The 230,686-nt window shown below is 43.2% G+C and carries 182 protein-coding genes, 1 tRNA gene and 3 pseudogenes (1 of these 186 only partly in view); 110 read left to right on the top strand and 76 right to left on the bottom strand.

Annotated features, from left to right (window positions below; genetic code table 11):
* Nucleotides 1-287 precede the first annotated feature (287 nt).
* Nucleotides 288-1,016 carry a glycosyltransferase gene (locus Q5H80_RS08425; RefSeq protein ID WP_304564415.1) on the top strand — a complete coding sequence of 243 codons (729 nt, stop codon included), beginning with the start codon at nucleotides 288-290 and terminating at the stop codon, nucleotides 1,014-1,016.
* A 14-nt stretch (nucleotides 1,017-1,030) separates the two neighbouring features.
* The gene (locus Q5H80_RS08420) at nucleotides 1,031-2,338 is read left to right on the top strand and encodes an LssY C-terminal domain-containing protein (protein ID WP_304564413.1); all 1,308 of its coding nucleotides are present in this window, start codon (nucleotides 1,031-1,033) and stop codon (nucleotides 2,336-2,338) included.
* A gap of 94 nt (nucleotides 2,339-2,432) precedes the next feature.
* On the opposite strand, the gene Q5H80_RS08415 is transcribed toward Q5H80_RS08420, so the two are convergent.
* The 3 genes from Q5H80_RS08415 to Q5H80_RS08405 all read right to left on the bottom strand — a co-directional run bounded on the left by Q5H80_RS08415 (nucleotide 2,433) and on the right by Q5H80_RS08405 (nucleotide 5,018).
* Nucleotides 2,433-3,779, bottom strand: coding sequence for an ATP-binding protein (locus Q5H80_RS08415; RefSeq protein WP_304564412.1), 1,347 nt, complete (start codon nucleotides 3,777-3,779; stop codon nucleotides 2,433-2,435).
* Between the two features lie 153 nt (nucleotides 3,780-3,932).
* A complete protein-coding gene (locus Q5H80_RS08410; RefSeq protein ID WP_017060377.1) occupies nucleotides 3,933-4,592 on the bottom strand; it encodes a response regulator transcription factor in 660 nt (219 codons plus the stop codon).
* A gap of 27 nt (nucleotides 4,593-4,619) precedes the next feature.
* Complete coding sequence (locus Q5H80_RS08405; RefSeq protein ID WP_304564410.1) at nucleotides 4,620-5,018, bottom strand: PepSY domain-containing protein; 399 nt, start codon at nucleotides 5,016-5,018, stop codon at nucleotides 4,620-4,622.
* Between the two features lie 275 nt (nucleotides 5,019-5,293).
* On the opposite strand from Q5H80_RS08405, the gene Q5H80_RS08400 reads away from it, so the two are divergent.
* The gene (locus Q5H80_RS08400) at nucleotides 5,294-7,675 is read left to right on the top strand and encodes an EAL domain-containing protein (protein WP_304564409.1); all 2,382 of its coding nucleotides are present in this window, start codon (nucleotides 5,294-5,296) and stop codon (nucleotides 7,673-7,675) included.
* 554 nt (nucleotides 7,676-8,229) lie between these two features.
* Entirely contained in the window at nucleotides 8,230-10,605 is a 2,376-nt protein-coding gene (locus tag Q5H80_RS08395) for an EAL domain-containing protein (protein WP_304564408.1), read from the top strand.
* A 58-nt stretch (nucleotides 10,606-10,663) separates the two neighbouring features.
* Here the strand turns inward: Q5H80_RS08395 and Q5H80_RS08390 are convergent, their stop codons facing one another.
* Nucleotides 10,664-12,403, bottom strand: coding sequence for a DEAD/DEAH box helicase (locus Q5H80_RS08390; protein ID WP_304564407.1), 1,740 nt, complete (start codon nucleotides 12,401-12,403; stop codon nucleotides 10,664-10,666).
* A 97-nt stretch (nucleotides 12,404-12,500) separates the two neighbouring features.
* Here Q5H80_RS08390 and rsuA point away from each other — a divergent pair, with 97 nt between their 5' ends.
* From rsuA to Q5H80_RS08375, 3 genes are all read left to right on the top strand, one after another.
* The gene (rsuA, locus tag Q5H80_RS08385) at nucleotides 12,501-13,196 is read left to right on the top strand and encodes a 16S rRNA pseudouridine(516) synthase RsuA (RefSeq protein ID WP_009847085.1); all 696 of its coding nucleotides are present in this window, start codon (nucleotides 12,501-12,503) and stop codon (nucleotides 13,194-13,196) included.
* Between the two features lie 219 nt (nucleotides 13,197-13,415).
* Nucleotides 13,416-14,633: a Bcr/CflA family multidrug efflux MFS transporter gene (locus Q5H80_RS08380; RefSeq protein WP_304564406.1), complete on the top strand. Its 1,218-nt coding sequence runs from the start codon at nucleotides 13,416-13,418 to the stop codon at nucleotides 14,631-14,633.
* Nucleotides 14,633-15,295: a DUF2913 family protein gene (locus Q5H80_RS08375; protein ID WP_304564405.1), complete on the top strand. Its 663-nt coding sequence runs from the start codon at nucleotides 14,633-14,635 to the stop codon at nucleotides 15,293-15,295. The genes Q5H80_RS08380 and Q5H80_RS08375 overlap by 1 nt, the downstream gene beginning before the upstream one ends.
* 218 nt (nucleotides 15,296-15,513) lie before the next feature.
* On the opposite strand, the gene Q5H80_RS08370 is transcribed toward Q5H80_RS08375, so the two are convergent.
* Nucleotides 15,514-16,080 (bottom strand): PepSY domain-containing protein, encoded by a 567-nt coding sequence (locus Q5H80_RS08370; RefSeq protein ID WP_304564404.1) that lies wholly within the window; start codon nucleotides 16,078-16,080, stop codon nucleotides 15,514-15,516.
* A 95-nt stretch (nucleotides 16,081-16,175) separates the two neighbouring features.
* Entirely contained in the window at nucleotides 16,176-17,606 is a 1,431-nt protein-coding gene (locus Q5H80_RS08365; RefSeq protein ID WP_304564403.1) for a DUF2867 domain-containing protein, read from the bottom strand.
* Nucleotides 17,607-17,702: 96 nt separating this feature from the next.
* Here Q5H80_RS08365 and Q5H80_RS08360 point away from each other — a divergent pair, with 96 nt between their 5' ends.
* The 5 genes from Q5H80_RS08360 to nhaA all read left to right on the top strand — a co-directional run bounded on the left by Q5H80_RS08360 (nucleotide 17,703) and on the right by nhaA (nucleotide 24,881).
* Nucleotides 17,703-19,076, top strand: coding sequence for an MATE family efflux transporter (locus tag Q5H80_RS08360; RefSeq protein ID WP_304564402.1), 1,374 nt, complete (start codon nucleotides 17,703-17,705; stop codon nucleotides 19,074-19,076).
* A gap of 122 nt (nucleotides 19,077-19,198) precedes the next feature.
* Complete coding sequence (locus tag Q5H80_RS08355) at nucleotides 19,199-19,870, top strand: ABC transporter ATP-binding protein (protein WP_009847080.1); 672 nt, start codon at nucleotides 19,199-19,201, stop codon at nucleotides 19,868-19,870.
* On the top strand, nucleotides 19,851-22,304 hold the full coding sequence (locus Q5H80_RS08350) for an ABC transporter permease (protein ID WP_304564401.1): 2,454 nt from the start codon (nucleotides 19,851-19,853) through the stop codon (nucleotides 22,302-22,304). Before Q5H80_RS08355 ends, Q5H80_RS08350 begins: the two co-directional genes overlap by 20 nt.
* Nucleotides 22,294-23,442 (top strand): lipocalin-like domain-containing protein, encoded by a 1,149-nt coding sequence (locus tag Q5H80_RS08345; protein WP_304564400.1) that lies wholly within the window; start codon nucleotides 22,294-22,296, stop codon nucleotides 23,440-23,442. The genes Q5H80_RS08350 and Q5H80_RS08345 overlap by 11 nt, the downstream gene beginning before the upstream one ends.
* Nucleotides 23,443-23,717: 275 nt before the next feature.
* Nucleotides 23,718-24,881: a Na+/H+ antiporter NhaA gene (gene nhaA, locus Q5H80_RS08340; RefSeq protein ID WP_304564399.1), complete on the top strand. Its 1,164-nt coding sequence runs from the start codon at nucleotides 23,718-23,720 to the stop codon at nucleotides 24,879-24,881.
* A gap of 236 nt (nucleotides 24,882-25,117) precedes the next feature.
* Here nhaA and Q5H80_RS08335 read toward each other — a convergent pair whose 3' ends face one another.
* Nucleotides 25,118-25,729 carry an OmpA family protein gene (locus Q5H80_RS08335; RefSeq protein ID WP_304564398.1) on the bottom strand — a complete coding sequence of 204 codons (612 nt, stop codon included), beginning with the start codon at nucleotides 25,727-25,729 and terminating at the stop codon, nucleotides 25,118-25,120.
* Nucleotides 25,729-27,036, bottom strand: a complete 1,308-nt coding sequence (locus tag Q5H80_RS08330; RefSeq protein ID WP_304564397.1) for a TolC family outer membrane protein — start codon at nucleotides 27,034-27,036, stop codon at nucleotides 25,729-25,731. The genes Q5H80_RS08335 and Q5H80_RS08330 overlap by 1 nt, the downstream gene beginning before the upstream one ends.
* Before the next feature lie 300 nt (nucleotides 27,037-27,336).
* On the opposite strand from Q5H80_RS08330, the gene Q5H80_RS08325 reads away from it, so the two are divergent.
* From Q5H80_RS08325 to fabV, 4 genes are all read left to right on the top strand, one after another.
* The gene (locus Q5H80_RS08325) at nucleotides 27,337-31,146 is read left to right on the top strand and encodes a VCBS domain-containing protein (protein WP_304564396.1); all 3,810 of its coding nucleotides are present in this window, start codon (nucleotides 27,337-27,339) and stop codon (nucleotides 31,144-31,146) included.
* A 437-nt stretch (nucleotides 31,147-31,583) separates the two neighbouring features.
* A complete protein-coding gene (locus Q5H80_RS08320) occupies nucleotides 31,584-32,213 on the top strand; it encodes a TetR/AcrR family transcriptional regulator (RefSeq protein ID WP_009847073.1) in 630 nt (209 codons plus the stop codon).
* Between the two features lie 55 nt (nucleotides 32,214-32,268).
* Entirely contained in the window at nucleotides 32,269-34,551 is a 2,283-nt protein-coding gene (locus Q5H80_RS08315; protein ID WP_004734682.1) for an acyl-CoA dehydrogenase, read from the top strand.
* A gap of 209 nt (nucleotides 34,552-34,760) precedes the next feature.
* Nucleotides 34,761-35,963, top strand: a complete 1,203-nt coding sequence (fabV, locus tag Q5H80_RS08310) for an enoyl-ACP reductase FabV (protein ID WP_009847071.1) — start codon at nucleotides 34,761-34,763, stop codon at nucleotides 35,961-35,963.
* A gap of 184 nt (nucleotides 35,964-36,147) precedes the next feature.
* On the opposite strand, the gene Q5H80_RS08305 is transcribed toward fabV, so the two are convergent.
* Nucleotides 36,148-37,830: an aspartate:alanine antiporter gene (locus Q5H80_RS08305; RefSeq protein ID WP_012604238.1), complete on the bottom strand. Its 1,683-nt coding sequence runs from the start codon at nucleotides 37,828-37,830 to the stop codon at nucleotides 36,148-36,150.
* A gap of 247 nt (nucleotides 37,831-38,077) precedes the next feature.
* Complete coding sequence (locus Q5H80_RS08300; RefSeq protein ID WP_009847069.1) at nucleotides 38,078-38,341, bottom strand: GrxA family glutaredoxin; 264 nt, start codon at nucleotides 38,339-38,341, stop codon at nucleotides 38,078-38,080.
* Between the two features lie 510 nt (nucleotides 38,342-38,851).
* On the opposite strand from Q5H80_RS08300, the gene Q5H80_RS08295 reads away from it, so the two are divergent.
* Nucleotides 38,852-40,144, top strand: a complete 1,293-nt coding sequence (locus Q5H80_RS08295; RefSeq protein WP_304564374.1) for an iron-containing alcohol dehydrogenase — start codon at nucleotides 38,852-38,854, stop codon at nucleotides 40,142-40,144.
* A gap of 156 nt (nucleotides 40,145-40,300) precedes the next feature.
* Here Q5H80_RS08295 and Q5H80_RS08290 read toward each other — a convergent pair whose 3' ends face one another.
* The 5 genes from Q5H80_RS08290 to Q5H80_RS08270 all read right to left on the bottom strand — a co-directional run bounded on the left by Q5H80_RS08290 (nucleotide 40,301) and on the right by Q5H80_RS08270 (nucleotide 45,858).
* Complete coding sequence (locus Q5H80_RS08290) at nucleotides 40,301-41,155, bottom strand: MurR/RpiR family transcriptional regulator (RefSeq protein WP_004734686.1); 855 nt, start codon at nucleotides 41,153-41,155, stop codon at nucleotides 40,301-40,303.
* 358 nt (nucleotides 41,156-41,513) lie between these two features.
* Nucleotides 41,514-43,157, bottom strand: coding sequence for a pyridoxal-dependent aspartate 1-decarboxylase PanP (gene panP / locus Q5H80_RS08285; RefSeq protein ID WP_304564320.1), 1,644 nt, complete (start codon nucleotides 43,155-43,157; stop codon nucleotides 41,514-41,516).
* 118 nt (nucleotides 43,158-43,275) lie between these two features.
* Nucleotides 43,276-43,803, bottom strand: coding sequence for a hypothetical protein (locus Q5H80_RS08280; RefSeq protein ID WP_017101465.1), 528 nt, complete (start codon nucleotides 43,801-43,803; stop codon nucleotides 43,276-43,278).
* A 174-nt stretch (nucleotides 43,804-43,977) separates the two neighbouring features.
* Nucleotides 43,978-44,883, bottom strand: a complete 906-nt coding sequence (locus tag Q5H80_RS08275; RefSeq protein ID WP_304564315.1) for a lysine exporter LysO family protein — start codon at nucleotides 44,881-44,883, stop codon at nucleotides 43,978-43,980.
* Between the two features lie 54 nt (nucleotides 44,884-44,937).
* Nucleotides 44,938-45,858: an HDOD domain-containing protein gene (locus Q5H80_RS08270; protein ID WP_304564313.1), complete on the bottom strand. Its 921-nt coding sequence runs from the start codon at nucleotides 45,856-45,858 to the stop codon at nucleotides 44,938-44,940.
* Nucleotides 45,859-46,213: 355 nt separating this feature from the next.
* Here Q5H80_RS08270 and Q5H80_RS08265 point away from each other — a divergent pair, with 355 nt between their 5' ends.
* Nucleotides 46,214-46,795, top strand: coding sequence for a TfoX/Sxy family DNA transformation protein (locus Q5H80_RS08265; RefSeq protein ID WP_304564312.1), 582 nt, complete (start codon nucleotides 46,214-46,216; stop codon nucleotides 46,793-46,795).
* 127 nt (nucleotides 46,796-46,922) lie between these two features.
* Here Q5H80_RS08265 and Q5H80_RS08260 read toward each other — a convergent pair whose 3' ends face one another.
* The 3 genes from Q5H80_RS08260 to Q5H80_RS08250 form a co-directional block, all read right to left on the bottom strand.
* Nucleotides 46,923-47,477 (bottom strand): hypothetical protein, encoded by a 555-nt coding sequence (locus Q5H80_RS08260; protein WP_304564309.1) that lies wholly within the window; start codon nucleotides 47,475-47,477, stop codon nucleotides 46,923-46,925.
* 359 nt (nucleotides 47,478-47,836) lie between these two features.
* A complete protein-coding gene (locus tag Q5H80_RS08255; protein ID WP_304564308.1) occupies nucleotides 47,837-48,334 on the bottom strand; it encodes a response regulator in 498 nt (165 codons plus the stop codon).
* Complete coding sequence (locus tag Q5H80_RS08250) at nucleotides 48,327-50,270, bottom strand: ATP-binding protein (protein WP_304564306.1); 1,944 nt, start codon at nucleotides 50,268-50,270, stop codon at nucleotides 48,327-48,329. The genes Q5H80_RS08255 and Q5H80_RS08250 overlap by 8 nt, the downstream gene beginning before the upstream one ends.
* A 183-nt stretch (nucleotides 50,271-50,453) precedes the next feature.
* Here Q5H80_RS08250 and Q5H80_RS08245 point away from each other — a divergent pair, with 183 nt between their 5' ends.
* Nucleotides 50,454-51,716: a DUF945 family protein gene (locus tag Q5H80_RS08245; RefSeq protein ID WP_304564305.1), complete on the top strand. Its 1,263-nt coding sequence runs from the start codon at nucleotides 50,454-50,456 to the stop codon at nucleotides 51,714-51,716.
* Between the two features lie 163 nt (nucleotides 51,717-51,879).
* The gene (gene serC, locus Q5H80_RS08240) at nucleotides 51,880-52,974 is read left to right on the top strand and encodes a 3-phosphoserine/phosphohydroxythreonine transaminase (protein WP_304564303.1); all 1,095 of its coding nucleotides are present in this window, start codon (nucleotides 51,880-51,882) and stop codon (nucleotides 52,972-52,974) included.
* Nucleotides 52,975-53,060: 86 nt separating this feature from the next.
* Here the strand turns inward: serC and Q5H80_RS08235 are convergent, their stop codons facing one another.
* Nucleotides 53,061-53,777, bottom strand: a complete 717-nt coding sequence (locus Q5H80_RS08235; protein WP_304564301.1) for a 3'-5' exonuclease — start codon at nucleotides 53,775-53,777, stop codon at nucleotides 53,061-53,063.
* A gap of 5 nt (nucleotides 53,778-53,782) precedes the next feature.
* Entirely contained in the window at nucleotides 53,783-55,672 is a 1,890-nt protein-coding gene (locus Q5H80_RS08230) for a DUF294 nucleotidyltransferase-like domain-containing protein (RefSeq protein WP_304564299.1), read from the bottom strand.
* A 150-nt stretch (nucleotides 55,673-55,822) separates the two neighbouring features.
* Between Q5H80_RS08230 and Q5H80_RS08225 the strand changes: the two genes are divergently transcribed.
* Complete coding sequence (locus Q5H80_RS08225; RefSeq protein WP_304564298.1) at nucleotides 55,823-56,464, top strand: hypothetical protein; 642 nt, start codon at nucleotides 55,823-55,825, stop codon at nucleotides 56,462-56,464.
* Nucleotides 56,465-56,576: 112 nt separating this feature from the next.
* Here Q5H80_RS08225 and Q5H80_RS08220 read toward each other — a convergent pair whose 3' ends face one another.
* Nucleotides 56,577-57,767, bottom strand: a complete 1,191-nt coding sequence (locus Q5H80_RS08220; RefSeq protein WP_304564295.1) for an amino acid aminotransferase — start codon at nucleotides 57,765-57,767, stop codon at nucleotides 56,577-56,579.
* Nucleotides 57,768-58,028: 261 nt separating this feature from the next.
* Here Q5H80_RS08220 and Q5H80_RS08215 point away from each other — a divergent pair, with 261 nt between their 5' ends.
* Nucleotides 58,029-61,175, top strand: a complete 3,147-nt coding sequence (locus Q5H80_RS08215; protein ID WP_304564293.1) for an Ig-like domain-containing protein — start codon at nucleotides 58,029-58,031, stop codon at nucleotides 61,173-61,175.
* A gap of 185 nt (nucleotides 61,176-61,360) precedes the next feature.
* The gene (locus Q5H80_RS08210) at nucleotides 61,361-64,510 is read left to right on the top strand and encodes an Ig-like domain-containing protein (protein ID WP_304564291.1); all 3,150 of its coding nucleotides are present in this window, start codon (nucleotides 61,361-61,363) and stop codon (nucleotides 64,508-64,510) included.
* 168 nt (nucleotides 64,511-64,678) lie between these two features.
* Here Q5H80_RS08210 and Q5H80_RS08205 read toward each other — a convergent pair whose 3' ends face one another.
* Together Q5H80_RS08205 and Q5H80_RS08200 are read right to left on the bottom strand one after the other, a co-directional pair.
* Complete coding sequence (locus Q5H80_RS08205; RefSeq protein WP_304564289.1) at nucleotides 64,679-66,181, bottom strand: HD-GYP domain-containing protein; 1,503 nt, start codon at nucleotides 66,179-66,181, stop codon at nucleotides 64,679-64,681.
* A gap of 334 nt (nucleotides 66,182-66,515) precedes the next feature.
* Entirely contained in the window at nucleotides 66,516-66,815 is a 300-nt protein-coding gene (locus Q5H80_RS08200; RefSeq protein WP_304564288.1) for a hypothetical protein, read from the bottom strand.
* A 218-nt stretch (nucleotides 66,816-67,033) separates the two neighbouring features.
* Between Q5H80_RS08200 and Q5H80_RS08195 the strand changes: the two genes are divergently transcribed.
* The 4 genes from Q5H80_RS08195 to Q5H80_RS08180 all read left to right on the top strand — a co-directional run bounded on the left by Q5H80_RS08195 (nucleotide 67,034) and on the right by Q5H80_RS08180 (nucleotide 71,096).
* On the top strand, nucleotides 67,034-68,437 hold the full coding sequence (locus Q5H80_RS08195; RefSeq protein ID WP_304564286.1) for a PLP-dependent aminotransferase family protein: 1,404 nt from the start codon (nucleotides 67,034-67,036) through the stop codon (nucleotides 68,435-68,437).
* Between the two features lie 190 nt (nucleotides 68,438-68,627).
* Entirely contained in the window at nucleotides 68,628-68,834 is a 207-nt protein-coding gene (locus tag Q5H80_RS08190; protein WP_304564284.1) for a hypothetical protein, read from the top strand.
* 422 nt (nucleotides 68,835-69,256) lie between these two features.
* Entirely contained in the window at nucleotides 69,257-69,934 is a 678-nt protein-coding gene (locus tag Q5H80_RS08185) for a hypothetical protein (protein ID WP_304569401.1), read from the top strand.
* 1 nt (nucleotide 69,935) lies between these two features.
* Nucleotides 69,936-71,096 (top strand): serine protease, encoded by a 1,161-nt coding sequence (locus tag Q5H80_RS08180; RefSeq protein ID WP_304564282.1) that lies wholly within the window; start codon nucleotides 69,936-69,938, stop codon nucleotides 71,094-71,096.
* A 94-nt stretch (nucleotides 71,097-71,190) separates the two neighbouring features.
* Here Q5H80_RS08180 and Q5H80_RS08175 read toward each other — a convergent pair whose 3' ends face one another.
* From Q5H80_RS08175 to Q5H80_RS08165, 3 genes are all read right to left on the bottom strand, one after another.
* On the bottom strand, nucleotides 71,191-72,567 hold the full coding sequence (locus tag Q5H80_RS08175) for a hypothetical protein (RefSeq protein ID WP_304564280.1): 1,377 nt from the start codon (nucleotides 72,565-72,567) through the stop codon (nucleotides 71,191-71,193).
* Between the two features lie 304 nt (nucleotides 72,568-72,871).
* Nucleotides 72,872-74,272, bottom strand: a complete 1,401-nt coding sequence (gene asnS, locus Q5H80_RS08170) for an asparagine--tRNA ligase (protein ID WP_050052432.1) — start codon at nucleotides 74,270-74,272, stop codon at nucleotides 72,872-72,874.
* Nucleotides 74,273-74,544: 272 nt separating this feature from the next.
* Nucleotides 74,545-76,170, bottom strand: coding sequence for a methyl-accepting chemotaxis protein (locus Q5H80_RS08165; protein ID WP_304564276.1), 1,626 nt, complete (start codon nucleotides 76,168-76,170; stop codon nucleotides 74,545-74,547).
* A gap of 326 nt (nucleotides 76,171-76,496) precedes the next feature.
* On the opposite strand from Q5H80_RS08165, the gene queD reads away from it, so the two are divergent.
* The 3 genes from queD (at nucleotide 76,497) to Q5H80_RS08150 (ending at nucleotide 78,738) form a co-directional block, all read left to right on the top strand.
* Nucleotides 76,497-76,859: a 6-carboxytetrahydropterin synthase QueD gene (queD, locus tag Q5H80_RS08160; RefSeq protein ID WP_009847038.1), complete on the top strand. Its 363-nt coding sequence runs from the start codon at nucleotides 76,497-76,499 to the stop codon at nucleotides 76,857-76,859.
* A 457-nt stretch (nucleotides 76,860-77,316) separates the two neighbouring features.
* Nucleotides 77,317-77,514: a hypothetical protein gene (locus Q5H80_RS08155; protein WP_143691566.1), complete on the top strand. Its 198-nt coding sequence runs from the start codon at nucleotides 77,317-77,319 to the stop codon at nucleotides 77,512-77,514.
* A gap of 81 nt (nucleotides 77,515-77,595) precedes the next feature.
* Nucleotides 77,596-78,738 carry an amino acid permease gene (locus tag Q5H80_RS08150; protein ID WP_304569399.1) on the top strand — a complete coding sequence of 381 codons (1,143 nt, stop codon included), beginning with the start codon at nucleotides 77,596-77,598 and terminating at the stop codon, nucleotides 78,736-78,738.
* 135 nt (nucleotides 78,739-78,873) lie between these two features.
* Here the strand turns inward: Q5H80_RS08150 and Q5H80_RS08145 are convergent, their stop codons facing one another.
* From Q5H80_RS08145 to Q5H80_RS08135, 3 genes are all read right to left on the bottom strand, one after another.
* Entirely contained in the window at nucleotides 78,874-80,235 is a 1,362-nt protein-coding gene (locus Q5H80_RS08145; RefSeq protein WP_304564267.1) for an L-serine ammonia-lyase, read from the bottom strand.
* A gap of 120 nt (nucleotides 80,236-80,355) precedes the next feature.
* Nucleotides 80,356-81,609, bottom strand: coding sequence for an aromatic amino acid transport family protein (locus Q5H80_RS08140; protein WP_304564266.1), 1,254 nt, complete (start codon nucleotides 81,607-81,609; stop codon nucleotides 80,356-80,358).
* A gap of 309 nt (nucleotides 81,610-81,918) precedes the next feature.
* Nucleotides 81,919-82,518, bottom strand: coding sequence for a CoA pyrophosphatase (locus tag Q5H80_RS08135; protein WP_304564265.1), 600 nt, complete (start codon nucleotides 82,516-82,518; stop codon nucleotides 81,919-81,921).
* A 305-nt stretch (nucleotides 82,519-82,823) separates the two neighbouring features.
* Between Q5H80_RS08135 and Q5H80_RS08130 the strand changes: the two genes are divergently transcribed.
* The 3 genes from Q5H80_RS08130 (at nucleotide 82,824) to Q5H80_RS08120 (ending at nucleotide 85,860) form a co-directional block, all read left to right on the top strand.
* Nucleotides 82,824-83,366 carry a heme NO-binding domain-containing protein gene (locus tag Q5H80_RS08130; RefSeq protein WP_304564264.1) on the top strand — a complete coding sequence of 181 codons (543 nt, stop codon included), beginning with the start codon at nucleotides 82,824-82,826 and terminating at the stop codon, nucleotides 83,364-83,366.
* 1 nt (nucleotide 83,367) lies between these two features.
* Nucleotides 83,368-85,065 (top strand): ATP-binding protein, encoded by a 1,698-nt coding sequence (locus Q5H80_RS08125; RefSeq protein WP_304564262.1) that lies wholly within the window; start codon nucleotides 83,368-83,370, stop codon nucleotides 85,063-85,065.
* A gap of 177 nt (nucleotides 85,066-85,242) precedes the next feature.
* Entirely contained in the window at nucleotides 85,243-85,860 is a 618-nt protein-coding gene (locus tag Q5H80_RS08120) for a porin family protein (RefSeq protein ID WP_304564260.1), read from the top strand.
* A gap of 123 nt (nucleotides 85,861-85,983) precedes the next feature.
* Here the strand turns inward: Q5H80_RS08120 and pabB are convergent, their stop codons facing one another.
* Nucleotides 85,984-87,390 (bottom strand): aminodeoxychorismate synthase component I, encoded by a 1,407-nt coding sequence (gene pabB, locus Q5H80_RS08115; RefSeq protein ID WP_304564258.1) that lies wholly within the window; start codon nucleotides 87,388-87,390, stop codon nucleotides 85,984-85,986.
* A gap of 254 nt (nucleotides 87,391-87,644) precedes the next feature.
* Between pabB and Q5H80_RS08110 the strand changes: the two genes are divergently transcribed.
* The 8 genes from Q5H80_RS08110 (at nucleotide 87,645) to Q5H80_RS08075 (ending at nucleotide 95,638) form a co-directional block, all read left to right on the top strand.
* Nucleotides 87,645-89,165 (top strand): fumarate hydratase, encoded by a 1,521-nt coding sequence (locus Q5H80_RS08110; protein WP_304564257.1) that lies wholly within the window; start codon nucleotides 87,645-87,647, stop codon nucleotides 89,163-89,165.
* A gap of 137 nt (nucleotides 89,166-89,302) precedes the next feature.
* On the top strand, nucleotides 89,303-89,488 hold the full coding sequence (locus Q5H80_RS08105) for a hypothetical protein (RefSeq protein ID WP_004734731.1): 186 nt from the start codon (nucleotides 89,303-89,305) through the stop codon (nucleotides 89,486-89,488).
* 211 nt (nucleotides 89,489-89,699) lie between these two features.
* Nucleotides 89,700-91,073: a YcjX family protein gene (locus Q5H80_RS08100; protein ID WP_304564208.1), complete on the top strand. Its 1,374-nt coding sequence runs from the start codon at nucleotides 89,700-89,702 to the stop codon at nucleotides 91,071-91,073.
* Between the two features lie 14 nt (nucleotides 91,074-91,087).
* Nucleotides 91,088-92,140 carry a YcjF family protein gene (locus tag Q5H80_RS08095; RefSeq protein ID WP_304564207.1) on the top strand — a complete coding sequence of 351 codons (1,053 nt, stop codon included), beginning with the start codon at nucleotides 91,088-91,090 and terminating at the stop codon, nucleotides 92,138-92,140.
* A 187-nt stretch (nucleotides 92,141-92,327) separates the two neighbouring features.
* Nucleotides 92,328-93,872: a transcriptional regulator TyrR gene (gene tyrR / locus Q5H80_RS08090; protein ID WP_304564206.1), complete on the top strand. Its 1,545-nt coding sequence runs from the start codon at nucleotides 92,328-92,330 to the stop codon at nucleotides 93,870-93,872.
* Between the two features lie 73 nt (nucleotides 93,873-93,945).
* A complete protein-coding gene (gene rimJ, locus Q5H80_RS08085; protein WP_304564205.1) occupies nucleotides 93,946-94,533 on the top strand; it encodes a ribosomal protein S5-alanine N-acetyltransferase in 588 nt (195 codons plus the stop codon).
* 155 nt (nucleotides 94,534-94,688) lie between these two features.
* On the top strand, nucleotides 94,689-95,162 hold the full coding sequence (locus Q5H80_RS08080) for a DUF2947 domain-containing protein (RefSeq protein ID WP_004734736.1): 474 nt from the start codon (nucleotides 94,689-94,691) through the stop codon (nucleotides 95,160-95,162).
* A gap of 260 nt (nucleotides 95,163-95,422) precedes the next feature.
* Nucleotides 95,423-95,638: a hypothetical protein gene (locus Q5H80_RS08075; protein ID WP_012604204.1), complete on the top strand. Its 216-nt coding sequence runs from the start codon at nucleotides 95,423-95,425 to the stop codon at nucleotides 95,636-95,638.
* 172 nt (nucleotides 95,639-95,810) lie between these two features.
* Here Q5H80_RS08075 and Q5H80_RS08070 read toward each other — a convergent pair whose 3' ends face one another.
* The 3 genes from Q5H80_RS08070 to Q5H80_RS08060 form a co-directional block, all read right to left on the bottom strand.
* Nucleotides 95,811-98,651: an Hsp70 family protein gene (locus tag Q5H80_RS08070; RefSeq protein ID WP_304564182.1), complete on the bottom strand. Its 2,841-nt coding sequence runs from the start codon at nucleotides 98,649-98,651 to the stop codon at nucleotides 95,811-95,813.
* A 138-nt stretch (nucleotides 98,652-98,789) separates the two neighbouring features.
* Entirely contained in the window at nucleotides 98,790-100,787 is a 1,998-nt protein-coding gene (locus Q5H80_RS08065; protein WP_304564181.1) for an Hsp70 family protein, read from the bottom strand.
* Entirely contained in the window at nucleotides 100,787-101,419 is a 633-nt protein-coding gene (locus Q5H80_RS08060) for a DUF2760 domain-containing protein (protein ID WP_304564180.1), read from the bottom strand. Before Q5H80_RS08060 ends, Q5H80_RS08065 begins: the two co-directional genes overlap by 1 nt.
* A 348-nt stretch (nucleotides 101,420-101,767) precedes the next feature.
* On the opposite strand from Q5H80_RS08060, the gene Q5H80_RS08055 reads away from it, so the two are divergent.
* Together Q5H80_RS08055 and Q5H80_RS08050 are read left to right on the top strand one after the other, a co-directional pair.
* Entirely contained in the window at nucleotides 101,768-103,306 is a 1,539-nt protein-coding gene (locus Q5H80_RS08055; RefSeq protein WP_304564179.1) for a sensor domain-containing diguanylate cyclase, read from the top strand.
* An 87-nt stretch (nucleotides 103,307-103,393) separates the two neighbouring features.
* Nucleotides 103,394-103,924 carry a 3'-5' exonuclease gene (locus Q5H80_RS08050; RefSeq protein ID WP_304564178.1) on the top strand — a complete coding sequence of 177 codons (531 nt, stop codon included), beginning with the start codon at nucleotides 103,394-103,396 and terminating at the stop codon, nucleotides 103,922-103,924.
* A gap of 145 nt (nucleotides 103,925-104,069) precedes the next feature.
* Here Q5H80_RS08050 and Q5H80_RS08045 read toward each other — a convergent pair whose 3' ends face one another.
* The 3 genes from Q5H80_RS08045 to Q5H80_RS08035 form a co-directional block, all read right to left on the bottom strand.
* Nucleotides 104,070-104,519, bottom strand: a complete 450-nt coding sequence (locus Q5H80_RS08045; protein ID WP_304564177.1) for a TerB family tellurite resistance protein — start codon at nucleotides 104,517-104,519, stop codon at nucleotides 104,070-104,072.
* 133 nt (nucleotides 104,520-104,652) lie between these two features.
* Complete coding sequence (locus Q5H80_RS08040) at nucleotides 104,653-106,770, bottom strand: alkaline phosphatase family protein (RefSeq protein WP_304564176.1); 2,118 nt, start codon at nucleotides 106,768-106,770, stop codon at nucleotides 104,653-104,655.
* 24 nt (nucleotides 106,771-106,794) lie between these two features.
* Nucleotides 106,795-107,406: a hypothetical protein gene (locus Q5H80_RS08035; protein WP_369809693.1), complete on the bottom strand. Its 612-nt coding sequence runs from the start codon at nucleotides 107,404-107,406 to the stop codon at nucleotides 106,795-106,797.
* Between the two features lie 135 nt (nucleotides 107,407-107,541).
* Between Q5H80_RS08035 and Q5H80_RS08030 the strand changes: the two genes are divergently transcribed.
* The 3 genes from Q5H80_RS08030 to Q5H80_RS08020 all read left to right on the top strand — a co-directional run bounded on the left by Q5H80_RS08030 (nucleotide 107,542) and on the right by Q5H80_RS08020 (nucleotide 113,778).
* On the top strand, nucleotides 107,542-108,855 hold the full coding sequence (locus Q5H80_RS08030) for a MipA/OmpV family protein (RefSeq protein WP_304564175.1): 1,314 nt from the start codon (nucleotides 107,542-107,544) through the stop codon (nucleotides 108,853-108,855).
* Between the two features lie 227 nt (nucleotides 108,856-109,082).
* A complete protein-coding gene (gene hrpA, locus Q5H80_RS08025) occupies nucleotides 109,083-113,141 on the top strand; it encodes an ATP-dependent RNA helicase HrpA (protein ID WP_304564174.1) in 4,059 nt (1,352 codons plus the stop codon).
* Between the two features lie 142 nt (nucleotides 113,142-113,283).
* Complete coding sequence (locus Q5H80_RS08020; RefSeq protein ID WP_304564173.1) at nucleotides 113,284-113,778, top strand: outer membrane beta-barrel protein; 495 nt, start codon at nucleotides 113,284-113,286, stop codon at nucleotides 113,776-113,778.
* Between the two features lie 174 nt (nucleotides 113,779-113,952).
* Here Q5H80_RS08020 and Q5H80_RS08015 read toward each other — a convergent pair whose 3' ends face one another.
* Both Q5H80_RS08015 and Q5H80_RS08010 read right to left on the bottom strand, forming a co-directional pair.
* Nucleotides 113,953-114,729 (bottom strand): hypothetical protein, encoded by a 777-nt coding sequence (locus tag Q5H80_RS08015; RefSeq protein ID WP_304564172.1) that lies wholly within the window; start codon nucleotides 114,727-114,729, stop codon nucleotides 113,953-113,955.
* Nucleotides 114,650-115,414: a hypothetical protein gene (locus tag Q5H80_RS08010; RefSeq protein WP_304564171.1), complete on the bottom strand. Its 765-nt coding sequence runs from the start codon at nucleotides 115,412-115,414 to the stop codon at nucleotides 114,650-114,652. The genes Q5H80_RS08015 and Q5H80_RS08010 overlap by 80 nt, the downstream gene beginning before the upstream one ends.
* A gap of 519 nt (nucleotides 115,415-115,933) precedes the next feature.
* On the opposite strand from Q5H80_RS08010, the gene Q5H80_RS08005 reads away from it, so the two are divergent.
* The 10 genes from Q5H80_RS08005 (at nucleotide 115,934) to Q5H80_RS07960 (ending at nucleotide 132,378) form a co-directional block, all read left to right on the top strand.
* Complete coding sequence (locus Q5H80_RS08005; RefSeq protein WP_304564170.1) at nucleotides 115,934-116,719, top strand: TetR/AcrR family transcriptional regulator; 786 nt, start codon at nucleotides 115,934-115,936, stop codon at nucleotides 116,717-116,719.
* 119 nt (nucleotides 116,720-116,838) lie between these two features.
* Nucleotides 116,839-119,355, top strand: a complete 2,517-nt coding sequence (locus Q5H80_RS08000; RefSeq protein WP_304564169.1) for an RND family transporter — start codon at nucleotides 116,839-116,841, stop codon at nucleotides 119,353-119,355.
* A 44-nt stretch (nucleotides 119,356-119,399) separates the two neighbouring features.
* A complete protein-coding gene (locus Q5H80_RS07995; protein ID WP_304564168.1) occupies nucleotides 119,400-120,236 on the top strand; it encodes an outer membrane lipoprotein-sorting protein in 837 nt (278 codons plus the stop codon).
* A gap of 9 nt (nucleotides 120,237-120,245) precedes the next feature.
* Nucleotides 120,246-121,478: a hypothetical protein gene (locus Q5H80_RS07990; RefSeq protein WP_304564167.1), complete on the top strand. Its 1,233-nt coding sequence runs from the start codon at nucleotides 120,246-120,248 to the stop codon at nucleotides 121,476-121,478.
* Between the two features lie 194 nt (nucleotides 121,479-121,672).
* A complete protein-coding gene (locus tag Q5H80_RS07985) occupies nucleotides 121,673-122,824 on the top strand; it encodes a GGDEF domain-containing protein (RefSeq protein ID WP_369809692.1) in 1,152 nt (383 codons plus the stop codon).
* 354 nt (nucleotides 122,825-123,178) lie between these two features.
* Complete coding sequence (gene pheS / locus Q5H80_RS07980) at nucleotides 123,179-124,162, top strand: phenylalanine--tRNA ligase subunit alpha (RefSeq protein ID WP_004734764.1); 984 nt, start codon at nucleotides 123,179-123,181, stop codon at nucleotides 124,160-124,162.
* A gap of 18 nt (nucleotides 124,163-124,180) precedes the next feature.
* Nucleotides 124,181-126,586 carry a phenylalanine--tRNA ligase subunit beta gene (pheT, locus tag Q5H80_RS07975; RefSeq protein ID WP_304564164.1) on the top strand — a complete coding sequence of 802 codons (2,406 nt, stop codon included), beginning with the start codon at nucleotides 124,181-124,183 and terminating at the stop codon, nucleotides 126,584-126,586.
* A 243-nt stretch (nucleotides 126,587-126,829) separates the two neighbouring features.
* Nucleotides 126,830-130,045, top strand: coding sequence for an ATP-binding protein (locus Q5H80_RS07970; RefSeq protein WP_304564162.1), 3,216 nt, complete (start codon nucleotides 126,830-126,832; stop codon nucleotides 130,043-130,045).
* 233 nt (nucleotides 130,046-130,278) lie between these two features.
* On the top strand, nucleotides 130,279-131,151 hold the full coding sequence (locus Q5H80_RS07965; protein ID WP_304564161.1) for an alpha/beta fold hydrolase: 873 nt from the start codon (nucleotides 130,279-130,281) through the stop codon (nucleotides 131,149-131,151).
* 300 nt (nucleotides 131,152-131,451) lie between these two features.
* On the top strand, nucleotides 131,452-132,378 hold the full coding sequence (locus Q5H80_RS07960; RefSeq protein ID WP_304564160.1) for a hypothetical protein: 927 nt from the start codon (nucleotides 131,452-131,454) through the stop codon (nucleotides 132,376-132,378).
* Between the two features lie 115 nt (nucleotides 132,379-132,493).
* Here the strand turns inward: Q5H80_RS07960 and Q5H80_RS07955 are convergent, their stop codons facing one another.
* The 3 genes from Q5H80_RS07955 to Q5H80_RS07945 all read right to left on the bottom strand — a co-directional run bounded on the left by Q5H80_RS07955 (nucleotide 132,494) and on the right by Q5H80_RS07945 (nucleotide 136,307).
* A complete protein-coding gene (locus tag Q5H80_RS07955) occupies nucleotides 132,494-133,126 on the bottom strand; it encodes a glutathione S-transferase family protein (protein WP_304564159.1) in 633 nt (210 codons plus the stop codon).
* A 14-nt stretch (nucleotides 133,127-133,140) separates the two neighbouring features.
* On the bottom strand, nucleotides 133,141-134,343 hold the full coding sequence (locus tag Q5H80_RS07950) for a YbfB/YjiJ family MFS transporter (protein ID WP_304569398.1): 1,203 nt from the start codon (nucleotides 134,341-134,343) through the stop codon (nucleotides 133,141-133,143).
* 455 nt (nucleotides 134,344-134,798) lie between these two features.
* Nucleotides 134,799-136,307 (bottom strand): DUF3360 domain-containing protein, encoded by a 1,509-nt coding sequence (locus Q5H80_RS07945; RefSeq protein WP_304564158.1) that lies wholly within the window; start codon nucleotides 136,305-136,307, stop codon nucleotides 134,799-134,801.
* Between the two features lie 408 nt (nucleotides 136,308-136,715).
* On the opposite strand from Q5H80_RS07945, the gene Q5H80_RS07940 reads away from it, so the two are divergent.
* Together Q5H80_RS07940 and Q5H80_RS07935 are read left to right on the top strand one after the other, a co-directional pair.
* Nucleotides 136,716-137,270: a hypothetical protein gene (locus Q5H80_RS07940; protein WP_304564157.1), complete on the top strand. Its 555-nt coding sequence runs from the start codon at nucleotides 136,716-136,718 to the stop codon at nucleotides 137,268-137,270.
* 343 nt (nucleotides 137,271-137,613) lie between these two features.
* The gene (locus tag Q5H80_RS07935) at nucleotides 137,614-138,486 is read left to right on the top strand and encodes a patatin-like phospholipase family protein (RefSeq protein ID WP_304564156.1); all 873 of its coding nucleotides are present in this window, start codon (nucleotides 137,614-137,616) and stop codon (nucleotides 138,484-138,486) included.
* A gap of 149 nt (nucleotides 138,487-138,635) precedes the next feature.
* Here the strand turns inward: Q5H80_RS07935 and Q5H80_RS07930 are convergent.
* A pseudogene (locus tag Q5H80_RS07930) lies at nucleotides 138,636-138,788 on the bottom strand (2-amino-4-hydroxy-6-hydroxymethyldihydropteridine diphosphokinase); the annotation flags it as partial.
* 168 nt (nucleotides 138,789-138,956) lie between these two features.
* On the opposite strand from Q5H80_RS07930, the gene Q5H80_RS07925 reads away from it, so the two are divergent.
* Nucleotides 138,957-139,295: a hypothetical protein gene (locus Q5H80_RS07925; protein WP_009846986.1), complete on the top strand. Its 339-nt coding sequence runs from the start codon at nucleotides 138,957-138,959 to the stop codon at nucleotides 139,293-139,295.
* Nucleotides 139,296-139,452: 157 nt separating this feature from the next.
* Here the strand turns inward: Q5H80_RS07925 and Q5H80_RS07920 are convergent, their stop codons facing one another.
* Both Q5H80_RS07920 and Q5H80_RS07915 read right to left on the bottom strand, forming a co-directional pair.
* The gene (locus Q5H80_RS07920) at nucleotides 139,453-140,460 is read right to left on the bottom strand and encodes a tetratricopeptide repeat protein (RefSeq protein ID WP_304564155.1); all 1,008 of its coding nucleotides are present in this window, start codon (nucleotides 140,458-140,460) and stop codon (nucleotides 139,453-139,455) included.
* A 138-nt stretch (nucleotides 140,461-140,598) separates the two neighbouring features.
* Nucleotides 140,599-141,054 (bottom strand): Lrp/AsnC family transcriptional regulator, encoded by a 456-nt coding sequence (locus tag Q5H80_RS07915; protein ID WP_017109732.1) that lies wholly within the window; start codon nucleotides 141,052-141,054, stop codon nucleotides 140,599-140,601.
* Nucleotides 141,055-141,196: 142 nt separating this feature from the next.
* Here Q5H80_RS07915 and Q5H80_RS07910 point away from each other — a divergent pair, with 142 nt between their 5' ends.
* The gene (locus Q5H80_RS07910) at nucleotides 141,197-143,008 is read left to right on the top strand and encodes a PLP-dependent transferase (RefSeq protein ID WP_304564153.1); all 1,812 of its coding nucleotides are present in this window, start codon (nucleotides 141,197-141,199) and stop codon (nucleotides 143,006-143,008) included.
* A 167-nt stretch (nucleotides 143,009-143,175) separates the two neighbouring features.
* Here Q5H80_RS07910 and Q5H80_RS07905 read toward each other — a convergent pair whose 3' ends face one another.
* Nucleotides 143,176-143,679 (bottom strand): YcxB family protein, encoded by a 504-nt coding sequence (locus Q5H80_RS07905; RefSeq protein ID WP_304564152.1) that lies wholly within the window; start codon nucleotides 143,677-143,679, stop codon nucleotides 143,176-143,178.
* A gap of 280 nt (nucleotides 143,680-143,959) precedes the next feature.
* Between Q5H80_RS07905 and Q5H80_RS07900 the strand changes: the two genes are divergently transcribed.
* Nucleotides 143,960-144,406: a NifB/NifX family molybdenum-iron cluster-binding protein gene (locus tag Q5H80_RS07900; RefSeq protein WP_304564151.1), complete on the top strand. Its 447-nt coding sequence runs from the start codon at nucleotides 143,960-143,962 to the stop codon at nucleotides 144,404-144,406.
* The gene (gene nqrM / locus Q5H80_RS07895) at nucleotides 144,403-144,600 is read left to right on the top strand and encodes a (Na+)-NQR maturation NqrM (RefSeq protein WP_304564150.1); all 198 of its coding nucleotides are present in this window, start codon (nucleotides 144,403-144,405) and stop codon (nucleotides 144,598-144,600) included. Before Q5H80_RS07900 ends, nqrM begins: the two co-directional genes overlap by 4 nt.
* Before the next feature lie 64 nt (nucleotides 144,601-144,664).
* Here the strand turns inward: nqrM and Q5H80_RS07890 are convergent, their stop codons facing one another.
* A complete protein-coding gene (locus Q5H80_RS07890; RefSeq protein ID WP_304564149.1) occupies nucleotides 144,665-144,943 on the bottom strand; it encodes a DUF134 domain-containing protein in 279 nt (92 codons plus the stop codon).
* Between the two features lie 44 nt (nucleotides 144,944-144,987).
* On the opposite strand from Q5H80_RS07890, the gene Q5H80_RS07885 reads away from it, so the two are divergent.
* Nucleotides 144,988-145,515, top strand: coding sequence for a PaaI family thioesterase (locus tag Q5H80_RS07885; protein WP_304564148.1), 528 nt, complete (start codon nucleotides 144,988-144,990; stop codon nucleotides 145,513-145,515).
* Here Q5H80_RS07885 and Q5H80_RS07880 read toward each other — a convergent pair.
* A complete protein-coding gene (locus Q5H80_RS07880; protein ID WP_304564147.1) occupies nucleotides 145,496-145,699 on the bottom strand; it encodes a hypothetical protein in 204 nt (67 codons plus the stop codon). The two genes, Q5H80_RS07885 and Q5H80_RS07880, sit on opposite strands and share 20 nt — an antisense overlap.
* Nucleotides 145,700-146,757: 1,058 nt before the next feature.
* Between Q5H80_RS07880 and Q5H80_RS07875 the strand changes: the two genes are divergently transcribed.
* Nucleotides 146,758-148,308 carry a PAS domain-containing methyl-accepting chemotaxis protein gene (locus Q5H80_RS07875; RefSeq protein WP_304564146.1) on the top strand — a complete coding sequence of 517 codons (1,551 nt, stop codon included), beginning with the start codon at nucleotides 146,758-146,760 and terminating at the stop codon, nucleotides 148,306-148,308.
* 159 nt (nucleotides 148,309-148,467) lie between these two features.
* On the opposite strand, the gene Q5H80_RS07870 is transcribed toward Q5H80_RS07875, so the two are convergent.
* The 4 genes from Q5H80_RS07870 to Q5H80_RS07855 all read right to left on the bottom strand — a co-directional run bounded on the left by Q5H80_RS07870 (nucleotide 148,468) and on the right by Q5H80_RS07855 (nucleotide 150,913).
* On the bottom strand, nucleotides 148,468-148,611 hold the full coding sequence (locus Q5H80_RS07870; protein WP_304564144.1) for a hypothetical protein: 144 nt from the start codon (nucleotides 148,609-148,611) through the stop codon (nucleotides 148,468-148,470).
* A 26-nt stretch (nucleotides 148,612-148,637) separates the two neighbouring features.
* Entirely contained in the window at nucleotides 148,638-148,913 is a 276-nt protein-coding gene (locus Q5H80_RS07865) for an HU family DNA-binding protein (protein WP_009846966.1), read from the bottom strand.
* Nucleotides 148,914-149,305: 392 nt separating this feature from the next.
* The gene (locus tag Q5H80_RS07860; RefSeq protein ID WP_017102710.1) at nucleotides 149,306-150,001 is read right to left on the bottom strand and encodes a VC0807 family protein; all 696 of its coding nucleotides are present in this window, start codon (nucleotides 149,999-150,001) and stop codon (nucleotides 149,306-149,308) included.
* A 288-nt stretch (nucleotides 150,002-150,289) separates the two neighbouring features.
* Complete coding sequence (locus tag Q5H80_RS07855) at nucleotides 150,290-150,913, bottom strand: cytochrome b/b6 domain-containing protein (protein WP_304564142.1); 624 nt, start codon at nucleotides 150,911-150,913, stop codon at nucleotides 150,290-150,292.
* A 134-nt stretch (nucleotides 150,914-151,047) separates the two neighbouring features.
* Between Q5H80_RS07855 and Q5H80_RS07850 the strand changes: the two genes are divergently transcribed.
* From Q5H80_RS07850 to Q5H80_RS07825, 6 genes are all read left to right on the top strand, one after another.
* Nucleotides 151,048-151,560 (top strand): cytochrome c, encoded by a 513-nt coding sequence (locus Q5H80_RS07850; RefSeq protein WP_304564141.1) that lies wholly within the window; start codon nucleotides 151,048-151,050, stop codon nucleotides 151,558-151,560.
* Nucleotides 151,561-151,636: 76 nt separating this feature from the next.
* Nucleotides 151,637-152,308: a hypothetical protein gene (locus Q5H80_RS07845; RefSeq protein ID WP_304564140.1), complete on the top strand. Its 672-nt coding sequence runs from the start codon at nucleotides 151,637-151,639 to the stop codon at nucleotides 152,306-152,308.
* Between the two features lie 473 nt (nucleotides 152,309-152,781).
* Entirely contained in the window at nucleotides 152,782-154,668 is a 1,887-nt protein-coding gene (locus Q5H80_RS07840) for a methyl-accepting chemotaxis protein (protein ID WP_304564139.1), read from the top strand.
* Nucleotides 154,669-154,909: 241 nt separating this feature from the next.
* Complete coding sequence (locus Q5H80_RS07835; protein ID WP_304564138.1) at nucleotides 154,910-155,788, top strand: LysR family transcriptional regulator; 879 nt, start codon at nucleotides 154,910-154,912, stop codon at nucleotides 155,786-155,788.
* An 86-nt stretch (nucleotides 155,789-155,874) separates the two neighbouring features.
* Nucleotides 155,875-156,723, top strand: coding sequence for a YadA-like family protein (locus Q5H80_RS07830; protein ID WP_304564137.1), 849 nt, complete (start codon nucleotides 155,875-155,877; stop codon nucleotides 156,721-156,723).
* A gap of 339 nt (nucleotides 156,724-157,062) precedes the next feature.
* Entirely contained in the window at nucleotides 157,063-159,111 is a 2,049-nt protein-coding gene (locus Q5H80_RS07825) for a response regulator (protein ID WP_304564136.1), read from the top strand.
* Between the two features lie 145 nt (nucleotides 159,112-159,256).
* On the opposite strand, the gene cqsA is transcribed toward Q5H80_RS07825, so the two are convergent.
* The 3 genes and pseudogenes from cqsA to Q5H80_RS07810 form a co-directional block, all read right to left on the bottom strand.
* Entirely contained in the window at nucleotides 159,257-160,438 is a 1,182-nt protein-coding gene (cqsA, locus tag Q5H80_RS07820) for an alpha-hydroxyketone-type quorum-sensing autoinducer synthase (RefSeq protein ID WP_304564135.1), read from the bottom strand.
* 313 nt (nucleotides 160,439-160,751) lie between these two features.
* Nucleotides 160,752-161,072, bottom strand: a pseudogene (locus tag Q5H80_RS07815) (aminotransferase class I/II-fold pyridoxal phosphate-dependent enzyme); the annotation flags it as partial.
* Nucleotides 161,073-161,205: 133 nt separating this feature from the next.
* The gene (locus tag Q5H80_RS07810; RefSeq protein ID WP_304564134.1) at nucleotides 161,206-161,964 is read right to left on the bottom strand and encodes a helix-turn-helix domain-containing protein; all 759 of its coding nucleotides are present in this window, start codon (nucleotides 161,962-161,964) and stop codon (nucleotides 161,206-161,208) included.
* A 128-nt stretch (nucleotides 161,965-162,092) separates the two neighbouring features.
* Here Q5H80_RS07810 and Q5H80_RS07805 point away from each other — a divergent pair, with 128 nt between their 5' ends.
* Both Q5H80_RS07805 and ihfA read left to right on the top strand, forming a co-directional pair.
* Nucleotides 162,093-162,824, top strand: coding sequence for an SDR family NAD(P)-dependent oxidoreductase (locus Q5H80_RS07805; RefSeq protein ID WP_304564133.1), 732 nt, complete (start codon nucleotides 162,093-162,095; stop codon nucleotides 162,822-162,824).
* A gap of 447 nt (nucleotides 162,825-163,271) precedes the next feature.
* Nucleotides 163,272-163,568: an integration host factor subunit alpha gene (gene ihfA, locus Q5H80_RS07800; RefSeq protein WP_004734853.1), complete on the top strand. Its 297-nt coding sequence runs from the start codon at nucleotides 163,272-163,274 to the stop codon at nucleotides 163,566-163,568.
* Nucleotides 163,569-163,844: 276 nt separating this feature from the next.
* Here the strand turns inward: ihfA and Q5H80_RS07795 are convergent, their stop codons facing one another.
* Nucleotides 163,845-164,621 (bottom strand): phosphoribosylglycinamide formyltransferase, encoded by a 777-nt coding sequence (locus Q5H80_RS07795; RefSeq protein ID WP_304564065.1) that lies wholly within the window; start codon nucleotides 164,619-164,621, stop codon nucleotides 163,845-163,847.
* Between the two features lie 322 nt (nucleotides 164,622-164,943).
* On the opposite strand from Q5H80_RS07795, the gene Q5H80_RS07790 reads away from it, so the two are divergent.
* A complete protein-coding gene (locus tag Q5H80_RS07790) occupies nucleotides 164,944-165,597 on the top strand; it encodes a thiopurine S-methyltransferase (protein WP_304564064.1) in 654 nt (217 codons plus the stop codon).
* A gap of 130 nt (nucleotides 165,598-165,727) precedes the next feature.
* Here the strand turns inward: Q5H80_RS07790 and purT are convergent, their stop codons facing one another.
* The 7 genes from purT to Q5H80_RS07755 all read right to left on the bottom strand — a co-directional run bounded on the left by purT (nucleotide 165,728) and on the right by Q5H80_RS07755 (nucleotide 172,905).
* Nucleotides 165,728-166,903 carry a formate-dependent phosphoribosylglycinamide formyltransferase gene (gene purT / locus Q5H80_RS07785; protein ID WP_304564063.1) on the bottom strand — a complete coding sequence of 392 codons (1,176 nt, stop codon included), beginning with the start codon at nucleotides 166,901-166,903 and terminating at the stop codon, nucleotides 165,728-165,730.
* Between the two features lie 167 nt (nucleotides 166,904-167,070).
* Nucleotides 167,071-167,958: a cytidine deaminase gene (gene cdd, locus Q5H80_RS07780; protein ID WP_304564062.1), complete on the bottom strand. Its 888-nt coding sequence runs from the start codon at nucleotides 167,956-167,958 to the stop codon at nucleotides 167,071-167,073.
* 285 nt (nucleotides 167,959-168,243) lie between these two features.
* Entirely contained in the window at nucleotides 168,244-168,921 is a 678-nt protein-coding gene (locus tag Q5H80_RS07775; protein WP_304564061.1) for an LrgB family protein, read from the bottom strand.
* 2 nt (nucleotides 168,922-168,923) lie between these two features.
* Nucleotides 168,924-169,295 carry a CidA/LrgA family protein gene (locus Q5H80_RS07770; protein WP_304564060.1) on the bottom strand — a complete coding sequence of 124 codons (372 nt, stop codon included), beginning with the start codon at nucleotides 169,293-169,295 and terminating at the stop codon, nucleotides 168,924-168,926.
* Nucleotides 169,296-169,320: 25 nt separating this feature from the next.
* Nucleotides 169,321-170,745, bottom strand: a complete 1,425-nt coding sequence (gene sbcB, locus Q5H80_RS07765) for an exodeoxyribonuclease I (protein ID WP_304564059.1) — start codon at nucleotides 170,743-170,745, stop codon at nucleotides 169,321-169,323.
* Nucleotides 170,746-170,952: 207 nt separating this feature from the next.
* A complete protein-coding gene (locus Q5H80_RS07760) occupies nucleotides 170,953-171,801 on the bottom strand; it encodes a sterol desaturase family protein (RefSeq protein ID WP_304564058.1) in 849 nt (282 codons plus the stop codon).
* A 90-nt stretch (nucleotides 171,802-171,891) separates the two neighbouring features.
* The gene (locus Q5H80_RS07755; protein WP_304564057.1) at nucleotides 171,892-172,905 is read right to left on the bottom strand and encodes a DUF2804 domain-containing protein; all 1,014 of its coding nucleotides are present in this window, start codon (nucleotides 172,903-172,905) and stop codon (nucleotides 171,892-171,894) included.
* A gap of 218 nt (nucleotides 172,906-173,123) precedes the next feature.
* Between Q5H80_RS07755 and Q5H80_RS07750 the strand changes: the two genes are divergently transcribed.
* Complete coding sequence (locus Q5H80_RS07750) at nucleotides 173,124-174,158, top strand: AraC family transcriptional regulator (RefSeq protein WP_304564056.1); 1,035 nt, start codon at nucleotides 173,124-173,126, stop codon at nucleotides 174,156-174,158.
* 4 nt (nucleotides 174,159-174,162) lie between these two features.
* On the opposite strand, the gene Q5H80_RS07745 is transcribed toward Q5H80_RS07750, so the two are convergent.
* Nucleotides 174,163-175,113, bottom strand: a complete 951-nt coding sequence (locus Q5H80_RS07745; protein ID WP_304569397.1) for a chromosome partitioning protein ParA — start codon at nucleotides 175,111-175,113, stop codon at nucleotides 174,163-174,165.
* A gap of 39 nt (nucleotides 175,114-175,152) precedes the next feature.
* Nucleotides 175,153-176,487 (bottom strand): sphingomyelin phosphodiesterase, encoded by a 1,335-nt coding sequence (locus tag Q5H80_RS07740; protein WP_304564055.1) that lies wholly within the window; start codon nucleotides 176,485-176,487, stop codon nucleotides 175,153-175,155.
* A 415-nt stretch (nucleotides 176,488-176,902) separates the two neighbouring features.
* Between Q5H80_RS07740 and Q5H80_RS07735 the strand changes: the two genes are divergently transcribed.
* Nucleotides 176,903-177,424 carry a DUF2058 domain-containing protein gene (locus Q5H80_RS07735; RefSeq protein ID WP_010441213.1) on the top strand — a complete coding sequence of 174 codons (522 nt, stop codon included), beginning with the start codon at nucleotides 176,903-176,905 and terminating at the stop codon, nucleotides 177,422-177,424.
* A gap of 180 nt (nucleotides 177,425-177,604) precedes the next feature.
* On the opposite strand, the gene Q5H80_RS07730 is transcribed toward Q5H80_RS07735, so the two are convergent.
* From Q5H80_RS07730 to Q5H80_RS07720, 3 genes are all read right to left on the bottom strand, one after another.
* A complete protein-coding gene (locus Q5H80_RS07730; protein WP_304564052.1) occupies nucleotides 177,605-178,366 on the bottom strand; it encodes a YdcF family protein in 762 nt (253 codons plus the stop codon).
* 413 nt (nucleotides 178,367-178,779) lie between these two features.
* Nucleotides 178,780-180,153, bottom strand: a complete 1,374-nt coding sequence (locus Q5H80_RS07725) for an L-cystine transporter (RefSeq protein ID WP_304564051.1) — start codon at nucleotides 180,151-180,153, stop codon at nucleotides 178,780-178,782.
* A gap of 185 nt (nucleotides 180,154-180,338) precedes the next feature.
* On the bottom strand, nucleotides 180,339-181,034 hold the full coding sequence (locus tag Q5H80_RS07720; protein ID WP_304564050.1) for an NAD-dependent epimerase/dehydratase family protein: 696 nt from the start codon (nucleotides 181,032-181,034) through the stop codon (nucleotides 180,339-180,341).
* A gap of 614 nt (nucleotides 181,035-181,648) precedes the next feature.
* Here Q5H80_RS07720 and Q5H80_RS07715 point away from each other — a divergent pair.
* The 12 genes and pseudogenes from Q5H80_RS07715 to Q5H80_RS07660 form a co-directional block, all read left to right on the top strand.
* Nucleotides 181,649-181,723, top strand: a pseudogene (locus tag Q5H80_RS07715) (flavin reductase family protein); the annotation flags it as partial.
* Between the two features lie 127 nt (nucleotides 181,724-181,850).
* Nucleotides 181,851-182,897 (top strand): nicotinate-nucleotide--dimethylbenzimidazole phosphoribosyltransferase, encoded by a 1,047-nt coding sequence (cobT, locus tag Q5H80_RS07710; protein WP_304564049.1) that lies wholly within the window; start codon nucleotides 181,851-181,853, stop codon nucleotides 182,895-182,897.
* Nucleotides 182,897-183,703 carry an adenosylcobinamide-GDP ribazoletransferase gene (locus Q5H80_RS07705; protein ID WP_304564048.1) on the top strand — a complete coding sequence of 269 codons (807 nt, stop codon included), beginning with the start codon at nucleotides 182,897-182,899 and terminating at the stop codon, nucleotides 183,701-183,703. Before cobT ends, Q5H80_RS07705 begins: the two co-directional genes overlap by 1 nt.
* Nucleotides 183,704-183,712: 9 nt before the next feature.
* A complete protein-coding gene (gene cobU, locus Q5H80_RS07700) occupies nucleotides 183,713-184,330 on the top strand; it encodes a bifunctional adenosylcobinamide kinase/adenosylcobinamide-phosphate guanylyltransferase (RefSeq protein ID WP_304564046.1) in 618 nt (205 codons plus the stop codon).
* A gap of 26 nt (nucleotides 184,331-184,356) precedes the next feature.
* Nucleotides 184,357-184,974, top strand: a complete 618-nt coding sequence (locus tag Q5H80_RS07695; protein ID WP_304564045.1) for a histidine phosphatase family protein — start codon at nucleotides 184,357-184,359, stop codon at nucleotides 184,972-184,974.
* Between the two features lie 145 nt (nucleotides 184,975-185,119).
* Complete coding sequence (locus tag Q5H80_RS07690) at nucleotides 185,120-186,916, top strand: M3 family oligoendopeptidase (protein WP_304564044.1); 1,797 nt, start codon at nucleotides 185,120-185,122, stop codon at nucleotides 186,914-186,916.
* Nucleotides 186,917-187,194: 278 nt separating this feature from the next.
* On the top strand, nucleotides 187,195-188,223 hold the full coding sequence (locus Q5H80_RS07685) for a succinylglutamate desuccinylase (protein WP_304564043.1): 1,029 nt from the start codon (nucleotides 187,195-187,197) through the stop codon (nucleotides 188,221-188,223).
* 133 nt (nucleotides 188,224-188,356) lie between these two features.
* Nucleotides 188,357-189,352: a vitamin B12 ABC transporter permease BtuC gene (btuC, locus tag Q5H80_RS07680; protein WP_304564042.1), complete on the top strand. Its 996-nt coding sequence runs from the start codon at nucleotides 188,357-188,359 to the stop codon at nucleotides 189,350-189,352.
* On the top strand, nucleotides 189,339-190,097 hold the full coding sequence (gene btuD / locus Q5H80_RS07675; protein ID WP_304564041.1) for a vitamin B12 ABC transporter ATP-binding protein BtuD: 759 nt from the start codon (nucleotides 189,339-189,341) through the stop codon (nucleotides 190,095-190,097). Before btuC ends, btuD begins: the two co-directional genes overlap by 14 nt.
* 29 nt (nucleotides 190,098-190,126) lie before the next feature.
* Nucleotides 190,127-190,486, top strand: coding sequence for a DUF6559 family protein (locus tag Q5H80_RS07670; RefSeq protein ID WP_304564040.1), 360 nt, complete (start codon nucleotides 190,127-190,129; stop codon nucleotides 190,484-190,486).
* A 497-nt stretch (nucleotides 190,487-190,983) separates the two neighbouring features.
* Nucleotides 190,984-192,438: a lytic polysaccharide monooxygenase gene (locus tag Q5H80_RS07665; protein WP_304569396.1), complete on the top strand. Its 1,455-nt coding sequence runs from the start codon at nucleotides 190,984-190,986 to the stop codon at nucleotides 192,436-192,438.
* A 237-nt stretch (nucleotides 192,439-192,675) separates the two neighbouring features.
* Nucleotides 192,676-193,164 carry a GNAT family N-acetyltransferase gene (locus tag Q5H80_RS07660; RefSeq protein ID WP_017068284.1) on the top strand — a complete coding sequence of 163 codons (489 nt, stop codon included), beginning with the start codon at nucleotides 192,676-192,678 and terminating at the stop codon, nucleotides 193,162-193,164.
* A gap of 156 nt (nucleotides 193,165-193,320) precedes the next feature.
* Here Q5H80_RS07660 and Q5H80_RS07655 read toward each other — a convergent pair whose 3' ends face one another.
* On the bottom strand, nucleotides 193,321-193,896 hold the full coding sequence (locus Q5H80_RS07655) for a nucleoside triphosphate pyrophosphohydrolase family protein (protein WP_304564037.1): 576 nt from the start codon (nucleotides 193,894-193,896) through the stop codon (nucleotides 193,321-193,323).
* A gap of 213 nt (nucleotides 193,897-194,109) precedes the next feature.
* Here Q5H80_RS07655 and Q5H80_RS07650 point away from each other — a divergent pair, with 213 nt between their 5' ends.
* Nucleotides 194,110-195,180: a diguanylate cyclase domain-containing protein gene (locus Q5H80_RS07650; RefSeq protein WP_304564036.1), complete on the top strand. Its 1,071-nt coding sequence runs from the start codon at nucleotides 194,110-194,112 to the stop codon at nucleotides 195,178-195,180.
* A 38-nt stretch (nucleotides 195,181-195,218) separates the two neighbouring features.
* On the opposite strand, the gene Q5H80_RS07645 is transcribed toward Q5H80_RS07650, so the two are convergent.
* Entirely contained in the window at nucleotides 195,219-195,785 is a 567-nt protein-coding gene (locus Q5H80_RS07645; protein ID WP_017096948.1) for a DUF1415 domain-containing protein, read from the bottom strand.
* An 85-nt stretch (nucleotides 195,786-195,870) separates the two neighbouring features.
* A complete protein-coding gene (locus Q5H80_RS07640) occupies nucleotides 195,871-197,070 on the bottom strand; it encodes an MFS transporter (protein WP_304564035.1) in 1,200 nt (399 codons plus the stop codon).
* A gap of 110 nt (nucleotides 197,071-197,180) precedes the next feature.
* Between Q5H80_RS07640 and Q5H80_RS07635 the strand changes: the two genes are divergently transcribed.
* Nucleotides 197,181-198,053 carry a LysR family transcriptional regulator gene (locus Q5H80_RS07635; RefSeq protein ID WP_304564033.1) on the top strand — a complete coding sequence of 291 codons (873 nt, stop codon included), beginning with the start codon at nucleotides 197,181-197,183 and terminating at the stop codon, nucleotides 198,051-198,053.
* A gap of 88 nt (nucleotides 198,054-198,141) precedes the next feature.
* Here the strand turns inward: Q5H80_RS07635 and Q5H80_RS07630 are convergent, their stop codons facing one another.
* The gene (locus tag Q5H80_RS07630) at nucleotides 198,142-198,378 is read right to left on the bottom strand and encodes a glutaredoxin family protein (RefSeq protein WP_304564032.1); all 237 of its coding nucleotides are present in this window, start codon (nucleotides 198,376-198,378) and stop codon (nucleotides 198,142-198,144) included.
* A gap of 153 nt (nucleotides 198,379-198,531) precedes the next feature.
* On the opposite strand from Q5H80_RS07630, the gene Q5H80_RS07625 reads away from it, so the two are divergent.
* Together Q5H80_RS07625 and rlmF are read left to right on the top strand one after the other, a co-directional pair.
* A complete protein-coding gene (locus Q5H80_RS07625) occupies nucleotides 198,532-199,029 on the top strand; it encodes a YgjP-like metallopeptidase domain-containing protein (RefSeq protein ID WP_304564031.1) in 498 nt (165 codons plus the stop codon).
* Nucleotides 199,030-199,033: 4 nt separating this feature from the next.
* Entirely contained in the window at nucleotides 199,034-200,335 is a 1,302-nt protein-coding gene (gene rlmF, locus Q5H80_RS07620; protein WP_304564030.1) for a 23S rRNA (adenine(1618)-N(6))-methyltransferase RlmF, read from the top strand.
* A gap of 89 nt (nucleotides 200,336-200,424) precedes the next feature.
* Here rlmF and pilW read toward each other — a convergent pair whose 3' ends face one another.
* Nucleotides 200,425-201,174 (bottom strand): type IV pilus biogenesis/stability protein PilW, encoded by a 750-nt coding sequence (gene pilW / locus Q5H80_RS07615; protein ID WP_304564029.1) that lies wholly within the window; start codon nucleotides 201,172-201,174, stop codon nucleotides 200,425-200,427.
* Between the two features lie 169 nt (nucleotides 201,175-201,343).
* Entirely contained in the window at nucleotides 201,344-202,285 is a 942-nt protein-coding gene (gene metA / locus Q5H80_RS07610) for a homoserine O-succinyltransferase (protein ID WP_012604106.1), read from the bottom strand.
* Between the two features lie 275 nt (nucleotides 202,286-202,560).
* Between metA and Q5H80_RS07605 the strand changes: the two genes are divergently transcribed.
* Both Q5H80_RS07605 and Q5H80_RS07600 read left to right on the top strand, forming a co-directional pair.
* A complete protein-coding gene (locus Q5H80_RS07605) occupies nucleotides 202,561-202,929 on the top strand; it encodes an ATP-binding protein (protein WP_135384404.1) in 369 nt (122 codons plus the stop codon).
* A gap of 77 nt (nucleotides 202,930-203,006) precedes the next feature.
* Entirely contained in the window at nucleotides 203,007-203,429 is a 423-nt protein-coding gene (locus Q5H80_RS07600; RefSeq protein ID WP_012604104.1) for a DUF3859 domain-containing protein, read from the top strand.
* A gap of 134 nt (nucleotides 203,430-203,563) precedes the next feature.
* On the opposite strand, the gene Q5H80_RS07595 is transcribed toward Q5H80_RS07600, so the two are convergent.
* Nucleotides 203,564-204,670, bottom strand: a complete 1,107-nt coding sequence (locus tag Q5H80_RS07595; protein WP_304564028.1) for a M20/M25/M40 family metallo-hydrolase — start codon at nucleotides 204,668-204,670, stop codon at nucleotides 203,564-203,566.
* Nucleotides 204,671-204,927: 257 nt separating this feature from the next.
* Between Q5H80_RS07595 and Q5H80_RS07590 the strand changes: the two genes are divergently transcribed.
* Nucleotides 204,928-206,886, top strand: coding sequence for a diguanylate cyclase (locus Q5H80_RS07590; protein WP_304564027.1), 1,959 nt, complete (start codon nucleotides 204,928-204,930; stop codon nucleotides 206,884-206,886).
* A gap of 156 nt (nucleotides 206,887-207,042) precedes the next feature.
* On the opposite strand, the gene Q5H80_RS07585 is transcribed toward Q5H80_RS07590, so the two are convergent.
* A complete protein-coding gene (locus Q5H80_RS07585; RefSeq protein WP_304564026.1) occupies nucleotides 207,043-207,228 on the bottom strand; it encodes a hypothetical protein in 186 nt (61 codons plus the stop codon).
* Nucleotides 207,229-207,514: 286 nt separating this feature from the next.
* Between Q5H80_RS07585 and Q5H80_RS07580 the strand changes: the two genes are divergently transcribed.
* The 10 genes from Q5H80_RS07580 to Q5H80_RS07535 all read left to right on the top strand — a co-directional run bounded on the left by Q5H80_RS07580 (nucleotide 207,515) and on the right by Q5H80_RS07535 (nucleotide 222,382).
* The gene (locus tag Q5H80_RS07580) at nucleotides 207,515-208,183 is read left to right on the top strand and encodes a DUF2726 domain-containing protein (RefSeq protein WP_135381741.1); all 669 of its coding nucleotides are present in this window, start codon (nucleotides 207,515-207,517) and stop codon (nucleotides 208,181-208,183) included.
* 264 nt (nucleotides 208,184-208,447) lie between these two features.
* Nucleotides 208,448-208,524: transfer RNA gene (locus tag Q5H80_RS07575), tRNA-Val, on the top strand.
* A 306-nt stretch (nucleotides 208,525-208,830) separates the two neighbouring features.
* The gene (locus tag Q5H80_RS07570; protein ID WP_304564025.1) at nucleotides 208,831-210,561 is read left to right on the top strand and encodes an ATP-binding protein; all 1,731 of its coding nucleotides are present in this window, start codon (nucleotides 208,831-208,833) and stop codon (nucleotides 210,559-210,561) included.
* Nucleotides 210,561-212,549, top strand: coding sequence for a UvrD-helicase domain-containing protein (locus tag Q5H80_RS07565; RefSeq protein WP_304564024.1), 1,989 nt, complete (start codon nucleotides 210,561-210,563; stop codon nucleotides 212,547-212,549). The genes Q5H80_RS07570 and Q5H80_RS07565 overlap by 1 nt, the downstream gene beginning before the upstream one ends.
* A 128-nt stretch (nucleotides 212,550-212,677) precedes the next feature.
* Nucleotides 212,678-214,324, top strand: coding sequence for a class I SAM-dependent DNA methyltransferase (locus Q5H80_RS07560; protein WP_304564023.1), 1,647 nt, complete (start codon nucleotides 212,678-212,680; stop codon nucleotides 214,322-214,324).
* Nucleotides 214,314-215,639 carry a restriction endonuclease subunit S gene (locus Q5H80_RS07555; protein ID WP_304564022.1) on the top strand — a complete coding sequence of 442 codons (1,326 nt, stop codon included), beginning with the start codon at nucleotides 214,314-214,316 and terminating at the stop codon, nucleotides 215,637-215,639. Before Q5H80_RS07560 ends, Q5H80_RS07555 begins: the two co-directional genes overlap by 11 nt.
* A 260-nt stretch (nucleotides 215,640-215,899) precedes the next feature.
* On the top strand, nucleotides 215,900-219,196 hold the full coding sequence (locus Q5H80_RS07550; RefSeq protein WP_304564021.1) for a type I restriction endonuclease subunit R: 3,297 nt from the start codon (nucleotides 215,900-215,902) through the stop codon (nucleotides 219,194-219,196).
* Between the two features lie 65 nt (nucleotides 219,197-219,261).
* Nucleotides 219,262-220,821 carry a hypothetical protein gene (locus Q5H80_RS07545; RefSeq protein WP_304564020.1) on the top strand — a complete coding sequence of 520 codons (1,560 nt, stop codon included), beginning with the start codon at nucleotides 219,262-219,264 and terminating at the stop codon, nucleotides 220,819-220,821.
* 2 nt (nucleotides 220,822-220,823) lie between these two features.
* Nucleotides 220,824-221,534: an OmpA family protein gene (locus Q5H80_RS07540; RefSeq protein WP_009846879.1), complete on the top strand. Its 711-nt coding sequence runs from the start codon at nucleotides 220,824-220,826 to the stop codon at nucleotides 221,532-221,534.
* Nucleotides 221,534-222,382 carry an HNH endonuclease gene (locus tag Q5H80_RS07535; RefSeq protein ID WP_304564019.1) on the top strand — a complete coding sequence of 283 codons (849 nt, stop codon included), beginning with the start codon at nucleotides 221,534-221,536 and terminating at the stop codon, nucleotides 222,380-222,382. The genes Q5H80_RS07540 and Q5H80_RS07535 overlap by 1 nt, the downstream gene beginning before the upstream one ends.
* A gap of 213 nt (nucleotides 222,383-222,595) precedes the next feature.
* On the opposite strand, the gene Q5H80_RS07530 is transcribed toward Q5H80_RS07535, so the two are convergent.
* Nucleotides 222,596-223,855: an adenylosuccinate synthase gene (locus Q5H80_RS07530; RefSeq protein WP_304564018.1), complete on the bottom strand. Its 1,260-nt coding sequence runs from the start codon at nucleotides 223,853-223,855 to the stop codon at nucleotides 222,596-222,598.
* A gap of 119 nt (nucleotides 223,856-223,974) precedes the next feature.
* Here Q5H80_RS07530 and Q5H80_RS07525 point away from each other — a divergent pair, with 119 nt between their 5' ends.
* The 6 genes from Q5H80_RS07525 to Q5H80_RS07500 all read left to right on the top strand — a co-directional run.
* Nucleotides 223,975-224,898 (top strand): LysR family transcriptional regulator, encoded by a 924-nt coding sequence (locus tag Q5H80_RS07525; RefSeq protein WP_304564017.1) that lies wholly within the window; start codon nucleotides 223,975-223,977, stop codon nucleotides 224,896-224,898.
* A 318-nt stretch (nucleotides 224,899-225,216) separates the two neighbouring features.
* Nucleotides 225,217-226,203, top strand: a complete 987-nt coding sequence (gene dmeF, locus Q5H80_RS07520; protein ID WP_304564016.1) for a CDF family Co(II)/Ni(II) efflux transporter DmeF — start codon at nucleotides 225,217-225,219, stop codon at nucleotides 226,201-226,203.
* Nucleotides 226,181-226,597 carry a MarR family winged helix-turn-helix transcriptional regulator gene (locus Q5H80_RS07515; protein WP_009846872.1) on the top strand — a complete coding sequence of 139 codons (417 nt, stop codon included), beginning with the start codon at nucleotides 226,181-226,183 and terminating at the stop codon, nucleotides 226,595-226,597. Before dmeF ends, Q5H80_RS07515 begins: the two co-directional genes overlap by 23 nt.
* 608 nt (nucleotides 226,598-227,205) lie before the next feature.
* A complete protein-coding gene (locus Q5H80_RS07510) occupies nucleotides 227,206-228,930 on the top strand; it encodes a methyl-accepting chemotaxis protein (protein WP_304569395.1) in 1,725 nt (574 codons plus the stop codon).
* A gap of 280 nt (nucleotides 228,931-229,210) precedes the next feature.
* A complete protein-coding gene (locus Q5H80_RS07505; RefSeq protein ID WP_304564015.1) occupies nucleotides 229,211-230,209 on the top strand; it encodes a DHH family phosphoesterase in 999 nt (332 codons plus the stop codon).
* A 217-nt stretch (nucleotides 230,210-230,426) separates the two neighbouring features.
* Nucleotides 230,427-230,686: the 5' end (the start) of a LysR family transcriptional regulator gene (locus tag Q5H80_RS07500; RefSeq protein ID WP_304564014.1), read on the top strand. The gene runs 661 nt beyond the window's last position; 260 of the gene's 921 nt are visible here — the first part of the coding sequence; its start codon is at nucleotides 230,427-230,429; its stop codon lies beyond the right edge, outside the window.

Below are 230,686 nucleotides of genomic sequence, written 5' to 3'. Positions count from 1 at the left end.
TTCATGCTTAAGCGAGCGCGGATACTAACATCACATTCAAATCTGAGCAAGTCAGAAGCCCATCTCAAAGTGAATTTCCTTCGATAAATGATTCGTTTGGAGATAAAACGTTCACTAGCGCTTACTTGCCCCATTTTATCGTCTTTTACATTGCCAATCTTATCTGTTTATTGCGCTGCTAAATCATCAAGTTAATGAACGGAAAATGAATGTTTGCCTAAGACTTGGTTAAGGCTTGGTTGGTTAATCTTAGTGTTAATTAAACAGCAGAATGAATAGGTGAAAATATGGAACCGGTAAGCATTGTCGTAATTACGCTAAACGAAGAGAAACGCATCAGCCGCTTAATGGAAGAGTTGAGTGTGCAAACTCACCAAGAATTTGAGGTGATTGTTGTCGACTCCAACAGTGAAGACAACACAAGAGAAGTGGCACAAGCTTATGAAAATGCGTTGCCAAAATTAACTGTTCATCATATGGAAAACCGTGGTGTGAGCCTTGGCCGAAACACGGGCGCGTCATTAGCGCAGTACAACAGAATCCTTTTCTTAGATGCTGACGTGAGCTTGCCTCGAAACTTCCTTGCGAAAGCGCTTTATGAACTAGAGGAGAAAAAGCTTGAAGTTGCGGGTGTGTACATGAGTTCCAAAGGTTTGCCGCTTGTACACAAGTTTGGTTACGGCTTATTTAACGCAGGCTTGTTCACTACCCAGTTCTTTTTCCCGACGGCGATTGGCGCATGTATTTTCGCGACTAAACGCGCGCATGATGAAATCGGCGGTTTCGATGAAGATATCGTACTGTGTGAAGACTGTGACTATGTAAAACGTGCGAGCAAGACATGGCGATTTAGATTCCTGAATATGACTTTTGGTTTTGACCCACGCCGTTTAGACCAAGATGGCGTTGTGAAGACCGGCTCAACTTACCTCAAAGCCAATGTAAGACGCTTCTTTAAAGGCGAAATGCGTAACAACGAGATGAACTACAAGTTTGGCCACTACAAAGAACAGTAAGTATTGAGGTTGTTATGTTTGATGGACTAGGGCTGTTTCTGGGGGCATTGGGTGATGCTCTCATTGGTCCAAACCTATTTGTACCGGGAGAGCCCTTTTTTATCGCTGCGGGCTTTCAATTGTATTCAGGTGCATGGATGGCGTTGGTTTTGGTCATGCTAGGTGGTTTGCTTGGTGACCAACTCAGTTACTTCATTGGCTATAAATACGGTGCGAAAGCGCAACGCAAGCTTATTCGGTTTCGTCCTAAAACCAAAAGATTAATTGCGCGCTGCCGTTACCTAATTGCTCGCAAAGGCACATACATCATTCTTTTTGCTCGCTTATTCGGACCTATCGCTTGGGTTGTGCCATTTATAGCTGGCTCACATCGTGTGCCGTGGCGCAATTTCAGTGTGTTGGCGTTGATCGGCTTGGCTCTTGGTGGTGGACAGTTCATTGCTTGGGGCATGTTACTGGCGCACGGTGTTGAAAACTTCCCGTGGCTTAATAGTCTTAAGATATTTATCTCTGAGCATAATAGCTTGATCGCCGGTGTGTTCACGGTATTGGTTTTCACCATAATAGGTTATCGAATGAAGTGGCGACGCTTGGTGCTTAAATCCAGTGCGTTGTTATTGGCGTGGGTATTGTTTGCGAATTACGCTCACTTTTTCTGGAAAGCCGATGATTTTCAAAATCAGCAAGAGACGGCTCAAATTGACAAAGTCGACTGGAATTCGGTTACCTATAAAGCGTTCCCCGGCAAATCTTCATTCTACTCGGCACAAGCGATCAACGTAATTTATGTTGGAGCAACCCCAAGAGACTTAATGAAGCAATTAGGTTGGATAGAGAATAAAACCTTCTCTCGAAATGAGATTGAATGGGCTGGTTATCTCGCGTTGCTTAGAGACAAAACGCCACCAGTGTCTGATTTATATTGGAGAGAAAAACCACAAGATATGGCGTTTCAATTACCGGGTAACTTGATGAAGCGCAGCCATATTCGCTGGTGGCGTGCAGGTGTTGATATTAACACTAACCAGCCTCAGTGGTTAGGTGCAATTAGCTATGATGATGGCCTAAAAGTCACCCCTTACTCAGGCATTGTGACCATACTACATAACATTGACCCTAATGTTGATCAAGAACGAGATAGGCTCGCTAATCAAATACGAACGTCATTACCAGACATTGAGCTAGACAAGTACCCATTGGCAACGGTGGAAGTGATGAATGAAGATCATGACTATTATACCGACGGTAAGATCTTGATGATCGGAGTCGCGACTCATAATGATAATTTGCAAACTCTAGATGTCGCTGTGAATGAGATATAGAGTCGTATATAAGGTCGATTGAAATAAGCCCTAGTATTACGCTAGGGCTTATTGCGTTTAGTTTTTACTTATTTAACTCGCACGTTTAGCTTAGTTAACCTTTGCTTAATTTAAGCACCAGAGAGGCTTTCAATCCACCCATAGAGCTCTTGCTGAGCGTTAGGCTGCCTCGGTAGCTGTGCGCCATTTCATTCACGATGTTAAGCCCTAAACCTGTTCCCGGTGTGGTTTCATCAAGTCGAACACCACGTTTGGTCACTTGCTCAAGCTTCTCTTCAGGAATGCCTTGGCCATCATCTTCAATCACCAACTCTATGTTGCCATCGTCGAGTTCATTAGCGTGGACACGAATAATGCTGTGCGCCCATTTGTAACTGTTCTCTAGTAGGTTTCCGACCATTTCATCGAGGTCGGTCTTTTCTACAGCTACTTCAACCTCAGAATCTAGCTCGTTAATCATGGTGACTTCGTTGGCGGCGTAGACCTTATCAAACGCCATTGAGATCGCTTCGACACGCTCACAAGGTGAAGACTTCACCGAAAGAATGTTCATTGCACCTGCCATGCGCGCACGGCCAAGGTGATAGTCTATTTGGTTTTGAATCTGATGAATGGGTTGTTGTAACAATGACTTGTCATCATCAGGAAGTCGCTCTATCTCATTTTTTAGAACCGACAGCGGCGTTTTTAACGCATGAGATAGATTTCCAGCGTGGTTACGGGCTCGCTCCAATAACTCTTGGTAGTGAAAGAGTAGGGCATTCAGATCAGATACTAATGGAGAAACTTCTTTCGGGTAGTTATCGCTTAACCCTTGTTGCTCGCCGTTTCTTAACATCACCAGTTCACGTTGCATCTTACTGAGTGGCAGTAGCGACCAGCTGACTTGAATACCAATTAGCATAAGCACGCCAACAAACAGCAGCATCAGAATCAACCATACTTGACCTGTAAGTTCGGCCAGTGTGGATTCTAGCGGGTCTTCATCAATACCAATGGTGATTGTAACGGGTTCGCTCAGTTCTGGCAGATAGATATCCTGCTCGATGTAAATCAGCTTTTCTTTCTCAGGCCCTTTGACAGAAGTATGAATCGGCGAGCGCTTGATAGCGAGGTCTTTGTCCCATAGAGAACGGGATCTAATGATCTGAGCTTGGGTAGCGGCACGCCAATAAATACCACTGTAGGGTTGGTTAAACCTAGGGTCAGACAGACGCTCTGCCATGATTAGGTTACCACTATCGTTGATTTCGATGTTGGCGGTTAGCTCGTCCATGGTTAGGCTAAGCTGCTGCTTCATATCATCGACAAGGTAGTCATTCACCAGTTTCGGGATACCGACACCTGCCGCTAATATCATCGCACCTAGCCAAAAAGCCGCGGCAAGGAGCAAGCGGCTTTTTAGACTGATATTTTTAAGTGTTCTTTTTTTTAGATTCATATATTTCCTGCCTGTCTTTGCTCATCGTGACTTATCGTATTGCGATGATCAGAACAGGCTATCCACTTAATTTATTTGTGTATATTTGGTTGATGATGGCGCTCGTTAGATGATTGCGCTTAACTGGTTATGGCGTATAACTTGACCACTGCGCTATTCAGCATTCAGTTGGTAGCCTAGGCCACGAACGGTTTTGATGATCTTTGGGGCGATTTTCTTACGAATACGACCAATAAACACCTCAACTGTGTTTGAGTCGCGGTCGAAGTCTTGTTTGTAGATGTGTTCAACCAACTCAGTGCGAGAGATAACCTTGTTCTGGTTATGCATGAAGTAAGCGACCACCTTATATTCAAGAGCCGTGAGGCTAACCGCTTGGCCTTGCCATAAGACTTTAGAGCTGCGTGTATCTAAACTTAAGTCGCCGATTTGAAGAATAGGAGCAGCACTGCCTGATGCTCTTCGAAGTTGAGCTCGAATACGAGCAATCAGCTCGACCATTTCAAACGGCTTGGTGAGATAGTCATCAGCGCCAGCGTTCAAGCCCTCGACACGTTGGGTAAGCGTGTCGCGAGCACTTAAGATAATCACTGGCGTGTTAATGTTTTCGTCTCGAATACCCTTTAATACGGTTAGGCCGTCAAGCTTAGGTAGACCTAAATCGAGAACAATTGCATCCCACTCTTCTGACGTTGCACGGTAGAGTGCGTCGATACCATCTTGAGAAAGTTCTGGAACCCAGTCTGCTCCCTCAAGTGTTTCAATAATTTGTTGGCCCAAGCGTGGTTCGTCTTCAACGACTAAAATTTTCATGTATAACTCTTTTTTTATTGTTATTTATTATTCGTGGGAACTTTTGATCGCTTCTTTAAAATTACGACCTTTTATCATCAGCATTTCTAACGTCTCAGCGTTGTATTCGACCTTGATGATATTGTTTTGGAAATTTATTTTTAGTTCATAAACCCAAATATCATCGTCTTCTTCGAGTTCTACTTTAATGATTCGTCCATGAAGATCGTTCTCCACCACAGCATACATTTCTGAGAAAGGGCGAATGTAGCCCTCTTGCACCGCTTCATAGACTTCGTCTTGATCTTCTTCAAATTCGATACGGGTTCCCGCTTTATGGACATCTTGTACAAGATCATGACCATTATGGTGAGCATCTTGAGCAAAGCTTGATGTCGAGCCTATAGCTACAGCGATACCGATGAGTATAGCTTTTGGTTTTTGCATGCAGTGGCCTTAGTAAGAGAAACAAGTATCGGCAGTTTAATACAATAAAAATGAATGGAGTATGAATACGATGTGAGTGATATCTTCATGGCGTTGGTCATGCAACGCGGTGTACTTTTTTACGAAACCATCTTTAGTGTGCTTTTGGTCGACAGTAAGATAGTGAAGTTATTACATTTGCTTACAAATTACAAATAATTAACATGGTAAGCTTGCAAGTATATGGATTATAGGGGCTTTGTTGCCACGCTACTTGACTACAAAAGGACTTTATTGTGTCATTTACAGTACTTGGTATGCTGCTTTTTTCAGTGCTTGTCACATTCACTAGTCAGGCATACGAATTAGATTTTAAGCGAATCAGTGATTTCGAATATGGCATGATAGCGAGTCATTCTAAGGTTGATGAAATCATATATACGCAAGAAGAGTGGTCTCCAGTTGTTACCTGCATCCCCAAGTCTAACCAGTCGTGTTGGCTTAAGCTTTCAATTTCTTCTGATAACCAACTCTATGAGCATCTAGTTTGGAAATCCTTATCTTCTCGCACCGGAGAACTGTTTTTTATTAACCGAGGTGACAAAGTTACCGATAATTTTTCATTTGATTATTATCGTTCATTAAAATTAAAACAAGATTTTAAGTATCGCTACTTGCTCGTAAAGTTTCCTAAAGGAAAGACTGTAAATACTAGCGCCTTACTAGTGAAAGAACAGAAACTCAAACAAGCACTCGTAATGAAAGACGGGGTGATTCTTGCCTTATTTATATTATCGAGTGCAATATCTTTGGTTTATGTTTACTTTGCTTGGCCAATTAAACGCTTTAAAACATTATTTATGACTTCCTATATATTATTGTTTTCCATCTTTTATATGTATAAGTTTGGTTTTCTATGGGATGGTTATGATAATAAAGGCACGTATGTTATCGATTTATTTAGAAGTGATTATTGGTTTTTGTCTTATTCCCTTTCCTTAGTTTGTATATATTTGACGCTTGTTTTTGCAAGTTGCGATAGAGTTAATATTAAGCATTTGTCAATTTGTTCTTTATTTGTTTTTCTTCAGATTTTGTCTATTTATGTTAACTTAAGTGTTTTAGTTAGCTTTCTAATTAGTACTATATTGTCAGCCGTTGTTATCGGTTTTTGTTTAATATCAAAGGAGGTTAAAAATAAAAAACAGATTATAATTAGCTATCTTTCGTGCTTTGTTATGTCTGTTGTTACGCTTGAATCCTCAATGAGCCTTTCACTTACTTCTGGATATTATTATATTATTCAAATGTTATTTTATTTATCGCATGCATCTTTCGTTATCGCATGTGTTTATGATTTGGGTGATTTAAGAGTTATTAACTTAGGTGATTATAAAAAACTATTGTCTAGTTCTGACAAGGATTTTATGACAGGGCTGTATAATAGAAAATCTATAGAATATAAAAAAGTAATCGAATATTCTCGATGTTATTATTATATTGATGCAAATCAATTGAAATTTCTTAATGACAGTCAAGGTCATCATGTTGGTGACCGAATGATAATTAATTTAGCTATGCGTTTCAAAAAAATAGCAGCGCAGGGTATGGGGCAGGCATATAGAGTTGGTGGCGATGAGTTTGTATTAATTTGCCAAACTTCGGTTTCCAAAGAATTATTGCAATACTTGTCAGAACAAAACCTCATACAAGAAACAGAAAATGCTCTAAGCTTTAGTTTTGGCCGTTATCGTAGTGATCCGGAGGAATCCGTTGAAGATTGTATTTACAAGGCCGAATATTGCTGTCGTAAAGCCAAATCTAACAATGAACCTTACCAAGACTGGCAACAACAAGATGGGGTTATGCTCTATAGTTTACCAAATCTCAGAGAAGAGGCAGTTGAATTGGTAAACTCAGATAAGTTGCTTTGCTTTGCTCAAAAAATTCATTCTTTAAAGGCGACGCCTTCAAGTTATGAGCTGTTGTGTCGTTTAAGGATTGAGGATGACGGCGGGCAGGAAAAAATAGTCTCTGCTGGTGAATTGCTCGATGTTGTTGCTTCCCACAGCTTAGAGAAAGAACTGGACTCTCGTATGCTCACATATGCGATTGGTTTTCTTGAGCATTATTCAACGATTCAACTATCATTAAATTTCTCAGTTAAAACTATTTTTGATCGAAGTGTTATTTACCGTTTGTGTGATTTACCTCTTTATATTCGTTCTCGCCTATCTATTGAAGTGACAGAACAGGTGTTTTATCGTGCAGATGATAAGTTTCGTAAAATAGTTGAAAAATTACAAACTCATCAAATCACAGTAGCATTAGATGATTTTGGTTCGGGCTATTCATCTTATTCAATTTTATCTGGAGGTTCTTTTGATACGATCAAACTCGATGGTTCTCTTGTTGAAAGTATTAATAGTTCAGATTTTAAGAAGAAAATGGTGCGTTCACTGGTTGAGTTGGCTGAAATGAGCAAAACTAAAGTGGTTGCTGAGCGTGTAGAAACGGAAGAAGAATTAAATACTTTAGAAATACTCGGCGTTGACTATATTCAAGGGTTTTATATCCACAAGCCCACTTTAGCTATTGAACTTTTTGATAATATGGAAAAAGAAATACGAGAGTCAGATAAAGCCAAGCGCAATCTAATTTGTGGTTTAACAAGTTAATTCATGTGTGGTCATTAGAGTGTGAATAAAAGGAGTATCGATACTCCTTTTATTAATTCTGTTGATTATTGGGAGTCTATTGCTTCAGTTCATTTTCGAATACCTTGTCCCTCACTTTCCAGAAGCACCCCACTTTACGGGCAATGACGAATTGAGGTGGGCGGAACCAAAGCTGTTCCTAACGCTTGTTTTTTGCTTTATTTCACTCTCTATATCACCTCTTCATCAAATCCAAGGATAAGAGACCCGTGATCAATCATTGTGTTGTATTTGCATTGGTTCCAACTGACGTTTTTGTAACGAGGCTTAGGAATGAAATGACGACGTAGAATGAGTACTGATTAAGTTATAGGTCCCTGATTTTGAACTATTGATATGAGTGTATGTGATATCATTTCGGTTTCTTATTGATTAAAGTTACTTACAATCTAACAAATCCGAAATATAACTTACATTCACTTACGAGCCACATTTAATCAGCATGTTAAAATTAGTCATACATTCATTGTTGGGGACTTCGTTGCCACACTACTTGATTACATAAGGACTTTATAGTGCCATTTACAGTACTTAGCATGCTGTTTTTTTCCATGCTGATAACATTCAGCAGCCATGGCAACGAATTAGATTTTAAGCGAATCAGTGATTTCGAATATGGCATGATAGCAAGTCATTCTCCGGTTGATGCCATCATATATACGGAACAAGAGTGGAATCCGACTGTTACTTGCATCCCTGAATTTAATCAGTCGTGTTGGCTTAAAATTTCAATATCTTCTGATAATTTATTTCATGATCATCTTGTTTGGAAATCGCTGTCTTCCCGTACTGGTGAGATTTTTTTTGTTAACCAACATGGCGATGTTGTTGATTATTTTTTGTTTGAACATCACCGTTCATTAAGGATAAAACAAAATTTTGAATACCAATATGTATTAGTAAAGTTTCCTGAGAATAAAACAGTAAATATTAGTTCGATATTAGCGGAAGAGCAAAAACTTAAAGAAATTCTCATAGTAAGAGATGGGGTTATTCTCGCATTATTTATACTTGTGATCGTAATATCATTAATATATGTTTACTTCGTTTGGCCTATCAAGCGCTTCAAATCTTTATTTGTAATCTGTTATATATGTTTATTTTCCATTTTTTGTCTGTATAAATTTGGTTTTGTGTGGGATGGGTTTGGAAAAGGTGGTATTTATACTGCCAATCTTCTAAGAAGTGATTACTGGTTTTTGTCTTACACATTATCTTTGATGTTTGTTTATTTTATGGTGGTTTTTACAAGCCAAAATAGAGTAAGTTACAAGCAGTTGTTGGTTTGTTTTTTATTTGTATGTCTGCAGTTTTTCTCTATCTATATCAATTTAAATAGTCTAGTTAATTTCATTGTTAGTTCTATATTTTCGATCGTTGTTTTGTTTTTTTGTTTAACTTTAGAAGAGGTTAAACATAAGAGACAAATTATATACTGTTATGTTGCATGTTTTCTAATATCTATTGTTTCGATTGAGTCCCAAGTGACTCTTTCGTTTACTTCGGACTACTATTATATAATACATATATTATTTTATATGACACATGCTTCTTTTGTTCTGGTATGTGTATATGATTTAAGTGAATTGAGAGTGATTAACTTGATTGATTATAAAAAGCTTTTGTCAAGTTCTGATAGAGATTTTATGACAGGTTTATATAATAGAAAAGCGATAGAATATAAACAAGTATTTGAGGGTTCTCGTTGCTATTACTACATTGATGCAAATAAATTAAAATTTCTTAATGACAGTCATGGTCACCATGTTGGTGACCGAATGATAATAAACTTAGCTATGCGTTTTAAAAAGATTTCCACACAAGGTCTAGGGCGGGCGTATAGGGTTGGTGGCGATGAGTTTGTATTAATTTGCCAGGCGTCAGTTTCTAAAGAGTTACTGCAATATTTGTCAGAACAAAACATCACACAAGAAACAGAAAATGCTCTAAGTTTTAGTTTCGGTCGCTATCGTAGTGAACCAAATGAATCCGTTGAAGATTGTATTTACAAGGCTGAGTACTGTTGTCGTAAAGCAAAATCGAGTAACGAACCTTATCAAGACTGGCACCAACAAGACGAAGTTATGTTGTATAGTTTGCCAAATCTTAGGGAAGAAGCGGTTGAGTTAGTCAACTCAGATAGGCTGCTTTGCTTTGCACAAAAAATTCATAATTTAAAGAAGGGACCTTCAAATTATGAGTTGTTGTGCCGTTTAAAGATGGAGGATGAAAAGGGGCATGAAAAAATAGTTTCTGCTGGTGAACTGCTCGATGTTGTAGCTTCTCATGGGCTTGAGAAGGAGCTCGATTCTCGTATGTTTACGTACGCAATTAGCTTGCTAGAGGATTATTTAACTATTCAGCTATCACTCAACTTTTCCGTAAAAACTATTTTTGATCAACGTATGATTGAGCGCTTGTGTGATTTACCTTTTTCTATTCGTTCTCGCTTATCGATTGAAGTGACAGAACAAGTATTTTATCGAGCCGATGATAAATTCCGTCAGATAGTTAAAAAGTTACAAACTCATCAAATAACAGTGGCATTAGATGATTTTGGCTCGGGGTATTCGTCTTATTCAATTTTAGCGGAAGGCTGTTTTGATACGATCAAGCTAGATGGCTCGCTTGTTGAAAATATTGACAGTTCTGATTTTAAGAAAAAAATGGTGCACTCATTAGTTGAGTTGGCAGAAATGAGCCAAACTAAAGTGGTTGCAGAACGTGTAGAAACGGCAGAAGAATTAAAAACGTTAGAAACGCTAGGCATTGATTTTATTCAAGGCTTTTATATTCATAAGCCAACTTTAGCCATTGAACTTTTTGATAATATGGAAAAAGAGGCGCGGGAATTAGAGAAATCTGAGCGCAATCTAATTTGTGGTCATTAGAATGTGAATAAAAGGAGTATCGATACTCCTTTTATTAATTCTGTTGATTATTGGGAGTCTATTGCTTGAGTTCATCTTCGAATATCTTGTCTCTCATTTTCCAAAAGCGTCCCACTTTACGCGCAATCACGAATTGAGGTGGGCGGAATCGATGTTGGTGAGCAACCACTTTCGTTGGTGAAGCTTCTTCAAATGGTCGGTGTCGGTCGGCAAGGTGAGGGCGAACAAATTGATCCTTAAAGTTCTGCTTCTGTTTCTTGGTGGTTAACGACCAGAATTCATGTACTTGTGCTTGGTTTTCACCTCGGTAGGTGACCTTAAGTTGTGATTTGCCTTTGTCGTCCTTGAGCACATTAAGGTCCATCTCTAAACACTCAAACACCAACGCATCTTTTAGGTTCAGCGCTTCCTTAAGCTTTTTATCTGGGTCAACTAAGGTGGCATCGCACTCATGACAAATACGTGCGGCAATGTCGTTATCAGCACCACATTCACCGCAGTATTTGGCTCGGAAGCGATAGTTGCAATGCTCGCGCTCCCCCGTGTCTTCATCGGTAAAGTAGCCTTGGCATTTACGACCAAAGTGTTCAAGCAAGAAACCATTGCTGTCTAATTTCCCCCAAAAATTATTATTGAAGCCGCAAGCAGGGCAGGGAATAGTGATGATTTCACTGTCTGAGTCGGGTTTTAGATCGCCCACTTCCGGTTGATAAAGGTCGTAACTATTACCCGCATAGTCGAGCACTAAACACTCTTTTTTACCCGGAGATAGGCGTAAGCCGCGGCCAACGATTTGTTGATACAAACTGATGGACTCTGTTGGGCGCAAAATCGCGATTAAATCCACATGGGGCGCATCAAAACCTGTGGTTAATACCGATACGTTAACCAAGAATTTAATTTTACGTTCTTTGAAGTCACTGATGATCTGGTCGCGTTCGAGTGTCGGTGTGTCGCCGATTACAATTGAAGCTTCACCTACGGGCAGTAAACCAAGGATCTCTTGTGCGTGTCTAACAGTGGCTGCAAATACCATGATGCCAAGCTTGTCTTTGGCCAGTTCAATGATTTGATCGACAATTTGTGGGGTAGCACGCTTCGATTGCTCAATCACCATATCGAGCTCTGATTCTTTATAGCGACCCGTACTTGCCGGCTTTAGTTGTGAAAAGTCATAACTCAAAACGGGTGCATCGATCATGCGTGCTGGCGTTAGAAAGCCTTCATCGAGCAAGTAGCGAATCGGCAATTCGAAAATACAATCTCTGAAAAACCTAGGTTCTTCAGAGCGTACTTGGCCGCGGGTGTGGTATTGGTAAAGCCAGCCCATACCAAGACGATAGGGCGTCGCGGTTAGTCCAAGTACCTTAATACCCGAATTATTCTCACGTAAGTGAGTGATCACTTTTTGATAGCTGCTGGTCTTTTCATCTGGCACGCGGTGGCATTCGTCGATAACCAACAGTGAGAACTGATTGGAGAATGAATCGAGGTTGCGAACCACAGATTGAACCGATGCAAACACCACTTGTTGGTCTGTCTCTTTACGCCCTAAGCCGGCAGAGAAAATTGAACCTTTTAGCCCATAACCTTCATACTTTTCATGGTTTTGTTCAACGAGCTCTTTTACGTGTGCAAGCACTAGAACACGACCTTTAGCAAGCCTTGCTAACTCTGCAATCACAAGGCTTTTTCCTGCGCCTGTAGGCAACACAAGAACAGCCGGGGTTTGGTGTTTTCTGAAGTAATGAATCACTGATTTTACTGAGTCAGCTTGGTACGGGCGGAGTGTATACATATCGTGTCTTGTAAGATGAAAAACAAATAGTGTGAAATAGCTCAACTAATTGAGCAAAGGTGACTATAATACCCGACTTAGATTAGTTGAGGTATTCATGCGTTTAGATAAATTTCTGTGCGATGCGTTAGGCGTCACTCGAAGAGAAGCAACACACTTATTAAAATCAAAAGCAGTGACAGTAAATGATGTCATTCAAAAAAGCGGCTCACTTAAGGTAACTGAAGAGTGCGTTGTGGAATGGCAAGGCAATGAACTGAATGTTCACGGCCCGCGTTACATCATGCTTTACAAGCCAGAAGGTTTTGTTTGTTCGCATGAAGATGGTTCAAATCGCACTGCGTTTGAATTACTCGATGAAATCAAAATGGACAAGCTGCACTTTGCAGGTCGTTTAGATGTTGATACAACGGGTCTTGTCTTAATGACAGACGACGGTAAGTGGTCTCATCGTATTACGTCGCCAAAGCATAAGTGCGAGAAGATGTACCGAGTGTGGTTGGTTGAACCTGTTGAAGACGATTATGTTGAAAAGTTCAAAGAGGGCATCCAGCTTAAGAGCGAAGACGGCCTAACACTTCCAGCACACCTTGAAGTACGTGCAGAGCGTGAAGTGTTGCTAACGATTCATGAAGGCAAATACCACCAAGTAAAACGCATGTTTGCTGCACTTGGTAACAAGGTAGAAGCACTGCACCGTGAACGTATTGGTGAAATCGAGATGGACGAGTCTTTAGAGTTGGGTGAATACCGTTACCTAACACAAGAAGAAGTCGACTCTATCTGGAAGTAATCTTTTCTACCGTAGATGTGGCCGACCAAGGATAGCGTCGGCTGATTATTTTGACTGGTACTAGGACAGTTTCAGCCATTATTACTGTGCGCATATTCGTGTATCACTGTGCGTATTCGTGTATTGCCGTGTGTTTATTTGAATATTGCTGCGTGCATGCTCGTACTCACCTAGAACCTAGAACCTAGAACCTAGAACCTAGTACTTAGTCGGAGAGTTATGCAAACGTCTACCCCGCAGACCCCAAGCTCACAACCACAAACTCCTCAGTTAGGTTGGATGCTATTTTTGGTTCTGGGCGCTATTGGTGCTTTGACACCACTCGCCATCGATATGTACCTACCTGCAATGCCAACGATCGCCAAAGATCTCGGCGTGACAGCAGGGGAAGTGCAAATCACACTTACCGCGTACACCGCAGGTTTCGCTTTAGGTCAGTTGTTACATGGTCCGTTAGCCGACAGTTATGGTCGCAAGCCAGTTCTACTGATTGGTGTGTTCTTGTTTGCGATAGCGTCTGTCGTGAGTGCAACCACTCATGGTATTGAAGCGTTAACGTTAGTTCGTGCCGCACAAGGTTTTGCAGGTGCGGCGGCGGCGGTAATAATCCAAGCCGTTGTTCGTGATATGTTCGACCGTGAAGATTTCGCAAGAACCATGTCGTTCGTTACCTTAGTGATGACGGTTGCGCCACTTATCGCACCGATGATTGGTGGTTATTTGGCATTGTGGTTCGGTTGGCGTTCAATCTTTTGGGTGTTAGCTATTTTTGCAGTGATTGTGATTCTCGCGGTAATAATCAAAATCCCAGAGACTCTGCCTGTTGAAAATCGTCAACCATTGCGCTTTAAAAACACGATTCGTAATTACGCTCGTTTATGTAAAAACTCGACCGCTATGGGCCTAATTTTCTCGGGTGCGTTCTCGTTCTCTGGGATGTTTGCATTCTTAACCGCAGGCTCTTTTGTCTACATTGATGTTTATGGTGTGCGTCCTGACCTGTTTGGTTACCTGTTTGGTCTGAATATCATTGCGATGATTCTGATGACGACAATTAATGGTCGAATTGTTAAGAAGGTCGGCTCTCATACCATGTTGAGAGCCGCGCTGGTCATTCAATTATTGGCTGGCGTGGGTTTATTGGTCGGTTGGTTATTGGATCTCGGGCTTTGGGGTATTGTGCCGTTTGTGATGCTATTTATTGGCACCATTTCTACTATCGGCAGTAACTCTATGGGTCTATTGCTAAGTGGTTATCCAAACATGGCAGGCACGGCTTCATCGCTTGCGGGAACATTAAGATTTGGTACTGGTTCTGTCGTTGGAGCTATCGTTGCGATGCTGCCAAGTGACAGTGCTGGGTCTATGGCTATGGTAATGGCTGCGTGTGCAGTAATGTCAGCATTACTATATTGGACATTAGGAAAGAAGGCATAATGTCAAAATACTATATTGAAATTCAGAAGTTAGTGAATGATGCATTAGGCGAGCTTTACGCTCTGCACAAAGCAGGCAAAGCGATTGATGCGCCTATTGCGAACAACCTTTATTTAGTTCGTTGGGTAACGAAGGCGATTAAGGCTCAGTCTTATGATCGTGTGATTGTTCCTGATTTGGTGCGTTGGCAGAAACAGGGTCGCTCAAAAGGCAACAACTCTGATCTAACTTTTACCTTTAAACGTATTTCTGCGTTCTACGGACGTTTTTTCCCTGAAGGCGAAGGACCTAAAGCGCTAAAAGACAGTGACGTTGAAGCGTTCATGGACAAAATGTACGAGATGGGTTGGAGCGTATCGAGTGAAGACGAGCTAACGACTGGTGGTAAGATTCAATTCTTCACCGATGGAGAGCACTCTTTTGCCTTGTGCGGCAAACAGTGTGATGACTCTTTTGAAGGAGAGTTGATGGTTAAGCCGATGAACTGGTTTGTGCGAGGTAACCACGCAGAGTTCATTCAAGCAGCGATGGAAGCCGGTTTTATGCTTCACAAAGTAACGGACTACAAGTCAGCAGTGAAGTATCACGGTGAATACATCGTGTATCCAAGTAACCAAGGTAAACAGTTAGCTGAAATTCCATTGAGTTTTATTGGCGAGTAAAATTCAATGGTTAACATAACTGCGAGTGTGGGTATGTCACGATAAAAATACTTATGAGAGCTCAGCCGTGCTAAATCATTAAATCACTCAAGCCGGAAAGGCGAGTACGACTATCAAGTTACCGTAACACCTTAGATTTACAGTGGGTTTTTAAATCTAAGGTGTTTACATTAACGATAATACTAACTAGGCGTGCTCGCAATTCGGAAAGAGATTATCTACGAATTAATCGGTCGAGTTAAAGAGTTATGTTCATCTATTAATGTGGTTCTTTTACGATTCTGACGTCTTAATATATAAGGCGTTAAGAACATGTAAATGCCTGATATCCATAAGATAATTAAAATTATTGCAGCCGGTAGAAATAACCATAATTTAGCATGTTCATGAAAGAACGAGCCATCATGTAATGATTCAATGAGATCCGAACGACGATAGGCGACTTGTAAAATTTTACCGCTGGCATTATCAATTTGCACCTCGACTTTGTTCTTAGCTCTAACTTTCACAATACCTTTCGAAGGTCTAACATCCATTCGGCTGACATTTTTCCAACTTTGAATTTCAGCTTCTGGTACGGTACTCGCAATATCGAGAATTTGCTGAAATGATAGCTGCGGGATTTTAGCTTCACCCTTCATACTTGCAGGTTGCACCCAAGTTACTTCTTTTTTTACTTGCAGTAATAACCCGCTAACAAGTACTACGATGATCGGCAGGGCTATGAGCGCAGCTCCCCAATAATGTGTTTTACGATTGATTCGCTTCCAATTTAGTTTTTTCATATCACTACTTTTTGTCTGGGTTATATTGCAAAGCGTAAGTGTAGTGATAGTTATTATCAATATCAATTGCATTTATGTCTCAATATTGAGGGGGATTAATTTTTATCGGTTGCTGTCGTTGCTATTGCCTTAACCATGCCTTTGAAGATAAACAAGTGAGCAGGCATCATCGCAAACCAATACAGTAATCCTAGAAACCCCTTTGGATGCCACCAAGCTGAAATATTCAGTTCACGCGAATCACCGTGGTCAGATACGGTAATCTCTAATCGCCCTAATCCGGGACCTTTCATGCCGAAAAGCAGAGATAAAAACTGATTCTCTTCACAGCGAATCACCTTCCAAGAGTCAATTTTGTCACCGACTTTTAGGTTAGGGCCTTCTGGCATTTGTCGAACAGGTACACCACCGCCGAAAAGAACATCTAACCATTCGCGTGTGCGCCACAAAGCATTAGCAAAGAAGTAACCTTGTTTCGGGCTTCCTATTTGCTGAGCTATATGCCAAAGCGACTCTAATGATGCGCTGGAGGTGATACTTGCGCCTGTTTTCTTTGGGTAATAGCCGTACCCAGCTTGCCAGCGTTTGAAGGCGGTTTTGTCAAAGCCCCACACATTACTTTTCACGAAGTTTCCTTCAGCATGAATGGCTTGTTCAACCATGTTTTCGAACGAGATAAGCTTCTGAGGGTACTTTTCTCTAATGGTGGTCGAACTGGCAATAAAGTCATGCTTTAAGCCTGCGAGAAGCGCTCTGCCTATGTTGGACGGTACAGAAGTCACCACGCCTAGCCAATATGACGCGATTGAAGGCGTAAGGAGTGATGTCGCCCAAAGCCTGAGTGGACGATTGGCTGTTTTGGCAATATGAGCAAATTGATTTCGATAAGAGACAATATCGGGGCCGCCAACTTCGAAGGTTTGGCTTTCGCTAGGTGTGTCATGTGCGAGTTTTAGTAGATAGTGGTTCAGGTTCTGTAATGCGATAGGGTTAGCTTTAGAGTCGACCCACTTTGGCGCGATCATGATAGGCAAGTTGTACACGAAGTCTCGCATGATTTCGAATGCTGCAGACCCTGGCCCAATGATCACGCCAGCTTGCAATTCGGTTACTGGCACTGAGCCTTTCCGTAATAAGTCACCGGTTTGCTTTCGGGCTTGTAAATGTTCCGAATCTGCCGTTTGTGGTTGAAGCGAACTTAGATAGATCACGTGCTTGTTATTTGGAGTTAGCGCTGAGATGAAATTGCGCGCTAGATTCAATTCATAGTCAATGAAATCATGGCCTTCAGCCATGCCATGAACTAGGAAGAAAATAAGATCAAAATCGGGTACCAATACCTGTGTTGCCGCTTGATCTGCGAGATCAAGGTATTCAAGTGACAAGTTGTCGTGAGGCTCTGTTCGTGCCTTTAAATAGTCGATATGCCTTGCAGCAGCAGTGACTTGATAACCTTGCTTAAGTAGGAGAGGGAGGAGCTGTGAACCAACATAACCAGAAGCGCCTAATACCAGTACTTTCTTCATTGTTATTCCATTTATATCTGTGGTTAAAAACCGAACATTGATATAATAGCGTGATATTTATCTTTATTCATCAATACGTTCCGTTTAGGTGTCTCTATGTTGCTCTCTTCAATTATTCATCACACTCGAGGTGATTTTGTTCGTAGGCTTATTGCGATTGCTTTGCCTATTACTCTGCAGAGCATTATGTTTTCAAGCAGAGGCTTAGTGGATGTGTTGATGTTAGGTCAGCTTGGAGAAGCAGACATTGCGGCTGTGGGGGTTGCTAGCCGTGCTATGTTTGTAACGACCATTATGCTGGTGGGTGTCACCACGGGGGGCGCTCTGCTAACGGCTCAATATTGGGGAGCAGGTAACAAACAAGGTGTCAGAGAAAGTACCGCATTGACATGGTTAGTATCGACACTATTTGCGTTGCTGACCATTGTTTTCTTCGTTTCATTTCCCGCGCAAATCATGGGTGTGACGACTGACTCCCAAGAAGTGATCAACCTTGGTGTTGAATACATTGTTATCACCTCGTTCAGCATGTTAGCGGTGTCGTGTGTCAGCAGTATGGCAGTAGGCCTAAGAGCGATGCACAAGCCGGGTTTAAGCACTTTCTTTAGTGGTATTGGCATTTTATCGAATGTGTTTTTAAACTGGGTTTTGATTTTTGGTAATTTGGGCTTTCCCGCCTTAGGAATAAAAGGCGCAGCGATTGCGACAGTGTTGAGTGGTGCAATCGAAGTGGCGACCTTGTTTGGTTATCTTTATTGTTCAAAGCATCTCTTGGCTTTCAAGTTATGCGATATAAAAGCAGCCGCTTCGATTGAAAAAGTGGTTCGCTTCTTAAAGTTATCGCTTCCTACGACGTTTAATTTCTTGGCGTGGGCCGGTGGCTTGTTTACTTACCACGCGATCATGGGGCAATCGGGCGTTCAGGGACTGGCAGCACTTTCAGTGATGACGCCGGTTGAATCTATTTCATTGAGTTTATTGATTGGGATGTCGAATGCGGCAGCGGTTCTGGTGGGTAACCAACTTGGCGCGAAGAACAATGAAGCGGTTTATTATCAAGCGTTAGGCTTAACGATTTTGTGTTTCTTGACCAGTATTGTTGTGGCCGTTTTTCTTTACTTTGTACAAACGCCAATACTGAATGCTTTTAGTGCACTGACGGAAGAAACCAGAGCTCTTTCTGAGAAGTTCATTCTGATTTTAAGCGTGGGTATTGTAATCCGCTCGGCACCGATGACTGTGATCGTTGGTGTGTTGAGAGCGGGCGGTGATGTGAAGTTCTGCCTTTATCAAGATCTGATTGCCCAGTGGGTGATTGGTATTCCGTTAGCTGCAATCGCCGCTATCTATCTTAAGTTTCCACCTGAGTGGATATATCTACTTTTCCTCACTGAAGAGGTGCTTAAGTGGGGTGGGTCGCTCTATCGTATGAAAACAAGAAAATGGATTAAAAACTTGATAGGAAATTGAAGTAGAGCGCATCAACCCCATCACTTTATCGTTGGTGTGTGATCTATCTTTCAAAATACTTCCTCCTAACAGGGAATTAGTGTAGATTCTCATTCCAAATTCTAACTAATGTGAGCTGTTTAATGTTAAAGCTGTCAGACCTATGTAAAGGCTATGTCGATGGGGGGGAGTTTCACCCTGTTTTGCAAGGTGCTGAATTAACATTAAACCAAGGTGATCAGCTGGCATTAATGGGAGAAAGTGGCTCTGGTAAGAGTACTTTACTGAATCTTATCGCGGGTTTAGACCTCGCCGATTCAGGTGAAATCGCTTTCCCTCACTTCGATATGCACGACTCGACCGAGCGTGACCGCACCGCTTATCGTAGAAACAACATCGGTCATATCTTTCAGCAATTTAATTTGTTGCCGACGCTTAACATTGCCGACAACATCCGTTTTTGCCGCCAGTTAAAAGGTTTACCTGAAGATAAGGGGCTCTGGAGACAGATTCTTTCTGCTTTAGACCTTATGCCTTTACTTGGTCGTTACCCTGAAGAAGCGTCTGGTGGCCAGCAACAACGTGCTGCGATTGCTCGTGCCTTGTATATGGAACCGAAAATCTTGTTGGCTGATGAACCAACGGGAAGCCTTGATGAGCGCAATGCGGAAGCCGTAATGCGTTTGCTGACCTCTTTGGCCCGCCAATTAGAATGTACCTTATTGCTGGTGACACACAGTGAGAAAGTTGCATTGCATATGGATGGCAGAATTCGCCTACAAGGAGGGCAACTGCATGTTATGGCCCGTAGTTAAAGCACTACTTGGTCACTATCGACGTTACCCACTTCAGATTATCTTGGTATGGCTTGGTTTAACCCTTGGCGTATCACTTTTGGTTGGTGTTACCGCTATCAACCAACACGCCAAGCAAAGTTATACGCATGGCGAAAAACTCTTTTCGAATCCTCTTCCTTACCGTATTCGACCAAAACATAACGCGAATAAAATCCCGCAAGGTTTTTACATTCAGCTTCGCCGTGAAGGCTTTCAGCAGTGTTCTCCTTTTGACCACCATAGTATCACTGATGAAAACGGCGCAAATTTTATGTTGATCGGCATAGATCCTGTTTCTATGCTTCAGCTTCAGCCTGGTGCTGCTCTAAAAGAACTCACCACGTTGGATCTCATGAAACCACCATATCCGATCTTGGTGAGTGATGATCTTGCTGAACATATGGAATGGAAGGATGGGGACTACATTCCACTTATGGATGGCTCTGAGCTTGGTCCTGTGGTGGTTGACCAAAATAACCTGATTAATGGTACAAGGTTGATTGCGGATATCTCCTTGCTCCGAATGCTTAAACGCAGCGCAGGGCTTTCCGTGATTGCGTGTTCAGACATGCCTCCCGAGAAGTTTGAACGTCTTAAAAACATGTTGCCCAATGGTTTGACAATCTCTCGCAGCTCTAAAGCTGAGCTTGAGTCATTGACTAGTGCTTTCCACTTAAATCTAAAAGCGATGGGCATGCTGTCGTTTGTCGTTGGCTTGTTTATTTTCTATCAAGCGATGTCGCTGTCTTTCATTCAGCGCCAACCACTCGTCGGAATCTTGAGACAAACAGGTGTGTCTGGTTGGCAACTGACTAAAGCGCTTTGCTTAGAGTTATTACTATTAGTTTTACTTAGCTGGATCTGCGGCAATGTATTCGGTGTCATGTTGGCAAACCAACTGTTACCTGCCGTTTCTTCGAGTTTAGGTGATCTTTACGATGCGAATGTGGGCTTAACCCTTAGCTGGAGTTGGCGTTGGAGTGGTTATAGCTTATTAATGGCGTTGCTTGGTGCATTCCTAGCGTGTGCATGGCCATTGGTTCGTTTGCTGAGGTCGCAACCGATTCGTTTGTCATCTCGTTTATCTTTGATGCGTTTTGCTGGCACTGAGTTTACTTGGCAAGCATTGATTGGTTGTGGTTTCTTGGTTGCAGCTGTCGCTGTGTATCAAGCCCCACAAACACAAGAATCTGGTTTTGCGATTATTGCCCTGATGCTCGTCAGTGTGGCTTTGTTTACGCCTTTCTTGATGTGGAAGCTGTTCAACAGTTTGTCTTATTCACTGCGTTGGGTTCGTGCTCGCTGGTTCTTTGCGGATGCCGCTTCAAGCATGAGTTATCGTGGTGTGGCGACAATGGCGTTCATGCTAGCGTTAACAGCGAATATTGGTGTAGAAACCATGGTGGGTAGCTTTAGGGATACCACCGATAAATGGTTAACACAGCGTTTGGCTGCAGACCTTTATATCTACCCAACCAACAACGCCGCTGCACGTATGAGTAATTGGCTGTCAGAACAGCCTGAAGTCGATTCAGTTTGGTGGCGTTGGGAGAAAGATGTCGCTTCCCCTGTCGGAAGTACCCAGGTGGTCAGTACTGGTCCTTCTGAAGGAGAATTAGAAGCGCTGACGATCAAGTTAGGCATTCCGAATTACTGGTACCACCTGCATCATTCGAAAGGTGTGTTGATCAGTGAATCGATGTCTCTCAAGTTAGGGATTCGCCCAGGCGACTATATAGACCTTTATGACAATCTTGGCTCTGGTTGGCAGGTTGTCGGTGTTTATTACGATTATGGAAACCCTTACCATCAAGTCATGATGTCACATCGAAACTGGCTATCTGGGTTTGCTGGACGCGGAAATGTTGGCCTAGGCGTCATACTAAAAGATGATGTCAATTCGGTAGGACTTCGAAGTCGACTGGAAAGTGTTTTCAGGCTTGGATCCGAACGTATTTTTGATAATAACAATATTCACAGTCAGGCGATGAGAGTGTTTGATAGGACCTTCGCGATAGCGGATACATTGGGTAACATCACTTTGGTCATCGCGGTCTTCGGTATTTTCTTTGCGACGGTTGCGGGTGAAGTATCTCGACAAAGGCATATTTCATTGCAACGTTGCTTAGGGGTGTCGGCAAAAGAGCTGATTTTTACAGGCAGCTTGCAGTTGTTTGTATTCGGACTTATTTCTTCCTTGATTGCTATCCCGCTTGGATTGGCGTTAGCCAGCTTGATCGTCGATATCGTCATTAAGCAGTCTTTTGGGTGGTCACTCGAATTACAAGTGATTCCTTGGGACTATTTGCAGACATTTGCGTGGGCCATGGCAGCATTGATGTTAGCTGGTGCATTGCCAGTGATGAGAATGATTCGGAACACACCGATGAAATCACTGAGGGATGCGCTTTAATATGCTTCAACGAAATGGCTCAAAAAAACTCAGACACCGATTTGTTTCCGCTCTATTACTGATTGGTTTCTTTGGCATTATTTTAGGTGTATGGGCGTACTATTCCTATTTTGTCGATGTTGGCGATAAGGGCGAGAATGAGGTTAACTCAGTACTCGTAAGCGAATACTTCAATGTGTTTGAACCTGTATTACCAGACCGCGGCGTTTCGTTGCCTCGTGATTTCCAGTTCCATCCAGAATTCCAGCATGAGTGGTGGCATTATTTTGCTTCTCTAAAAGGGGATGATGGTAAAAAGTACTCGGTACAGTGGAGCTTCTTCCGTATAGCAACCGATGAGAGAGAAACTCGGGGGTGGCAAAGCCCGCAGGTTTATATTTCAAATGTGGTAATTTCGTCTGAATCTAAAGTTTGGAAAGAGCAGCGTTTGGCGCGTGGTGGCATTGGACAGGCGGGTATGACCAGTCATCCGTTTAGAATTTGGATTGACAACTGGAACTGGCGTGCTCTGGGTAACACACCGTTTCCAGGTCGCCTTCAAGTACAAACCGATACGTTTGGCCTTGAACTCGACACTATTGCGAAAGGGCCATACGTGCTCAACGGCGATAACGGCTATCAGAAAAAGCACGATTTATTGCCTGTCGCGTCTTATAACTTCAGTGCTCCATTTTTATCTTTGAGTGGGGTTTTGAATCTCGATGGTGTAGCCAAAGAAGTTGAAGGTACCGCGTGGGTACATAAAGAATGGGGTAGTGGTTTACTTGGAGTGGGTCAGCAAGGCTGGGATTGGTTCGTGTTTAATCTCGATGACGGTACTGCGCTGAGCATTAACCGCTATCGCCATAATCAACAATTGCCGTATGTGTTTGGAACATTGGCAACGCGTTCGGGCAAAGTATATCAGCTAACGGACTCCGATATTTCTATCAAGCCTTTACAGAATACGACGCTACTGAATGGTAGAAGAATGCCGCTCCAATGGATTATTAACGTGCCACAACACGATATCAATCTTACTACGCGTATCAAACGTAGAGATATGTGGCTGCCTTTTGTCATACCCTATTGGGAAGGGCCAATTATGGCGAGCGGAAGCCATGAAGCAACAGGCTTTATGCAGTTAACCGGCTACTAAAAAACACCTAAGGCTATCATTTGATAGCCTTTTTTTATGTTTGATATTCCGACAACCCTCGAATTATTTGTGCATACAGCCTTGGTGAACTCATCTATACTTAATTCATGGTGCATAACAACATTATGGAATATACGACGTATTGTTTAGTATTTGTAGGAAAAACCGAAGTTAAACATCCGAAGAAGTGATTATCTATCGATAGAGCTTGGATATAAACTCGTGGTTATTCTTTGTTATTCGTTTATTTAAATAATAAATATAAGGGCGAAATCATGACCGACGTCATCCGTGACTTCTTTAAATTGGAATCTGCTGGCGGCATCATACTAGTCATCGCTGCGGCGATCGCAATGTTTGTAGCAAACTCACCATTGAACGAAATGTACCAAGGGGTACTGCACAGCTATGTTCTTGGTATGTCTGTATCACACTGGATTAACGATGGCTTAATGGCTGTCTTCTTCCTTCTAATTGGCTTAGAAGTTAAGCGCGAACTGTTAGAAGGTGCATTAAAGTCTAAAGAGACAGCAATCTTCCCAGCTATCGCAGCGGTGGGTGGTATGCTAGCTCCTGCACTTATTTACGTGCTATTCAATTCAAGTAACCCTGAAGCGCTTCAAGGTTGGGCTATCCCAGCTGCAACTGATATCGCTTTCGCATTGGGTATCATGGCTCTTCTTGGTAACCGTGTACCGGTAAGTTTGAAGGTATTCCTACTAGCGTTGGCAATTATCGATGATCTAGGTGTTGTTGTTATCATTGCACTGTTCTACTCAGGCGATCTATCGACGCTTGCACTAACGGTTGGCTTCATTGCGACTGGTGTGTTGTTCATGCTAAACAACAAGCATGTAACTAAGCTGAGTGTTTACCTTATTGTTGGTGCAATTCTGTGGTTCGCAGTATTGAAGTCAGGTGTTCACGCAACATTGGCAGGTGTAGTCATTGGTTTTGCTATCCCACTGAAAGGCAATAAAGGAGAGCGTTCTCCGCTGAAGCACCTAGAACATGCTCTGCACCCATACGTCGCTTTTGCAATTTTGCCAATCTTCGCATTTGCAAACGCAGGTATATCACTAGAAGGCATCTCAATTTCAAATCTTACAGGTATGCTACCGCTTGGTATTGCTATGGGTCTATTGGTGGGTAAGCCACTGGGTATCTTCCTATTCAGCTGGGGTGCTGTGAAAACGGGCGTAGCTAAGCTTCCTGAAGGTGTGAACTTCATGAATATCTTCGCGGTATCTGTGTTGTGTGGTATTGGCTTTACGATGTCTATCTTTATTTCATCGCTAGCATTTGGACCAACGAACGCAGACTTTGATACGCTTGCTCGATTAGGTATCCTGATGGGGTCAACGACTGCAGCTATCTTAGGTTATTTCCTGCTAAGTATTTCTTTACCGAAAACGAAGCAACATGAAGTAAAGCTATAATTGGTAGGTAAAACTATACTCGGTAGTAGGTTCGCTTGATAGCGAGCCTACTCACTGAGTAACAAACCAATTCCTGAGTAGCAAGAAGAGTCACGGAATCACCTTTACGATTCATGTGACGACAAAGAACAAAAAGCCGTGATGGGTAACCCTATCACGGCTTTATTGATCTTGAAGCTAAGCTGTATTTGTAAGATAACTTATTTTATACCTTACATTTCAGTGACAATGACATACTATTTTTCTAGTGTGGTAAAAATGGTCCACTCTTCAACGATCTGCTCACTTAACCCAACTACGGTCGCGGTTACCTTACGGTTCAGTGCGTGTGAGGTAGGGTCGTCACCATCGTTTTCTAAGCGTTCTTCACCATAGCCAACAATTCTCACGCGCTCCGGTTCTATACCATTCGAAAGTAACTCGTCTTGTACATTGTTTGCTCGTTTCTTTGACAAGTCTAAGTTGTATTCGTTGGACCCCACTTTACTGGCGTAACCTTGGATTTCAATTGAAGCGCTTTTGTAGTTTTCAAGAAATTCTGCCATGGTGCTAATTTGGCTAGAAAATATTGGGTTTACTTCAAATGAGTCATGAGCAAAGAGTATTTTTAGCTGTCGTACTTCTTCTGCTCTAATTGTTTCACCACAGCCATCATTGTCGACTTGTGATGTTTCTGGTGTACCAGGGCAGGTATCTCGCGCGTTTACTACACCATCTTTATCATCGTCTTGCAGATCGGCAATTTGTTCAGCTTCGGGCGTCTCGATGTAGGCTTCTCGCGACTGATTGGAGCAGGCAAATAAAGTCATCGTTAATACGGGAAGTAATAAGTAAGTTATTTTCATCATTAATACTCCACGGCCGTTGTCCACTCTTCTGGTATATCAACCAACAGAGCATTCAATAAAGAACCTGTTGCGTTCATCACTCGGTATTTAGCGTACTGCTCCGAATAATGGGCATCCAGATAATCTTTACGGGCTTCAAATAGTTCGTTCTCAGTGTTGAGCAGGTCAAGCAGAGTACGCTTTCCTATACGGTATTGTTTTTCATAGGCGATAACGGTTTCTGAAGCTGAATCAACATGATCGGACAAAAAGTTTTTCTGTTGCAGTGTGAGATCTAAGGCGCTCCATGAGAGGCGAAGTCCTTCTTCGACTTGGCGATAAGCACGATCTCTAAGATCTTTCGCCTTATTTAGTTGGTAAGCAGAAGCTTCTGAATTCGCGCTGTCTGCACCACCGTTATACAAGTTATACCGCATTCTCAGCATTGCGAGCGTTTCTTGACTTGAACCTTCATCGCCTCCTGCATCATCACGCCATGACTGAGACGCTTCTATAGAGAATGTAGGGTAGTTTACGCCTTTGGACTGTTTGTATTGAAAATGTGCTGCGTCGACATCTGCCGCCGCTATTTTAATTACAGGGTGTTTATCTAAAGCATCAACTAGGGCATCTGACAATGACAGTGGAATCCAAGATATATCGGCCCTCGGGTAAATCAGACCTAGTGGTTCTTGTCCTACAACCCTTCTAAATTGGGTATGTGTGTCGATCAAATTATTCTGGGCGGCCAATAAGTTACCATGAGCTTTGGCAATCCTAGCTTCTACCTGCGAAACGTCTGCGGTAGAACCTATGCCTGAACTCGCTCGTTTTTTTATGTCTTTATAGATTTTCTTGTGTATCGCAAGGTTACTTTCTGACAGCGCCAGTACCTCAGTCGCTTTTACTGCGTCGAGATATATTTGTGTTACCTCCAGTGCTTTGTCTTCGGCATCTGCTATCAATTGCAAACGAACTGACTCGGCTTCTGCAGCGGTACGGTCAATATCGTTCAGAGTAGAGGAACCGTCCCACAGCAATTGAGTGAGGGAAATCGTTGCTTCCTTTCTTGTTAGATCTGTGTCTGGACCGTTATTTGGTGCAGGGTTTATACCTTCATAACCAATACCGGCATCAAGGTCGATACTGGGCCTGTATGCCCCACCAGAGGCGTCATTACGCTTTCTAACGCTCACATATTCGTTAAAGATGCTTTTTATCTCTGGATTGGTTGCCAAGGTAATAGCCACTGACTGTTCCAGAGTTTGAGCGGCGAGTGGTGTTGCAGCAACTAAGCAACTCATTATGGATAACTTAAACAATTTCAAAGTAGCACTCCTTCTACTTTTAACGGCTCATTCATTTCTCATCCAACGTTTATCGATGACTTGAGCTTATGGTATTAAACGAAGCTTAGGACATTTGCAAAAAAATGCGAAGTTTGTTGGTTTTTTTTTGAATGTAAGTCGCTATTGCTATTGACTAATTTAAAAATACCCATAACCACCTCTTTTAGTGAGTTGATTATCAATAGTGGCGCTACTAAATTTATTGTAGGAAATAGCCACAGCGTAGAGTGGGATTGGATCCGCGTTTGGTGTGTTCTGGGCAGAAGTGGGAATATGGATATGGGAAATATCAACCTAAATATACTAGGTCTTGCGAACGGCGTTATAGTGCTGGACGCTCAAGGCCAAGTTAGACGTTTGCCTCCGGGCGAGCAACCAGCTGCTAGCGACGTCATTGTCACTGTCGAAACAAGTGAAGAGAGCGTGCCAAACGTTTCTGCACGGTTTGTCGATGACCAAGGCCAGCTAAACTTGCTAGACACTGCTGATGCGATCGATCAAGTTCAGCGTGCTATTGAAGAAGGATTTGATCCAACAGAATTGGGTGATGAGTTTGATACCGCCGCTGGTGAGCAAGGCTCAAGTCTAACCAACAGTGGTAGAATTGAACGTACAGGGGCTGAAACTCTAGCTGCCACGAACTTTGAAACTGACGGGCTTGAATCTCAAGGATTATCCGAAACTCAAAGTATTGCTCTTTTCGATATCATTGCTCTTGCGCTTGTTTCAGGTGAAACCAACGTTATTGAGTTTGAGCAGGATGAGCCTATTGAAACCGGGGGCGCTTTAACCATTGACGATCCGGACGTTACCTTTATCGCCAAAGATGCGGAAGGTGACAATGACCTCGGTACCTTTGTCGTCAATGAGGATGGAACGTGGACATTCGTGGCCAACAGTCCATTTGATGAACTTGCTGATGGCGAGCAAATTCAAGATACGACGACAGTGCAAACCTCCGACGGTGGCGAACAAGTCATCACAGTCACCATCATTGGTACTGATGATGCGGCAGTCGCTACGGATGACTCGGGCAGTGTGACTGAGGACATTGATGTAGATGACACCACCAACCAATTAGTGACGTCTGGTCAGATCGTAATTACAGATGTAGACAGCGACACTCCTACCTTTTCAGATGACGGTGAGTTTAACCTCGTAGGTTCAACAAACGAATCACAGCTAGGCGTATTGAGCATCGACCCTGATGGTGCTTGGACTTACGTAGTTAACAACGACGATGTTCAGTACTTGGATGACGATGAATTCGTTACTGAGGTTTATACCGTGACAGCCAGTGACGGTACCACTAGCGAAGTTACCATCACTATTAACGGTGCCGATGATCCATCTGACATAACTGTTGGTGAAGGTGATTCAGACACCGGTGAAGTGACTGAGGATATGGATGTTGATCAAGAGAGCAACAACTTGGCGACGTCAGGGACGCTAACCATCACCGATGTCGACGATAACGATGTCGCTGCTTTCGAACCAAACGGTTTGTTTAACCCAGAAGGTTCGACCAATGATACCGCTCTGGGTTTTTTGACCATTACCGATGGTGGCGAATGGACTTACGTCGTCAACAACGATGATGTGCAATACCTTGACGACGATGAGTTTGTCACCGAGGTTTACACTGTTACTGCGATTGATGGAACCACAAGTGAAGTAATCATCACCATCAATGGTGCTGATGATCCATCTGAGATTACGGTTGGGGAAGGTGACTCTGACATGGGTGAGGTGACAGAAGACGTCGAGGTTGACGAAGTCAGCAATAACTTGATGGCGACGGGTACACTAACGATTACTGATGTGGATGCTAACGATGTCGCAGCTTTTCAACCTAACGGAACGTTTAATCCTGAAGGTTCGACCAATGATACCGCGTTGGGTATGTTGACCATTACCGACGATGGTGAATGGACTTATGTCGTAGACAACGACGATGTGCAGTATCTCGATGATGATGAGTTTGTCACCGAGGTTTACACGGTTACCGCGATTGATGGAACCATGAGTGAAGTGACTATCACTATTAATGGTGCCGATGACCCATCCGAGATCACTGTTGGGGAAGGTGACTCTGATATGGGTGAGGTGACGGAGGATGTCGACGTTGACCCGGAGAGTAACGACTTGATGGCGACGGGAACACTGACGATTACCGACGTTGATGCTAACGATGTCGCGGCTTTTCAACCTAACGGAATGTTTAAACCTGAAGGTTCGACCAATGATACTGCGTTGGGTATGTTGACCATTACCGACGATGGTGAATGGACTTACGTCGTCGACAACGATGATGTGCAATATCTCGATGACGATGAATTTGTCACCGAGGTTTACACGGTTACTGCGATTGACGGAACTACAAGTGAAGTGACAATCACTATTAATGGTGCTGATGATCCATCTGAGATTACGGTTGGGGAAGGTGACTCTGACGTGGGAGAAGTGACAGAGGACGTCGATGTCAATGAAGATACCAACGAACTCTCGGTGTCTGGTACTTTAACGATTACTGACGTCGACACCAGTGACATGCCTGCATTTAAACCTAATGGCGTGTTTACCCCTGTTGGATCTACTTATGCACTTGCACTAGGTATGTTAACGATTACTCCTGAAGGGGCATGGAGTTATGTCGTTGATAACGATGTGGTTCAATACTTGAACGATGACGACACGGTTATTGAAAGATATGTGGTAACCGCTATTGATGGTGTAGAGCATGTTATCGAGATAACAATCAATGGCGTCAATGACGCACCTGAAGCGACCAGCTTTACGGTAGTTAATGATGAGGACGCGATTATACCTATCCTCTTCGATTCTGAAGATGGCGGCATGCCAGATTACATCTCGGATTTAGAAGATGATCATGATGAAGTTCCTTTGAATATTCGGATTGAGAGCTTGCCAACCAATGGCAGCCTTTTGTATACCGATGAAAATGGCGTAACGAGAGAAATTGTGCAGTCTGATGTCGATAACGGTGTGTTGTTTGTCCCAAACAATATCAGCTTTGTTGCCGGGCCTGGAGAAATGTTTGAAATGGGCTTCAGTGGTGACTCTGACGATATGCCCGATCTTGTTGATGGTTTCTATAATTGGGGTGTAGAAGTTTCACCAACCGAGAGACTTATTACCCTAGATAACGGTAATACGATTACGGTAACGATCGAAGATAACAACGGTAAACCTTTGAAACAGTACCAAGGCGAACAGAATCATGTTGGCTATGGTATTGGCGATATCGATGGTAGAGGTATGAATAAGCAAGAGACCTTAGTCCTCGATTTTACGAATAATCCATTAGGGGTCGTTGATTTTGGGCTAGATGGTTTGGGTGGTTCATTTAACACCAATAGTAATGTTTATGTTGAAGTACTCTATACCTTTGCTGATGGTACAACGCATACAGAGCAGTATCAGAAAGATCCTGGAGATACGGGAAGTAGCCAAATTCTTTATGATTTCAGTTATTCCTCACCAGATAATCCGATCGTTGGAATGGAGCTTTCATCAACAGGAGGCAATTGGGAGTTGCGTTACGTACAAGGTAACGAGGAGGTAACTGAAGACCCGCAGTTTGATTATGTCGCAGTCGATTCAAACGGGGCTGAAAGCACGGTAGAGACGGTCACCATAGATATCGAAGAACCGCAGCAATATAACGTTATTAGTGCAGCGAGTAATGAGCCTTTGTATGCCGAGTCAGGCAACGATCTGCTGATTGGAGATAGCGGAGACAACATCTTCAATTGGCTAGACTCTACGCTCGATAACGGGACCGATATCATTAAAGACTTTGAGCTTTATACGGAAGGCGCCGGTGATCTGATTGACCTCAATGATCTACTTGAAGACCCACAAGATGAAACTCAAATGGCCGAGCTGCTTGGTATGATTGAAGTGTCTGTTAATGGAGACGATATCACACTATCGATTCCAATCAATGGCGGCAGTGATACTCAAACCATAGTGGTTGAAGGTATTGCAACGGAAATGGGAGCTTCGGTTGACCTCGGCAATGATATTTCGGTGCTAGCCGAGTTAATCAAAAATGATGCTGCCTAGTAGGATCGTGAAATGCTTTGAACTTTAATGTAATGAAAGCCTTCGGTTTCGAGGGCTTTTTTGTGCCTACTATTAACCTAAAAAACACCGTGGTTTTTGACAAAAAAAAGCCCAAACCAATGCGGTTTGGGCGGATACAAGTATAGGAGTTAATAAGGAAAATGCAGTAATTAAGAAAACAGTGAGAAACAAGTTTGACGGCCTGTTAAACATCTAAATACTCTGTTTTCTACTTAATTTATGACCCTCGATTACCATTTCAGTTCCCCAAAAATTCATTAATTTTCTCTTTTTAATTAAACGCGTCTCTATTCAATCGCTTAGAACGTAATGCTCGTAACTGGTACGACCAATTTGTGAAAGTGTGATGTTGCCTGCTTGTTAAATAAATGTTCTAAGCGTATATTTCAAACAGTTGTTTAATACGAGTGATTGAAATGGCACCAAGAAGTACAACCAAAGACAAAATCTTAGATGTGGCTGAAGGCTTATTTGCTGAGCACGGTTTTAATGACACCTCTTTACGCACGATTACGAGTAAAGCCAATGTCAATCTTGCTTCAGTGAACTACCACTTTGGCGATAAGAAGACTCTGGTTCGTGCGGTACTCAATCGTTACTTAGAAGCATTTATGCCAGCATTGCAAGATGCACTTGTGAACTTAAATTTGAACGAAACGTACTCTATGAGTGACGTGTTTGAGTCTTTAAGACAGCCATTAAGGGCACTCAATGATGTAAGGCCAAATGGTACGAGCCGATTTATGTTACTCATCGGTCGAGGTTATACGGATGTGCAAGGTCACTTGCGTTGGTTCATTACAACTCGCTACAGCGAAGTACTGACTCTGTTTACCAACTCAGTAATGAAAGCCAACCCAAACCTCACTCAAGAACAGTTATTTTGGCGATTGCACTTCACCCTAGGGACTTGTGTATTCACCATGGCATCTAGCCAGGCTCTAATAGAAATTGCAGAGAATGACTATGACAGAAAGATAGATGCTAAGGCAGTGGTCGATATTCTTATTCCATATTTGGCCGCAGGCATGTCAGCAAAAGAATAAAACAATAAAAAGCAAAATATTCACAAACAATATAGTGAACAAAAGGATCTGAACTATGAGCTCTCTAAGACAAAAATGGGTAAGTGACCCAGCTTTTAAACTCTTTAAAAAAGTACTACCACCCCTATCTAGCACCGAGAAAGAAGCGATGGAAGCGGGTAGCGTTTGGTGGGACGGAGAGCTGTTTTCTGGTAAACCAGATTTCACTAAGCTACACCAATACCCAAAACCTCAGCTGACAGCAGAAGAGCAATCGTTCATGGATAATGAACTTGAAACTCTGCTCGCTATGCTTGATGACCACAAAATTGTGAAAGAAGACCGAGACCTTCCTGAAGAAGTATGGAATTTCTTACGCAAAGAGCGTTTCTTCTCGCTAATTATCGCGAAAGGGTACGGCGGTCGTGAATTTTCTGCGCACGCAAACTCTACCATAGTAACCAAGATTGCTACGCGTAGTATCAGTACTGCGGTTTCGGTAATGGTTCCAAACTCTCTAGGCCCTGGTGAGCTACTGTCTCACTACGGTACTCAAGATCAAAAAGATTACTGGCTACCTCGTCTTGCTGACGGTACAGATATCCCTTGTTTCGCACTAACAGGCCCTGAAGCAGGTTCTGATGCGGGTGGTATCCCTGATGTCGGTACAGTGTGTATGGGCATGCACGAAGGTAAAGAGACACTAGGCATCAAGCTTAACTGGAACAAGCGTTACATTACGCTAGCACCAGTGGCAACGGTACTTGGTCTGGCTTTCAAACTGCACGATCCAGAAAAGCTACTGGGTGACAAAGAAGACATTGGTATCACTTGTGCGCTTATCCCGGCAGACCACGAAGGTGTTGTGATTGGTGAGCGTCATGATCCACTTGGTCTTGCGTTTATGAATGGTCCAACACGCGGTCACGATGTATTTATTCCTATGGAATGGCTAATCGGTGGCGCAGATTACGCAGGTAAAGGCTGGCGTATGCTGGTGGAATGTCTGTCTGCAGGTCGTGGTATCTCATTACCCGCACTGGGCACGGCGATGGGTCACCTAACAGCGAAAACGACCGGCGCATACGCTTATGTTCGTAAGCAGTTCGGTATGTCGATTGGTAAATTTGAAGGTGTTGCAGAGAGCTTAGGCCGTATTGGTGGTTTAACGTATCTATTAGAAGCGACTCGTACACTGACAACCACTTCACTTGATATGAAAGAGAAGCCGGGTATCGTAACGGCTATCGCCAAATATCACATGACAGAAATGGCACGTACTATTCTGAATGACTCAATGGATATCCATTCAGGTCGTGCAATTCAAGATGGCCCAATGAACTACTTGGCTGCGCCTTACCTAGGTATTCCAGTTGCTATCACAGTAGAAGGTGCGAACATCCTAACTCGTAACCTGATGATCTTCGGTCAAGGTGCGACACGTTGTCACCCATACGTATTGAGCGAAATGGAAGCAGCAGCGAACCCGGATGAGAAGCAAGGTGCAAAAGACTTTGATAGCTTGTTGTTCAAGCACATCTCACACGCAACTAAAAACACGTTCGGTGCTTTTGGTGCAGCACTGACTGGCTCGAAGTTCATTAAAGCGGACATGAGCGGCCCAACTAAGCCTTACTATCAAGATTTGACTCGCTTGAGCCGCGCGCTTGCAGTAAGTGCGGATTTCGCAATGCTGACGCTAGGTGGTGAGCTGAAGCGTAAAGAGCTTATCTCTGCACGTTTGGGGGATGGTCTAAGTTACCTATACATGGCTTCTGCTGCGCTTAAGAAGTATGAAGACGAAGGTCGTCAACAAGCGGACCTAGACTACGTACACTACGCGGTTCAACACTGTTTCCATAATGCGGCTAAGTCGCTGCAGGAAGCGTACAGAAACTTCCCGAACAAGATGGTTGGTAAAGTACTTAAAGGTCTAGTTTTCCCTGTAGGTAACCACTTCGAAAAACCAAGTGATAACCTAACAGTTCAACTAGCAGAGAGCTTGATGACTCCAGGTGCACACCGTGAACGGCTGACTCACCTTTGTTACATTGGCAAAGAGGAAGATGATAGTGTTGGCCTTATGGAGAATGCTTTCAATGCGATGTACAGCATCAAGCCTCTGGAGCGTAAGATCTTCAAAGCAGTGAAAGAGGGCAAAGTGGCTCGTAAAGGCTTGCTGGCGGATAAACTGGCTCAAGCACTTGCTGCTGATGTTTTGACACAAGAAGAAGTCGACCAAATTGTTGCTGCTGATAAACTACGCTACACAGCGATTCAAGTTGACCACTTCAGTCACGACTTCAGTGAAACTTTGACGCGAAAAGAGTTAAAACCTAAGCTAAATAGCGTTGCTTAGATAAAGAAATGATTAAAGGCACCTATTAAGGTGCCTTTTTTGTTTTTGTTGAAGAAGTCGCGTTAGATGCGTTAACAAATGGTGACTTAGTCGGCAAATATCAGCTGAGTGCTCCAACCACTTGCATTTTCACCACATTTTTACAGAAATTAGATGCCATTTGCGCACGAAACTCTTATCCTTAACCTGATTTTTTAAGGAAATTGAATATGATCATCAAACCTCGAATTCGCGGATTCATCTGTACTACAACACATCCAGTCGGTTGTGAAGCTAATGTAAAAGAACAAATTGCTTACACAAAAGCTCAAGGCCCAATCGCAAATGCACCTAAACGTGTACTCGTTGTTGGCTCTTCAAGTGGCTACGGCTTGTCTTCACGTATTGCGGCTGCATTTGGTGGCGGCGCTTCAACTATCGGTGTTTTCTTCGAGAAAGCCGGTACTGAGAAAAAGCCGGGCACAGCTGGTTTTTACAACTCAGCAGCGTTCGATAAGCTAGCTAAAGAAGAAGGCCTGTATTCAAAAAGCCTTAACGGCGATGCTTTCTCTAACGAAGCGAAACAGAAAACAATTGACCTGATCAAAGAAGATCTAGGTCAAATCGATATGGTTGTGTACTCACTGGCATCTCCAGTGCGTAAAATGCCAGAGACTGGCGAAGTGATTCGTTCATCTCTTAAACCTATCGGTGAGACTTACACATCTACAGCGGTAGATACAAACAAAGATGCGATCATCGAAGCAAGCGTTGAGCCTGCTACTGAAGAAGAGATCAAAGACACTGTTACTGTAATGGGCGGTGAAGATTGGGAACTTTGGATCAACGCACTTTCTGAAGCGGGTGTTCTAGCTGACGGTTGTAAGACTGTTGCTTACAGCTACATCGGTACAGAGCTAACGTGGCCAATCTACTGGGATGGCGCGCTAGGTAAAGCTAAGATGGATCTAGACCGTGCAGCGTCAGCGCTTAACGAGAAATTAGGCCAAACTGGCGGTACTGCAAACGTTGCTGTTCTTAAGTCTGTTGTGACTCAAGCAAGCTCTGCGATTCCTGTTATGCCTCTTTACATCGCGATGGTGTTCAAGAAGATGCGTGAAGAAGGTATTCACGAAGGTTGTATGGAACAGATCTTCCGCATGTTCAGCCAACGTCTATACAAAGCAGACGGCAGCGCAGCAGAAGTTGATGAAGTGAACCGTCTACGTCTAGATGACCTAGAACTGCGTGACGACATTCAAGAGCATTGTCGTAACCTATGGCCTCAAATCACAACTGAAAACTTAAAAGAACTGACTGACTACGTTGAGTACAAAGAAGAGTTCTTGAAGTTGTTTGGTTTCGGTGTTGATGGTGTTGATTACGAAGCTGATGTAGAGACAGCTGTTGAATTTGATGTAGCTGACATCTAATTCACAAATCAAAATAAAACTAAATAGGCGCTCATTGAGCGCCTATTTTTTTGTCTGTAGTTTGAGGAAAGTAGTATAGAGATGTGGGATGAGAAAAGAGATTAAGTAATAAAAAATGCACTAACTCAAAGATGAATTAGTGCATTTAAAATATCTAATCTAAAGCGCTATAACGCTGAATAAACTAGCTGATGATAATGATAAAGGTACCCGCTAAGGTCATCAATATATTGGCTATCGCGTACGTACCTGCGTACCCCAGTGCTGGGATAGTTGAACGAGCGTGGTCGTTTACTATGTCCATTGCCGGAGCACAGGTTCGTGCGCCAATTATGGCTCCAAAAAGAAGAGCTCGGTTCATCTTCAGTGCGTAAGCGCCGACTAGGTAAGCGAAGAATACCGGCAGTACACTCACGATAAGTGCTATCCCGATAACTTGCGGACCCACTTGGGTCAAATGCTCAAATATCTTACCACCGGCGCTCAAGCCGATACCGACCATAAAGAACATCAAACCGAGATCTTTGACCATATTCAACGCCCCTTGAGGAACGTAACCGAAGGTAGGGTGGTTCGCTCGTAAGAATCCAAGCATGATGCCCGATAGAAGAAGACCAACTGCATTACCTAAACCAAATGAGACTTGGCCGAATGTCATGGTGATCAAACCAAACAAAATGCCCAGAATGAAGAAGCTACAGAAAGCCGTCAAATCGGCCATTTGGCTGTGAATCGAGATGAAACCAATTTTTTCTGCAAGGCCGTGAACACGGCTCTTTTCACCACTGACTTGTAGTACATCACCTTTAGAAAGTACGATGTTTAAATCCATCGGCATTTCAATTTGAGCTCTTACTACGCGGTTAAGGAAACAGCCGTATTCGGATAAGTTTAAGTCAGATAAACGCTTACCTGCGATGTTGTCACTTTTAACGACAATCTCTTCTTCAACGATTCGTAGATCGAGAAGGTTACGGTCAAAAACTTCTTTGCCGTTTCGGAAACTTGGATCAAGACGAGCGTGGCTGTCAGGGAAACCAACCAATGCGATTTCATCGCCTTCTTGCAGAATGGCATCGCCATCAGGGTGGGCAAGAATACCATTACGTCGAATACGCTCGATGTAGCAACCAGTTTGGCGATAGATGCCAAGTTCACGAAGGTTCTTGCCATCAGTCCAGGTAATTAGCTCTGGTCCCACACGATAAGCTCGGATAATGGGTAAATAAACCTTACGCTGGCCAGAGGTGCCTAGGCCGCGCTCTTGAGCTATTTGTTCTGCAGAGTCGTGTAGGTTTACTTTCTGAAGCTTTGGAATAAGGCGGGCAAACATAATCATACTGATTAAGCCGACTAAATAAGCCATCGCGTAGCCTACTGATAGGTTCTCTATGACTAGACCCAAGTCCATGTTTCTTGGTACTTCAGCTAAACCTGAATTGAGTGCATCTTGCGCACCAACCAATATCGGTGTTGCTGTTAGTGCTCCCGCCATCATGCCTGCGGAAAGTCCGAAACCAAGACCTAAATATTCGCTGCAAAAATAAGTAAGGGCTATGGCCGTGGAAAGTACAACGAGGCTAAGAATTAGGTAATGCTTACCGTCTCTGAAGAATATACCGAAGAAGTTGGGCCCGGCTTCAATACCTACACAGTAAATGAAGAGCATGAAACCAATCGTGAGAGCGTCGGCGTTAAAGGAAAAGCCAAGATGTCCCATGATAAGAGAAGTAATCAGAACACCGATTGAATTTCCTAGTTGGAGACTACCGAAACGAATTTTACCAATGGCGAGGCCAATAGATAACACAACAAAGATGAGAAGGATGGGGTTTTGTTTTAACAGCAAGACAACGTCGATATTCACAGTGATTGCTCAATAATTAGCGTGAAACACAGGATCAGTTTGAGGAATGAATTGTATCTAAATATAAATAAATTATAAGTGCTATTTTCAATTTTATTCGATATTGACCTTAATCTTACTCCGGTTGAAAAATTGTCATAAAAAAGCCCGCTACAATGAGCGGGCTCTATATCAATCATACAGTCTAACTATTTATTTATCAGCCGTTTAAGGCTTTAGCTTCGATTCTCGTATGAGAAATTCTAGATTAATCGAAAAGACCTAGATTTTCTTTTGCGTATGCTTCAAATTCTGTGCAGCCGCCAATGTGATCTTGGTCGATGAAGATTTGTGGCACTGTGTCTACAGGTTTACCAACGGTCTTCTCTAGGTCAGCTTTGCTGATGCCTTCAGCGTGGATATCAACATAACGGTAGTTGAAGTCATCGCGTTTAGCTTTAAGAGTTTCAGCATGCTCTTTTGCGCGAACACAGAATGGACAAGCAGGGCGACCAAAAATAACTACAAACATTTAATTTCTCCTAAATACGGGATGAGGCTCGTTAACTCATTTATGTTAACTATTCTTTTATGAATGCCACTCAAAATTTCTTAAAACCAACTATGCCTCAATGGCATGGGGAAATAAAGATGGAATTGCCTCTTAATACGATAGGTTTTGCCTATCAGCGCAAATATTAATCATAAAAGGGTAGAGTCTTGTTTACTGGCCACTGTCACCGTGAATTTCCCTCAGTATTAGTGTGTGAATTCCCCCTAAGATTGCGATTTTAGTCCATATTTAGTGCGACAACTTGCATCTTGTCAAAAAAATCAAACGCAGAACGAGGCATCCTTTATCTAGGTATGGAACCATATTCTGTAAGCAGTCTGATGTAACGATGTTTTAGTGTATTCGTATTTGGGATGCCGAGATTGTGTTGTAAATACGAAAATCAAATTTCAAATGTAAAATCCAAACATCAATTTTCTAAAAACCAAGAGTTCGCAGTTTTGTTCGGTCATAGGCGCAGGAGGCACCATGTTTCAATTTATGACATCTACAAAGATCATCTTTGGTGATGGAGCACTCTCCGCTTCATTGTCTCTCTTTAATCAATACGGTTACAGCGTACTATTGGTGACTGGCAATACATTAGAGCGCACCTCAATCGTCACTGACTATCTCGATGCACAGAGTATGCGCTATCAACACATAGCCGTTTCCGGTGAACCTAATATCAAAATGGTTGAGGAGGCTGCTATTTCTGCACGTCGATTTAAGCCAGACATGGTTGTCGCTATGGGGGGCGGTAGCGCCATCGATATGGGCAAAGCGTTAGCCGCGGTTTTACCTAATCAAGGTAATTTGTATGACTATGTTGAAGTCGTTGGGCGTAATGTCCCTCTTAAAACCAAACCGCTTCCGTTTATCGCGATTCCAACCACAGCGAGTACAGGTGCAGAAGTCACTAAAAATGCGGTGCTGAAATCAGGGCAAGACAAAGTGAAAATCAGCCTTAGAAGCCCAGATATGCTGGCTGACGTTGCGATTGTCGATCCAACCCTAACGCATGGAACTAATCTGTATTTATCTGGACGAGGTGCGATGGATGCCTTTACTCATCTGATGGAAGCCTACGTGTGTGGCGAACCGAACCCGTTAACCGATATGATCTGTGAAGAGGGGTTGCGTAAGTTGAGTGGTTCTATAGTGCAAGCCTGTATCTACGATGAGCCTCAAGCGCGTTCTGATCTCGCGTTTTCCTCTATGTTAGGGGGAATAGCGATAACTAACGCCAAACTTGGCGCTGCGCATGGTTTGGCTTCTGCGCTAGGGGGCAAAATCTCGGCTCCGCATAGTGTGATAGCTGCACGCTTGGCGCCATTTGTGATGTTAGAGAATATATCTGCCGCGAAGGAGCAGCAGAGATGTGACATCCTAGCGCGTTATCAGCGAATTTCTCAGATAGTGACAGGTAACGTAGAAGTAACAGAAGAAGATGCGATTTCTTGGTTGTCTGAAGTGTTGGATACGCTCAAGCTTCCAAGCTTACTGGAATTTGGTGTCTGTGAAGCCCAATTTGATGAGGTGTCTGCCGACGCGCTCAAGTCAGTGGCGATTAAAGGGAACCCTTTACCGCTGAACCAAGAACGGCTTATACATATTCTGAAGAAGGTTTGCGAGAAGTGCGGCTGTGTAGAAGGGCATCATGAGGGAGCTTCAATGAATCAAATTGATCAAGAACCTGCCGCCGAGTCGAGCTTTACCATTATTAATTCTTATGCGTCCGAGAACAGCGTGGTTGAGAAGGGCAACAGCTGGACTATCTGACGGTCTTCAATCTGCTCACGACATCACCAGACACAGTATAACCAATCACAGCATAAACCCATCACGGCCTAAACCCATTTCAATAGACAAATAAAAACGGAGCTCTAGGCTCCGTTTTTCAATTGAATTCGATTCTTAAGTTCATGTCTTAACAGATTAGAACTGAGAGTACTTTTCGTAACGTGAATCACGAAGTGATTCTTTTACTCGTTTCAGATTCTCTCGGAAGCCAGAACCACGACGAAGCGTAAAGCCTGTCGCTAACACATCGATAACTGTCATCTGAACAACACGACTTGCCATTGGCATGTAAACGTCAGTGTCTTCCGGTACATCCAATGAGATAGACAGAGAGCTCGCTTTATCTAGCGGAGAGTCTTTTGCTGTGATAGCGATAACTGTCGCGCCGTTTTCACGAGCTAAGTTCGCAATCTCTACTTGGCTTTTAGTGCGGCCAGTGTGAGAGATCAGAACAATAACATCGTTATCACTGCAGTTAATGCAACTCATGCGTTGCATTACGATGTCTTCGAAACAAGTGATTGGGATATTGAAACGAATGAATTTGTTTTGAGCATCTTTGGCTACAGCAGAAGAGGCACCCAGTCCGAAGAACGAAATGCGTTTTGCTTGAGTCAGTAAGTCAACCGCTCGGTTTACTTGCATCGCGTCTAAACTGTTTTTAGCAACATCTAGACAAGCCATAGTCGATTCAAAAATCTTATGCGTGTAAGCATCTGGACCGTCATCTTCTTCAACATTACGGTTCACGTAAGGTGTACCGTTCGCCAAGCTTTGAGCTAGGTGAAGTTTAAAGTCAGGGAAGCCCTTTGTGTCTAAACGACGACAGAAGCGGTTAACTGTAGGCTCACTCACGTCAGCCATTTTAGCTAAGGTAGCAATGCTAGAATGAATTGCAGTTTGAGGGGAAGCCATGATTACTTCGGCTACCTTACGCTCAGACTTGCTGAAATTTTCCAGGTTTTTTTGTATTTTTTCTAATGTATTCATAGTGTTCACAAGGGTATAGAGAACAACTTGCTAGTTAATATCTTTTACCAGGGGGATGGCTGAAGCAAATATCAGTAAACACAAAGCCAAATGTAGATTTGGTATCGTAAATACTGCTGCGTCAAATAGATATCAAGCTAACTAGCACCATAGAGTCAGTATAAACCCAACATACTATTTACTAATACAAAAACAGGGCATGAATGCTTAAGAATATGACAAACCTCAACAAAATTTTAGAAAACTACAGGATTGGATGAGGATTTGAGCAAAAAGAATGCAAATTGAGTATGAACTGACAGCTAAGTTACATCAAAAAGAAAGAAATTTTCAATTTGATGCAACTAAAATTGAATGGCTATGCGTTAATTTGCGTAACCAGTTTGGTGATTTTACTCATCAAGTTAGGTGCTAGTTTAGAGATTTCACGCTGTTCTTCAAGCACTGAAGAGAGAATATCATTGCCCGTCAGTGGATTTGCTAATACTACACGGAAAACGATGATTGGCTGATGCGCCCATATTTCGGGGTTTAAGCGCGTTCGCGATACGAAAGACTTACCCGTTTCACGCTGCTTCTTCTGAATAAACTTGGTCAGTTCATTCAGTAGTTCATTCAGTTCAACACGTTCAGATGATTTAGCCTTGAGTAGCGCCGCTTTGACTGATTCAGGCACATAGCGATAGGTCAGTAGGCAAAGCTCAGGCTCTGAAACCAGTTCGAAGTCGTTTTGATCTTTAATCAAGTCGGCAAAGTAGCGCGCTTTATTGATGCTCTGGTCGATCAGCAGTTCATACCCAGGGCGACTGATGATGTGCATTGAGGCATAGACTAACATTGCCATACCTGAACGAGAGCCTTCTAACGTATGGCTGCCTAAGTCTTTTGAGCCTCTACGAAGGATGTATTGAGCATGATGTTCGATTGCGGTCATCGCATCTGGCTTCTTAAACAAAACCATGCCAGCACCCATAGGGATATAGAGCTGTTTATGCGCATCAATCGTGACTGAATCAGCCAATTCAATACCATCAAGTAGGTGACGATGGTTGTTCGACATTAGAGTCGCACCTCCCCAAGCGGCATCAACATGGAAATGACAATCGGATTCAGCACACACCTCTGCAATGTCTCTTAGAGGGTCGATATTACCGGTTTCGGTTGTACCCGCCACACCAATGACAGCGAAAGGCTTTATCTTGTTCTGCTTGAGCTGTTCAATCTTGAGTCTTAGATCGTCCGTACAAATGCGGTTGTCGTTATCCGTTTTAACAGATACTAGACCTTCTTGACCAATACCAAGGACATCCGCGGCTTTTTTCAGTGAGTAGTGACCACGTTCAGATACTAAGATGGCTAGCCCTTCGTAGTCGTAGTGCTTCATGGCTTTAAACAAGCCTTCTTTTTCCACACCTTTGAATGAACCTTGTGCTTTTAGTGCGTTGTTACGTGCAACCCAAAGCGCTGTTATGTTCGCGATGGTACCGCCAGAACAAAACGCACCTAAAGAGTGGTTGGCACTGTGCATCCAGCGAGAATAAAACTGGTCGCTATCCTGATAAATCAGGCGATGTAACATACCCAGAACTTGGCGTTCTAGAGGAGTGAAAGCTTTTGATGTTTCGATTTTTACTAGATTCTGATTTAGCGCAATCATGATTTTAGAAAGCGGCATCAGGAAATAGGGTAGCGCAGACGTCATGTGACCAATAAAACTTGGCGACGACGTATGTACAGAATGAGACACAAGAGAATCGAGGAGATGCTCGGTATGTTCTGAAACAAACTCAGGTTGCTCTGGGATGTGAGCATTTGAAAAATCTTTCTCAATTTCACGCAACGGCTTTTCTTCAGCCACAATGTGTTCACGTAAGAATTGATTCAGGTTTCTTGAAAGTTTGTCTTCAATTTGAGTGAGTGTTGAATCTGGGCCTTCGGGTACTGTAAAGATACGTAGAAGACTGTCGAAGCTAACATCTGCTGTTTTTTGTTCCGTAACCATAGCAAGCGAGTTATTTTTCTTATATTGACGCGAGCGGGATAATCTAAACGAAAACGGGAACAATGTCCCGTCTTAATTATGAAATCCAACTTCCCATAAAAGCATAGTAAGTTAAGGGTTATTTACACTTAATCGCTTCTAGTTTGGCAATTGACTGGTTGTAGCGTTGCAGCGCCGTATCGATTTGCTTAGGGTGGCTAAGCAGTTCTGCAAACGCTGAACGTAGCTCGTAGTTTTGAGCATGAGGTGTTGATTGGCGGTCGTCGAACGTAGTTTTTGCGATTTTACCAAGCTCATCATCACGTGTTGATAACGTCTTAATGTCGTGTTGTTCTAATTGCAGCCAGCCTTCTACCGGTTGCTCTGTTGCCACTTTGCTTGAATCGTTCACAAGGTAGTAGTTTACGGCAGCGCGATTAAGCTCGAAGTGGTGCTTACGACCTTCTAGGAACCACTCACTTACTTCTGTCAATTCTGGGTATTGCTCAGAAGTTAATGTAGCGAGGTCAGCATACCAACCTAAAGAGGCGTCGATGTACGCATCATATTTTTTTGCTTGGCACTGGTTTGTCTCAGACATTGAATCTGCTGCAAAAGAGAAAGTAGAAGTTGAAGCTAGCAGTAATGCGACGCAAAGGCGTTTCATAGCGGTTCCTTTTGTAAGTTCGTTCTTTTTATAACGTTGTCGTTACAGATTACCGTGATCATTATTTGTTGAGCAATGACACTTAGTGTCTTTTTATTTCGGTAACTGTATCGGAGTCTTGGGCATCGGTATTCGAGTTGCATTCTAATCTAAAACAAACGCTATTCCTGCGATCTAGTTAGCAAGAGATACAAAGAACAACATCAAAATCGGGACAAGCAAGCTGAGGATAAAGCCACTGACTATGGCGACAGGCACACACCGAACGCCACCTGTGGTTTGAATGACAGGTAATGTGAAATCCATAGCTGTTGCGCCTGCATAACCAATCGATGTGCATGGGTAGCTCCGGATCAGGACAGGAATAAGTACCAAAGCAACTAACTCTCTTAACAGCTCAAGCATGAAAGAAGCGCCGCCATAAACAGGACCAAAGGCGTCGCCCATCAAGATACCGGCTAAAGAGTACCAGCCAAACCCTGAAGACATTGCCAAGGCTTTGAACAAAGGGATATCAAGGACATAAGCCGCAATAATACCACCAAGCATTGAGGTGGTGATGATTGCGATTGCGATTACCATACCGTGCTTGTTGAGTAAGATTTGACGAAGTGTTAGTCCGCTATTGCGTAACTGAATGCCAATAAAGAACAGTAGAACAAACAGAATCCATTCACTCGCGGTATCAACCCAATCAAGTCCAATAGGCAGAACTAAACCCGCAATAAGGCCGGAACCGACCACTAAGATGAGTTTAGCAGACTCCATCGCCATAGAAGACAGGGGGAGTTTCTTATTACAGCTGTCTGTCTGGAGTGGCAGTAACTTATCAATCGCGGGCAGCGCCATTAGGTTACAAACGCTTAAGCAGACAAAGAAAGTGGCGGTGTATAGAAGAATTGTCTGCAGGTTACTGCCTAGGTTATCGAGGGCGGCTAAGCTTAGTCCCATTAACGCGAGAATCACGTAGATCAACCGCGAAGTAGAGCGGTTGATAAATTCTAGTGTCTGAGCGTTCGAAATTGAAAAAAGATACCCCACGACGAGTGGCGCAAATATAAAGATCATCCCTGTAAACATGCTTTCCCCATTGCATCGACTTCATATTGCATTTACTAGCAATTTAACAGTAACTTAGAAGCCGCTAGTATTGATCACGTCACTTAGCTTTGCATTAAAATCCTGTTTGCTCAAGTTGCTTAATTTATAAAGCACTTCTGCTCCTGTCACGTTAAGCTCTACTTCGTGCTCATCAATGTTGTCATTCTTGTTTCTAAACATCAGTAGGTGGTTAGCTATTCGCGCAATATCAAGGTAAGACACCTCGCGCTCTTCGTGATTATTAATGGTGTTACTGCACACATCGATAAAATCGCTGTCGAAACCCCAGCGTCTGAGAACTAACTTACTTGTTGCCGAACATTGGCCTTGGAATATTTGCAGTGCGATGTCGTGATCTAAGTAGTTCCCGTTGTCTAGATAGAGGTGGTATTCGCTGACCAAACAGAACAAGCCAATGTCTGCAAGCAACCCAACAAGTAGTGACTTTTCATGCTCTAGATAACGGTATTCGGTAGGGGATAGCTCTTTAAATAGGTTCGTGACCAGTACCATCGTTGCGGCGAGTTCTTTTGATACAGAAGCGCTCTGAACCAATAGCTCGTTACACTCTTTACTCAAATTGACGGAATGTTTAAGTTGCTCAATAGCCTGGGCCGTGACAATGTCACGCACTCTCAATATACCAAGACGCGATACGGCCGTCATAACATCGACACAAGTGATATTGCGTCTGTTGAAGACAACTGAGTTAGCAACTCGGATCACGATTGCTGTCAGCCCTGGGTCTTCAAGTAAGCACTCGGCAACTTCGGCGACGCCTGTTGGTTCAAGAGTACAAAGCTTTTGAATTTTAAGTACAACCTCAGGAATCGGAGGAAGAGTTATTTTTCCCGCTGAGATGGAATGTCCAACAAGTTGGGCAAACTCGGATTCTAGGCCCTTAAGGAGAAGAGCTTTATTTTGTGGTAGCCAGAAAAATGATAAATGATTCATATTAAGAGTAAGAACATGTATGTCGTACCATTTTACAAGCCGCGATGCTGCGAGGCAATACTCATCGAACTACATAAGCTTTGATAACTTGAACGGGAGTATCACTAAGAATTAAATTCTTGGCGTGATTTGATAGTTTAATGTGATATAAATCATTAAAAGCAAGGATATTCAACTGATTGATGTGAACTGCGCCCTGACTTATTTTTCTTTTCGAAGTATCATTTATTTCGAAGGTGACAAACGAAACCATAATATTCACCTAAACATTAAATAGATTTAAAATTTTTCGCATAAAAAGCTGCTTGTCTGGCGATCAACCTAATCGGGGTAATTTGATTAAGGATCAACGGATATGACCGAGACAGCATTTATTAATTACGTGAATCAATTTGGTGAACATCAAAAGCGCTCTATGTTTGGAGGTATTGGCCTCTTTCAAAATGACGCTATGTTCGCTTTGTTGAGTGAAGATTGTGTATTCATTCGAGGTGGGAAGTTATTAGATAAAAAGCTGACGGGACTTGATTGTGAAAAGTATCGTCATGTAAAAAAGCAGACTACAGCAACCGTGAATTACTACGATATCACGGATCTGTTTACATCAGAACATCCTGAATTGGATAGTATTATTCGTACTTCAATCGATAATTCAGTTCAGCAACGTAGCTTCAAAAAATCATCAGCGAGCCGTAGATTAAGGGATCTGCCTAACATGCAACTTACATTAGAACGCATGGTTAAAAAGGCGGGAGTGGATGATGTTTCAATGTTTATGCAGTTGGGGGCATCTGAAGTGTTTAATAAGGTTCGTAAAGCGTACGGAAACGACGTTGATCTGAAGCTACTTTGGAAGTTTGCAGGTGCAATTGATGGTATTCACTGGAAACTATTACAAGAGCCACGCAAGCAGCAATTATTAAAGAGCTGCCACTAAAGATATTTCCCTTATATGCATAAGATTACTGTTTATATATAAAAAACCGAGGGATTTCCTCGGTTTTTTTGTTTCTATCTAGCCCGTCTTAAAGGCTAAGCCCTTATTAAGAGCTTTCTCGTTTTACTTAAAGCTTGAAACGAGTCGTGAACATTAACTGATCACCGTAGAAATCATTGATACGAACTTCTGCACCTAGAGAGAATAGTTCTGTAGAGTGGAAACGAACGTAAGCAGAACCGATCCAATCATCTTTATCATCGATAGAAACGTAACCGCCTTTGCCTCCAACTTCTAGTTGTGGGCCAAGCCATTGACGGACACCAACGTTGAATTCCATACCAATATCAGGAGAGCTTTTCGCTGCTGGTTGAACTATACGAGCTAGCATTTCACCCGTTAGATCTGCCCAGTTGTTAATTGGAGCGTGGAAACCAAGACCGACAGCAGAGTCGTAATCGCCTTCAAATTCTGAATCGATACGCGCTACTGCGTGAGCATTTGGGTGGATTGACTTACTGAACGCACCACCAAATGTAATTGGGCTCGCACCGATACGAGCGTCAAAGTAATCGTAGCTAAAGTTGCTCATTACTTGTGCTTGTTCATTTGATTGTCCATCGACAGCTAGTGCTTGGCTAGAAGCCAATAGCATAGCGGTAGTAAGTAGAATTTTGCGCATAACGACCGTAAACCTTTATTAGTGTTGATCCCTTTGGTTTGATAAAAAACAGCCAAACCATAAACATTGAGACAGTTTAATCTAACTCACGGAAAAATAACCCATAAAAATGCTAATCATTTGTCATTTAGCTAAAAAATAAGCAAGTAAAGTACTGCTCTGTTACAGAGATCTCATGTTTTAGGGTTATTTTACAAAATTTAGTATCCATTCACTCGTTATTGATAACTATTAGATACACTCAATTTACTCGCTGTTATGCAAAATACACTTCGTGCAAAGATGCAATCGCGACTATCTGATCGCTATTCGTCATCTAATAGCTAATCATCATCTAATCACTATTTACTAACCTATCGCTATTCACCGAAACTAGTTCGCTTGTCCGACATTGATGTCAGTATGCGCTGAGTATCTAAAATGGAAGTCCAGTTTAACAACTGCTTGTCGTTTGCAATGACATAGTCTGTCAGTTGTTGAGTTATTGTGTCTCTAAGTTGATCGCCTTGCCAAGGTTTTGAAATATAAAAATCAAGCGCCGCGTTGTTAATTGCTGTGACTGTATCTTCAAGCCCGGCTTGCCCGGTGAGCAGCAGCTTGCGTGTTGGCTTTGTAGAATCGTGCTGGTTAAGTTCGATAAGAAAATCGATACCCGTTTTGTCAGGCATGATGTGGTCACACAATATTAAGGCGAGCTTAATACCTTCTTGTCCCATTTCTTTAATGACTTGCTTAGCTTCATCGACCGATTCGGCTCCTTCAACAATAAAGTTGTCTTCAAATGGTGCTAAATCTTGAAGGACACTGTTGAGAACCTCTGGCTCGTCATCGACACATAAAATTAGGTACTTATTCATGAGGTGCTCCTTCTTGTTTGAATGGAAGCCACACTTGCATGTGTGTATGGCTGCCTACCTCAGACTCCACCAAAATAAAACCTTGATGAGCCGAAACGATTTGTTGAGAAATGGATAACCCAATCCCTAAACCGAAGTTGCCTTCTTTTTTGGTCGTGAAGTTTGGGTTGAAAATAGTGTTGATGTCTTCTTTGGCGATACCGTGTCCAGTGTCCGATACTTGCACCACAAGAAACGTGTCGTCGCCTTTTGTTTGTTGAGAAGTGGTGATGGACACCTTCCCTCGTTCAGAAAGGGCATCGAGCGCATTGGAAATAAGATTGGTCCACACCTGTTGCAGCGAGAGTGACTGGCACAATAAAGGCGGCAAGTCGGTGTCGTAATGCTTTTCGAGTTGGTGATGTTTGAGCCTGTTTTCAAAGATCACTAAGGTATCTTCAAGCCCTTCGTGGATATCTGTGTAGTGGCGAACTTCTTCATCTTCTCTAGCATAGCTTTTTAGGCTTTTTACCATATCGGCAATACGCTTGCTGCACACTTGAATTGAGCGAATAGAGTTTCCAACATAGTGGTAATGTTCTAAGTCATTGAGTAGCTCTTTGCCTGCGACAGGGGACTCTTTTAATGTGTCTAGAACCGTAGAGTCTTGACTTAGGTTAAGTCTCACGGCTTTTTTTGCTAAAGCACGGTCATCAATAGTTGAGGTGAGATGCTTTACGAGCTGTCTTTCTTGAGCCGTCGACAGTGGCTTAGCTAACTTTGAATGTGCAAGTACCTCAGTCCCTTTATTGGACTCTGGAGCGGATAGGTTTGCAAATATCTGGTCGAGATGTTCTGACAGAGTTTCGATGCTTCTTAATATGGCTGCAATCGGGTTATTTAGCTCATGTGCGACTCCCGCGACAAGCTGCCCGAGCATCGCCATTTTCTCTTTCTCGATCAGTTGTTGATGTGCAGACTCTAATGATTCTAGTGTTTGTTGAAGCTTAATCTTATTGGTGATGCTTCTTTGTAAGCGTCGGTTAAAGTGACGGAGCAATAGATTGGTAAATAGAGGCAACAGTGTATTGTTTGAATGCATTACCTGAGCAAAGCTATCTTTATCCAGTTTGATGACTCGTGTTTGCGTTAGGGTTATCGCGGTTGAGAACGAAGGTTCACCTGTCACAAACGACATCCCTCCGACAATGTTGCCCTTAGAGTGTCGCACCACTTCCCGCTGTTGCCCCAACTCATCTTTTTTATAGAGAGCGGCTTCACCCTCAATAATCAGCCATAAAAAGCGATTGTCTTCACCTTCTACAGTGAGCAGATGTTCGGGTGAGTAGTCTCGAATGGCCTTGGTTTTGTCATCTTTTGAAAACACATCTTGTAATGCACTGACGACACGCTCTGCAAGGGCATTGTCAGAAAGCTGGTGGTAGTCGTGAATGAAACCCGATTGAAAAGATTGAATCTTTTGCTCGATGTGTGCTCTGAATAAGCGCTGTTGATCCAACGCGTCGCTGTAAGATAACAGGTTTTCCGAGTCGTATTGAATAACAAAAGAGGTCAGCTCTTTTTGCGCCGATTTGAATAGAACTTGATCTTGAACCGGTTTGGTTAGGCAGTGATTGAGCCGGCCTTCATTCACCGCGGTCAGAATGGATTGAATGTCTGACGAAGCGCTGACTAATATCGTTCTTGCGGTATTACTATGGGGCAGCTGTTCAAGTTCAATAAGAAATTGCACACCATTAAATTCAGAGTGATGATGCGTGATCACCAAAGCAACGGTTTGGTGGTGATCATGGATATCCTCTAATGCGTGATGCGCGTCTTCTATGTTCTCGGCAGTATAAATATCGAATACAGAAGCTAGCGGAGCGAGCTCCGTGCGTAGTCTTTCAATGCTAACCGGATTATTGTCCAAACAGATAACAGCGTATTGATTCACAGCTCAACCTTAGTAGTAGCGACGCTTCTAGCCTAGCAAGAACCGCTGAATAAGGATGAGAGCTAGCCGTTAATTTATTGAGGCAATCGAAGTATCGAGCAATAGGCTGATTTAACTCAATGTTTCTTGTTTGCTACTGATGGGTTAGACTAAAAAAAACAGACTAGTGTAGAAAGAGAACTCATGGAACAGTTAAGAAAAATTGGTGCAATTGGTGGAGCAATCTCATTGGCACTTTGTTGGCCGCTAGCGGTTGGACAAATTGGACAAAATGCCATTACCGATGGCGTTGCAAAGCTTAACAATTCAAGCATTCAAGCTGAGATCGTGGAGTACGATAGAGGCTACCTGTCTTCTAATGTAACCACTCGCCTAACTGTGACCGATGAAAACCTGAAAGAACAACTCGCGATTGATGGGCTACCGAGTGAGTTTGTCATCAATAGTGCGGTTAGCCATGGTTTGGTGAGCCTAAATGCATTGTCGAGATTTGAGAACACTGATATTTTACCTCTAACTCTAACGACTAGCACCGAGTTAAACGGCAACACTGATTTCAATTTCGAGTTAAGCCAGTTCAATCATCAAGGTTCTGATGAGAATGGTACTTCGGTATCGATCACTAAATCGAACCTTTCTGGCCATGCGACTGTTTTAGGGCAAGTTGATTACGAGCTTTCAGTCCCTTCAGTTCAAATTGATTTTGAAACTGGTGAAGAGGTGACGCTGTCTAATCTGAAAGGTGTGGGCTCAGGCCAACAAGCGAAAGGCTACTGGTTAGGTACTCAGAATTTTACTATCGATAGCTTCTTGGTTTCAGACTCTGCAATGCAGCCTTTCATGACCATTGAAAACTCTAAGTACGATTTTGAATCACATCTAGATGAAGCAACTAAGCGTCTGCGCAGCAACCTTAAGCTGGATATCGCAAACATTGAGACCAGTGAAGGTCAGTTGAACAACTTAAACGTCGATTTTGAAATGTCGAAATTGGATAGTGAATCGTTTGAGAAAATCTTCGAGATTTACCAATCTAATCCAGTAATGACGCAAGAAGACGTTGCAGAGATCATTCCATTTATCGATATCCTGTTTGCTAAAGGTTTCGACCTTTCAATGAAAAATATGTCGTTAGAACTAGGTAAGGGGCAGTTCGAATCTAAGTGGTTGGTGAGCGTACCGGAAGGGACAGAAAACATCAGCAGCAACCCTTCGATGATTATGCCTGCATTAACGGGCAACGTTCACTCTAGCTTCTCAAATGAGCTTGTTGAAGAGTACCCATTCATCCGTGAAGGTATTGATGAATTGCTTGTGATGGAAATGATCAAGGAAACAGAAAGTGGTTATGAAATCAGCGCTGATTTAGAAAATGGAAACCTAGTGTTCGAAAATGGACAAGAAATTCCATTAATCGCTCTACTTATGCCGGTTTTTGTTCAATAAACAGAACAGGCTTGAATACTGATAGGGTGATTTAGCAGGTTAAGCTTAAACATTTTATACGGTACAAAACAAAAGAGGTCTTAAGACCTCTTTTGTTGTTTTTATGTTGGGTAAAACATGGTATTACTTGCATAGTTATTATTTAGCAGGAGCAATCATCCCCATGGAACTTACATTAGATAACGTATTCAACTTCAGTGCTGGTCCAGCGGCACTGCCTAAACCGGTAATGAAACAAGCGCAAGCGGACTTTATTGATTGGAATGGTTTAGGGACTTCCGTGATGGAAATCAGCCATCGCAGCAAGGAATTTATTCAAGTTGCTGACGAGTCCGAACAGGACTTACGTGATCTTCTGAACATCCCAGAAAACTACAAAGTTCTTTTCTGTCAGGGGGGCGCTCGTGCTCAATTCGCTGCTGTTCCTTTAAATCTTTTAGGTGACGCGACGAAAGCGACTTACATCGATGCGGGCTACTGGGCAGAAAGTGCAGTGACTGAAGCGAGCAAATATTGCGAAATCGATGTATTCAACGCGAAGACGTCAATTGATGGCAAAGCGGCGGTTGTTCCGGCTAAAGATTGGAAAATCGACCCAGAAGCTGCGTATGTACACTTTTGTCCAAACGAAACCATCGACGGCATCGAAATTAATGAGCTTCCTCAAACGGATAAGCCAATCGTAGCGGATATGTCATCTAACATTCTGTCTCGTAAGATCGATGTGTCTCAGTACGGTGTTATCTACGCTGGCGCTCAAAAGAATATCGGCCCGGCTGGTATCTGCATTGCTATCGTGCGTGATGACCTGCTCGAACTTGCTAACGATGTTCTGCCAAGTATTCTTAACTACAAAGTACTTGCTGAAAAAGACTCAATGTTCAACACACCACCAACGTACGCTTGGTACCTATCAGGCCTTGTATTCAAGTGGCTGAAAGCTCAAGGTGGCGTTGAAGCTATGGAATTAGTGAACAAAGAGAAAGCTGAGCTGCTTTATAATGCGATTGATAGCTCTGCTTTCTACAAAAACGATGTCCACACTGAAAACCGTTCAAGAATGAACGTGCCATTCCAATTAGCGAAACCAGAGCTAGACGCTAAGTTTTTAGAGTTGGCTGATGCTGCTGGTTTGAAATCACTAAAAGGCCACAGAGCGGTAGGTGGGATGCGAGCTTCACTTTACAACGCAATGTCTTTGGAAGGTGTGCAAGTATTAGTCAACTTCATGAAAGACTTTGAAGAGAAATACGCTTAATCAGTGAGCTCGACGTTCACTAATAAAAAGAGGAGTTTTCGGCTCCTCTTTTTTATGAATACCCCATTAAATAGTGTCCAATCTAGCTATAACCAGAAATCTTTAACAGGCATATCAGGGCTGAAATGGTGCGCAATCTGTGCTTGCAGAAGCTCCGCTGTCGCAATCGCATCAGTTAACGCATGATGCGGCGTGTAGTCGGGCAAGTGGTATCTACGACGGCTCTGACCAAGCCTCACTGAAGCTGGTTTTTTACCTTTTAGCTTATTCCATAGGCCGCCGGCCAGTTTGTTTTGGATTTGAGATTCAATCTCGAGCGTGTCGAGTACTGGAAACTCAATCCCTTCACCTAACCTGACCTTCAACGCGTTATCCAAGAAATCACGTTCGATACGACGATAGTGAACCACTGGGATATGTCCTGCCATTGACTCTAAGATCTCGCCCAGCACTTCGCTAAGATCTGGCGCATCAATGATGTCATTGTGAGTGATGCCATGAATCACGACAGACTCTTCTTCCAACTTCTGTTTTGGTCTTAGCGTCCAGTGTTTGGCTTGTCGCAAGTAGATGCGATTGAGCGTGAATGGCACTAGACCAATAGTAATGATGCCGTCTTTGTTTGGGTTTAACCCCGTGGTTTCAAAGTCGACAGCCAAGAAAGTCACTTCTGAAAGCGGCGTGTCAGGGGCAGGAAGAGGCTGGCTATAAAAGTGTTTTAAGCGGTCGTCACGAGCGCGCTCGAGCTTCTGAGCAAACTTAAACGGCCAATCGACCGCAGGTGATCTGAATAGTTTGTTCATAGGCCCTACTTAAACTTATTGCTGGCTTGATAACGAAACTTAAGGAAGTTCTGCGCATTACTTAATATTTGGAATGCATCCTTTAGATTACGTCGCTCGAAGTCAGAAAGGTTCTCTGGTTCGATGTTGTTATCCGGTTCGATGTTGTTGTCGACATCGTGTGCTTGGTGGCGAATACGAACTAAGGAGATAAACTCCATGGCGTCTTTCAAATCCTGCGCTCTGCCTTTGGGCAAAATACCTGCATCGATAATATCGTCCAAACGCTCAAATGAATTCTTCGAACGAGAAGCTACAGCTAACGAGTGAACACGAATCAAGTCTGCGAGTGGTGCGGTGCCGCGACGTTTGAGGTTGATCGAGTTGTTGTGGCGGCCATCTTTCTCCATTACGAAATCTTTGAAGAAGCCCAGGGGCGGTGTTCGGTTGAGTGCATTACGAGCAAGACACGCCAAGAAACGGTTGTTCTTACGTGCACGTCTTACAATAAAACTATTTAACTGTTCTGCCCATTTTAAGCGGCCATAAACGCCATCTAAATCAAAGAAGATGGAGGCGTTCAGTAGTGCTTTCGGGTTTGGATCATCAATCCAATCAGCGAAGCATTCTTCCCATTCTCGACGTGTCATACGCCAAGTTGGGTTAGTGGCCATGATGTCACCGGTACAGTACACATAGCCACATTGGTCTAAGCCATCACAAATGAAGGTCGACAGCTCTTCAAAGTACTTACCGTGCTTTTTCTCATCGTAGGTATCGTCAAGAATAATTGCGTTATCTTGGTCAGTAACGAGCAGCTGCTCATCACGCCCCATCGAGCCGAGAGCGAGGAAACAATAAGGGATGGGTGCTTTACCTAGCCTATCTTCGGCTAGTTCAATAATTCGTTGTTTAAAGCTACGGCCAATTACCGACATTGCGGTACCCACCATGTGTGCGTTGGCGTCTTCGTTAACCAAGCGCACAAAGCTGTCTTTGACTTGTTCAGAAAGTACTTTTAGGTCTTCGATACTTTGTTGCTGGAAGATGCTGCTTACCAATAACAGCGAGTTTTGAGATTCGTAACGTACGATATCAGTCGCTTCGATAATACCAATAGGCTTTTTATCTTTTAGTACTGGTAGGTGGTGCACGTTGTAGCGAAGCATGGTCATCATGGCTTCGTAGACATAGGCATTATGATCGAGTGAGATAACCTCTGCTGTCATTACACTTGATACTTCATCCGACGGATCGAGTCCTTCTGCTAAAACTCGGGTACACAGATCACGGTCGGTAATGATGCCAATAACGGGCGTCGAATCGTCTTCATCATCTTCGACAATGTCCGGGTCGATGATCAGCAAAGATGAAACATTATCTTGTGCCATCATGGTAGCAGCTTGTTGGATGGTTCGTGTTTTTTCGATCATTGGCGCTTCGCTAGTCAGCAGCGTCTTTACCTTTGACGTGGTTAGATCGTTAGCGTCGTTGCTGTCTGAGTTAGCCTGACGCAGTCGCGCATTATCTTCTACTTCGACAAAGTCAGCGAATGAATCATAGTTGTCGTAGAGTTCTTGGAAAATAGGTTCAGGGATACAGTAGAGTAGGGTGTCTTCTGTTGCTTTTACCGGGAAGCGAACTTTATTGTTGGTGAGTAGCCCCATTTGGCCAAATAAGTGTCCCTCATCCAGCCGGTTATAGAGCTCACCTTTACGACGATAGACTTCTACTTCACCGCTTCGAACAATGTAAAGGTCGTTAATCTGATCACCAAAGTGAATGATAGGGGTATCTTGGCGGTAATAAGAAATTTCGACGCTACTGGTCACTTTCGCCAACATCTCCTCTGGGAGTTCTGTGAAAGGGGGGTATTGTGCCAGAAAGTTTTGAATCTCTAATAACTCAGCATCCATAATGATCATCCATTGGTTTGTATGATTTCATGGTACAACATTTGATAATATTTTGCCGTCACAAATCAATCTGTGAGCTAAAACCTTTTTAAAGTCTTAGGGATAGACTAATCTTTCAATTAATAGAGTGGCAGTTAAAGGATGATAGGAATGCTGAAGTGGAAACTTGGTTTAGTGTCTGCAGTTTTTATGTTTTCTCCAAGTTCGTGGGCCGAGACCCACAGTGTGGATATTCTGGATTATGACCATATATACGCCACTGTTCATTCGGGAAGTTTGAATGAAGATGCTGGCAGCAATAATAATGCATCCTCGTATGGATTAGGTGTCAGTTATGCAATGACGGATGATTGGCTGTTGTTGGGCGACTACAGTGCACGTTTTATTCATCCAGATGACTCAACAACTCGAATGGATACCCTTATGCCGGGCATTGGATACCGTTACAGTATTAAGCGAGATCTAGACATCGTGGCTTACTACCTGCTTGGTATCACTAAGGGGGAAGTCGAAGATAATGGAACGAATATTACTCGCTCGTCAGATACGGAGTTGATCCAAGGGATAAAAGCGGAGCTCAACTATGGCTTTGCGAAACGTTGGATTGCTAATGGCAGTGTACAAGTGAATCGCAGTGACTTGTTTGACGAGGAAGTCTACCACCTAGGTTTACACTATTTAGTGACCAACAAATTTGCGATTGGTGCTTCTTATCAACACCGAGATGGCAAAGGTAAGATTCGTAGCGAACGTACAAATGAACTGGGTGTGGAGTTTGTCCTAGAGTATTAGCTAACGATATAGAGGCTCAGTGCGTTAACGATTCATACATCAATATCAGAAAAAAAGCCAGCTTAATCGCTGGCTTTCATGTATTTATCGGTCTACAAATTGGGCTTTGCGATTAAAGAACCGCAGCAATACCTTTACATAGAGGACCCATGTTTGACTTAGTCATGCCTGCTACGCTGATACGGCCAGAGCCAACAATGTAGATAGCAAATTCGTCTTTCAGGCGAGTTACTTGCTCTTTGCTTAGGCCAGAGAAAGAGAACATACCATTTTGGCGTTCGATGAATGTGAAGTCTGCATCAACGCCTTCAGATTTCAGTGTTGCTACGAATAGCTCACGCATCTCTTGGATACGGTCACGCATTTCTGCCACTTCCGCTTCCCATTCAGCACGTAGGTCAGCATCGCCAAGGATGTGAGTGACTACAGCACTGCCGTGCGCTGGTGGGTTCGAGTAGATAGAGCGAATGATGCTCTTAACTTGAGAAAACGCTGTTGTTGCTACGTCTGCTGATTCAGCAACCAGAGTGAACGCACCTACACGCTCGTTGTACAAACCGAAGTTCTTAGAGAATGAGCTTGCCACTAGGATCTCTTTGTTGTATTTAGCAAAAACACGCAGGCCAGCCGCATCTTCTTCAACGCCTTTTGCAAAACCTTGATAAGCAAAATCGAATAGAGGAAGTAGTTTCTTCTCAGCAACCAGTTTAGCCAGTACTTCCCACTCGTCAGCGGTTGGGTCGATACCTGTTGGGTTATGGCAGCAGCCGTGAAGAAGAACGATATCGCCTTCAGAAGCTTTCTCTAGGTCAGCAACCATGCCAGCGAAGTCTTTGTCTTTTGTTTCAGCGTTGTAGTAGCTGTATTGAGCAGTCTCGATACCTGCAGCAGCGAAAACACCGTTGTGGTTAGCCCAAGTTGGGTTACTTATCCAGATTTTAACGTCACCCAATTGGCGCTTGATGAATTCACCCGCTACGCGAAGTGCACCCGTACCACCTGGAGCTTGTGCTGTTTTAGCGCGTTGAGATGTTACGATCTCTGCGTCTGCACCAAAAAGAAGTTTCTGAACGGCTAGCCCGTATTCAGCGGTACCTTCAATCGTTAGGTAAGATTTGGTTTTTTCGTTTTCAAGAAGTGCAGCTTCTGCTTTCTTTACTGTTTTAAGTACCGGTGTTTGACCATCTTCATTTTTGTAGATGCCAACACCAAGGTTAATTTTCTCTTCACGAGAGTCTTTTTTAAATTCTTCAGTAAGGCCGAGAATAGGATCGGCGGGAGCTGCTAACACTTTTTCAAACATAATCTTCATCCATGTCAATTGAGAGGGAGGTAATAATAACTCCGGTATTTATACCTTTCATATAAGGTTGTTACAACTCAAAACCTAGAATTTATTAAAACGATTTATAACTAACAGCTTCGAAAATTTGATTTAAGGAATTTTTCGGCATTTCCATTTGGAACGACTGTGCGTCGATGCGGTTTTGTTTAACGTAATTCATTGCTAACAATGTTGTTTTTGTTCATGTTTAGGGCGGTAAACATGAAGGAACTCTTTAGAATGAAGAAAACACTGAGTCTGTTTTTCGTGGCTTTAGCAGTGGTCACTGCTGGGGGCTGTAAAGATAGCAAAAATGAAGGCCATAAACCTATGGTCTATAAGCCAACGAAAGCATCACCGTCAGAGCTTTCTGTTGAAATTATTGTTAATGGAAAAAAGCGTACGTTAGAGCTAAATCGTTACTCTATTCGAGAACCCGATATGAAAGTATATCTATGGGATCATCGTATTAACGGGAACGCACCTTCGAGCACTATTAAGACTCCAGACATTCGTGTTTACCGAGGTGTAGATACCAGTGATGACAATACACAAGTTATTGCGGCTCTTACCACTAAAAATAAATTATATGTAACCGCTTTTCGTGGCAGTCATCGAGTGTGGGCTATTAAGGATGCGGCGGTTATTGGGGGGAAAACGGCAGGATCTATCCAACCGTTAAAGGCTAGTTTTTCGTCAGTTTCTTCCCAAAGTAGCTTGTTAGATGGAGTCCAGAAGTCGATTAAGGCAATAGACGAAACGCCGGATAACCCCGTTTCGGGCTTAGATAACTTGTTACCTGCGAATATGGCAGATATTAAATTGAACAAGATCAACACTTCGGTTCAAGTTAGCTATCAAACCTTTATGGACCAAGCCGGTGGTAATTTAGATGATGCGATGGTTCTGGTCGATTACTACATAAACTTGGTTGATTATGTATTTAGTCGTGATGCGTTAATTCGATTCTCTGTCAATGATGTGCTTATAGAGACATGGGGATATTTAGATGACCATTATCAACAGTGTATAAAAAGTAGTACTCATGCTCGCTGTGAAGCTTGGGGCTACCAAAGTGAGAATATCCCAATTAAAGATGCAACACGACGTTGGTGGGATGATAGAAGAAAAGCACGATCTTGGGATTTGCGTCACCGGATGATCGATCTTAAAGGCAATGGGGTATTAGGTGTAAATTGGGGCTCTTATGTTCGCTCTATGGCACAAATGGTGCGAGCTGATGGCGTTGCTTTACATGAAACGTCACATTATTTAGGTACAGGTCATCACACGGGAGGCGAGGAGGAAACCTCACAAGGTGGTGAAGCTCATGTTGGGGATATTGGTTTCGTTGGTTACAAAAACCGAGTGGCTAGGCGAACACTTGTAGGTCCTGCTGATTACCCGCTACCACCGTCGGCTAAAATTGATCACTTTGGTGTGTTACGTGATACACCAAAAACATTAGATGTATTGAAAAATGACTTTGATGCTAATGGGGATTCTATATCAATAGCTCAAGTAGATTCACTTACTGTTCAAGGCGGTAAAGTCAGTATCGCTGGAGATAAGTTGAGCTACACACCACCGAAAGGGTTTGTGGGTGAAGACTCATTCTTTTATCAAATCACCGACTCAACTAAGCATCATGGAAAACAGTTATACGATCGTGAAGAAGTTCACTTAAAAGTAACAAGCTCTGGCTTGTACGCAAGATTTGGATTTGAAAGCTCAATTGATGATTTTTGGATTCCTAACGAGCAAACTGGTTTGCCAAGCCAACTTCATGTTAGCCGTGATTGGCGATCAGGGAAGGACGTTTGGGCTGATTACTCAAAATCGGTAACTAATGATTCCTATGGGAAGACATTAACGTTAGGCGCTCATGAAGCGGTTGCGTCAATTAAGAGCAAATACGATGTGCCGGAGTCGTTTAAATACCATACTCACTACGGTCATGCATTTGATCTCGGTGATGATAGTTTCACCGTTTCATTGAAAGTGAAAGTTGGAACTCTGCTTCCTCATGATATTAACTTGTTTAACCGAGGTATGGAAAGGGAAGGATATCATTTACGACTGCTTAAGGATGGAAAGCTTAAGTGGTACATGAAATCTCGTCAGTTTTCTACGTATAAAGGTGGCACAGACTACCGTGTTATTTCGATGATAACGGAATCACTGCTATCAGCAGATAGTGCTTGGCATACCGTAGCAGTACGTGTTGACCGAGCAACAAATAAAGCAAGTTTGTGGATTGATGGGGTTAAACAGCAGCTAGTCGATGAAGCACAAAATGAGGTTAACCTTCCTAAAGGTTATGCTGGACTATGGGGGGGGGGTAGCCGAAGAGCGTCAAGTATTAGCCAAGGTCTAACTATTGGACAAGCATGGTGGGATACCGATGAGTTACATAAGCAAGAGCTGCAGAAAAGCCAGAGTCGTTACTTACGTATAGATGATGTGGAGTTAAGGTCATTTGCATTAACTGACGATCAGATTAAACAACTGACTAGCAATAGTTACGTGTACCCTTATGCGCCACGCCCATACAACGGCGAAGATGTGGCGTTTTCTGGAAATAAAACATTAACTTGGAAATTGTCTAAGTCATCAGCATACAAATTGATGATCAGTCGTGATGGTAAATCTTGGTCTACTGGAAAAACTGGTAATGGTATTTCAGGTACGCATACAGTAGCGTTAAATGCGAACGATAAAGCACTTTATTGGCGTGTCGACGCCAATGGTTCGGTTGGTGAAGTGTGGTCAGTTCGAAACAATCTAGTTAATGGCCGTCAAGAAGTTGCATTCAGTCACTCTGAAATTAGTAACGGTGCCGCTATACCTGACTGTGAAGTCAAATCAGGTGTAACCTGCTTATTTGGTTGGCCAGCAACGCAAAATAGTTATAACGACCTATATGGTAATACTTGGACAATTGACAACGGTGGGACTACTAACTGGGAAGGTCATATATACTTAGGTGGCAAACAAAAAACGTTGAGCTTACAAGTGGATAGTCCTGCTGGTAAGTGGTCTGGTGTACGTTTCAGAGCAGCTGCGGCAGGCAAAGGTTGGACCGGTGCGGACGATTACCCATCAGGTACATTGAAACTATATGCTAACGGAAAGGAAGTTTGGAAAGCCTATAATATAGGCGACGAAGTATGGACTAAAGCTGGTACAGAGTGGACATCACTGCCTTCTATTGGTACTTATTCTGTCAGTGTGCCTCGTAAAATAAAATCCCGTTTGTATGGTGTTCACTTTGTTGAGCTACCTACGAATGTTACACAGCTCAAATGGGAGTATGAAAGCTCACGTTTGGATAGCAAAGGCATGACCCCCGGAGCCGTTATCGGCGGCGTACAACTAATAAGGTAACACTGTCATTTATTAAATTTGAATAGCCCAGCGTATTAGTACGCTGGGCTTTTTTATCTGCTTAGTTTAATCAGTGTCTCTTTGGAAAGGCTGTACGTTGGCGTTGTTTTGTTCAACGTAATTCATTGCTATTACTATGGTTTTTATTCATGTTTAGGCTGGTCGATATAAAGGAACCACATAGAATGAAGAAAATACTGAGTCTATGTTTTGTGGTACTAGCGGTAGTTATGGCTGGTGGGTGCAAAGATAGCAAAAACGAAGGCCATAAACCTATGGTCTATAAGCCTACGAAAGCATCACCACCAGATCTTTCTGTAGCAATTACTGTTAATGGTAAAAAGCGTACTTTAGAGCTCCATCGTTACTCGATCCGAGAGCCCGATATGAAAGTATATCTTTGGGATCACCGTATTAATGGGCATGCTCCAGCAAGTACAATTAATACCCCTGATATCCGTGTTTATCGTGGTGTTGATACCAGTGATGAAAATACGCAAGTTATTGCAGCACTGACGACTAAGAATAAACTCTATGTGACGGCTTACCGTGGTAGTCAAACAGTATGGACGATCGAAAAGGCAGACATCATAAGTGGCTTATCTGCGAATAAGTTGACAGCAAAAGCTCAAAGCTTAGCGTCGGTTACGCCACAGTCTGCAATTTTAGATAATATGTATAAAGCAATCAAAACCATAGATGAAAGGCCGAGTGCACCAACGTCTGGCTTAGATAACTTAATTGCTAAAGACAAAACGCAAGTTCAATTGCACAAAGTAAAAGTGGCAGTTCATGTCTCTTACCAAGCGTTTGTTCAAGAAGCGGATGGTAACTTGGATGATGCGATGGTTCTTGTAGATTACTACATTAACTTAGTTGACTATGTGTTGAGCCGAGATGCTTTGTTGCGTTTTTCTGTCAATGACGTATTGATCGAAACATGGGGCTACTTAGATGACCATTACCAAACTTGTAAAAAAAGCGCTTCTCATGATGCTTGTAAGGCGTGGGGTTACCAACATGAGAATGAACCAATTCGAGTTGCCGCTATAAAATGGTGGGATGAACAAAGAAAAACACGAGGCTGGGATCTCAAACATAGAATGCTGTGGCTGAAAGGCAACTGGATTCTAGGCGTAAACTTCGGAAGTATTGTTCGCTCTCCTGGTGACATCATCGGTGCAGACGGCGTTGTATTACATGAAACCGCACACTACTTAGGCACAGGCCATAGTACCTCTGCTGAAGGTGAAGGAATTCAAGGTGGCGGAGCACACGTTGATGATATCAACTTTACTCGCTATAAAAACAACCGTTTAAGAAGAAACCTAGTAGGCCTTGCCGATTACCCTTTACCTCCTTCGGCTAAAATTGACCATTTCAGTGTAAAACGAGACAGCACGACTGGCTTAGATGTGCTCAAAAATGATTTTGACGCGAATGGTGACACGATTTCTATCCATAAGGTTGATAAATATTCAGCACAGGGTGCAGAACTTAAAATCGCCAATGGAAAGGTAACTTATAAAGCCCCAAAAGGTTTTATTGGTGAAGATGAGTTCCACTACATCATTACTGATGGCAAGAAACTTTTCGACCGAGATGTCGTACATGTAAAAGTTACATCGCCTGACTTATATGCTCGTTTCGATTTTGAAGATGCCCCCGTTGATGATTTATGGACGGTGAATGCTCAAACGGGTTTACCAGCCCAAATGGCAGCAGTAAAAACATCAAATAAACAGTCGATTTCTGAGGTTTGGGTCAACCAAGGTTATGCTAATTCAAAGACGCTTAAACTAGGCGCTTATGAATCAGTAAAATCTAACTTGTTAGAGAATGATGTTCAGGAGTCTTTAAAGTATAAATTCCATTATGGGCATGATTTTGACTTTGCTGAAGACGATTTCACACTATCACTGAAAGTGAAGCCTAATGTAAAACTAGAACATCCAATTGATTTGGTTAGCAAAGGTATTTGGAGTGATGGTTTCCACCTAAAGTTAACCAAAGAGGGAACAATTGAGTGGTTTATGATTTCACGCCAACTAGCAACTTATGCGGGTGGAGATGATTTAAGAAAGGTTTCAGTAACAACCAAAGAATCGATCAACCTAAGTCAGTGGAATACTGTTGCTGTACGTGTTGACCGTAATACCCAAAAAGTATCTATTTGGTTAAATGGTAAGCAAGCAACTGTAGTTGACCATTACAACAGTAAAGCTGAAGTTGACGATATTAAACTTACTGACGGCTATGCCGGTGTTTGGGGAGCTGGTAGCCGTTTAGATGCCGGAACAAGTCAAGGGTTAATTATTGCTAAGCCTTGGATGGACGCAGGTAAAGACGCAACGACCAACCTTGAATCTGAGCAAATGGCCGGTAACATTTTAGTGGATAATATTGAGATGCGCTCTTTTGCTTTGTCTGACAGTGAGATGACAGATCTTGCGAATGACAACTTGAAGTATGCACATACGCCACGCCCATATAATGGACAGTCACTTCCATTTAATGGCAATCAGACGTTTACATGGAAATTATCTAAATCGAGTACCTATACTGTTTATACCAGTACCGATAATAGCAATTGGACACAAGTGAAATCAGGGACCTCAGATTCAGGGTCGCACGTTGTAAACTTAAACCCGACCAGTGATGTTCTATATTGGCGTGTTGATGTTGATGGTAAAACTGGGAAAGTATGGTCTGTACGTAACTCGGTTAAAATGGGTATTCAGGATGTTTCCTTTAGTTACGCTGAAGCAAATTCTGGCGCTAAATACCCTGCATGTACAGCAAGTAAGAGTGAACTTTGCTTGTTTGGTTGGGATGACGCTAATAGAACTGACCAATTTAATAATACTTGGACGCAAAACCCAGCAGATATCATTAACTGGGAGGGGCATATTTACTTAGGTGGTGATGAGAAAAAGTCAGAGGTTTCTGTTACGGCTCAAAGTGGCCAAGATTGGAAAACAGTCCGCTTTAGAACAGCTGTTATTGGAAAGGGGTGGACCGGTGCTCAGGACCTTCCAAAAGGTACGCTTAAGTTATTAGCAAATGGTACGGAAATCTGGAAGGCTTATAGTATCGGAGACAATATCTCTGATGGAACATTAGGCAAGTCTGGTAATCATTGGTCTAGCCTACCATCTATTGGTACGAACCGAGTGAGTGTACCGAGAAAAACAAAAGTGGGTGGCTACAGTATTCACCGCGTTGATTTACCAGCCGATACAACAACGCTCAAGTGGGTCTATGAAGTAGAAAAACTTGACAGCAAAGGGAAAAACCCGGGCGTGGCTCTTGGTGGCGTACAACTACTAAGATAGTGTTTCTTCTAAACTGAAAAACCCAGCATATTTATATGTTGGGTTTTTTTATAGAAACAGACTCAATCTTCCTACTTCGTTGAGCTTTACGTTCGATTAAAGGTTACTCGAGAAAGCACTCTGCGTACTAACCTCTATAACCTATGTACATAGTGGTTTTCGAAAAGACTAAGCAGATTGAGCAATCAAACTTTCACGCTCAAGTTCATTTTGTACATTTTTGCCATCTTTGTAGGTCGCGGCAATTGAAACAAACTCTTGTTCAACGGCAAGGAAAGCTTGAATAACTTGCGGGTCAAAGTGTGTCCCATTACCTTCCAATATAATCTGCTTGGCTTGCTCATGGGTAAAGGCTGGCTTGTAGACTCGTTTCGATATTAAGGCGTCATAAACATCAGCCAATGCCATCAATCGACCAGATAGTGGGATATCTTCACCAGATAGCTGATTTGGATAACCGCTGCCATTCCATTTCTCATGGTGAGTCAGAGATATCTCTTTAGCGACCCTTAAGAAAGAACTGCTTCCCAATTGCTTTTCTGCAATAGATAACGCTTCTGCGCCAATAGCAGGGTGACCTTTCATTATCTCAAACTCTTCGTCAGTCAATTTACCCGGCTTCAATAAAACACTATCAGGAACGCCCACTTTGCCTACGTCATGCAGTGGAGCCGACTTATAAAGTAGCTCGATGTAGTTGGGGGTCAGCAAGCTTGCATGAGCTTCTGATTTGCTAAGCTCGAGTGCGAGTACCTTTACGTATTCTTGGGTTCGTAAAATATGGGCGCCAGTTTCATTGTCTCGAGATTCTGCAAGCGCAGACAAGCTAACAATCGCCACGTCACGTGTGGTTTTTACTTCGTTTTGAGCGTTTTCGAGACTATCAAGCATGGTATTGGTCATAGACGCCATTGAACCAAGCTCGTTGTAGCTGAAAATAGGTAAGCGAACGCCTTGTTCACCATTCGTGACTTTGCTTAATGCGTGCTCTTGGCTTAAGAGAATACGTTTGATCAGCTTGCTCCATAAAGTCATGATGGTTATCGCGTACCCACCCAGTACCACTGCCAAATAAATGAACTCTTTGATCACACTGATCTTACCCGTGCCATCCAACAAGCGTTCAGGGTTGTGCTCTAGCCAAAAGATGTCTTTGACGGCAACCATAGTCAGTATTGTGGTCAATGTAACCAAAAGCACGATGACCAAACCAATCATTTGTTTAACGAGAGAACTTCTTTCGCCAATCAGCTTGAAGTCAAATTTCCCAGTTGCCTCCATGTTATCTATTTGGCTGAGTTTGGCGTTCAATTGAAGAATTGTTCCGGTAAAGAAACCGAATAGACTCATACCAAACAGAACTTTCAAGTTACTGTCTATCGTGAACTCGTAGCTTAGGTTGTAATACAGAGCGAGCGGAACACTTGCTGTAAAAAATAATAGAGTATCGACTTGTGCGAATCGACCTTGTTTGACGAAGGCGTGTTGCGATAGCAAATAATGGCGTGCTAACCATAATAAAATAAAGATACTACTGACTTGGGTAAAAATCTCTAACGTCGTTAAGCTTTCGAGCATCGGGCATACCCGGCTACCGTAAGTGCCAAACAGTACGCCAGCGATAACGTATAATTTAATCGTTAGCGATTGATTGTAGTTTGAAGTATCCATCTTGAAGCCTTAGTTTTTATTCTTTTTAGATTTACTTGATCATTGATTCACGTCTTTGGAACTGCGAATGATTAACATCATCACCGTGAATAAGACCGCGAATATTATCGACAGCTTTCGTGGATTGAAACAAGAAATTGGTTTGTGTTGGATATTTGTTAACTAGGTGAGGGTTATTGCAGCATTTTTATGAGGATACTTGAATAGCCTCGGTCGAGATTTGAGGCTATTCAGTCGGTATACCTGAGTGGAATCGAGAGCGGTTAATCTAGCGAATTTCAGTATATCAAATCGCAATTCGACGATTTACTTTTAAACAAGTTACTTTGAGCAACTATTTTTTCAGGTTAATTTCCGCTTCAACAGAGTTTGTTTCAATATCGGGATGAGACGCTAATTTGTCAGCAGCCCATTGGTTGAGGTGTTTCAGAATAGCAGACACCGCGTGTTTTTCAGTTGGTGCTTGGTCTTGATCTATGTCGATCTTCTGCTTTGGATGTGAGCCTGTCGCATCTTCAGCAATATGGAGCCAATCTGGGTGCCAGTAATATGGTTGGCCGCTCGGTGTTGTCCAACTATGAACACCGTTTGACTCTCCTTTATAGCTTAATTGGTCTGCTTCTATTTTTTTCATTGTTATCTCGCATGTTTTTGGGTTACATCAAATTATTGGGGCTAAAAGCCAACTTAGCTCCTACCTTTGGTACAAACTTATCAAAGCATACAAAGTTATCTGTGAGATGATTCACACAATTGTGGAAATTAGGTGTCATCATATGGATAGCAGCAATTGTTGTTGATGTTAGTGATAAAATCGCTAGCTCACAGAATTTCTCTAGGTAGTACAATTAGATGGCGCGTTATGAAGAGCTAGCAAAGGATATTCGAACTCAAATTGCGAACAATACGTGGCGTTCAGGAGAGAAGATCCCTTCGGTACGCATGAGTTGTCGTAATTACAACGTCAGCAATAGTACTGTCTTACAAGCTTACCAGTTGCTAGAAAGTGAAGGGTGGATCATCGCAAAGCCTCAGTCGGGCTACTTTGTTGCGCCACGTTTGGATGGGGTTGATTATGAACAGCCGTTAGTACGTGAAAAGAAAGCCATTAATGACCGCTTATTCGATTTCTTGAAGTCGAGTTCTGCAGAGGGTGTGACTCCTTTTGGTTCAGCGTTCCCAGATCCTGATCTTTTCCCTTTACCTACCTTAACCCGAAACCTTGCCAGCGCTGGCCGGAAGATGACCGGTGCCAGTGTCATTAATAACCTGCCACCGGGTAGTGAGTCTTTAAGAAGACAAATTGCTCAGCGGTATTTACAGCAAGGTATTACGGTTAACCATCAAGACATCGTGATTACCTCTGGTGCAATGGAAGCGCTTAACTTAAGCCTGCAAACCGTCACCAAGGCGGGCGATAACGTCGTGATTGAATCTCCAGCTTTCTATGGTGCTTTACAGGCCGTAGAGAGATTAGGACTCAATCCTATCGAAGTGGACGTTTGCCCTGTCAACGGATTGAATATTGAACAGTTTGAAAGCGCATTAAAAAACCAACAGGTAAAAGCGTGCTGGCTGATGACGACTTTTCAGAACCCTACAGGGACAAGTTTGTCTGAAGAAGCGAAGCGCCGAGTGGTTGAGGTTGCTGAACAATACAAGACTTATATTATCGAAGATGATGTTTACGGCGACCTATATTTCGAAGGACATAAACCTAAACCGCTAAAAGCATTTGATAAGACAGATTCAGTGTTGCTATGCGGCTCTTACTCAAAGAGTTTATGCCCTGGCTATCGTGTTGGTTGGGTGGTGAGTTCGCGTTTTAATGATGCCATTCAAAAGCTTCAGCTTCTTTCTACTTTATCGAGCAGTGCTCCGGTTCAACTTGGGGTTGCACACTTCCTCACTCATGAAAGCTATGATAATCACCTTCGCAAACTGCGTAAAAATCTCTTGATCAGAAAAGAGCGGTTTATTAGCGCTATCAAGCAACACTTCCCCCAATCTATCGAAATTGAAGAGCCGAGTGGTGGATATTTTGTTTGGATCCGTTTCTCTGCCAAATTCGACAGCCAACAATTTCACCAACTAGCAATTGCTCAAGGGATCAGCGTCGCTTCAGGTGATTTGTTTAGCGAGCAGGGTAGAGTAGACAGTGCGATCAGGTTGAACTTCTCTTATGAACTAACAGAAGAGAAAGAACAGGCGTTAATCTTACTTGGTAAGCTTGCGCATCAACTGATGCACTCTTAAAACTGATTCTCTCGTGGTCATTTCGTTTAACTGCGAGCAAGGAGAAGGCAAAGTCGTTTGTAAAATCATAGGTCACTCATGAAATAGACGATGATTGCAACTGTACGGGTTGTTTCTGATGTAACTGTACGCATTGTATAACAAAGAGTTGTGATTCAATAACGGTAGACCAAATATTGGAGATACCGTTATGTTGAAAATGACTATGGGAAATGAAGTCAAGCTGATTATTGTCGCGATTGTGTGTGCGCTTCTGCTTATTCTCGGCCACGTACTACTGGCAAAAGCGTTCGCTGATATGGCTTGGGCCGAATACACCACAGCCGCGATCCCATTCGTTATGATGATAATCTGCGGTATCGCAATAAAGTATGCTAGCGACCAAGATGTCGATTAAGTTGCTGAGTACACGAAAATGAGCTTTCGGAGCCCTACCAGAATTTGGTGGGGCTTTTTCGTTTATACATCAAACGGATTTGCTTAGATATCGATTTTATCGTGGTGAATTAAAAGACAGTTACGGAATACAGCAGTGCCTATTCATACTAATTGTAAGGGTATGTAAGTGGCATCTAGGTGTTACTTGGAAGGTATATCACTTTTAGTCAAAAGCTTGGCAAACGCAATTTATATCCATTAGTTGTTGTAATGCTTAGGTTGCTACATGTTTTCGCCAATTATTGGTCGGCGGTGCTTGAGTTGTGATAAATAAAGTTCTTACAGTACCTTACGTCTTTAATTTATCTATAGCCTACAATTGTTTAGAACTAAAACAGAGGCTGAAATATGAGATTTAAATATCCAAAAGCGAAGTTATGCATGTTGGCCTTGCTAACAACTAATGCAGTGGCTAGTGAGATCAATGTTGATTTGAGTAGGTTAAGTAACGTTTCAGAGGTTGGATCGAATACCTTATCGATTACTAGTGAGTTTCTCGGCTATGAGCTTGATGAAGGGAAGTATCGTTATGCAAGAGATGTTGACTTAAACGGCTTAGATTGGGTTTTTCTGTATGGGGAACATCAAAGACAAGATAAACCAGATACAGCACTAATTGGTAATGTAATGGTTGTTGGTGAGCTAAAGCAACCTAACAACTCAAATGCGAAAAACGCAATTGGTAACCGTTATTATTGGCAGGGTGGTGATTCTACAGATTACAGTCAAGAGCTGGCTTTTTCAGGCTTGCTTGTCGGCTCTAGTGGTTTTTCTTTTGACGCTCAGCCAGGTAAAGAAGGGCGCTTTTCTATAGAGCTCTATACACACAATTGGTTGTCTTCTGCTGACGTTACAGCGTGTATTAAAAAGCAATGCGTTACGATCAAAAATGATATTTCCTTTCATATGACTAGTGTTAAAAATACCATTGTTTTTGAGTCTCAATCCCCAAACGATATCGTTGAAATCTCTTATAAACGTCAGTATAGGCAGTTTGATTATGAGTCAGAGCAGGGTTACCACTCTATTGAAGCTATCCAGTTGAAAGAGGTTAAGTAATATGAAAAAAATGATTTTAGCATCAGCGATCGTTGCTACTTTTTCAGCGCAGGCGGGTATCGGCAAGATGGACCGTTCGGTTACTCAACATAAAGCATTCGCTTTACAGACCCAATTTGATTTCGCGTGCCACATGAATGCAGGGTCTGCGACTCTAATTGACCCTTATTGGGTCATTACGGCAAATCATGTATCAGGTTCTAAAAGTGAAGGGTATAAAAATGCAGTAACTTGCTTTTCTTATGAAAAAGATGAGAACGGTAAGTACAGTGTTATTCACACATCACGAGCGACTACTGACCCTGATGGTGAGTGGGGCGAATATGAATTTACTGATGGTATTTATGATTTCGCTCTAGTGCGCTTAGATACGCCAATTACCGGTATTAAGCCTGCGAAGTTGCCCGAGAAAGGGATGTTCGATCATTCAGAGATCTATGAAGTAAACAGTGTTGGTTTTGGTAACTATAACGGCCGTAATGGCGGGCAAAAGTACGTTAAGTACAACGACACGGATAAAAAATGGCTAGCTGAATATAAATATGACCCCGTGATTATGCCTCAAAGCAATCTTCAGTGGCTAATAATCCATGGAGATTCTGGGTCGGGTATTACGATTGAGAGGGAGGGTGAGTTCTATATTATTGGGGAAATTGGCCTTCAATATTATGGCGAGCTTGGTTGGCAAGATACCTTTGATGATGTCTTAGGAAGATTAGATTCCTTAAACAAGAACATGCGAGAACATGGTTTTAGTTACACGGAGCCAGTAAACCTCGCAGGCGTAAAATGGACACCAACATCTCAGAATGATATTGAAAACCTACATGCTTTTTACAGCTACTGGGAAGCGGATAATATGGATTTCAATGGCACATACTGGACGAAGGATGGGGGCATTTATAACACCGCTTATGCGATAGAAGGGGAAAAGTACACTTTTGAAACCGTGATACCTGCAAACCCTAAAGCTCCTGCCTTTGATGTGTTTATTAATGGTCGACAAGTCGCTCACAACATCAAAGCTGACAAGGAAAGCCTGTTTTTGAAAGTGAATACATTTGAACAGAAAGGTGATCAAATGGTGATTGAATTCAAACCTCTTCAAAGCTCAGGTGAGAAAATTATGCTCGATCACTTTTTGGTACGTGACGCTGACTAATTTATTTTGGGCAGCTTGATGACATTTAAGCATAATGAATAAAACAGAAGCCCTACTTGTGCTAAGTAGGGCTTTATTTTTAACTTATGTCAAACTACTTAGCGATTAGCGTACTTTGCTTAGCATTGAATTCAAAGTTAGAGGTTTTGGTAATAGCGTCGGTTATTGAACTTGCGCCACCAACCAGTGGGGCCTTTGACGTACGTTTATAATTTACAAATTGAACTACATCACCTTGAAGGCGGCTTTCTACGCAGTCAGAAACTGTTACAAGATTTCCTGATTGTTGGAACATGTCGGCCAGAGCACAGCGGGCAGTTTTATTTATTGAAGGATCTTTGAATAAAGAAAAATCTTCGGAACCCAAATCCACTTTAATAGAATTTTTATTCAGCGTGACGATAACGCTTGTACGTGGATTTTCGATACCGTAATTGTCTAACCCTAAACCCGTTTCTATCAGAGGTTTCGCTGGGATACTGTACTTACTACTAGAGCTGTATGAAGCCTGTACTTTATCTGTATTTGAGTAGTAAACAGTTGTAGGTTTATTCGACGTAGCCGCAAATGCGTATGTTTTAGCAGCAGCGTCTAATGTTCCATTGAGCTTTATGTAAGTAATTAACTCGTCTCTATTTGATACATTAAATTGTTTGAACAACAGAGAAGATACATGGTCGAGTACGTAGACGTTTCGTCTGACATTATTTTCAACCGACACAGCTTTCAAAGAGTCACTAATAACGTCTAATAGGTCATTGTTCAGTAAACTGTTTTGAGGAATGTAATTTGCTCTAAGATCTTTTACATAGCTCGTTGTTACCGTTGCTAAACCATATTTAGATACTTCAGCTTGGGTCATATAATGCATACCGTTAGCGGGTGCTGCTTTTAGTGTAAACCAATAGAAACCGCTTGGATCTGGTAATCCCATCTTTTTATAATAATCAATGTAGGGTTTATGCTGGCTATGGCCGACAGGCAGTGAAGCCCCTTGTAAAGCCCCTTGTGCCCATGAGTGAACGCCTAATCGGGCACCAGGTTCAATGGTTCTTTTCACACCCGCAGCGAAAAGGTCAGTACCACCCGAAGCGACATGTCCAATTGAGCTAATGTACGTGTCTAACTTTTTTGCTCTGACCTTGTACGCGAGTTGGATGTTGGCGTCATCATTCATAGAGCCACTCATATCGATGAAGTTCAGCATTTTTGTCTTTGGGTGAGCTTTCATCATGTCGTCAAATGCTTTCGGGCTCCCACTACACGCCGTACCATTTAAGCTTGCTGTTGTCCCTTTAACCTTGAATGTTAATGCTGTATCTCCATTCAAGGCTTGTGAACATTTGGATGTAAAGACCACTGGCTTTTGTGTGGGCTTAATTGTTGGTTTCTTAGCGGAAGTCGACGAGCCTCCTCCGCCACAGCCGGCTAATGTGATGAGTAGAGCCGCAGATAAGATGGTCTTTTTCATAGGTGTTCCCTAAAAATGTATATTCAAAAATCAGTGGAACAAAGTTTAAGGTATACAGTAGGTGAATACTGTATACCTTTGTCAGACGTCCATTACATTAAATTACAGAGATTAAAATTTGATTTGTAACGCTATTTTAGGGTGGTGAGTGGCAGTTAGTTAAGCAAAATGGGCAGGTGAGTTTGTGGGAAAGAAGGGGGGGGGGGAAGTCGAGAATGAGAATAATGTAAGAGAATAAAAAAAACCTCCGCAAGTGCGGAGGTTTTTATTTGTTCTTAACTTTTAAATTCGATTTAGGCTCGAATTAGAAGTTTGCAGAGCGTGGTGTACGTGGGAATGGAATCACGTCACGAACGTTGCCCATACCTGTTACGTAAGATACTAGACGCTCGAAACCAAGACCGAAACCAGCGTGTGGCACTGTGCCGTATTTACGTAGGTCGCGGTACCAGCTCATGTGCTCAGGGTCGATACCCATAGCAATCATACGCTCGTCTAGGATATCTAGACGCTCTTCACGTTGTGCGCCACCGATGATTTCACCGATGCCTGGTGCAAGTACGTCCATTGCCGCAACTGTCTTGCCGTCGTCGTTTAAGCGCATGTAGAAAGCTTTGATGTCTTTCGGGTAGTTCTTAACGATAACAGGTGCTTTGAAGTGCTCTTCAGCTAGGTAACGTTCATGCTCTGAAGACATGTCGATGCCCCACTCAACGTCGAATTCAAATTTCTTACCAGAATCTAGTAGGATTTGGATTGCGTCAGTGTAGTCAACTTGTGCGAAGTCAGCATCAACGAATTGCTCTAGACGAGTAATTGCTTGCTTGTCGATGCGAGAAGCGAAGAACTCAAGGTCATCGCGGCGTTCTTCAAGAACAGCAGCGAAAACGTACTTAAGCATGTCTTCAGCCAGTTTTGCTACATCGTTAAGGTCTGCAAACGCAACTTCAGGCTCAACCATCCAGAATTCAGCTAGGTGGCGGCTTGTGTTTGAGTTTTCAGCACGGAATGTAGGACCGAACGTGTAAACCTTGCTTAGTGCACAAGCGTAAGCTTCAGCATTAAGTTGGCCAGATACTGTTAGGAACGTCTCTTTACCGAAGAAATCTTCGTTGAAGTCTACGTCGCCTTTTTCAGTGCGTGGTAGGTTTTCCATGTCTAGCGTAGAAACGCGGAACATTTCACCTGCGCCTTCTGCATCAGATGCAGTAATAAGCGGAGCAGAAGTCCAGAAGAAGCCTTGCTCGTGGTAGAAACGGTGAATCGCTTGAGATAGACAGTTACGTACACGTGCTACTGCGCCAATCACGTTTGTACGTGGACGTAGGTGAGCAACTTCACGAAGGTATTCGATAGAGTGACGTGTTTTAGCCATTGGATAAGTGTCCGCGTCTTCAACCCAGCCTACAACTTTAACGTCAGTTGCTGCTAGTTCGAAGTCTTGACCTTTCGCAGGAGACTCAACAATCTTACCTGTTACTTCAACAGAGCAGCCAGTTGTTAGCTTTAATACTTCGTCTTCGTAATTATTAAGATTATTAGGAACCACGGCCTGAATCGGGTCGAAACAAGAGCCGTCATAAATGGCAAGGAAAGAGATTCCAGCTTTGGAATCACGACGTGAACGGATCCAGCCGCGAACAGTTACTTCACTGTCTACCGCTAGCTTGCCGCCAAGTACGTCTGTTACAGGCGCGTAAGTCATGTTGATTTCATTCTCCATTGAGGGACAAATTCAACTCAAAGCCTCTGGCATTGCTGCAAATAAACATACATTTGCACAATAATTAGCCGAAACATTAAGTTGTATAAACTTTTTAAATCGATTGAACATATTACCTGTCATACCGACAGCTTCAACCTTTATTCTTACTTGGTGAAAGAAATATTTTGTCTATCGAGGAGAAAAACCAATAAGGGCTGATTTTTTACTCTATTTTCTACATATCAAGCTGAGATTGGTCTTTCAATTGAATACTAATTATTAGGGTTTTCAGAGTTGGGGAGAGTGAATTGATTAATCAGCGATTCAAGGTGAACAGATAGTTCTTCTAAATCATGACTGATTCCACGAGTCTCAGCCGCTGATTGCGATGTGTTATTGGCGTGAGACGTGATGGTTTCGACCTTCTGTTGAACATCTTGGGTGGCATGTGTAGTGGATTGCGTTTGTTGCTGAATATTTTGTGCATGAGCCAACACTTGTTTCATTTCTTCAACGACACCGTTCATTTCAACGGACAGTGCGTCGATATCTGTTGAGCTTTGATGTGCTTGTTCGCAAACTCGGTCAGCAGAATTCAGCGATTCTTCACTGCCTTGTTGGAACTGATGAATGATTGACTCAATACTGCCAGTTGCCTCTGCCGTTCGTGATGCAAGATTACGAACTTCATCTGCAACTACGGCAAAGCCGCGACCTTGTTCTCCCGCTCGAGCCGCTTCAATCGCTGCATTCAAGGCTAGAAGGTTGGTTTGGTCGGCAATGCCACGAATCACACTCAATATTGAAGAGACTTCCCCAGTTTGCTCATTAAGTGTTTGTATCTTGTGTTTCACTTCTTCGATACTGCTCACCAGATTCTTTATCTCACTACTTGCATCATGTGCTTGGTTAGCACTTTTACAAGCTACATCTGAGGTGTGATTGATGAGTTCTGAAGCGGTTAAAGTGGCTTGTTCTACATTGACCTGTTGTGCCTGAATTCCCTCGACATTGTTTTGCACTTCTGCGGTTTCGTTTTGTTGATCGCTGGCGGCTTGCTCGGTAATTTGTGCAACGCTAGTCAGTTGGTTGGCTGACGCATTCAGTTTGTGCGAAGTATCTTGTACCTTTTCTAGGCTGTTAGAAACGGTTCCCATGAATGAGTTGATGGAGTTAGCCAGCGTGCCAATCTCATCCTTGCTTTGTTCGGGCAGTCGAGTGGATAGGTTTTTATCGCTGCTGACTTGGGTCATAAAGCGAGAAGTCTGTTGAAGCGGGCGTACGATAATCTTACGAATTAATCCCATTGTCAGAACGAATCCGGCAAAGGAGATTACCGCCATAATACCAATAGCGGCCATGGTTTGAGAGTTGATCAGTGAATTGACATGGCTCAGGTTATATTCAAGGCGAATCGCGCCTAATACTTCACCTTCTGGCGCCATATGACAGGCCACACAATTGGTACCTCGGTAATCTTCACTCGACTTCATTGGCAAAGCAATAACCAAGCCTTTACCCCAATCGGCAGAAAAGGGTTCGATGACTGTTTCACCCGCTAGCGCTCGTTTATCAATATCATCAACAGGCGTTTGGTTGTCATTACCGGGGCCGTATAACTTGCTCACAGCGTCGGCGCGCAGAACACGAACGTCTTCAATGCCTTCTTGAGCAAGTGCTTTCTGACGCAGGGTTTCTTTTTGCGCCATGGTGCCAGTCAGCATCATCATATTGAGGCTATCGAAGTAGTTACTTGCTTTGTCGTGCAGTTGTTCGCTTAGTACGGAGTTAACAAGTTGTTTTTGCTGTGAATATTGAAAGTAGGTCGATATTGCAAGTAAGAAAGTGAAAACAATAGCGAGGGCGACTAGGATTTTAAATGTGATTGTTGAGCGCATAAGATGTTTGTTTTTATTGATTATAATGACATGCATACTTTACTTGTAAGAGATACTACCACCTATGGGGTATAACAAATTGTGTGACCACACTCCGGTTGTGGTTATGTTTCTGTGATGTAGCGGGTTTGTTTCACATGAGGCGAGAAGGTTAAGCGTATGATGAGTTTTAAGCCGTCTTGATATGTGTTTTATTGTGACTCAAGTGAGTGGCTAGCAACAAGCTTCCCCTTGCAGCTAATAAGGCCGTACAGTGGTGATAGAACTTGTAGTGTGAACTGGTTTTACGTAATATTGCGTGTCATTTTTTTAGCCTGAGAAACACAATGAGAACTGAGTTATACAAAGAGTTTATGTTTGAAGCAGCCCACCATCTTCCACACGTGCCAGAAGGGCATAAGTGTGGTCGTTTGCATGGCCACTCTTTTCTTGTTCGTTTGTACGTAGAAGGCGAAGTTGATCCGCATACTGGTTGGGTAATCGACTTTTCTGAAATTAAAGCTGTATTCAAACCAATTTACGACCGTTTAGACCACTACTACTTAAACGACATTGAAGGTTTAGAAAACCCGACAAGTGAAGTATTGGCTAAATGGATCTGGAATGAACTAAAACCAAGCTTGCCACTTTTGAGCAAGGTTGAGATTAAAGAAACATGCACAGCGGGTTGTATCTACCGCGGTGAATAAGGTTCAATGCTGTAGTTTGTGATGCTAAAGTCTTCGATGCTGTAGATTTCAAGGATACAGTTATCAAAGTTACAGCTATCAAGGCAACAGTCTTCAATACTATAGCTTTCAAGGTTATAGCCTTAAAGGCAATAATTGAACGAAAGGCGCTTACAAGAGCGCCTTTTTTGTGGCTGTCATATATGTTTGGGTGTTCTTTATACAAGCTTTTTTGTTAATGGGGTGGGGTGTTTATAGTGTCGATTTTTATTAATAATGATTATTACTTTACGCGGTTTGGTGGTTGATTTGTATCCAAATGGCTATTTTGTTCAATTTAATAGCAAAAATTGTGGTTATAGCGTTGTGTTTCGAGGCTCATTCGATAAGATAAAAAGACCTCTATGATAGAGGTAGGGCAGCAACGGATACGCTGCTTCAAATACTATGGAATGTGACTCAATTATTGGACACATACATGAAATTCAAGATTACATCGCCGATTATTGAACCTACGGAAGGTTCACCACATCAGTTAACGCTGACTCACGCTTCTCGTTTTACCTCTTTTAAGACAAGCTCTCCTTTGAACGCCCTGTTCGACAACGTCTCTGCACGCTTCTTTACTGCTTATCGCTCCTATTGTTATTCGTTTTATAACTTTATTTCTATCTGAACTCCTTTGTCATCCGCTTGATGTACGAAGACTCACACCTATAAAAACTAAACAAATAAGTTAAAAATAATGAATATTAAAATGATGGGTAGCTCCCTAATTATCGCTGGTACCGCTCTCGGTGCTGGTATGCTTGCGATCCCAATGGTATTAGCTCAATTTGGATTGCTTTACGGCACACTGCTGATGGTTCTGATCTGTTTCGGTACCACTTACGCAGCACTATTACTTCTAGAAGCGACCATCAAAGCCGGTGGCGGTCTAGGGTTGAACTCTATTGCTCGAAAAACTCTGGGTAAACAAGGCCAGCTGCTTACCAATGGTTTGCTGTATGCGTTATTGATTTGCCTATTGATGGCTTACATTCTGGGCGCGGGTGATTTACTGAGTAAGTTGCTGTCTAACTTTGGCGTTGAAATCACTGCTACTACGAGCCAAATTGTGTTTACCTTGCTTGCTGGCGCTGTAGTCGCAAGTGGCACTGGTGTGATTGATAAGCTCAACCGAGCGCTGTTCTTCGTGATGCTAGCCAGCTTGTTTGTCACCATGGCCTTCTTAGCGCCAAATATGACTCAAGATAACCTGTTGCAGGTGACCAGCCATGATCACGTTGATCTAATCAAAACCAGTGCAATCCTGTTTACCAGTTTTGGCTTTATGGTTGTGATTCCAACCTTGGTTTCTTACAACCACGAAGCAACAGACAAGCAACTGCGTAACATGGTGATCGTCGGTTCTCTGATCCCATTAGTGTGTTACTTGTGTTGGTTGTTTGCGGTAGTGGGTAACTTGAGTGAAGAGCAATTCAGAAGCTTTAAGAATGTCTCTGATTTGATGGCGGCGTTTGAGGCACAGTCTCCTTGGGTAGGTAATATTCTTTCTACCTTCACTGGCTTGGCGTTGTTGACCTCTTTCTTTGGTGTGGCGATGGCGCTGTTCAACCAGAATAGAGACATGTTCAACCAAAACACAGCGGTAACGTACTGTATTAGCTTCATCTTACCGTTAGCGGGTTCATTGCTCGCAGCAGACAAGTTCCTGCAAGTGCTGAACTACGCAGGTATCATTTTAGTGTTCTTGGCTGTGTTTGTTCCTCTAGTGATGGTTCATAAACAGCGCTTTATGAAAGTAGCGGAAGACAGATACAGTGCTGAAGGTGGCCGACCAATGATGTTGTTCTCGCTGCTGTTTGGTTGTTTTCTGCTTATCTCACAAGTGATTTAACATGGCTACTTGGTGGGCTGAGTAAATAGCTAGCCAAATTCCAGATACAAAAAAGGAACGCATTGGCGTTCCTTTTTATTATCTGCTCGTTATCAAGCAGACTGAGTTAAGTGTTGGCTTGTTAACGAATACAGACTAGCAAACAACCTTAACAGCCAAACCACCTTGAGACGTCTCACGGTATTTAGCGTTCATGTCTTTACCTGTTTCTAGCATTGTTTCGATAACTTTATCTAGAGAAACAGTCGGAGCCGAAGAGCGACGAAGTGCCATACGAGTCGAGTTGATTGCTTTAACTGCAGCAATGCCGTTACGCTCGATACATGGTACTTGTACTTGGCCAGCAACTGGGTCACACGTTAGACCTAGGTTGTGCTCCATGCCGATTTCTGCAGCCATACATACTTGCTCAGGGCTACCACCCATAAGCTCAGCAAGGCCAGCAGCAGCCATAGAACACGCCACACCAACTTCACCTTGACAGCCAACTTCAGCGCCAGAGATAGAAGCGTTACGCTTGTAAAGACCACCGATCGCGCCAGAAGCTGCGAAGTAACGGATGTAGTCTTTCTCTGTTACCGTTTGGATGAACTTATCGTAGTAAGCCAATACAGCAGGGATGATGCCACATGCGCCGTTTGTTGGTGCCGTTACTACACGACCGCCAGCTGCGTTTTCTTCGTTTACTGCGAAAGCAAACATGTTCACCCAGTCAACAACCGTCATTGGATCATTAGTTGTTTTTTCTGAAGTGATCAGTTGTTGGCGAAGTGCTGCTGCACGACGAGGTACACGCAGTGGACCAGGCAGGATACCTTCAGTATTCATACCGCGATCCATGCACTCACGCATCGTTTTCCAGATGTTAGCGAAGTAAGTACGAGACTCTTCGTCTGAATGGAAAGCCGCTTGGTTTTGCATAACCAGCGTACTGATAGAAAGACCACTTTCTTTACACTGATTAACTAGCTCTTCAGCTGTTGTGAATTCGTAAGGTGCTTTAATTGGGTTTTCTTCTTCTTTGCCGAAGTTCTCTTCGTCAACAATAAAACCGCCACCAATTGAGTAGTACGTTTTTGAGTATGCTACTTCGTCATCAATCCAAGCATGAATGCTCATGCCATTTTCATGTAATGAAAGGTTCGAAGTATGGAAGTTCATACCGCCATCGCGTGGGAACGATACTGTATGACAGTGCATGCCAACAGGAAGGCGCTCAGTTTCTTCTACGCGAGCAATGAAGCCGGCAATAGAATCGATATCAACACGCTCAGGAGTATTGCCAGCAAGACCCATGATGATTGCGATATCTGTGTGGTGACCTTTCCCTGTCAGTGATAATGATCCATATACGTCCACGGTGATTTTAGTGATGTCGCGCAATTTTCCCATTGAACGTAGGTCATCAATAAACTCTTTACCCGCTTTCATTGGTCCAACCGTATGTGAGCTCGATGGACCAACACCGATTTTATAGATATCAAATACACTAATCATTGCGATTACCTCAAAAAGAGAGCCTCCCAAGGGGAGTAGGGAGGCTCATTTATTATCGTTATATTTTTTGTTTAATCTCGCGATATAAGATGAATGTCATCTTATAAAAAACGCTTGAGATTAAAGAGCGCCGTAGATTACAGAACTAATCGCCGCTAGACCACATAAAGCTGTAAAGATCTGCACAGGTGCTGAAGTTTTGTACTTAGCCATCGCTGGTACTTTCTGCATCGCGAATACAGGCATTAGGAATAGGATAGCTGCAATCATTGGAGCACCCATTGTTTCAATCATACCTAGGATGCTTGGGTTAACTACCGCAACAATCCAAGTTGTAACAACGATGAACGCTAGTGATGCTTTCTCAATCGTGCTGATTGAAGAACCAGAGCGAGACTTGATTAGACCAACAAGACCTTCATGAGCACCTAGGAAGTGACCGAAGTAGCTAGAAGTGATTGCTGCGAACGCTACAAGAGGACCCATGTAAGAGATAAGTGGAGACTCATGAACGTTAGCTAGGTAAGAAAGAACCGAAATGTTCTGTGCTTGTGCTGTTGCTAGTTGCTCTGGAGAAAGAGAAAGTACTACAGAGAATACGAAGAACATTACAAAACCCATCAGCATCATTGCTGCGCCGCCAGTGATCGCGTCAGTTTTCTTAACTGCGTCTTCACCGTATACACGACGTTGCTCTTTAGAGAACTGTGAAATGATTGGGCTGTGGTTGAAAGAGAACACGATGATTGGAATCGCAAGCCAGATAATAGAAGGCATTGCTGACCATTCTGGGCTTGTTTCCATCATTGAAGTGTTCCAATCAGGAACTAGGTAGAAAGATAGTGCTAGTAGGATGAACACTAGTGGGTAAACCATTGCTGAAGTTGCTTTAAGCATCAGCTCTTTACCGAATACAACACCTGCTGTCATAGCAAGGATAAGTGCACCAGAAAGAAGAGGACGAGGAATAGATTCCATGCCCATTTGGTTTACTAGGAAAGAATCAACTGTGTTTGTGATACCAACACCGTAGATAAGAACGATTGGGTAGATAGCGAAAAAGTAAGCAAAAGTAATAAGGTTTGCGCCAGTCTTACCGAAGTGTTCTTCAACTGTGTCTGTAATATCTGCTTCAGGGTTCTTAGAAGATAGTACGAAACGAGCTAGAGATTTGTGTGCGAACCAAGTCATTGGTGCCGCGATTAAAGCTAGGATAACTAGTGGCCAAAAACCACCTGCACCAGCTTTGATTGGAAGGAATAGTACACCAGCACCAACTGCTGTACCGAATAGTGATAAACACCAGGTAAAATCTTTATAGTTAAACTTGCTTGTATCTGTAACGGCATTTGCCGAAGAAGTTGTTGTGTTCATGTTAAATTACTCATTTTTTGGGAACAGGAAATAAGTCGGGGCTAATTCTGCAGAATTTTCTTCTACAAAAAATAGATCTAAATCATGTAATGAAACGGCGTGTCACATGATATGCGAAAAACGGATTTTTGATCACGAAAATAGCGTGCCACAGGTGATTTATGTTCATGCGTGAAATTAGTTTAACTAATGCGAAAGGAGGGGTTGTATAGAATTATACCAGGGAAACGTTTGCGTAAAATTGGATTAATAAATCTGTTCCATGGAAAAGGCTGTATTTGTTAACAAGGATTAAACAAAACGTAGTTGCTATGTATTTGGTTGCACTATGTGTTGCTGCAGAGATTGTATGATTTGAGCCGTAACGCCCCAAATTAGGTGCTCTTGGAAGGGCATCGCAAAAACACGATGCTTGATTTGTTTCAAGTTGACAGTGTGACTGTGTAACTTGGCTTGGTCTAAAACATAGGTGGCGGGAACCTCAAAAATTGAGGCAACTTCGTTCTCATCGAGGATAGCTTCATAGTTAGGATCGACCATTGCAACAATTGGTGTAACCAAAAATTTACTAATGGTACTCAAAGAGGGTAATTGCCCAACAATTTTAACTTGATTCGATCGAATTCCGACCTCTTCGTAGAGCTCTCTAAGTGCGGTAAATTGCATAGAGGGGTCGGAGAGTTCGTGTTTACCTCCGGGAAAACTGACTTGACCTGGGTGATGCTTTAAATGAGCGGCTCTTTTAGTAAAAATGACATGTAAACCATCTTCTCGTTCTACTAAACCAACCACGACTGCCGCTTTACGCAATTGATCGCGACTAATGTGCGAAACGCGCTCTACTGATTCTGGGTGATAGCCAACGGTAGGGTTAAGTTGGAACTGTTGAAGGAAGCTTTCTTTATTCATATCAAGCCAATATATTGATTATTATGATTTTAAGTATAGACATAACCGTGTGTTGATTACCAATTTTGCATTCGTCTTTATTTCCTCACCTTTAAGTTTATTCAATCACTGCACATAAGTAGGGACTGGGAAGTTAGCAACCTCTTCAAAGCCGCGGATTTTGCTACATCTAATAGACGATCTTCTACATGTAAGCGTTATCCATGTCATAAAATTAGGTGATGACATGGATATTTTGTGTTTAAGAATTTGATAACAATAACTTAGTGGACCATTCTAAAAAGAAACAGTAGAAAAGGTATGAGATGAAAGGAATCATATTCACCGAATTTTTAGAGCTTGTTGAAGACAAGTTTGGGTTAGAGCTTTTGGAAGAAGTTCTAGAGATGTCAGAAGATGAAGGGATCTACACATCAGTCGGAAGTTACGACCACAAAGACCTTGTTCGGTTGATTATCAACTTGAGCAAGAAAACCGACATTGATGCCGCAAGCTTACAACGTGTTTTTGGGCAGTCGGTGTTTAAGAACTTACTGGCCTCATTGCCTAATAAAGCGAGCCTTACGCATAGTAATAGCACCTTTCAATTTATCCAGCATGTGGAGCGTTATATCCATGTCGAAGTGAAAAAGCTCTATCCGGATGCAGAGCCACCGGTATTTAGCTTTATTACGTCAAGTGAGGTACAACTCGTATTCGACTACAAAAGTGCAAGATGCATGTCCCATGTTTGCTTAGGACTCATTGAGGGGTGTGCTGACTACCATGGTGAAACCATCGCCGTAGAAATGACGCCACAAAATGATGACCAAAGTGTGGTTAGGTTTAATCTCAAAGTAGAAAAGTAATATGGATCTGGCATTAGCCCTAGAGAAAAAGCTCAAACGACAAATTGCTGCGCGAAAAGTGGCAGAAGCCTTGTTGGAACAAAAAAGTCTCGAACTGTTTGAGTCTAACCAACAACTTGAACTTGCGCTCCGTCAGTTAGAAAAGCGTTCAAATGCGAATATACGTCGTATTGAATTCCAAGAACAAATTGACAACCTACTCATTGATTTCGGTCGCACAGTTCTTATGAATGATTTAGATGATGTCATGCTGTCACAATTGACGACGAGTGTGAGTAATAGCTATCTGATTGAAGCCAGTCGTTTGATTTTGCCTCCGAAGTTACTTCCTCAGTTAAAAACCTGCGACTATGGCGATGAAATCGTAGAGGTGCGAGATCAAGATATTCAAGAACCTCATTGGCAAGACAATCTGCTTACAGTGCCTATTGAGGTCGAGAAGGTGATCGTTGGTGCGTTAATCGTCCAAGTTAGATTGTTGGATCTAGATCATGAGTTTATCCAGAGTCAACTGTTGTTAGTCACCGACCTTATCTGTAGCGCACTAACTCACCAGCTTGCTATCAACCGGAATATTGAGTCACGTAAACGAGCTGAAGAGTCCGAAAGGGCGACGCGTGATTTTGTTGCAATGATAAACCATGAGTTAAGAACTCCGCTCAATGGCTTACTCGGTAGTGCTGAATTAATCAGTAATACAGAACTGAACAGTTCTCAACGAGAGATAGTGAATAACCTAAGCCAATCCGGTGAGTTTTTAAGAACCATCATCAATGACCTTCTCGATTACAGTAAAATCAATGCGGGTATGCTGGAGTTAATTCCCAAAACATTTGCACTCCAAGATTTGAGAAATACCATTGATAGTATCTTTACCAATCGAGCGATTGAAAAGCAGATCCAGTTTGATGTCAATGTAACCGATGGGGTACCCAGTCACTTCTATGGTGACTTAGAGCGTATTACTCAATTGTTCGTGAACTTAATCGGCAATGCAATTAAATTCACCGATCAAGGTCACGTGAGCGTAGAGATAAAATGGCTTAACGACCAATTTATTTTTTCTGTTGAGGATAGTGGTGTTGGTATTGCTCAATCTGCTATTAAGACATTGTTTGAGCCTTTTACACAGGCGGATAACTCAAGTAGCCGAAATTACGAAGGGACAGGGCTTGGTTTAGCGATTTGTCGCAAGCTAGCTGCGTTAATGAATGGAGACATTGAGGTGAGCAGTATTGTTGGTTCGGGTACGACATTTACCATTTCACTCCCTCTTCAAGTTGTCGATACACTGGCTGAGCGCGATAGTGTCGCCAAAGGTTTTGAGTCTGAGGTTGAATTGACATTGCTTAAAGTACTGGTGGTTGATGATATTAAGATGAACCAGATCATCATCCAACAAATGCTACGTAAATACGAAATAGAGCCAGCGATTGCCGGTAATGGTATAGAAGGGTTGGAATTAGCGTCGAATAATGAGTATGACATTGTGTTTATGGATTGCCGGATGCCAGTCATGGATGGTTTTGAAGCGACGAAGAAACTGCGAAGTTCAGGGTATAGCCAACCAATTATTGCATTAACCGCTGGTACGACAAAAGAAGAGCGAGAGTTGTGTATTGAATCTGGTATGGACGATATATTGAGTAAACCCTATACCGCTAACGACTTAGTGATAATGCTGAATAAGTGGGGCTAATAAATATCATTGCATTTGCAGTGAGTGAATATGCGACGTGATTGGTTCATCTCTAATGTTTTGAGTATATTATCAATGTAACAAGTGAACTTACAATGCTATACGTTCACTTACTTTATTGGTCGCTTTTATTAATTATATTAAGGAGGTTTGAAAAAACTATAAAAAGGATTCGATATGAATAAATTGATTGTGGTGCTTGCTATAGTGACCTCTTTTCCTGCGTTAGCTGCACAAAAAGATACAAATGGTTTCTATATCGGAGTAGGAGCTGGTTCAACTGAACTTGATGATGGTGGTTTTGGTAAGGCTATAACTCGCAAAACCACGACAACTGAGACGGAATCACCTTCTTATAAACTCATTGCCGGTTATCAGATCAACCGTATTATTGGTATCGAAGGGCAATATACTAAATATGGAACGTCTACAACAAAAGTAGGAAGTTCAAAAGCATTCACAACAGATTTTAGTTCAATTAGCGTTGCTGCGAATGTTGGTTATACGTTCGATATTGGTCTTCGACCTTATGCACTTCTAGGTTATAGCTTTTTAAATTCAGAAATTGAAAACAGTGGTAAGAATAAATACTTTGCGACTAAGTCATCAACCGTATCTGGTATAAAAATGGGGGTGGGCGTAGAGTACGCAATTCCTGCTGTACCAGTTCTAGCATTACGTGCAGGTATTGATTGGGAAGCGGCTGATATAAAAGTGAAAGATGAAAAGAACAAAGAGTTATCTAACGTTCACACACTAGGCTCATTCTATTTGGCGACGACATACACATTCTAAGCTAGTGTAAAGGAAGAAGCTAAGTGGGTCATAGCTCACTTAGCTTCTTTAATATGCAATAACTTTCCACATTGGCTTTTTAGCTGTTTTTAATAGCCCGTTTTAATAAATCTAAGATTATAGTTATCTATCAGCCAGCACTGGTAATATTTGGCTTAGCTTATCAAGAGTCTCTTGATATTCAGAAGCACAATCACTATCGAATACCACACCACCGCCAGCCCATGCATAAAGCGTATTGTTCTCTGCCACTAACGTACGAATAGTAATGCTAGTGTCCATTCTGCCATTTCGGCTGATGTAGCCAATACTGCCGCAGTACGCTGAACGTCGATGTGGTTCTAACTCTTCAATGATCTGCATCGCGCGAATTTTTGGTGCACCGGTAATCGATCCTCCAGGGAAACAAGCTCTCAGAAGGTCAGTTGCAGAATATTGGTCATCAAGGTCCGCTCGTATCGTGCTTACTAAGTGGTGCACGGCAGGGAAGCTTTCAATATCGAAGAGCTTTGGTACATGAACCGATCCCGGTTTTGCGACTCGGCCAATATCATTACGAAGCAGGTCGACGATCATCAAGTTTTCTGCCTGATCTTTTTCTGCTGCTGTTAAGTCTTGAGCATTGGCATCATCAATCATAGGGTCTTCAGAACGAGGGCGTGTACCTTTGATCGGTTTTGTTTCAATGGTGCCACTATTGAGTTCTAAGAATCGTTCAGGCGAAACACTGATGATTGCGCAGTCGGCCAAACGGATGAAGCCAGAAAACGGTGCCGAGTTGTATTGCTCTAACTTTTCATAAGCGAGCCATTCGCTGCCTTGGTAATCGGCACGAAAGCGCTGGGCAAGGTTTATCTGATAACAGTCACCCGACAATAAGTACTCTTGAACGCTATCGAACTTATTGGCATAACTTTGCTCAGTCATATTAGATTGCCATGGGGTAGTTAATCCAAACTTTTGATGAGCTCGTTCTGTTTGTTCCGCTCTTTCTGCTTGTTGGCTTGGCGATTGTTGTTGAGTTAACCAATCCCAATGGGTATCAATGTTTTGCCCAACAAGGAACGCAGTTTTAAGCTTATGATCAACAATCACAGACCATTCATACAATCCAACCGCCATGTCTGGCGCAGAAATATCACGCTTAGCAAGAGAGGGAAGAGCTTCCACTCGTCGGCCCAAATCGTAGCTAAAATAGCCTAAAGCACCACCAATGAAAGGCAGTTCAGGATGCTCACTGGTTGCGGGTAGTAATTGCTGCTGATATTGGTCGAGTAGTTCGAAAGGGTCTGACTCTGAAACTTCGCACGTCTCGTTAACATTAATGGTTGTTTTTACACCGATTGTCTCGAAGGTGGCGATGGGTTGAGCAACTAAAATGTCGTATCGACTATCAACGTGGCTTTCTGAGGCCGACCGTAATAGCATTGCCCACGGCACGCTTTCAATATGAGAAAACAGCTGTTTAGCTAAAGTTGATTGATATTCAAGCGGCTTGATTTGGATAGAGCGAAATTCGTTGTTATTCATTTGTTTAATTTGTGACAAAGAGTTCGATCACTGCATGGCGTGTGAGAGGAAGCAAGAGTATCATAAATTGAAAATAAAATGGGTTCTTGATTAGAACGGAGTAATCCAAGTGGTTTAGTTTACAGCTATGCAAGCGATTGCTAAAGCAACTAAATACAGCTCAACATAATAAAAAGCTAAGCCAACTAATCCGGTTAGACAAAAACAGTCAAACCAAGACCCCACATGGAACCAGAACAATAAAGAGGCATGCAATGACGGTTATTCGTAAGCAAGATGTGATCAGCAGTGTCGCTGACGCACTTCAGTACATTTCTTATTATCACCCTTTAGACTTTGTCCAAGCCCTAGAAAAAGCGTACGAGAAAGAAGAGAGCCAAGCAGCTAAAGACGCGATCGCTCAGATTCTTATCAACTCGCGTATGTCTGCGGAAGGCCACCGTCCAATTTGTCAGGATACGGGTATTGTTACTTGTTTCGTGAACATCGGTATGGATGTTAGGTGGGAAACAGATCAAACAGTACAAGAGATGGTTGATGAAGGTGTTCGTCAAGCTTACAACAACCCAGATAACCCATTGCGTGCATCTGTCCTAATGGACCCTGCAGGTAAGCGTATTAATACCAAAGACAACACACCAGCGGTTGTTCACATTAATATGGTTCCAGGCAACCAAGTTGAAATTCAAATCGCGGCAAAAGGCGGCGGTTCTGAGAATAAAACCAAGATGGTAATGCTTAACCCTTCCGATGATATTGCTGAGTGGGTAGAGAAGACGCTACCAACAATGGGCGCGGGCTGGTGTCCACCGGGCATGCTCGGCATAGGTATTGGTGGTACGGCGGAGAAAGCCGCGGTACTCGCTAAAGAATCTCTGATGGAGCATATCGATATTCAAGAGCTTATCGACAAAGGCCCAGAGAACGCAGAAGAAGAGCTTCGTTTAGATATCTTCAACCGTGTAAACAAACTGGGTATTGGCGCACAAGGTCTTGGCGGTCTAACGACTGTGGTTGACGTGAAAATCAAAACAGCACCAACGCACGCAGCATCTAAACCTGTTTGCTTGATCCCGAACTGTGCGGCAACGCGTCACGTACACTTCACTCTAGATGGCAGCGGCCCGGCAGAGCTAACACCACCTAAACTAGAAGAGTGGCCAGATATTACTTGGGAAGCAGGCGCAAATACACGCCGTGTTAACCTAGATGAAATTACTAAAGAAGACGTTCAAGAGTGGAAGACCGGCGAAACAGTTCTTCTATCAGGCAAGATCTTAACCGGTCGTGATGCTGCTCATAAGCGTATTCAAGGCATGCTTGAAAGTGGTGAAGGTTTACCAGAAGGTGTCGACCTGAAAGGTAAGTTCATTTACTACGTTGGCCCTGTTGATGCAGTGGGTGATGAAGCGGTAGGTCCTGCTGGCCCGACAACGTCTACTCGTATGGATAAGTTCACCGACATGATGCTAGAAGAAACCGGCATTATGGGCATGATTGGTAAAGCAGAGCGTGGCCCTGCAACCGTTGAATCAATCAAACAACATAAGTCAGTTTACCTAATGGCCGTTGGCGGCGCCGCTTATCTTGTTGCAAAAGCAATTAAGAAAGCACGTGTTGTTGCGTTTGAAGATCTCGGTATGGAAGCGATTTACGAATTTGAAGTTGAAGACATGCCAGTAACGGTTGCGGTTGACTCTAACGGCGTGAACGCGCACCAGATCGGCCCTGACACGTGGAAAGTAAAAATTGCTGAAGCTGAAAAAGCCAAATAAGAATTGGCATCAGCGTTTGAATCACGACTTTTCATAGAAAGTTAAATACGAAAGTGCAGCATTATTTGCACTTTTGTCTTATTATCAATGATATAGTGATAAACACATAGTTTGATATAAGAACATAGGAGAGAGGAATGCCTCGTTTTATTCAGATCCTACAGATTATCTTGGCAGTGGTGATTGGTGCTTTTGTTGGTTACGACCTGATCTTGAAAGGGATCAGCATTTTTGATAATAAATACGTGACGATTACTTGTGCGCTTTGGCTAATTGCAGAGATTGCACTGTTTGTTATCTACAAGTTGATTGAAGACGATTAAGAGTCGGATATCGCAGAAAAATTCTAAAGCCCCTGATTATGAACGTAGTCAGGGGCTTTTATTCATCTAGCATTAAGAATGTGTATTGCATACTCACTACTGTTAGCAAAAGAAAAGCAAAAGCATACAAACAATCCCAACAGGGAAAGAACATAGGCTAGCCTATCTATTAATCATAACCGACTAGCCTAATTATCACGGAGTCGTTCAAATGAAACACCTAACTCAAGAAATGAGTGACTTTATAAGCAGAGGAACGGATTCTCATATTCGAGTAGCGGTCACGGGGCTTTCTCGTGCGGGTAAGACAGCATTCATTACTTCGCTGGTTAATCAGCTTCTTCATACGTCTACCCATAAAAATCTACCACTGCTCGCATCGGCGAGAGATGGCCGAATTATTGGCGCAAAGCGCATTCCACAACACAACATGATGATTCCACGTTTTTCTTATGATGAAGCGATGGAGTCGTTGAATGCACAGCCCCCAGAATGGCCGGTGCCAACGCGTGATGTCAGTGAGATTCGTCTAGCAATCAAATATAAGCCTGCCAAAGGTGCAAAAAAGCTGCTGAGTAAAAACAGCACCCTTTATCTCGATATTGTCGATTACCCGGGTGAGTGGTTACTGGACTTACCTTTGCTAGATATGGACTTCGATACCTGGAGTCAATCTCAGTTTGCCGCATTGAAAGGCGACAGAGAAACCTACTCGCGACAGTGGAACACAATGCGTGGCGACATTGACTTGCTAGCCGAAGCCGAAGAAAAGAAACTGGTCGCGATTGCCGATAGCTATACTCAGTACCTCCATACTTGTAAGGATAACGGATTGCACTGGGTTCAACCGGGTCGATTCGTTCTGCCGGGTGAGCTTGAAGGCGCACCTGTGCTGCAATTTTTCCCGTGCATCGCGCCCGAGGGTAAGTTTTCAAAAACAAGTAACTATGCGGTTTTAAAAGCGCGTTATGAAGAGTATCAACAGAAGGTCGTGAAAGCGTTCTACAAGAACCACTTTGCGACGTTCGATAGACAAATCGTGCTGGTGGACTGCTTACAGCCGCTCAATGCGGGCTATGACTCTTTCATGGACATGCGTGGTGCGTTAGAGCAGTTATTGAAGAGTTTTAAGTACGGGCGAAGCAATATACTAAGACGCTTGTTTGCTCCGAAGATTGACAAGATCTTGTTCGCAGCAACTAAGGCTGACCACGTGACACCGGATCAACATCCGAACTTGGTATCGCTGTTACAACAGATGGTGCATCCGGCTTGGCAACAGGCGGCGTTTGAACACATCGACATGAGTTGCATGAGCATCGCGTCTATTCAAGCGACGAGCGCAGGCTACATTTCGTCGGGTTCAGACAATGTCCCCGCACTGCAAGGTGTGACTTTAGATAATGTTCCTCAAACCATGTATCCGGGAGAGGTACCGCGTAAACTGCCAAACAAACAGTATTGGGAAACCAACCAGTTTGATTTCACAAGCTTTAGGCCGATTGAACAGCACTCTGACGAGCCTTGTCAGCATCTGAGAGTCGACAAGGTCTTAGAGTATCTCATTGGCGATAAGTTGAAGTAATTGAGGCAATCAGTATGAGTGAGTTAAAAACGAAACAAGTCTTTGATGAACCGATGAAGACCTCTTTCGATGAGCCGGATAAGAATGAAGTTACCCCAGATTTGGGTGCCCAACAGCTATTCACGGAACAAGAGAAATTTGTCCCCGTCGCGCCACAAGTGGAAACTGACCTTGATGGTGAAGCTGAGCAGCAACTGGAACAAGTGATTCGACCGAGCAAAAAGAAGAAGTGGTTTGGAACGGGTTTACTTGTCGCTTTCTCCGGTTTAGTCGGTTGGCAAGCGATTGACTCTGTCATTACCGCGATTCAAACCTCAGACTGGCTCGCGTTAGGTTGGGCTGGCTTTATTGCTGCAATCGCTTCATTAGGCTTGGGTGCAATAGGCAAAGAGCTGTGGAAGCTGCGTTCGCTGAAAGACCATTTCAACGTTCAAGAGCAGAGTGAAGAGCTACTTCAGAGCCAAAGTGTCGGTAAAGGCAAAGCGTTCTGTGAACACATTGCGAAGCAGGGCGGTATTGTCGCCGAATCACCCGCTTATGATAAGTGGCGAAACAGCATTAACCCTGCGCACAGCGATGCTGAAGTCTTGGATATGTATGATGCGCTCGTTGTTGCCCAACAAGATAAAGTGGCAACTCAAATTGTCACTAAGTTCTCGACCGAATCGGCCGCTTTGGTTGCCGTGAGCCCATTGGCGGCTGCGGATATGTTGCTGGTAGCGTGGCGTAATTTCACCATGATAGACAAGCTTGCTGATGTGTATGGCATTGAGCTTGGCTACTGGTCTCGTATTAAGCTATTTAAACTGGTGTTAATCAACATGGCAGCAGCGGGAGCCAGTGAACTCGCGATTGATGCAAGTATGGACCTTGTCTCGATGGATCTTGCAGGTAAAGTCTCTGCAAGAGCAGGGCAGGGGCTCGGTGTCGGCATCCTCACAGCGAGGCTGGGCTTAAAAGCCATGACATTGCTGCGTCCTATGCCTTGGCATAATGAGCGAAAAGTAAAACTATCCGACCTTCGCAAAGCCGTCCTTTCTGAAATAAAGCGCATTACCCTAAAGTAAAGCGAAGTGCTTAAAATTGAAATATAGAAAATAAAGCGAATTACCTTCCTATAAAATCTATCTACACAAGGAAGTTGAGTAATTTGCGAGCGAAGAGTAAACATATGTTTACTCTTCTTCTTGACTGAACTTAGAGCTTAATCCACACTACTGTCAACTTATCCTGACACCTATAATAGGACTATTTGTGCGTCTTGAAGTATTGTGTGAAGACAGACTCGGCTTAACGCGTGAGTTGCTCGATATCTTGGCCTCAAAAAGCATTGATTTACGAGGAATCGAAATTGATGTTAAAGGTATTATTTACCTAAATTGCCCGGATATTAATTTTGATGCTTTTAGTGAACTTATGGCTGAAATTCGCCGAATTTCAGGTGTGAAGGATGTACGCAAAATCCAGTTTATGCCAAGCGAAAGGCATAACACAGAGCTGATTGCTCTGCTGGCAAACCTACCTGACCCCGTGATTGCGATTGACCTTAAAGGCTCAGTCGACATGGCGAACCACGCTGCATTGAACCTCTTCAACAAGCAAGAAGACGAAGTGATCGGTGAACCACTAGCGACGTTCGTTCCTAGCTTTAACTTCGCTCGTTGGATTGAAGGCGATGTAACGCGTCACCGGGAAGTCGTGGTGCTAGATGGCCTAGATTTCTCTATTGAAATTCTGCCAATTTATCTAGGTGGTGATGTGAACGAGGCGGTACTGGCGAGTGCAGTAATGACGATTCGTTCTTGTAACCAAGAGATGAACGCACCAGACGCCATCCCTGAACAGAACAACCTAGGTTTTGAACACTTTGTTGGTGTCTCTAATCGCCATAAAGCCTTGATCAGCCAAGCTAAGAAACTGGCTATGCTAGATCAACCTCTGCTTATTGAAGGGGATACAGGCACGGGTAAAGAGATGCTGGCGAAATCGTGTCATAACCGTTCAAATCGATCGTCTTTTCCATTCTTGATTCTAAGCTGTGCATCGATGCCTGATGACGTAGCAGAAACGGAATTGTTTGGACATGCACCGGGCTCATTCAACCATGAGCAAGGTCATAAAGGCATCTTCGAACAAGCGAATGGCGGTACGGTATTTTTAGATGAAATCGGCGAAATGAGCCCGCATCTACAAATCAAACTGCTACGTTTCTTGCAAGATGGTTCATTCCGTCGTGTTGGTGAAGAAGAAGAGATGCACGCGGATGTCCGTATTATCGCATCAACGCGCCATCGCCTTTCTGAATTAGCCGACTCGGGCTCGTTTCGTGAAGATCTGTTCTACCGCTTGAATGTACTGACTTTATCGATTCCTGCTTTGCGTGAACGTTCAAACGATGTTGCGCCATTACTGGAGCTATTCGTTGCAAAGTACGCACAGCAGTTAGGTATGTTGAAACCAAAGCTGACTCAAGAACTAATCGACCAATTAGGTAACTACCAATGGCCGGGCAATATTCGTCAGTTAGACAACATGGTTCTACGTGCACTAACAGAGTTGGATTCAGATACGCTAACGGTTGAGCAATTCCACCTGCCACAGCTTGACACTATGACTGCTGGAATGGCGAACTTAAGCTTAGACGGCTCGCTTGACGAGATCATGAAAGACTATGAATCTCAGATTTTAGAGAAGCTTTACCAGTCATTCCCATCAAGCCGTAAGCTTGCTAAACGTCTGAATGTTTCTCACACGTCAATAGCGAATAAACTTCGCGATTACGGCATCAGAAAGAGCTGATGATATTAGACTGCTAAATTCGGTAAGAGTGAGGCGGTAACGTAAAAAGAGACAAAAGAATAAGAACAAGACTATGGAAGATTCGAGTACGCAGCAACGTATTGATAAACGTGATGGTAACCTAATTTTACGAACGGCTGAGATCTATGATGCGAACATGATCAGTGAGTACTTTCAGGTGAACAGAGAGTACCTTAAGCCTTGGGAACCGACCCGAGAAGATGCGTTCTTTGACAGAGCGGATTGGGCTCAACGGCTGATTAAGTTAAACGAACTCCATAAATTGGGGCTAGGCTATTATTGCTTGTTGATTAATGCCGATTCAAATGAAATGTTAGGGACTATCTCATTTAGTAATTTGTCACGTTTCCCGTTCTACGCGTGCAACGTAGGTTATTCACTTGCAGAGCATGCTCAAGGGCACGGGTACATGCGCAGAGGCCTGAGCATGGCGAAAGACTACATGTTTGATGTGCAGAACATGCACCGCTTAATGGCGGGCTATATGCCTCACAATGAACGCAGTGCGGGTGTACTAGAACATCTTGGTTTTGTTCGAGAAGGTTTTGCTAAAGACTACCTACAGATCAACGGTAAATGGGAAGACCATGTACTGACCGCGTTAGTTAACCCAAACTGGGAAGACAGACGCAATGCTTAGGCGCAGTTGTATTTAGCAACAAGCGCATTTAAGTAAGCAAGCTAACAACGAATTTAAAGGCAGCGAATATCAAGCGAACTCTAATCGCCGCTGCATCAAAAAGAACATATAGGCATGGTAATCCATAAGCCTGAGAAGAAATTTGAGGAATTTTGATGTCATACACAACTTTGGACGAATACCAAAGAAAATGGATTTTTACTCACCAGTCAATGCCACTACCCGCTGAAGATTTGGAAAAGATAAAACCAATGACACAGGCGAGAGCATCTCAGTTTTGGAAAGAGAACGTGAGCCCTCAAAGCCCGGATGCAGAAAGACTAAGTTCGCAAGACTGGCCAAGTAAAGCGTCTAACTGGAATGAAGAGATCAGCTGGATGGCAAATTGGGAAGCCGATGAGCCTGAAATGCCAGAAGAAATCCTTAACTTCATTGATTGGCAAGATGACGTAACTGTTTATTTTTGCTATGAAAAATACAATGTACTTGAAACCAAATGGTCGGTTTTCAAGAAGCATTGGAAAAACTTTTTGTTCTACGATGATGGCCCTATTTTACTAGGTCGCCGTCGTTCAGAAGCACTTTGGTTTGCTACAAATGGTACGGTTAAAATTGGCAACCGTGCTTAAGTTGATTTAATCGTGCGAGTGTTGGCGATCCGATCAACAGATAGACAGACAAGAAGCGAGCATTAAGCTCGCTTTTTTATACTTGATGATCTTTGAAAATTATGGGGAATACCCACTGTCTGAGCCCAATTAAACATGACCGGTTTCACTCCTTTAAAGTGGGCAAATTACGAAATTGAGATCGCTATCTCATTGGGTTAGTTGAAGTTTTGTGTGTTTGAGCTATCTTAATATTACTGCCTTAGTGGAGGTGAAGTATTATGATTTGGGATACTCTCGAACGTGTAAATAAACTTCGCAAGGAAGCAATGGAAGATCCAGAGTTTTTGGATTCAGCAAAAATGCATGAGGAATGGCTTTTAAGCGAAACTCATAATCAATCGAACAAAGGAGCCAAAGAGAAAAAACCGAAAAAGTTATCTGATATTTATGAAAATACGGATTTTCCTATCAATCCAACTGGAACGAAACATTAACAATGATGAACTGCAACACGGCTGAGGCTCTTAAGCAAAAAGTGATAAGTCGACTAAACATACCAGCCTTAAGCCACCAGTAAAAAAGCCACTTTCAACGAACCGAAAGTGGCTTTTTCTTTTCCCGTTAGCTTCTTTATTCATTAACAACTAAAGCTAATCGTTTTTAAAGCTAGCTATTAATTAGGCTCAAGCCGCTTGGTAATGCATCACCAAACACACGCTTAGACTCGCTCTCAGAAAGCTCAGTCACTTCACTTACTAGTGTTAGCCAAGACTCTGGCACCTTGCTTTGCTTTAATTTTTCAAGAACCTGAGCACGGTAGTCATCAGAGATATCGAACTGTCGGTCACCCGTCTTACGACAAATCATCACAGCCGCGAAGGCAATCATCTGCTCTTTCTGCCAATTCTGGTCAAGCAGTTTTGGTAACCACTGTTCTGCTTGCTCTCTTGGAATGACGCTGTGTTGGCTTCCGTATAATGGTGTACGAGACGCTAAGCGACCCAGAGCCCACCAGTGAGCCTGTTCGAACTGATTATGGTTAATCGCTTTGCTTAAGAACCAAGTCGCTAATAGAACCTTGTCTTCCACCTCAAGTTGCTCAAGTGATGCTGCCAATCTCACCATGGCTTCATAACCGTTGTTTTGTGCATCCTTCGCTGTTTTTGGGTTTTTCATTGCACCCGGGTGAAGGTATTTAGCGATGTCAGCCAAGATTGTCTCTTGTTGCTCTTGGTTTAATCCGCCAGCGACACGACGCCAGAATACCCACCAGTCTGTCCAACCTTGATGGTTCTGGAATTGAATGTTTTGTTGATAAAGTCCCCAAATTTGCTCAATACGCCATGAGTCAGTCGGATCGCCAAAGCCCGGGCGTAGCGAGTAACCCGCTAAACGTAGCCAGTTCTTCTCGTGTGCTTCTGAACGGCGACGACGTTTGCGGCCTAATGAGAAGCTATCAAACAGGTGACGAAGGGTCGTGAAATCCCATTCATCTCGTTTACCCAATCGTTTTTCAAGATCTTTAGATAGCGTTTTGATCTCTTTCGATTCCGCACTTTTCTTATTGCCGCTGTACAGGCGAGAAATCAGCTCCTTACACTCCTCCAATCTAGGATGAAGTTTAGCGGTATCAGACTCATCGCCTTGCTTGTTTCTTACTTCAAACTCGAGCAACCAACGCTTAGAGTCATCTTCGGTACTTACACACTCCATTTTTAGTGTGCCGACTTCAGTTAACTGGCAAGCGAGCAACACTTCGACGCGCTCTTTTTGGTTGGCTTGAAGCTCTGCCGTGCCTGACCCTTCCAGTGTAGAAATATACGGTGGAAGAGGGGAGAACAGATCAGCGTCGACATTGACCATCACACCATTTTGAATAGCGGTGTCATGAGCAATTTGATCGTGTGTTGAAGTCAGTAGATTGAAACGTACCGGCTCACCCAAAGTCAGTGAAAAACGACGGCTGTTCAAACGTATTTCTTGGCCTTCTTCAGTCCCTTTGGCAAGCAGACAAAGCGCTTTACCCATCTTGTTCTTTTCTTGTAGATGTAAGAAGTAAGAACGAGCGGCACCGCCACCGATTTTCAGTTGCGCACCACGGCGAGCTTTGCCAAAGGCCACCGCGCCCAGTGCCACAGACCAATCCGGATGAGGGTTATCTAGGACGGTGATTGGCGCACCATTCCAGTTGCCAAGTAACTGAGTAATACGTTCAGTGACAAGCTCACTGTTGAACACACCACCGTTGAGTAGTACGCCAACAGGAATCGCTGGTCTTGTTTCATCAAATTTTATTGCGCCAGATTTCTCTAGTGCCGCTTTTGATACTTGCTGGTGGGTCGCTAGGAATTCGGCAACGTGCTTACTTACAGCAGGGTCTGCAGCGTAGGGTAGGCCGAACTCAACCACCGCGCTACGGCGCTTGTCTGGCACTTCAGCAAACTCAGAAAGCGGGAAGAAACCTTCCAGTGCAATCTGATGCACTTCTTGCTTGGTTAAACCAATACTCTTGGTTCCGCCAAGCAGTTTTGAACCGCTGCCCAGCATGGTGATCTTCACATCGTCTGGCGCATTAACAGAAAGCAGGCTCTCTTTTGCGGCGCGAGTCTGCTGAATCAGTTTGGTCAGGCTAGACGCATTCAACTTTTTGTTTTGATTGAAGCGTTGCTCTGCAAGGTGAGCAAGGGCCAAATCGAGGTTATCACCACCGAGCATTAAGTGTTCACCAACGCCGATACGGTCGAGTGCGAGTTCTTGGTCATCGCCATTATTCGAGTTGAAGCTTGCTTCGATCAAACTTAAATCGGTGGTACCACCGCCGACATCACACACTAGAATCAGCGGGATCTGTTGAAGTTCATCGGCTGCGGTTTGTTGGTGACGTGCATACCAGTCATAACAAACGGCTTGTGGCTCTTCGAGTAACAGAATCTTACCTAAGCCCGCCAGTTCTGCCGCTTCGAGTGTCAGCTTACGTGCTGTCTCATCGAATGAAGCGGGAACCGTTACTACAACGTCTTGGTCTTCAAGCTTATTGCTTGGGTTACGGTAGTTCCATGCTTGGCGGATATGGTTCAGGTAGCTTGCGCTCGCAACTACAGGAGACACCTTATCGACGTCAGTTGCGCCTGCCCAAGGAAGAATATCGGAGTTACGATCAACGGCTTGGTGAGATAGCCAGCTCTTAGCACTGGATACTTGGCGGCCTTCGACTTTTGCACCCAGTTCGCGCGCCCATTCACCTACGATGACGTTTTGAATATCGCCTTCAACTAAACTCGGTTCCCAAGGCATAGTGAGATCGGAAGGAGAGATCTGACCTTGAGCCGGATGGTAACGAAATGAAGGAAGTAGCGGTTTACGAACCACTTCACCGGGGCCGATGAGTTGGTCAATATCGAAAAGTGAAACGGGAGCATGTTGTAGATCGTCGTTGATTTCACAGTAGGCAACCACAGTGTTGGTTGTGCCTAAGTCAATGCCGACTAAAAAACGAGGAGATGCCATACAAAACCTTATTCTGCCAAAGTGATGACCAGTTAATGGATAGTCTTGGTCTTATTATTGTCTTTGGAATGCTTTTAATACAGGGCTAGGGAATCGCATTGATAAAGTAACGGCACCCGTTAAGGTGCCGTTGATTCATTATGCTTCTTCGTTTGAGTCGCTATTCGTATCTTCACGAACGTCGAACTCAACGTGCCATTTCTGACCATTGTCAGTGGCAATCGCTTCTAGGTATAACGTGCCTAATTCAGTAACACGAGACGCCAAAGTAACCGGAACCACTTCACCTTCGCGACGACCTTCAGAAACAGGCAGTGTCACTTGGATTTCAGGAAGTTCATCAAGATCTTCTGGAGTCCAGTGATCAAGATGCGTACCCGCTTCATCATCACGGCGTGTAGTTGAACCGAAGAATTGGAAGTGAACAGGCTGGCCAATCACTAGACCGAACTCTTGGCTAGGCACTTGTACGCTTGAACCTTCTTCCATACCAAATGGTGCAACACACAGTGCTTCCATAGGAGGAGCCATACCTGGGATTGCTGGCATCGCGCTCTCGATTCCTACGTAGTAAGAAGAGGCGATACCACCGCGGATACGAACGCCTTGGCCACGACGTACTGCGCCGTAGTAAGAAGCGCCACTTGCAACTGCTAGATCTAGATCTAGGCCTGAAAGCTGTTTAGCGAATTCAGCGTCTGCATTAATTAGCCATTCATTGATCGTGTCTGAAAGACGATCAGCAAGTAGGTTAGATTTTAGAACACCACCATTGAACAGTACCGCTGTTGGTTTGATGAAGTCTGCCGCTGGCGCTTCTGACCCTTGCGCTTCTGTACCGGGCATACCTGGCATGTTTGCAAACGGGTTGAAATCTTGCTGAGCCGTTTCACTATTTCCAGAAAGCGCATTGGCTTGCTTAGAAAGGAATGCAGCGATATGACGAGTGATACCCGCATCTTGAGCGTAAGGCAGACCCATTTGAGTCAGTGCACCACGTGTTTTTTGTACCGGATGATCCGTTACCGCCACTTGTGGGAAGAAGCCATCAACCAATGTTTGTTGCACTTCTTGCTGAGTCAGTTCTGTTTTCAGTGTCGCGCCAAGCAGCTTAGAGCCACGGCTTGGAACAACGATAGGCACAGATTGAAGATCAGCATCGTTTAGCAGAGCTTCTTTCGCATCACGACATGCGTGAGTCATTGCTTGAACCTGCCAAGGCGCCAATTCTTTGCCTTCTTGAGCCAGTTTCATTTTCAGGCGGTAAGCTAATGCTAAGTCCATGTTGTCGCCGCCAAGTAGGATGTGTTCACCTACAGCGATACGATTCAGGCTTAGGTTGCCGTCGTCTTGAGTGACTTCAACTAACGAAAGGTCGGTAGTACCGCCACCGATATCGACAACAAGAACGATGTCGCCAACGTCTACTTCGTCACGCCATGTGTCGTTGCTGTTATCAATCCAGCTGTAAAGAGCTGCTTGAGGCTCTTCTAACAGCGTTAGATGAGTGAAACCAACATTACGAGCAGCTTCAGCTGTTAGGTCACGAGCCGCAGGATCAAACGAAGCCGGAACGGTGATCGTTACATCTTGGTCTGCCAGTTTGTGTTCTGGGTTAGCATGGTTCCAAGCGTCTTTAAGGTGCTCAAGGTACAACTCAGTTGTCTTAAGCGGAGATACTTTTTCAACTTCTTCAGGGCTGCCTGCAGGAAGGAACGCATCACGACGGTTCACACCACCGTGGCATAGCCAAGATTTAGCACTTGCGACCAAGCGGATAGGGGTTTTAGAACCAAGGTTACGAGCAATAGCACCAACCAGTGCTTTAGGCTCAGAAGACCAAGGCAGAACGCGTGAACCCGCATTCATTTCATGTTCGTGCGGTTGGTATAGGAACGAGCCAAGTTGGCTGCGAGTTTCTACTGTACCAGGTGCCGTCAGTTGAGGAATTGGCATTACCTCAACGCGAGCGTCTTCATTAGTTGTATCGATGAAAGACAAAACGCAGTGCGTAGTACCTAAATCAATACCAACACTGAACTTAGGCGCTTGCTGTTCTTGTGAATGCTCTCGGTCTTGAGAAGATTGCCCTTGAGAAAACGGTTCGTGTGATGAAGGCTGAGTTTGGTGTTCCATTATAGCTCTACCTCTGCCGGTGCAATTACAGATGCATCGTAGTTTTCAGCAAGCTTAGGCAGGTTCATGTCAGTTGCTTTCCAACCTTTGTGAACCAGTGTGCCATTGAATGGTGCGTTACCGGTTACGTTGCCTGTTAGGCGGACTTCTTGTGGGTTGAAACCTTCAGCTACCGTGATGCGCGTTTCTTCATCTTCAGTGCGGATGTGTGAAAGCGTGACGTAATCAGCTAGTACCTTTTGGCCGCCAGTGTGAATAACACGAGCTGCTGCACCCACTTCTTCATCAGAGAACGACGTTAGGTCTTCTTTTAGGAAGTCGATTAAACGTGCTTCTTGCTGCATGATAGACAGTAGTTGCATTGCAGAATCTGTCGGTGCTGTTGCTAGCTTAGATTCAACTTCAACCACTTTTTCGATGACCTTTTCAACTTCAACAACTTTCTCAACTTCAACAATCTTCTCAACTGGTTTTTCAACTTCAACGATCTTTTCTACTGGTTTCTCTACAACTTTCTCAACCACTTGGGTTTTACGAGAAACGGCGATTAGCAGTAGTAAAACGCTTGATGCAGTCAGGCCTGCGTGAAGCATATCAAACGTCTGTGGGATTAGGTTCAAATCAACGATCATAGTGATTTCTCTTTAAAATTGATTTAACGGTGTATTCGTCGGTTTAAAGGAATATACCGATTGGAAAGAAACTCGGTAGCACTAGGCTGAAACGGCCGCTTTCAAGCTATAAATATGGGTGGATACTAGCATATTCAAGGGTTGAGGGTTGTATTTAATGTTTTCAAACAAGTGGTTTTTTAGTGTGTTAGCTTGAAATTTAGTCGAGATTTGTCTGGTTATTGCCCTTGGGTGCCAGTAAAATTTGAAAAAAGCCCGTTTAATGTGATTTTTAGGACTAAACATAAATGGAGCATTATTCCCGTCCGTTATATACTTTTCATTCAATAGAGCCTATTTGGAACCCGCATGCCTCAAACTACTGACCCACTACCAGGGTTGAAGAGACAAACTCTCCCGTTGGTCGTATTTTCGGTCAGTTTTTTGATTACTGTTTTGTGCTTTGTATTAGTCATGCTTAATCAAAAGCGCGCGCTGAATATGAATTTGGATAGTTTTGCTACTCACCAGACATTGAGCTTGGAAGCCTTTATCGATAATGATGTGGCATATATTGGGTCTGGTGCTAATTTTTTCTACGCAAATGACCCTGAAAACTGGGATAAGTTTGATCGCTTTGCTAAGCAAACCATAGATGATTCAAAGAGTTTAATTGCCTTGCAGTGGATGCAAAAAGTGCCCGCAGACGAGATAGCTGAGCATACTGCGAAAATGAAAGAAAAGTACCCATTCTTTAAGTTGTATACCATTCCGAAGAACCAAGCAAAAACCTATGGCTACATTTTGGATGGTCAGCCAGCTTTCGTTGCTAGCGATATTTTCCCAAATACAGAACCAAACAACAAAGTTCTTGGCTTTTACTCCTCTAGAGAGCGATTTGATCTCGTTCTAGATAATATCAAACAGACACGTAAGGCGAATATTTCAGACAAAGTTCGCTTGATACAAGATGGGCTAGATAAAGACACGAAAAAGAGTGGCATGTTGGTGTATCACCCTGTTTTTGAAGGAGACAGTGACAACTTACTCGGCGTTGTGATTGGTGTGGTTCGCACCACATACTATTTTGAGAATTTGCTGGCTTCGACGGTTGGGGATATGAATGTTTATGTCCGTGTTAGTGATGTCGGTTTTGAAGCCGAAGATGCCCCTATTTTATTCGAAACGAAAGGTTATGAGGGTGTAACTGGACAACATATCACCAAGAAAATAACACTCACTAATCGTGAATGGGTTGTCGACTTCAAGATAGACTCATGCATTTCGTTTAATGGTTACCTTGTGTTAGCCGGGATTGCCCTAGTGGGCACGACTATTTCACTGTTGCTTTCTTATATCGTTAAACTGCAAGTCCAAGAAAAAGTACGCCTGTATAAAATGATTGATGAAAGAACGGAAGAACTCCGTTTTCTTGCCAATCATGACAGTCTCACAGAAATTTATAATCGACGAGCCTTTAATAAGGTGCTCGATAAAGCGATACAAGGTGATAAGCCGTTTAGCTTGATTGGATTTGATGTCGATAAATTTAAAGGGATTAATGATCAATTTGGTCACCCGGCTGGTGATGCCTTACTGGTTCATGTGATTCAGTTGATTTCAGGCAGTTTAAAAGAGGGCGATCATATCTTCCGTATGGGAGGAGATGAGTTTGGTATCATTTCGAGCGTCATCGATCACGACGCACTGGCACGTTATTTAGAATGTATTTTAGATACGGTGAGCGAGTCTCACTGTGAACATAAAGGTCAACTATTGAGTTGTACTCTCAGCATAGGTGCAGCTATCCGCGATAATGAGGACATTGAAGAACTCCTTCAAAAAACCGATAGTATGCTGTACCTAAGTAAGTCAAATGGCCGGAATCGCGTGACAATTGCAGGCTAAATGAGCACTTGATGCAACTAGGGTCGAGTTCTGTATTGGGCTCATGTACAATTTGACAAAATTTTTGACGAGAGAATTAGGCGACGTATGAATCACAATCGAGTGGTATGTTTCGATTTGGAAATGTGCTGTTGGAGCGAAGACGGTGTGGGAACAACAGGCGAGATCATTGAAGTTGGTCTTGCTGAAATTGACCTAGCATCTGGCACTATCGTGAAGCGAGCACAATACTACGTTAAGCCAGAGAAAGACGAAGTTTCTCTGTTCTGCGCCGAGCTAACGGGCATTACACCTCGTAAAATCGAGAAGCAGGGGCGCCCATTAGAATCTGTCATCAAGTCGATGATTAAAAATTTTGGTGGTCCCAAAAAGATCTATGCAGCGTGGGGTCGTGATGATCTTATCTTACATAAAGAGTGTATAGAGAAAGGCATTGAGCCACCATTTAGCGAGTTTTTAAACATCGCAACGCTTTATCGTATTCAAAATCGATTGAAAGAAAAACGCATCGGCCACCGTGCGGCTCAAGAAGCGAAAGACATCGAGTGGGAAGGCCGTCAGCACTCCGGCTATGTTGATGCTTATAATCTTGCGAAACTGACATTAACAATGTTGTAGCCGAATTTTTAAATCTTCTCAGTTTTACCCATCCAACTTTAAGTTTACCCATCCAAACTTTAAGTTCTATCCAATCAAAAAAAGCGACGGGTTTATTAGCCCGTCGCTTTCATTTATTTTAGTATCCAATTCGTCATTTATGGCTCTAATCTTCGCCTAGGACGTTCAGTTTGGTCTTGATAAAGTCACTGTGGTCGACGTAAAGCAGTTCGGCTGTTTTACGAATCACTGAGTCTTCGATAGGGTCAATTTCCCCATCGGCGTGCGCCACTTCCCACATCGCTTTGATCAAGTCGATTCGCACCGGCTGAGACAAGTCTCTAAGTTGCGATGTAAAGTCATACAGCGATACGGACTGCTCTACTTTTGGTTCTGCTTGCTCTAGCAGCACCTTTGATTGCTCTTCATCTAAATCCAGCAAACGTTGAAGAAGCTGTAGCTTAGCGACTCTTTCTGATTCATTTATCTGATGATCGGCTCCCGCGACTTCGCACAACAAACTCGCGATAGCAATATTAGGTGATGTGCCTTGGTTTTTGCTTAGGTCCTGGCCTTCAATCAATTGTTTGAACATTGATGTGAGAGAATTGAACATAACGAGCTCCAGTTGAAATTTGTTTCGAGTTCCATAACGCTGATAACTATAACTATTGGGCCTACGGAGTGTGATCGCAAGCGTCTTTACTTAAAATTGACATTACGGATAGCCAAGCGATAAGGCATACATCTTAGTCCGGTTCCGGAAAACGCGTGATCTTGCCATCACCACTTAACGTCGTAATCGCTTGTGGCTTACCGTCGCTATCTAGCCTTAATTCCCCAATCGCACTGCGGTTTGAAAGGCGATAGAAGGTTTGATTGTCAGGACTTCGCTTTTCTATCTTCAAGCGTTTACGCTTAGTGAAGTAGTTTAAAACTGAGCGAGGACTGTATAACAGGCGGTCCCACACATCGCAGAATTTAAGCAGCGAAGCAGGGAACTGATTTTTAATGCCACTGCAGGTGATCTGGTATATGTTTGGACTGTTGCGACGATACCTAAGCTTGATATCGTAAGCAAAGGAGTAGTGAACGTCACCAGAAAGCACCACGAAATTGGTCGGTGTTTTTGTATGGGTAAAGATACTGATCAGCGTATTGGCACTGCCCGGATGTGCCATCCAGTTTTCAGCGTCAATCACCAATGGCTTACCAATTGTAGTCGCCATCTTTTGCAATGTTTCAATAAACTTCACGCCAAACATAGGCGCAGCAGAAACGATCACGACTTTCTCTTGATGCATCAATTGATGTTGAAACTCAATCAAGGCCTCCCAGTCCATCAAACCTGAAGGTTTATTCATACGAGATTCCGAACGCCAACGACGGGTTCGAGTATCCAACACAATGACTTTGGGTGAAGTATCGATTGTGTAATGCCACTCCTCAAAGCGACTCAGCATCTCAATGAAGGCTCGATGCTTGTTTGGCTCGATGTCGCTAACAGAGTGAGTAGTCGCTGCATCGCCGGTTTCACTGTTCGTTTGTTTAAGATTGTCCGTTTGTTCAACGTTATGCGTTTGTTTAAGAATGCGCGGTTGATCAACGAAAAGCTGCTTTGCTTGCTCGATGAACGTCTCGTCGAAGCTCTCCGGTTTATTACCCCAGCCCTGACACATCCAGTAGGCAGCGAGGCCGTTACCAATGACTTGAGTTGCGAACTGGTTTTGGTCTACGGCATGTTCCCAACCCACGGTAAGATTCCAATCATCAGTAACATCGTGATCGTCAAAGATCATGTACGTAGGGATATGTGCGAACAGACGTTGCACTTGCGGTAAGCCAGCAATGAAATCATCCATGATGACGCTTTCATCACGCCACTGTTGCTGCTCAGTCGGTGTTAATTGGCGCCCACCTTGAGTGAAGTTATTCTCAATTAAACGCTCTCGATTGACACATTGCCACAGTGTTGGCGACCAAACTAACAGGTACATCGCAATAAACTCAGACAGCGTGACCAAGTGGTTTTCACAATCGGTAGAGCTAAAAATCGGTACGCCACGATTCGGGAAGAACTTATCGATCATGGATTCTGAAGTGGTGTGGTGTGGCAAGTACTTGTCACGTTGATATAAGTGATATTCGCTCTCAAACAAGGCGTCACTGCTGTTGATTCGGTTAACTTGCGAGTCAGACGGTAAGCTCTCTCCCACTAGGCCAAGCAATTGAATCACTTGCTGAATAGCATCAAGTGTTGGGCCTGCCACATGGTCAGCGTAGATCTGATCGCCGCTCATCATTAGCATATCGGGTCTTTCAGCGACGGTTTGCTCGGCTACCTTGTTATCCGCTGCGACTAGGCTGTCTTTGCTTGGATGATGTGGATTACGGCAAGAGCCATGAAGAATGTAATCAGCCGAGGTCGATATCTTAAACTCAACGCGAGATTTACCGTTGTAAACAAGGTGAGGGGCGAGCTCTTTTAATGAGCCTGACTCTGTGTGAACGTCATACTCTAGAGGTGTATTCGTCGGGAACTCACCTTGTAAGCGGATGAGCGTTACCCACGCATGTGTACCGATTTGAATCGAATCATGGTCTTCAAGCGATGAGGTATAAAACGGTTGGTCTAGCTCTACGTCAGAATGTTCTTTTTCGTTTGGAAAGCCTGTTTCTCGAACAAGGCCTGTTTCACAAGTGAGAACGGCTTCGCGAGTAAGCTTTGATTCACCCGTATAAAGCTCAGCCCTACCTGTGAGGGGCGAGCTGGTGGCTAACCAAAGTACGACTTCAGTTGCAGTCGTTTTTCTTAAAATGGGTCCGGCGAGTAACAGGGGAAGAGATGATGTCGTAGAGGGTTTCAATACGGTACCTAAAATCGTTGGTGGCTAGTCGTCGTGGCGTTGTTTTGTTTCGAGCTTTTCCGTTTCAGACTCAGCAGCCTCAAGCTTGTCCGTTTGATGCATCGTGGTTTCAAGCTTTGGTGCTTCAAGCTTTGGTGCTTCAAGCTTTAGCTCTTCAAGTTCAGCTATGTCAGATTCTGTTGTTTTATGCTCTGCAATCTCAGGCTCTGTGGTTTCATGCTGGGTTGCTTCAGGGTTTGTCATTTCAGATTCTGCTGATTCAAGCTCTGTTGATTCAGATTCTGTTGATTCAAGCTCTGTCGATTCAAGTATTTCGATAACTTCCGAGCTAGAAAGTTCATGGCCCATTAAAAATATTGCCAATAGGGCATCGGCTTTGGTCTTAGTATCGGATGTGTCGTCTAACACTTGCTCTAGTTTTTCACGAATCATAGCAATTTCGTGTTCAACAAAGCCACGGCCTTCTTCATCCCCTTGATTGTCTTCAGGGGCATTATCGAACTCAAGAAATAGCATGTCGCCGTCTAGGTTGGTATTCACCAAACGCTCTGGCAACCACGCCTCACCAATAACAATATCCGGATCGGAATCTTGGGGTAAGTGATCTATAATGTTTTGTAATTCGGAGACTTTCACAATGCTTTCATTTAACCGAGAATATTCCACATTGTAACGGCCAATGCCGCTCAAACCTAAATTTAGTTAGCCGTTATCGCTAATAAATGTCTATTCAGTAACACAAAATTTATTACAAAGAGTAATTACATAAGAATGAAGCTTAAATATTTACCGACTTTCACTCCGTCGGGCGCGGTTTTCCTAAGTAGCATTTTTCTAAGTGCTAATGTGTGGGCTGCTGAAGAGCAAGAGTGGGGGATTGCCGCGATGTTTCGTACGGCAAGTATTCCTTACGACACGTCAGGTGGTGACCAAACAGTTAGCTCTTTTGTTCCCATGCTATTTTTCAAGAACGATTATGTGTTCATTGATGGGACTGAGATGGGGGCTTACCTTTACCAACCCGACGACGAGAAATGGTCTCTGAATGCTATATCTCGCCTGCGCTTTATTGACATTCCAGCTTCTGAACAGAACGCGATTGAAGGCGATACAGCGGACTTCGGTGCCCAGTTAACGTATCAACTGGATGAACAATGGACTCTTGAGACAGAGTTTATGAGTGACAGTGAATACAACTTCCACGGTAACTTACGAGCGAAAGCCAAGTATGAAACCGGAGACTGGGAGCTCACTCCGCGTGCGACACTGCGTTATAAAAGTGCTGACTTCAACAGCGAGTATTACTCAGCAGCGAGTGAAACCATCGGCGCAGGTGTAGACCTGAATGTCGGTGTAGAAGCGCGTTACCATGTGTTTTCGAACTTGTATTTATTGGGTTCAACCAGTGTGACTCGACTGGATGATAACGCCTATGACTCGTCAATTGTCGAAGACCGTTATCAAGGCGAACTTTACCTTGGTTTTGGCTTTTTCAACGATAAAACCAAAGCGCCAAAACCTAAGCTGAGCAATGCGCCGTATTTACGTGTCGCACACGGCTGGGCTACGCCATCGAATATTGGCGACATCATGAAGTTCAACAGGGAGAAAGACGAATACAATAACCAGTTGACCTCATTCTTCTATGGCCACCCGTTAACCGATGAGATCTTCGGTTTCCCATTGGACATCTACTTAACGCCAGGTATCGCGCATCACTGGAGTTCAGATGTTCAGTCAAGCAGCACCGAATACATTGTCGCAATTAAAGCGTATTACACTTTCGACTGGCCAACTCAATGGCGTGTTGGTGTGGCAGAAGGTATGTCTTACATCGATTCGCTGACTTACATCGAAGCGAAAGAGATGAAAGAAAAGGGTTATAACGGGAGCCACTTGCTTAATTATCTCGACTTTTCGTTCGACGTAAACGTAGGTGATTTAATGAGTAAGAATGACCTGAACAACTTATGGTTCGGCTATTCGTTGCATCACCGCTCTGCTATTTTTGAAAACGCCTCTCAGTTTGGTCGAATCAAAGGCGGCAGTAACTACAACACGGTTTATCTACAGTACGAGTTTTAAGCACGGTTTTTAGCAGGCAGTTTATAACAGGTGTTTTTAGCGTTTAGTTTTTAACTGTGATTTTTGAAACATTCGGTTTGCGTTCGTCACGCTTTCATCGCTTTGACTAACGTTAGAGTGACTAATCAGCCTGATAGCAAAAGGTTTTCCCTTTGTTGTCAGGCTTTTTTGTTTGAGACTTGTGATATAATCGCGCGAGTTTAATAAGTACAAGAATAGGACACGCTTTGACTTCGTCTCCGGAAAAAGCAGATAACAACAAGAATACAGCACAGCCAAGTTCTTCACAGAGCAAAGCGAAACCAAACCAAGCTGCATCGAAAAAGCCTGCTGAACAATCAAATGCCAAGAAAGCTGAACAGTCAGCGACAAAGACTCAGAATAGCCCAGTATCTCTTCGTAAAGCGCTCCACGAATGTATGATGCGCGATCGCTTCCGTTTGAGTAAGCGAATTACTGGCGCGAGTAAAATCAAGAACGAACAATCTAAGCACGCTGTCTTCGATGAGATTGCGTTAGATATTGCTAAGTCAATGATGACGGCAACTCAGCGTGCTGCGCAGAAACCAACCATCGAATACCCAGAGATTCTCCCAGTAAGCCAAAAACGCGATGATATTGCGAAAGCCATTGCTGAAAACCAAGTGGTTATCGTGGCGGGTGAAACGGGTTCGGGTAAAACCACTCAGTTACCGAAGATCTGTTCTGAGCTTGGCCGAGGTCGTTTTGGCCTAATTGGTCACACTCAGCCGCGTCGTCTTGCGGCGCGTTCGGTTGCGAACCGTATTGCTGAAGAGATGGAAACACAGCTGGGTGAGTTTGTTGGTTATAAGGTTCGATTCAACGACCAAATTTCTGAAAACACCCAAATCAAATTGATGACCGACGGTATCCTACTGGCGGAAATCCAACACGACCGTTTCTTAAGCCAGTATGACACCATCATTATCGATGAAGCGCACGAACGTAGCCTGAACATCGATTTCATCATGGGTTACTTGAGAGAGCTTCTACCAAAGCGTCCTGACTTGAAAGTGATTATCACGTCGGCGACTATCGATCCTGAGCGTTTCTCGAAGCACTTTAACAACGCGCCAATCATTGAAGTGTCAGGCCGTACTTACCCAGTTGATACGCGTTACCGCCCACTAGGTGGTGATGACAGTGATTCAGACCGCGATCAAATTGAAGGCATTTTTGAAGCCGTTGATGAGCTGTGTGATGAAGGCCAAGGCGATATCTTGATCTTCATGAATGGTGAGCGTGAGATTCGTGATACTGCCGACTCTTTAAGCAAACGTAACTTGCGTGATACCGAAATTGTTCCGCTTTACGCACGTCTATCGGCGGGTGAACAGAACCGTATCTTCCAGCCTCATACTGGTCGACGCATTGTTCTGGCGACCAACGTGGCAGAAACCTCGTTAACCGTTCCGGGTATTAAGTATGTCATCGACCCGGGTACGGCGCGTATCAGCCGTTACAGCTACCGTACTAAAGTACAACGCCTACCGATTGAGCCAGTGTCTCAAGCAAGCGCAAACCAGCGTAAAGGTCGTTGTGGTCGTGTTGCGGAAGGTATCTGTATTCGCTTGTACTCTGAGGAAGATTTTGAATCACGCCCAGAATTTACTGACCCTGAGATTCTTCGTACTAACCTAGCATCGGTTATCCTTCAGATGACAGCGTTAGGCCTAGGCGACATTCAAGCATTCCCATTTGTTGAAGCGCCCGATAAGCGCAACATTCAAGATGGTGTAAGGCTACTCGAAGAGTTGGGAGCGATCGCGACAGTCGAACCGTCTGCGAACAAAAACAAGAATCATGGCGACGACAAGAAGAAGCTAACCGCTATTGGTCGTAAGCTCGCTAAGCTGCCGATCGATCCACGTTTAGCGCGTATGGTAATTGAAGCGCCAAGTAACCGATGCTTGCACGAAGTGATGGTAATTGCCTCTGCATTGTCGATTCAGGATCCGCGTGAGCGCCCATCGGACAAGCAACAATCATCTGATGATAAGCATAAGCGCTTCTTCGATAAAGAATCTGATTTCATCACGTTTGTGAACCTTTGGGATTACGTTAAGCAGCAACAAAAAGCGCTGTCGAGTAACCAGTTCCGCAAGCAGTGTAAGCAAGATTACCTGAACTATTTACGTATCCGTGAATGGCAAGATGTGTACTTCCAAATTCACCAAGCAATGCGTGAATTAGATACCAAGCTGAATACAGAGCCGGGCAGCTACGACGGCATTCACATGTCACTGCTCGCAGGTCTGCTTTCGCACATCGGTATGAAAGACCAAGAGAAGAATGAATATCAAGGTGCTCGTAACGCACGATTCCATATCTTCCCTGCGTCAGGCCTATTTAAGAAACAGCCTAAGTGGATCATGTCTGCTGAGCTGGTGGAAACCTCAAAACTTTGGGGCCGTGTTATCGCCAAAATTCAACCTGAATGGATTGAACCATTAGCGAAACACTTGATTAAACGCAGCTACAGCGAACCACATTGGTCGAAGAAACAAGCAGCGGTAATGGCACATGAAAAAGTGATGCTTTACGGAATCCCAATCATTCCAAAACGCTTAGTAAACTACGGTGCGATTGACGCAACCGTCAGCCGTGAGTTGTTTGTACGCAGTGCATTAGTGGAAGGTGAGTGGGAAACTAAACATGCCTTCTTCAAGCAGAACCGTAAGCTACTGCAAGAAGTGGAAGAGTTAGAACATAAATCGCGTCGTCGTGACATCTTGATCGACGATGATGAACTGTTTGATTTCTATGACCAGCGTGTTGGTGAAGAGGCGGTATCTGGCCGTCACTTTGATACATGGTGGAAGAAGGTCAGCCAGAAAACACCTGAACTGCTTAACTTTGAAAAGTCGATGCTGTTCCGAGGCGATGCTAGCCACGTTACCGATTTGGATTACCCGAACTTCTGGCACCAAAACGGTATCAAACTGAAGCTGAGCTACCAATTTGAGCCGGGTGATGACAACGATGGTGTAACGGTACATATCCCGCTGCCTATCTTGAACCAAATCGACCAGAACGGTTTTGATTGGCAGATCCCAGGCCTACGTCAGGAACTGGTGATTAGCCTGATTAAGTCGTTACCAAAAACGCTACGCCGTAACTTTGTGCCTGCGCCAAACTATGCCGATGCGTTCTTGGCTCGAGTAACGCCACTTGAAGCTCCGTTGTTGGATTCTCTTGAGAAAGAGCTGCGCCGCATGACTGGTGTGGAAGTGGTACGTGATGACTGGAAGTTAGACCAGATTCCAGAGCACTTAAAGGTAACATTCCGTGCTGTGGATCATCGCAAGCGTAAACTGAAAGAGCAGAAAGACCTGCATGAGTTGAAAGAGAGTCTGAAAGACAAGGTTCAAGAAACACTTTCTAAAGTGGCAGACGATGACATTGAGCAGCAAAACCTGCATACGTGGAGCTTTGGTGAGTTACCAAAAGTCTACCAGCAGAAACGTGGTGGCTATGATGTTAAAGCCTTCCCAGCACTGGTGGACACCAAAGACAGCGTAGAGATCAAATTGTTCGAAACAGAGCAAGAGCAGATCACTGCAATGAAATCGGGTCAGCGTCGTTTAATTCTGTTGAACGTGCCATCGCCGATCAAATACTTGCACTCGAATTTACCGAACAAATCTAAGCTCGGTTTGTACTTCAACCCATACGGACAGGTGCTCGATCTTATCGATGACTGTATCGCTTGTGGTATTGATAAGCTGATTGAGCAGAAGGGCGGCATAGTTTGGGAGCCAGAGCAGTTTGAAGCTCTAAAAGAACACGTACGTGCAGAGTTGGATGACACAGTTGTTGAGATTGCTCAACAGGTTGAAACCATCTTAACCACGGCATTCGCCATCAGTAAGAAGCTGAAAGGGCGTGTCGATCTTTCAATGGCATTTGCGCTTTCAGACATTAAAGCTCAAATAGAAGGTTTGATTTTTAAGGGGTTTGCCACAGAATGCGGCTGGAAACGCTTGCCGGATATTCTACGCTATATGAAAGCGATAGAGCGCCGAATGGAAAAACTGCCGATTGACCCGAATAAAGATCGCCTTCATATGATCAAAGTGGACTCAGTAATGAATGATTACAAAGAGCTGCTGAATAAAATTCCAAAAGGGATCGCGGTTCCAGAAAATGTAAAAGAGGTGCGTTGGATGATAGAAGAGCTTCGTGTAAGCTTCTTCGCACAGCAACTCGGTACACCTTACCCAGTATCAGATAAGCGTGTTAAAAACGCGATTGATGCTTGCTAAACGAATAAAGCTAGACGCAATGGCAAGGTTTGGGTATAAACCTTGCTTATTGCATTACTAATTGAACAGTTATTACATACAGGGCGACTTGGTGGCAATTTATTACCACACAAGGCCTGCCAACAGGACGAAAAGGTCGAATATGAAAAAAACGTTATTGGCACTAGCACTGCTAGGTGCATCTTCAACAGCAATGGCTGATTCTTGGGTGTACGGCGGTGTAATGGGTGGTCAAAACTCATTAGGCAATAAAGAAGAGACAGCGATGGGTATCCATGTGGGTACGGGCATCCTGCCTCTTATTGGTGTTGAAGTTGGTTACTGGGACCTAGGTTCTTTCGACAATGTTAAGTACGGTAACCAAACACTGACTAAGCTAGATGCAAGCACGACTTATCTTGCACTTAAACCAAGTATCGATTTTGGTCCTCTTCACGTATACGCGAAGGGTGGTCTTCACTCTTACGAGCTTAAATCTAACGGTTTCAAGCAAGACGAAGTTGATATCATGTACGGTGTAGGCGCAGAATACTTCATCTTTGGCCCACTATCTGTAGGCGCTAGCTACCAAAACTTCAACATGAAAGATGACGACTCAGGCGTTTTCTCTCTAAACGCAACTATCCACCTACTGTAATCAATCAGTAAGGCGATCGTAAATAACGGTCGGATAGTCGTTAAAGAGTTCGTAAGAATTCATAAAAAATGCCAGCTTAATTGCTGGCATTTTTGTATCTGTTAACCGAGTAATCTTGACTGTATTTTCTGACAGTAGACAGTAGACAGTAGACAGTAGCAGCAGAGCGGACAGTTACTTTTTACTGTTTAGAATTTTCTGAATTCTTGGGTTAATCGCTTTGCCGTGTTGGCTTTCGTACTCTTCACGTTTTAAATCGTTTAGGTTCTTTACGGAGTTAGCGGCAAGAAGGAATTGCGGTAATTCAGTTTCTAGCATGCCTTTCTCATCTAAACGTTTTGCTTCCAAATAATACTTCTTAAACAGGCCATCAAGCTTGTTTTCAGCAGTGCGCTTCAAGTCGTACAGCTTGTTTTGGATAAGCCATTTTTCAATGTTGTTAACAGCTGTGCGTGACAACACGCGAATGCGGCTATCAAGCAGCTCTTCTTCTGTTAGTGAATCCTTTAGAATCCAAAGCTCGCCCATTTGTGGCGGCCAACTGTTACCTAGTTGAATACGCTCATGACAATGCATTAGCACGCGATTAAGGCCGTCTGAGTCTACAGAGTGCGCAAACTCAAGAAACTTTCCGCTTGGCTCACTACCGTATTGGTATTCCCACTGAGTTTCATACACGCTCAAGAAAGAACCGAACACATGGATACACCAATCGGTCAGCTCTAACTCAGCGGGATCTTGGTCAACAACAGGCACTTGTTGAGACGAGCCCGTGCTAGCAGCATTGGGTGTCGCTACTTCAGTGCTCTGTGCTTCAATAACTTCAGGTATTACTGAGCCTGTAGAGTCAGGAACAACAGGTGAAGCTGGCTCAGAAGGTTGGCTTTTTGCCTTTTTGAATGAGCTGCTGCCTGAAGCGTTCAGATGGGCTAAGCTTTTGTCTATACCCATTTCCTTGAGCTTGTCCTGCATTTCCTGAATATTGAGAGGTCTTCTGCTGTTGTTGTCTTTCATTTTGCTTCTCGTTAACTAGCCAGTACTGCAGCTTGGATTCAATCCGAGATAGTGGCATTAATTCATTGGCTTTGGCTTTATACCAGAGGACAAATTTCTTCCATACTAAACTATGGTCACCGGTCAAACCGGAGAATTTAAACGCACGTTCTGCCCATGATGGTATCTCTTCTTCGTTGAGATCATGAGTAGAGACGGTGTTGCTGTTCATTGAGCCTCGGCCTTGTGGGCGAGGGGCGTGCTGCATCGGTGCCGGAGCAGGCTGAAACTTGGGTGCAGGTGCAGGTGCAGGTGCAGTAGAGTAGACAGGAATACTGTTGGTCGGCTGAACCTCAACGTGCGCCGTAGCTTGCTCTTGCTCAATGAGCATTTTAAAAACGTGAATCTCTTTTTGATCTCGATAGTCTACTTTCACCTTATCGAGAAAACCTTGGTCGACTAAACACTTAAGGCAGTCGGCTAAACCAAACGTAGAGAGAGCACAAAGTTGACCTGCTGTTTGTAAGCACACATTGGTGTAGCCGAATTCGTCAGCACCGTCTGCAAGCATCAATAAAACGAGCTTTTCTGCTGGGCTAGAAGTATTCACTTGCCAAGCTAAATAAGAATATTTGGCGCTCAATATCGTGTTCTCAAAAAAGGTAAGTCGTTGTCACTATTGTAAGTCACCCCTTACCTAATTTATAGCAACTTAGTAGAAAACGGCATTAGTAAGCCAAATATTAACCATAAGGAGAGGTCTGACCCAAAAAGTGAGCCTGCACTCACTCATTCTCGTGGTCTACGTTGCCGTTTATTCGGCTCGAATAGCTTCCTGTCCTAAACCATATGCTCTGTTTAGATGAAGAAAGCATAATTGGTTTTGTTTCGCCAAACTAAGGTTCTTCTTTTTATACTGCTTGTTGTGATGCGGTGTTAACTATTGATGGTTTTCTTATCTATTCATAAAGTGAATTTAAATTATGAAACACCTTGATATGTTCAATATTTGCGCTATTATGACGATAAGTCAGAAATGACGAAGCGTCACAAAATGGTTAACTACATGGATTTACGATTCGTGTTAATATATTGGATAGGAGCGTTTTTAATACTGGTTAAGCTTAGGTAATGGCTAAGCTCATATACGGACTGATAAATTATGTTTGGCTTTGGTTGTAAAGGCGATAAACAAAGTATCTTTGGTTGCAAAGGCGTGTTGTCTAAAAAGCAGCAGTCTATCGCAGACCGAGAAGTAGAATTGATGTTGTTGGCGAAAGATCTGGTTCGAGAACAAGGCTTCGGAAACCTAACGATGGATAGGCTAACGGCGGCGAGCTCTTATTCTAAAGGTACGATATATAATCACTTTTGCAGCAAAGAAGACGTGGTTTTAGCGTTATGTATTCATTCTTTAAAGACCGAGGCGTTGATGTTTGCTCGTTCTGGAGAGTTTGAAGGCAACACACGTGAAAAGATCGTCGCACTGCACGTTGCTTACCGAATCTATGCTCGCATGGAGCCGGTACTATCAACCTGCGCGATCATGGCGAAAAGCCCGTGGGTACTAGAGAAAGCGTCTAGTGCACGTGTAACCGAGATGAACGAACTGGAAGAGTTGGTGATCGAACAAGCCGATTCAATGGTAAACCGAGCAGTAGAAGCGGGTGACCTAAAGTTCTCTTCTGGTGTGGGTTCAGATGCCATCGTGTTTGCCAACTGGTCAATCGCATTTGGTTCAAATGCTTTGTCACAGAATGCATCAAATAGTCATTGTATTAAGCGGTTACAAGACCCGTATTCAGTATTACACAACGCGAACATGATTCTAGACGGCCTCAACTGGCAGCCCCTTTCTAGCGATTGGGATTACCGTAAAACTTGGCGTCGTGTTGAACAAGAACTGTTCAGTGAAGAGATCGCTTACTTAGAATCTGTAGGTCGATAGCTTCCATTAAGCTCACTCATGTGGGTTTATTAATAACCATTAGTGACGATTCGTCATAAACTTAAGTTTGCCTAGTGTGGTTTTGGTTTTCTTGAGTATATGACTAAGAATTGTGTCTTTTGTCAGCTCCGGCTGGCTTTTTAAGACACAACTATGACGAATCGTCACAAATGGAGACTGTGATGAAACATGACAGCCAGAAGCCCGCTTTCGATCAGCAAAATCGAGATAACCGTAATGTCGATAACGCAAACGATGATCTAAATAACAGTTGGCACTCAATACCGACCAAGCGTTCGTTTATCGTTCTGCTGGTGGTTTTTTCAATCATCATTCTCTCTGCATTAGGGGCAAAGAACCTCTACTTTAGAGGGGACTACAACATCTTCTTCGAAGGCACCAACAAACAGTTGATGGCGTTTGAAGAAATTCAAACCACCTTTGCAAAAACCGACAACCTCGCGATTGTTGTTGCACCTGAAGATGGCAATGTCTTCAGCCCAGAAACCCTTACCCTAATTCAAAACCTCACGGTCGATGCCTGGCAGATCCCGTACTCAAGCCGTGTCGATTCGCTTGCCAATTATCAGCACACCGAAGCGGTTGAAGACGACTTACTGGTCGAAGACCTTCTTTACGAAGAATATGAACACACACCAGAGCGAATCGCCAAAGTAAAACAGATCGCCCTCAACGAACCACTGCTTAAAAATGCATTAGTGTCAGCCTCTGGCGATGTGACCATTGTGAACGTCACCGTGCAACTGCCAGAAGTGGATAAAACCGCGGAAGTGCAAGAAGTGATCGCGGCTATCAATACGATGATCGCCAAGTACCAAGCCGATTACCCGAATGTCGAATTCCATAAAGCGGGCATCATTGCCATGAACAACGCGTTTATGATGTCGGCTCAAGAAGACAGCTCAACGCTCGTGCCGTTAATGCTGTTAGTGGTGTTGGTGTTCCTCACCTTTATGTTGCGCTCGTTCTTTAGTGTGGTGGCCACGCTTATTGTGATCATTTCTTCAATTGTCGCCACTATGGGGTTGTCTGGCTGGGCAGGGATGTTCCTCAGCACCGCAACGGTCAACGTTCCGACCTTAGTGCTAACCCTTGCCGTTGCCGATTGTGTTCACGTGATTGTGACCATGAGACAAGCCATGCAGCGCGGCATGGAGAAAGCACAAGCTATTCAATACAGCATCAAGCTCAATGCGATGCCGATTCTGATTACTTCTGTCACCACCGCGATTGGTTTCTTGATGATGAACATGTCGGATTCTCCAGTATTGCGAGACTTCGGTAACTTGTCGGCACTAGGCGTGCTCATCGCGTGTTTCCTTTCTGTGACCATGCTTCCTGCGCTGTTAAAACTATTGCCAGTCAAGAGCTTGTCAGCAAATCCATTAGCGGCAGATAAAGTGACCTTCATGGATAAACTGGGTGACTTTGTTGTAACCAACCGCAAAGCACTGCTGCCAATTTCTACCTTGGTGATTGTTGGCGCTGCCGCGTTAATTCCATTGAACAGAGTAAATGATGAATCGGTGAAGTATTTCGATACCTCGAGCGAATTCAGACAAGCAGCGGACTTCATGGAACAGACCGTAAGCGGCATGACGACTATCAGCATTGCGGTAAAAACTAACGAATCTCAAGCGATTGCCGACCCTGTGTTTTTGCAAACGATTGGCGACTTTACTGAGTGGCTGCGCGTTCAACCAGAAACCGACCATGTAGCCACGCTATCTGATGTTTACATGCGTTTGAATAAGAACATGCATGGTGACGATGACAGCTACTACCAACTGCCACTTAATCGTGAACTTGCCGCGCAATACCTGCTGCTTTACGAGATGTCTCTGCCTTATGGCTTGGACTTGAATAACCAAATCAATGTCGATAAGTCATCGATCAAAATGGTACTCACGGTCGACAACCTCGGCAGTGTTGAGCTAGTAGAACTTGAAGAGCGCATTTACTTATGGTTTGCAGCTAATGCACCTCAGTATGAAGTAGTCGCGTCGAGCCCATCACTGATGTTTGCTCACATTGGCGAAACCAACATGGCGAGCATGTTATCGACTCTGCCAATCACCTTAGTACTTATCTCTGGCTTAATGATCTTTGCGTTGCGCTCGGTTCGCTTGGGCATTATCAGCCTAGTACCAAACATTGCCCCAGCGATTATCGGCTTTGGTTTATGGGCGCTTATCTCTGGTGAAATCAACCTCGGCTTGTCTGTAGTCGTTACGTTAACACTCGGAATCGTGGTTGATGATGCGGTGCATTTCTTAAGTAAATACCAGCGCGCCAGAATGGAAGGGAAATCAGCAGAAGAAGCGGTTCGATACGCTTTCCACACCGTTGGCCGTGCATTGTGGATCACCACTGTCGTGTTAGTGGCTGGTTTCTCTGTGTTGGCGATGTCGAGCTTCAGGCTCAACTCCGACATGGGCTTGCTCAGCGCGATTGTGATTTTCATTGCGCTAGTAGTCGACTTCATCTTGTTACCAAGCTTGCTGATGATCTTCGACAAACAGACTCACTACTCAGATAAACCTCAGCACGAAACAAAGCCAGAAACCAAGCCACAGCCTAGCCCAACAGCCGAACTGACTACATCGACCAAATAAGGAATCGTCAGCCTGCTGCGGTGGGCTGACTCAAGGAGATATTTATGAAAAGCGTTAAACAATCATTCGTTACCACATTATTTAGCATGAGTTCGTTCACTGTCGGCGTCTTAAGTGTCGGCGTATTAACAATAGGCACATTCGCCGCTTTCCCAGCGTTAGCTGACCCTGCGAAAGGCCTAGAAATTGCCGAACAACGTAAAGCTGTCGATATGGGGTGGGGTGATTCTGTCGCGACCATGGAAATGCTACTTCGCAACAAGCAAGGTGAAAGTAGCTCACGTCTAATGCGGTTGAAATCATTAGAAGTCGATAACGATGGCGACAAAGGCTTAACCATTTTTGATGAGCCTCGCGACGTAAAAGGCACGGCCTTCTTAAACCATTCGCACATCACAAAGTCGGATGACCAGTGGTTGTATTTGCCTGCATTGAAGCGTGTAAAGCGCATCTCTTCACGCAACAAGTCAGGCCCGTTTATGGGCAGTGAATTTGCTTACGAAGATTTGAGTTCGTTTGAGCTAGAAAAGTACACCTTCAACTACATTGAAGACGCGAAATTGGAAGGCGTAGACACCTTTGTTTTAGAGCAAGTTCCGACCGACAAAAACTCTGGCTACACCATGCAGAAAGTATGGCTAGACCAACAATATTACCGCCCAGTTCAAGTGGAATTTTTCGATCGTAAAGGTGCATTGCTGAAAACTCTATCGTTCCAAGACTACAAACAATACCTAAACAAATACTGGCGCGCGCACACCATGTCGATGCAAAACCACCAAACAGGCAAAAGTACGGTATTAACCACGACAGATTTAGCGTTCCAGACCGGTCTTAAAGACAAGGATTTTCAAAAAAACACACTTAAACGTGCAAAGTAAGGCAAGAATATGAAAAGGATTGTGTTAACAGGAACGCAGTTATCTTTAACTTTGGCAGCGACAGTCGGGCTTATGCAGGTGTCGCTGCCTTGTGTGGCGGCAGGCTTTAGCTCTGAGTTCGTAGAACAGATCAGCCCACAGCTCGCAGGGCAAGTTAACCTTGAACACAGGCAGTTCTTTAGTGACGGTTTGCAAGGGCAAGATAAAGGGCAAAGCTCACTGGTGTTGCAACCGGAGTTTTACTGGGAGCAACAAGAGGGTAACGGCAGCTTTACCTTCACGCCGTTTTATCGCCTAGACAGCGAAGACGATGAGCGAACTCATGGCGACGTTCGTGAAGCTCTGTATCTCAATTATTGGGATGATTATGAACTGCGAGCGGGTGTTGGCAAGGTGTTCTGGGGCGTGACGGAATCAGCGCACTTGGTGGATGTGGTCAACCAAACCGATGCCATTGAATCGGTTGATGGCGAATCGAAGTTGGGTCAGCCGATGGTGCACTTTACCTCAATCAAAGACTGGGGAACCATAGACGCCATGTTACTGCCGTATTTTCGTGAACGTACCTTTGCAGGGGAAGACGGACGCTTAAGGCCAACAGTGCCCGTATCGGACGATGCACTTTACGAATCTGCGCGAGAAGAAAAGCACGTCGATGTGGCACTGCGTTATAGCCAAATGTACGGTGATTGGGATGTCGGTTTAAGTTACCTAGGCGGCACCAATCGCGACCCTTATTATCGTGTAGAAGGCAATGAACTCAAGCCATACTACGCACAAATGCAGCACTTCGGGTTGGATGTGCAAGGCATTATCGGTGATTGGTTATGGAAGCTGGAAAGCATTTATCGCGACAGCTACGACAACCACACAGGCGTCGCGACAGGCTTTGAATACACATGGGTTGGGGCGCTTGAATCGTATTGGGACATCGGCTTCATTGCTGAATACCTGTATGACAGCCGAGGTAACAACGCCCAAACAATCGGTCAAAACGATGTGTTCCTTGGTGCACGTTTCGCCTTGAACGATGAAGACGGCACCGAGGTGCTCACAGGCATCACTCAAGACTTAGATAACAGTGATGTTTACAGTGCAAAGCTCGAAGCATCAAGCCGCATCAACAACAACCTCAAATGGCGACTGAACGCTTGGCTGTTTGAGAACGAAACCCCAGAAGACTTGTTGTTCTTTGCACGTAAGGATGACTTTGTTGAGATGGCGTTGGAATATTATTTTTGATATTTCCAAAAAGTTAGTATTTCCAATAGCTAATGTTAGCTTTATGAGGCGTTCTTGTTGGGGGGGAACGTCTCAAATTTAAGATGAACCATATTTAGAATGTTCAACGTCGTCTTTTTATAAAATGGATCAAACAACCGGATAGACCCACAGGTAGAATGGTTATATTTTTCGAGTATCTATAACCTCCGAATATGCATGTGAATCGTGCTGGTGGTATCGGCCCTAAGGGATCTATGAATTTATTTAATTGGGATCAACACTTTGAAACAGGTATTGGTGTTGTCGATGAACAACATCAATACCTTGTTGGTTTTATCAACCACTACGGAAATCTTTTGTCAGAGAATAATATCTCTATAGACGACATTAACATCGCTTTACTCGATCTCACGCGCTATGCAGAATTTCACTTTAAAGAAGAAGAATCTTTGATGAGAGATTGTGGTGTGTATGAGTTACACATTGAAGAACACATCAAAGTGCATCGTGTATTTATGCAAGATATCTACAGTATGCAAGCTTTCATCTTGGAAGAAGATCAGTCGTCAGCACGGCGGTTATTGGACTTCCTCATCCATTGGCTTGCTTATCATATCCTTGGCATCGACCAAAACATGGCGCGACAAATGGTCGCCATAGAAGAAGGCGCCACACCTCTACAAGCCTTTGAAGCAGAAGAAAAGCAGCAAGACTCATCGACGGTCCCGTTGCTGACTGCGCTTAACAGCCTGTTTGAACAAGTATCTGAACGGCACAAACAGTTGTTACGCTTCAACCAGTTACTCGAAGACAAAGTCGAGGAACGGACGGCAGAATTGAAACGAGCGAGTAAGAAACTTGAAGAACTGTCGTTAACAGACTCACTCACTAATTTACCTAACCGCCGTAGTGCCTTTAAACAGTTAGCGCTACATTGGCAAGACTCGAAAGAGCTTGGTATGCCTATAGTGTGCATTATGATTGATGCCGACAACTTCAAGCGCATTAATGACACCAGTGGTCATGATGCAGGGGACTTGGTGTTACAAACCCTCGCGCGTGAACTGAAAAACACGTTCCGTACTGATGATATTGTTTGCCGGTTAGGGGGCGATGAGTTCTTGGTTATTTGCCCTAACACCGACCTAAAAGGAGGTATACACATCGCGGAAACGGCTCGACAGAAAGTGTCTGAACTAGAGGTTGAAACCAGTAATCAAGTTTGGATTGGCAGTATTAGTGTCGGTGTGGCCGAAATAACCCAAGAATTCGGCTCAATGAACGAGTTGATTAAAGCCGCCGATGAGTCCGTCTATTTAGCAAAAAACGCAGGCAAAAACAGCGTTTGTTCGATTCAGGTTTAGAGCTGGTTTGCGTTGAGTTGAGAGCTCTACTCACTTAAAACCTAGAACCTAGAACCTAGAACCTAGAACCATAGCTCTCGTCAGTTTTAGCGCTCAAGACACTTCAAATCGAGAGTACTTTTCACTTCAGTTTTTAAGCGCTATTCGCTTCCAAATTAAGGAGTGGAACCTGTAATTGTTCCACTTCTTCCTACTCCTCATTAATATCCTGTTAAATTTGCCGTGTTTTTAGTCAATAACTTGCTCTTTTAGCGATTCAATTTGGCATTGGATGCGTGTTTGATTACTATGTGTAGCTATCTAAAAAAACTAATCATCCGATACGGACACTACCAACTGGTAGATGAGGAAATGATGCAACATCTAGAAGAGATCATTGCTAATGCAACGACTGCTATTGATACAGCAGATTCGTTAGTCGCACTTGATGAAGTGCGAGTTCAGTATTTAGGTAAGAAGGGTGAACTAACTCTTCAACTACAAAGCCTAGGTAAACTTCCACCTGAAGAGCGTCGCACTGCTGGTCAAGAGATCAACAAAGCGAAAGGTGCTGTTCAACAAGCGATCGCAGCTCGCAAAGACGCACTACAACGTGCAGAGCTTGAAGCGAAACTAGCTGAAGAAACTATCGATGTGAGCCTACCAGGTCGTCGCATTGAGAACGGTGGTCTTCACCCAGTGACTCGCACAGTTGAGCGTATCGAACAGTTCTTTGGTGAGCTTGGCTTTAGCACTGAGTCTGGCCCTGAGATCGAAGATGCATTCCACAACTTTGATGCACTAAACATCGCAGACGATCACCCAGCTCGTACTGATCACGATACTTTCTTCTTCAACCCTGATCTAATGCTACGTACGCACACTTCTGGTGTTCAAATCCGTACGATGGAAAACGGCAAACCGCCTTTCCGCTTCATTGCTCCAGGTCGTGTTTACCGTAACGACTACGATCAAACTCACACGCCAATGTTCCACCAAGTGGAAGGTATGTTAGTTGATGAGAACGTAAACTTCGCACAACTTAAAGGCATTCTTAACGATTTCCTTTGTAACTTCTTTGAAGAAGAAGTTGAAGTGCGTTTCCGTCCTTCATTCTTCCCGTTCACAGAGCCTTCAGCTGAAGTTGACGTGAAACGTAAAGATGGCAAATGGCTAGAAGTTCTAGGCTGTGGCATGGTTCACCCTAACGTACTTCGCTCTGTTGGCATCGACCCTGAGAAATACTCTGGTTTTGCATTCGGTATGGGTGTAGAGCGTCTAACGATGCTTCGTTACGGCGTAAATGACCTTCGTGCGTTCTTCGAGAACGACCTTCGTTTCCTTAAACAATTCAAGTAATCCGGGGCAGTCAAAACTATGAAATTCAGTGAATCTTGGCTACGCGAGTGGGTTAAACCTGCAATTAACAGCGAAGAGCTAGCTCACCAAATCACTATGGCTGGTTTGGAAGTTGACGATGTAGAACCTGTTGCTGGTGAATTCACCGGCGTTAAAGTAGGTAAAGTGGTTGAGTGCGGTCAGCACCCAGACGCAGACAAACTACAAGTTACAAAAATTGATATCGGCGAAGAAGAGCTGCTAGATATCGTTTGTGGTGCATCTAACTGTCGTCTTGGCCTAACTGTAGCAGTAGCAACAGTTGGCGCAGTACTTCCTGGTGACTTCAAAATCAAGAAAGCAAAACTACGTGGCGTTCCATCGCACGGCATGCTTTGTTCTTTCTCTGAGCTAGGTATCGACGTAGAGTCTGACGGCATCCTTGAGCTGCCAGAAGGCACAACGCTAGGTATGGACGTACGTGAGCTTCTTGAGCTTAACGACGTAACTATCGACGTAGACCTAACAGCAAACCGCGCAGACTGCTTCAGCATCCGTGGCCTTGCTCGTGAAGTTGGCGTACTAAACCGCGCAGACGTTACAGAGCCAACAGTTGAAGCTGTTGCAACAAGCATTGAAGACACAGTATCTGTTGAAATCAAAGCAACAGACGCTTGTCCACGTTACCTTGGCCGTGTGGTTAAGAACGTAAACGTGAAAGCGGAATCGCCAATCTGGATGCAAGAAAAACTGCGTCGTTGTGGTATCCGTTCAATCGACCCAGTTGTAGACATCACAAACTACGTGATGCTAGAGCAAGGCCAACCAATGCACGCATTTGATCTAGCTAAGATCGAAGGCGGTATCGTGGTTCGTCTAGCAGAGCAGGGCGAAAAGCTAACACTTCTAGATGGCAACGAAGCTGAACTAAACAGCAACACACTTGTTATCGCTGACCAAAACAAAGCACTAGCAATCGCTGGTATCTTTGGCGGTCAAGATTCAGGTGTTACGACTGAAACAACAGACGTACTTCTTGAAGCTGCATTCTTCGCACCGGATCACATCCGTGGTCGCGCACGTGCTTACGGCCTACACACAGATTCTTCTCTACGTTTTGAACGTGGTGTTGATTCAACTCTACAAGCAGCAGCAATGGAGCGTGCAACACAGCTTCTAGTTGAAATTTGTGGTGGTGAAGTTGCGCCAGTAAACGGCAGCGAATCTGAAGCTGATCTTCCTAAAGCAAACGTAGTTGCTCTACGTCGCGCTAAACTAGACAGCCTACTAGGTCACGAAATCCCATCTACAGACGTAGTGGAAATTCTTACTCGCCTAGGTTGTGAAGTTGAAAGCACTGATGCAGGTTGGACGGCAACGTCTCCATCTTGGCGTTTTGATATCGCAATCGAGCAAGACCTAATTGAAGAAGTAGGTCGTATCTACGGTTACGATAACATTCCAAACCAAGCGCCTAAAGCGGCACTTAAAATGAATGACCACAAAGAAGCCAACCAACCGCTTAAGCGCGTTCGTGACCTTCTTGTTGACCGTGGCTACCACGAAGCAATCACATACAGCTTCGTAGAACCAGAACAGCAAAAGCTTGTTGTACCTGGTGTTGAGCCGCTAATCCTGCCATTCCCAATCTCTGCGGACATGTCAGCAATGCGTCTTGGCCTAATCCAAGGTCTACTAAACACAGTTGTTCACAACCAGAAGCGTCAACAGTCTCGCGTTCGTCTATTCGAATCAGGCCTACGTTTCATCCCTGAAGCAACAGCTGAAAACGGCATGCGCCAAGAAATGATGCTTGCGGGCGTTATCTCTGGTACTCGTGGCGAAGAGCACTGGGACATGGCAACTAACACTGTAGATTTCTTCGATCTTAAAGGTGACCTAGAAGCAGTTCTTGAGCTTTCTGCAAACGAAATCGCATACAGCTTCAAAGCTCTTTCTTCTGAAGCAAAAGAGCGCAACCCAGCACTTCACCCAGGTCAATCGGCTACGATTATGGCTAACGGCAAAGAAGTGGGTATCATTGGTACTGTTCACCCAGAACTAGAGCGTAAATTCGGTCTTAACGGCCGTACTATCGTATTCGAAATCGAATGGGCAGCTATCAACACTCGTGTGCTTCCAGAAGCAGTAGCCGTATCTAAGTTCCCTGCAAACCGTCGTGATATCGCCGTTGTTGTTGACGAAGCAGTTGCTTCTGGCGACATCGTAGAAGCGTGTATCGCTGCTGGTGGCGAATTCCTAACAGGCGCTAAACTGTTCGACGTATACGTTGGTCAAGGCGTTGAAGAAGGTAAGAAGAGCCTAGCAATCGCACTTAGCCTACAGTCTGTAGAGCGCACACTAGAAGATGCAGACATCGCTGGTTCAGTAGATGCTATCGTAGCTTCAATCTCAGAAAAATTCGGCGCAGCACTTCGCGACTAATCTCTTCTGATAGATAGAAAACCAAAGGCCTCGCAATTGCGAGGCCTTTTTGTTTAGATGATGCCAATCGCTTGTGTAAAGGAATTAGTAATATGTCAAACTCTGTAGTTGCATTGTGTTGTTGTCTATAGTTTTGAATTTGTATGTGACGAAGTCTCAATTCTTAAAGCCAATATTTGACGAAAATTCATTAACTTATGTATTGTGATGGATATATACTCATTGCATAGTTGAGATAGGATATTGGACACATTAGAAGCAGCTCTCGGTATTGAAAAAGCAATATGTTCTCTTTCATTTGATACTAATGAAGATACTTTAAAAGTAGCAAGATTAGAGGTTAGAGGGCTTTTACAGAAGTATGCTGATGTTGAAGAAGATAAATCTTTAACACTGATGGAGTCCATAAAAGTGATTTCGGATTTCGGGACTAAGAAAAAGCTTCGCAATATTTCTCTACTGGTTTTAAGACTGAGCGCCGTCCCTAACTTTTTTCCAAAACAAACCACTAGTAGTGGTGTAGACGCTAAGATAATAGCGCTTTTAGAACCGAAACTACCTGATTTTTATAAGCGATTCGATATTAACGTAAAATCTCAAACCTATGAGAAGTTAGATAAGCTTTACGAAGTTCATGATTTTTGTCTTTCTAAACTGAATTGTTTAACGGAAGTCCCTGCAAAAATTGAAAGTATTACTGCTGAAAAACAAATGATCTTAAAATCAGTCGGAGATAAAACACTTAACGCGTATCTATCACCTTATGAGTTTCAAAAAATCCGTAGTTCCATTGAAGTTATCATTACTCAAGTTGTTGATTTATCAAAGTCGATTGACTCAACTTTTACACGAAGAGTTAAAGAACTTTCTGATTTATTGGATGATGAATTGAGTTTTTGTAAGGAAAATATTTCTTTCATTACAAATGATTTTTATCGCCCCTTCTTGGAAAAAGTAAAGACTGTAATAGAGAACGAAGCGGTTCGTTCTAAAGAGCGATTTAAATGTGAAATTATAAGTCGCAATGGAATTAGTTTCGATCTTGAAAAGAAATATCCCCTTCATAGAGAAAATGAAGATGTGAAAATATTTTTAGCACTAAAAAATACTGGTCCAGGTATTGCTGAAAAAGTTACTTCATATATTTCAGAAAAAAATGATAGTGTTTTATTGTATACAGAGGATGTTGACCTTGGGAGTGTTCCCCCCGGTGATTTTGTATTACCTATCTCATTTAATGTAGTTAATCCTATTTCATCCGTGACATTAGAAATAGTAATATCGTGGGAGCAGATTGGAGCGACTGAAGACAATTTTATATCCTTGGCTGTAACAATTAATGCTCAGTCTTCTTCTATTGATTGGGATTCTATCAAATACAAAAACCCGTATAGTTTAGATATAGCAATAGGTGAGGATTTTTACGGTCGAAAAGATAAGCTAGACAGGCTTGTCTCTAGAGCTCAGATGAAAAACATGCAATCCAGTTATATTACAGGACAACGAAGAGTTGGGAAGAGTTCCTTGGCGAAAGCTGTCGAAGATCTTGTTACCGATAATATACCTGACTGTTACGTCCTCAATATTGAGTGTGGAGATTTTAAACACCCGGATGCAATAACCACAGTAAATGCATTAGGCGAAAATATAGGTTACTTTCTTTTAGAACATTTACCTCAAAATTTCAATCCAACCTTAAGCCCAATGAATGGTTCTCTTGCGTCTCTATCTCGAGTAATTATGTCATTGGAAAAATTTGAACCAAATAAGAAGTTTCTTATAATAATTGATGAATTTGACGAAATTAATCAGGAGCTTTATCGGTACAGTGAAATAGCGGAAACATTCTTCCTCAATATTCGTTCTTTAAGTGGTAAAAGAAATATAGGGTTTTGTCTAATAGGGGCGGAGAGGATGTCATTTGTGATGTCCTCTCAAGGGGAAAAGTTGAACAAATTTTCAAGAGAGAGCCTTAACACTTTTAAACAAGATGAAGAATGGCAAGATTATGAAGATCTTATTAAATCCAATCTTAAAGAAGTTATAATCTGGCATGATAACGCTATTCGAGCCGTACATAACATTACTAATGGTCACCCTTACTTCACTAAGCAAATATGCTCAACCATATTTGATAATGCCGTAGTTTCACGAGATTCTGAAATATCTGTGGAAGAAGTAGAAAGGTGTGTTACGAGACTTGTGGCAGAGTTAGATGTAAATGCTTTTCAACATTTTTGGAGAGACGGAATTCAGGGTGATTTAGATGAAGTTGAAATCATTACGTTGAAAAGGTGTAGGGTCTTAGTTGGTTATGCTCGTGCTAAAAGACTATCGCATGACACTACTGTTGAAAACATTAAAAGTCATGTTCATTCTAATCAAATAACAGAAGCAGATTTGTTGCCAATTCTTACTGATTTTTGTAGAAGGGGAATTATGCAAGAATCTGATAACAGTTTTGAAATTGTTATTCCTCTATTTGAAGTTTGGCTTATTAACCAGGGTTTCAACCTATTGATTGCAGACCAATTGGGTGACGAATTAGCTGAAAAACGTCAAATTGAAGAAGACTTAGCGTACATTAGTGATAAAGAGATTGAAGAATTACTAGATTGCTGGCCGAGCTATCGAGGTGTAGAGATTGTAACGAACGACATACGGAATTGGGTTTCTCAAATTCCAAGTCATATACAACAACGACTATTGTTCAATTTGCTAAAGAATATTCGTTTTTATGGTGATAGTGATGTTAGATCTTTACTTAAGTCATTACATGATAAGGTTAGACGAAGTTTGCCTGTAAATGTTCAACGCTCAAAAGCTCAAAGACGTAAGGACACCTGGATCACCTATGTAGATGGTCCGGGGAAAAGTGGTTCACAATTTGCTTCTCAATATGCAGAAGAGAACTTAATTAGTACTACTTGCGTAAAGGAAATCGCGGAACTCGATAATATAGTTCAACGAAAAGAAGGTATTCCTCCTGAAATTAAAGCGATCATAATAATTGATGATTTTATCGGTAGCGGTAATACATTATCGACTAGTGTTATGGGATTTTATCAAAGGAACGGTTCTTTTATTCGAGACAATAAAGTAAATGTTGTTATTGGTGTGTTGTGTGGCACACCAGAAGGAGAAGAGCGTGTTAGAGAAACCCTGTCTACTATAGATGAGAATAGTGATTTGGTAGTTTGTGAGACCTTAGAAAGGAAACACTTTGCGTTCGGGGACAGTAATGGAATTTGGGAAGACGTTGACGAACTACATTCTGCAAAAGAACTATGTCAGAGATTAGGCGTTTTTGTTGATAAGAGCAGACCGCTTGGTTACAACGATCAAGGTCTTTTAGTCGTTTTCTCTAGGAACTGCCCTAATAATACGCTGCCTATACTGCACTCTATTGGGCGTGGAGAAAACCGTTGGAAACCTTTGTTCGAGCGTATAAAGCATTAATGGGAATATGACCCTATATTTATTTGGGCTTGATTTCTTTACGAATTTAATGAGTGTGATTAGAGAATAGTAACTTTATTAATTGACTGAGTATTTCCCCATAAACCTTAGATGTATTGTCCTTAAAATTCAGTTAATACATCTTGACCTGTTTGCAGCTTCACACTTTATAGTGGCTATATTGATTGAGAGGGGCGCTTTCTGTGTCCCTCCAAAGTAAGTAGAGAGACACTATGAAACGTTTAGTTTTAAACATCACATTCTTGGTATTCATGGCGCTTGGTAGCTTTAATGCCATGGCTCATGATTCAACGGTTAAGTACGGTATTGCGATATCTCACGATGGTGAGCAAATTGCGTATGGCAAAAGTGGCAGTGGGGAAACGGCGCTGATCTTCATTCACGGTTGGAGCTTAGACAGCAGGCTTTGGCAAAACCAAGTGAGCGAGTTTTCAAAGCAGTACCAAGTGATCACCATGGACTTAGCAGGGCACGGTAACTCATCGTTTAATCGTGAAGAGTACACCATGGTTGCATTCGCTGTAGACATCAAAGCCGTAATCGACAAAGAGCAACTCGAATCCGTCATCTTAGTTGGGCATTCAATGGCAGGTGGTGTGATTGCAGAGGCCGCTAAACTGATGCCGAAAAGAGTGAGGGGCATTATTGGTGTCGACACATCGCAAAATGTTGCACTAACGGTTTCACAAAGTGACCTAGATACAATGACCAAACCGTTTGAAGCAGACTTCCAAGCGGGTATTACTATGTTCGTAAAAGACTCGTTACCAAAAGGCGTAGACGCGGATTTACTTTACTGGGTAACGCAAGACATGGCCTCTGCACCGCCAGCTATCGCGATAAACCAGTTCCGCCATTATCTAGGTCAATACGTGACAGGTGAAGCTCACCGCGTGTATGAGAACGTGAATGTGCCAGTAATATTGGTTAACGCTCGCCTATGGCCAACGGATTCAGAAGCAAACAAGAAACACATCAAGGATTACAGCATTTACTACATTGAAGACTCAGGCCATTTCCCAATGCTAGAGCAACCTGAGCAGTTCAACACAACGTTGATGAAAGCGGTGGAGTCAGTGAAGTAGGGCAGTTGTAGTTGTTAAAATATGGATGTAATCATTCTATAGATAAAACTAAGGCCTCGCGATTGCGAGGCCTTTTTGTTAGTTGGAGCTTTTGCTAGCTACATTCATTTCAATTTGCGAGTAATGATCGCATCGTTCATTCGTTTATGGTCCTTAAACGACGGCCTCATAGTTATATAAATGCTCTATCAACCACCTCTAGATACGTTATTAGCGCTGCTGTTGTTAGTAAGGGCTGACCGAATCTAGTGGTGCTTTTTACTGATAATAATTTTAACTATGTGTCTAGGACGTCCTGCTATGGCTAAGAAAATAATATTCATTCATGGTCGCGCTCAAAAGCCCGATAAAGATTCCCTTCAATCACTTTGGTACGAGGCTATAGAACATGGCTTGCAGCGAGATTGTGGAGGCTCAAGTTCATTACAAGCTTTTAAAGATGTCGATAAACGGTTTGTCTATTACGGTGAACTATCAAACACATTGTTAGAGAAACCAACGGAAGACCCTGCAAGTCGACAGCAAGCGCTGTCTGAACTCAAAAAGTACAACACAAGCCAGTTCAATAAAACAACGTATAACAAGGTATCTAAAATTGGTTTTCTAAAAGAGGCGTTAGCAGATACTTTTTCATCGCTATTTGGAACGCTAGGTGTGGCTGATACACTCATAACGAAGGTCGCGCCGGATATGACACATTATTGGAATGAAGATACCTATTTTGGTAGCGATGTCAGGTATAGGCTAATGGTTGAACTGAAGGAAACGCTTGATAATCAGGATGATGTGATGATTGTATCGCACAGTCTCGGGTCGATGATCAGTTATGACGTGTTATGGAAATTGTCTCATTACGGAGAGTATAGACACGACTATGGAGCAGACAAAAAGATCAACTTATTGCTTACGCTCGGGTCACCGTTAGGAGATGAAAACGTAAAAGATAGGCTAAAAGGGAGCCGCTTGAAAGATGAGAAGAAGTATCCGTTAAACATTCAGCAATGGATAAACATATCGGCAGAAGATGATTTTATCTCTCATGACAGCAAAATTAGAAATGACTTTAAAGATATGCTCAAGCTGGATCTGATACCCGGCGGAATGAAAGACATCCACCCAGTTTATAACCTCAATATTCGCAACGGAAAGAGTAATCCGCACGCTTCCATCGGTTATCTAATCAACCCTAAATTCATCAAAGTTCTGGATGAATGGCTCTCGAGTTGATTTGGTTTTACCATCGTAAATTGCTAGCTGCTCGTTCGTTGGAACGCAGATAAAACAAGGCCTCGCGTGTGCGAGGCCTTTTTAGACTCGTTCAACACAACACTGATCAAAGTGATTAAGAATTTTTGTATTCGCAATAGTTAAGCTTTTTTGAAAGCGACTCTAGGCTAAGTTTTGCCAATGTGTCTTTAAAAGGCGAATTATGTAAGGCAGTAGTGAGGATGTCGCGCTCTTCTGCTGAAAGTAAATTCGCATGCCTGAATAAGACGTAATCTAATGAGACATGCAGGTACAATGTTGAGAAGTCAGGTTCAAGCAAATCATCATTGTTATTCAACTGCCCGATAAGCGCTTTAACGCACCTTTGAATACCTTCCTTTCCCCTAATCGTTAGCACGTTTTGCTCAGCTTCGAAGCGGCTCATTGCAGCGCAGCGAAATGCCACTTCCATCAGCGTTTTACTCAGTCCCAATAACGACATGCGTTGAGTGTCGCTAGCCTTGGTCGCTGCTAGTTTTTCAGTTGGGTAAGCTTGCATGAGAAACTCGCAGATCGTTAAGCTCTCGGTGAGTGCAACCTCATCACTGGTTTCTAGAACCGGAATGGTACTGAATGGATTGATTGTGACCAATGTGTTGGGTGTTTGCCACGGGTCGATCCATTCAAGAACCATTGGAGCATCACACAGATAGGCCGTGGCTAACACTGCTCTGGAGAATGGAGAGGTGTCGTTTAAATACAGTTTCATGAGCGATTCCTTTGCTAAGAATTTACTTGAGCAGTGTTTAAAGTCTGTTGTTTGGTTGATGTAAACGCAATGCAGAGTACCGACAAAATGAGTGCACTCGCGCTGATCATAAATAAGAGGTCATAACTGGTGAGCTGCGGGGCGTAATGAGCCATAACAAAGCCGACTATTCCTTGCGATATCGCAAAAGCCATTGTCATTGCTCCCCAAGATTTCGTATGGAGCTGAGTCCCAACGATCTCTAAGGTGTAGGTTGATACCAGTGTTACGGTGCCAGGCGTAAACATACCGACCAACAGAGATGAAGCAAAAAGTGCTACTTCGTTGGTGCTTAATAGCGGAAGAGCAACCCCCACAGCTTTACAAATAAACGCAGCTAATAGTGCTTTTTTAAGTCCAAATTTATCCCCTAGTATACCGGTTACTATTGGCCCAATTGCTGCCCCTATGCCAAAGACAGCCCAATAAAAACCACCACTCGCAAAACTCATTTCTAGCTCTCGAACAATATAATCGACCCAAAAGAGAGTGTGGGGTAAATAACCGATGGCGCTAAAGGTGTAGGCTAAAAGTACGCAGCTAATACTGATGCGCTCATTCTTAGATAAGGCATTAAACGTCGATGGGCTTTTATCGCAATGGTTTGGCTTAACCTCAAGAGACCATGTGTTCCACGTCAGGACGGTTGCGAGGAAAGCGATTGCACCCATACCTAACCATGCACTTTCAACACTTTGGTAGATAAGTAAAGGTATGATGGTTCCTGAAATCATGGCGCCGAGACCAATGCCTGAAAATACGACGCCACTGATTCTTGCTTTCATTTCTTGAGGGTGAAGGCTGGTGATCACGGGTGGTGCGAGTACCATAAGTACGGCTCCCGATACACCCGCAATGGTTCTAAGCGTTAAAAACCATTCAAAGGGGGCAGACTTTAAAGCACAACCAAGATAACTAAAGCTACTTAACAACAGAGAGGCGCGTATGAGTGTGCCTGTTGAATAATATCTCTGTAAAAAGCTCGATGCAGGAGCTCCGAATATATAGCCAATCAGTGTTGCAGCGCCGAGTATGGAAGCATCTTCGCTTGAGAACCACCCACTTTGAATGAGCACAGGCATTAATGCTATATAAGCAAAGCGACCAATGCCGTTCCCAACTAATGTTGCTGCGAGTCCTGCGAAGGTGTTGCGGTTTAAGAGTTTTACGTGCTGCATGTCACGTACCTTTGTTTTTTCTTTTAACATTACGCTAACATTTAAACTTGAACTATCTAAGCTGAGTTTTTGCTCTAATGTTTAAGGTTTGATGACAACTTACATTTTTTGTAAGTGTCAGATTGGTCATTTACATCTCTAATCTCTAGCTGGTATAGGTAAAAGCTAATGGGAGAGGGGGAGTAACTGAATATCGATCGTTACAACTATAGCTATATGTTCAATGGCAAAGAATGCTCTCCCCCTCGATCGTTAATCTAAAGAGATCATTTAAAGTTTATTTGAGAGGCTTTGATGCTAGATCCGCTCACACAACGTTGATGAAAGCGTTGAAGTCAGTGCGGTAGGGCGTTGCAGTTGATAAAGAATAGCTGTAACCGTTCGATAGATAAAACTAAGGCCTCGCGTGCACGAGGCCTTTTTGTGTTCCGAACAAAACTAAATATTAATCGAGCCTAGCGAAAACTTGGAATAATCGCTGGTATCCCCGGTAGAAGACCAACCAACGCCATCACACCAGTTAGCACAATAAACATAGCTCCAGGCAACACCCAACGGCTCATTTTACTAAGCTCACTACTACGTTCTTTACAACCGACTAAGCCTAAGTTATCTAACAGCATGGTGAGAGCCCAGCCAAATGCAGGGTTAACGAGCGCTGAAGAAAATACAACAATCGCTGCCGATTGGGTGGTTTTCCCTTCACGCGTCATTTCCATTCCAGCTTCTAGCAATGGCACAAATACTCCAACAATCAGCGCGACACAAAGTACCGGCTGCCAGATAGCTAAATCCATCGGGTATCCCCAAACTGCGGCGATGATACAGAACAGAGCTGTGAGCAAAGCGCCAGCAGGAATAGGGCGTTTAGCAATTGCCGCCGGTACGATATAAGTACCCCATGAAGACGTAAAGTTAGTACCACCGAGCAGAGAACCGAACGTTTGACGAATTGACGCTGTGGTCATGGTGTCGTCAATGTTCATGTGTACTTTCTCGGTACGTTCTGGATAGCTGATCTTTTGGAATACTTGATGCCCTAAGAAATCTGGCGACCACATCGCCACGGCTAGAATCGCAAACGGCAATACCACCATGAAGTGCTCAATCGTAGGTAAGCCTAGCATCCAGCCTGTGTCTTCTCCCCACCAATACATAGGGTTCATGTTAGGTAAGCCAGGCTCAGTTTGGAAAGAGAACGGGGCACCCATGGCAAATGCAATCGTACCACCCAGCAAGCAGCTAAGAGGTACGGCTAACCAGCGTTTACGGAAATGCTCCAATAACGCGTATAAAATGATGGTGCAGAAGATCACGACAAAAGCAATGTGGCTCATGCCAATTCCCTCAGCCCAAGTGAACAGTTTTTTAACCTGAGAAGCGGTGCCAACAAAGCCAAGGTAGAGCAGTAAACCGCCACACACGCCTTTACTTGTGAGGTTTGCCAACATGCTGCCACCTTTACTGATGGCTAAGAGCAAGCCAAAAGCTCCAATCAGCAATCCGAAGGCCATAGGGTGCCCGCCTGCTGCAACCACTATTGGAATTAAAGGAATGAGTGGGCCGTGTGTACCTGCAAGGTTTGCGGTCGGCAATAGAAAGCCAGAGAAAAGAATGATGAAAACAGAGGCGATGAGTAGTTCATAACGAACGTTTTCTAAAATAAAGCCTTCATTTAACCCTAGCGCCCCGGCAAAGGTGGCTGCAATGGCGCCCACCATAACAATCTTACCAATGGTGGCCGCCATCGCTGGGATGGTGTCTTCTATCTCGAATCGATAATCTTTAAACGGCAAATTAGGACGCCAGCGTTTAGGCGCCATGATTTGTAATTCGTGTTCTAAATACTGTTCTCGGGAATCAAATTCCGAGCTTGGCTTGTGTTGTTGTTCATAAGTGAGTTCGTCCTCATTGGTTTGAGGCTTATCTGCTCGTATATGTCCCGACTCTAAAGTGCTGCTCATTTTGATTCCTTTCGTTCACACTCTAAGGCGTGTTATTCCAACAAACGTTATTGACTCACGCAGAAGCGCAAACAATGCGTCAACTTATAATTAAAAACTCATTAACATTTAGTCGTTAGTACCTTATACCAAACCCAAAAAAACAAATAGTCTCAGTCAGTTAGACATTAGTCGTAGAGTGCAGGGCTAGAGTGAGAGACTGTAAATATCATGGGCCAGTTTATTTATAGGCGATGAATTTACGGGTAATAAACGAATATCTAACAAGAAATGCTCGGCGTTAAAGCATCAGGTAACGTCCATCGACGAGTGCTTTCTGGGGTAACGTTTTTGGTTGAAAACTATTGATAATAATTCTCATTACGTTACCTTGTGAACTCAAACACACTCATTGTTGCGGAGACCAACATGGAACACTCGGATATTACTCAACTGCTTATTCCAAAGAGCGATTGGGCATCGCCTGATCTCTTTCTCTATGAAGGGGAAGACAAACTTCATTTGAGCTTAGAAGGCGCTATTCAATACAGTGGATTGAACAGCATTGGTGGCGTGGTTCTGGGCTTTAGGATGATCCAACATGCGGTGCAGCTCGCTGCGGGTGAGCAGTCTTTGCAGCGTGATGGCATCAGTGTTTATACCGCGTTCCCTGGACGTGGTGCTCAAGATGCTTTTGAGTACACATGCCGCGCACTGCGTGATAGGCGCTATTGCTGTGATACCACATTGCACCACCCGGCAGCGCAAACCGGACAACGTGGTCAGTTCTTGTTTACGCTTCGCTTGAATGAACAATCTATGGTGATGACGCCAGCAGACGGACTTCCAAGAAAAAGCTATTTTGAGGCCGACCGACACGCACAAGACGGCCGAGAAGCAGCATTGAGATGGCGCGATGAGAAGATCAACTTCGCCAATACGCTCTTGAGCATGTCGCCAGAAGAGTGCTTACGCGTGTTGTAACTCTTTGTTCTCACATGCAGAATGAGCTCAAAAACACAATGAATAACAAGAGGTCGCTCGCTTTCCAGTGGGCGACCTTTTGTTATATCAAGCGCTCGCGGAAACCAGATTCCTAGTCGCGCTTAGGCTTGCTGGAATGACTCACTTTTAGTTTAGCGCGGTAGTCTAAAGTCTATGAGTTTCAGCAATCAACTTAAGCTGCACGACCTCAATCCGCGACACATTTAGGCACGCAGGCGGGAACGTTTTCAAAGCTTTACACAGCTTACGGTTACACGAAGTGGTATTATTTTGATGAAAGAACTAAAGAACTAAAACGCTAATGAATTAAAGGATGAGTACGATGGCAAAAACGATCTCGTTGGTACTGGGTAGTGGTGGCGCAAGAGGCTTGGTTCACGTTGGAATAATCCGTTGGCTCATTGAGCATGGCTATCAGATAAAATCTATCTCTGGCTGTTCAATTGGTGCACTTATCGGTGGTGTCTACGCTGCGGGTAAGTTGGATGAATTTGAAGAGTGGGTCACCAGTATCGACCAATCGGATATGGCGATGATGTTGGACTTTTCATGGCAATCGAGTGGTATCTTCAAAGGGGACAAGATCATCGACACACTGCGTGGATTGATCGGCGAGATTTCAATTGAAGATCTGCCTATCCCTTATACCGCAGTTGCCGCCAATGTCGCTGATGAAAAAGAGGTTTGGCTGCAATCAGGCTCTCTGTTTGATGCCATTCGCGCTTCTATCTCTTTGCCATTGTTCTTCACACCTCATGTCATTAACGGCGAAGTGCTGATTGATGGCGGTGTACTCAATCCTGTACCTATTGCGCCTACCTTTGGTGATAAGACAGAGTTTACACTGGCCGTGAACTTAGGCGGCGAACCTGAAACGCTTCAGCAGGAAGTGACACCGGTTTCCCCACCAACAAAAGAGAGCAATCTGCATGAGAAGGTTGTTCACTTTATCGATAATCTCGGTAGCAGTGTAAAAAGTAAAATGAGCTTCAATTTTGCTGCCTACGACATTGCCAACCAAGCGTTTGATGCGATGCAATCTACCATTGCTCGCCAAAAATTGGCCGCTTACCCCGCTGATATTACGCTTGAGATCCCACGTAATGCCTGTGGCACTTTAGAGTTTGATCGTTCACAAGAGATGATAGATAGAGGGTACCATTTGGCCCTGGCTAAACTGGGTAACCGACTTTAATGTATTTGCTGCTGAATGAGAGTATTTATGGAAACTGAACTAAAAGATTTTGAACTCCATGAGCTTATGGCAACAAAATATGTCATCGTGCTTACCAGCATAGAAGAGCAGGCCGTATCTTGGCTGATAGGGTGCTATCAAGAGAACTTTAGGACGTTGTCTCCTTTAAAACCGACAGGCTCGCAATCGTAGAATTTAGAAATGTGCAGCGGTGCAAAGTGGTCATTCAATGCTTTGAGAGATTCTGTGACGTGATGTTCGCGGTTAATGTTGCTGCCCATGCTGACGTAGACGTTGGCCATAGTTTTCCTTCCTTTTAAGGATCCATACGTCCAACTCGCGAGGAAGATCAGCTATGTATCCTCTTAGAGGCAGGAGGATAAAAGAAAATATGGTTCTGCCGCAAATCGCGTCTGATAGTGATAGAATCCCCGCATCAGAATTATCGAGAATCTAGGTATTTATAAACTATGTTTATCCATCACGTTAACGGCATCGACTGGCTGGTGATTACAGCTTTTGAAGAACTGAAAACTATGTTTATCGAAGATGCAGGCCCAATCCCATCTTACTTCTCGACCGCCAGTGAATTGAGCCTGATTGATCAAGCCAAGCGCAGCTATGGATTTTTACCTAAACTCCGCGGTGTGATCACCGATACCGGCACGTATCAAAGTGAAAATCTTGATGAAGATTTGAACCCACAGCTTGCGTGTATCGTAGAAGGGCGAGGTCGAGTGTTTATTTATCACGGCGACTATGTGGCCTTCGTGGATGACGAACAAACCTTCATTACCCGAATGGACTGAACATAATTCAGTGGGTTTAGAGCAGTTAATTGATTAATTGATTAATTGATTAATTGGTTGCGAATAAGCGGCTCTGTAGATAAAACTAAGGCCTCGCGTGTGCGAGGCCTTTTGATTTTCGAGTAATAACAATAATCTAATCTGTAATAAATTATTGTTACCAGATATCTTCGATTAAAGAGTCTTTAAGCTGCGCAGCTGCGGCAATGTTTTCTTTCGACATGTACTGTTTAACGTCGATTATCTCTTTCTCTGCATCCGAGTTACCGTATTCCTGTGCGACTTCAAACCATGCTAGCGCTTTAACAAAATCGCTCCATGTACCGTGACCATTACGGTAGGCGTAACCAACGGAATATTGACCATAATCGTTGCCCTGCATTGCGGCGTGAGTGTAATACTCTAATGCTTTTTTTGCGTCTGTAGTTTTGAAACCACACGGTTTTTTGTATCGAGTAGAAGAGTAAATATCACCCATCTTCACATAAGAAAGTGTATGTTCATCTTCTTCAATGGCGTTGCTAAATAATTGCATCGCTTTAGAGCAACTCTTTTCAACGCCTTGCCCATTTAGGTAAGAAATACCCAAATTGTACATAGCACTTGCATCGCCTAAGTTAGCCGATTGCTCAAACCAATACGCAGATTTGGTGAAATCTTGAGTGACGCCTTGACCTTCATCGTATGAAAATGCGAGTTGATACATAGCGTCAGAATAACCCGCTTTTGCAGAAGCTAGGTAATAGTCGTTGCCTTTCTTTAGGTCGACAGGTGTACCTTCACCATCAAAATACATCACGCCTAATGAGTAGAGCACATAAGGGTCTTTGCTGGTTTCAGCTTTATGGTACCAAGCCAGTGCTTTTTCGTATTGCTCCTCGTAGTAATAATTATCTGCCAAGGTAATCATCGCTTTTACCTCGCCAGATTCCGCTACTTGATTCATGTACTGATATCCGCGTTGTAAGTTCTCTTTATACATTGAATCTTCAATTAAAAGGTTAGCAGCCTGCATTAGCAATTCGTTATCGCTAGACGTTTCTGCGTTCTTTAAAAGTGCGAGTTCTTCGCCTTCAAAAGCTTCTATCTCAAGATCGTATGCAAAAGTGTTAGCTGATAGCAGCAGCGACAGTGACGTTAAAAAAGTACAACTTTGTTTTATCATTTAAGCCATTTCTTATATTAGTGATGTTTCACATGAATATAACAAGATAGCCTTGAAAATAAAGGGGTTTTTAGGATGTAGGCCTGCGGGTTTACTACAATGAGACCTAGGGCATATCCCAATGCTAGAGCAACCAATTCACCTCACTGGCAGCTTGGTCTTTGTTTTTACCTGACCGAAGGCGAAACTGGATTCGATAGAGGCAATATTGGGCAGGCGAGTTAATTGTTTGCGGATAAACTGCTCGTAGCTTTTGAGTGACTCGCTTACCACATGGAGTAAGTAGTCGTGATTGCCTGTCATCAAAAAGCACTCCAACACTTCATCAATCACTTCAATGTGTTGCTCAAAGTCTCGCATGTTCTCTTCTGTCGGTTTTTCCAGTTTCACCAACACAAACACATTAACGGGTAGGCCACATGCTTCTTGGTCGACGTTGGCGTGATAGCCGCGAATGATCCCTTGTTTCTCTAATGACCGAACTCGGCGCAAGCAAGGAGAGGGCGACAGCGCTACTCGGTCGGCCAACTCTTGATTAGTCAGTCGAGCGTTGCTTTGCAGTTCAGCCAGTATTTTCTTATCGATCTCGTCCATTGGCATATTCCATCAATATTGATTTTAATTTGGCAATATTATTGCTCAAAGTGTATGTCTTACTTCGCAAATAGCAATTTTTAACATCCGCGTAAAACTAAAATTAAAGGAGGAACAACAAGCATGGAATGACTTAGGAATTATGAATACTTCAACTCAACTTAGCCCGCTGCGTAAAACAACCAAACACGAACAAGCAGAAGCCCTTGCCATTGAGCAAGCAAAGCATTTTGGTATCGACCCAAACAGTGATTACGGCATCACGCTGATTGAGCTGGCGACCACGCTGTACCAAGCCAATACCAAGACACACGACCTTTGGGCATTGACCGTTGATGGACTTTCAGAGCTCGACAAGAGTGACCGAATAGCTTGGTTTAACGCCAAACGCTTTTTGTCATTCCAGATCGCGAAGATCCTCGATAACCTACAAAACCCGATGCGTGCCACTTACCAATCCATTGCCACCAATAATGGTAATTTTGCCTCTAAAGGCGCGTATCCTATCTTTGATAATGTTGCTGCAATTTTCTCTGCAAGTCCTGTTATTACACGTACCGCGACCTATTTGTTTGCCTGTACAGAATGGATTGAAGATGCATTTAACGGTAAAGAGCCGCTGCACGATATTTACTCTAGACTGCTTAACCCAACATCGATTTCACTGGCTAACCACATGGTTGATATTGAGGCCGGCTCTAGAGCCAACGAGTACCTCGCGTGGAACTTTAATTCTGGGATGGCAGCCATTGATGGGTTGTTGAGTCATTTACTTGGGCATGAAGATATTGTCTTGGCCTCACGCAACATCTACGGCGGTTCTTACCAGTTGTTGGAAGATTGGTTTGGAAAGCCTTCTAATCTGAATGTCGCAGTAGAGTGGGTCGATGGTTACTCCGGTGACGAGTTTACGATTCGTCTTGATGAGGTTGCGGATAAATACGCGGATCGCCTCGCCGCAGGTAAGAAAATCTACGTTTACCTAGAGTCACCGTGTAACCCACATGGCTACGTGTTAGATGTGGCCAACATCAGTAAAGCTGGTCACTCTCGTGGTTGGGATGTGATTGTTGACTCGACAGTGGGCACGCCTTTATTACATCCAGTACTGAAACGTGATGATGTGATGGAAAGGCCAGATTATGTGATTCACTCCTACACCAAAGAGCTGGCGGGTTCAGGCACCACAACAGCTGGGGTTGTGATTGGGCGTAACGAGACCATGTTTGTTCCAAAAGGGGAGGAGGTGGCTTTCACTAAGCCCAACGGTGATGAGGCCACAATCCCATGGAACGAAACGTTGTTTTGGAATGTGTATTACATCAAAGGCGCATTCTTAGATGCAGACAAAGCGTTTGAAGTGCTCAATGGCATGAAAACCTATGAGATGCGTGTGGTGCAAAAAACCATCAACACTCTGACGCTCGCGAAGATCTTCGACGCTCACCCTGACATCAATGTGTCGTGTCCCGCTCTGCCAGACAGTGACAACTATGAGCACTGCCAGAACAACATGTACTTAGGGTTACCCGCAGCGCTGTTTACTATCGATATGGAAGGCAACGGCAATCGTGCGCCAATCAATCGTGATGGCTTTAAACAGTTCTTCGACATGCTTGAGCCCGCTATCGGCATGCAAGTGAGTTTAGGGCAAACCAATACGGTGGCACTGTGTCCGGCACTGACTACGCACTCAGAACTTAGTGATGAAGCGCTCAATGAAGCAGGCATCAAACCGACCACCATGCGTATCTCTATCGGTTTGGAAGATCCTCGAATGTTCATTGCTCATATTGTCGAAGCCGCCAAATTGTCGATTGACCGTAAACATCTCGACTTCTCATCCAGTTTCCCCAGTGGTGACAGTATCGATGAAATTTATATGCAAACCTACATGGATGTGCATCAGAGGTTTGTGAAGAGCTTGCCGAAGTTTGAACAACTTACTCAGTAAGCTGAGTTATTAAGGAAAGGTGACAATCACTTATTTGGTATACGGTGTTCATTGTTGTAGTCCACTCATAACACTTAGGGTGGCGTAAAAATGCCCACCAAGTTGGCAGGCATTAATTGATGCTAGTTTGCTTAGAAAGCATAGAAAGCATAGAAAGCATAGAAAGATTAGGAATCTTGGGGTGTTTTAGAAGCTTCGTGTTGTTCGACCATGAATACGATGGCTTCATCGGTTAGACAAGATTTACTGACATATTGGCGCTGTTTACCAATATGCAGGATAAAGCCTAAATCGGTTTGTTGTAGTTGGGTGATATCACTCCAAGCGATGGTATTAGTGGTTTTACGGTTTTTATAGCTCACACCGTTAACGTCACCTTGAAAGACCACTTTACTGCCCGCGCCTGAGCTGATTCTTTGTCGCCATAACCACCAGGTTCTTTTGCAGTAGACACTGAACGCTTCAATCACACTCAAAACAATAAAGAACCAGCCTACGTAGCCGCTAGGTAACAGTTGAAATTCCAATAGAACCCAACCAAAAATAAGAAACAAAAATGCCTTTAAATACGCTTTTGGAAATTGCGTCGGAAGGCTAGTTTGATCATAACACTCTGCGAAAAACGTCTTGTCGAGGGTGTATTCTGTGGTGAAACCGGGATCTTTAGACATGTGTGGCTACTTTGTAGTTCTTCGTTGAGGCGCATTATATCGTTTCGCGCGGGTTTGTCTTAGCGGTTTCAATCCTCTTTTGTAAATCAATAATACTGAAATGGTTTACTCATACCAGAGTCAGTTATTATTGAAACTGGTATTAAATGATGTTTATGAGCATTTACTTCTTAATTTAAGTATCCATTCTGTGAATCTTATTTTTCACACGATAGTTGTTGGCATATGCTAATAATGGGGCGTATGCTGAACTTCTGATCATCAATAACAGGAAGTTACCATGTTATACGCAATACCTTGTCGCGACCTTCATGTCGGCAACCATTTTGCCCGTTCTCCACAGATCGCGATTGTCGATGAGAAACAACAAATAAAGCATCTTATTTCGTTGGTTGAGTCAGACAGCCCGTGCAATAAGAAGAAGCAATGGATGTCCGTCGTTAAATCTTATGATGTGAAAGCTGTTGTGGTTCGTAACATTGGTAAGAAGATGCTGTCGCACTTGTTCAATCATGATGTTCGCGTTTTTACATCTAAAGGAAAAGCCGAAGTTACCACTCTGGATTTCAACAATCTACAAGAAGTAACCGACCTCGATTATGGTCGAGAGTCGCGAAATAGCGGGTTTAGCAATAAAACGTGCGGCGAGAAAGGGCACAAAAAACAAGCTTCGATTTTAATGGCACAGCCTAATCAGCTAGGCGCTATTCGAGGGTTCCGAAAATGACCTTCTTGTTGACGCTATTGGGGTTTGTCGGAGTCGTTACACTGATGGCGATAGGCGTGATTTTTTCGCGCAAGCCAATCAAAGGTAGTTGTGGAGGACTCGCACAGTTAGACATTGATCGCGAATGCAATTGCAAGGATGTGTGTGAAGGGCAAAGCCGTAAGTTGTATCAGATTACTGAGCCATCAAGCTAAGTATCAAGTTAAGTATCAAGAGTTCTCGCTCGCTGAGTTAAATACCTTCTGGCTAACACGTGAATTAACTGCCTTGAATCACCAACGCATGGCCGTTGACGATGCACTTGGCTACTTTGGTACGTGCTCGCTTAATGATGTTGCCGAACGTTTGGCGAGACACCTGCATCTGCTCGGCGGCTTCAAGCTGGCTCAATCCTTCTTGATCAGCTAAGCGTAAGGCTTCCAACTCTTCTAGTAGCAGTTCTTCTTTATGAAGCTCGCCTATAGGAACGCCATTAGGCTTAAAACATGAGTAAGCCGCACGGGTACATAATTGACGATGTTTTTTTGGTCGAGCCATATCAATCTCTAGGAATCTAAGGGTACACAGGAATAAGGGTAAGTATGAAGGTTTTCATTCCTCACAACCATCGGCGCTGCCAAGTGTGCAGCCAAGGTTTTTTCACAGACAGTCCCATTTTTTTTGAAGCTATTGGCGAAGGTGAGACTTTGGCTAAACATGAAACGCTAGCTCAGTACGAAACGCTAGCTAAGCATGGAATGCCTGTTAACCATGAAACGCCAATAAAGCATGAAAATTTAGCTAAGTATGAAGCTTTCGCCAAGATTGTACCAACAGATAAAGCTGAGGGCTACGACGGTATTATGCAGGGGGGCATTGTTACCGCGTTACACGACAGCGCGATGTTGTATTGCTTGTTCCATAACAATATCAATGCGATGACGGTGAGCTTAACTTCTCGCTTTCACCATCCAATAGCCATTGGTCAGGAACTCGGAATTCGCGCTCAGTGGGTGAAGAGCAGACGTAATCTTTATTTCCTCGAAAGCCAAATTACGCAGTGCGGGAAGTTATGTTCGTCGGCAAAGAGTCAATTCATGTCAGCCCCGCCTAGATTTGATCTGAACTAGAAGCTTTGTTCTTTTTGAAGTATTTGAATGCAGTCCAGGTGGCATAAGCCGAAACACCTACGATCAACGCTGAGCGAAGTAGAATAGGTGCATCATGCTCAAGTTGACTAACATGCGGCACAATACTAGCGAACAATCGACTGGTAAAAAGCAGCCCCATTACTAACATAACAATTTTATTCATGTGACCTGCCTTTCAATAGGGTACGTTGCACAGAAACAGTGATGGGGTAGGCTACACGGCCAAAACTATTCTGCTCGAAATAAAATCATGCGCTTCTCAAGCTTGGTCGTCAACGCGATATCAGCTTAAAGCCAGTAAGCTAAAGTTTCGTTTTTGGAAGAGGTTTGTTCTGCCGGATACAGTTATAAGGCGAAGCGGATATGAGTGGAAATGGGTTTAAAATATATTTATGTCAGTGTCTCTTGCATTACCAGCGTATTGAAAGTGAGGCTTGAATGACGAAAAAGTTATTATCTTTGAAGTTTACAACTTATTTGAAATTATCAACTTCAAAGATGACATTGCTCATGAGTTCAGCATTTATCTCGTCGAATATATTTTTCACACAACAGATAAATCCATGCAGAAAGCAAGGTTATACTCAAGGGTGGTATACATTATACCAACTTCACCAGTGTTGAAATCAACAGACTTTGCGACATCTTCATGAAAGTTATCAATGACTAATTGTAATAAGCAATCCTTGTCTAATACATTCATAAGTTTCCTTTAATATATTTTGATAAAATTTTAATAGTCTCATTTCATAATGAGAGCCTAAATTAATACTATTTTACGGCTGATTTCATTAATCTTACAAGAATCGAGTTCAGGGCAACAGGTAAATAATATCAAGTTTGTCGAGATATCAAGGTTAAAATAAAAAATTTATTTTATAGCTATATTAGAGTTTAATTACATATAGACGCTGTTTTCTTGGTGATAAAGTTTGTTAACAGGGTCGTGTGTAGGTAAATACGCTTCACTCTTGCAGGGGGGAGATGTTTAACGCTCCCGCTTTACTTTTTATAAGCTAGTCTTATCTGATGTTGGTATGAAATTGGTAGCATTGATGTTAGTAGTGTTCGTCCTGCTTGAGTAAAAATTTCGTTGAGTCAATAGCTAATAGCTGTTGACTCAATGAAGTGAGCAGCAAGTGCCTTTACTTTCAGCACAGTGTGATATGGATGGCCGCACAACAAGTTGATTGTTATCTAGTTTAAACAGGGAAGCATTTTATGGTAGAGCAAGAGTATGATTACCCAGAGTCGTACAATTTAATTTCAGTGACAGACCCTTCAAGCAAGATCAAGTATGCAAGCCCACACTTTAACGAAGTAGCAGGCTACAAAGAAGGAGAGCTAATAGGTGAATATCACAATGTAGTTCGTCATAGAGATATGCCTAAAGCCGCATTTAAAGACCTATGGGGGCATATTCAGTTAGGAAGTAACTGGATGGGTATGGTTAAAAACCAACGGAAAGGGGGGGGCTATTATTGGGTTGATGCATTTGCTTCTCCGTTAAAAGAAGATAACGAGATTGTTGAATATCAGTCTGTTCGATTTAAACCAAAAAGAGAATATGTAGAACGAGCAGAGAAAGCATATGGGATTTTAAATAAAGGTAAAACACCATTCAAGCTTATGTTACCTAAAACAAGGCTTTGGCAACGTCAAACCTTGATTTCAATATTATTAATCGGGCTCGTTTATGCACTTTACCTTAATCAGTTAGTAACGGTACCACAAAGTTTCTTATTACTCTTTATCGGCGGGGGAGCATCAATCTATATTTTGACGCGTCGTTTGGAGAGTCTTTGTAAAATAGCGAAAGAGGAATTCAATAACCCTCTCATGGAGCACATTTATTTTGGCAAGGTGGATGACCTCTCTGAAATTGCTTTGGGAATGAAGGTGCGGAAGCAATACGCAAAAGCGTTATTAGGCAGAATACGAATCTCTGTGAGTGATTCATGTGAAATGACTCTAATGCAGGCGAATCAGACCGCAGAATCAAACGCAACGGTGTCTGAAAACCTCGAAGATCAGAAAACAGAAATTGATATGGCAGCGACTGCTATAAACGAAATGCAGGCGGCTTCAGGTGAAATCTCTCAAAATGCGCAAGCAACTCTAGATTCGACTTTCAGTACCCAACAAGAACTCTTATCTTGTCAGAACGAGCTAAACCAAGTCGAAGAAAATTTTGGCGATCTCACTAATGAATTAGATAACATATCGACAATATCGCTTTCTGTGGAGAGAGAGACACAGCAAATAAGCTCAGTCATTGAGATGATTAATGCGATTGCCGACCAAACCAATCTGTTAGCACTCAATGCTGCGATAGAAGCCGCACGAGCGGGCGATTCTGGAAGAGGGTTCTCTGTAGTGGCGGATGAAGTACGAGTACTTGCTCAAAAAACACAAGAAGCAACAACAGAGATCCAAGCGGTTATTGAAAAGTTATGCACGGGAAGCAGTCAGTCAGTAACTGCCGTTAATAACGGAACTGAAAAGGCGAAACGCACTCAAATGACGATTCAATCGACTTTAGAGAGCCTCACTTTATTGAGTGAAAAGGTACAGGGAGTGGTTGACAGGAACAACCAAATAGCCGTTGCTATTGAAGAGCAAGTTAATGTCTCAGAAGAGATTAACCAGAATATTATTTCCATCCACAGTAAAGCCGAAGCGTCTCACGGTTTAATGGAAGACAGTAAAAAGCAGTATGAGCGAAGTGTACTTAGCTTGAATGAGTTAAGAAAAGGAGTAGCTCGATTTTAGATTCAATTCGATTTTGAACTCAAGCTTGGCATTTGCTATAGCGATTTGTCTCTTAAACTAAAAATGCCACCGCAAATCTGCAGTGGCATTTGAATGACAACAAACCATCATGTAAATCTTTAATTACAGCTCTAACACATACTATAGTTCTAATACAAACTACAGCTCTAACAGTTTGGCTAGTTCACGCTCTTCGAGAAGCTCTTCAATGCGTTGACGAGCCTTAGGCCCTTCAGCTTGTGCTTTGGTTGACTTGCTGGCTTTTTTACTGCGGCTCGTCTTTGTTTTTTCCTTAGTTGTCATCGGTAACCTTCCTTGTATTTTCTATCTTACAGGTTGCATGTCTCTTTTAGTGCTTTGCCTGCTTTAAATGCTGGTGTTTTTGACGCTGAGATTTGAATTTCTTCTCCAGTTCTTGGATTGCGACCAGTGCGAGCAGCGCGGCTATTCACTTTAAAGCTACCAAATCCAAGGATAGATACATCGTCGCCATTAGCAAGCGTAGTCGAGATGCCTTCAACGAGCGCATTGAGTGCTGTGCCTGCTTGCTCTTTTGAGATGTCAGCAGAAGTTGCGATGTGTTCAACTAATTGAGATTTGTTCATGTTTTAAATTCCTTGTCGAGTTCGTCTGGTGTTTAGTTTTTGCAAACTAGTGGTTAAATATGACCAATATGAACTGAAGTTATGTCATTGCTAGGGTTGAACTTTGTAAAGTAACAAACGGAGTTGATTATAAAAACATATCATGCCTCATTCAATGCAAATCATTGTGTATTACCTGTTTTCGGCCAGTTATGGACAGTGAGTCATGAAAATGAACATCGTTTTGTTTAAATTAATTCATGATATCAATTGAAAGTTGATATTTGGCGGTATGCAGAACAGACAAAAAAGCCCAGCGTGTGTGCTGGGCTCATGCTTTTTTGAAGCAATCTGTTTTTTAAAGCAATCGAGTATTTGAAGTGGTTTTGTACTCGGAGCTAGCGCAACGAAAATTATTTAGTAATAAAGATCTGTTCCGTTTCTAGCGAAGTCATCGAGCGAACTTGGCGCCAAATGTAGTAGAAGATACCTAACATCATCAACATACTTGGGATAGCGATGGCCGGGTAGCTGTAAAGTGTCAACTTACCCAATTCTTCATTAAAAGCTGCAGTACCAGCCGGGCTAGTCACAATCCAAGTCGCTAGAAAGTAGTTCATCGCAGAAGAAAACGCGAAGGTACTAGCGAAAAGGTAGTTTGACTTCATTAGGCAACGATTAAACTCTGCTTGGTTACCAAACTGTCTTAAACGCTCTTCGATTAGAGATATGTTTAACAGTGCAGGCGTGAAGATAACTTTTTGGATAAACGGGTAGCGAGTGAAGGTTGAGCCAAGAACCGCTAAACCAATTAGGCCGGGTATTAATGCTTCTTTTAATGCTAACCAACGAGTGTCGAGTTCGAAGAAGCCAATACCGCCGGTTAATAGTACGCTGACAAAGCCAAGTGCCGCGATGAAGTTAAACTTCTTGTTGCGGACTAACTCCATACCACCGTAAGCAATAGGGAAGGCAAGCGCGACAAGTAATGCTAAGCCAGTTCCTAGGTGCTCCTCTCCACTGAACTTCATTAAGATGAATGAAGGAAGAAAGACGTTAAATACGACTTCGAAAAGAGGGCTCGATTTTTTGTTTTCTGTGCTACTCATAATTTCTAAATACATTATGTTATGGATTTATTCTCAGGGATTGTTGTTTACCTCGCTCAAGATGTAAAGCCTTAAGACGTCATGCTGTGTAACGACATGTGACATCAACGACATCTCGAGTTTATTTGACGCACGATTCAACGTATTCATGACCACCTTTAGTGGTAACGTGACTTTTGCTGACGTTAGATTTTGGTTAGTTACGCTCTATTCGTGAGACGATTTTTAGAAGTCGTCGGCTTATCCCTTTTTGTACATCCGATTTTATACTCATCAAACCTATTTAATTTACGCCAACACTGCCAGCATAACGGTGAGCATTGCCGCTACAGCTAGTACGCCTAACGCACGCCATTGAGAAACAAACGCGACACTGCCATTAAGTTCGATTTTTGTTTGGAAGCCAGTGACCATTGCCCAAGTTAATGGTTTTAAACGTAATTTGTAGAACAAAACAGCAAGGACGTGTACCGCAACCAGAGTTGGAAGTACTTTGACCATAGTGAGATGAATGTTTTCTAACAACGAAAATACGGAGTCATTTAGCCAGATATTCGCATAGGGTAAGTGATCAAGAAGCCCTGCTAAAGCTAAACCAGAAATACATTGAATAGTTAAAGCTGATAACAGTATAACTACCATCCAACCGCCAGCAGGATTATGGCCTGGCTTTTCTTTTTCTTTTCCTAATAAATAACGAACCACTGATTTAGGTGAACGTACAAATTGTCTGAATCGACTCGTATCGCTACCCACCCAGCCCCAGACCAATCGCCAAACGATTAATGTCATAAGCGCGAGCCCCAGTTGAACGTGGGGTCCATTACCTGAAATACCTGATGCCATTAACCCCATGAAAAGAGCCGCTTGCGTCCAATGGTATAGGCGAGTTGATAGATCCCAAATTTTCATAGTTTCACTCTCTCTTTTGTTTGTTTAATCTCTGCTTGCTTTACAGTAATTTACACAGCAATAGTTGCAATTGCAACTATTGCTGTGTAAATTAAATCCATCGGAGCACAACGGAACATCGAAACGAATCATCGATGTCTGTATCGAAACCAGCAACAAAAGCTATACGAAGCGGAGATAGCAATATGAACAAGAGAATGATGCACAAAAGATTGGTGAGCCTACTGTGTACTACAACCGTTTTACTTAGTACCCACGCTTTGGCCTCACAAGATCATTCGAACCAAATTGAACAGCGCCAATACGCATTTACACAAGTTGAAACCTTGATTGAGCAAGCCAAAGACTCGTTAGATGGCAACGATACGAGTTGGCAGGTATTAGAAGAAACGAGTTTAGAGCTAGCAGCTCATAGCGAATTGTTACTGACGTCATTTCCGGCGGGCAGCCAAGAAGGAAGTAAAGCAAAAGAGAGTGTGTGGAGCGAGCCTGAAAAATTCAATCGTCTCCTTGCGCAAATGGATCAGGGTTTTCAGGAACTCTACCAAGGTAGTCAACAAGGTGATGCATCACTGGCGGGATCAGGATTAGAAGCAGCGCAGGCGACTTGCAAAAGTTGCCATCGTTCATATCGCTCACGTTGGTAATAACATTCAGTCCGTTCAATTAACTAACTAACCCCATTTAACCAGTTAAAACTATTTAGCCGAAAAGGAGCAAATTATGAAAACGAATACGCTTATGATACTTGCCGCTTCAATGATTTTTTCTACTTTCACGAGCGCAGCAGACTATGCCGTTGAACTTAAGTGGAATACAAACAACCTAGAAGAAGTACTCGACAACATGCCGGAGCAAAAAGCTCAATTCAGTAAGCTAATTGAGCAAGGCGAAATAAAGGATATGTATGTATCACATAGTGAGATTGATGGCCGTTCAGTGCAACTACTGCGTTTTGTTATTGAAGCGAATGACCCACAGCAAGTGCAAGATAAACTGGCTCATTTACCTCTTTATAAGAAGGACTTGGTTAACATCGCCAAAGTTATTCCGCTGGGCTCTAAATGGTTAGACAATACGCCAGATTACAATAACTACGGCGTTACAATAACATGGAAGCAGGGGATTGAAGCCCTTGAGATCGACCGTGTGCTTAGTATTGATTTACAACGAGTGATCAGCCTTAACCAAGCAGGACTTGTCACGTCTTCTTATCTCGATACACAAGAACTGGAGAACAATGTTGTTCGACCTGTGTATTCGGTTTCTTTTATTGCTAAGGATGCGCAGCATGCAAAAGAGCTGAGTCACCAATTCGAGGCCGTTGCTCTAGGCTACGCTGATGTGAATGTTCAACATTTGGGCTACAAACTTTCTGTGACGAACAACCAGTAGTCGTTGGTTATTGAGCTAGTATTGGATAAGTGAAAATACAATAACTGATAAAACTAATAGTTAGTAAAGTGATTAAAGTGATTATTAACGAAACTCTAGCGCAGTGAAATCTAAGTGTTCGTATATGTTTGTTGACCCGATAAAAATAAGAATGCCATTGGGTTTAAATTAAGAGTAATAAAGGACTGAACGTTATGTGTTGGGTCCTTTTTATTTTCTGTCTAGGTAACAACGCTATGCTGATTGTATTTGATTAATTTATCCTCCAATAGGCTGTTCGGTATAATTTTTCGTGCAATCAATGATTTACTTGGTGAATATCTGCTATGCGTGCCCCTACTCACATATATTGCTGATATTAACCTTGGGTGGTTTATTATTTTATTTTATAGCGTAAAATAAATGGTGCTTGCAAACCGTGTTGGTGACAAATTTGTCACTGCGGTTTTTTACTTCCAAATTATAGGTTTCCTATGTTCAAGAAACTCTCGCTTAAAAATAAGCTGGCGATCTCTGCTAGCATGGCCATTATCCTGGGGGGGATTTTGGTCGAGGTATTGTCTTTTCGTGCTTCATTGCAACGGTTGGATATTGAAGTTGAACAGCGCTTAGAAGGTGCGTCAGCTTCTTACAATCAATATGTATCGGATTGGATCTTATCCAAAGAGCGTGCGCTTACTTCACTTTCGAAGGAGTCACAACAAGAAAGCTTGGTCACTCACCTGAAGCAGGTTCGTGATTCAGGCTCGTTTGATAATGTGTTCTTAGCGTTCCCTGATGGCTCGCAAAAAAATGCGAATGGCGTTGTGTTGCCACCGGGCAATGATGATCCACGCGTATGGGGTTGGTACACCAATGCGGTTGCGAACCCAAGTAAAGTGTTCATGGATAACCCAACGGTTGCTGCGGCAACTGGGGCGAACGTTGTGTCGTTGGGTACTGCAATGCAATTGCATGGTCAGCAGGTCGTTTTGGGGGCCGATGTAGAAATTACCGACATTCTAAACAGCCTTGAAAAAGTGATTCTTCCAGGCGAAGGCTACATGTTTATCGCGACCAACAAAGGCACGGTTTACACGCACGCTGATACAAAGTTGCTGAACGAGAATATTAGCGCTCTAGGGTTAGATTTTGCTGATGTACAGAAGGCGCTGACTAGCGGTAAAGACACGGCTATCGAGTTAAATGGCAGCGACTATGTTCTGTACGCACGTGCGATTGATGGAACAAGCCTGATTACTATCAGTGTTGTTAATCATGACTCTTTGGTTGCACCGTTATTTGATGCTGTGTTTGGCCAAGTATTAGTGACATTATTGGTCGTTATTGTATGTACCATATTGTTTAACCTGCTGTGTACTATTCTATTTCGTCCGTTGAACCATGTGTCTCAAGCACTGGCGCAGATCGCTAATGGTAGTGGTGATTTAACTCAGCGTATTCATGTTGAGAACCAAGATGAAGTAGGAGAACTAGCACAGAACTTCAACACTTTTGTAGGCAGTTTACAGCAGTTGATTGGTCATATTCGTGGGCAATCAGAGCAGCTTAACAGCCAGTCAGAGAAAAGTACTCAGCGAGCGAATCGTTCGGTGGATGAGCTTAATCATCAACAGCAAGAGATCACCATGGTGGCGACGGCTGTAACGGAAATGGCGAGTGCAACGCAAGAGATTGCATCGCATGCTGAGCAAACAGCAAAAGCGGCACAAGACTCTGCGACAAGCACTAACAGCGGTCACGCCCTGGTTGTTGATACTAAAGGTTCTATCAATAACCTTGCCAATGAAGTGAATGAAGCGGGTAACGTGATCAGCGAGCTAAACAAGCATGCTCAAGAGATTTCGACGGTACTTGCTACGATTCAAGGTATTGCAGAGCAAACTAACTTGCTTGCTTTGAATGCTGCGATTGAAGCGGCGCGTGCTGGTGAACAAGGTCGTGGTTTTGCTGTAGTTGCAGATGAAGTACGTGTGCTTTCTCAACGCACTCACTCTTCAACAGAAGAGATAAAGTCAACGATTGATGTTTTACAACGCACAACGGCTCAAGCGGTTGATCTTATGGAGAGCAGTTCTAAACTAGCAATACATTCCGTAGAAGATGCCGACCGAGCTTCGCATGCGCTAGAAGAGATCAACACAGCGGTGGCTTTGATTAGTGATATGGCGACTCAAATTGCTACCGCAGCAGAAGAGCAAACACACGTGACGGGTGAAATTACTCAGAACATTACGACCATTAAAGATGTTACCGACCACTTAGTTGTGGGCGCACAGGACAGCTTAACTGAGTCGAACGAACTTAAGAGCCAAGCCGCTGGTTTAAGTGACAAAGTGGCGACTTTTAAGCTTGCTTAACTGTTTCACTCACTGATGCCTGATCAGTGAGTGATTGTTAAGCAATAAGTCAAAGCGACGTAGATTACGTCGCTTTTTTTGTATTCGAGAATTTTTATGCAATTGAGGGCATTTGGCTTTAAGGTTTTTTGGAGTTAGTTCAACGTTTGCCTAGTGGTATTTGTTTTTAACAAACCTCTGTACCAGAATGATGTGTTGAAAAGGTATAATTTACCTCTCATCTAATAAAAGGATTTTCTAGATGCAGCACATAAAAAATTTGGTATTTTTTGAGTCGATTTATACATGTAATAGTTTCCGCGATAGCGCTGAACAGCTAGGTGTATCCATTGCAACGTTATCTCGCTCCCTAAAAGAGCTTGAGTCTGACTTCTCTCAAGCCCTCTTTATTAAAGACGGCGTTAATATAAAGCCAACTAGTGCAGCTCATCGTCTTTATGAAAAAGTGCAAGGCTCTTGTGAGTCTTTGTCGAACAAATATCACCAAATGAAATTTGAAGAGAAACATATATCTGTTCTTCTTCCTCCTCAAGTCTCTAGTTCCAATCTCATTAACTTAGTGAATGAGTACAATCACAAACACAATACCGCATTAATCGTAAATGAGATAAATCATTACCAAGATCGGGAGGCCGCTCTTGATTCTTTAGGGAATGGGCGATTAGATTTGCTCATTGATACTGAGCCTGCGGTTGGACATCGGTATCAATCAGTACCTTTAGCAACTATGGGGTTAGTGCTTATTGCTTCGTCGGAATATTACTCTTCTATTTCAACCTCTGATGTAGAGAGAAACAATATACCGTTCGTTCGTTTTAACTGGCTTGGAATATATGGAGAGCAAATTAACAAACACTTAGGAGTGAGTCAGCGTCAAAGTATCGGTTACAACACAGAAAACATTCAAAGCTTTCTTGAGGCGCTGAGCTCTACGTCTTTCGTCGGCCTTTTTCCAAAAGAAAGGAAAGCGCAGCTCGATGAACGGTATATAACTTCGGATGAAGTTGTAGCTAATGTGGAGATGCATTTAGTTTGCGCGAAAAATACCATCGCCTCTAGAGAAGTTGTCTCTTGGTTTTACAACAAGTTATCTTCTCTTCAGGAACTGAAGATGTATTGATAGGCTTGATGAAACAACTTGTTTCATTGGTTTAGGGTGATAATTCCTTATGATTGTACCTGTTCCCACAAAATAGGTACTACATCATGAAAACAACAATATCATTTATCGCTTTGTCTCTTTTAGCTTTTAACGCATCAGCTTCAACGCCTTCAAGTAATCAACAGCTCGTTCGCAACACAAACGATATTACTACTCTTAAGTTGGCAACTCAGGCTCAAGAGCAGAAATCAGCAGCAGTCTTAAGTAGTATTCTTTCGCATATGACAGGTACGGATAAAGATATAGCGACTCACTCACAGTCGATTAAGCAAAATACGACACGGTTGAATGCATTAAATAATAATGATCAACAGATAGCTGCTCATACACAATCTATCAAACAAAATACGACTCGTTTGGATGCACTAGATAATAGCACTCAAAAAATAGCGACACATTCACAATCCATCAAGCAGAATACGACTCGTTTGGATACGCTAGATAATGACGCTAAAAATGAGAGTAATAATGTTACGAGTAACTCGAATAGCATCGCAACATCAAGAGTTCAGATTGAAAAAAATGCAAAAAGCATTGCCGCGATAGATACCACTAATTTAAGCAGCAAAGCAGAAGTACAAGAGCTGCGTACAAGTTTCAACCAGCTTGCTGATAAACAATTGCAGCTTGAAGGCAAAGTAAATTCGAATGAAGGTAAAATGTCGAATGGTATTGCAGGTGTAGCAGCAATGGCAAACATTCCGCTTGTGCAAGGTCACTTAACTGTTGGTGCTGGGATGGGTTACTTTAATGGTTCTCAAGCGGTTGCTGTTGGTGTTAGTGATAGTTTTGATAATGGTTTTTCTGTTAAAACGTCAATGTCTTATGCCGATGGTAAGTATGGTCAAAATGATGTAACAGTTGGTGCAGGTGTCGGTTATAGCTTCAATTAATCCTTAACTGACGAATGGAAAAAATCCCCTGAATTATTCAGGGATTTTTTTTGCCTAAATAATACGAGAGTCAAGCTTACGTTAGCGTGGATAAGCATAAGAGAAGCTAGACTTTGATAAGGTTTGTTGTGTAACCCCATCTAACTAGGATCTTGTGTTGAAATTAAAGTGCTGATCTAATACTTAATCTTTTCAGATCAAGATTAAAGTCGTTGGTACATATTTGGTTGAAAGTTCACTGAAAGGAGAGGATGTGTAATATACTCAGCGGAAAACATAAGAACCAACATCAAATTTTAGACTTTGTAAACGTTAGGGCTTAGTAAATAAAGTATTTGTATGAACGCGATTCGTAAAGTTTATCAGTACGCAGAACCTAACCTAACCCTTGTGGGTTGGATGGGCTTTGTCGGCTTCCCAGTTTACTACATTGTATGGGAGTTCTTGTTTCCGCAACCCTATGAAAATTTAGCCCTGCGTCTATTTTGCTCGGTATTGTTCCTTGGGATTGTTGTTCGTAATCGTGTTCCATTTGATTGGCGAAAGTACCTTCCGGCTTATTATCAAGTCGCTATTACCCTCTGCTTACCGTGTTTTTTCTTTTACATGCTGCTGATGAATAACTGGTCCAACGTATGGGTTATGTCTTTCATGTCGGCTATTTTCCTCCATATTCTATTAGTTCATGTCACCCGAGTGATGTTTGCACAAACCTTTGCCGGGATAGGGATTGCTACCTTGTGTGCATGGGTGTCACAAGGCTTCTACTTAGAGCTCACTATGGATTGGACGCATGTACCAATCTTCCTATTTATCTATTTGTTCGGTAACTTGTTCTACTTCCGTAATCAGGTGGAACATGAGAACAAGGTGTCATTGGCGAAATCTTTTGGGGCTGGTATTGCCCATGAGATGCGAAACCCTCTAAGTGGTTTGTTGACCTCCATAGATGTTATGCAGTCCATATTGCCGAACCCTAAAAGTGGCGATCATAAAGGTCAATATGCACTGAGTAATGAAGACGTTATACAGTTGCGTGAAGTGGGTGATGAGGCGATGGAGATCATCCACTCAGGTAACGAGACGATTGATCTGTTGCTGACTTCAATCGATGAAAATCGCGTCTCTCGTTCAACGTTCAAAAAGCATTCAACGCAAGCTGTGGTGGAGGATGCAATCGACAGTTTTAACTACAAGCGTTCAGCCGATAAGTCTGCGATATCTTTAGATGTACAAAGCAACTTTGACTTCTTGGGCAGTGATACCTTGTTGAAGTACGTGATGTATAACTTGTTCAAGAACGCATTCCACCATCGCAGCCCTGAAGATTTTCATATTCATGTCACTATGTGCAGTGATGACGTGACCAATCAAATTATGGTTACCGATAACGGAGCTGGTATTTCAAACGATGTCATTCGACGTATTTTCCAGGATTTTTACACCACCGGCCAATCAGGTAACTACGGCTTAGGTTTGCCATTTTGTCAGAAGGTAATGCGGTCGTTTGGTGGGGAGATTAAGTGTAAGTCTGAGGTGGAACAGTGGACGCAGTTCACGATGACTTTTCCATCTTTGACTTCTCACTCTGTTAACGAAATTAAGAGTGAGCTCACTAAGCTAAAGACAGTGTTGATGGTGAGTGACCAGAAAGTACTCTCTGATAAAATTACTGAGACGTCACGTTTTATGGGGTTTGACCTAACCGTATTAGACGTTGTATCAGCACTTAAAAATAAGGAATATCAATTTGAGTTCGACCTGATTTTCGTTGATATGGAGAGCTTAGATTTAAGAGCCAATTACCTCGATAGAATTGAATCTTTGCTATCGTTCACTGAAGCGCGAATCATCTACTTGTATGAGCATCATCCCATTAAGCGTGTGCGTAACGTTTCTTACGAGCCTATTTGGGTGGAAACACAAGTTTGGTTGCTTAATACTAAAGCGACCGTCGACCGGTTACTCTTCGATTCCAATTACGTGATGCCAGCTGTGCCTACAAAACCACTAGAGGCCGCGACTAAGCGGACGATTATGGTGGTGGATGACAATGAATCTTTGCGCCGTTTTACCGCAATGTTATTGGAGAAACATGGCTTTGATGTTGTGCAGAAAGAAGATGGCCAACAAGCGTTAGATGCTTTGGATTCCGAAGATGTTGATTTGATTCTGATGGATATCGAGATGCCTATTATGGACGGTGTTGAAGCTTCTCGTCGAATTCGAAGCGCTAACAAAGCATACTCTACAGTGCCGATTATTGCTCACACGGGCGACAGTTCTCCAGTGACATTGGAAAAAATGGAATCGTCAGGCATGTCAGACTTTATTGTGAAACCGGCGGACAAAAACCGACTGTTCGATAAAATTGCTCACTGGATTTAGTGAATGTCATAGGTTGAAGCACACGGCTATTTTGTCAGCGGGCACAAACACAAGAAAGAGCTCAGCGAAATGCTGGGCTCTTTTTGTTTAGCGACATGATAGCGTCCATTCCGTCCTGCCGGTTATAGAATGGGTGTGTACAGCGTTATATGAATTCTAACTCCGGGTGATGGTATGCCTCATGACAAACGGTGAGAACATGGTCGATGTCTCTTGGAGTCATGTCGGCATTGACTGAAAATCGGATGATGTTCTTGTTCCTACCCGTTGCAGGACGGCAGAACACCGCGCCGAACACATTACGCTCTTCGAGGAAATCGCGCACTCGCTCTGTATTTCTTTCATTACCGCACTCTAGCGAGACGATTTGAGATTCACTACGGATGTTAAAACCAATCCGTTTGAGGCCCGTAATGAGCGACTGTGCTCGCATAAATAGGGCTTCGCGTTTGTCATCTGCTCCTTTAATTACTTCCAACGTTTTCTCTAAGCGAATCACTTCTTGCGGCAATACGGTTGAGCTAAAAATCGCAGGGTACGCCACAAACGGTAAGGTTCTAGATAGTTGTTTAGGACCTAGGATGGCCCCTGCGCGGTAAGCGAAGGTTTTTGCCAAGCTGACGGTGATGAAGTCGACTTGGTTAGTGAGCCCCAATGCATGAACTAATCCAGCACCTTTTTCTCCGTGTGTCCCTAGTGAGTGGGATTCATCAACGACGACGGCACAATCAAATTCCTGCGCCATTTCGTAGATGTCGCGTAGTGGGGCGATGGTCCCAATAGTACTGTAAACCGAATCGACCACAATAACGCCTGAGCCGTGGCGCTCTAACTGTTTGCGCAGGTGATTCATATTGTTATGCATAAACGGGTGGGCGACGCCGCCGGCAGCGCGAATGCCTTCCCATAGCGACATGTGTGCAAAAAAGTCAATGTACACAGGTGTGCCCGGTGGGCAGATGGTTTGCAATAGCCCAATATTGGCCGCCCAACCCGACTGAGAAAGCAAACCGCTCTCCATTCCGACATAGTTCGCGAGTTCGGTTTCAAACGCAGGTTTAGACTTTTCATCTTGTAAGAAAATTGCAGACATCACTACGTTGTCATCGTGTTCGATAATCGCCGCTTGATGGGCGTCTTGGATCGGTTTGTTGTGTGACAGTGCTAAGTAATCATTGCTCTGCATCACAACGGCGTTGCGCTGAGGTCGTTTACCCAATACCAAGTGATTTTGGCTTTGGTTCTGGGTAATGAGGTCTTGAATATAGAAGTTCAAGCGTTCTTCGATAAAGGAAGGTAGTGGTTTGTTTTTTGTTGTATCACTCATAATTATTCTCTTCAAATACGGGAAAACGCCAGCGCCGGCGGTTGTATATTGAAGTTAAAAAGTGATGTGTCATTAGCCAGTTTGCATAATTTTGTATGTGCTAGCAAACTCAGTGTTTAAAGGTATCGAAGCGAGTCATTTTCCTTACGGTGCGGGGCATTAACCTAGTTCAAATAGGAATGATAGCCTTCTTTTTTATGATAAAAGGCTATTAAAATTCGGTGTTCGAATGGCCATGAAAAATTGATTCTGAAAAGATTTGGTGTGCTAGCTTCGTATTATGAACTAGCTGCGTATTATGAACTGGCACGTGTTAGCTATGAATATGAATCAGTTCTATTAAGTCGTTCAATTCCTGTTTAGCTTTTCCCTCTAACGAATAACCAATATTGATGCGTAGGCAGTTGCTGTAGAGATCGAGCGTGCTGAATAGGTGTCCAAGCCTGATATCAAGATTCTGATCAGCTACCGCTTGAGCAAAAATTTTCTGGTTCAAATTTGGGATTTGTAACCAAAGTACCATGCCACCTTGTGGGTTACTTATCTTCACGTCTTGAGGTAGATGTTGGGCTAAATAACTTAGGTATTGTTGGCGTAAAGAAAGGATCTGAGAGCATCTTCTTCTAACGTGTTTGCATCGGCGTTGTTCTTAGTCGGGATCGGTTTGATTGTGAAACCTGCGAGTGCGGCTCAAACCGATAAGGCAACTAAACTCTTAAAAAGTAATTGCACAATGTTGTTAGAACATTGGCGCTGTTAAGGCATACCTAAACTAAATTTACTGGTGCTTTGAGTTTAGGGTGGAAAATACCTTTAGCACCCATGTCGACAATAGCATAGTCGTTGACCCCTTCAGTCATTCGGCTACGCGACTGACTGACCTTTAGGGTCTTGAACATTAACTCCTCAAGCCTAGCGTTATATTCTTTAAATTCGTCTTCGGTCAGCCTGAGTTTGGTCGTAATAAAGTAAGCTTGTTTGTTACTTACATCGATATATTGCACTGCCTGTTTTAGAGCATCTATGACTTGGTTTTTGAACATGGCGCTAAACCGCGCTTGTTCAGAGAAAGCAATATTGGCAGGAACAGTGACGTGGAATTTTAAACCTAATAACATCGTTATTAGGTTTAACTGTTCAAGTTTCCTGAGGTAGATATGCAGTGATGGTTTGTTTAAGTCATAACTGGCCATTAACTGCTGGGCGTTTGCCCCTTCATTTACAATATCTTGGAAAATCGTAAACAACGCCGGTTCTTCACAGAAGGCTGCGTCTTGCTCGTCCGTAAATAATGACACTGAAGCTAATGCTTCTTCTGCTTCTGTGATAATGGCTGATAGAGGAAGCTGAATTAATTTACATATCTTTTGTAACTTCAAGATAGAGAGCGATTGATGGCCGTTCAGCATTCTTTTAATGCCTATTTCGGAGATTCCTGTGAACTCTGAAACTTCTCTATAAGAGATACCTACCTTTTTTAAATGGCGTTTGATTGTCGTACAAATTTCGTCGTCAAGTGTATCCATTACTCTATACCATCACTATTCCATGTACTTAAGGTAGCACAAAGTGTCACTTTTATAATTCTCTTTGAAATGTAAGCGATCATTTTTGATACTTTCTTTCAGTGGTAGGTGCTATTTGAGAGGCTAAGATGAATTTAGGGTTAGAGAATATCAATGTTGTTGTCACTGGCGGTTCTAGTGGAATTGGAGCGAAAATAGTTGAAGGCTTTGCCAACGAAGGGGCAAATGTTTGGTTCTGTGGACGTTCTCAACAGCGAATAGATAAGCTGCTTATACAACTCGGAAAGGCAAATAAACAAGTTGTTGGTAAAGTAGTCAATGTTCACGATTTGGCGCAAATGAAAACTTGGATTGGGTCTATTCCTGATATCGATATCTTCGTTCCCAATGTCAGTACGCTTTCTGATGAGTGGGAGGATGTTCTACTGAAAGATATTGCCGCTACGCAGCAGGCCATCACGTTAGTCTTACCTAAGTTACTTGAATCGCGTTGTGCTGCAATAACCTATATTGGATCAAAAGCGAGTGGCTATACTGTTTGTGACGCTAATGCATATGGGGCGGGTAAGGCTGCTTTAGCCCATTACATGAAATCCTTGTCTTTGACCTACGTTTCTAAGGTGAGGGTTAATACCGTCTCCCCTGGAGATACATATATTGCTGAGGGTTTATGGGGGCGATGTAAGTGTGAAGAGCCGGACATTTTTCAGAAAGTTATCGATAGAAATCCAATGGGTCGCTTGGCAAATCCTAAAGAAATAGCTGATGTGGTCACCTTTATTTCAAGCCCTGTTGCGAGTTTTGTCTCGGGAGCTAACTGGTATGTTGATGGAGCATCGACTAGTCATGTGCAATATTAGCTATGGCAGCATAAACTATTCATGCCGATTCGAATTAAATTCTGAAATGATACAAATATCATATTTAATAATGCTTACTTAGTAACCTCTGTTGAGTTTGATATCAAATCAAGTAGCTGATTTTATTGGGTATAGGATAGAGGTCTCAAAAATTATCTTTTAGAACACTAAAGTTTTAAATTCTACTTATGTTGTATTTTGCGATATTTAATATCACATCGTACCTGTTGTTTAGGTGTTTTTTAGCTATATCTGTGACTTTACCAGGGCGTTATCTTCCTGATTTGAAAGAATAATTAAATAGATGAGATAAAAAAGTTGGCGAAAATCAGAAGCTTGGCATACACTTTCCTTGTAAATGACCTTATCTCATTGATTGAATAGGGTAAATGCTTTGGCGCTACTGAAGATGGTAGCAATGTATAACATAGCTTTGAGGAAAGTTTTATGGCACTCACTAAAGCCGATTTGGCTGAGAACCTGTTTGAAACACTCGGATACAGCAAGCGGGATGCCAAGGAAACGGTTGAAGTGTTTTTCGAAGAAGTTCGTAAGGCACTTGAAAATGGCGAACAGGTAAAACTGTCTGGTTTTGGTAACTTTGATCTTCGTGAGAAAAACGAGCGACCTGGTCGTAACCCGAAAACTGGTGAAGACATTCCAATTTCTGCTCGACGTGTTGTTACTTTTAGACCGGGACAAAAACTAAAGGCCCGAGTCGAAAATATTAAAATCGAGAAGTAGCCAAGCAATAGACCACGCCTAGCGTGGTCTTTTTGTATCTACGTCTTATGCATAATTTGCTGACTTTTTGTCACTAGTTTCTCTTAGTGGTATCACCTTACTCTCTTTTCTTAACTACCCTTCTCGTTAACCACCCTTCTCGTTAACCACTAATAGTGACACCCCTATATTTTGCTTTCTGTTAGTAATGAATTAATGAAAGCAACGCGAGAGCACAAATAAAAAGAAAGGGCTGCTATTATGCAGCCCTTTGTCGTTCTTGTTTATGATAAGCGGTTATGCCGCTTTAATGTGCGTGGTAATGTACGGTTGCCATGCTTGTTGGTATAGCTCTAAAGATTGGCGTCTTAGGCTATTGATTTGTGCCGCTTCGATATCGTTAATTGGGCGCTGTTCTGCAATAGCGTGACGTTCAATGCCTTGAATGATTTCGTAGAGTTCGTGTTCAGGACCACTTTTCACATCAGCGATGGCTTTTAAGTGAAGTTGAACCTCTGCAATGATGTTGGTCTTAGGCAAACGAACCAACAAGTTAAGGTCACGGTAGCCAGAGTCGGCTGGTGATTTAAACTTGTTTTTCAGCTTAACAACATCTGCTTCGCGGCTTAGCGCTTCGTACACTTCAACCAAGCTCTCTACATCGTTCGCGATGATAGTTGCGCGGGCTAAGTCGGTAATTTTCGTTACATTACCATCAAGCTCAAGGGCGATTTTTTCTTCTGCACGAGCTTGAGATTTAACGCCAGCAAATAGCGCTTCAGAGTTGGTGAGTAGGGCAGTACTTTTACAGATAGTTTCTAGTTCAGCTTGGCCTTGATGCGCTTTGCTGTACAGAATGTCGAAGTCGGTGTAAGGCTGAGTCGGGCGTGAGTCGAAGGCTTTGATGCCGTAAAGGCCGCTCAAACTATGACGGAATACGTTTGATGAAACTTGGTTTTGCGCAGGAGTGCGCGTTTGATCAGTCGAACTTGTTGAAACAGGTGCTGCTGCGAATGCAGGCGCTCGGCTCAATACTAGAAGCATTAGGGCCGTCGTACGGAGAAATACACTCATTCAAACTCCAAAATACAAGGTTACAAAAACGGGTAATCAAAAGGGGTAACCAGTAACGCATAAGAGTAAAAATAGCTTAACTAAACTCACTACATATTAAATGGGGCTAGCTAAGACAGAAACCAACTCTAACGTTTAATATCGCTTTAAAATGTGAAGATATAGACAAATAATCCAACCGTTAGTTCCGCAATTTCGAGAACTTTGAACTCAGCCGTTTCCGTTATTTTCGAAACCAATTTGGTACTTTCAGCCAAGCTAAGGTTGCTCTTACCTCTCTATACTGTACCCTTGCATTATGACTGTTTAACATGAACGAAAGATGAATAATCCTGAATTTTGGCACAATAAATGGGCAGCCAACCAAATTGGTTTCCACCTTGAAGATGTAAACCCACTTCTGATTAAATTTTGGGAAAAGACTGAGCCTAACTATGAGAAGAGTGTGTTTGTGCCTCTTTGTGGCAAGAGTGAAGATTTGATTTGGTTGGCGACAAAGCATAGTGACGTGCAAGGTGTCGAACTCAGCCAGATTGCGGTTCGCGCATTTTTTGCAGAGCACCTTTACACGCCAACTGTGACTCAAATTAGCGGTCAGCACGAGCTCTACCAATTCGATGAACTGAACATCTATACAGGTGATTACTTCACCGCGCCAATCCAACCTGTTGATATTATCTATGACCGAGCGTCTTTAGTTGCCTTGCCAGAAGAGATGCGCACACAGTATGTAGAGCGTTTGAAACAACTGCTGAAACCGGGCGGTAAGGTCCTTCTGGTGACTCTGGATTACGACCAAAGCGAGATGGCAGGGCCTCCGTTTAGCGTACCTAAACTAGAGATCGATCAGTTGTTCTCTGGATACAAAATCACATTGTTGAATCAAGATATTGCGGACGATGAACATCCGAAGATTGCTAAGAAAGGCTTGTCTCGATTCAGTGAAGAAGTGTATTTGATTGAGTCAGACGCTTAAGTGAAGTGAGCTTTCAAGCGAAAAGACCGCTTAAATAAAAAAGACAACACCAACAAAAAGACGGGCTCGATAGCCCGTCTTTTTTATTGTTCAGATTTGAAGTCGTGATTGTTCAGAATTGAATAGCTAGCTAATAAATCACTTTTACTTTCGAAGCGCTCTCAATTGCATCATCAATCGCAGTCTCTGTGCTGTTGCGTCGAGTAAGCGCCACACCTAGACGACGGCGACCATCGATATCAGGCTTACCAAACAAGCGAACTTGCGTTTGTGGTGCGTCTAGCGCCTCTGTAAGGCCTTCAAAACGGATGTTAGTTGAAGTGCCTTGGCCTAGAATAACCGCAGATGCACATGGCCCATACTGAGTAATTGATTTAATCGGCATACCGGTAAAGGCACGTACGTGCAGTGCGAATTCCGACGAGTCTTGAGACATCAAAGTAACCAAGCCTGTATCGTGTGGGCGAGGGGATACTTCATTGAAGATTACGTGATCGCCTTTAACGAACAACTCAACACCGAAGATACCGTGACCACCGAGTGCGTTAACCACTTGTTCAGCAGTGTATTGCGCAGCTTTAAGTGCGTTGTCTGACATTACTTGTGGCTGCCATGATTCACGGTAATCACCATCTTCTTGACGGTGGCCGATTGGTGCACAGAAATGAACGCCGTCGACTGCGCGAACGGTCAGTAACGTGATTTCGTAATCAAAGTCGATGAAGCCTTCAACGATTACACGGCCCGCACCAGTACGACCACCTTCTTGTGCGTAGTCCCAAGACTTTTGAATGTCTTCTTCTGTTTTGATAACACTTTGACCTTTACCTGATGAACTCATTACTGGCTTAACGACACAAGGCATGCCGACGAATTCAACAGCTGCTGCGAAATCTTCAAAGGTGTCTGAAAAGCGGTAAGGAGAAGTGCTTAGCTTTAGCTCTTCTGCGGCTAGGCGACGGATACCTTCCCGGTTCATCGTTAGCTTAGTTGCATTCGCAGTTGGAACGACATTCAAACCTTGTGCTTCTAGCTCAACTAACTTGCTGGTGGCAATAGCTTCAATTTCAGGAACCACATAATCTGGCTTTTCTAGTTCAATGATCGCTTGAAGTGCATCGCCGTCTAACATGTTTAGTACATGGCTACGATGCGCGACTTGCATCGCTGGTGCGTCTGCATAACGGTCACAAGCAATAACTTCCAAACCTAAACGTTGGCACTCGATAGCAACTTCTTTGCCGAGTTCACCTGAACCTAATAGAAGTACACGAGTAGCATTTTCACGAGTAGCAGTACCAAACATAGAAATTCCTTCCGATCTTTTGAACGATTGATTGAAAACGGGGAGATCATACTTATTTTAATGATAAAAGCAAACGTTTGCGCGAGCTGTTGCGTTAATTGCAGGGATAAAAAAAGCAGCCCTGTTAAATAGGGCTGCTTATTTGAATTTTTGTTAATTAGATGTACTTAGATTGCTAAGTAAGTCACTGGAATGTCAGGGTTAATCGCTTCTAATGTCGATTGAGTATCCGCTAAGTGGCTAATGCTGCCATCTGCGATTTCAACCAACGCTGCGTTTTCAATCTGTTCGAAATCGAAGCCAGCCAATTTCAGTTGCACAAGTGCTACTTGTAGTGGCGGAAGGCTCGGGTTAAATGCCGCATTTTCTGCGTATGCACCCGTAAAAATTTCGCCAGTTGTTAGCTGTAGTGAAACGCCGCTTAGATTTTTAGTATATGGCGCATGGCTACGGTTTAATGCTGCTAGTGCGCTTACCACAACAGGGCTGGTTTCTTCTGACGTGTACTGGTGATCCAGCTTAGTCATTAGGCCAGTAGTAATCCCCAAATCAGCAGGGCCGAAAGAGTCTGGTAGGTATTCTTGCAGTGACATTTCATCACGCTGTGGTAATTGAACTTTAAGTTCTTTTGCCGTCGTCAGTTCGTTCATGAATTGGCGACAGTGACCACAAGGGCTGAAGTTGATCGTGATATCAGAAAGGCCTTCTTCACCCTTCATCCACGCGTGGCTGATGGCTGATTGTTCAGCGTGAACCGTTTGACCAAGTTGAGTACCAGCGATTTCAAGGTTTGCACCAAAATACAGAGTTCCAGACAAACCACGCACGATTGCACCAACATAAAAGTCAGATAACGGAGCGTAAGAATACGCTGCGGCAAAAGGAAGTAGCGCAATACGTAGCTCGTCATCCGCTAAACCACTTGCTTGCAGTAGGCTGGCAAATTGCTCTGGAGACAATGTCGCGTCAAAGTTGTCTGCTAATACGATGTCACTCAAAAGTGCTTTGATTGCTGTTGGAGCACTTTCCAGCGCCAGGGTAATACGACTGTTCATGTTGAATCCTTATTTGACCTTAGGCTTTAATTCTATGCAATGCGCAGGAATTTTCTGTGATTGTGATCGCTATTACTCTGTTGTTGTTACATTGGTTTGCATAATTAGAGTGAGGTCACAGATGAAATCGATTGCAAGAGCAAAAACCATCGTTGATATCGCACTTATTGGCCTAAACAGGGCGCGACTTGACTGCTATTGCTGAATAAATGCGAATAAAAAGCCCAAGCAGGCACTGAAATCAACAGTATTCTGGTTGGGCTGAATCGTGTGGTGAGGTTTTAGTTAAGAATAGAACCAAACTACAAGTGAAAATATACTTGGTGCAATGATTGAGGTAATGACGCCACAAAGCACAAGAGCCAACGAACTGAATGCAGCATCTTCCTGATTCTTCTCAGCACACGTTGCAGTACCCAAAGCGTGAGATACGGTACCCATTGTTAATCCACGGGCGATTGGGCTCTTAATACCAATCAGGTTATAGATTGGGTAAGCAAAAATAGCCCCAAACAGACCAACAATCAAAACCAGAATCGCAGCAATAGCCGCTTCACCACCTAAATGGCTAGACACTTCCATAGCAATTGGCGTGGTGACTGACTTACCTAACAAACTCGCAATCAAACTTAAGTCCGCTTTAAAAGCCACTGCGATTAATGCTGTTGTTGTCATCGACATCACACTGCCCAGCGTGCAAGCAAAGGTGATGATGCGCCAGTTTGCTCTGATTTGAGGTAACTGTTCGTAAAGCGGGTAAGCAAGGGCAACTACCGCGGGCTGAAGCATGTAGGTAATCCAGGTGTTGTCTGCATAGTAAGTCTCAAACGGTACTTTGAAGAACGTGAGTATCGGAATGATGATACCAATGCTGATAAGCAGGGGATTACACAGCGGCGAGTTTACTTTTTGACTTACCCAGCGAGCAAACAGGAATACCGCGATGGTGAGTAGAATCCACATGATCAGTTACCTCTCGAAAGCAAGCGGTCTAAGAACCATGATAAAGACACCAATACCAGCAACGTGCCGCCAACGGCGCTCGCCATAATTGGCAATGCGTTAGTGATGAGCATGTCGAAGTGATCCATCAACCCTACACTGATCGGAACAAACAGTAAGATCATTAGCCGGATAATCAAGCTTGCACCAGGCTGTACCCAGTGCGAAGGAACAATACCAATCACCATGGCGGCAAACAGAATCAACATGCCAAAAATACTGCCTGGGATTGAGGTATCCAAAAAATGCTGTAACGCGTTACCTGCTGTAAGTGCACCTATGATTAAGGTGAAGGAGATTAAGCAGTAAACCAGCTGGAGCAATCTTTCTTTCAAAGTGTTACGTCTCTTGATAATGGAATTAGCTAGCTAACTTTTCTACGTATTGATAAACCGCCTTCAAGATAGCCATTTTCTTCTCGTCGCTTTCATGTTCGTGCGCGAGGTTTTCAAGGTTGAGCATGTACTCTTCTAAACGGCACTCGTAAAACTCACGACAATGGTTTGCCCATTTTAGTTGCTCAGCTTCGTCAAGTGTCCATGGGAAGTTACGCGCACGGTAACGGAACAGTAACGGTTTAATACGTTCGTCGCTGAAGGTGATATCTAAAGCTGCCAAGTTGTTCGGGTCAGTTTCGCGAATGATGTTCATCGCGGTCTTATCAGCTGGAGAAAAGAAACCGTCGTAAAGGTGAGTATCAACATCATCACTCTTTTCGTACTCTCGCTCTTGTGAGTACAGGCCGATCAGTTTTTCGCGGATCTCTGGGTGTTCGCGCAGCAGAGCCAAGTTCTTCAAGCATTGTTGGCGATCGATGCCGATGGTTTCGGCATTTTCAGCCGTCAGCGTTTTGGCTGGAGCAAGAATAGGGCATTTGTTCAGTTGAACCAATTTGATTGGTACGGGTAGCTCGTCTTCACCCAGTTCACTGCGTTTGGTGTAGAGTCTGTCTCTGAGTTCATCAGCATCCAGTTCTAACAGTGGGCTTGGATCTTTGGCTAAATCAACCACGATAACGGCATTTTGATTGGTTGGGTGCCAAGCCATAGGCACAATCCAACTTGTGTAGTTGCAGTCACGGCCAAACATGCCCGAAACGTGCATCAATGGTGTCATGTTTACAATATCAACAAGGTCATTCAGCTTACGCTTATGACGCATGTTGTAAAGGTAATCGAACATCTTAGGTTGTGCAGTTTTCAGCTTCTTCGCTAACTCTATGGTCGCAATAACATCGGCCATCGCATCGTGCGCGTTCTCATGTTCAATGCCGTTTGCCACCGATAAGTGTTCCAATTTAAAGCTTGGATAACCTTCTTCATTCTCTGGCCAAACAATACCTTCAGGGCGCAGTGCGTGAACAGCGCGCATTACATCAAATAGATCCCAACGTGAGTTGCCGTTCTGCCAGCTCCACGCATATGGGTCAATGAAATTTCGGTAGCAGGTGTAACGCGTTACCTCGTCATCGAATCGAATACTGTTGTAGCCAAGGCTTGTGGTGTTTGGTTTCGCTAACTCAGCATGGATCTTAGCGATAAACTCTGGTTCAGGAAGACCTTGAGAAGCTGCTTTTTGTGGTGTGATACGGGTGATCAATGCAGCTTCAGGTGCAGGGAGGTAATCAGCAGGAGGTTGGCAATAGATAACCAGAGGCTCTCCAATAACATTGAAATCTTGGTCGGTACGAACACCCGCAAATTGACTCGGACGGTCTTTTGCTGGGCTAACGCCCCACGTTTCGTAATCGAAAAAGAAGTAGGTCGGCTGATTATCTGAACTCATTGAATTTCCTGAACAGTAAGCGTGGAACATTTACTGTGGCTGAAGGTTAGTTTTGTTCAGTATCTGATAGTATGCGGTACACGTGCAACCCAGATCACAAATAAATTCCCGTAAAACGGTGGTTTACTATTCAATCGAGCCGCGTGGGTATGCTTTTGAATCCAGTTAAGGCTGTTTCTTAGTTAATACAATCTGTCTATCGCTCGTTTAATCCGACGGAGGAGAAAGTATCCGCTGAACTTTTTGTTTTAAGGTTAATTTTCGGTTTCTCAAATCTTTGAATATTGCCTTCCACTCTTGGAAGGTGACGACTATCGGGTTAAAACTATTTACAGGTTTGGTGACGCCGTAACGTACGGTTTCAACTTCAGGTTCGAACGTACCAAACAACTTATCCCAAATAATCAAAACACCGGCGTAGTTCTTATCGATGTATTGCGGATTTTTACCGTGATGCACACGGTGGTGCGACGGGGTGTTAAAGAGGTATTCAAGTGGCCCCAAGCTTCGTATCCATTGTGTATGGACGAAGAACTGCAAACCTAGATTGAGAAGTACCACAAAGATGACCCATTTAGGCTCGAAACCTATGATGACGAGCGGCACCCAGAACAGCCACATCCCAGCAAGTGGATACATCAAACTCTGACGGAAAGCTGTGCTGAAATTCATACGTTCTGAGCTATGGTGCGCGACGTGCGCAGCCCACATCCAGCGAACACGATGGCTTGCTCTATGGAACCAATAATAGAAAAAGTCTTGTAACAACATCAATGCAATAAAACTCAGCACGCCTATTTCGATGTCCATTAAGCGCCAACCGAACATCCAAAGATACAGGTGCACAACCAATAATCCGGTGAGTAAATCGGAGAGTTGATGCATTCCTGCAAGCGTGAAGTTACACATCACTTCTGAAAGTTTATAGCTGGAGTTATCTGGCAGTCGACCTTGTTTCTGACCGATAAAAAACTCAGCCAACATGCACACCACGAACAAGGGCGCTAATACCAGTAGTAGCCATTCTGGGTGATTGATTAATGCGTCGATATTCATGTTTTATCCTTGTTGAGACGCCATATGCGTTCTTAGTATCAAGTTTACTTAGACTTGCTCGCCTGAGATTCAGTGCTCAGCAGACTTTCGCTACCAGCGTGCAAAGTGATCTTCTGTTAGGCCAAGAACATCATCGAGTTGGTGGGTAATACCATTGTTGTCTTTTATTGAGCCAGAGAAGTGACCGATGAACTGACGGAAATTACTCTTCAGTAACCACAAATTGAGCTTTTCACTGCGACTATTAAGGGGCGTAAAGATCAGGTTAATGCGTCCATCTTGTGATGTTATCTGCCAAGGTAAACTCGTGTCTTGGCGACTAAACGTAAAGTGTACCGGGTTAAGCAAGTGTCTGGTTCCATTCACCCATATTACGTTTTCGCAGCCGCCCGTTTCGTTGACGCCCGCTGCGAGGTTCAGGCCAATATCTGTGTCATTGGATTGCGCGTTGATGCTTGCCCAGCGCCAACTGGTCTCACGCCTCATATAACCTGCTGAAAAGTCATAACCGGCTAGAGCTTGCGTGAGGTTTAATGATGTTCCCTTGATTAGAATTTCGCCGCTGATGCGCAAAGCATTGTGCTTTTGAGTGTAAGTCCAACCTGAATAACCTGTTGGGCTGCACATCGCTATGGGTAGGCTGTCGGCTTCAGTTTCTAAAGCGATATCGCCCTTGATGAGTTTGGTATTCAAGCTAACTCGCCACTGTCCGTCTTCAATATCAAAGGTGATGCTTTGGCCTGCAATGCTTGTCTTTCCTTCAAATGGCGAAGCGGTCACTTGTTTATCAAATTCCAGTGGTCGTAACCATGAACACTCTTCTAGCTTGTTACTCTCGATATCGTAGACATAACAAAATGCTGAGCCCAAGTAGCGAATATCCGCGATAGCGACACCAATAATGTGCGTGTCGGTGACAATGCTGGCAAACTGGAATTGTTTGTAATGAAAGTGCTTCTGCCAAGGGGGGGCTTTTGCATCCATCGAATTTCGGTAGTCAAAGTTCTCGATGTTCAGGTGCTTTGGGATACCATCGAAATGTCCAATGATCGGCTGACCATTAGAATCAATCAAACTTTGTGGGGCTGGGTTCGTTTTTATCATTGCAATAGTTCACACAAATTTAACAATTAAAGCCATTGTGCGATGAGTAGTGTAGGATTGGGAGGTCATATTCGGACAAAAGCGCGTTACTGATCACGATTTCATAAGCATGGATTGTTTGTGCTGCTTAGTGAATGTTGATTGCTGAGTAGTGAATGCTTAGTAATGAATTTTGAGTTTATAGCCGAGTGACAACTACGTTGGTAAAGGAGAGACGATTGCATATTATCGCGGAGTATAAGCCAACCGGACATAGGCATCAGTTGGGCACATTAGATATCGCGCTGCTGTTAAATACGCTAGAGCAACGAGGTATCGATATTGAAAGTCTACTCAATGATGTGGGTCTGTCCAACATGGATTGGCGAGATCCGAATGGAAAGCTGACTTACGCTGATAAGCTTACGTTATTTAGCGCGGCTAATCAGAGTTTTCCTCACGATGGCTTGGGTCTTTGGTTGGGAGAGCATGCAAGTCTGAGCCACTTTGGTGTGTTGGGTTATGCGCTATCGACTAGCCAGAATGTTGGAGAGGCCATCAAGTCGGGCTTCAAGTATTTGCGCCTGAACGGTCCTATCTTCTCGGTTAAATTGCTTTTAGATTCCGAGCAAGCGGTGATTCAGATTGAGAACACTTTAGAAGTGGGCGATCTGCTTCCTTTCTGCAGTGAGTACTTCTTGAGTTCAATCGTCTCTTTGTTCAAAGAACTGACTGGTCATGAGTTGGATATTCACACTTTGGCTTTGCCTTATGCTCACCCGAATTACGCCAAGCTCTATGACGACCGTTTCCAGTGCCCTGTAGTTTTTGAGCAGAGCCATTGTGAACTGCGTTTTGATGTCTCGCTTTTATCACAAACCTTATTGACTCATGATGCCGCGACATTGAAACGTTATCTCGCGTCTTGTCAGTCGATAGTCGAAACGTTGGACTCGGAACATTTATTGACTAACCAGATCAAAACGATCTTTTATCAAACCGCAGGTAGTTTTCCGAATATTGAACAACTTGCGGATGAGTTTGGCAGTAGCTCTCGTACACTCAGGCGAGAGCTAGTGACCCATGATTCCAGTTATCAAGTATTGCTTACCGAAGTTCGAGTGGAACTAGCCAAAGAACTGCTACTCGGCACAACCATGAGCATTGATGACATAGGTGAAAGGCTTGGTTATAGCGATCCTGCAAATTTCAGAAGGGCGTTTAAAGGGTGGCTCAATAAAACGCCCGCGCAGTTTCGTGACGGTTTAAGTTAAGGCGTTACTTGCTAAAAAACTCCTCTCTGAAACCGGTGACTTGCTGCTGATAGTAACTGTCCCAATCTTGCTGAGACCAAGTGGCATAACTTGAGGAACGCTGAGAGTCTAAGGTCGCTTTGAGCTGATCCAGTTGCTCGTGATAACTCATCACGGTTTGTTGCTGTTGTGCGACTTGTTGTTCTCGCGCGGCAATGGTGCTGGCCTGCGCTTCATCTAAGTAGGCACCTTGAAGGTCGGCCTTGACTGATACTATCTCAGCAGGGCTATAGCTGTTGGGTATCAAAGAGACTGCCAATTCATATTTCTGAAGCTGTGTTTCGGCGTTTAACGTGTCCGTATTGTTTTGCCATTCACTAAGCAAATTTTGATAGTTGGCCAAAAATTGGCTCGCTTCGTTTTCTATAAGGGTGTTTGCGTCGAGCGTAAAATCTAGATGTGCAAACTGGTCTGCGAATAGCTGGTGGGCCAACTCTCCCCATACTTGCTGTGCAGATTGTTTGAATAGGGCAACACGCTCTTCAAGAGTTTCTATGGATTCTAGTGGGATAGTACTTTGGGTTAATTGCCAGTCGACGGATAGCTGCGGATAGTTGCTCAGTAACTCAAACCATATGCTCGGCAATTCGGATTTCAATGGTGCGAGTTGCTCATTACAGTCATAGCGTTGTTGGCAAAGCTTCCAGAACCCATCGAGTTCATCGAATAAAGCCTTACCTTCGAATTCGCTCAAGTTTTCAGCAAGAATTTTCCCGTCCAGTGTTCCTGCTTGGGCTTGATTGCTGTGCGATGCGGAATTTTCCGAACTGGCGGTTGCAGTTGGTGTGAAATTATCGTCATCAGTTGTCGTAGAAACACGCGGCTTAGCTTCTGCGTGTTGAACAGAAGATAGCAGTGTTTCCGTTGGTTTTGATGACCATGAGTAGCCAATAATGCTCGTCACAGTGACGAGCATTAGGATTAATATAACTCGATGCATTATGGGTTCACCGAGTTACTTGATCACGGCACTAACAGGGAAGTGGTCTGAAAGGTTGTAGTGCTTCCATAACTCACTGCTTGTTGATCTTAGAACATCCACACGGTTATTGTTGTGAGTTTTTTGTGCGAACTCCGAACTCACCACTACGTAATCCAAGTATTCGACGTTTTCCCCGCCAGACATAGGTTCGCCTGCAAAGTTGTTGATACGAGGATCAAAGGTAGAAGCAGTATAACCTGAATACTCCGGCTCAGCGGCTTGCAGGTTAGCGAACATTTGTTGGTAGTCACCTGGGAACTTCAGTTTGTTCACGTTGAAGTCACCGCTGTAAACCACAGTTTCTGATGTCGGGATATCCAGAGATTGAGCCAGTGCACGCATCTGCTTGAATTGGCGTTGTCGATAGTCACGAGCGGTATCCGTATCGAATGATGCCGTGTGGGTGCCGAATACATGGTAAGCCTGACCATTCTTGATAACCTCGGCATAATTAACCCCTTTGTCTGCGAAGCAGTCCGTTCCGGTACAATCAGGGAAAACGTACTGCGCTTCATTAACGATAGGGTAACGGCTGACAATGACCACGCCACCGTCATAGATGTTAATCCCATCTTTATCGAGCATTTTGGTTTGGTACGGGTACTCTTTTGCAAGTTCACGCAAGAATTCATCTCTGCCGTTGGCAAACACCTCTTGTAGCGCCAACACGTCGTAGCCTTTTACATATTGAGGGAGAAGGTCGTAGCGGTCACCAATATGCGAAGCGATGGCAGGCAGCGCCCAGATGTTATAGGTCATGACTTTGAGTGTATTGGCATCTGGCTCTGGTTGTTCATCCACTTTTGGCGGGGTGATAGTGTAATAAATATCATCGTAGCGCGCCGTAGAATCGGCTTTAAGTGCTAGCTCTGCATTGACCCCGAATGCATCGGTCGTGCTGCGATGAATATTACGATCGTCATGCAACGTTAGGTTGACGTCTGCGGCACTCAAACCATGTTGCAGTGTTGAGTTATACCAATGTCCCTTCATGGTTTGGTTGAGCGTGACACTCTCACCGACGGCGTTCGATACCACAGTGTCAAATTCATAGGTCTTCCCAGATTTCACACCAGTCCAGCGATTGAAACTGATCAGCTTCTTCGTTTCCCAAGGGCCAATCTGTTCAACATGCTGTTGCCACTCATCACCGAATTGAAGCTGGTCGGTGCCGGTGTGATTGGCTTGAATGGTCATCACTTGATCTGTGTTATTGGTGAGATACACGTCGGTGTCTGCTATCGCAGAGGTCGAAGCGATTGATGTGGATGCCACAAGTGCAGCTAACCAAGTCCATTGAGTTTTCATCGTTTACGTTATCCTTATTGATTGATGTCTAGAATAACGTAGTCAAGAGTTATGACATTGGAGTTATAACTCTATGGCATTTGTTCAAATATGAGATATATGCCAAGGTTTTATAAAATTGATTAACCATTGAAAATTAACATATTGTCTTGTTGGAATGATAAGTGGTACGCGCGCGAGTAATAGGGTTAGGTAATGGTTTCGAGTCGGTGGAACAACCAATGTTGGCGTGCTTATACGAAAACTGTTTGTTGGGGGAGATCAGAGGTTGTGAGCAACAAGAAGGGATTATTGCGACAGCATAGATCTACCAGCACTAATTTTACGATTGTTCTGTAATTTGTTCTTGTTCAGTAAACAGAAACCCTAAAAACAGGTATGATAGTGCCGTTTTTAATCCTTAACTGGGAAAGTCATGGCAAAGTTAACACTCCAAGAGCAGATGCTTAAAGCTGGCTTGGTAAATGAGAAAAAATTAAAGAAGGCGAAGAAAGGCTCTAAAAAGTCTCGCGTTCAGTCTCGTGAAGCAAAAGCGGCGGCAGAAGAAACTAAACTGGCGCAGCAAGCGAAAGACAAAGAACTAAACCAACAGTTGAAAGAACAGCAGTTGAGCAAAGAAATTAAAGCTCAAGTGAAGCAACTGATTGAGATGAACAAGATCGAACAGAAGAACGGTGAGATCAAATATAACTTCACCGACGGTACGCTAGTTAAATACCTTTACGTAGAAGAGCTGACTCAAAAGCAACTAAGTAAAGGCATTCTAAGTATTGCTCGTCAAGGCGAGAGCTATGTTGTTATTCCAACAGCAGTAGCGAACAAGATTGCTATGCGCGACGAAGAATCTATCGTTGATACGCAAGCAGGTAGCACTGACGAAGTCGACGAAGATGACCCGTACAAAGACTTCGTGATCCCAGATGACCTAATGTGGTAATTACCCGTTTGTACTGAGTAGAAGCACGAATTAAAAATGCAGCTGACAATCCTTCGATTGTCGCTGCATTTTTTGTTTATGAGCTGTGGGTTTCCTAGATATTAAATGATCACTAGCTAAATAACTAAATAACTAAATAACTAAATAGCTAACTAACTAGTTAGATCACGGTTGAAGCGATCAGGCGTCACCGGGCTTCTCACGTTTACTGTTCCAACCCATAAAGTTGTAAAGGTTGTAACGAGCAAAGCCCAATTGTTCATGCAATGCAAAGTCTGTAACTGCGAAGTTGTACCATAATGGTAACCATGAAATCTGGGCAGCCATGTAGTCGGCTCGTACTGGAACGACGTTTAATCCAAAATGACTAAAGTAGAGTTCACTACGACGAATATGCAGGCCAGATGAAACAAGAACAATGTTGTCGAACTGGTGATGCTTCATTAGATCACTGGTGAGCTGCGCGTTTTTCCAAGTGTTGACACTATTCGCTTCTTGGATGATATCGGCGAGTGGAACTCCGAGTCTAAGCAGCTGCTGTTGGTAAACTTCCGCTTCGGTTACACCATTATTTTGTGCATCTCCACCACTAACGACCACTTTGCATATGGTTTGAGCCTTCGCACAGTTTTTATATTGGCTTGCCGTTTCATTGATGCGACCGAACGAGAAAAAGGTCGGCTCAAATTCTTGTGTACTTGCGATGAGTTGAGTACCAGCACCAAGTAAGACAATGGCATTGTGAGAGGTCCACTGAATGTCAGGCTTGCGCTCATAATTGGCTTGCAGGTCGTTTAGTAGATAGCGAGGAATTAAACCCGAACCAATCAATATAAATAAAGAGATAAGAAGAAGTTTGATAAAACTAGAGGTTTTTCTCCACTGAAGTAAACGTGTAACGCCAACGAGTACCAGAAGAAGTAATAATATAATAAAGCTCATGAGGATCCTGTTATCGAACGGGTGCCAGAATGATAGGCATGTTTGAAGCGTCGCATCATATATCAGTTTTGCTAGTATTTCATAGTTAACCTATTGTGCTATTGAACAAATATGGTGTTTTGCGTTATAGAATGTCGATGTTCGTGCAAGTAATAACAAAAACGCTTTATCATTGTTCGATTATTGATTTCTAAATATAGGCTTGAAAATAATAAGGACATTTACATCTTGTTCATATTTTATTCTATACCTATGAGCTTCTTCTATTATTTTAATCGAATATTGAAAACCTTGTTCTATGCTATTAAACAAAACAAAACAAAACAAAACAAAACAAATAAGCAATAAAAAACCGACGCATGTGCATCGGTTTTTGTTTAACGAGACTCAAGTTATTGGATCAATCGAACCCATTAAGCGTTCGCTTGTTCCAAATCTTGCTGCTTGTCCTTTTTAGCCAATAGGCGGCTTGTTATTGTTCCGGCTGTCATTGCACCAGATACGTTAAGCGCTGTACGTGCCATATCGATAAGTGGCTCGATAGAGATAAGCAGTGCTGCGATAGTTACAGGAAGACCCATCGCGGGTAGTACGATAAGTGCCGCGAAAGTTGCACCGCCACCAACGCCGGCAATACCAAATGAGCTCACTGTGATAATAGCAATGAGAGACAGAATGAAGTTGATGTCCATTGGGTCGATACCAACCGTAGGCGCAACCATGACTGCTAGCATTGCAGGGTAGATACCCGCACAACCGTTTTGACCAATCGTCGCACCGAAAGAGGCAGACAGGTTAGCAATCGCTGGTGGCACGTTAAGCTTCGTGATTTGAGCTTCAACGTTCAGTGGAATCGTTGCTGCAGAACTACGAGACGTGAAAGCGAACGTGAGTACTGGCCAGATCTTTTGGAAGTACTCTTTCGGGTTGACACCAACAAAAGAAACCAACACACCGTGAACGACGAACATCAGGATAATAGCGACGTAAGAAGCAACGATGAAGCCCAATAGGCTTAGGATGTCAGAAGCACTTGACGTTGCGACTACCTTCGCCATTAATGCTGCGATGCCGTATGGCGTTAGTGCCATGATCATCTTAACTAAGCGCATAACGATAGATTGAGCCGCTTCAACGAACGTACGGATTGGAGATTCTAATTCTTCTTTCTCTGCCATCACCTTACGAGCAGCAATACCCGTTAACACGCCAAAGATAACTACCGCGATGATAGAAGTAGAGCGAGCCCCTGTTAGGTCTGCAAATGGGTTAGTCGGAATAAAGCTAACTAGCATTTGTGGAATAGTTAGATCTGAAACGCTGCCGATGCGGCTTTCTAGTGTTGCGATACGTGCTGTTTCGCGAGCGCCTTCAGTTAAACCTTCAGCGGACAAGCCGAATGCTTGTGTTACAACAATACCAACAATCGCAGAAATTGCCGTTGTTGCTAGCAATACAGAAATGGTGATGCCAGAAATTTTACCTAGTGAGCCGCCTTTCTCAAGCTTCACTACTGCCGCAATCATTGAAACTAACACCAGTGGCATGATGACCATTTTTAGTAGGCCAACGTAACCACGACCAACAATGTTTACCCAGTCGAGCGTCTCTTTGATAACAGGATTGCCTTCACCAAATAGCAGTTGAAGAGCAAGGCCAAAAGCACTACCGAAAACTAAACCGAGTAAAACGAGGCGAGAAAGCGTGTTTTCTTTTTTCTGCTGTCCGTAGAGAAAAAAGAGGATACCAGTGAATATCGCTAAGGCAGCGATAGCTGAAAATGACATTGTTTTTCCTTATGAATAACCTTGAATCGATAGGGCGCTTAGATATATGGGCGCAAATACTGTTAGCTAAAATAGCGACCTGTAACAAAACGTAAAATAAGGAAAAGTAATTTATTAGAACGATTAGTAATATCCACCCAATGGGTTGGATGGATATTCAACATTATGGTGGATAGATAGACGTTTTAACGATATTTCGCTAATAAATTAAGCATGTCAGTCGAGGTGTAAATTTCGATACTTTGGAAATTATTTTCGAACAATCGGAATAATATTGCTTTAGCTACATCTTCAGATTGGATAGGGCGTAGGTTTTTGAATTTTCCAAACATTAACGGAGATATTAAAGGGAAGAGTCTTTGTAGGAGTTTTTCATCAGTTCTGGGTTCGGCACGTTCACCCACAAGTGGACCTGGACGAGCGATGAATAGCTGCTTGAAGCCAATACGTTTTAGGTTTTGCTCCATTTGTCCCTTACAGCGAAGGTAGTGTGAATAGGAGTCTGGCGAAGCGCCATAGCTAGAAACGACTGCGACACGTTGAACTCCAAGGAATTTCATCGACTGTGCCACTTGGCTAACCAGTTCTACATCGATCTTTCGCAGCGCTTCTTTTGAACCTGCTTTTTTCTTGGTTGTGCCTAAGCAGATAATGCCTAAGTTGGGCGTCGCGTTGGTGTCATCCCAACTTGTTACTTGTAGATCGTTGTGGATGAGTGTATCGAGTTTGTTGGAGTGAAATTGTTCACCTAATGCTCTTCGTGACAAAGCATAGATGTGTTCGACAGCGGGCTCGCTAATGAGCAGTCTCAGGACATGATGGCCAATTAACCCTGTCGCACCGGCTATAACAACCGATGTTTTATCTCCATATATACTCATTCTATTTCTTACTCCCTCTACAAGTGCTTGTTTAATATAAACAGTGTTTGAATTTTAAGCGAACAAAAATTCTATAAATAAGCGTCAGAGGTATGGGGTTTTAAGGTGTTAAATATAACAAAGCCCGCTGGGCGACGGGCTTGTTACTTACTTTGCTACTTTATTGTCTTATTGCTTCGATACCTGCTAGGTAAAGGAGAGTGGGATTTTCCTTACCTTTTTGCTGGTTTTCTTACTTGATTTATTTGGTTTTCTTTTGCTTGAGTTTGGAATCATTCCACCTCCTAAATCATTGTTTGGTTTTGTCTTTCAATCGATTGTTTTCTTTTAAAGCAACTGCGATGTGGGTATTCACAGTATGGGCACTCATCAATGGAGAGATTAACAAGTACTTTAGATAAAGCATAAACGATGCCAAAATGTAAGTTATTGATAAATCTATTATCAATATTGTAGGTGTTTCGGGTTCGTCAACTTGACTGTCAATTTGAGAAAATACCGGTGTGATCTGTTTAAATTAAGAACACTCTCTACCGTTTCTGTTGATTAGGCATAGATACAGCATTGCTTAACACGTAAACTGAGTCGTAATTCACATAGGCCAAGGACGTGCTATGAACCTAAAGCTTGATACTCTCGCTCCCACTCAGATTTATCACTTGATGACACAAACCGTTGTGCCTCGCCCCAAACAGCGTTATTACATTAATATACCCTGAATCAATGTTATCAAACTGATTGTTCGCAATAGTTGAACGTGGTTTAAATTGTTGATCCTAAATACTAATATTTCTCAAAAAAAGTGTTTTCAAACCTATGTTAGATACCCAATACTCGCAGTACATCCAACACCGAATTGACCAAAAAACTAAGCCACTTGGTGCGCTTGGCTTACTAGAAAAAGTCGCACATCAACTGGCATTGATTCAGAGCCAAGGCAAAGAAACTGCGGTTGAGCACATCGAATTGAAGAAGCCAAGTGTCATCATTTTTGCTGGTGACCATGGCATAGCAGATGAAGGTGTGAGTATTGCTCCAAGTGCCGTGACACAACAGATGGTGTTGAACTTCTTGAGCGGTGGTGCGGCGATAAATTGCTTCTGTGCGGTGAATGATATCGATATCACGGTAGTCGATACGGGCATATTGTTGCCTGTTGAATCTGACAGTGTCATGTTGATTTCTCAGCGTTTAGGTACACGAACCAATAATTTTGCCAATGAAGCTGCAATGAGCCTCGAAACGGTTGATCGAGGGATTGAACTTGGTACAGAACTAATTTCTAGAACCATTTCGAATGGCACGAATATCATCATGTTTGGTGAAATGGGTATCGGTAATACCAGCAGCGCATCAGCGATTTTAAGTGCATTATCGAATCGGTCTGCAGGTGAGTGTGTCGGCCTAGGAACTGGCATCAACAATGAACAGCTTGCACGTAAAGTAGCTGTGGTTGAGCAAGGTGTTGCGCGTTGCAAAGGTTTAGAGCTTAAAGATATTAAAGATATTAAAGAGGTACTAGCACAAGTTGGTGGCTATGAGATCGTTCAAATGGTGGGTGGTTTCCTTGGCGCATATCAAAACAGAACCCCTGTGTTGGTCGATGGCTTTATCGTGTCGGTTGCGGCGTATGTCGCGACCTTAATTGAGCCGAACTGCCGTGATTACATGATCTTTGCGCATCGCTCTGAAGAGTCTGGTCACAAAATTCTATTAGAGCTGCTAGGCGCTGAACCACTGCTCGATCTTGGATTGAGATTGGGCGAGGGTACAGGTGCTGCTCTAGCTATGCCAATTGTTCGTGCGGCAGCCGAGTTTTATAACAACATGGCGAGCTTCGAAAGTGCTGGAGTCACGGTTTAATGAGTGATGCGCCAGAAAGATCGTTGAAAGGTCGAGTTACTTATCAGTGGGAGCTGTTTGCGTTGGCTATAGGTTTCTTTTCTCGCTTACCAATGCCAAAGAACACTCCCTATTCATCAGAGCGAATGAACCGTTCTGGTCGCTATTTTTCAACGGTTGGTTTGTTACTTGGTGTTCTGTGTGGCGGTGTGTTCTTGCTACTCGATGCAATACTGCCGAGTGCAGTGGCCATCTTTTTGATGATGAGCTTTAGCTTGATGCTCACTGGTGCTTTCCATGAAGACGGCTTAACCGATATGGCGGATGGTATTGGCGGAGGCATGACCTTAGAACGACGCTTGACCATTATGAAAGACAGTCGAATTGGCACTTATGGCGCGTCGGCTCTGGTTATGGCTCTGCTGGGCAAGTGGGTGCTGTTGAATGAGTTGGTCAACATGACAGCTTTGTTTATGGTTATCGTTACCAGTTATACCTTTAGTCGCGCGATTGCTGCATCACTGATTTACGACATGCCTTACGTTAGCGATTTAGATACCAGTAAAAGTAAGCCATTGGCCAATAAGCAAACTAAGAGCGAGCTCGTTTTCCTATTGATTGTGGGCGTTCTGCCTAGCCTGTGGTTTGGTCTTGAGTTCGTTTTGGTTTTATCTGTCGTCGCCTATCTGTTTAGATTAGGTTTCAAAAAATGGTTAATGGCACGAATTGGTGGCTTTACTGGCGACTGCTTGGGGGCTGCTCAACAGTTGATGGAGTTACTGATTTACCTTGTGTTCATTACTGCTTTTTACAATGGTTTTCTATAACAGGTTCCTATGACAAGCACGAATCAAACTAATCAAATTAATCAAGTAAGTCAGCGAAATAGCCATTTGGTATTGGGTGGGGCTCGTTCTGGTAAGTCGAGTTTTGCAGAACAACAGGCCTTATGTGCGCTTGCAGCATGTTCAAATGGACGTCTCAACTATATTGCGACGGCCACTTATTTGGACGACGAAATGCGTGAGAGAATTGCGCACCATCAACAACGTCGTGGTGAGCTGTGGATTGAGCATGAAGCCCCTGTTGAATTAGCCGAAAAACTGCAGTCTTTTGATCAAAACGATGTAGTGTTGATTGACTGCCTAACTTTGTGGTTGAACAACATTATTTTTGAGTTGGGTGATGATGCGACCAATGAACAGGTTGAGGCCGTGGTTGAAGTTTTAGTGAAAAGCGTAGAGCAAAGCCCGGCGCAAATTATCTTGGTTTCTAACGAAGTCGGTTTAGGTGTGGTGCCGCTAGGTAAAGTGTCGCGCCTATTTGTCGACAATGCGGGTCGCATGAATCAAGCGCTAGCTCGTGTTGTTGAGCGTGTCACGCTGGTCGCCGCAGGATTACCATTGAGCTTAAAATCATCGAGCCATTCGACTCAAAGCTCGACTCATAATTAGATTGGTATCAAAGGTTAGTTGAACAAATGGAAAATGGAACAACCAAAAACATCTATCTACTAAGACATGGCAAAGTCGAAGGCGAAGCGGCACTTAATGGTTTATCCGATGTGTTGGTTAATCCTGATCTTCAAGATCGGATATGTGGGGCGCTGGTAAAACAAGATATTGCCTTTGATTGCGTGGTTACCTCACCATTAAGGCGATGCAGCGATCTCGCAAACAGATACGCACAGCGTATGTTTGTGCCTTTATCTGTTGCACCAGACTTTCAGGAAATGAACTTCGGTGACGTTGATGGTGTCCCATTTGATGAGCTTGAAGACAAGTGGGGAATGCTAGAAACCTTTTGGCAAGACCCTGCTAATCATCAACTGACTGGTGCAGAAAGTTTACAGAGCTTCCACGACAGAGTAACTCAAGCTTGGTCGCAACTTTTGGACGATCCAAGTGACAATCTATTATTGGTTACTCATGGTGGTGTGATTCGCATATTGTTAGCGCACTGCCTTGATATCGATTGGAAAAATCCGAGTTTGTACTCGAAGCTATCGATAGAAAACGCGTCGATAACTCATATTCAAATCACTCAGTTTGCGCAGAGCTTTACCAGCGTCAAATCGATAGGGCTACCTGTTCTCTGAGTGTTCAAAAAACACAGTTTAAGAATTAACAATCTATTAGACCTGTAAATTGAAACAGAAATAGAAATAAAAATCGAAATATAAAGCGGCGTTCACAGCCGCTATACCAGATTGGTATTACTACTTACGTGAAAGGAATTTAGTCATGACAACACCGAGTTGGGATCTAAGCATTGCTTATCGCGATCTTGATGATGCAAAAATCGAGCAGGACATTGAACTCATCCAACAGTGCATTGAGCTGTTGTACCTACACGTTGAAAAGCGTCATATTATTCTAGCGATGCAAAACGCCATTCAAACTTCTGAAGCAGCAGGCACGTTACTGAGCACGATCAACACTTTCGCTAATTGTCACGCATCGGTAGACGCGACACACACAGAAGCCAAAGCACTACTTGGTCGAGTTGCGAAACTGAATTCTGAAATGTCTCAAGCGTTCAGCCCTTATGAAGACATGCTAATTCACGCAGAACCAGAATTTATTGATGCAGTATTAGAGCATGACAGCACGGATGTTGCAGGGCAACGCTTTGCTATCGAAAGCTCACGTAAGTTATCAAGCACTCGTTTCAGTGTTGCTGAAGAGCAGTTATTGGCAGCGATGAAGGTTGATGGGCGTGACGGATGGGGTCGTTTATACGATAACCTAACTGGTTCTTTAAAACTGTCGCTAAAGCTGAACGGTGAAGACGAAGCACTAGGTTTTTCACAAGCGGCGAGCTTGTTGTACGGTAGCGAATTCGACAAACAAGAACCGGCATGGCGCGCAGTTCAAGGCGCAATGAAGACACACCAAGAGTCATTTGCTTCAATTCTAAATGCGCTTGCGGGTTGGCGACTGACAGAGAACAAAAAACGCTCGAAAATAAGCGACGTGCATTTCCTTGATCCAAGCCTACACGGCAGCCGTATTGTGCCAGAAACACTAGACACCATGATGTCGGTAGCGAAAGCTAATCGAGCTGTTGGTCAGAAAGCGGGTTTGTTGATGGCAAGAGTTCACGGCTTGGATGAAATGAAGCCTTGGAATCATTTAGCAGCAATGCCACCACTTGGTGACGCTGAATCTAAGGTTTACCCATTCGATGAAGCTATCGAAGTGATCAAAACTGCGTTCGCTGAAGTAAATCCAGAGATGGCTGATTTTGTCGCATTAATGGTTGAGAACGGTTGGATTGATGCCGCACCAGCTGCCAACAAACGTTTAGGCGCGTACTGCACCAAGTTTGCTGCGACACGCACCCCGCTTGTGTTCATGACATGGAGTGGTAGCCGCTCAGACTTAATGACATTGGCGCACGAGCTAGGTCACGCGTTTCACAACTGGGTGATGAAAGACATGCCGTTGTGTCAAACACGCTACCCAATGACGCTAGCAGAAACCGCTTCAATCTTTGCTGAAAACATCGTCCGTGACCACTTGTTAAAACAAGCACAAACACGCAATGAGAAACTTGAAATGCTGTGGGAAGAGCTTTCTTCTTCTTTGGCACTAATGGTGAATATTCCCGTTCGCTTCGAATTTGAAAAAGCCTTCTACGAGCAGCGTGAAAAAGGCGAGCTAACGGCTCAGCAGCTGTGTGACTTGATGGAAACCACTTGGAAGGAGTGGTATGGCGATGCAATGACAGAAGCCGACCCTTACTTTTGGGCGAGCAAGCTGCACTTTAGCATCTCTCAAGTGAGCTTTTATAACTATCCATACCTGTTCGGTTATCTGTTCAGTAAAGGTGTTTACGCTCAGCGCGATGCGAAAGGTGAGCAATTCTACGGCGATTACGTTTCGTTGCTTCGTGATACGGGCAGTATGATGGCGGAAGAAGTCGTTGAGAAGCACTTAGGGATGGACCTGACTCAAGCTGATTTCTGGCAACAAAGCATCGACATGGTCAAAGTTCAAATCGATGAATTTGAAAGATTGCTCGATCAGGAAGATTAATTGATCTCAATCTGTTCATGGCAGGTAAGAGCTGTGTTAGCTTACGTGGCTCTTATCTTGCTGACATGACTTGAGAAAAGCTGAGACAGCCAAAAGTTGCTTTAAATAGAGAAAGTTATTTGGAACAGATGTCGGTTAGTAAAGTCAGCAGGTAATATAAAAATATATGGGTAGTATTTGTGAGTGATAACGGAGTTTCTATTGATAAGTGCGATCCTAGCAACACAATTTCTATGTACAATTTATTAACATACGGCCGTGCAATTAAGGAGTAGCGCATGACGAAGACCCTCTTTCGCCAATCATTTCTTTTTGACAGCCTAGATCTTGAGCAAGAAATGATTGCAGGACAGACCGTACTGAGTAACGGTGTTCAAATTAAGCTTCATCAACGCGGTGTATTGGAAGTGATTCCCGCGGAGTATAATTCTGAGACCAAGAACATCATCTTTTCAACAGGTGTTCATGGCGACGAAACTTCACCAATGGAGCTGATTGATAAGCTCATTGAGGATATTGAAACTGGCTTCCAAGTAGTGACCGCAAGATGTTTGTTCATCATCGCTCACCCAGAAGCAACCAACGCGCATACTCGTTTTCTTGATGTGAACATGAACCGTCTGTTTGATGACAAGCAGTACGAGAGCAATCGAGAAGTGGATATCGCGAATAACTTGAAAGACTTGGTTACTGAGTTTTACAAGGAAACGATACCTGCCACTCGTTGGCACTTAGATCTGCACTGTGCGATCCGTTTGTCTAAGCATTACTCTTTCGCCGTAAGCCCTAAGGTTCGCCACGAAGTTCGCAGTAAAGCCTTGTTCGATTTTATTAACAGTGCTCACGTTGAAGCGGTGTTGTTATCCAATGCGCCAACGAGTACTTTCAGTTGGTACAGCGCTGAAAACTTTGAAGCCCAAGCACTGACAATGGAGTTAGGGCAGGTAGCAAGAATTGGTGAGAACCATCTTGATAAGTTAACGGCTTTCGATTTAGCAATGCGCAATCTGATTGCTGAAATAGAACCAGAGCATTTACCAAAGAAAACCATTACTTATCGCGTAAGCCGAACCATTGTTCGTTTGCATGATGATTTTGATTTCATGTTCTCTGATGCCGTTGAAAACTTTACGGCGTTCAAGCACGGTGAAGTGTTTGGTCATGATGGCGATAAGCCATTGATGGCGAAGAATGAAAACGAAGCGGTGGTATTCCCAAATCGCAACGTGGCTATCGGTCAACGAGCGGCCTTAATGGTGTGCGAAGTTGAAACACGATTCGACCACGGTCAGCTTGTATACGATTAATATCCAGTCGGGTTTAATCGTTCAAAACAACCGTCCAACTGGTTGAAATATCAAGGTTCACATTACGGTGTGAGCCTTGAGTTTATTTAGGGATACAGGTAAGGTTACGCGAACAATTTCAAAGTAGCTTGATATGGATTTCCAACAACTTCTTCACCAAAAACAGCGCAAATGGACCCGAGCCATTTATCTGATGGCAGCACTGCTTGTCACGCTGAGTGCGATTTACCTAATGGTTGGCGATCTTTTCATTTCTCCTCTGGGCACCTTGTCTACGTTAGAACAAAAACTACTGATTGATTTACGTTTACCTCGACTATTGGCGGCTATTGCTATCGGGGCAGGTTTGGCTGTATCTGGCGCAAGCTTACAAGTCTTATTGGGTAACGTATTAGCAGAGCCAGGTGTGCTCGGCATTTCTGGTGGCGCAAGCTTGGCGATGGTGATCGTGCTGTTCTTCTTACCGTTTGCTCCTACGCCTGAATTGTTCATGATTGCCGCCGTTTTAGGCTCGCTCTGTTTTACCGTTATTCTGGTTAGTATGGTAAAAACGATGCGACTTACTACCGCCAAATTACTGCTAGTCGGTGTCGCGTTGGGCATTCTTTCTGGTGCGATGGTGACATGGGCGTTCTATTTTAGTGATGACCTCAGCCTACGCTTATTGATGTATTGGCTGATGGGCAGCTTAGGTGGCGTCACTTGGTATCAACACTCGCTCACTTTAGTGATGATCCCCGTGATTATTTGGTTGTGCCTGCAAGGTAGTAAGCTAGATAAGTTAATGATTGGCGAGACCCATGCTGCGCAGTTAGGCGTGAACGTTCCGAAATTACGTTGGCGCTTGATCTTCGCTGTGTCTATTTTAGTCGGCTGCGCGGTTGCTTTAGGCGGCGTGATCAGCTTTGTTGGCTTGGTTGTGCCACACTTGTTACGTTTAGCGATTGGTACCGACAACCGATACCTTCTTCCTTTGTCTGCCGTTGCTGGTGCAGCATTGCTTGTATTTGCTGATATTTGTGCCAGAACTTTATTAGATTCAGCAGAACTACCCTTGGGTGTGATGACTACCAGTATCGGTGCGCCTATCTTCATTTGGATGTTAATTAAAAATCATGATTCAAATTAAGAGCCTGAGCGTCGGCGCTCGTTTATTACCACTATCATTTGAGCTCAAGCAAGGGCAGGTGACTCACGTCATCGGTCCTAATGGCAGTGGAAAAAGTACCTTATTAGAAGCGATATCTGGCGTTGGTGATGGCTACAAAGGTGATATAAAGATCGACGGTCAAGACTTGTCAGCATTATCACTACAAGATTTATCATTGCATCGCGCTTATCTTTGTCAAAGTGCAAGGCCAGCCTTCAACTTGGAAGTGTTCCAATACCTTGCGTTGTCACTGCCAAGCTCGTCGCACGGCCTTGATGCTGAAATCAATGCAGCTTTGGACGAAATCAGCCAGATGCTAGACATCACAGACAAACTTCATCGTTCAATTCAGACTCTGTCTGGTGGTGAATGGCAACGCGTTCGCTTGGCGGGAATGTGCCTGCAAATTTGGCCGACGCTTAATCCTTATGCAAAACTCCTGATCCTAGACGAACCTGCAGCGCCATTGGATATTGCTCAAGAAGCATTGCTGTATAAGCTTATCGAACGAGTGGCTGAGAAGGGCATTGCGGTTATTATGGCTAACCACGACCTAAACCGAACCTTGAGACATGCCGACCAAGTACTGCTGCTCGACAAGGGCGTACTACAAGCATCAGGTAGTGCAGAACAAGTTCTTACGCCTGAACAGCTAGAGTCCGTGTTCAATACTGAAGTCAAAAGTATCTCAGTCGATAATCAAACTTACCTGCTGTTTGGTTAACTTAGGCTCATCAATACAAGGCAATCTATATGTTTAGATATATTCAACGACGACGAATCAAGAAAGTAATCAAATCACTTTCTGGAAAGTTGGTGAAAGCGTACGGAAGCAGTGATTTTTTCTCTATTGGGCAGGTAGAAACGAGTTCGTGTGAATTGAGTAAGCGCCAACAACTGGTTGCCTTAGCTTTATTTGCTGATCCACAAGACCTTGCTGTTGAACTGGTTTCAGCCATTCAATTACTGCGTAATGATGTGTCTAATGACTTCTTCGGTGGTGAGGAATATAACGCGCGTGATGTACTTAATTTGTTGGGCGGTAGCGGTTGGAAGGGCGGTCGTATGGACGATGATATGTCGAATCGATTTGGTATGAATAGCCGCTATTAGTTTAGCTCGTTCAAATTAACGTTTAGTGATTTATCGATTTATAGACATACGCTCATTAGCTCATTAGCTGAGTAGCTTAGCGATTTTGCAACAGTCTCAACAACGTAATAATGATGATAAAAAGCACTCAATATCATTATTTATGCGAGCGTTTCACTCCAATTAATTCAATGAAAAAATACCTTCCTAGCGATCTATTTTCTTAGGGAATGCGTAATTTTTGTCGGTAAAAATTGATAATTCGAAGCAATATCATCTATCTCGAACTCATTTCTTTGAGTTGTGTGACTCTGATTCCTTTCAAAATAAATCCCCCTTTTATTGATAGTTATGACGTATATATTTTTCGTTGTTCTTCAATTAAAAACTATAAACCTTCGAACTGCAATTTAGGTTGGTAAGTGACCAATTAATGTTGTGTGCAGGATAAAATAATAGAGAGTGGGAAAGTGAAAACAGCAAATAATAATATTCTAAAAATAGCAGTGGGGATGGCTATGCTATCGAGTGTGCCATCAGTAGCAAACGCTCATGGCTGGTCTGAATTTCCAAGTGCACGTCAGAACACATGTTATGAGCAAGGCGGGGTTTGGTCGGGTACACCACCAAATGCTGCATGTGCTCAAGCAAAAGAGATTTCTGGGTCATATCCGTTCGTTCAACGCAACGAATACGCCAAAAACATTCAAGACTTCAACAACATCAATGCAGTGAAAGCGGCGATACCTGACGGGACGTTATGTTACGCCAATGATTCACAAAAACGCGGCATGGGAGCACCACATACTGGTTGGGCTCGCACCGAGCTAAGCACTGGTACATTTGAATATGTATTCAACGCGACTGCACCACACAATCCTTCTTTCTGGGAGTTTTATCTAACGAAACCAAACGCGGATCTAAGCAAAAGTTTAGCGTGGGGTGACTTAGATCTTATCCAAAAAGAGGGGAATGTTCCGGTAAGTGGTGGCAAATACCGTATCAACGTGACGATTCCTTCAGATCGCTCTGGCGACGCAATCTTATACGTACGTTGGCAACGTGACGACGCAGCGGGTGAAGGCTTCTACAACTGTTCAGATATCACTATCGCGGGTGGTACAACTCCTCCACCAGAGCCGGGTCCTGAGCCTGATCTCGTGCGTGGCGACCTATTTGTTTCAGAAGGTTTTGGTACACCACAAGTTGGCGATACCGTTAAGTACGACATCATCAACAAGTACGGTGAAGTAGCGCGTAGCTTCGACATCGTCATCGACGCTTCAAACGTTAACGATTGGGCTCGCTTGTTGGCTTCAGAAATTAACGGCTGGCACGAAGAGTTTAAAGATGGCGCGATCTTCATTGGTGATTGGCACGCTGAAATGCAGCACTACATGTACTTCCAAAACGATCCTTCACGTAACTTTTTTAACTCAAAGGATAGCCGTGCTTCTGGTCAGTTAACGTTGATTGATGGTGGCGACGGTGGTGTTGAACCATTAAAAGGCGACATCTACGAGCTAGTGAAGAGTGACAACGTAGTGAATGCTGGCGCCAAAGTTGTAATTGCAACAAGTGAAGCGGCGACATTAACTCAAACTCAAGGTTCTACAGTAAGCATTCAAAATAACGGTACCGCGTCAGTTGTCGTAGATACGACTGGTATTGTAGCGAATGAAACCTTGTCATTCATGGCTAGTTCTATTGAAAGTGATAGTGTTGAAACCTTCACGTTCGAAGTGATTGCCGATGACGGTGGCGTAACACCTGACCCAGATCCAACGCCGGATCCTGAGCCGACTCCTGACCCAGACAATGGCACATGGGATTCATCAGCGACTTACTTAGGCGGTGAAGTTGTAACGTACTCGAACCAGTCGTGGAAAGCACAGTGGTGGGTTCAAGGTGGTACAAACCCTAAAGCGACCTACGAAAATGATCAGTGGGGCGTATGGCGCCCAGCTAAATAACGCCATAGATTTCACGATATGGGCACACCCGAGGTGCCCATATCTAATTACCTCTAGTTTAACAAACCTTAATTCTTCAAATTTACTTTTTCAGAACATCCACATACATTCCCCAGATCAGCCCCAATGAAAACAATTTCATCTAACCTATTGTTAAATATTTACTATTTGATAGTGTGTCTAGGTGCACATTAAGGATGTGTTTCATATTTAGCGATGAAAATAGTAGGAGTTGCGATGAGTATTATAGTGAGACGGTCTGAACCGTCAGATGCAAAGGGAATCAAAGAAGTTTACGAATGCACTAATGCTTATACCGGTACGCTGCAACTCCCAAACCCATCTCTGGAAAGCTGGCAAAAACGAATCTCTAATATGCCCGATAACGTGTACTCGTATGTCGCGATGATCGACGATGAGATTGTTGGTAATTTGGGAATGGAAGTGTGTGTAAACCCGAGAAGGCGCCATGTAGCTTCATTCGGTATGGGTGTTAAGGACGATGTGCTAGGCAAAGGTGTCGGTAGCCAACTACTCGCGACCGCGATCGACTTGTGTGATAACTGGATCAATATCAAGCGAATGGAGTTAACGGTGTATACTGATAACGAAAGAGCGATCAGCCTGTATAAGAAGTTTGGCTTCGTTATTGAAGGGGAGTCGGCTGGATTTGCCTTTAGAAACGGCGAATATGTGGCGGCTTATCACATGGCTCGACTGGTATAGCACTTAGCTGTAACTAACATTCGGCTACAATTAGCACAAAGCTACGATTAACACAGTTAGAAATCACTGACAGATAATAAAACGCCACGTTATTTAAACGTAGCGTTTGCTATTTTGGTCCGCTGATGCTTTAAACAGCTATAGCCATAACCTGTCTTAAGCCGTTAGTGGCTCTAGGTTCGCAGGGCGGTAGTGTACTGATTTTAGCACTTTACCTTGGCGAACTGTCTTACCTTCAGATACGAAATCTTCCGCACACTTAGCGATGATGTATTCGCCTTTTTGAACCGCCATCAGCTTGATGTTTTGCTCAGCATAGAAAGCTTCTGTTTCAGCGTATTCAGTTTCGTTGCGACATACTTTGCTCATGTTGCTTGAGTGTACTTCGTCCCAACAAGGTAAGAAGTCAATTGAGCGGTTTTTAGAAACATTCAACAGTAGGTCGATCAGGTAACTGATTGCTAGATTGTCTTCAACCTTAGCTTGGCCAAGGTGAACCAAACGTCCCATCAAAACATAAACGCTGTCTACAATAGCGTCCGCTTGTTCAATTTTAGAGTCGGCTTCTGCAAGTTCTGTTAGTTCTTCTATCGCTAGCGAGGTATGTAGCGTATCGCCTTTTTCGTCCATTGTTTCAGGCGCAGCAACAGGCAGATCAAAAGTACTGCGGAACTCTTCAATGTCGCGGTAAAGGTGATCGTAGATTTCTTGGTTTAGTTGAGAAAGGTTCATTTTCCTATCCATTCTGTTTCGTTAATGGGGCATTTTAACAAAGGTAGGAATAGGGTGCTAACGCAAAGTCGAAGAAGTCAGCTTTTATTCATTGAACCAATGAGGTATTTTGCATACAAACCAATTGATTATTGTGTTTTATTACCCTTTACTCTTCTAAATATACCAAATATTGATGTTGTCATTAAACTCGGCAGCAGTGGGATCCCAGTTATGTTCCAAGCTAGTGAAAGTGAAATTGTTATACGCCGCTTGTATCAAATCACCAATGATTATCGAAAGGGCTTCGATAGTCAGATCGCTCAACTGCTTATCATGGGGCTTGAACGCTTCAATCTTGATATTGGTATCTTATCGAAAGTCGATGGCAATGCTTATGTTGTTGAACATTGTGTTACGCCTGCAGGGGTAGAACTCAATAGGGGTGACACCTTCAATTATCGTTCTACTTATTGCGAAATCACTTGTAAATCGATTGGTCCTATCTGCATTGAGCATTGCGGTAAACATGACAAGTATGCGACACATCCTGCCTATCAATCTTTTGGGCTAGAGTCTTACATTGGTATCCCAATTTTCGTTAATGATGGGCTTTATGGCACCTTAAACTTTTCAAGCCCAGCCCCTTATCATCGTGAGTTCAAAGAGTTCGATATCGACGTTATGAGGTTAATGGCCTCATGGATCGAAGTGGAACTGGTTAGAAGACAGCAAGAACGAAAACTCAAAGAGCTGAATGAGAAGTTAGAATACCAAGCTATGTACGATCCTCTGACACACTTGCCGAATAGACGTTGCTTGTTCAAAACGTTGAACGCAGAAGTGGAACAGTTAAAAGGATCTTTAGGAAAGGGAACCTTAGCGGTTGTAGACATCGATTTCTTTAAACAGGTCAACGACACTTATGGTCATCAAATGGGTGATATTGTATTAAAGAAAGTGGCGAACGTGCTGAGTAATAATACTCAAGAGGGTGAGTTTGTGGCACGTTTTGGCGGCGAGGAGTTTATTCTTTGGTATCCGAATAGAACCCCCGGTTATGTTGAAGATAAGTTCATGATTCTTTTGCAAGAGATGAAGAAAATCACGCTTGATAGTAAGCCAGTCACCATATCAATCGGTGCGTGTCATTTTGAGTTAAGTGCAGGGGATACAAAGGGGGAAAGGATGTCGGCGTTAGACTCATTAATCAAAGTTGCCGATGAGTGCTTGTACATTGCTAAACAAAATGGACGAGATCAGTTTATATCTCGTCCATATCATCAAGAACACTCAGACTCGTAAGTTGAAGCTGTCACCTCTTAATGCTCAAAGGTTAGTTCTTAACTGAATAGATAAGGGAACAACTTACGACGCTCTTCGGGTGTTAAAGATTCAACTCTCGCGATGTTGGTATCTGGGATAGCTTCAGGATTAGGGTAGTGCTTTAACACCTTTTCCATGCTTGCTTCACGAATCAAATGGTAAACCGGGTATGGAGAGCGGTTAGTAAGATTTTCATCGTCTTCTGGATCCGCACCACCAAAGCAATAGTCTGGGTGGAAGGTTGCCACTTGGTAAACACCTTCCCAGTCTTCCTGTTTGATTAGCGCTTCAATCCAATCAATGAACATGTTGTAGTCGAAGAAATCTTGCAGCATGTTAGGGACAACCACTAAAGTCGTCTCTAATTCAGCGACTGGCGTGTTATCTAACTCTACGAAATGCGTCATGATGTCTTCCAGTAACGCTTCTTCCGTATTCGCTTCACTCACAAAGATCTTAATCTGTTTATTACGTTGTGGCTTGGCTGCGAATGGACACAGGTTTAGGCCAATAACGACATCGTCTAACCACTGTTTTACTTGGTCATGGATGGTTTGAAGATCTGTGCTTTGAGTGTTCGACATAACAGGTTCCGAAATGAAATTTTGCGTAGGATATCAGAACGGACGTTAATCAAAAGCAATAATTGAGTTACAGACTCAGCCACAACTATGCTTGTGCGAGTTTGGACGCCGATACTTTTAGCTGTTTCAACTGATAGACCCATACAATTATCGCAACATAGAAGATAGAACCACCTGCGATCACACCATTCCAACCAAACAGCTGCCAACAATATAAGAGTAAGAAACCACCTAAGCTCCCACCTATGTAATAGTGGACTAAGTAAAGTGCGGTTGCCGTTGCCTTAGCGCTCGGCGCTTTTTGACTTACCCAAGAGTAGGCAAGGGTATGGGCGAAGAACGCGCCGCCACTAATTAATAACAACCCGGCTAACATGAACGGGACTTTGTCGACGGCAGAAACCAACATACCAATTAAGCTGATACACACGCCGATCAATATACCGTTTAACGGGTCAAAACGAAGTGTCCATTTGTTGGAGAGCTTAGAGGTTACCGTACCGGCCAAGTAACACAGGAATATCAGCGAAGCTAAACCAACGGGTACCGAGTGAGGCGCTGATACTAACCTAAAGCCCATTACTGAATATAAGTTAACGAACAGAGCGAAGTTAGCACCACCAATCAACATCGCGAGCCACAAGGTACGGTTTCTTAAGTGCATCACTACAGAGCGGTTATGATGAAAGAACAGCCCTTTCTGCGGTTTGAAGTTTTGTTGGTCAGGCAGGCTATACTCAATATAGAGCGCACCAAGCAAAGAGCCGACAACGAAAAATAACACCGTCGCATGCCAGTCGAAATAGTCCGTAATCAAGCCACCTAATACACGACCGAAGATGCCACCTAATGAGTTAGCCGCGATATAGCCACCAATCGCGACTGCAAAGGCTTTCGGTGATAATTCTTCGACCATATAGGCAACCGCCACGCCTGCAAAAGCAGCAACCGCGATTCCCATGAATGCTCTAGCAATAACCAGTTGTAGTAGGGTAGTTGTGAACACCATGCTCAATCCAATCAAAGGAATAGCGAACAGACTGAACAGAATGATGGGTTTTCGGCCAAAGGTTTCAGAAGCGATTGCCCAAGGCACCAAACTGATGGAAAGCCCAAGAGTTGTCGCGGCAAACAGCCAGTTGATTTGCGTTTCAGATACTTGGAAGTGCTCAGCCATGTGCGGCAAGATTGGCTGAAAGAGGTAAAGGTTACAGAAAATGATAAACGAGCCAATCGCCAATGATTGGGTGATGCGTTTGTATTGAGGACTGCCTTTATCAAACATTTACGTTGTGCCTGCACGAGTTAATAAGCTATTTGTGAACAAGTTATCAGCACAATTGAGATTAAAGAAATATATTAAAAATATCACCTCTATATATTTAATATATCGCTATGCTTGAATCAAAACCTCTTCGACATTTTCTTGCCGTTGCTCAGTTCGGTAATTTCACGCAGGCGGCCAAAGCGCTGCATATCGCACAGCCTGCATTGAGTATTTCCATTAAGAAACTAGAACAGACATTGGAGTTAATTCTGTTTCGTCGCGGAGATAAATCCGTCACCTTAACGGAAGAGGGAAAAGTGTTGTTCGAACATGCAAGGAGAATTGCTCAGCAGTTTGATGATGCTCAACTCGCAATGAATGAGTTAAAGGGATTAGAAAAAGGCGAGGTGCGATTGGGCGCTCCAAGCATGATGGGCAGCTATTTTTTCCCTCAAGTCGTGATGGCATTTAAAAGCCAATACCCAAACCTAAAGTTGACTTTGATTGATGCTGGCACCGCTTCTATTCGAGAAATGCTATTAAACGGCGAACTCGATATTGGCGTAATCAACCATGAGAATGTGCCTGATGATCTCGAAACCGACCACTTGTTGAGCTCTGAGATGCTGGCTGTGGTTGGCAAAGACCACCCACTAGCGTTACAGCCATCCATCACCTTTGAAGAGTTTTTCGCTCAAGAACTGATCATGTTCAAATCTGGTTATTTCCACCGTGATTTTATCGATGCGACTTGTAAGAAGTACAACCTCGATATGACAATTGCGTTTGAGACCAATTTATTGCCGATGATCCTTTCTATCGTCAAACGAGAGTTTGCCATTACTGCGTTACTCAGCTTGGTCACGGAGTATGAAGAAGATGTGGTCGGCGTGCCATTTAAAGATCCTGTAAAACTCAATCTATCTTTGGCTTGGAGAAAGGAAGGGTATTTGTCGAAAGCCGACAGAACCTTTATTGATTTCGTTAAGCGGTATGTGTGAGTTAGTAAGATATAAATAAACAAAGCCCGAGTATCCTGGATTGGACATTCGGGCTTTATTATATAGAAGTATTACTGGCTTAGAGCACTTAGTTACTCTTTGAGTTATACATCTTATCGAAGTTCTTCTGATTCCAGCCGACCATCACTTGATCACCGATTTTCAGTACAGGGATAGAGCGAGCACCCATCGCTTGCAACTCTTTACGGCCACGCTGCATCTTTGCATTCGTTAGGCGGTAAAAAATTTTCTTTGAATCCAAATAGCGCTGTGCATCTTTACAGTGCGGGCATTTGTCTGCGACGTACAATACAACACGTTTCATTTTTACAATCTCTTTTTGAGTCTAGCTCTTGGTGAATCTCGCTAAAGTGTAACGAATCCTAGGTGATTAGAAAAGTGTGATCAGTTACACTATGCGGCTCAATTTTCAAGACCACAACGTATTGTAGTGGTGTAACTTGTACGGTCTTTCAGCATGCATCCTTCTTTACGCTATATCCAAGGCTACCCGAAGCACATTCTCGATCCGGTAACTCAACTAGTTGAATCGGGAAAGTTGGTGCCGTGGTTTGAAGCTCGCTACCCAAAGAATCATGAAATAAAAAGCGAGAAAGCCCTGTTTGACTATGCGATTGATATTAAAAATCGTTATATGAAAAAAACACCACCGATCAGCAAAGTGATTTATGACGGCAAGATACACCTAATCAATAATGCATTAGGTCTGCACTCTTACGTCGCGAAAAATCACGGTGGAAAGATCAAATCGAAGAATGAGATTCGTATCGCCAGTGTTTTTAAAAATGCGCCAGAACCTTTGCTGAGAATGCTAGTGGTGCATGAACTGGCGCACATCAAAGAGAAAGAACACGACAAAGCCTTTTACCAACTATGCTGTCACATGGAGCCGGAATATCATCAACTTGAGTTAGATGCCCGTTTATTCATGATGTATTTAGACTTAAAGAAGTAGCCCAATGAGCCAATCACAAAATAGAACGACGCTAAGCCTGTCGAAAAACAGTACTTCATCAGTAAAAACAAAAGACAACCCAAATAAAGAAGGCTGCGGTAAGCGTATTTCTACAAAGAACACATCTGATAAAAGCCGCAAGAATAGTGCGCCTAAAGGCGCTGGCAATAACAAAGCAAAGCGACCTTTTGCAAAAGACAGCAAAGGTAAGCAGGGTGCGAATAAAGGATCATCGAATAAGGGTTCTTTCAATAAAACGGCTTTTAACAAAAACGCAGCCCAGAAAAGACGTTCGTCAGAGAAGCCTCAAGGTGGATTACACCCTAGAAACCAACACACAGGTCGCTACGACTTTGAGTTATTGGTTGCAGCCTTGCCTGAGCTAAAAGAACATCTGATCAAGAACCCGGTTGGTGAAGACACCATTAATTTCTCTGATCCATTAGCCGTTAAGCTACTTAACAAAGCTTTACTGGCGCATCATTATGGCGTTAAGCATTGGGATATTCCTGCTGGTTACTTGTGCCCGCCAATTCCTGGCCGTGCTGATTATATCCACAGAGTGGCAGACATCCTTAATAGTGATGGTCAAGGCGAACCATATAACCACGCGTCTGTGAAAGCATTAGATATCGGTGTTGGTGCAAACTGTATTTACCCAATCATTGGTGCGACAGAGTATAAGTGGCGCTGGACAGGTACTGATGTCGATTCAGTCTCCATTAAAACAGCGAACTTCATTGCGGAAAGTAACCCTAATCTAAAAGGTAAGATCCGAGCTCGCCTGCAAGCGGACTCTGAATCTATCTTTAAGGGCGTGATTAAGGACAACGAACGTTACGATGTCACTATTTGTAACCCTCCATTCCACAGTTCTCTTGAAGAAGCGGAAAAGGGCTCACAACGCAAATTGGATAATCTAGCGGCGAACCGTGCTAAGAAAGCCGGTCAGTCGTTCAAGCCAGAAACGAACAAGAAGTCAGTTAAGTTAGATAAACCAACTAAGCAAGATAAACCAACCTTAAACTTTGGTGGTCAAAAAGCCGAGCTTTGGTGTCCGGGTGGTGAAGCAGCTTTCATCATGAAGATGGCGAGAGAGAGCCAGCTTTTCGCTACTCAAGTGTTGTGGTTTACGACATTGATTTCGAAGAAAGACAACGTCGATATGGTTCGTTCAGAGCTGGGTAAGCTAAGAGCTAAACAAGTAAAAGTGGTCGAGATGTCGCAAGGCCAAAAGGTGAGTCGCTTTATCGCATGGACCTTTATGGACGACGAGCAAAGACAAGAGTGGATCGCGCTAAAATAGCGGCTGCACTGAGTTAAGACATTCAGTTGAAATTACATACGGGCTTGTTGTTAACGCAACAAGCCCGTTTTTTGTGTTTTTCATATGCGCTAAGCAGAAAGTAACTCATCTAACTTGCTCTGATATTTCTTCTCTAGAGCACTGTTACCTGCTTTCTGTTCAAGTTCGACCAAGATTTTAAGCGATGGAATTTGATAGCCATAACGTTGGTGGAATTTCAATAAACGAAGCCTAGCGTCGTTGTAATCGGCGTCACTCACTTCAATTTTTGATAGCTGTAGTATCGACTTTACGCGATTTGGGTCGTGGTCAATCGCTCGTGTGAAGTAGTATTTTGCTTGGTCGGTATTACCAGCCTTAAACGCGCAGAATGCCGCGTTCTCATAACTTGCAGAGACAAGGTAGTAGTAGGGTTGGTCGATGGCACGGTTAAAGTATTTATCGGCTTGCTCGTATTCGCCCTGTTTACACAAGAATGTACCGTAGTTATTCAATACATTGCCGTTTCTTGAATCTAGACTGAGTGCTTTGCGGTAAGTGGTTCTTGCTTCATCTACTTCGCCAACTTGTTCGTAGTAATGTGCCATCGAAAGTTGCGCGCGGTAATAACTAGGAGCGTGTTTGATAGCGAGCTCTAGATTTTCACGTGCTTTGACCATATTACCTTGTCCCATGTAGCCCAAACCCAATTCAATGCGTGATTGAGACATCGCAATTGGATCACTAGCAATTTTTGGTGGCCCTTCGGTTACAGAAACACAACCTACTAAGGAAAGAGAGGCGAGTAGCGTGAGTTGAGATAACAGGATAGGTTTTGGTAATAGCGACTTGTTAGGCATGTGCAGCTCCTTTTGAACACAAGTCCATCATATGAAATCGAACACACCTAAGTGTTATATAGATTATGGAATGCGACCCAAACATCATAAAAAAACCGTGTCCAATTTGGTGTTTTATCAACAACCTATGGAACACGGCTCTATGTGTTTGTGAATCGGAAGAAAGAACTTAATCGTCTTTGGTAAAGTTGTCTTCGCTGAAATGATCCAGATCGTAAGGCGTTTGCTGGTAAACGCAGTAGTTTAACCAGTTAGAGAACAACAAGTGTCCGTGGCTACGCCAACTTGCTACAGGCTTGTTATCTGGATTGTTGTTCGGGTAGTAGTTAATTGGAATAACAGGCTCCATGCCTTCACCCAAATCACGGATGTATTCGTTGTGAAGTGTATGAGCATCGTATTCAGGGTGACCGGTTACAAATACGTTTCGCTTATCTTTGGTTGCCGCTAGGTATACGCCCGCCACATCAGAAGTCGCAAGAACATCAAGGTCGGTATGCTCGGCTAAATATTCCTGAGAGAAATCAGCATAGCGAGAGTGCGGTGCCAAGAAGGTATCGTCGAAGCCACGTAAAATTGGGTGGTACGGGTTATGTATTTCGTGGTTGTAAACCCCAGAAAGCTTATCTTTACGAGTACGCTTTGGTAAATCATACAAGAGCTTTAAGCCAGCTTGAGCTGCCCAACACACATACAAGGTTGAGGTCACATGCTTGTTTGCCCATTCCATGATGGTTTTTAGATGATCCCAGTAGATAACATCTTCAAATTGAACCAAGCCAAGTGGCGCACCTGTGATGATCAATCCATCAAAGTTTCTCCCTTTGACCATTTCAAATTGACGGTAGAAGTTATCAAGGTGTTCTGTCGGCGTGTTTTTACTTGGTCGGTCATCAATACGCAACAGCTCTACATCGACTTGCAATGGGCTGTTGGATAGTAGGCGTAAGAATTGAGTTTCAGTTTCAATCTTCTTTGGCATTAGGTTGAGGATCAAGACTCGAAGTGGACGAATTTCCTGTGTCGATGCTCTTGATAACGGCATAATAAAGATGTTTTCTTCACGAAGAACATCAGATGCTGGCAATTGGTCTGGAATGCGAATAGGCAAAGCTTTCTCCCTAAGCTAGATATGTAGACGTCTATACATCTAAATTTATAGTAGTTTGATACGCTTGTCGATATACAAAATGGATAGTTGTAAATTATTTGTGTTTGCTATCAGAAGTCATCCACCGACATAGAGGGGAGTCTCACTGTATTCAGTGATTATTTGAGTCGAGTATAAGGACTCGGTTTTCGGATGTTGAGCAAAGGCAGTTATCAGAGAAACTCGTTACTATTTAAGATAAACTCATGTTTTCAAATTAGCCTGTAAAGTGACAGATGAAGTTAATACTCATTCGAGGGTTGCCCGGTTCTGGCAAGTCAACAAAAGCAAAAACCTACGATGCATTGCATGTCGAAGCGGATATGTATTATGTGAATGATCAAGGTGACTATTATTTTGACCCAAGGCAGTTGCAGCAGGCGCATGAGTGGTGTCAGAACACTGCAGAAGACGGCTTGAAGCAAGGGTTAGACGTTGTAGTGTCGAATACTTTTATTAAGCAGTGGGAAATGAAGGCTTATCGTCAACTCGCACTCAAATACAAAGCGGATTTGGTTATAGAAGTGTGCCGAGAACAATATGGCAGCATTCACGACATCGAACCGTCGGTGATTAAGCGCATGGCGAAAGATTGGCAAGAATAGCCTCGTTCTTTCTCTGCTGCGTGGCTGAATGGTAAATAGAATTAAACTAATAGAACAACTCCAAGGTAACGATTGAAATGGCAAAGCGCTCTGTTGTGGTCGACATGACATCTTACGGCATCTATACGACGTGGGATTCTAAATCTAAAGACCTTCCAAAAATCCAAGAGTTCACCACTACCGTTGATGCTGAAATCGACGTGGAATTTGGCTATATCTTGAATATCAAAAAAGCCAAAGGTGAAAAAATCCGTTACTGCATCTATCACCCGAACATCACCACCGACACGGGTGAAGTACTCGAGCCGTTCGATGGTGAAGAGCATGTCGGCAACAATGACTGGGATTTCTACTTAGGCGACACTATCTGGGCTCCTGTCTCCAACAAACTAGGTAAATGGCGCATGACGGTCGAGCTAAAAGGAAACATCATTGCCGACAAGACATTCGACCTTGTTGCGAAAGACGAAGGGCAGTTTTGGAAGCGCAGGGGTTTTTAGATTAGAACTTCTGTCTAAATTAAGACAACAAAAAAGCCGAGTCACACGTTACATGTGAGCTCGGCTTTTTGACGTTAACTAGATGGCATTTTCTATTTCGTCAACGAGTAAGACAGGCTAGTTAACCAGTAAGACTATTGAGTCACGTAAGCCACAACAAACTCAGTGATTGCGACCATGTCTTTTACTGCAATGTACTCTTCAGTGGTGTGAACTTTCGCCATACCTGTAGAAAGGTTAACCGTTGTTAGACCTTTAGCATTGAAGTTGTTTGCATCGCTACCGCCGCCTGTGCGTTTGGTATTTGCCGTTACGCCAAGCTTCTCGAATGCGGATTTGATAGAAAGAATGTGCGGGTGGTCGTCTGCGATAACGAATGCATCGTAAGCACGAGTAGATTCGATTTCTACTTCAGCACCGAACTGTTTTGCACTCTCTTGGAATGTAGAGATCATGTGCTCAACTTGAGCTGTTAGCTTTTCTCCGTTTAGAGAGCGAGCTTCAGCCACGACTTTAAGCTCTGGCATTACGATGTTAGTCGCTTGACCGCCTTCAACAATACCGACGTTTGCCGTAGTTTCTTCATCGATACGAAGTAGATTCATCTTAGTGATCGCATCTGCAGCAACTTGAATGGCACTGATGCCTTCTTCTGGCGCTAAACCCGCGTGAGCAGGGCGACCTTTGATGTTAGCAACAATCTTCTGCTGACCCGGAGCCGCATTGACGATAGTGCCTATTGGGCCGCCTGTATCAAGTACGATAGCGTGCTCAGACTGAATGTAAGACATATCGAAGTTTAAAGAACCGAACAGACCGCCTTCTTCGAATACTGTAAATGCAATCTCGATAGTTTTGTGCTCTTGGCCTTCAGCTTTAATGCAACGAACTGCTTCCATGATAGCCGCGATACCAGACTTGTCGTCGCCACCTAGAATTGTGTTACCTTTTGAACGGATGATACCGTCATCGATGATTGGCTCAATGCCAATACCTGGCGTTACAGTGTCCATGTGGCAGCTGAACACTGTGCTACCTGGAAGAGTGCCATCTAGACGAGCGTAAATGTTGAAACCGTTAGACACTTCTTCAGGAACCGCTAGTTTGTGAACTTCAAAACCCAGTTCACCAAGTTGCTCAGCCAAAGCTTCAGCAATCGCTTTTTCGTTACGAGATTCACTATCAATTTTCACTAGATCGCAGAAATGTTCTACGAGACGTTGTTCATTAATTTGGGTCATTGTTAATTCTCATTTTGCTCCGTTGTTTCTAAAGAAGTCACGGAGGCTGGAACAGGAAAATTACTATAACGCCTTTTTACAGAATCATTGCCTGAGTTAAATCAAGAAAATTATCTGATTATTCTAATTTATGAGAAAAATACTACCCGGATCGACCCATGTGCAGGATTTAAATCTACATATGTGTCGGGTACAATGTGCTACAGCTTAACGAAACAGTCGATAAAATTGGTATGCAATCAGTATGGCACTTATAAATGAATAACAACAGAGTGTTAGGATCATTTCTTTTCGTCGTACTTATGAGTACGGTACTTGGATTGTACCTACTCTATCCAACTTATGACGACGATTTACAGTATATTCGACCAGAAAATCCGAGTGCGTATAGCCCCGAGAAAGAGATGTCTCTTACTCAATACGGCGCTGAACTCATTGAAATCCTTAATGTGTCTCGCGGTGATCCACAACTTGCCTCCCAAAAGCTTGAAACCTTAAAAGCAACGAGCCCCACGCAAGATAAAGCCATCTATCGTGGTTATGAACTAATGATTTTGTCGAATCTCGCACAGCATAAGCTCGATAAACAAGCTGTTTCTGAATACACTCGAGAGATTAAGGCGTTAGCACTGCGTGAAGATATGGGGTGGCTAAAGGCACAGTCATTAGTTGAATTAGCGATTGAGCTTATTAGTAAAGGTGAGTTAGCCGAGGCTGAATCTCAAGTTCAAGCTGCAATAGACATCGCTGAATCAATCCATTATGAAGAATTGTTGATTAAAGCCTACAACACTGCGGGCTCGATTAAAAATATCCAAAATGACTTACCCGAAGCTCAGTATTTTTTTCATAAAGGCTTAAATCTTGGTAAGAAATACCCGAAGCATATTTATAACAGTAAGCTTATGTCGAATATGGCATTGCTTTATATCTATTTGGAAGATTGGCCGAAAGCACTCCAATTAATAGAAAAGGCCAAAAGCCTCTATATTAAGAGCGGCTTACGTGATGGTTCAATCATAGGCGTGTTATATGTTAATGAATCATTTGCCTATCTACGCAGTGGTGACTTAACAAAAGGTCGAGAGGCTTATAAAAGTGCTGCCAAATTTAATGACGATAGCGTTAGTGAAAGATACAAAATCCTTCTGTTGAAAGCTCAGAGTGAAGTCCTACTAGCAGAGAAGAACTTTGAGTTAGCAAGGGAAGTAACAAACCAATGTATTCGTTACCCGGGAATCGAAAAGTACACACTTCAATTGGGTCAATGTTACTTAAACAGAGCCTTGGCTAATATCGGTTTGAACAGAGATAACTTTGTTTTCTATGATCTAAAACGTTCGTCTACGATGTTTGATGTTGTCGGTAGCCGTAGTTGGAAGGTGCTTGGTTTCAAAGCGCTTGCAGAATACTATGAATCTAAAGGTAACAATGATGTTGGACTTCACTATTTCAAGCTTTATTACAAGGGTAACAAGGCGCTGTTATTTGATAAGCGCCAGAGTGATATCTTTTTATTAGAACAAGACTTTGCTACGGCTTCATTAGCGAAAGAGAATGAACTGCTTAATGCGGAAAAAGAGCTCGCTGAGATGACTTTAGATAAACAGCGTTTAAAGGAGCGAATTGTCGTCGTACTTGGCGTTATGGTCATCATAAGCTTTGCGCTACTACTGGTAAGGTTATGCTCTATGCAAAAGACCAACAAAGAGTTGGTTAAGCAATCGACGAGATGTGAGTTGACAGGTTTATTCAATAGACGCTACCTGGAACAATTGTTAACTCGGCCAATGCCATTTCGTTTGTCTCCGTTCGGATATACGCTTGCTATTTTGGACTTAGACCAATTTAAACGCGTCAATGATACTTACGGGCATGATATTGGTGACCAAGTGTTAGTGGAGGTCGCTAAGCGTATAGAGCGAACACTATTAACAAATGACGTCTTAGCACGGTGGGGTGGGGAAGAGTTCGTTTTACTGCTTGCAGGCACTCAAGATCCGGGCAAACAGTTGGAAATGGTAAGACAAGCTATCGCTGAACAATCGATAGAAACACATTCCGGTCTGTTAACATTGACTACATCGATAGGTGCAACGATTCATTTAACGAATCAAGAGTTAAATCGCAGTACCTACAAGCAGCACTTGAAATCAGCAGATGACGCTTTATACCAAGCAAAACAATCAGGGCGTAACAAAGTAGTCATTGCATAAGTGCCAACGCTTGGCTGCGCTCATTAATTCACAGGATTTAATCAACTCAGCTTATTCGATTAAACCCGATTGTCAGATCTAGCCTCGATTCATATAACTAAGCGAATAAGAGTATTAACTTACTCTTATTCGCTTACATAGACTTAACTTACGGATTTATTTAGCAGCACCCTGTAGCATTTCAACTAATTCACCTTCTGTTGCGGGTTCTCGAGCGAGCTCAATAACCGCTGAAGCACCGCCTTTTAACATATAGGCTTTGGTTCCGCAGTGGTCATAATGGAACCACTTACCATCTACACACACGTCGGTATAACATCTCGGGTCTTGTTTGAGTTCCATAGTAATTTCCCTATTAACATTTGCCTAACGTTTTTCATGCTAATTGGTCACAACTTGGTGCGGTTTGATCTAAATCAATTTAATATGTAATTGATGATTTGATTAGTAAATAGGAGATGTACGTCTTGAACTGTCGAAGCCGATAAAGAGACCGCCTCTGACGATTAAAGCGTTCAAAGGTCATGATTCCAATTCGCAGCTCTGCTTCTTTTGCTTGCCACGTGACGCTTTTCTACATACGCTAACCACTCTCTTAATCCCTATACAAATGTGATTGTGTTGGAAAATGACTAATATCTTTATCGTTGTAATTGTTCTGGTTGTGTTCTTTTACTTTATTCAAAACTATCTAGTAAAAAATGATGACACCAAAGATCATGCTTATCAGAAGAAAGGCTCGTTAATGTCGGCGCAACAAGCGACATTCTATAACGCACTTAAATCCGCAGTGGGTAACCATGGGGAAGTATTTGCTAAAGTGAGCATGTCTAACATAGTTGTCCCCGCTAAGGCGAACAATAAAAAGAATTGGTTTATCGCGAACAACAAAATATCACGTAGTTATTTTGACTTTGTAGTGTGCGACCCGCGAACGTTAGAGCCACGCGTAATCATCGAATTGGACAATGGAAAAGAGCTTAATAAAGGAAAGGTTGATCGCGAGAAGCTATTGATGCACGTTTGTAAATCGGCAGGCCTTCCACTTATTGGCGCTTCAATTAAGCACAGTTATCAAGTGAGCCGTTTGAAGAGGTTACTGGCAGCACACATCGATTTAATTGAGCCATCAAAAGAGGTTCGATTCTGCAAGAAATGTAACAGCCCTATGATCATCAAACTGGCAAGCCATGGCGATTATAAAGGCCGACGTTTCTTTACTTGTAGTCGTCAACCTAACTGTACTTATACCGAGAACTACAACGTAGTGTTCGACATGGATGAAGATTCTAACTAATATATTGCGCCAAAGTGCTCAGTAAAGAGGAAAAGACACGAAGCATGCTGATGTCCGTAATCATCGAAGTTGAACTTAAATGTGATCTACTTCAAGCCATTGATCTGCTTTGTGTTTAAAATTTATTCTGATTGTTGTTTTTAAAAGCAAACGAACCGTTTTGTGCAAATTTATCCTTGCACGTATCTAAATCACTCGCTATTATCCATCTCGTTCTGAAGCGTTAGCCACTTAATAAAGCGGTTAGATACGTTTCACAGTATTGCCCGCTTAGCTCAGTTGGTTAGAGTACTTGCATGACATGCAAGGTGTCACTGGTTCGAGTCCAGTAGCGGGCACCAAATTCGTTCTTTATGAACAAGCCAAAAAGCCCACCTAGCGTGGGCTTTTTTGTGTCTGAAATTCCCCGTTATATCAAGCTCTTAGTCATATTTTGGCTTCAAGCGAACCCATAGCACGTTGTAAAGTTCACCATTATCCAATGAAATATAGTTAATCTAAGCAGCGATCTACGTCTAGTAAGAGATGTAATTAACAGTTTCGTGAATGTGTAGTTGACGTGATGACCGTTCAAAAAATAAGGTTGGGTTATTCGTATTGATGAATATTCTCATTTTTGAGTACAAATTCACGTTGGTAAGCTAGGTATGGAACTCACTTCGGTATTAAAAGAACTACAAGATTTTGTGTATGCAGAACATGAAGCTAGCATGGAAAAACTTCTAGAAACTTGGAAGAAACCTTTAGAAGAAAAACTATTAAAAGGCGAAACTCAACGAATAGAGTCAGTAAGATGTTCCGGGTCTAATCACCTGGAAGTCGTATTAGGTGATAACGAATCACGCTTTAGAGAAGGCGATATGATTTGCTTGCATCTTGGCGACCCAAGTAACCATAAAGTATTTGGTCAAGTAGCTATTGAAGCTGAAAACGATGGAGAATGGCTGCTCAAAGTCAAAGTAGATCAAAGCTTACTTCCACAATTAAGTGAAGGCTGTTATGCCGACCCCGCAGGCATGGACTTAAAACCGTTTTATGATAAAGCTTTGGCTGATGTAGCAACATCGAAAGTCGGCAGAGACGTATTGCTACCCATGCTTTCCGGACATTTAAATACGGAAACGATTTATGACGAAGACTTTGATGAGGCTGCGGATTATGCCGAATCTCGAGGATTAAATGAAAAACAGAGTGAAGCTGTTGGTATTGGTGTCGCATCTAAATACTTAGCGTGTATTCAAGGTCCTCCCGGAACGGGTAAAACAAAAGTTATTAGTATTATCGCCAAGCTTCTTGTAGAGGCAGGGCAGAGAGTTTTCATGACTTCTCATACCCACATGGCGATCAATAATGCGCTCAACAAAATTGTAGAGGAAGGGGTTCCTGTTGCAAAAGTTTGCGCGAGTGGCGGTAAGAAATCACTGAGTGACAAGGTTCAGCATTTTGAATACGCATCAAAATGGCAAGATATACCGGACACTGGGTATGTGATTGGTGCGACACCTTTTGCTACCTGTAGTGAGCGACTTGAAAGCTTTACATTTGACACCATCATTTTTGACGAAGCTAGCCAAATTACCGTTCCATTGGCGTTAATGGCAATGAGAAAAGGGTGTCGATTTGTATTCGTTGGGGATCATAAGCAGCTTCCTCCTGTGATACTTTCTCAATCCGTTCTTGAGGACAGTTCGGCTTTCTCTAAGATGATTCTTGGCAATGAAAAGGTTTCGGTATTGTTAAGCCAAACTTATCGGATGTCTCCAGCCTTAACTGAATGGCCTAGTAACTGTTATTACAAAGGCGAATTAGAATCGAAAAGACTACCAACGCTGTCATCATTTTCTCTACCTAAAAAGCCTCACAAGTATTCCGACGTCCTCTCTAGCGATCGACCTTCTGTATTTATCAAAACTCCAGGGGTCAATGCCCGAAGTGTAAATAGAAAAGAAGCGGCGTTAGTGGCCGATTTGATAACCGCGGCTGTTGAAGCGGGTTTATCTGCTGAAGAGATAGGTGTTGTTACACCGTTCCGGGGTCATGCCAAAGCTTTAAAGACTAGCCTTCAGGATAAATTGGGGATATTTGGATCAAAATTAGTGGTAACGGATACCGTGAAAAGGATGCAAGGCCAAGAGAGGGAAATGATTATAGTTTCATTCTGCTCCTCAGACCCGCAATACATTAGCGCTATCGCTGAATTCTTTTTCCAAGCGGAACGTCTCAATGTCGCCATTACTAGACCCCAGACTAAGTTGGTTATTGTAGGTCCCGAAATCCCAGAAGGCATGCTGCAGCAGGTGGATGATCCTAAGGTGCGACAAAATATTGAAGATTATAAATCTCTGGTTCGTCACTGTTATAAGGTGGAAGTAGATTAATGGCACATATAGATACGATTACAGGCTTAGACCGCAAGCATCGACGTCATTTCAAAAAGGTATTCAATAAACTCAATGACGAATTTTTTATTCGTGAGTCATTATTAGAGTCTTTACAAGTTGCTCCTTGTATTATTGAGGGGCCTTGCAATAATTGGGTGTTTGTTGGAGTCCATTCAGAGAAACCAGATAGTATTAGTCTTTCTAAATTGTTGAAGTTTAATGACTCGATGTTGACGTTAGGTTTAAAGCCTATTCAGTATCTAGCTGTCGTCGATAATATGATTGTGGAAGAAGAAAGTACTTTCCAAATTGACGGTTCTCTCCAAGTGAATAGTTCTTTCTCTGATTATGTACAAATAATTGAGAACAAAACGTTTATTGAGCGTGGTGAAAAACTAATCCACGCCGCACTAACCGAGTTCACAATCGATTCACATTCACGAATCAAACGCACGTTTTTTCCAGAGTCGGTTATTCCCGCACAGTGTAGTACTCGTCGAGGAAAAGCCTCCGTAGACAATACCGCAAAGCTGCTCCCATTTTTTTTAGATTACGATCAAGAATTGGCTACTAGGCTAGATATGGTTGAGTCTGTCGATTCTGAAGAAGAAGGTCAGGAAGACATTTCAGTAAGGTTGATAAATGGGGTAGCTGGGAGTGGGAAAACTCTGATTTTAATTAATCGTGCCGTTTTGTATTGTAAAAAATACCCGGAAAAAAAGGTCCTTCTTGCGATACACAATAAGCCAGTGACGGAAGATATTAAATACAGGTTCGAAACCTGGCTTAAAGGTAAACCTGATAACCTTGAAATTACCACCTTTCACTCGTTTGCGCTAAAGCAGTACAGTAAAAGCCATCAGCGTGTTAAGCCAGTATTTGGCGATGCGAATATGAAAGAAGAAAAGAAGACCGTTTTAAGTGATAAAAATGAAGCTTACACACAACTATCGTTAACAGATGAGCAGATTTGGTCCGAACTAGAGTACATCAATGACTATTTAATTAAAGACAAAGAAGAGTACTTGGAATTCGATCGACAGGGTCGTGGTTTTGCACTACAAAAAAGTCAGCGAGAACATATTTGGCAGCTATATGTTGATTTTTCTGCTCGGTTGTCGTCGGTTAAGAAATACCTACCGAGTTTGTATATTAAGGAAGTTGCGTTATCAGACAAACCTCTTGAACAGTTTGATCACATACTGCTTGATGAGGCTCAATTCTTCGCGCCATCTTGGTTACAATTAATTAAACGCTCATTGACGCCGGGAGGACAATTATTTATTTGTGCTGATCCTAACCAAGGTTTCTTAAAAAGCCGTTTAAGTTGGAAGAGCGTAGGTTTGAATGTTCGAGGGCGCACTAAGCGTTTGAATCATTCTTACAGAACGACTTATGAAATAATGGTCGCTGCGAACGCTCTGCTCGATGATCTCGAAGGAAGCCCTGAAGATTACGTGAAGCCTGACTATGAAAAAATGGCAAGAGGACACAAACCCCAAATTATATATTCTCGAAATGCTCAAGATGATAAAAAGAGGTTTCTGAACGAACTCGCAGTCCTGGTGCAGTCGGGAACAGTCGCTCTTCATCAGATCATGGTTTTATGTAGCCCAGAGTATAATCCATGGTCGCTAAAGCAAGACATTGAAAAACGTATTGGTTCAAACAAGGTCATTAACTACAACAACTCCAAAGAGTTAGCGGATAACGTAGGCAGCAAAGTTAGACTGCTTAATATCAATAGTTGTACGGGTATGGAGTCTGGTTCGGTGTTTGTTCTTGGCTGTGGTCAAATAATTAACCAGCCTAAGAATCTAGAGCTGAGCGACTCGGAAAGAGAAGAAGTATTGCAAGAATCAATGCGTAAACTTTATGTAGCAATGACTAGAGCTGGGCAAAAGTTAGTCGTTTTCAGTACTGAAGAGTTTCCAGTTAGCGTTGAAAAACATATTGAAATTACGGGAGAAGTTACTCAAGTTTAGTCGTTATTTATTTATCATAAGTAACTCTTAATCAATGCAAAAAGTCGCATTTACGATACAATACCACGCAATAAATCTTGGCTCTGCTGTTCAGAGCCAAGTCCTACATTATTCGAGTAATTAACAACATGGCAAAAGCACCCGTTAACAAGAAACCCGCTTCAAAAGCTAAGCCCGTATCAAAAGCTAAAAAAGCGACCAAAGGCTTTGAAGAGACCCTTTGGGATACCGCTAATCAGCTGCGTGGCAGTGTTGAGTCATCTGAATACAAACACGTGGTATTAAGCCTTGTGTTCTTAAAGTTCATCAGCGACAAGTTTGAAGCACGCCGTCAGAAGATGATAGACGACGGGCAAGAAGCTTTTGTTGAGATGAAAGAGTTCTACCAACAAGACAACATCTTCTTTTTACCAGAAGATGCGCGTTGGTCATTTGTTAAAGCACGCGCTAAGCAAGATGATATCGCTATCATCATTGATACCGCTTTATCGACTATCGAAAAAAACAACCCAAGCTTAAAAGACGCTTTGCCAGATAACTACTTCTCGCGCCAAGGTTTGGAAGTGAAAAAGCTGGCGTCGCTTATCGACAGCATTGAAAACATCGATACGTTAGCTAACGAATGTGACATGAGCGAAGAAGACTTAGTCGGTCGTGTTTACGAATACTTCCTAGGTAAGTTTGCAGCAACCGAAGGCAAAGGTGGTGGCGAGTTCTATACGCCTAAGTCAGTGGTAACACTGTTAGCTGAAATGCTAGAACCTTTCCAAGGCAAGATCTACGATCCGGCTTGTGGCTCCGGCGGTATGTTTGTTCAGTCTTTAAAGTTCATTAAAGAGCACGAAGGGCGTACCAAAGACATCGCTATTTATGGTCAAGAACTTACCTCGACCACTTATAAACTGGCGAAGATGAACTTAGCCATTCGTGGCTTATCGGGCAATTTGGGTGAGCGTGCAGCCGATACCTTTTTTGCTGACCAGCATAAAGACTTAAAAGCCGATTACATCATGGCTAACCCACCGTTTAACCTTAAAGGTTGGCGTAATGAAGCAGAGCTAACCGATGATGCGCGCTTTGCTGGCTATCGCACACCGCCAACAGGCAATGCCAACTACGGTTGGATTTTGCACATGCTGTCTAAGCTAAGTGAAACAGGTACGGCAGGCTTTGTATTGGCGAACGGATCTATGAGTTCAAATACGTCTGGTGAAGGTGAGATCCGCCAACAGCTAATCGAGAACGATCGCGTTGAATGTATGATCGCGTTGCCGGGGCAGCTGTTCTTTACTACGCAGATCCCTGTATGCATTTGGTTTATTACTAAAGACAAAACCGAGAACACCAGCAAAGGTTTCCGTAACCGCCAAAAAGAGACGTTATTTATTGATGCTCGTGAAATGGGCACCATGATTAGCCGCACCAACAAAGAGCTCACAAAAGACGACATCGCTCTGATTGCAGACACTTACCACGCCTGGCGCTGTGATGAAGCCGAACTAAAAGCGCGCATTGAGCGTGGTGACGGCAAAGTAGATAAGTACCAAGATAAAGCAGGCTTTAGCAAATCAGCGACGATTGAAGACATTAAAGCTAATGATTTTGTACTGACTCCGGGCCGCTATGTTGGCGCAGCTGACGTGGAAGATGATGGCATTCCGTTTGAAACCAAGATGAGTGAGCTTTCACAAACCCTGTACAGCCAAATGAATCAATCTCAAGAGTTGGATCAAGAGATTCGCCGTAGTTTGGAGGCGTTGGGCTATGGGGAGTGAGTGGAAAAAAGCGAAGCTAACTGAGCATTATGAAATTCGTTCGGGTCTTTCTAAACCCGCGAAAGACTTCGGTTCTGGTTATCCATTCTTAACGTTTAAGAATGTGTTTTATAATTACTTTGTACCTTCTGAATTAACAGAACTTGTACAATCGACTGAAAAAGAGCGAGCAGGTTGTTCAGTTCAACGAGGTGATGTTTTTCTGACTCGTACTAGTGAGACCATGAATGAGCTAGGAATGAGTTGCGTTGCTCTAAAAAGCTATGAAAACTCGTCATTTAATGGGTTTTGCAAAAGACTACGTCCTAAGCCAGAGTCTGATTTAGTACCTGAGTATGTAGGTTATTATTTACGTAGCCCTAGATTCAGAAATGATATGTTGGCGTTTTCAACAATGTCGACCAGAGCTAGTCTTAATAACGATATGATCGGGCGTTTAGATATTTCTTACCCTTCTCCAGAGTCACAGAGAAAGGTCGCTCATGTTTTAAAATCATTTGATGACAAAATTACCATCAACCGTCAAACAAACCAAACCCTAGAGCAAATGGCACAAACGTTGTTTAAATCTTGGTTTGTCGATTTTGACCCAGTAAAAGCCAAAATGAATGGCGAACAGCCAAAAGGAATGGATGCAGCCACTGCCTCGCTTTTCCCAGAAAAGCTAGTTGAGTCTGAGTTAGGTTTGATTCCTGATGGGTGGGATATCGTATCCATAAAGGACTTTGGCTCAGTTGTTTGTGGTAAGACACCACCTAAGAAAAATGATGAGTTTTACGGTGGTGATGTGCCATTCATCAAGATTCCAGATACACACGGGAAAGTGTTCATTACTGAAACGACAGACACTCTGACGCAAGCAGGTGATGAATCGCAACCTAAAAAGCGCATACCGGAAAACAGTATTTGTGTGAGCTGTATAGCGACAGTTGGCCAAGTTTTTATAACAACAAAACCAAGCCATACAAATCAACAAATTAACTCTGTTGTTCCTTACGATCAGAACTCGCTCTACTACCTACTTTTTAAATTCAAGGGTTTGAATAAACACTTCCATGATTTGGCTAGTGGTGGTAGCGCAACATTAAACATGAACACAAGTACCTTTTCTAAGGTGGCTTTAGTTCGCCCCACGGCTGATTTGCTAGAAGCATTTCACAAAACCGTAGGTGGTTTAATGGAGAAAATGTTGGCGAATCAACTTGAGAATGCCACGTTATCAGAACTACGAGATACCTTGCTTCCTAAATTACTTTCGGGCGAAATCGATTTAGAAAATCAGCAAGTCGAACAAGCTAAAGCTCTGGCAGGGTAACCTTTCGTCATTCCAGAAAGTGAGGGACGAACTTATCAGGAATCTCGTTTTTGGTGGTGATGAAAAGCGAGATCTCAGATACCTCGTCCCTCGGTTCTGAGATGACAAAGGCGAGGTTCTAAGCTGACGAAGGTGAAGTTCTAAGGTGGCGAATCAAACACACCTCAGATGACAGAACAAAACTGATTTGCGCCAAAAACAAATTCAAATAACTCAATCTAGAAAACAACAAACAACGTCAAACAGCTGTAGGAAAGGCGATGAGCTTACAATTTACTGAAGCCAAACTCGAACAAGCCATTATTGAGCTATTGGGTGAGCAAGGCTACCCACACGTAGTGGGTGAACAAATAGCGCGTGAAGACAAAGAGCAAGTACTCTTCTTAGATGACTTACGTCGCTACCTTGCCAATCAGTACCGAGGCGATGGTATAACAGAGAGCGAAATCGACACCATTGTTCGTATGATCTCAACGTTGCCTGCCAGTGATTTGTACCATAGCAATAAAACCTTCTGCCAATGGCTAACGAATGGCTTCTTGTTTAAGCGTGAAGATCGCTCAAAGAAAGACCTCTATATTGAGTTAATCGATACAAGACATTTGGCACAAGCTTTACGCCTAATGTTTGTGCCGTTGCTAGAGAATAAATCTAAATCAGATAATACTGATAGAAAAGTTGCTGAAGGTAAGGTTACGTACTTAGAAACAAATCGGCTAGACCCGACTGACACTAATATCTATAAAATCGTCAATCAGTTAGAGATTGAGGGTGTCGATGAACAAGTTCGAATCCCTGATGGCATCCTTTATGTGAACGGCTTACCGCTGGTGGTGTTTGAATTCAAAAGTGCCGTGCGAGAGAAAGACGCGACCATTTTTGATGCATGGAAGCAAATCTGCGTGCGTTATCGCCGTGATATTCCCAGGCTGTTCGTCTACAACGCGATGTGCATCATCAGCGATGGGGTGAACAACAAAATGGGCAACCTGTTTGCGCCGTATGAGTTCTTTTACGCGTGGCGCAAAGTAACGGGCAACGAGTCTACCGAAAAAGAGGGTATTAATTCCCTATACACCATGATTGCCGGGTTGTTTAACCAAACCAGATTACTTGATGTAGTGAAGAACTTTGTCTTCTTCCCTGACACCTCGAAGAAAGAGATCAAAATCTGTTGCCGTTATCCGCAGTACTACGCGGCGCGTAAGCTTTACTACAACATTGACAAAGAACGTAAGCCATACGGTAGTGGTAAAGGCGGTACTTACTTTGGTGCAACAGGGTGTGGTAAGAGCTTCACCATGCAGTTTCTATCTCGCCTATTGATGAAAAGCATCGATTTTGAAAGCCCAACCATTGTGCTTATTACCGACCGTAACGATCTCGATGACCAGCTTTCTAAACAGTTCTGTAATGCCTCGGATTACATTGGTGATGAGATGGTGGTGCCAGTTAAAAGCCGTCAAGATTTAAGAGACAAGCTACAAGGCATCAAAAGCGGTGGTGTATTTCTGACTACCATCCACAAGTTCACCGAAGACATCGAATTGCTTTCAGAGCGTACTAATATCATCTGTATTTCCGATGAAGCGCACCGTTCACAGGTCAACCTCGATAAGAAAGTTGTGATCAAATATCAAGATGGTATAGCCGTCGATGTGAAAGAGACATACGGCTTTGCTAAGTATCTGCACGATTCTCTACCAAGCGCGACTTACGTTGGTTTCACCGGAACACCGATCGATGCCACCCTTGATGTATTCGGTGATCCAGTAGACAGCTACACCATGACAGAATCTGTTAATGATGAAATTACGGTTCGTATTGTTTATGAAGGCCGAGCCGCTAAAGTCATTCTTGATAACAGCAAGCTTGAAGAGGTAGAGAAATACTACCAAGCGTGCGCAGAAGCGGGCACCAATGAACATCAGATAGAAGAGAGTAAGAAAGCTTCTGCCAATATGAACGCGATCCTTGGTGACCCTGATCGTATTGAAGCTTTGGCGAAAGACTTTGTTGCACATTATGAAGGGCGAGTTAAAGAAGGTTCCACGATAAAGGGCAAGGCGATGTTTGTCTGTGCGAGTCGTGAAATCGCGTTTGATTTTTATAAGCAAGTCAAAATATTAAAGCCAGAATGGTTCGAGGAAAAGCTATCAATTGATGGCGTCGAGCTGACAGAAAAGGAGAAAGAAGAGTTAAAACCACTTGCGATGGTGCAAATGGTGATGACGCGCGGTAAAGACGATGATCCTGATCAGTACAGCCTGCTAGGGGCAAAGGAATATCGAAAATCGCTCGACCAGCAGTTTAAGAACCCCAAGTCGAATTTCAAAATAGCTATTGTAGTCGACATGTGGCTAACAGGTTTTGACGTTCCCGAATTGGATACTATCTACATCGATAAGCCGTTGCAGAAACACAACCTGATTCAAACTATCTCACGTGTTAACCGTAAGTTTGAAGGCAAGGCGAAAGGGCTCGTTGTCGATTACATTGGTATCAAGTCACGTATGAATCAAGCCTTAGCGATGTATTCAAAGGCTGATGAGACTAACTTTGAAGATATTCGCTTTTCCGTTATTGAGGTGAAGAACCATCTCGATCTGTTAAGGCAGATGTTCCACAAGTTCGATACGTCCGGTTATTACACAGGAGAGCCGTGTAAGCAGCTAGAGTGCCTTAATCAGTCGGCAGAATACATCCTTCAAACCAAGAAAGGCGAAACTCGATTCATGGCTTTAGTCGGCCGTATGAAGGCGGCTTATGATGTTTGCTGTGGTAGTGAATTGTTATCTCAGCAAGAGCGCGACCAAATTCACTTCTATATCGCAGTACGCTCTATCATCTTTAAGCTAACCAAAGGTGATGCACCAGACACGGCACAAATGAATAAGCGTGTTCGTGAGTTAGTGGCAGAAGCACTTCGTGCCGACGGAGTAGAAGAGATCTTTACGATTGGTGATGAGCACGCCGAAGCTATCGATATTTTTGACGAAGATTACCTAGCCCGAATCAACAAGATTAAGCTACCTAACACCAAGATTCAGTTGCTTCAAAAGCTACTAGAGAAGGCGATAAGTGACTTTAAAAAGGTCAACCAGCTACAAGGTATGAACTTCTCTAAGCGCTTCCAATCGCTGGTGGAGCAGTATAACGAACGTCGTGAAAATGATGTGTTGAATGGCGAGGAGTTCGATACCTTCTCTCAAGAAATGACGGACATTATCTTTGATATCGTGAAAGAAATGGGCTCGTTTGAAGACTTAGGCATCGACCTAGAAGAGAAAGCGTTCCTCGATATCTTGAATCACATGCGCAAGAAATACGATTTCACTTACGACGATGACAAGATGCTCGAATTGGCGAAGGAGATGAAAACCACAGTAGACAATGTCGCCCAATATCCAGACTGGGCAGGGCGCGATGACATCAAAGCTAAGTTGAAAGTGGATTTAATCTTACTGCTACACAAATACGGCTTCCCACCAGTAGCCAATGATGATGTTTACAAAGGCGTGTTAGAACAGGCTGAGAATTATAAGAAGAATGGGTGATAACTAGTCACCCACTAAGAATGGAGCATTTCTAGCTCTAAACGTTAATTTGGCAAGGATGTATTATGTTTACAGAGTTCTTATCGAGCCTCGATCCAAACACCGTATTAAAGGTGTCGTTTTTTATTTTGGGGGGGATATTTTTTCAGGGTCTTGTACTGATATTTAGGGAGAAGGCCTCTATTTTAGTTCGCCAGTTCCCAAGTCACCTGACTACAGGAGGTGTCTTTTTTACCTTTTTAGGAATTGCGATCGGACTACTTTCGTTTGATCCGAATAATCTAAATAATAGTATCTCTTCATTATTAGATGGCCTCAGCCTTGCTTTTTGGTCCAGTATTATTGGTATGCTAGGTTCAATAGTGTTGAAGGGGATCATTCATTTAAAGCTTGATAAAAATCGTAGTGTTGTCACAGCAAAGCAAATGCATCAGGTACTAAAAGAAGGAAACAAAAATAATGACTCTAGCCAAAATGCGATTTTGTCTGAGTTAAAAAAAATGACAAGAGCGACTGAGCAAGGAAATAAAGAGAGTCAACAGAGTTTCGACTTACTCAGCCAAGAATTACGCGACTTTTCCTCCTCTCTTTCAAAGCAAACTTCTCAGCAAATTGCTGAGTCGTTAAATGAAGCGATTAAAGATTTTAACAAAGGGCTTGTAGGACAGTTTGGTTCAAATTTCCAAAGGCTCGATGATTCGGTTGTAAAGCTACTCGAATGGCAAAGTAACTATAAACAACAAGTGGCGCAACTGACGGATGCATTTGAGAGCGCTGTCGAGAGTGTAAGTGCGACAGAAGTAGCGCTAGAGAATATTGCATCACACACTCAAGTCATACCGAGTGCGATGAGCAACCTAGAGAATACGACGGATGTCTGGCAGAACCAATTGAATGAACTAGACGAGCGGATATCCGTATTTGCTGAAATGCGTCAACATGCACTTTCCGCTATACCTGATATTGAGGGGAAGATGGATGAATTGTGCAAAACAGTCACTAGCTCTTTAGACAAGGTGTGTACTAGCATGGAAAGTGGTGCTCGTTCAGCTTCTTCTACTTTGCAAAACAATGCGAAACAGCTTAGTAGTGATTTTTCAAATGTTTCTAATGAGATAAAGGGTGAAATTAACGATGCGCATAGGCAAGTAGCGACGATTAGTCACGAGTTCTCTTCAGCTGCTGAGTCGATTAAGAATACGCTAAAAGATTCGGTTGATGATCTAAATAGCCAGCTTAGCTCATTAGTCAAAGGTACAAAGAGTGATGTTAAGAACATTGGTGACACATTAGTACACGTTGACAAAGAACTTATGGAAAAGCATCGAGAACAGCTTTCCAAAAGTAGCGACTTTGCAAGTGAGCATCACGAGTTGTTAATTGAGCAAATCAAACAGTTAGTGGAGATGCAAACCAAATCTGCGTTAAAAGTGGGTGAGCACATCAATCAAAGTTTGCTTGATAACTCAAAGGAGTTTGAGCAAGGGATTCAGGATAAGCTGAGTCGAGTGTTGACGGATTTAGGTAGTGGTTTGGTTCAAATTACTCAGCAATTTTCTGAAAACTATCGCCAATATGAGCAAGAATTCACTCGTAAAAGTATTGAACATGAAGAGATGGTATAGCCATGCATCAAGATTTATTTAGTCCAGACGCAGAAAGTTCAGAATCGAGTCATTGGCTCTCGGTATCTGATCTAATGGCAGGTTTGATGGTGATCTTCTTGCTTATTAGTGTCGCCTTGATGAATCGTATTGATGTGGAAAAACGCGTGATAAAGGCAATGGACATAACTATTAGTGAAGCCCAAGTTCGTATTCACCAAGCTCTAGAAAAGGAATTCACGCAAGATTTCGATAAATGGCAAGTGGAGCTTGCGGCGGATAAATCGCTTAGTATTGATTTTTATGCTAAACCCTATCACTTTGTATCTTCAGAATCCGAATTATCTCCCGCTTTACTGAGTACTCTGAAAGTGTTCTTCCCTCGTTACATTAATGTGCTAGAGCAATACCAAGATGATATTCAAGCAATTCAGATTGAAGGACATACTTCTTCTTATTGGGAGGGTTTGAACTCATTTGAGGCATACAAACAGAATATGATGTTATCTCAGAATAGAGCGAGTGCTGTATTCGAAAAGGTAGTGAACTTTGACGGGATATTGGAGCAGCATGGCAGTTGGGTGATGAAAAAGCTCGCGGCATTAGGTTATGGGCCTGCTCAACTTCGTTTTCATGCAACTGGTAAAGAAGATTCAAGTCGTTCTCGAAGAGTGTCATTTAAGGTCATAACTAAATCGGAAATCAAAGCCAAAGAGATTTTGGAGAAGCTATAATGCTGGATTTGGATTTGAGAGAGTTTAGTGCCCTCGTTGAAGGAATTACTTCTTCACCGCCCAAAAAGTTAGTATCGATAAGCTTTGAGCCTGTCGATTATTCGAGAGTATTAGAAAACTATCAGCACGCGCGAGTGATCGGAGAATTTGATAAAGAGGTCTCCGTTTACAACGACTTATTTCATTACGATGGACATGGAGTAATTGTTTATATAAAGGAGCATGTTGATCTGGAACTTGTAACTAAAGACCCCTATACGCATGGAAAAAAATACCATTTAACTAATTGCTCTACAGTCCAAATCGAAAAAAAACAGAATCGATTTGGTCGATTTGTTGCGTTGCAATATACCAACGAGCTTATGCCAATTTCTGATAGTAAGGGGAAACAAGCTGAAGCCATGCTTTGCGTGTGTAAGTCGTGTATGAGGGAGTTAAAATTCAGACCTTATTTGTTAGCGAAAGGTGAGAGTGAAAAGGAACGTATTTGTCGCGAGTTTGATCTTGTTGAGTTTTTAAAAAGACGTGATTGCTACTTTCCCGATGAATATCTACCGATAAGGCTCGCTGAATACAGTTCATTCTCTTATGCGGGGAATTGGCGCGAGATGAGCATTAGCTATAGAGCGAGCCAGCAATACTGCTGTGAGCAATGTAGAGTCTCTTTAGTAACGCGTAAAACGTTGCTGCATACCCATCATATCGATGGTGTGAAGTCGAATAATTCTGTTAGAAATCTGATGGCACTTTGCAAGGAGTGCCACAGTAAACAACCTAACCACGGCAATATAAAGCTTTCAGAGGAAGAGTTGTCTGGCCTGAAAGAACTAAGGTGCGCACGTACTTAGGCCTTTCTAGTTGGTTTTCTAAGAGGGTTGATGCAGACTTTTTAGTGAGGAAGTGCAAACTCTATGAATGCAGTGCTTATTTCGGCGACGTGTATAAAAAACTGTTAAATCAGGCTTTATCGTTCAGAAAAGTTAAAATTGATGACACTTGATTTTTATTAATGAGTATTTCAGCCAAAACAACCGCTTTAGCTGAAATACTTGAGTAGAGCTCTAACCTCGAATGATCATTTGTTCACGCTCTGGGCCTACTGACACCATCACAATTGGCACACCCATTAATTCTTCGATACGCGTAACGTAATCTTGTGCCGCTTGAGGAAGGCTTTCAAACGTGCGACAGCCAGTGATGTCTTCATCCCAACCTACCATATCTTCATAAACAGGTTTTAGCTCAGCCGTTTGTGGCCAAATCGGGTTTTCAGTGTGTTCACCTGAGTAAGCCGTACAAATCTTAAGTTCAGATAAACCAGACAGGCAGTCAATCTTAGTCAGCGCGATTTCAGTCGCGGCTTGCAGGTCAACGCCGTTGCGAGTTGCTACCGCATCAAAGTAGCCCATATCACGTGGGCGACCTGTTGTTGCGCCATATTCGTTAGAGCTTTCGCGGAAGCTGTCTTGCTCTTCCATTGCAGTCACTAGCGTACCAGTACCTACAGATGAGCTGAACGATTTAGCAACGGCAATAACGCGCTCGGGGCGAAGGGCAGGTAAGCCACTACCGATACCCGCGTATGCAGCGGTTACATTTGAAGATGTCGTCCAAGGGTATTCACCGTAAACAAGGTCACGACCTGCGCCTAGCTGAGCTTCAAACAGTAGGTTCGCGTCTTGCGATTGCAGTGCTTTAAGCGGCTCAGTTACGTTGCAAATGAATGGGCGCCAAGCCTTGGTCACTTCAAGTAGCCACTCTGTCATTTCAGAAGCAGTCTGAGTGAAATCACATTGTGGGTATAGAGCCTTAAGTTGAGGCATCTTCCAATCAAGTAAGAATTGAATGCGCTGTTCTAAAATCTCAGGTTGGTTCAGCCATCCCACGAGAATACCTTTCTTCATCACACGATCGCCGTAAGCAGGTGCAATACCTTGACGTGTTGAGCCATAAGCACCATCGCCTAAACGCTCTTCTTCAAGAGTATCTTCAAGCGCGTGTAAAGGTAGACACAATGTTGCGCGGTCTGAAATCGCCATTTTCACTTTGATGCCAGCCGCTTGTACTTCTGCGATCTCTTCAGTTAGCGCAGCAGGGCTGATCACCATGCCAGGGCCAAGAACCGCTGTACAATCAGGATTAAAAATACCACTCGGTAGTTGGTGCAGTTTGAATGTACCGAAGTCGTTTACTACGGTATGGCCGGCATTGTTTCCGCCTTGAAAGCGAATGCTAGCAGAAGCTTGGTCTGCTAAAAAATCAACGATACGGCCTTTGCCTTCGTCGCCCCAGTTTGCGCCTACAACAACAATAGATGGCATAATTTTTCTCCTGACTGATTGAGAAATCATGTTAGGCCTACAAAGTGGATAAGAGAAATTAATTATCTTTATTATCTTGATAAGGATTTCATATATCATATAGGGAGCACAGGAGAGATATGATGCTTGATATAAATTTGTTGAAGACGTTTGTGACGCTAGCGGAATACAAGCATTTTGGGAAAGCGGCCAACGCACTCCACATGACGCAGCCCAATGTGAGTTTGCACCTAAAACAACTAGAGCAAACCACACGTATTAAGTTGATAGAACGAAGTCCATTTCAATTGACTCAGGCGGGCGAAAGGTTATTGGAAACAAGCCAAAGAACGTTGCTTGAACTTCAGATTTGTCAGGCCGATCTTAATGCTATTAATGACCTCAAAATAGGTACATTAACTATTGCCGTGAGTGACATCATTTCCAGGTTCTTGTTGATTCGTCCGTTCCAGAAGTTCAAAGTACAGTATCCCGGCATTGACCTTACGCTCTTGAATACCACGTCATCTCAGGCATCGAGTTTAGTCAAAAACGCTCAGGCGGATATTGGCTTTGTTATCGCAAAAGAACAGCACAATGAGTCGTTGTATTTCACAAAGCTGCAAGAGCTTTCTTGGTGCGCGTTAGGCGATGGGTTTGATATTCAAGACTCTGATAATTTGCCAAAAAGTGATATCAGGGATGCTGATGCCGAGCTCACATTGATTCTACTTGGCCATGATACGAGAACTCGTGACTTCATTGATGAAGGTTTACCAAGCCTTAATCTACCCGATCACAGAGTCATGGAAGTAGGGAGTGTTGATGCTCAAATCGACTGGGCAGAAGCGGGGTTTGGCGTCGCCATCATTCCTGAGTTTGCGATATCCACCAAGCAGCAACTGAATTCAAAGGTTACGCCATTGACCAACTTCTCTAGCACCAGCCTTGGCTATATCGTGAGGCAGAACCAAGTTTTGTCTAAAGCGACCAAGCAATTATTAGGTTGGGTTAATGATGAGATTACTCTGTTACAACGCAAAGACGATAAGAGCGCGGAGTGAGTCGGGTGTACAAATAACGTTATCACTGACTTTGAGTTACCTGAGCCTGCCTAGTGTAGGCTTTTTTGTGTCTGCAAAGCATTGTTTTTTCAGTGAACAATAGACGATTAAACTAACTATCAATCTAACGAAACTCCCCCCTTCATCTATTTTTTGCAAATCAGAGCCTTGAAATTAGTCATTGACAATGTTTGACGATCAAACTAAATTTCAGCTAGTTGTTTTGATTGTCAAACTACTTGTGAGTCAAAGGGAATTTATAAGTACCATTCCCTAATAACACAGCCCTAACTACCAACACGAGCTAAGGACGCCATTTTGAGTTTTCCAACACGTCATCAACACCACTTTTCTTCTCATAACCAGCAAGGTGAGAAGCGCACATTTTATGTATTGTTATTGACCGTCGTTACCATGGTTGTCGAGATCGTTGCGGGTACCATTTATGGTTCAATGGCATTACTTGCCGATGGTTGGCACATGGGAACGCACGCAGCGGCGTTTGGTATTACCTTGTTTGCATACCGTTATGCGAAGAAACATGCCGAGAGTGAACGTTTCTCTTTCGGTACCGGTAAAGTTAGTGTGTTAGGGGGGTACACCAGTGCGATCGCGTTGGGGATTGTGGCATTGTTGATGCTGGTGGAGTCGGTACATCGCTTGTTTAACCCTCAAGCTATTCAGTTCAATGAAGCGATCATCGTCGCGTGTATTGGCTTAACTGTGAATGTGGTGAGTATGTTTTTACTCGGCGATCACCATCATGATCACGGACACGAGCATGGCCACGATCATAGTAAGAGTCACGGTCATTCACATAGTCATGATCACGACAGCGACCATAATCATAAGCATGGTGAGCACCATCATGACCATAACCTACGCGCAGCCTACATGCATGTGTTGGCGGATACTTTGACTTCACTGTTGGCTATTGTTGCGCTGCTGTTTGGTAAGTTTTACGGTTGGAACTGGTTAGATGCAGCAATGGGAATGGTTGGCGCATTTGTGATTGCTAAGTGGACGATGAACCTTATGAAACAAACCAGTCCAATCCTGCTTGATGAGAATATCGACCAAGATTATCGTGACTCAGTGACTGAAACCTTAACGCCTTATGCGTCGATCACCGATTTCCATATGTGGAAGGTGAGTGGGCATCACTATTCTGCGGCGATTACTCTTGAATCAAACAGTGATAAAACCGTGTCTGAATATAAACAAATGCTCTCCAAGTTTGATAAGATTAATCATCTTACTCTTGAAGTGCATTCAAACGACCATGCGAAATATAGAACAGCTTAACCAAATACTGACTGAGTTCTACGATAAAATGTCTTCGTGGGAACAGTCTGTAGTCAAAGAGACGGGTTACTCCCTGGCTCAAGTACACACCATTGAAGTACTTGGTATGCATGGCGCGTTAAGAATGAAAGAGCTCGCTGAAAAGCTCGGTATCACTACGGGTACATTGACCGTTCAAATCGAAAAGCTGGTTAAAGCCGAATTGATTGAACGCCATGAACACCCAACGGACCGTCGTGCAATCGTGGTTGCTCTAACTGATGAAGGTCAGAAGATACACGTTCACCACAATCAGCTTCACTTGAACCTAGTTAATGAATTAACGCAAGACATCGAAGAAGATGAGAAAGCGGTATTACTGAAGTGCCTATCTAAGATGGTAAAAGCGTTTTAGTCTGCCTTAAGTTCGAACCCTAACTTATTAGCTGCAAAGCGATTGATTAAGAAATCTAAAAATGGACCTGACTCGAATTGAGTAGGTCCATTTTTTCGCCGTTTTCGCTCGACTATACAATCACCAATCGATGGACTCACCGTTTAAAAAACAAGTCAAAATCTCCAATATTGCTCTTCGCTCTTGCCCCTCTGATGAGCCAAAAAAATGTCATTCACAACCATCAGGTCAATAATTGCTCAAAGTTGTTTAATTCAAAGCCTTAATAGCAAAGCGTTCAGCTACTCCCACTCCGTCAAATATCTGTCTCTCATTTTTATAATTCTATTAATGTACATGTAACTAAAGTGTGTTATTGATTAATTTGTCGTTAATGGGGGCTTCTTTGTTTGAATGTATTGATGATGTCACTACTGGCGGGCAGGGCCGCTGCAAAAATTCAACCCCATTACTGATAAAAAATCATAACAATAACTCGATCGCACTAGCCGTATATCCATGCTTTGATGCGATCAATTAGATACTTATAGTTAATTTAGTAAAGACGAGCCACGTATATGAATATAAAGAAAAAACTCTATTCGTTGGGGGTGTTCTCCATCTTCGGCATGATTTCATTGTTGTTTACCACATCTCAATTTGCGGACACCACCGCTAAAATGAGCGAAGCCAAACAAATTACCAAAGAACTTGAAGTGCGACTGCTCAACCTTCGTCGTAACGAGAAAGATTTCTTACTTCGCAGTGATCTGAAATACCTCGACAAGTTCGACGTAAATTACAAAAAATTCTTAGCGTCTGAATCTGAGCTCAATGCTGTGCTGAATGATTTGGGTTTGGCCAACAGTACACATTTACGTGAAGATATAGAAACGTACCACACAAGCTTTGTTAACCTTGTTAAAGCCAGCCAAGTGTATGGACTAGCGCGAGACAAAGGCTTGATTGGAGAGTTTCATGTTGTACTCGATAACATAAGTGCTACCGCCAGTGCTGAGCAAAAAATTGAGTTGTATCTCTTCAATGATTTGATCGAGAAGGGTGAGTTCGACCCTAGTGTTCTGTCTATGAGTTCTAATACGGGAGGCTCAGCTTCTTTGATAGACGCAGCTCGTCAAGTCGTGGATCAGAAACGAGTGATAGGGTTAAAGCATAACGAAGGGTTACTAGGGCAAGCGCGTACAGGTTCGCACGTTATTGAGACTCAATTCAAAGAGTTCTCGGCCGTGTTAGAACAACAGGCGCAACAAGAGATGGATAAACTATCGCTGCTCAACAACACCCTTTGCGTCACATTGTTAGTGGCGATCATTCTATTCAGCTGGTTAATCGTACGTTCAATCATCGGTAAGATTGAATCTCTACTCACAGTGATCCGAAATATTGTCGACTCGAACGACGTGTCTATTCGTGCTACGGAGAATGGCAAAGACGAACTCGGTACGCTAGGCGAATACTTCAATCAACTGCTAGACCAACTTGAAGGGTTGATTGCGACGTCTCAATCTAAGTCACATCAGTTGACACAAAGTACGTCGAGCATGCATGACGAGCTGGAATCGGTTATCAAACAGTTCGAAGTTCAGGCAAACCACACCTCAACGATGACAACTTCAGTGCAAGAGATGGTACTGACTATTGGGGAAATATCAGAAAGTACATCGGTTGCCGCTGAAGGCGTTCATCAAGCGAAAGTGAATGCCGATAAAGGTCGTGAAGTGGTAGTCGATACCATCAATAACATTACCCAGTTGTCTGAACGCCTTTCAAGTAGCCAAGATTCGATTAGTTCTTTGAATCACCATGTCGATCAAATTGGTAGTGCCGTTAACATTATCCAAGGTATTGCGGAACAGACTAATTTATTGGCACTGAACGCAGCCATTGAAGCCGCTCGTGCTGGTGAGCAAGGTCGTGGCTTCGCTGTTGTTGCGGATGAAGTCCGAGCGTTAGCAAGCAGAACGCACCAATCAACCACTGAAATCACCAGTGTAGTCACTGCAATCCAGAGCCAAATGAATGCTTCTATGACAGAGATTGGCGAGTGTAATCAACAAGGCCAACTGACACTTAAAGACTCAGAAGAACTGGATGCAAGCTTGCAACTGATCTTGAGTGATATGGAAAGCATTCAAGGCAACTCAGAACGTATTGCTTCAGCGATTGAAGAGCAGGGCGCTGTAATGACACAAGTGAGTGACTCAATTTCAGAGTTGAATACCATCTCGAATGATAACAACGCTTCGGCGCAGCATTGCTTGGTCGAAGTCGATAAAGTAGCCGAGCAAGCGAACGATATGGACCAAGCGGTAGCGCAGTTTAAGACGTCATAAGAGCAAAGAGCGGCTATAAACCAAAGCCGTGAATTATTTGAAACCAAAGACGTGAGTTTTTAGAAACCAAAGGCGTGAATTATTCGCGCCTTTTTTATGCCTGAAAGGTAGGCAAGTGCCTGAATCGATAGAAATAAGAATAAGGCATTACAAAATAGACTTAAGTATCTGTGGAATAAAACTAAAATAATGACAGACTAACTATGAAACGAACGCATTAACGCGAGCCTATCTTTGGCGCGTTTCGAATAAACGTTAAATCTTACGGAAGAGGAACAGCATGCACTACGACGTATTCAATGGAGACGCAGACGGCATCATCGCGTTGTTACAACTGCGATTAAGTGAACCGAGAAAAAGCGTGCTCGTCACCGGTGTAAAGCGTGATATTAAGTTGCTATCTCAAGTTGCTAGTCAAATCATAGAGCCGGGCAAGCCAAATGATGTCTCTTCCGTTACCGTTCTTGATGTGTCGATGGAGAAGAACCTGCCAGCATTGCACTCTCTGTTAGATGCCAACATCGATGTATTTTACTGCGATCACCATCGAACAGGGGACGTGCCAACCTCTGACCATTTAGACACTCTGATCGATACCGCGCCAGAGAGCTGCACGAGTTTACTGATTAACCAGAAGCTAAATGGTGCACACGTAGCTTGGGCAATCGCGGCGGCCTTTGGTGATAATTTAAAAGTAGTGGCCGCACAGTTAGCTGATGAAAATGGATTCAAACAATCACAAATTGAGTTCTTAGAAGAGCTAGGTACCTTGGTTAATTACAACGGCTATGGTACATCACTGAGCGATTTACACTTCACGCCAGTTGAGCTCTACCAAACCCTTTATCAATATCCGAATCCGTTTGATCTTTTGGATGACAAAGACTCGGTGTTTTATCGACTACGATCTGCTTACCAGAATGACCGCCAGCAACTATCAAACCTTGCCCCTGTTTATGAAAGTAAAGTCGCACGTGTTTTTGAGCTGCCCGGTGAGACTTGGGCAAGACGTATCAGCGGTGTATTCGGCAATGAGATCGTGAATCAAGATCCAAACCGAGCACAAGCAGTATTAACTAAAAACCAAGATGGCGAATCTTATACTGTTAGCCTAAGAGCACCACTATCCAATAGAACAGGCGCAGATGAAATTTGCTCTAGCTTTGTAACTGGCGGAGGGAGAAAAGCAGCGGCTGGCATTAATCAACTTAGCGAACTTGATAGAGGGAATTTCATTTCACTGTTGGACGCTTATTATTCGCCGAGTGTAGAGCGCTAACTAAAATAGTAGCCGGAGTGAATAGGGGAAAGAGAGGCCATTTGGCTTCTTTTTTGTATCTAAAGTGACCCAAATAAGACTTTCAAAACCTTAGTTAGGTCAGATCTGGTACTTTACACGGTATAACATAAAAATAAGAGTGATTATCAATTGTATTAATTTTGGGGGAATAGCATTATACGTATATTGAATCTTCTGTATTTTGAATATCCTTATAATGAATCTTGCCCAGGTCGACCTTAACCTACTCGTTATTCTTAAACACCTTCTTGAAGAAAAGCACGTATCAAACACAGCCTTGGCGTTGGACATGAGCCAACCGACGGTGAGTCGTTCACTACAAAAACTACGAACGGTATTCAACGATGATTTGTTAGTCCGCGCAGCCTATGGTTATGAATTAACCCCGAAAGCAGAAGTCATTAAGCAAGACCTCAACTCTGTGCTCACACGCCTTGAGAAATTGGTCCATGGAGA

The sequence above is a fragment of the Vibrio sp. SNU_ST1 genome (genome assembly GCF_030563405.1).
Taxonomy (GTDB): domain Bacteria; phylum Pseudomonadota; class Gammaproteobacteria; order Enterobacterales; family Vibrionaceae; genus Vibrio.
Note: the sequence above shows the minus strand (reverse complement) of the source record. Positions and strands in the feature narration are given on the sequence as shown.

What these genes read in the sequence shown, in the direction of transcription:
- Q5H80_RS08015 (WP_304564172.1), bottom strand. Translation starts at nt 114,729, where the DNA reads ATGGGTATAGACAAAAGCTTAGCCCATCTGAACGCTTCAGGCAGCAGC.
- Q5H80_RS07910 (WP_304564153.1), top strand. Translation starts at nt 141,197, where the DNA reads ATGAATACTTCAACTCAACTTAGCCCGCTGCGTAAAACAACCAAACAC.
- Q5H80_RS07565 (WP_304564024.1), top strand. Translation starts at nt 210,561, where the DNA reads ATGGCACATATAGATACGATTACAGGCTTAGACCGCAAGCATCGACGT.
- Q5H80_RS08070 (WP_304564182.1), bottom strand. Translation starts at nt 98,651, where the DNA reads ATGGCATCTCCTCGTTTTTTAGTCGGCATTGACTTAGGCACAACCAAC.
- Q5H80_RS08225 (WP_304564298.1), top strand. Translation starts at nt 55,823, where the DNA reads ATGCTGAAGTGGAAACTTGGTTTAGTGTCTGCAGTTTTTATGTTTTCT.
- Q5H80_RS07725 (WP_304564051.1), bottom strand. Translation starts at nt 180,153, where the DNA reads ATGTCATTTTCAGCTATCGCTGCCTTAGCGATATTCACTGGTATCCTC.
- Q5H80_RS08050 (WP_304564178.1), top strand. Translation starts at nt 103,394, where the DNA reads ATGAATCACAATCGAGTGGTATGTTTCGATTTGGAAATGTGCTGTTGG.
- cdd (WP_304564062.1), bottom strand. Translation starts at nt 167,958, where the DNA reads ATGAACAGTCGTATTACCCTGGCGCTGGAAAGTGCTCCAACAGCAATC.
- Q5H80_RS08020 (WP_304564173.1), top strand. Translation starts at nt 113,284, where the DNA reads ATGAAAAAAACGTTATTGGCACTAGCACTGCTAGGTGCATCTTCAACA.
- Q5H80_RS07870 (WP_304564144.1), bottom strand. Translation starts at nt 148,611, where the DNA reads ATGACAACTAAGGAAAAAACAAAGACGAGCCGCAGTAAAAAAGCCAGC.
- Q5H80_RS07760 (WP_304564058.1), bottom strand. Translation starts at nt 171,801, where the DNA reads ATGAATATCGACGCATTAATCAATCACCCAGAATGGCTACTACTGGTA.
- Q5H80_RS08390 (WP_304564407.1), bottom strand. Translation starts at nt 12,403, where the DNA reads ATGTATACACTCCGCCCGTACCAAGCTGACTCAGTAAAATCAGTGATT.
- Q5H80_RS08065 (WP_304564181.1), bottom strand. Translation starts at nt 100,787, where the DNA reads ATGGAACACCAAACTCAGCCTTCATCACACGAACCGTTTTCTCAAGGG.
- Q5H80_RS07865 (WP_009846966.1), bottom strand. Translation starts at nt 148,913, where the DNA reads ATGAACAAATCTCAATTAGTTGAACACATCGCAACTTCTGCTGACATC.
- Q5H80_RS07735 (WP_010441213.1), top strand. Translation starts at nt 176,903, where the DNA reads ATGGCAAAGTTAACACTCCAAGAGCAGATGCTTAAAGCTGGCTTGGTA.
- Q5H80_RS08420 (WP_304564413.1), top strand. Translation starts at nt 1,031, where the DNA reads ATGTTTGATGGACTAGGGCTGTTTCTGGGGGCATTGGGTGATGCTCTC.
- Q5H80_RS08230 (WP_304564299.1), bottom strand. Translation starts at nt 55,672, where the DNA reads ATGGATGCTGAGTTATTAGAGATTCAAAACTTTCTGGCACAATACCCC.
- Q5H80_RS07775 (WP_304564061.1), bottom strand. Translation starts at nt 168,921, where the DNA reads ATGTGGATTCTACTCACCATCGCGGTATTCCTGTTTGCTCGCTGGGTA.
- Q5H80_RS07990 (WP_304564167.1), top strand. Translation starts at nt 120,246, where the DNA reads ATGAAAAGGATTGTGTTAACAGGAACGCAGTTATCTTTAACTTTGGCA.
- Q5H80_RS07580 (WP_135381741.1), top strand. Translation starts at nt 207,515, where the DNA reads ATGACTAATATCTTTATCGTTGTAATTGTTCTGGTTGTGTTCTTTTAC.
- Q5H80_RS08135 (WP_304564265.1), bottom strand. Translation starts at nt 82,518, where the DNA reads ATGAATAAAGAAAGCTTCCTTCAACAGTTCCAACTTAACCCTACCGTT.
- Q5H80_RS08255 (WP_304564308.1), bottom strand. Translation starts at nt 48,334, where the DNA reads ATGAATAAGTACCTAATTTTATGTGTCGATGACGAGCCAGAGGTTCTC.
- Q5H80_RS07600 (WP_012604104.1), top strand. Translation starts at nt 203,007, where the DNA reads ATGGCAAAGCGCTCTGTTGTGGTCGACATGACATCTTACGGCATCTAT.
- Q5H80_RS07630 (WP_304564032.1), bottom strand. Translation starts at nt 198,378, where the DNA reads ATGAAACGTGTTGTATTGTACGTCGCAGACAAATGCCCGCACTGTAAA.
- sbcB (WP_304564059.1), bottom strand. Translation starts at nt 170,745, where the DNA reads ATGAGTTCAGATAATCAGCCGACCTACTTCTTTTTCGATTACGAAACG.
- ihfA (WP_004734853.1), top strand. Translation starts at nt 163,272, where the DNA reads ATGGCACTCACTAAAGCCGATTTGGCTGAGAACCTGTTTGAAACACTC.
- Q5H80_RS08130 (WP_304564264.1), top strand. Translation starts at nt 82,824, where the DNA reads ATGAAAGGAATCATATTCACCGAATTTTTAGAGCTTGTTGAAGACAAG.
- Q5H80_RS07720 (WP_304564050.1), bottom strand. Translation starts at nt 181,034, where the DNA reads ATGAGTATATATGGAGATAAAACATCGGTTGTTATAGCCGGTGCGACA.
- Q5H80_RS07935 (WP_304564156.1), top strand. Translation starts at nt 137,614, where the DNA reads ATGGCAAAAACGATCTCGTTGGTACTGGGTAGTGGTGGCGCAAGAGGC.
- Q5H80_RS07960 (WP_304564160.1), top strand. Translation starts at nt 131,452, where the DNA reads ATGGCTAAGAAAATAATATTCATTCATGGTCGCGCTCAAAAGCCCGAT.
- Q5H80_RS07955 (WP_304564159.1), bottom strand. Translation starts at nt 133,126, where the DNA reads ATGAAACTGTATTTAAACGACACCTCTCCATTCTCCAGAGCAGTGTTA.
- Q5H80_RS08325 (WP_304564396.1), top strand. Translation starts at nt 27,337, where the DNA reads ATGGGAAATATCAACCTAAATATACTAGGTCTTGCGAACGGCGTTATA.
- Q5H80_RS08315 (WP_004734682.1), top strand. Translation starts at nt 32,269, where the DNA reads ATGAGCTCTCTAAGACAAAAATGGGTAAGTGACCCAGCTTTTAAACTC.
- Q5H80_RS07695 (WP_304564045.1), top strand. Translation starts at nt 184,357, where the DNA reads ATGGAAAATGGAACAACCAAAAACATCTATCTACTAAGACATGGCAAA.
- Q5H80_RS07940 (WP_304564157.1), top strand. Translation starts at nt 136,716, where the DNA reads ATGGAACACTCGGATATTACTCAACTGCTTATTCCAAAGAGCGATTGG.
- Q5H80_RS08045 (WP_304564177.1), bottom strand. Translation starts at nt 104,519, where the DNA reads ATGTTCAATTCTCTCACATCAATGTTCAAACAATTGATTGAAGGCCAG.
- Q5H80_RS07905 (WP_304564152.1), bottom strand. Translation starts at nt 143,679, where the DNA reads ATGTCTAAAGATCCCGGTTTCACCACAGAATACACCCTCGACAAGACG.
- pabB (WP_304564258.1), bottom strand. Translation starts at nt 87,390, where the DNA reads ATGAATAACAACGAATTTCGCTCTATCCAAATCAAGCCGCTTGAATAT.
- Q5H80_RS08200 (WP_304564288.1), bottom strand. Translation starts at nt 66,815, where the DNA reads ATGAAAAAAATAGAAGCAGACCAATTAAGCTATAAAGGAGAGTCAAAC.
- Q5H80_RS07890 (WP_304564149.1), bottom strand. Translation starts at nt 144,943, where the DNA reads ATGGCTCGACCAAAAAAACATCGTCAATTATGTACCCGTGCGGCTTAC.
- Q5H80_RS07925 (WP_009846986.1), top strand. Translation starts at nt 138,957, where the DNA reads ATGTTTATCCATCACGTTAACGGCATCGACTGGCTGGTGATTACAGCT.
- Q5H80_RS08095 (WP_304564207.1), top strand. Translation starts at nt 91,088, where the DNA reads ATGAGTGAGTTAAAAACGAAACAAGTCTTTGATGAACCGATGAAGACC.
- Q5H80_RS07660 (WP_017068284.1), top strand. Translation starts at nt 192,676, where the DNA reads ATGAGTATTATAGTGAGACGGTCTGAACCGTCAGATGCAAAGGGAATC.
- Q5H80_RS07730 (WP_304564052.1), bottom strand. Translation starts at nt 178,366, where the DNA reads ATGAGCTTTATTATATTATTACTTCTTCTGGTACTCGTTGGCGTTACA.
- Q5H80_RS07555 (WP_304564022.1), top strand. Translation starts at nt 214,314, where the DNA reads ATGGGGAGTGAGTGGAAAAAAGCGAAGCTAACTGAGCATTATGAAATT.
- Q5H80_RS08335 (WP_304564398.1), bottom strand. Translation starts at nt 25,729, where the DNA reads ATGATGAAAATAACTTACTTATTACTTCCCGTATTAACGATGACTTTA.
- Q5H80_RS08005 (WP_304564170.1), top strand. Translation starts at nt 115,934, where the DNA reads ATGTTTGGCTTTGGTTGTAAAGGCGATAAACAAAGTATCTTTGGTTGC.
- Q5H80_RS07510 (WP_304569395.1), top strand. Translation starts at nt 227,206, where the DNA reads ATGATTTCATTGTTGTTTACCACATCTCAATTTGCGGACACCACCGCT.
- Q5H80_RS08235 (WP_304564301.1), bottom strand. Translation starts at nt 53,777, where the DNA reads ATGAACAAACTATTCAGATCACCTGCGGTCGATTGGCCGTTTAAGTTT.
- rlmF (WP_304564030.1), top strand. Translation starts at nt 199,034, where the DNA reads ATGAGCCAATCACAAAATAGAACGACGCTAAGCCTGTCGAAAAACAGT.
- Q5H80_RS08120 (WP_304564260.1), top strand. Translation starts at nt 85,243, where the DNA reads ATGAATAAATTGATTGTGGTGCTTGCTATAGTGACCTCTTTTCCTGCG.
- Q5H80_RS07685 (WP_304564043.1), top strand. Translation starts at nt 187,195, where the DNA reads ATGACGAAGACCCTCTTTCGCCAATCATTTCTTTTTGACAGCCTAGAT.
- Q5H80_RS08245 (WP_304564305.1), top strand. Translation starts at nt 50,454, where the DNA reads ATGGAACAGTTAAGAAAAATTGGTGCAATTGGTGGAGCAATCTCATTG.
- Q5H80_RS07915 (WP_017109732.1), bottom strand. Translation starts at nt 141,054, where the DNA reads ATGGACGAGATCGATAAGAAAATACTGGCTGAACTGCAAAGCAACGCT.
- Q5H80_RS08280 (WP_017101465.1), bottom strand. Translation starts at nt 43,803, where the DNA reads ATGAAACGCCTTTGCGTCGCATTACTGCTAGCTTCAACTTCTACTTTC.
- Q5H80_RS08425 (WP_304564415.1), top strand. Translation starts at nt 288, where the DNA reads ATGGAACCGGTAAGCATTGTCGTAATTACGCTAAACGAAGAGAAACGC.
- Q5H80_RS08370 (WP_304564404.1), bottom strand. Translation starts at nt 16,080, where the DNA reads ATGAAAAAACTAAATTGGAAGCGAATCAATCGTAAAACACATTATTGG.
- pilW (WP_304564029.1), bottom strand. Translation starts at nt 201,174, where the DNA reads ATGCCTAACAAGTCGCTATTACCAAAACCTATCCTGTTATCTCAACTC.
- Q5H80_RS08265 (WP_304564312.1), top strand. Translation starts at nt 46,214, where the DNA reads ATGACCGAGACAGCATTTATTAATTACGTGAATCAATTTGGTGAACAT.
- Q5H80_RS08155 (WP_143691566.1), top strand. Translation starts at nt 77,317, where the DNA reads ATGAAATTCAAGATTACATCGCCGATTATTGAACCTACGGAAGGTTCA.
- Q5H80_RS07965 (WP_304564161.1), top strand. Translation starts at nt 130,279, where the DNA reads ATGAAACGTTTAGTTTTAAACATCACATTCTTGGTATTCATGGCGCTT.
- Q5H80_RS08260 (WP_304564309.1), bottom strand. Translation starts at nt 47,477, where the DNA reads ATGCGCAAAATTCTACTTACTACCGCTATGCTATTGGCTTCTAGCCAA.
- Q5H80_RS08100 (WP_304564208.1), top strand. Translation starts at nt 89,700, where the DNA reads ATGAAACACCTAACTCAAGAAATGAGTGACTTTATAAGCAGAGGAACG.
- asnS (WP_050052432.1), bottom strand. Translation starts at nt 74,272, where the DNA reads ATGACTTACGCGCCTGTAACAGACGTACTTGGCGGCAAGCTAGCGGTA.
- Q5H80_RS08125 (WP_304564262.1), top strand. Translation starts at nt 83,368, where the DNA reads ATGGATCTGGCATTAGCCCTAGAGAAAAAGCTCAAACGACAAATTGCT.
- Q5H80_RS08290 (WP_004734686.1), bottom strand. Translation starts at nt 41,155, where the DNA reads ATGAATACATTAGAAAAAATACAAAAAAACCTGGAAAATTTCAGCAAG.
- Q5H80_RS07605 (WP_135384404.1), top strand. Translation starts at nt 202,561, where the DNA reads ATGAAGTTAATACTCATTCGAGGGTTGCCCGGTTCTGGCAAGTCAACA.
- Q5H80_RS07850 (WP_304564141.1), top strand. Translation starts at nt 151,048, where the DNA reads ATGTCTGTATCGAAACCAGCAACAAAAGCTATACGAAGCGGAGATAGC.
- pheT (WP_304564164.1), top strand. Translation starts at nt 124,181, where the DNA reads ATGAAATTCAGTGAATCTTGGCTACGCGAGTGGGTTAAACCTGCAATT.
- Q5H80_RS08365 (WP_304564403.1), bottom strand. Translation starts at nt 17,606, where the DNA reads ATGAAGAAAGTACTGGTATTAGGCGCTTCTGGTTATGTTGGTTCACAG.
- Q5H80_RS07670 (WP_304564040.1), top strand. Translation starts at nt 190,127, where the DNA reads ATGTTTAGATATATTCAACGACGACGAATCAAGAAAGTAATCAAATCA.
- Q5H80_RS08030 (WP_304564175.1), top strand. Translation starts at nt 107,542, where the DNA reads ATGAAGCTTAAATATTTACCGACTTTCACTCCGTCGGGCGCGGTTTTC.
- rimJ (WP_304564205.1), top strand. Translation starts at nt 93,946, where the DNA reads ATGGAAGATTCGAGTACGCAGCAACGTATTGATAAACGTGATGGTAAC.
- Q5H80_RS07535 (WP_304564019.1), top strand. Translation starts at nt 221,534, where the DNA reads ATGCTGGATTTGGATTTGAGAGAGTTTAGTGCCCTCGTTGAAGGAATT.
- Q5H80_RS08350 (WP_304564401.1), top strand. Translation starts at nt 19,851, where the DNA reads ATGTTATGGCCCGTAGTTAAAGCACTACTTGGTCACTATCGACGTTAC.
- Q5H80_RS07805 (WP_304564133.1), top strand. Translation starts at nt 162,093, where the DNA reads ATGAATTTAGGGTTAGAGAATATCAATGTTGTTGTCACTGGCGGTTCT.
- cobU (WP_304564046.1), top strand. Translation starts at nt 183,713, where the DNA reads ATGACAAGCACGAATCAAACTAATCAAATTAATCAAGTAAGTCAGCGA.
- Q5H80_RS08175 (WP_304564280.1), bottom strand. Translation starts at nt 72,567, where the DNA reads ATGAAAAAGACCATCTTATCTGCGGCTCTACTCATCACATTAGCCGGC.
- Q5H80_RS07860 (WP_017102710.1), bottom strand. Translation starts at nt 150,001, where the DNA reads ATGAGTAGCACAGAAAACAAAAAATCGAGCCCTCTTTTCGAAGTCGTA.
- Q5H80_RS07590 (WP_304564027.1), top strand. Translation starts at nt 204,928, where the DNA reads ATGAATAACAACAGAGTGTTAGGATCATTTCTTTTCGTCGTACTTATG.
- pheS (WP_004734764.1), top strand. Translation starts at nt 123,179, where the DNA reads ATGCAACATCTAGAAGAGATCATTGCTAATGCAACGACTGCTATTGAT.
- Q5H80_RS08150 (WP_304569399.1), top strand. Translation starts at nt 77,596, where the DNA reads ATGATGGGTAGCTCCCTAATTATCGCTGGTACCGCTCTCGGTGCTGGT.
- Q5H80_RS08195 (WP_304564286.1), top strand. Translation starts at nt 67,034, where the DNA reads ATGGCGCGTTATGAAGAGCTAGCAAAGGATATTCGAACTCAAATTGCG.
- rsuA (WP_009847085.1), top strand. Translation starts at nt 12,501, where the DNA reads ATGCGTTTAGATAAATTTCTGTGCGATGCGTTAGGCGTCACTCGAAGA.
- Q5H80_RS07645 (WP_017096948.1), bottom strand. Translation starts at nt 195,785, where the DNA reads ATGTCGAACACTCAAAGCACAGATCTTCAAACCATCCATGACCAAGTA.
- Q5H80_RS07995 (WP_304564168.1), top strand. Translation starts at nt 119,400, where the DNA reads ATGAAAAGCGTTAAACAATCATTCGTTACCACATTATTTAGCATGAGT.
- Q5H80_RS07655 (WP_304564037.1), bottom strand. Translation starts at nt 193,896, where the DNA reads ATGAACCTTTCTCAACTAAACCAAGAAATCTACGATCACCTTTACCGC.
- Q5H80_RS08105 (WP_004734731.1), top strand. Translation starts at nt 89,303, where the DNA reads ATGCCTCGTTTTATTCAGATCCTACAGATTATCTTGGCAGTGGTGATT.
- Q5H80_RS08345 (WP_304564400.1), top strand. Translation starts at nt 22,294, where the DNA reads ATGCGCTTTAATATGCTTCAACGAAATGGCTCAAAAAAACTCAGACAC.
- Q5H80_RS07635 (WP_304564033.1), top strand. Translation starts at nt 197,181, where the DNA reads ATGCTTGAATCAAAACCTCTTCGACATTTTCTTGCCGTTGCTCAGTTC.
- Q5H80_RS07640 (WP_304564035.1), bottom strand. Translation starts at nt 197,070, where the DNA reads ATGTTTGATAAAGGCAGTCCTCAATACAAACGCATCACCCAATCATTG.
- Q5H80_RS07525 (WP_304564017.1), top strand. Translation starts at nt 223,975, where the DNA reads ATGATGCTTGATATAAATTTGTTGAAGACGTTTGTGACGCTAGCGGAA.
- nhaA (WP_304564399.1), top strand. Translation starts at nt 23,718, where the DNA reads ATGACCGACGTCATCCGTGACTTCTTTAAATTGGAATCTGCTGGCGGC.
- Q5H80_RS07880 (WP_304564147.1), bottom strand. Translation starts at nt 145,699, where the DNA reads ATGAATAAAATTGTTATGTTAGTAATGGGGCTGCTTTTTACCAGTCGA.
- Q5H80_RS07835 (WP_304564138.1), top strand. Translation starts at nt 154,910, where the DNA reads ATGCAGCACATAAAAAATTTGGTATTTTTTGAGTCGATTTATACATGT.
- Q5H80_RS07650 (WP_304564036.1), top strand. Translation starts at nt 194,110, where the DNA reads ATGTTCCAAGCTAGTGAAAGTGAAATTGTTATACGCCGCTTGTATCAA.
- Q5H80_RS08145 (WP_304564267.1), bottom strand. Translation starts at nt 80,235, where the DNA reads ATGATTAGTGTATTTGATATCTATAAAATCGGTGTTGGTCCATCGAGC.
- panP (WP_304564320.1), bottom strand. Translation starts at nt 43,157, where the DNA reads ATGGTTACGGAACAAAAAACAGCAGATGTTAGCTTCGACAGTCTTCTA.
- Q5H80_RS08210 (WP_304564291.1), top strand. Translation starts at nt 61,361, where the DNA reads ATGAAGAAAATACTGAGTCTATGTTTTGTGGTACTAGCGGTAGTTATG.
- Q5H80_RS07665 (WP_304569396.1), top strand. Translation starts at nt 190,984, where the DNA reads ATGCTATCGAGTGTGCCATCAGTAGCAAACGCTCATGGCTGGTCTGAA.
- Q5H80_RS08185 (WP_304569401.1), top strand. Translation starts at nt 69,257, where the DNA reads ATGTTGGCCTTGCTAACAACTAATGCAGTGGCTAGTGAGATCAATGTT.
- Q5H80_RS07595 (WP_304564028.1), bottom strand. Translation starts at nt 204,670, where the DNA reads ATGACCCAAATTAATGAACAACGTCTCGTAGAACATTTCTGCGATCTA.
- Q5H80_RS08075 (WP_012604204.1), top strand. Translation starts at nt 95,423, where the DNA reads ATGATTTGGGATACTCTCGAACGTGTAAATAAACTTCGCAAGGAAGCA.
- Q5H80_RS08060 (WP_304564180.1), bottom strand. Translation starts at nt 101,419, where the DNA reads ATGATCGTTGATTTGAACCTAATCCCACAGACGTTTGATATGCTTCAC.
- serC (WP_304564303.1), top strand. Translation starts at nt 51,880, where the DNA reads ATGGAACTTACATTAGATAACGTATTCAACTTCAGTGCTGGTCCAGCG.
- Q5H80_RS08375 (WP_304564405.1), top strand. Translation starts at nt 14,633, where the DNA reads ATGTCAAAATACTATATTGAAATTCAGAAGTTAGTGAATGATGCATTA.
- Q5H80_RS07855 (WP_304564142.1), bottom strand. Translation starts at nt 150,913, where the DNA reads ATGAAAATTTGGGATCTATCAACTCGCCTATACCATTGGACGCAAGCG.
- btuC (WP_304564042.1), top strand. Translation starts at nt 188,357, where the DNA reads ATGGATTTCCAACAACTTCTTCACCAAAAACAGCGCAAATGGACCCGA.
- Q5H80_RS07825 (WP_304564136.1), top strand. Translation starts at nt 157,063, where the DNA reads ATGAACGCGATTCGTAAAGTTTATCAGTACGCAGAACCTAACCTAACC.
- Q5H80_RS08220 (WP_304564295.1), bottom strand. Translation starts at nt 57,767, where the DNA reads ATGTTTGAAAAAGTGTTAGCAGCTCCCGCCGATCCTATTCTCGGCCTT.
- Q5H80_RS08110 (WP_304564257.1), top strand. Translation starts at nt 87,645, where the DNA reads ATGACGGTTATTCGTAAGCAAGATGTGATCAGCAGTGTCGCTGACGCA.
- nqrM (WP_304564150.1), top strand. Translation starts at nt 144,403, where the DNA reads ATGACCTTCTTGTTGACGCTATTGGGGTTTGTCGGAGTCGTTACACTG.
- Q5H80_RS08300 (WP_009847069.1), bottom strand. Translation starts at nt 38,341, where the DNA reads ATGTTTGTAGTTATTTTTGGTCGCCCTGCTTGTCCATTCTGTGTTCGC.
- Q5H80_RS07795 (WP_304564065.1), bottom strand. Translation starts at nt 164,621, where the DNA reads ATGAGTGTATTTCTCCGTACGACGGCCCTAATGCTTCTAGTATTGAGC.
- Q5H80_RS07885 (WP_304564148.1), top strand. Translation starts at nt 144,988, where the DNA reads ATGAAGGTTTTCATTCCTCACAACCATCGGCGCTGCCAAGTGTGCAGC.
- Q5H80_RS07790 (WP_304564064.1), top strand. Translation starts at nt 164,944, where the DNA reads ATGAATAATCCTGAATTTTGGCACAATAAATGGGCAGCCAACCAAATT.
- Q5H80_RS08270 (WP_304564313.1), bottom strand. Translation starts at nt 45,858, where the DNA reads ATGAATCATTTATCATTTTTCTGGCTACCACAAAATAAAGCTCTTCTC.
- Q5H80_RS08410 (WP_017060377.1), bottom strand. Translation starts at nt 4,592, where the DNA reads ATGAAAATTTTAGTCGTTGAAGACGAACCACGCTTGGGCCAACAAATT.
- Q5H80_RS07920 (WP_304564155.1), bottom strand. Translation starts at nt 140,460, where the DNA reads ATGATAAAACAAAGTTGTACTTTTTTAACGTCACTGTCGCTGCTGCTA.
- Q5H80_RS07570 (WP_304564025.1), top strand. Translation starts at nt 208,831, where the DNA reads ATGGAACTCACTTCGGTATTAAAAGAACTACAAGATTTTGTGTATGCA.
- purT (WP_304564063.1), bottom strand. Translation starts at nt 166,903, where the DNA reads ATGTTTGGTACTGCTACTCGTGAAAATGCTACTCGTGTACTTCTATTA.
- Q5H80_RS07560 (WP_304564023.1), top strand. Translation starts at nt 212,678, where the DNA reads ATGGCAAAAGCACCCGTTAACAAGAAACCCGCTTCAAAAGCTAAGCCC.
- Q5H80_RS07505 (WP_304564015.1), top strand. Translation starts at nt 229,211, where the DNA reads ATGCACTACGACGTATTCAATGGAGACGCAGACGGCATCATCGCGTTG.
- Q5H80_RS08215 (WP_304564293.1), top strand. Translation starts at nt 58,029, where the DNA reads ATGAAGAAAACACTGAGTCTGTTTTTCGTGGCTTTAGCAGTGGTCACT.
- Q5H80_RS08055 (WP_304564179.1), top strand. Translation starts at nt 101,768, where the DNA reads ATGCCTCAAACTACTGACCCACTACCAGGGTTGAAGAGACAAACTCTC.
- Q5H80_RS07950 (WP_304569398.1), bottom strand. Translation starts at nt 134,343, where the DNA reads ATGCAGCACGTAAAACTCTTAAACCGCAACACCTTCGCAGGACTCGCA.
- Q5H80_RS08295 (WP_304564374.1), top strand. Translation starts at nt 38,852, where the DNA reads ATGTTTCAATTTATGACATCTACAAAGATCATCTTTGGTGATGGAGCA.
- Q5H80_RS08360 (WP_304564402.1), top strand. Translation starts at nt 17,703, where the DNA reads ATGTTGCTCTCTTCAATTATTCATCACACTCGAGGTGATTTTGTTCGT.
- Q5H80_RS07840 (WP_304564139.1), top strand. Translation starts at nt 152,782, where the DNA reads ATGTTCAAGAAACTCTCGCTTAAAAATAAGCTGGCGATCTCTGCTAGC.
- Q5H80_RS07900 (WP_304564151.1), top strand. Translation starts at nt 143,960, where the DNA reads ATGTTATACGCAATACCTTGTCGCGACCTTCATGTCGGCAACCATTTT.
- Q5H80_RS08190 (WP_304564284.1), top strand. Translation starts at nt 68,628, where the DNA reads ATGTTGAAAATGACTATGGGAAATGAAGTCAAGCTGATTATTGTCGCG.
- Q5H80_RS08205 (WP_304564289.1), bottom strand. Translation starts at nt 66,181, where the DNA reads ATGGATACTTCAAACTACAATCAATCGCTAACGATTAAATTATACGTT.
- Q5H80_RS07740 (WP_304564055.1), bottom strand. Translation starts at nt 176,487, where the DNA reads ATGAAAACTCAATGGACTTGGTTAGCTGCACTTGTGGCATCCACATCA.
- Q5H80_RS07875 (WP_304564146.1), top strand. Translation starts at nt 146,758, where the DNA reads ATGGTAGAGCAAGAGTATGATTACCCAGAGTCGTACAATTTAATTTCA.
- Q5H80_RS07830 (WP_304564137.1), top strand. Translation starts at nt 155,875, where the DNA reads ATGAAAACAACAATATCATTTATCGCTTTGTCTCTTTTAGCTTTTAAC.
- Q5H80_RS07705 (WP_304564048.1), top strand. Translation starts at nt 182,897, where the DNA reads ATGAGTGATGCGCCAGAAAGATCGTTGAAAGGTCGAGTTACTTATCAG.
- Q5H80_RS07845 (WP_304564140.1), top strand. Translation starts at nt 151,637, where the DNA reads ATGAAAACGAATACGCTTATGATACTTGCCGCTTCAATGATTTTTTCT.
- Q5H80_RS08415 (WP_304564412.1), bottom strand. Translation starts at nt 3,779, where the DNA reads ATGAATCTAAAAAAAAGAACACTTAAAAATATCAGTCTAAAAAGCCGC.
- Q5H80_RS07550 (WP_304564021.1), top strand. Translation starts at nt 215,900, where the DNA reads ATGAGCTTACAATTTACTGAAGCCAAACTCGAACAAGCCATTATTGAG.
- Q5H80_RS07545 (WP_304564020.1), top strand. Translation starts at nt 219,262, where the DNA reads ATGTTTACAGAGTTCTTATCGAGCCTCGATCCAAACACCGTATTAAAG.
- fabV (WP_009847071.1), top strand. Translation starts at nt 34,761, where the DNA reads ATGATCATCAAACCTCGAATTCGCGGATTCATCTGTACTACAACACAT.
- Q5H80_RS07985 (WP_369809692.1), top strand. Translation starts at nt 121,673, where the DNA reads ATGCATGTGAATCGTGCTGGTGGTATCGGCCCTAAGGGATCTATGAAT.
- btuD (WP_304564041.1), top strand. Translation starts at nt 189,339, where the DNA reads ATGATTCAAATTAAGAGCCTGAGCGTCGGCGCTCGTTTATTACCACTA.
- Q5H80_RS07625 (WP_304564031.1), top strand. Translation starts at nt 198,532, where the DNA reads ATGCATCCTTCTTTACGCTATATCCAAGGCTACCCGAAGCACATTCTC.
- Q5H80_RS08380 (WP_304564406.1), top strand. Translation starts at nt 13,416, where the DNA reads ATGCAAACGTCTACCCCGCAGACCCCAAGCTCACAACCACAAACTCCT.
- cqsA (WP_304564135.1), bottom strand. Translation starts at nt 160,438, where the DNA reads ATGAGTGATACAACAAAAAACAAACCACTACCTTCCTTTATCGAAGAA.
- Q5H80_RS07810 (WP_304564134.1), bottom strand. Translation starts at nt 161,964, where the DNA reads ATGGATACACTTGACGACGAAATTTGTACGACAATCAAACGCCATTTA.
- Q5H80_RS08165 (WP_304564276.1), bottom strand. Translation starts at nt 76,170, where the DNA reads ATGCGCTCAACAATCACATTTAAAATCCTAGTCGCCCTCGCTATTGTT.
- Q5H80_RS07585 (WP_304564026.1), bottom strand. Translation starts at nt 207,228, where the DNA reads ATGGAACTCAAACAAGACCCGAGATGTTATACCGACGTGTGTGTAGAT.
- Q5H80_RS07745 (WP_304569397.1), bottom strand. Translation starts at nt 175,113, where the DNA reads ATGCTCGTCACTGTGACGAGCATTATTGGCTACTCATGGTCATCAAAA.
- cobT (WP_304564049.1), top strand. Translation starts at nt 181,851, where the DNA reads ATGTTAGATACCCAATACTCGCAGTACATCCAACACCGAATTGACCAA.
- queD (WP_009847038.1), top strand. Translation starts at nt 76,497, where the DNA reads ATGAGAACTGAGTTATACAAAGAGTTTATGTTTGAAGCAGCCCACCAT.
- Q5H80_RS07755 (WP_304564057.1), bottom strand. Translation starts at nt 172,905, where the DNA reads ATGATAAAAACGAACCCAGCCCCACAAAGTTTGATTGATTCTAATGGT.
- Q5H80_RS07515 (WP_009846872.1), top strand. Translation starts at nt 226,181, where the DNA reads ATGCGAAATATAGAACAGCTTAACCAAATACTGACTGAGTTCTACGAT.
- Q5H80_RS07945 (WP_304564158.1), bottom strand. Translation starts at nt 136,307, where the DNA reads ATGAGCAGCACTTTAGAGTCGGGACATATACGAGCAGATAAGCCTCAA.
- Q5H80_RS08355 (WP_009847080.1), top strand. Translation starts at nt 19,199, where the DNA reads ATGTTAAAGCTGTCAGACCTATGTAAAGGCTATGTCGATGGGGGGGAG.
- Q5H80_RS07540 (WP_009846879.1), top strand. Translation starts at nt 220,824, where the DNA reads ATGCATCAAGATTTATTTAGTCCAGACGCAGAAAGTTCAGAATCGAGT.
- Q5H80_RS08080 (WP_004734736.1), top strand. Translation starts at nt 94,689, where the DNA reads ATGTCATACACAACTTTGGACGAATACCAAAGAAAATGGATTTTTACT.
- Q5H80_RS08275 (WP_304564315.1), bottom strand. Translation starts at nt 44,883, where the DNA reads ATGTTTACAGGGATGATCTTTATATTTGCGCCACTCGTCGTGGGGTAT.
- Q5H80_RS08180 (WP_304564282.1), top strand. Translation starts at nt 69,936, where the DNA reads ATGAAAAAAATGATTTTAGCATCAGCGATCGTTGCTACTTTTTCAGCG.
- Q5H80_RS07690 (WP_304564044.1), top strand. Translation starts at nt 185,120, where the DNA reads ATGACAACACCGAGTTGGGATCTAAGCATTGCTTATCGCGATCTTGAT.
- Q5H80_RS07530 (WP_304564018.1), bottom strand. Translation starts at nt 223,855, where the DNA reads ATGCCATCTATTGTTGTTGTAGGCGCAAACTGGGGCGACGAAGGCAAA.
- Q5H80_RS08405 (WP_304564410.1), bottom strand. Translation starts at nt 5,018, where the DNA reads ATGCAAAAACCAAAAGCTATACTCATCGGTATCGCTGTAGCTATAGGC.
- Q5H80_RS08320 (WP_009847073.1), top strand. Translation starts at nt 31,584, where the DNA reads ATGGCACCAAGAAGTACAACCAAAGACAAAATCTTAGATGTGGCTGAA.
- Q5H80_RS08140 (WP_304564266.1), bottom strand. Translation starts at nt 81,609, where the DNA reads ATGAACACAACAACTTCTTCGGCAAATGCCGTTACAGATACAAGCAAG.